Origin of the sequence: Prosthecobacter sp. (genome assembly GCF_044226605.1) — a bacterium.
Classification (GTDB): Bacteria; Verrucomicrobiota; Verrucomicrobiia; order Verrucomicrobiales; family Verrucomicrobiaceae; genus Prosthecobacter.
Genome location: NZ_JBGAGS010000011.1, coordinates 56641 through 287326 on the forward strand (window position 1 = coordinate 56641; position 230686 = coordinate 287326).

General features: G+C 61.0%; 178 protein-coding genes and 1 tRNA gene (2 of these 179 running past the window's edge). 104 read left to right on the forward strand and 75 right to left on the reverse strand.

Annotation, left to right across the window (positions count from 1 at the left end):
* The 7 genes from ACILSO_RS16515 to ACILSO_RS16545 form a co-directional block, all read right to left on the reverse strand.
* Positions 1 to 324 carry the 5' end (the start) of a hypothetical protein gene (locus ACILSO_RS16515; RefSeq protein ID WP_395738536.1) on the reverse strand. 1545 nt of this gene lie to the left of the window's left edge, so 324 of the gene's 1869 nt are visible here — the first part of the coding sequence; the start codon lies at positions 322 to 324; the stop codon falls past the left edge of the window.
* 136 nt (positions 325 to 460) lie between these two features.
* A complete protein-coding gene (gene ybeY, locus ACILSO_RS16520; protein ID WP_395738537.1) occupies positions 461 to 901 on the reverse strand; it encodes an rRNA maturation RNase YbeY in 441 nt (146 codons plus the stop codon).
* A gap of 4 nt (positions 902 to 905) precedes the next feature.
* Complete coding sequence (locus ACILSO_RS16525) at positions 906 to 2627, reverse strand: HD family phosphohydrolase (RefSeq protein WP_395738538.1); 1722 nt, start codon at positions 2625 to 2627, stop codon at positions 906 to 908.
* A 34-nt stretch (positions 2628 to 2661) separates the two neighbouring features.
* Entirely contained in the window at positions 2662 to 3687 is a 1026-nt protein-coding gene (locus tag ACILSO_RS16530) for a PhoH family protein (protein ID WP_395738539.1), read from the reverse strand.
* On the reverse strand, positions 3687 to 4148 hold the full coding sequence (locus ACILSO_RS16535; protein ID WP_395738540.1) for a hypothetical protein: 462 nt from the start codon (positions 4146 to 4148) through the stop codon (positions 3687 to 3689). Before ACILSO_RS16535 ends, ACILSO_RS16530 begins: the two co-directional genes overlap by 1 nt.
* A 30-nt stretch (positions 4149 to 4178) precedes the next feature.
* On the reverse strand, positions 4179 to 5006 hold the full coding sequence (locus ACILSO_RS16540; RefSeq protein ID WP_395738541.1) for a hypothetical protein: 828 nt from the start codon (positions 5004 to 5006) through the stop codon (positions 4179 to 4181).
* 169 nt (positions 5007 to 5175) lie between these two features.
* Positions 5176 to 6630 (reverse strand): trypsin-like peptidase domain-containing protein, encoded by a 1455-nt coding sequence (locus tag ACILSO_RS16545; protein ID WP_395738542.1) that lies wholly within the window; start codon positions 6628 to 6630, stop codon positions 5176 to 5178.
* Positions 6631 to 7001: 371 nt separating this feature from the next.
* Here ACILSO_RS16545 and ACILSO_RS16550 point away from each other — a divergent pair, with 371 nt between their 5' ends.
* The 4 genes from ACILSO_RS16550 to ACILSO_RS16565 are packed head-to-tail and all read left to right on the forward strand — an operon-like array spanning position 7002 to position 13415.
* Entirely contained in the window at positions 7002 to 10451 is a 3450-nt protein-coding gene (locus ACILSO_RS16550; RefSeq protein ID WP_395738543.1) for a response regulator, read from the forward strand.
* Positions 10448 to 11278 carry a CheR family methyltransferase gene (locus ACILSO_RS16555; protein ID WP_395738544.1) on the forward strand — a complete coding sequence of 277 codons (831 nt, stop codon included), beginning with the start codon at positions 10448 to 10450 and terminating at the stop codon, positions 11276 to 11278. Before ACILSO_RS16550 ends, ACILSO_RS16555 begins: the two co-directional genes overlap by 4 nt.
* On the forward strand, positions 11275 to 11892 hold the full coding sequence (locus tag ACILSO_RS16560; protein WP_395738545.1) for a chemotaxis protein CheB: 618 nt from the start codon (positions 11275 to 11277) through the stop codon (positions 11890 to 11892). The genes ACILSO_RS16555 and ACILSO_RS16560 overlap by 4 nt, the downstream gene beginning before the upstream one ends.
* On the forward strand, positions 11889 to 13415 hold the full coding sequence (locus tag ACILSO_RS16565) for a response regulator (RefSeq protein WP_395738546.1): 1527 nt from the start codon (positions 11889 to 11891) through the stop codon (positions 13413 to 13415). The genes ACILSO_RS16560 and ACILSO_RS16565 overlap by 4 nt, the downstream gene beginning before the upstream one ends.
* Before the next feature lie 763 nt (positions 13416 to 14178).
* Here the strand turns inward: ACILSO_RS16565 and ACILSO_RS16570 are convergent.
* Positions 14179 to 14784: a hypothetical protein gene (locus ACILSO_RS16570; RefSeq protein WP_395738547.1), complete on the reverse strand. Its 606-nt coding sequence runs from the start codon at positions 14782 to 14784 to the stop codon at positions 14179 to 14181.
* Positions 14768 to 16108 (reverse strand): coproporphyrinogen-III oxidase family protein, encoded by a 1341-nt coding sequence (locus ACILSO_RS16575; RefSeq protein WP_395738548.1) that lies wholly within the window; start codon positions 16106 to 16108, stop codon positions 14768 to 14770. The genes ACILSO_RS16570 and ACILSO_RS16575 overlap by 17 nt, the downstream gene beginning before the upstream one ends.
* 269 nt (positions 16109 to 16377) lie before the next feature.
* Here ACILSO_RS16575 and ACILSO_RS16580 point away from each other — a divergent pair, with 269 nt between their 5' ends.
* Entirely contained in the window at positions 16378 to 17187 is an 810-nt protein-coding gene (locus ACILSO_RS16580) for a hypothetical protein (RefSeq protein ID WP_395738549.1), read from the forward strand.
* A gap of 387 nt (positions 17188 to 17574) precedes the next feature.
* On the forward strand, positions 17575 to 22809 hold the full coding sequence (locus ACILSO_RS16585; protein WP_395738550.1) for a beta strand repeat-containing protein: 5235 nt from the start codon (positions 17575 to 17577) through the stop codon (positions 22807 to 22809).
* A 457-nt stretch (positions 22810 to 23266) separates the two neighbouring features.
* Here ACILSO_RS16585 and ACILSO_RS16590 read toward each other — a convergent pair whose 3' ends face one another.
* The 3 genes from ACILSO_RS16590 to ACILSO_RS16600 form a co-directional block, all read right to left on the reverse strand.
* Complete coding sequence (locus ACILSO_RS16590; protein WP_395738551.1) at positions 23267 to 25876, reverse strand: protein kinase domain-containing protein; 2610 nt, start codon at positions 25874 to 25876, stop codon at positions 23267 to 23269.
* Positions 25877 to 26027: 151 nt separating this feature from the next.
* Positions 26028 to 27698 carry an ArnT family glycosyltransferase gene (locus ACILSO_RS16595; protein ID WP_395738552.1) on the reverse strand — a complete coding sequence of 557 codons (1671 nt, stop codon included), beginning with the start codon at positions 27696 to 27698 and terminating at the stop codon, positions 26028 to 26030.
* Positions 27698 to 28381 (reverse strand): PIG-L deacetylase family protein, encoded by a 684-nt coding sequence (locus ACILSO_RS16600; RefSeq protein WP_395738553.1) that lies wholly within the window; start codon positions 28379 to 28381, stop codon positions 27698 to 27700. The genes ACILSO_RS16595 and ACILSO_RS16600 overlap by 1 nt, the downstream gene beginning before the upstream one ends.
* Before the next feature lie 167 nt (positions 28382 to 28548).
* On the opposite strand from ACILSO_RS16600, the gene ACILSO_RS16605 reads away from it, so the two are divergent.
* The 7 genes from ACILSO_RS16605 (at position 28549) to ACILSO_RS16635 (ending at position 35726) form a co-directional block, all read left to right on the forward strand.
* Positions 28549 to 29286 (forward strand): glycosyltransferase family 2 protein, encoded by a 738-nt coding sequence (locus ACILSO_RS16605; RefSeq protein WP_395738554.1) that lies wholly within the window; start codon positions 28549 to 28551, stop codon positions 29284 to 29286.
* Positions 29287 to 29318: 32 nt separating this feature from the next.
* Positions 29319 to 29843, forward strand: coding sequence for a hypothetical protein (locus ACILSO_RS16610; protein WP_395738555.1), 525 nt, complete (start codon positions 29319 to 29321; stop codon positions 29841 to 29843).
* Between the two features lie 36 nt (positions 29844 to 29879).
* The gene (locus ACILSO_RS16615; protein ID WP_395738556.1) at positions 29880 to 30452 is read left to right on the forward strand and encodes a DUF4303 domain-containing protein; all 573 of its coding nucleotides are present in this window, start codon (positions 29880 to 29882) and stop codon (positions 30450 to 30452) included.
* 15 nt (positions 30453 to 30467) lie between these two features.
* On the forward strand, positions 30468 to 30860 hold the full coding sequence (locus ACILSO_RS16620) for a hypothetical protein (protein ID WP_395738557.1): 393 nt from the start codon (positions 30468 to 30470) through the stop codon (positions 30858 to 30860).
* 15 nt (positions 30861 to 30875) lie between these two features.
* Positions 30876 to 31451 (forward strand): hypothetical protein, encoded by a 576-nt coding sequence (locus tag ACILSO_RS16625; protein ID WP_395738558.1) that lies wholly within the window; start codon positions 30876 to 30878, stop codon positions 31449 to 31451.
* A gap of 302 nt (positions 31452 to 31753) precedes the next feature.
* Positions 31754 to 34039 carry a PQQ-binding-like beta-propeller repeat protein gene (locus tag ACILSO_RS16630; RefSeq protein ID WP_395738559.1) on the forward strand — a complete coding sequence of 762 codons (2286 nt, stop codon included), beginning with the start codon at positions 31754 to 31756 and terminating at the stop codon, positions 34037 to 34039.
* A gap of 49 nt (positions 34040 to 34088) precedes the next feature.
* The gene (locus tag ACILSO_RS16635) at positions 34089 to 35726 is read left to right on the forward strand and encodes a PQQ-binding-like beta-propeller repeat protein (RefSeq protein WP_395738560.1); all 1638 of its coding nucleotides are present in this window, start codon (positions 34089 to 34091) and stop codon (positions 35724 to 35726) included.
* 132 nt (positions 35727 to 35858) lie between these two features.
* Here ACILSO_RS16635 and ACILSO_RS16640 read toward each other — a convergent pair whose 3' ends face one another.
* The 3 genes from ACILSO_RS16640 to ACILSO_RS16650 all read right to left on the reverse strand — a co-directional run bounded on the left by ACILSO_RS16640 (position 35859) and on the right by ACILSO_RS16650 (position 38774).
* A complete protein-coding gene (locus ACILSO_RS16640; protein WP_395738561.1) occupies positions 35859 to 36320 on the reverse strand; it encodes a CARDB domain-containing protein in 462 nt (153 codons plus the stop codon).
* A gap of 19 nt (positions 36321 to 36339) precedes the next feature.
* Complete coding sequence (glgA, locus tag ACILSO_RS16645) at positions 36340 to 37542, reverse strand: glycogen synthase (RefSeq protein ID WP_395738562.1); 1203 nt, start codon at positions 37540 to 37542, stop codon at positions 36340 to 36342.
* Between the two features lie 68 nt (positions 37543 to 37610).
* Positions 37611 to 38774 (reverse strand): hypothetical protein, encoded by a 1164-nt coding sequence (locus ACILSO_RS16650; RefSeq protein ID WP_395738563.1) that lies wholly within the window; start codon positions 38772 to 38774, stop codon positions 37611 to 37613.
* A gap of 80 nt (positions 38775 to 38854) precedes the next feature.
* On the opposite strand from ACILSO_RS16650, the gene ACILSO_RS16655 reads away from it, so the two are divergent.
* On the forward strand, positions 38855 to 40663 hold the full coding sequence (locus ACILSO_RS16655; RefSeq protein ID WP_395738564.1) for an exosortase/archaeosortase family protein: 1809 nt from the start codon (positions 38855 to 38857) through the stop codon (positions 40661 to 40663).
* On the opposite strand, the gene ACILSO_RS16660 is transcribed toward ACILSO_RS16655, so the two are convergent.
* The 7 genes from ACILSO_RS16660 to ACILSO_RS16690 all read right to left on the reverse strand — a co-directional run bounded on the left by ACILSO_RS16660 (position 40629) and on the right by ACILSO_RS16690 (position 50249).
* On the reverse strand, positions 40629 to 41108 hold the full coding sequence (locus ACILSO_RS16660; RefSeq protein ID WP_395738565.1) for a hypothetical protein: 480 nt from the start codon (positions 41106 to 41108) through the stop codon (positions 40629 to 40631). The genes ACILSO_RS16655 and ACILSO_RS16660 overlap by 35 nt on opposite strands.
* Before the next feature lie 39 nt (positions 41109 to 41147).
* On the reverse strand, positions 41148 to 41573 hold the full coding sequence (locus ACILSO_RS16665) for a DUF6941 family protein (RefSeq protein WP_395738566.1): 426 nt from the start codon (positions 41571 to 41573) through the stop codon (positions 41148 to 41150).
* 14 nt (positions 41574 to 41587) lie between these two features.
* Positions 41588 to 43678, reverse strand: coding sequence for a penicillin-binding transpeptidase domain-containing protein (locus ACILSO_RS16670; protein ID WP_395738567.1), 2091 nt, complete (start codon positions 43676 to 43678; stop codon positions 41588 to 41590).
* A gap of 123 nt (positions 43679 to 43801) precedes the next feature.
* Positions 43802 to 47296 (reverse strand): hypothetical protein, encoded by a 3495-nt coding sequence (locus ACILSO_RS16675; RefSeq protein ID WP_395738568.1) that lies wholly within the window; start codon positions 47294 to 47296, stop codon positions 43802 to 43804.
* A 131-nt stretch (positions 47297 to 47427) separates the two neighbouring features.
* A complete protein-coding gene (locus ACILSO_RS16680) occupies positions 47428 to 48390 on the reverse strand; it encodes a hypothetical protein (RefSeq protein WP_395738569.1) in 963 nt (320 codons plus the stop codon).
* Between the two features lie 163 nt (positions 48391 to 48553).
* Positions 48554 to 49285 (reverse strand): tRNA pseudouridine(55) synthase TruB, encoded by a 732-nt coding sequence (truB, locus tag ACILSO_RS16685; RefSeq protein ID WP_395738570.1) that lies wholly within the window; start codon positions 49283 to 49285, stop codon positions 48554 to 48556.
* Positions 49263 to 50249, reverse strand: a complete 987-nt coding sequence (locus ACILSO_RS16690) for a bifunctional oligoribonuclease/PAP phosphatase NrnA (RefSeq protein WP_395738571.1) — start codon at positions 50247 to 50249, stop codon at positions 49263 to 49265. The genes truB and ACILSO_RS16690 overlap by 23 nt, the downstream gene beginning before the upstream one ends.
* A gap of 222 nt (positions 50250 to 50471) precedes the next feature.
* On the opposite strand from ACILSO_RS16690, the gene ACILSO_RS16695 reads away from it, so the two are divergent.
* On the forward strand, positions 50472 to 52244 hold the full coding sequence (locus ACILSO_RS16695; RefSeq protein ID WP_395738572.1) for an ABC transporter ATP-binding protein/permease: 1773 nt from the start codon (positions 50472 to 50474) through the stop codon (positions 52242 to 52244).
* Between the two features lie 59 nt (positions 52245 to 52303).
* Here the strand turns inward: ACILSO_RS16695 and ACILSO_RS16700 are convergent, their stop codons facing one another.
* The 12 genes from ACILSO_RS16700 to ACILSO_RS16755 form a co-directional block, all read right to left on the reverse strand.
* The gene (locus tag ACILSO_RS16700) at positions 52304 to 54217 is read right to left on the reverse strand and encodes a hypothetical protein (RefSeq protein WP_395738573.1); all 1914 of its coding nucleotides are present in this window, start codon (positions 54215 to 54217) and stop codon (positions 52304 to 52306) included.
* Between the two features lie 134 nt (positions 54218 to 54351).
* Positions 54352 to 54735 (reverse strand): hypothetical protein, encoded by a 384-nt coding sequence (locus ACILSO_RS16705; protein ID WP_395738574.1) that lies wholly within the window; start codon positions 54733 to 54735, stop codon positions 54352 to 54354.
* 52 nt (positions 54736 to 54787) lie between these two features.
* Complete coding sequence (rbfA, locus tag ACILSO_RS16710; RefSeq protein ID WP_395738575.1) at positions 54788 to 55186, reverse strand: 30S ribosome-binding factor RbfA; 399 nt, start codon at positions 55184 to 55186, stop codon at positions 54788 to 54790.
* Positions 55187 to 55195: 9 nt separating this feature from the next.
* Positions 55196 to 57457 carry a translation initiation factor IF-2 gene (gene infB / locus ACILSO_RS16715; protein ID WP_395738576.1) on the reverse strand — a complete coding sequence of 754 codons (2262 nt, stop codon included), beginning with the start codon at positions 57455 to 57457 and terminating at the stop codon, positions 55196 to 55198.
* 107 nt (positions 57458 to 57564) lie between these two features.
* Positions 57565 to 58812, reverse strand: a complete 1248-nt coding sequence (gene nusA, locus ACILSO_RS16720; RefSeq protein WP_395738577.1) for a transcription termination factor NusA — start codon at positions 58810 to 58812, stop codon at positions 57565 to 57567.
* A 321-nt stretch (positions 58813 to 59133) separates the two neighbouring features.
* Positions 59134 to 60498 (reverse strand): Gfo/Idh/MocA family protein, encoded by a 1365-nt coding sequence (locus ACILSO_RS16725; RefSeq protein WP_395738578.1) that lies wholly within the window; start codon positions 60496 to 60498, stop codon positions 59134 to 59136.
* A gap of 37 nt (positions 60499 to 60535) precedes the next feature.
* The gene (locus ACILSO_RS16730) at positions 60536 to 61270 is read right to left on the reverse strand and encodes a sialate O-acetylesterase (protein WP_395738579.1); all 735 of its coding nucleotides are present in this window, start codon (positions 61268 to 61270) and stop codon (positions 60536 to 60538) included.
* Between the two features lie 39 nt (positions 61271 to 61309).
* On the reverse strand, positions 61310 to 61558 hold the full coding sequence (locus ACILSO_RS16735) for a hypothetical protein (protein WP_395738580.1): 249 nt from the start codon (positions 61556 to 61558) through the stop codon (positions 61310 to 61312).
* A 101-nt stretch (positions 61559 to 61659) separates the two neighbouring features.
* Entirely contained in the window at positions 61660 to 63996 is a 2337-nt protein-coding gene (locus ACILSO_RS16740; RefSeq protein ID WP_395738718.1) for a DUF1592 domain-containing protein, read from the reverse strand.
* Positions 63997 to 64039: 43 nt separating this feature from the next.
* A complete protein-coding gene (locus tag ACILSO_RS16745) occupies positions 64040 to 65323 on the reverse strand; it encodes a DUF1552 domain-containing protein (protein ID WP_395738581.1) in 1284 nt (427 codons plus the stop codon).
* An 8-nt stretch (positions 65324 to 65331) separates the two neighbouring features.
* Complete coding sequence (locus ACILSO_RS16750) at positions 65332 to 66297, reverse strand: hypothetical protein (RefSeq protein WP_395738582.1); 966 nt, start codon at positions 66295 to 66297, stop codon at positions 65332 to 65334.
* Entirely contained in the window at positions 66294 to 66818 is a 525-nt protein-coding gene (locus tag ACILSO_RS16755) for a sigma-70 family RNA polymerase sigma factor (protein ID WP_395738583.1), read from the reverse strand. The genes ACILSO_RS16750 and ACILSO_RS16755 overlap by 4 nt, the downstream gene beginning before the upstream one ends.
* Positions 66819 to 66973: 155 nt before the next feature.
* Between ACILSO_RS16755 and ACILSO_RS16760 the strand changes: the two genes are divergently transcribed.
* From ACILSO_RS16760 to ACILSO_RS16785, 6 genes are all read left to right on the forward strand, one after another.
* On the forward strand, positions 66974 to 68404 hold the full coding sequence (locus ACILSO_RS16760) for a sulfatase (protein WP_395738584.1): 1431 nt from the start codon (positions 66974 to 66976) through the stop codon (positions 68402 to 68404).
* Between the two features lie 105 nt (positions 68405 to 68509).
* Positions 68510 to 69745, forward strand: a complete 1236-nt coding sequence (locus ACILSO_RS16765; RefSeq protein WP_395738585.1) for a hypothetical protein — start codon at positions 68510 to 68512, stop codon at positions 69743 to 69745.
* A 362-nt stretch (positions 69746 to 70107) separates the two neighbouring features.
* Positions 70108 to 72279 (forward strand): TonB-dependent receptor plug domain-containing protein, encoded by a 2172-nt coding sequence (locus tag ACILSO_RS16770; protein WP_395738586.1) that lies wholly within the window; start codon positions 70108 to 70110, stop codon positions 72277 to 72279.
* Between the two features lie 28 nt (positions 72280 to 72307).
* On the forward strand, positions 72308 to 76258 hold the full coding sequence (locus ACILSO_RS16775; protein ID WP_395738587.1) for a cobaltochelatase subunit CobN: 3951 nt from the start codon (positions 72308 to 72310) through the stop codon (positions 76256 to 76258).
* Positions 76255 to 76872 carry a MotA/TolQ/ExbB proton channel family protein gene (locus tag ACILSO_RS16780; protein WP_395738588.1) on the forward strand — a complete coding sequence of 206 codons (618 nt, stop codon included), beginning with the start codon at positions 76255 to 76257 and terminating at the stop codon, positions 76870 to 76872. The genes ACILSO_RS16775 and ACILSO_RS16780 overlap by 4 nt, the downstream gene beginning before the upstream one ends.
* The gene (locus ACILSO_RS16785; RefSeq protein ID WP_395738589.1) at positions 76869 to 77195 is read left to right on the forward strand and encodes a DUF2149 domain-containing protein; all 327 of its coding nucleotides are present in this window, start codon (positions 76869 to 76871) and stop codon (positions 77193 to 77195) included. Before ACILSO_RS16780 ends, ACILSO_RS16785 begins: the two co-directional genes overlap by 4 nt.
* 46 nt (positions 77196 to 77241) lie before the next feature.
* Here the strand turns inward: ACILSO_RS16785 and ACILSO_RS16790 are convergent, their stop codons facing one another.
* Positions 77242 to 79275: a DUF4838 domain-containing protein gene (locus ACILSO_RS16790; RefSeq protein ID WP_395738590.1), complete on the reverse strand. Its 2034-nt coding sequence runs from the start codon at positions 79273 to 79275 to the stop codon at positions 77242 to 77244.
* Between the two features lie 240 nt (positions 79276 to 79515).
* On the opposite strand from ACILSO_RS16790, the gene ACILSO_RS16795 reads away from it, so the two are divergent.
* From ACILSO_RS16795 to ACILSO_RS16815, 5 genes are all read left to right on the forward strand, one after another.
* Complete coding sequence (locus tag ACILSO_RS16795; RefSeq protein ID WP_395738591.1) at positions 79516 to 80847, forward strand: ammonium transporter; 1332 nt, start codon at positions 79516 to 79518, stop codon at positions 80845 to 80847.
* Positions 80848 to 81002: 155 nt separating this feature from the next.
* Positions 81003 to 81968, forward strand: coding sequence for an ATP-binding cassette domain-containing protein (locus tag ACILSO_RS16800; protein ID WP_395738592.1), 966 nt, complete (start codon positions 81003 to 81005; stop codon positions 81966 to 81968).
* The gene (locus ACILSO_RS16805) at positions 81965 to 82723 is read left to right on the forward strand and encodes an ABC transporter permease (RefSeq protein ID WP_395738593.1); all 759 of its coding nucleotides are present in this window, start codon (positions 81965 to 81967) and stop codon (positions 82721 to 82723) included. The genes ACILSO_RS16800 and ACILSO_RS16805 overlap by 4 nt, the downstream gene beginning before the upstream one ends.
* A 20-nt stretch (positions 82724 to 82743) precedes the next feature.
* Positions 82744 to 84243 (forward strand): Gldg family protein, encoded by a 1500-nt coding sequence (locus ACILSO_RS16810; protein ID WP_395738594.1) that lies wholly within the window; start codon positions 82744 to 82746, stop codon positions 84241 to 84243.
* Between the two features lie 16 nt (positions 84244 to 84259).
* Complete coding sequence (locus tag ACILSO_RS16815; protein ID WP_395738595.1) at positions 84260 to 86095, forward strand: DUF4340 domain-containing protein; 1836 nt, start codon at positions 84260 to 84262, stop codon at positions 86093 to 86095.
* A 112-nt stretch (positions 86096 to 86207) separates the two neighbouring features.
* Here ACILSO_RS16815 and ACILSO_RS16820 read toward each other — a convergent pair whose 3' ends face one another.
* The 4 genes from ACILSO_RS16820 to trmD form a co-directional block, all read right to left on the reverse strand.
* Positions 86208 to 86330, reverse strand: coding sequence for a hypothetical protein (locus tag ACILSO_RS16820; RefSeq protein ID WP_395738596.1), 123 nt, complete (start codon positions 86328 to 86330; stop codon positions 86208 to 86210).
* A 68-nt stretch (positions 86331 to 86398) separates the two neighbouring features.
* Complete coding sequence (locus tag ACILSO_RS16825) at positions 86399 to 88153, reverse strand: DUF6600 domain-containing protein (protein WP_395738597.1); 1755 nt, start codon at positions 88151 to 88153, stop codon at positions 86399 to 86401.
* A 352-nt stretch (positions 88154 to 88505) separates the two neighbouring features.
* A tRNA-Ser gene (locus tag ACILSO_RS16830) sits at positions 88506 to 88596 on the reverse strand.
* 91 nt (positions 88597 to 88687) lie between these two features.
* Positions 88688 to 89359: a tRNA (guanosine(37)-N1)-methyltransferase TrmD gene (gene trmD / locus ACILSO_RS16835; protein WP_395738598.1), complete on the reverse strand. Its 672-nt coding sequence runs from the start codon at positions 89357 to 89359 to the stop codon at positions 88688 to 88690.
* 119 nt (positions 89360 to 89478) lie between these two features.
* Here trmD and sucC point away from each other — a divergent pair, with 119 nt between their 5' ends.
* From sucC to ACILSO_RS16865, 6 genes are all read left to right on the forward strand, one after another.
* The gene (gene sucC / locus ACILSO_RS16840; protein WP_395738599.1) at positions 89479 to 90663 is read left to right on the forward strand and encodes an ADP-forming succinate--CoA ligase subunit beta; all 1185 of its coding nucleotides are present in this window, start codon (positions 89479 to 89481) and stop codon (positions 90661 to 90663) included.
* 109 nt (positions 90664 to 90772) lie between these two features.
* Entirely contained in the window at positions 90773 to 91240 is a 468-nt protein-coding gene (locus tag ACILSO_RS16845) for a pentapeptide repeat-containing protein (RefSeq protein WP_395738600.1), read from the forward strand.
* A gap of 156 nt (positions 91241 to 91396) precedes the next feature.
* On the forward strand, positions 91397 to 92326 hold the full coding sequence (locus ACILSO_RS16850) for an amidohydrolase family protein (RefSeq protein ID WP_395738601.1): 930 nt from the start codon (positions 91397 to 91399) through the stop codon (positions 92324 to 92326).
* 123 nt (positions 92327 to 92449) lie between these two features.
* Positions 92450 to 92983 (forward strand): hypothetical protein, encoded by a 534-nt coding sequence (locus ACILSO_RS16855; protein WP_395738602.1) that lies wholly within the window; start codon positions 92450 to 92452, stop codon positions 92981 to 92983.
* Positions 92984 to 93090: 107 nt separating this feature from the next.
* Positions 93091 to 94044 carry a nitrilase-related carbon-nitrogen hydrolase gene (locus ACILSO_RS16860; RefSeq protein WP_395738603.1) on the forward strand — a complete coding sequence of 318 codons (954 nt, stop codon included), beginning with the start codon at positions 93091 to 93093 and terminating at the stop codon, positions 94042 to 94044.
* A gap of 32 nt (positions 94045 to 94076) precedes the next feature.
* On the forward strand, positions 94077 to 94403 hold the full coding sequence (locus ACILSO_RS16865; RefSeq protein WP_395738604.1) for a hypothetical protein: 327 nt from the start codon (positions 94077 to 94079) through the stop codon (positions 94401 to 94403).
* Between the two features lie 262 nt (positions 94404 to 94665).
* Here the strand turns inward: ACILSO_RS16865 and ACILSO_RS16870 are convergent, their stop codons facing one another.
* From ACILSO_RS16870 to ACILSO_RS16880, 3 genes are read right to left on the reverse strand one after another with little or no spacing between them, the layout of a single operon-like run.
* On the reverse strand, positions 94666 to 94941 hold the full coding sequence (locus ACILSO_RS16870) for a hypothetical protein (RefSeq protein ID WP_395738605.1): 276 nt from the start codon (positions 94939 to 94941) through the stop codon (positions 94666 to 94668).
* Positions 94942 to 94961: 20 nt separating this feature from the next.
* On the reverse strand, positions 94962 to 96140 hold the full coding sequence (locus tag ACILSO_RS16875) for a pyridoxal phosphate-dependent aminotransferase (RefSeq protein ID WP_395738606.1): 1179 nt from the start codon (positions 96138 to 96140) through the stop codon (positions 94962 to 94964).
* Positions 96141 to 96161: 21 nt separating this feature from the next.
* Positions 96162 to 96641: an Lrp/AsnC family transcriptional regulator gene (locus ACILSO_RS16880; RefSeq protein WP_395738607.1), complete on the reverse strand. Its 480-nt coding sequence runs from the start codon at positions 96639 to 96641 to the stop codon at positions 96162 to 96164.
* Between the two features lie 225 nt (positions 96642 to 96866).
* On the opposite strand from ACILSO_RS16880, the gene ACILSO_RS16885 reads away from it, so the two are divergent.
* Positions 96867 to 98204 carry a CCA tRNA nucleotidyltransferase gene (locus ACILSO_RS16885; protein WP_395738608.1) on the forward strand — a complete coding sequence of 446 codons (1338 nt, stop codon included), beginning with the start codon at positions 96867 to 96869 and terminating at the stop codon, positions 98202 to 98204.
* Between the two features lie 188 nt (positions 98205 to 98392).
* On the opposite strand, the gene ACILSO_RS16890 is transcribed toward ACILSO_RS16885, so the two are convergent.
* The 4 genes from ACILSO_RS16890 to ACILSO_RS16905 form a co-directional block, all read right to left on the reverse strand.
* Positions 98393 to 99673 carry a DUF1552 domain-containing protein gene (locus ACILSO_RS16890; RefSeq protein WP_395738609.1) on the reverse strand — a complete coding sequence of 427 codons (1281 nt, stop codon included), beginning with the start codon at positions 99671 to 99673 and terminating at the stop codon, positions 98393 to 98395.
* A 31-nt stretch (positions 99674 to 99704) separates the two neighbouring features.
* Entirely contained in the window at positions 99705 to 102155 is a 2451-nt protein-coding gene (locus tag ACILSO_RS16895) for a DUF1592 domain-containing protein (RefSeq protein ID WP_395738610.1), read from the reverse strand.
* A gap of 93 nt (positions 102156 to 102248) precedes the next feature.
* Positions 102249 to 103124 (reverse strand): subclass B3 metallo-beta-lactamase, encoded by an 876-nt coding sequence (gene bla, locus ACILSO_RS16900; RefSeq protein ID WP_395738611.1) that lies wholly within the window; start codon positions 103122 to 103124, stop codon positions 102249 to 102251.
* On the reverse strand, positions 103117 to 104187 hold the full coding sequence (locus tag ACILSO_RS16905; protein ID WP_395738612.1) for an aminopeptidase: 1071 nt from the start codon (positions 104185 to 104187) through the stop codon (positions 103117 to 103119). Before ACILSO_RS16905 ends, bla begins: the two co-directional genes overlap by 8 nt.
* Before the next feature lie 41 nt (positions 104188 to 104228).
* Here ACILSO_RS16905 and uxaC point away from each other — a divergent pair, with 41 nt between their 5' ends.
* Positions 104229 to 105635 carry a glucuronate isomerase gene (uxaC, locus tag ACILSO_RS16910; RefSeq protein WP_395738613.1) on the forward strand — a complete coding sequence of 469 codons (1407 nt, stop codon included), beginning with the start codon at positions 104229 to 104231 and terminating at the stop codon, positions 105633 to 105635.
* A gap of 208 nt (positions 105636 to 105843) precedes the next feature.
* Here the strand turns inward: uxaC and ACILSO_RS16915 are convergent, their stop codons facing one another.
* The gene (locus tag ACILSO_RS16915) at positions 105844 to 106491 is read right to left on the reverse strand and encodes a DUF1294 domain-containing protein (protein WP_395738614.1); all 648 of its coding nucleotides are present in this window, start codon (positions 106489 to 106491) and stop codon (positions 105844 to 105846) included.
* 56 nt (positions 106492 to 106547) lie between these two features.
* On the reverse strand, positions 106548 to 107486 hold the full coding sequence (locus ACILSO_RS16920; protein ID WP_395738615.1) for an alpha/beta hydrolase: 939 nt from the start codon (positions 107484 to 107486) through the stop codon (positions 106548 to 106550).
* Between the two features lie 182 nt (positions 107487 to 107668).
* On the opposite strand from ACILSO_RS16920, the gene ACILSO_RS16925 reads away from it, so the two are divergent.
* Positions 107669 to 110257 (forward strand): c-type cytochrome, encoded by a 2589-nt coding sequence (locus tag ACILSO_RS16925; protein WP_395738616.1) that lies wholly within the window; start codon positions 107669 to 107671, stop codon positions 110255 to 110257.
* Positions 110258 to 110321: 64 nt separating this feature from the next.
* On the opposite strand, the gene ACILSO_RS16930 is transcribed toward ACILSO_RS16925, so the two are convergent.
* From ACILSO_RS16930 to ACILSO_RS16940, 3 genes are read right to left on the reverse strand one after another with little or no spacing between them, the layout of a single operon-like run.
* Complete coding sequence (locus tag ACILSO_RS16930; protein WP_395738617.1) at positions 110322 to 112235, reverse strand: sulfatase-like hydrolase/transferase; 1914 nt, start codon at positions 112233 to 112235, stop codon at positions 110322 to 110324.
* A gap of 43 nt (positions 112236 to 112278) precedes the next feature.
* Complete coding sequence (locus ACILSO_RS16935; protein ID WP_395738618.1) at positions 112279 to 113214, reverse strand: anti-sigma factor family protein; 936 nt, start codon at positions 113212 to 113214, stop codon at positions 112279 to 112281.
* A 2-nt stretch (positions 113215 to 113216) separates the two neighbouring features.
* Positions 113217 to 113744 carry a sigma-70 family RNA polymerase sigma factor gene (locus tag ACILSO_RS16940; RefSeq protein WP_395738619.1) on the reverse strand — a complete coding sequence of 176 codons (528 nt, stop codon included), beginning with the start codon at positions 113742 to 113744 and terminating at the stop codon, positions 113217 to 113219.
* Between the two features lie 92 nt (positions 113745 to 113836).
* On the opposite strand from ACILSO_RS16940, the gene ACILSO_RS16945 reads away from it, so the two are divergent.
* On the forward strand, positions 113837 to 115330 hold the full coding sequence (locus ACILSO_RS16945; RefSeq protein WP_395738620.1) for a PKD domain-containing protein: 1494 nt from the start codon (positions 113837 to 113839) through the stop codon (positions 115328 to 115330).
* 201 nt (positions 115331 to 115531) lie between these two features.
* On the opposite strand, the gene ACILSO_RS16950 is transcribed toward ACILSO_RS16945, so the two are convergent.
* A complete protein-coding gene (locus ACILSO_RS16950; protein WP_395738621.1) occupies positions 115532 to 121360 on the reverse strand; it encodes a choice-of-anchor D domain-containing protein in 5829 nt (1942 codons plus the stop codon).
* 211 nt (positions 121361 to 121571) lie between these two features.
* Between ACILSO_RS16950 and ACILSO_RS16955 the strand changes: the two genes are divergently transcribed.
* Positions 121572 to 122390 carry a LuxR C-terminal-related transcriptional regulator gene (locus tag ACILSO_RS16955; protein ID WP_395738622.1) on the forward strand — a complete coding sequence of 273 codons (819 nt, stop codon included), beginning with the start codon at positions 121572 to 121574 and terminating at the stop codon, positions 122388 to 122390.
* Between the two features lie 91 nt (positions 122391 to 122481).
* On the opposite strand, the gene ACILSO_RS16960 is transcribed toward ACILSO_RS16955, so the two are convergent.
* Positions 122482 to 123888, reverse strand: coding sequence for an exopolysaccharide biosynthesis polyprenyl glycosylphosphotransferase (locus ACILSO_RS16960; protein WP_395738623.1), 1407 nt, complete (start codon positions 123886 to 123888; stop codon positions 122482 to 122484).
* A gap of 58 nt (positions 123889 to 123946) precedes the next feature.
* Positions 123947 to 125083, reverse strand: a complete 1137-nt coding sequence (locus ACILSO_RS16965; RefSeq protein WP_395738624.1) for an O-antigen ligase family protein — start codon at positions 125081 to 125083, stop codon at positions 123947 to 123949.
* A 682-nt stretch (positions 125084 to 125765) separates the two neighbouring features.
* Here ACILSO_RS16965 and ACILSO_RS16970 point away from each other — a divergent pair.
* The 28 genes from ACILSO_RS16970 (at position 125766) to ACILSO_RS17105 (ending at position 159483) form a co-directional block, all read left to right on the forward strand.
* Entirely contained in the window at positions 125766 to 126761 is a 996-nt protein-coding gene (locus tag ACILSO_RS16970; RefSeq protein ID WP_395738625.1) for a UDP-glucuronic acid decarboxylase family protein, read from the forward strand.
* A gap of 21 nt (positions 126762 to 126782) precedes the next feature.
* Positions 126783 to 128162, forward strand: coding sequence for a UDP-glucose 6-dehydrogenase (locus ACILSO_RS16975; RefSeq protein ID WP_395738626.1), 1380 nt, complete (start codon positions 126783 to 126785; stop codon positions 128160 to 128162).
* A gap of 107 nt (positions 128163 to 128269) precedes the next feature.
* A complete protein-coding gene (locus tag ACILSO_RS16980; RefSeq protein ID WP_395738627.1) occupies positions 128270 to 129118 on the forward strand; it encodes an ABC transporter permease in 849 nt (282 codons plus the stop codon).
* 33 nt (positions 129119 to 129151) lie between these two features.
* Positions 129152 to 130450 carry a polysaccharide ABC transporter ATP-binding protein gene (locus ACILSO_RS16985; protein WP_395738628.1) on the forward strand — a complete coding sequence of 433 codons (1299 nt, stop codon included), beginning with the start codon at positions 129152 to 129154 and terminating at the stop codon, positions 130448 to 130450.
* Positions 130451 to 130457: 7 nt separating this feature from the next.
* Positions 130458 to 131084, forward strand: coding sequence for a hypothetical protein (locus ACILSO_RS16990; protein ID WP_395738629.1), 627 nt, complete (start codon positions 130458 to 130460; stop codon positions 131082 to 131084).
* Entirely contained in the window at positions 131081 to 132355 is a 1275-nt protein-coding gene (locus tag ACILSO_RS16995; RefSeq protein WP_395738630.1) for a DCC1-like thiol-disulfide oxidoreductase family protein, read from the forward strand. The genes ACILSO_RS16990 and ACILSO_RS16995 overlap by 4 nt, the downstream gene beginning before the upstream one ends.
* A 15-nt stretch (positions 132356 to 132370) precedes the next feature.
* Complete coding sequence (locus tag ACILSO_RS17000) at positions 132371 to 133591, forward strand: acyltransferase family protein (RefSeq protein WP_395738631.1); 1221 nt, start codon at positions 132371 to 132373, stop codon at positions 133589 to 133591.
* Between the two features lie 26 nt (positions 133592 to 133617).
* The gene (locus ACILSO_RS17005; RefSeq protein ID WP_395738632.1) at positions 133618 to 134889 is read left to right on the forward strand and encodes a polysaccharide pyruvyl transferase family protein; all 1272 of its coding nucleotides are present in this window, start codon (positions 133618 to 133620) and stop codon (positions 134887 to 134889) included.
* Between the two features lie 25 nt (positions 134890 to 134914).
* A complete protein-coding gene (locus ACILSO_RS17010) occupies positions 134915 to 136096 on the forward strand; it encodes a glycosyltransferase (RefSeq protein ID WP_395738633.1) in 1182 nt (393 codons plus the stop codon).
* Positions 136093 to 137256 carry a glycosyltransferase family 4 protein gene (locus ACILSO_RS17015; RefSeq protein ID WP_395738634.1) on the forward strand — a complete coding sequence of 388 codons (1164 nt, stop codon included), beginning with the start codon at positions 136093 to 136095 and terminating at the stop codon, positions 137254 to 137256. Before ACILSO_RS17010 ends, ACILSO_RS17015 begins: the two co-directional genes overlap by 4 nt.
* Before the next feature lie 11 nt (positions 137257 to 137267).
* Positions 137268 to 138530, forward strand: a complete 1263-nt coding sequence (locus tag ACILSO_RS17020) for a glycosyltransferase family 4 protein (RefSeq protein ID WP_395738635.1) — start codon at positions 137268 to 137270, stop codon at positions 138528 to 138530.
* A gap of 22 nt (positions 138531 to 138552) precedes the next feature.
* A complete protein-coding gene (locus ACILSO_RS17025; RefSeq protein ID WP_395738636.1) occupies positions 138553 to 139455 on the forward strand; it encodes a hypothetical protein in 903 nt (300 codons plus the stop codon).
* Between the two features lie 10 nt (positions 139456 to 139465).
* The gene (locus tag ACILSO_RS17030; protein WP_395738637.1) at positions 139466 to 140611 is read left to right on the forward strand and encodes a glycosyltransferase family 4 protein; all 1146 of its coding nucleotides are present in this window, start codon (positions 139466 to 139468) and stop codon (positions 140609 to 140611) included.
* Between the two features lie 4 nt (positions 140612 to 140615).
* Positions 140616 to 141512, forward strand: coding sequence for a glycosyltransferase family 2 protein (locus ACILSO_RS17035; protein WP_395738638.1), 897 nt, complete (start codon positions 140616 to 140618; stop codon positions 141510 to 141512).
* 27 nt (positions 141513 to 141539) lie between these two features.
* Entirely contained in the window at positions 141540 to 143774 is a 2235-nt protein-coding gene (locus ACILSO_RS17040; protein ID WP_395738639.1) for a glycosyltransferase, read from the forward strand.
* 34 nt (positions 143775 to 143808) lie between these two features.
* Positions 143809 to 144483, forward strand: coding sequence for an acyltransferase (locus ACILSO_RS17045; protein WP_395738640.1), 675 nt, complete (start codon positions 143809 to 143811; stop codon positions 144481 to 144483).
* Between the two features lie 2 nt (positions 144484 to 144485).
* Positions 144486 to 145844, forward strand: coding sequence for an O-antigen ligase family protein (locus tag ACILSO_RS17050; protein WP_395738641.1), 1359 nt, complete (start codon positions 144486 to 144488; stop codon positions 145842 to 145844).
* A 29-nt stretch (positions 145845 to 145873) separates the two neighbouring features.
* Positions 145874 to 147022: a glycosyltransferase family 4 protein gene (locus ACILSO_RS17055; protein WP_395738642.1), complete on the forward strand. Its 1149-nt coding sequence runs from the start codon at positions 145874 to 145876 to the stop codon at positions 147020 to 147022.
* Positions 147023 to 147077: 55 nt separating this feature from the next.
* Positions 147078 to 148247 (forward strand): acyltransferase family protein, encoded by a 1170-nt coding sequence (locus ACILSO_RS17060; RefSeq protein ID WP_395738643.1) that lies wholly within the window; start codon positions 147078 to 147080, stop codon positions 148245 to 148247.
* A 6-nt stretch (positions 148248 to 148253) separates the two neighbouring features.
* Positions 148254 to 149453, forward strand: a complete 1200-nt coding sequence (locus ACILSO_RS17065) for a glycosyltransferase family 4 protein (protein WP_395738644.1) — start codon at positions 148254 to 148256, stop codon at positions 149451 to 149453.
* The gene (locus ACILSO_RS17070; RefSeq protein WP_395738645.1) at positions 149434 to 149892 is read left to right on the forward strand and encodes a DapH/DapD/GlmU-related protein; all 459 of its coding nucleotides are present in this window, start codon (positions 149434 to 149436) and stop codon (positions 149890 to 149892) included. The genes ACILSO_RS17065 and ACILSO_RS17070 overlap by 20 nt, the downstream gene beginning before the upstream one ends.
* A complete protein-coding gene (locus tag ACILSO_RS17075) occupies positions 149889 to 150995 on the forward strand; it encodes a glycosyltransferase family 4 protein (RefSeq protein WP_395738646.1) in 1107 nt (368 codons plus the stop codon). The genes ACILSO_RS17070 and ACILSO_RS17075 overlap by 4 nt, the downstream gene beginning before the upstream one ends.
* Positions 150996 to 150999: 4 nt before the next feature.
* Entirely contained in the window at positions 151000 to 152622 is a 1623-nt protein-coding gene (locus ACILSO_RS17080; protein ID WP_395738647.1) for a glycosyltransferase, read from the forward strand.
* Positions 152619 to 153863: a glycosyltransferase family 4 protein gene (locus tag ACILSO_RS17085; protein WP_395738648.1), complete on the forward strand. Its 1245-nt coding sequence runs from the start codon at positions 152619 to 152621 to the stop codon at positions 153861 to 153863. Before ACILSO_RS17080 ends, ACILSO_RS17085 begins: the two co-directional genes overlap by 4 nt.
* Positions 153864 to 154463: 600 nt before the next feature.
* Positions 154464 to 155279 (forward strand): hypothetical protein, encoded by an 816-nt coding sequence (locus ACILSO_RS17090; protein WP_395738649.1) that lies wholly within the window; start codon positions 154464 to 154466, stop codon positions 155277 to 155279.
* 8 nt (positions 155280 to 155287) lie between these two features.
* Positions 155288 to 156562, forward strand: a complete 1275-nt coding sequence (locus ACILSO_RS17095; protein WP_395738650.1) for a hypothetical protein — start codon at positions 155288 to 155290, stop codon at positions 156560 to 156562.
* A 171-nt stretch (positions 156563 to 156733) separates the two neighbouring features.
* Positions 156734 to 157243 carry a polysaccharide biosynthesis/export family protein gene (locus ACILSO_RS17100; RefSeq protein ID WP_395738651.1) on the forward strand — a complete coding sequence of 170 codons (510 nt, stop codon included), beginning with the start codon at positions 156734 to 156736 and terminating at the stop codon, positions 157241 to 157243.
* Between the two features lie 89 nt (positions 157244 to 157332).
* Positions 157333 to 159483, forward strand: coding sequence for a GumC family protein (locus ACILSO_RS17105; RefSeq protein ID WP_395738652.1), 2151 nt, complete (start codon positions 157333 to 157335; stop codon positions 159481 to 159483).
* A 390-nt stretch (positions 159484 to 159873) separates the two neighbouring features.
* Here ACILSO_RS17105 and ACILSO_RS17110 read toward each other — a convergent pair whose 3' ends face one another.
* Positions 159874 to 160551, reverse strand: coding sequence for a response regulator (locus ACILSO_RS17110; protein ID WP_395738653.1), 678 nt, complete (start codon positions 160549 to 160551; stop codon positions 159874 to 159876).
* A 594-nt stretch (positions 160552 to 161145) separates the two neighbouring features.
* Between ACILSO_RS17110 and ACILSO_RS17115 the strand changes: the two genes are divergently transcribed.
* The 5 genes from ACILSO_RS17115 (at position 161146) to ACILSO_RS17135 (ending at position 168950) form a co-directional block, all read left to right on the forward strand.
* Complete coding sequence (locus tag ACILSO_RS17115) at positions 161146 to 161784, forward strand: LuxR C-terminal-related transcriptional regulator (protein WP_395738654.1); 639 nt, start codon at positions 161146 to 161148, stop codon at positions 161782 to 161784.
* A 515-nt stretch (positions 161785 to 162299) separates the two neighbouring features.
* Positions 162300 to 163031, forward strand: coding sequence for a choice-of-anchor E domain-containing protein (locus ACILSO_RS17120; RefSeq protein ID WP_395738655.1), 732 nt, complete (start codon positions 162300 to 162302; stop codon positions 163029 to 163031).
* Positions 163032 to 163141: 110 nt separating this feature from the next.
* Positions 163142 to 164653, forward strand: a complete 1512-nt coding sequence (xrtU, locus tag ACILSO_RS17125; protein WP_395738719.1) for an exosortase U — start codon at positions 163142 to 163144, stop codon at positions 164651 to 164653.
* A complete protein-coding gene (locus ACILSO_RS17130; RefSeq protein WP_395738656.1) occupies positions 164650 to 166128 on the forward strand; it encodes a tetratricopeptide repeat protein in 1479 nt (492 codons plus the stop codon). Before xrtU ends, ACILSO_RS17130 begins: the two co-directional genes overlap by 4 nt.
* A 230-nt stretch (positions 166129 to 166358) precedes the next feature.
* Entirely contained in the window at positions 166359 to 168950 is a 2592-nt protein-coding gene (locus tag ACILSO_RS17135; RefSeq protein ID WP_395738657.1) for a DNA topoisomerase III, read from the forward strand.
* Positions 168951 to 168978: 28 nt separating this feature from the next.
* Here the strand turns inward: ACILSO_RS17135 and ACILSO_RS17140 are convergent, their stop codons facing one another.
* From ACILSO_RS17140 to ACILSO_RS17150, 3 genes are read right to left on the reverse strand one after another with little or no spacing between them, the layout of a single operon-like run.
* Entirely contained in the window at positions 168979 to 169404 is a 426-nt protein-coding gene (locus ACILSO_RS17140) for an acyl-CoA thioesterase (protein ID WP_395738658.1), read from the reverse strand.
* A 4-nt stretch (positions 169405 to 169408) separates the two neighbouring features.
* Positions 169409 to 170647, reverse strand: a complete 1239-nt coding sequence (locus ACILSO_RS17145; RefSeq protein ID WP_395738659.1) for a 4-hydroxy-3-methylbut-2-enyl diphosphate reductase — start codon at positions 170645 to 170647, stop codon at positions 169409 to 169411.
* Positions 170648 to 170672: 25 nt separating this feature from the next.
* Positions 170673 to 171299, reverse strand: coding sequence for a L,D-transpeptidase (locus ACILSO_RS17150; RefSeq protein WP_395738660.1), 627 nt, complete (start codon positions 171297 to 171299; stop codon positions 170673 to 170675).
* Between the two features lie 113 nt (positions 171300 to 171412).
* Here ACILSO_RS17150 and ACILSO_RS17155 point away from each other — a divergent pair, with 113 nt between their 5' ends.
* The 15 genes from ACILSO_RS17155 to ACILSO_RS17225 all read left to right on the forward strand — a co-directional run bounded on the left by ACILSO_RS17155 (position 171413) and on the right by ACILSO_RS17225 (position 186309).
* Positions 171413 to 173110: a GspE/PulE family protein gene (locus ACILSO_RS17155; protein WP_395738661.1), complete on the forward strand. Its 1698-nt coding sequence runs from the start codon at positions 171413 to 171415 to the stop codon at positions 173108 to 173110.
* Between the two features lie 37 nt (positions 173111 to 173147).
* The gene (locus ACILSO_RS17160) at positions 173148 to 173387 is read left to right on the forward strand and encodes an addiction module protein (protein ID WP_395738662.1); all 240 of its coding nucleotides are present in this window, start codon (positions 173148 to 173150) and stop codon (positions 173385 to 173387) included.
* Positions 173384 to 173680, forward strand: coding sequence for a type II toxin-antitoxin system RelE/ParE family toxin (locus tag ACILSO_RS17165; protein WP_395738663.1), 297 nt, complete (start codon positions 173384 to 173386; stop codon positions 173678 to 173680). The genes ACILSO_RS17160 and ACILSO_RS17165 overlap by 4 nt, the downstream gene beginning before the upstream one ends.
* Before the next feature lie 5 nt (positions 173681 to 173685).
* Positions 173686 to 174915: a type II secretion system F family protein gene (locus tag ACILSO_RS17170; protein ID WP_395738664.1), complete on the forward strand. Its 1230-nt coding sequence runs from the start codon at positions 173686 to 173688 to the stop codon at positions 174913 to 174915.
* Positions 174916 to 174979: 64 nt separating this feature from the next.
* Positions 174980 to 175432 carry a type II secretion system major pseudopilin GspG gene (gene gspG / locus ACILSO_RS17175; protein WP_395738665.1) on the forward strand — a complete coding sequence of 151 codons (453 nt, stop codon included), beginning with the start codon at positions 174980 to 174982 and terminating at the stop codon, positions 175430 to 175432.
* A 3-nt stretch (positions 175433 to 175435) separates the two neighbouring features.
* On the forward strand, positions 175436 to 176164 hold the full coding sequence (locus ACILSO_RS17180) for a Tfp pilus assembly protein FimT/FimU (protein ID WP_395738666.1): 729 nt from the start codon (positions 175436 to 175438) through the stop codon (positions 176162 to 176164).
* Positions 176161 to 176574 (forward strand): prepilin-type N-terminal cleavage/methylation domain-containing protein, encoded by a 414-nt coding sequence (locus ACILSO_RS17185; RefSeq protein ID WP_395738667.1) that lies wholly within the window; start codon positions 176161 to 176163, stop codon positions 176572 to 176574. Before ACILSO_RS17180 ends, ACILSO_RS17185 begins: the two co-directional genes overlap by 4 nt.
* Positions 176549 to 177562, forward strand: coding sequence for a type II secretion system protein J (locus tag ACILSO_RS17190; RefSeq protein ID WP_395738668.1), 1014 nt, complete (start codon positions 176549 to 176551; stop codon positions 177560 to 177562). The genes ACILSO_RS17185 and ACILSO_RS17190 overlap by 26 nt, the downstream gene beginning before the upstream one ends.
* 80 nt (positions 177563 to 177642) lie before the next feature.
* Positions 177643 to 178521, forward strand: coding sequence for a general secretion pathway protein GspK (locus ACILSO_RS17195; protein ID WP_395738669.1), 879 nt, complete (start codon positions 177643 to 177645; stop codon positions 178519 to 178521).
* A 98-nt stretch (positions 178522 to 178619) separates the two neighbouring features.
* On the forward strand, positions 178620 to 179837 hold the full coding sequence (locus ACILSO_RS17200; protein ID WP_395738670.1) for a hypothetical protein: 1218 nt from the start codon (positions 178620 to 178622) through the stop codon (positions 179835 to 179837).
* A gap of 21 nt (positions 179838 to 179858) precedes the next feature.
* A complete protein-coding gene (locus tag ACILSO_RS17205) occupies positions 179859 to 180428 on the forward strand; it encodes a GspMb/PilO family protein (protein ID WP_395738671.1) in 570 nt (189 codons plus the stop codon).
* Entirely contained in the window at positions 180425 to 181240 is an 816-nt protein-coding gene (locus ACILSO_RS17210) for a hypothetical protein (protein WP_395738672.1), read from the forward strand. Before ACILSO_RS17205 ends, ACILSO_RS17210 begins: the two co-directional genes overlap by 4 nt.
* Before the next feature lie 49 nt (positions 181241 to 181289).
* A complete protein-coding gene (locus ACILSO_RS17215) occupies positions 181290 to 184037 on the forward strand; it encodes a secretin N-terminal domain-containing protein (RefSeq protein ID WP_395738673.1) in 2748 nt (915 codons plus the stop codon).
* Between the two features lie 77 nt (positions 184038 to 184114).
* Complete coding sequence (locus tag ACILSO_RS17220; RefSeq protein WP_395738674.1) at positions 184115 to 185098, forward strand: enolase C-terminal domain-like protein; 984 nt, start codon at positions 184115 to 184117, stop codon at positions 185096 to 185098.
* A gap of 44 nt (positions 185099 to 185142) precedes the next feature.
* Positions 185143 to 186309 carry a M20/M25/M40 family metallo-hydrolase gene (locus tag ACILSO_RS17225; protein WP_395738675.1) on the forward strand — a complete coding sequence of 389 codons (1167 nt, stop codon included), beginning with the start codon at positions 185143 to 185145 and terminating at the stop codon, positions 186307 to 186309.
* Here ACILSO_RS17225 and ACILSO_RS17230 read toward each other — a convergent pair.
* Complete coding sequence (locus tag ACILSO_RS17230; RefSeq protein WP_395738676.1) at positions 186293 to 187270, reverse strand: SMP-30/gluconolactonase/LRE family protein; 978 nt, start codon at positions 187268 to 187270, stop codon at positions 186293 to 186295. The genes ACILSO_RS17225 and ACILSO_RS17230 overlap by 17 nt on opposite strands.
* A 95-nt stretch (positions 187271 to 187365) precedes the next feature.
* Between ACILSO_RS17230 and ACILSO_RS17235 the strand changes: the two genes are divergently transcribed.
* The gene (locus tag ACILSO_RS17235) at positions 187366 to 187806 is read left to right on the forward strand and encodes a hypothetical protein (protein ID WP_395738677.1); all 441 of its coding nucleotides are present in this window, start codon (positions 187366 to 187368) and stop codon (positions 187804 to 187806) included.
* A 7-nt stretch (positions 187807 to 187813) separates the two neighbouring features.
* Here the strand turns inward: ACILSO_RS17235 and ACILSO_RS17240 are convergent, their stop codons facing one another.
* The 6 genes from ACILSO_RS17240 to ACILSO_RS17265 form a co-directional block, all read right to left on the reverse strand.
* Positions 187814 to 188182 carry a hypothetical protein gene (locus tag ACILSO_RS17240; protein ID WP_395738678.1) on the reverse strand — a complete coding sequence of 123 codons (369 nt, stop codon included), beginning with the start codon at positions 188180 to 188182 and terminating at the stop codon, positions 187814 to 187816.
* Positions 188183 to 188278: 96 nt separating this feature from the next.
* Positions 188279 to 188647: a hypothetical protein gene (locus tag ACILSO_RS17245; protein ID WP_395738679.1), complete on the reverse strand. Its 369-nt coding sequence runs from the start codon at positions 188645 to 188647 to the stop codon at positions 188279 to 188281.
* A 38-nt stretch (positions 188648 to 188685) separates the two neighbouring features.
* The gene (locus tag ACILSO_RS17250; RefSeq protein ID WP_395738680.1) at positions 188686 to 189990 is read right to left on the reverse strand and encodes a PQQ-binding-like beta-propeller repeat protein; all 1305 of its coding nucleotides are present in this window, start codon (positions 189988 to 189990) and stop codon (positions 188686 to 188688) included.
* Between the two features lie 59 nt (positions 189991 to 190049).
* Positions 190050 to 190817, reverse strand: coding sequence for a hypothetical protein (locus ACILSO_RS17255; RefSeq protein WP_395738681.1), 768 nt, complete (start codon positions 190815 to 190817; stop codon positions 190050 to 190052).
* Between the two features lie 13 nt (positions 190818 to 190830).
* Positions 190831 to 192510, reverse strand: coding sequence for a ribulokinase (locus ACILSO_RS17260; RefSeq protein WP_395738682.1), 1680 nt, complete (start codon positions 192508 to 192510; stop codon positions 190831 to 190833).
* A 149-nt stretch (positions 192511 to 192659) separates the two neighbouring features.
* On the reverse strand, positions 192660 to 196946 hold the full coding sequence (locus ACILSO_RS17265; RefSeq protein ID WP_395738683.1) for a PAS domain S-box protein: 4287 nt from the start codon (positions 196944 to 196946) through the stop codon (positions 192660 to 192662).
* Positions 196947 to 197181: 235 nt separating this feature from the next.
* On the opposite strand from ACILSO_RS17265, the gene ACILSO_RS17270 reads away from it, so the two are divergent.
* The 3 genes from ACILSO_RS17270 (at position 197182) to ACILSO_RS17280 (ending at position 199590) form a co-directional block, all read left to right on the forward strand.
* Positions 197182 to 197859 (forward strand): DUF1080 domain-containing protein, encoded by a 678-nt coding sequence (locus ACILSO_RS17270; protein ID WP_395738684.1) that lies wholly within the window; start codon positions 197182 to 197184, stop codon positions 197857 to 197859.
* A gap of 72 nt (positions 197860 to 197931) precedes the next feature.
* Positions 197932 to 198723, forward strand: a complete 792-nt coding sequence (locus tag ACILSO_RS17275) for a dienelactone hydrolase family protein (RefSeq protein ID WP_395738685.1) — start codon at positions 197932 to 197934, stop codon at positions 198721 to 198723.
* A 12-nt stretch (positions 198724 to 198735) separates the two neighbouring features.
* Entirely contained in the window at positions 198736 to 199590 is an 855-nt protein-coding gene (locus tag ACILSO_RS17280) for a hypothetical protein (RefSeq protein WP_395738686.1), read from the forward strand.
* A 239-nt stretch (positions 199591 to 199829) separates the two neighbouring features.
* Here the strand turns inward: ACILSO_RS17280 and ACILSO_RS17285 are convergent, their stop codons facing one another.
* The 3 genes from ACILSO_RS17285 to ACILSO_RS17295 are packed head-to-tail and all read right to left on the reverse strand — an operon-like array spanning position 199830 to position 204923.
* Positions 199830 to 202277: a PPC domain-containing protein gene (locus ACILSO_RS17285; RefSeq protein WP_395738687.1), complete on the reverse strand. Its 2448-nt coding sequence runs from the start codon at positions 202275 to 202277 to the stop codon at positions 199830 to 199832.
* 47 nt (positions 202278 to 202324) lie between these two features.
* Complete coding sequence (locus tag ACILSO_RS17290; RefSeq protein ID WP_395738688.1) at positions 202325 to 202837, reverse strand: hypothetical protein; 513 nt, start codon at positions 202835 to 202837, stop codon at positions 202325 to 202327.
* A 4-nt stretch (positions 202838 to 202841) separates the two neighbouring features.
* Positions 202842 to 204923, reverse strand: a complete 2082-nt coding sequence (locus tag ACILSO_RS17295) for an FAD-dependent oxidoreductase (protein ID WP_395738689.1) — start codon at positions 204921 to 204923, stop codon at positions 202842 to 202844.
* 99 nt (positions 204924 to 205022) lie between these two features.
* On the opposite strand from ACILSO_RS17295, the gene ACILSO_RS17300 reads away from it, so the two are divergent.
* Both ACILSO_RS17300 and ACILSO_RS17305 read left to right on the forward strand, forming a co-directional pair.
* Positions 205023 to 205670: a hypothetical protein gene (locus tag ACILSO_RS17300; RefSeq protein WP_395738690.1), complete on the forward strand. Its 648-nt coding sequence runs from the start codon at positions 205023 to 205025 to the stop codon at positions 205668 to 205670.
* A gap of 47 nt (positions 205671 to 205717) precedes the next feature.
* The gene (locus ACILSO_RS17305) at positions 205718 to 208336 is read left to right on the forward strand and encodes a hypothetical protein (protein ID WP_395738691.1); all 2619 of its coding nucleotides are present in this window, start codon (positions 205718 to 205720) and stop codon (positions 208334 to 208336) included.
* A gap of 94 nt (positions 208337 to 208430) precedes the next feature.
* Here ACILSO_RS17305 and ACILSO_RS17310 read toward each other — a convergent pair whose 3' ends face one another.
* On the reverse strand, positions 208431 to 209834 hold the full coding sequence (locus ACILSO_RS17310; protein WP_395738692.1) for an efflux transporter outer membrane subunit: 1404 nt from the start codon (positions 209832 to 209834) through the stop codon (positions 208431 to 208433).
* Between the two features lie 62 nt (positions 209835 to 209896).
* A complete protein-coding gene (locus ACILSO_RS17315; RefSeq protein WP_395738693.1) occupies positions 209897 to 210202 on the reverse strand; it encodes a hypothetical protein in 306 nt (101 codons plus the stop codon).
* Positions 210203 to 210299: 97 nt separating this feature from the next.
* Between ACILSO_RS17315 and ACILSO_RS17320 the strand changes: the two genes are divergently transcribed.
* On the forward strand, positions 210300 to 211937 hold the full coding sequence (locus ACILSO_RS17320; protein WP_395738694.1) for a sulfatase: 1638 nt from the start codon (positions 210300 to 210302) through the stop codon (positions 211935 to 211937).
* A gap of 83 nt (positions 211938 to 212020) precedes the next feature.
* Here ACILSO_RS17320 and ACILSO_RS17325 read toward each other — a convergent pair whose 3' ends face one another.
* Both ACILSO_RS17325 and ACILSO_RS17330 read right to left on the reverse strand, forming a co-directional pair.
* Complete coding sequence (locus ACILSO_RS17325; RefSeq protein WP_395738695.1) at positions 212021 to 212419, reverse strand: RNA-binding S4 domain-containing protein; 399 nt, start codon at positions 212417 to 212419, stop codon at positions 212021 to 212023.
* Positions 212416 to 213114 carry a YggS family pyridoxal phosphate-dependent enzyme gene (locus ACILSO_RS17330; RefSeq protein WP_395738696.1) on the reverse strand — a complete coding sequence of 233 codons (699 nt, stop codon included), beginning with the start codon at positions 213112 to 213114 and terminating at the stop codon, positions 212416 to 212418. Before ACILSO_RS17330 ends, ACILSO_RS17325 begins: the two co-directional genes overlap by 4 nt.
* Positions 213115 to 213184: 70 nt before the next feature.
* On the opposite strand from ACILSO_RS17330, the gene ACILSO_RS17335 reads away from it, so the two are divergent.
* Positions 213185 to 214507 carry a Gfo/Idh/MocA family protein gene (locus ACILSO_RS17335; protein ID WP_395738697.1) on the forward strand — a complete coding sequence of 441 codons (1323 nt, stop codon included), beginning with the start codon at positions 213185 to 213187 and terminating at the stop codon, positions 214505 to 214507.
* 60 nt (positions 214508 to 214567) lie between these two features.
* Here ACILSO_RS17335 and ACILSO_RS17340 read toward each other — a convergent pair whose 3' ends face one another.
* The gene (locus ACILSO_RS17340; RefSeq protein ID WP_395738698.1) at positions 214568 to 215770 is read right to left on the reverse strand and encodes an FtsW/RodA/SpoVE family cell cycle protein; all 1203 of its coding nucleotides are present in this window, start codon (positions 215768 to 215770) and stop codon (positions 214568 to 214570) included.
* A gap of 41 nt (positions 215771 to 215811) precedes the next feature.
* The gene (locus tag ACILSO_RS17345; RefSeq protein WP_395738699.1) at positions 215812 to 216597 is read right to left on the reverse strand and encodes an ABC transporter ATP-binding protein; all 786 of its coding nucleotides are present in this window, start codon (positions 216595 to 216597) and stop codon (positions 215812 to 215814) included.
* Between the two features lie 87 nt (positions 216598 to 216684).
* On the opposite strand from ACILSO_RS17345, the gene ACILSO_RS17350 reads away from it, so the two are divergent.
* The 5 genes from ACILSO_RS17350 to ACILSO_RS17370 all read left to right on the forward strand — a co-directional run bounded on the left by ACILSO_RS17350 (position 216685) and on the right by ACILSO_RS17370 (position 219864).
* Positions 216685 to 217497 carry a serine/threonine-protein kinase gene (locus ACILSO_RS17350; protein ID WP_395738700.1) on the forward strand — a complete coding sequence of 271 codons (813 nt, stop codon included), beginning with the start codon at positions 216685 to 216687 and terminating at the stop codon, positions 217495 to 217497.
* Between the two features lie 66 nt (positions 217498 to 217563).
* Positions 217564 to 218289 carry a hypothetical protein gene (locus ACILSO_RS17355; protein ID WP_395738701.1) on the forward strand — a complete coding sequence of 242 codons (726 nt, stop codon included), beginning with the start codon at positions 217564 to 217566 and terminating at the stop codon, positions 218287 to 218289.
* Between the two features lie 12 nt (positions 218290 to 218301).
* Positions 218302 to 218778, forward strand: a complete 477-nt coding sequence (locus ACILSO_RS17360) for a hypothetical protein (RefSeq protein ID WP_395738702.1) — start codon at positions 218302 to 218304, stop codon at positions 218776 to 218778.
* Entirely contained in the window at positions 218778 to 219332 is a 555-nt protein-coding gene (gene ruvC, locus ACILSO_RS17365) for a crossover junction endodeoxyribonuclease RuvC (RefSeq protein ID WP_395738703.1), read from the forward strand. Before ACILSO_RS17360 ends, ruvC begins: the two co-directional genes overlap by 1 nt.
* 151 nt (positions 219333 to 219483) lie before the next feature.
* A complete protein-coding gene (locus ACILSO_RS17370) occupies positions 219484 to 219864 on the forward strand; it encodes a hypothetical protein (protein ID WP_395738704.1) in 381 nt (126 codons plus the stop codon).
* Positions 219865 to 219917: 53 nt separating this feature from the next.
* Here ACILSO_RS17370 and ACILSO_RS17375 read toward each other — a convergent pair whose 3' ends face one another.
* Complete coding sequence (locus ACILSO_RS17375) at positions 219918 to 220523, reverse strand: SET domain-containing protein (RefSeq protein WP_395738705.1); 606 nt, start codon at positions 220521 to 220523, stop codon at positions 219918 to 219920.
* Between the two features lie 175 nt (positions 220524 to 220698).
* On the opposite strand from ACILSO_RS17375, the gene ACILSO_RS17380 reads away from it, so the two are divergent.
* The 6 genes from ACILSO_RS17380 to ACILSO_RS17405 form a co-directional block, all read left to right on the forward strand.
* Positions 220699 to 222216, forward strand: a complete 1518-nt coding sequence (locus ACILSO_RS17380; protein ID WP_395738706.1) for a peptidyl-prolyl cis-trans isomerase — start codon at positions 220699 to 220701, stop codon at positions 222214 to 222216.
* Between the two features lie 150 nt (positions 222217 to 222366).
* Positions 222367 to 222714, forward strand: a complete 348-nt coding sequence (locus tag ACILSO_RS17385) for a tetratricopeptide repeat protein (protein ID WP_395738707.1) — start codon at positions 222367 to 222369, stop codon at positions 222712 to 222714.
* A gap of 274 nt (positions 222715 to 222988) precedes the next feature.
* On the forward strand, positions 222989 to 223759 hold the full coding sequence (locus tag ACILSO_RS17390; protein ID WP_395738708.1) for an SDR family NAD(P)-dependent oxidoreductase: 771 nt from the start codon (positions 222989 to 222991) through the stop codon (positions 223757 to 223759).
* A 380-nt stretch (positions 223760 to 224139) separates the two neighbouring features.
* Positions 224140 to 225603, forward strand: coding sequence for an NAD(P)H-dependent oxidoreductase (locus ACILSO_RS17395; RefSeq protein ID WP_395738709.1), 1464 nt, complete (start codon positions 224140 to 224142; stop codon positions 225601 to 225603).
* An 80-nt stretch (positions 225604 to 225683) separates the two neighbouring features.
* On the forward strand, positions 225684 to 226742 hold the full coding sequence (locus tag ACILSO_RS17400; protein ID WP_395738710.1) for a transposase: 1059 nt from the start codon (positions 225684 to 225686) through the stop codon (positions 226740 to 226742).
* 382 nt (positions 226743 to 227124) lie between these two features.
* Positions 227125 to 230686 carry the 5' end (the start) of a thioester reductase domain-containing protein gene (locus tag ACILSO_RS17405; RefSeq protein WP_395738711.1) on the forward strand. The gene runs 5258 nt beyond the window's last position, so the window shows 3562 of its 8820 coding nt (coding positions 1-3562); the start codon lies at positions 227125 to 227127; the stop codon falls past the right edge of the window.

A 230686-nucleotide genomic window follows, 5' to 3' on the forward strand; every position in this document is an offset into this window, starting at 1 on the left:
AAGAACCGAAAAAACGCAGGCGAGAATGGTCGCCAGGACGGCCCATGGCACCGGCGGAATGAAGAAGAAGGAGTGCGAACTGGTGATGACCACCGGGCGGTGCGTGGCGGGATCCAGAAAGGTGCGCTCCGTGGATTTGCCCATGGTTTTGGCATAGAGCCAGATGGCTCCCGCCGCGCCCCAAAACGGCGCACACATGGCCAGACGGCCGAGGAAAACCGACTGCGTCGCGGCAAACAGCATGCCAGTGAGAGCAGCGGTGGCGATGCCGCCGATGACACCAAACACCAAGATCAAAATTCCGTGGCCTTTCCAGATAAGCATGCGCGCGTGTTAGCATGCACCGGTAAATGAGGTAAAGACTTTTTTGCAGCGACCCCTATAAAATCTTTCACCTCCACAGCCTATGTCGTGAAGCTGGAAAGGAAATAAGGACGGGACAGACCGAATGAGGGGGCGCTCAGCTCTTCTCCAAGGCTTCCCGCAGCACCGCCTCCTGCCGCCGGGCCATCTCTCGCGCTTCCGCCTCCTCATGATCGTCCCACCCGCCGAGGTGCATGAGGCCGTGAACGAGATAGAGCGCGACTTCGTGGTCGAGGGACTGACCGTGCTCGCCGCCCTGACGCAGGGCGGTGTCGGCGCTGATGAGGATTTCGCCGTGGTGGAAGGTGATGACGTCGGTGGGAGTCGGGTCGTCGAGGAAATCCGCATGCACACGGGCGATGTCCGCATCATCCACAAGGGTGATCTCGATCTCTGGCAGCGAGGCCAGCGGTGCATCGGGAGATTTCATCGCCGCGAGGCAGCCCGGCAGCGCGGCTTTGCCGATGCGCCGCAGCCATGGAAGCGGGATGGCGTGCGCCTTCTGGCGGTTGTAAATGCGGAGCTTCGGCAGCGGCATCAGATCAGGCCGCGGAGGCGGGAGGCGATTTACGGCTGCGGGTCTTCTTGACGATCACCTCCGTGGCAGGGCTGGAAAAGGAAGCTTCCACGATCTTCGTCGAATCGACTTCCGTCAGCACTTCATCGCCCGCCAGCACCGGCCTGGAATCATCGCGCACGGGCGCCTGCTGCTGCACCGGCTTGGCCTCGATGGCCTTCTGGTACTTGATGCGGCCATGCATCATGCTCAGCAGCGTTTTGGCAAAGCTGCCCTTCACTTTCGCAAGCTCCGCGATGGTGAGATCACACTCATCCAGCTGGCCGTCCGCCATGCGGGTCTGCACGATGTCGTCGATCATCGTTTCAATGCGGGAGGCATTGGGTTTTTCCAGCGTGCGGGAGGCGCTCTCCACGGCGTCTGCCAGCGAGATGATGGCAGACTCCTTGAACTGCGGGCGCGGGCCGGGATAGCGGAAGGTTTCCTCGCTCACCTGCGGCACATCGTCCTCCTTGGCCTTGCCCAGCTTCACCAGGCGTTCCATCTCGGCTTTTTGATCCAGCGCCTGACGGTAGAAGAAGAAGGCCAGCGAGTTGCCGTGATGCTGCTCGATGACATCAATGATGCGCGAGTTGAGGTTGTGCTTGATGGCAAGGTCCACGCCGTCTTTGACATGCGCGATGATGACCAGCGCGCTCATGCGCGGGGTGAGGTCCTCGTGCGGATTGGCCGAGGGGTCCATGTTCTCGATGAAGTACTCCGGCTTGCTGAGCTTGCCGATGTCATGGAAGTAGGCGCACACACGGCACATGCTGGCGCTCGCGCCAATGGTCTCTGCGGCGGCCTCGGAGAGATTGGCCACCACCAGGCTGTGGTGGTAGGTGCCAGGAGCTTCAATGCTCAGGCGGCGCATGAGCGGGTGGTTCAGATCTCCCAGTTCCAGCCAGGACACATCCGTGGTCACACCGAAGACACTTTCCAGCACTGGCAGAAGGCCGCCCACGGCCATGCCCGTCACCACACCAAAGAGCAGCGGCAGCCCCATCATGCGGCTGAAAGTTTCCGCCATGATCACCCCGGCGGCCTCATGCAGCAGAAGCGAGTAGGCCATGGCCACCACTCCCACGTACAGGCCGGCCATGAAGAGGCGGTTCCGCCGGCGGACGTGCTTCGTCAGCAGCACGCCGGTGAATCCCAGCAGGGCCGAAGTGGCCATGTAGGTGGGCGCGGAGATGGAGATGCAGACGAGCACGCCGAAAAGCGTGGCATAGATGGCTCCAAACAAGCCGATGCGGCGCCCAAGGATCACAGACAGCACCACCGGGCCAAAGGAATGCGGCAGCACGATGGCCTTGAGCGTCTTGCCCCAGGTTTGTCCGATGGACAGGTCCAGCATGAGCACCACCAGCGCCAGGTGGGTGAGGATGGTGCCCAGCACCAGCAGCAGCACGCCATTGTCCCGGATCTCCTGCCGCAGCACCACGCGCTCATGCACCACCATGGCGAAGCCGATGGCGGCGGCATACAGCAGGTGCAGCCAGGTCACGGCAGGCAGGCCCGCCTCCACCTGGGTGCCGAGGCGCATCAGCAGTCCGACACCGATGAAGAAAAGCACATAAGCCCCGACGGTGCCCGCCGGGTGGGTGCGCATCTCGTCAAGAAAATCTCCCTCCTGGTGCTTCCGCCGGGTTTTACCGCAGGAAAGCCCTTCGCGTTGCAATCGGGCACGACGAATGGACTCGAACATGTGTTAAAAGGAGGAGGAGATGGCTAGCAACCTATCATACATCGGGATTCGGACAAGAATCTTTCCCCTCGTCTGCATCTTGTTTGTGCCGTTGTGGCTCATTCTTCCGACTGCGGCCTGACTGGTAGGCTTCAATGATACGCTGCACCACCGGCAGCCGAACAATGTCTTTTGGCGCAAAAGCCACAAACTTTACCCCTTCGACGTCCTGCAGGAGTTCGACAGCCTCCTTCAAACCTGACTTCACATGGCGGCGCAGGTCGATCTGGGAGGGATCTCCCGTGACCACACAGCGTGCGCCCTCTCCCAGACGGGTCAGAAACATGAGCATCTGCTCCGTGGTGGTGTTCTGCGCTTCGTCCAGGATGATGAAGGCATTTTTCAGCGTGCGGCCGCGCATGTAGGCCAGCGGGGCGATCTCGATGCTGCCGCGCTCGATGAGGCGCTCCGCCTCCTCCGGCTCCAGCATGTCATACAGGGCATCATACAGCGGGCGCAGGTAGGGGAAGATCTTCTCCTTCAGATCTCCCGGCAGGAAGCCGAGCGCCTCCCCTGCCTCCACGGCAGGACGGGTGAGCACGAGGCGCTGCACGAGTTTTTCTTTGAGGTAATGCAGGCCCTGGGCCATCGCGAGGTAGGTCTTGCCGGTGCCCGCAGGTCCCACGCCAAAGACGACTTCGCACTCACGCATGGCCTGCACGTAGGCGATCTGGCCGCGCGTCTTGGCCAGCACGGCGGGCCGCTTGCCGGAGCCGAGCAGCTTGAGCTGCATGATCGCATCCGCAGGGGCGTCGCCCACATCTCGCTGCACGCTCTCCACCACCAGGCGCACCATGCCGGAGGAGATGTCTCCGCCGTTGCGGCGCACCTTTTCCAGCTGGGTGAAAACTTCGCGCACCGAGGCGATCTTTTCCGAGTCGCCTTCCAGCCGCACCCAGCCCTCGCGGCTGGTCACGCCCACGGCAAAGGTCTCCCCCATCAGCCGCAGACTGCCCAGGTCATTGCCGATCAGTTTTTGCAGAAACTGCGGCGTCTCGTACGTGAGGGTTTCGACGGGCATCAGTGGTAACCATAGGCCAGCGCCCAGAGGACGCCCGGCGAAGACTTCGACTTCAATTCGAAGACAATCTTGTAAGTGCCGGTTTTCGGCGGGTTGACGCGCACGCTCATGAAGAACTTGTCCGTCTTGGTGTCGATCTGCACCGGCTGGTTCTTTTCATCATAGACCTTCATGTCCATGGTGATGCCCTCCTGGCTGGTGCCCAGCCAGAAGGCGTACTCGTTGCCCTTGAAAAGCTGGTGGGTGATCTGGAGCTTCTGCCCGCTCTTCACCTCGCCGTTCCAGTAGTCCTCACGCACGATGAAGCCCTTCTCCACAAAGGGAGTGGCAGCCTCCATGGCAAAGTCATGGGCCTCGTCCACGGTCGCATGCACACACGTGGCCCCGAGCACCAGAGCGCAGGCTGCGGCGAGAGCTTGAAAGCGGGACCAGGGGCGGATCATTGGGGAGGTTCTTTCCATGGGAGAGGTCATTCAGGTGAGAGGCACCAGTTACTTGCTTTTGGCCAGGATTTCCGTCAGCAGGCCATCGCAGATTTTGCCGATGTCGGTGACAGCGTCTTTCGAGAAACCGTCCACGGCTCCCTCCATCTGCTGCAGCACGGAAGTGAGGCCTTTTTGGGTGGAGCGCACCAGATCGTGCTCACGGGTGCTGGCGGGCATCTTGGCGATGGAGCCGAGGAAGTGCTCCACCAGCATGGGCTGGTTCAGCAGCTCGGCACGGTCGGCGGAAAAGCTCTTCTTCACCACGGAGGTCACGGAGGCGGTGCCACGCAGCCAGCCGCCAAGGCTCACGCATTGGGAGAGGTCCATGTCCTTCATGTTTTCCATCGTGTCCCGCACGGTCTTCTGCGTGAGGTCAAACTCCTTGCGGATGGCGCTCCAGTTGCCTTTGTCCGCCGCGTCCAGAATGGCCTGGGCGTGTGGCAGCACGGACTTGCTGAGACCGAGGCTCTTGGAAAGGGAGATCACATCATGGCCGATGTCCTTCACGGCTTCCTTGTCCTGCGCCTGCACGGCCACAAAACCTTCCGCCACGGTGTAGCCAAAGAGCAGCGAGAGCTTGGTGCGGTCGCTGGTGGTGGGCATGTCCTGCTTGCGCAGTTCCGCCTGCCAGTTGGGCTCGCCGAGCTTGTCCAGCACGGAGAAGACCTCGCTCGGCACCGGCACGATGACGTCGTCCACGACCTTGCCGGGGAAGGCCTGAGGATCAAACTCCTCCACGCCCTTCGTACCTTTGGGGGCAGCAGTGAGTGGCAGAGTGCCGACCAGCAGCAAAGCAGCCGTGAGGGTGGGGCGGATAAACAGGGAGCGTTTCATGAAAAAATAACCGGGGTGAGAGCAAAATCGATTGGCATCAATTCAACCTCATAACCCCTAAATCGCAACTGGTTTGACCATGGCGGTAACGAAGTGCAGGAAAAAAGCGCTTCGATGAACATGGCGCGACATCACGCTTCCCGGCGTGTGCGCTCTCACAAACAGCAGCTCAACGATCCGGCACCATCACAAAGACCGTCGCGGCGCGTACTTCAGACGCGAGCGCTTCCATCTCGGTGCTGGCCGGGGTTCTGGCCTGGACCACCGCGGAGTAGGAGGGAATGTTTTGCAGCAGGCTGGCCGCCACCCGGGCCTTGATGGCGTAGGTCACGTTTTCCCGCCCGCGCAGCACGGCGGAGACGATGCCCACGACGCCGCCAGTTTTGACGTCTACCAGCGGGCCGCCGGAGTTTCCGGGCTGCACCGGCACGGTGATTTGATAGTGGTCCCGGTCATCGCGCAGGCCGCTCAGGCTGCTGATGCGGCCGTCGGTGAACTTGGGCTCCACGCCCTGCACGTCGGCATCTGGAAAGCCGATGGTGAACACCGCAGCGCCCATGGTTCCCTCCTGCGACGCCAGAGAGAGCCACCTGGGTGCGGCCCCCTGAACTTTCAGCACGGCCACGTCTCCCTGCACATCCGTCTTCACCACCCGCGCGCGGCGGATGACGCCATCGGCCCCGCGGATGTCCACTTCGGGCAGATCTTTGACCACATGCTCATTGGTCAGCAGCCAGCCATCCGCGGAGATATAAAAGCCGGTGCCGGTGCTGGAGTAGTTGCCGGAGGCGAGGAAGTCCGCCACCCTGCCCTGCTGCTTCCTGCCGGGCTCTTCCTGGCCAAACATGAGAGCGCAGAACTTCTTGGGCGTGATCCTGCCTCCCAGCCAGTTGAAGATGACCGGATTGCCACGGATGCGCGGCTCCATGTGCTCGGCCAGAAACGCCCCCATGTCCTTGGGGTCGTTGTTCATGTCCGCATCGGCAAAGAGCTTGTCCGCCTGGCTGTGCACGGCCTCCACTTCATTGAGGATTTCTCCCGCGACCTTCTCATTTCCTTCACAAAGGCTCTCGCTCAGCAGTTTGCGCAGGCCGCTCATCAGCTCGGCCTTCCGCTCCTCTTCCTCCTTCTGCACCTTGGCCACGGCGGCGCGTTTGGCTTCGAGCACTTTCTTCACGTCGTCGCCCAGGCCTTTCTCGGCCATCTCGCGTTTTTTCAGCATGCCGTTCACAAAATAAAACCCGCCAAACAGAAGGCCCACGCCTACCACGACGAGCCCGATCATGAGCATGGCCGCCGAGCCACCGCCCTCCTCGGGTGCCTTTGCCGCCGGCTGGCCCGCCGGGCGGGAGCCGGGCATCTGGGGTCTTGCAGGCCCCTGCGGCCCCGGAGCGCGCTGCCCTGGCTGCGGGGCTGCAGGCCGCTGCACAGACTGGGGCGCTGGCGCGGGTGCTGGTGCCTGCGCAGGAGATGGAACCACACGTGCCTGCACCACCGGCACCACGGGCGGCGGCGCTACTGCAAACACCTGCGCACAAATCGGGCACTGCATCTGGCTTCCTGCAAAGCGCTGCTCGATCGACAGAAGGTTTTGGCAGAAAGGGCAGTTGATTTGCAGGTTCATGACTAACCACTGATCTAAGCAAATGGCGCATTTAGAAGCAAGGGTAATCGACAAACGCCTGCTTCGGCCCCCAAGACACCGCCCCACCATGTGCAGTTAAAAAAAGGTCTCGGCGTTCAGGCAGAGGGAGACTGCTGGGAGGAGAGGACGACCGCAGACCCTGCGGAAGGTTGAGGGACCAGGATGGTCCCACTCCAGTCGGAGCTGCGCCATGGCGGCCTCGCAAATTTGTCGGCGCGACGTGCCTGTAAAGTTCTCCAGCAATCCAAGCTCCCGCATCAGGCTTTCCCTGATTGTGGTAACAGGGCGTGGGTCAGGTTGCGGCGCTTTGGCTGCATCGCCTACTCTCTGACTTTTTTGGCCGCAAACCTATGATGACGCCCCATTTCGAAGCTCTGAAATCCAGCTCCCGCTCCCAAAGATCTGCGCGACTGCTTTCTGTTTCGGGGCTGCTGGCGGCCCTGGCGTTCTTCATCGGCAGCACGACCATCTCGTTTTTCAATATTCAGAGCCTGCGCGCCCTGACGGGAAAGGTCTCCCGCACGCATGAGGTCATCCTCGGCCTGGAGGACATCCTCTCCACCATCAAGGATGCGGAGACCGGCCAGCGCGGCTTTCTGCTGACGGGAGATGAGCGCTACCTCGCACCTTATGACGTTGCTCTGGCGCGGCTGGAGGAGCGCTACGCCAGCCTCAAGGGGATGAACCTGGAAAACCCGCTGCACCGGGAAATGCTTCCGCTGATCAAAAACCAGATGGACCTCAAGCTGCAGGAGCTGGCGGAGACCATTGCCGTGCGGAGAAAAAGCGGTCTTGAAGCCGCTCTGGCCATCGTCGTCACCGACCAGGGAAAGGCCACCATGGACGTGCTGCGGAAAAACATCACCGCCATGCAGCAGGAGGAGAAAAGCGTGCGCCGGCAGCTCTTTGCGGAAACGGACGAAGCGTTTCAGACAGCGGTGAAAAGCACCATCGCCGCCGGAGTGCTTGGCATGGTCATGGCCCTGGTGGTGGCCTCCCTGCTGCGGCGCAATGAGCATGTGCGGCAGCAGCAGCAGTGGCTCCAGAACGGCCAGGCGCAGCTCTCGCAGAAGCTCATCGACGAGCACAAGCTCGACCGCCTGGGAGACAATGCCCTGCGCTTCCTGTGCGAATACCTCGGCGCGCAGGTCGGCGCAATGTACCTTGAGGACTCCGGCAGCCTCAAGCGCTGCGCCACCTATGCCCTGCCCGCCGGAGCCCGCATACCTGAGATTCTGGCCAATGGCGAAGGACTGGTGGGCCAGGCCGTCAAGGACCGCCGCCCCATGCTCGTGCATGACGTGCCGGAGGATTATTTTTCGATCGGCTCTGCGCTCGGTTCGGCGCGGCCCAGGCACCTCATTGTGGTGCCTGCTTCCAATGAGACCACCATCACGGCAGCGCTGGAGCTCGGCTTCTTCCAGCCCGTGTCAGACGAGGCCATCGAGCTGCTGAGGCGTGTCTCCGGCTCCATCGGCACCGCCGTGCAGGCCGCGAAGTCCCGCGCCCTCATCGAGGAGCTGCTGGAGGAGACGCAGCGGCAGAGCGAGGAAATGCAGATGCAGACCGAGGAACTGCGCGTCTCCAATGAAGAACTGGAGGAGCAGAGCCGCGTGCTGAAGCTCACGCAGACGCAGCTGGAGCAGCAGCAGGCGGACCTGGAGCAGAACAACCTTCAGCTGGAGGCGCAAACCCGCCTGCTGGAAGTGCAGAAGGACAATCTCCTGCAGGCCAAGCTTGGGCTGGAGACGCAGGCCCGCATCGTGGAGCAGGCCAGCCACTACAAATCCGCCTTCCTGGCCAACATGTCCCACGAGTTGCGCACGCCGCTGAACTCCGTGCTCATCCTGGCGCAGCTGCTGGCGGAAAACCGCGGTGGAAACCTCAGCGAGGAGCAGATCAAATACGCGCGCACCATCCAGGGTTCCGGCAACGATCTGCTGGGATTGATCAACGATGTGCTGGATCTGGCGAAGATCGAGGCCGGGCGCATGGACATCAAGCCGCAGCAGGTCGTCATCCAGGGGCTGCTCGAAAGCCTGCGCAGCCAGTTTGAGCCGGTGGCGGACAAGCGCGCCCTGGCGCTCAAGCTCGTGGCGCTGCCCGGCGCACCGGCCAGCATCCAGACCGATCCGCAGCGGCTGGACCAGATCCTGCGCAATCTGATTTCCAATGCGCTGAAGTTCACGGAGCAGGGCTCGGTGACGGTGGAGGTGGCTGGCCTGGCGGAGGGCTTCATGTCCTTCAAAGTGCAGGACACGGGCATTGGCATCGCCCAGGAGCAGCAGGCCACCATCTTTGAACCCTTCTGCCAGGGAGATGACAGCACCAGCCGCAAGTATGGCGGCACGGGGCTGGGCCTTTCCATCTCGCGGGAGCTGGCGCGTCTGCTCGGCGGGAAGATCCAGCTCAGCAGCGAAGCGGGGCGTGGCAGCACCTTCACGCTGGTGCTCCCGGCCAGCATCACAGGAGCGGCGGCGCCTGCTCCTGTTTCCGCTCCGGCTTCCACTCCGGCTTCCGTTTCTCCGGCGCCCTCCCCTGCCCCATCCCTGCCGCAGAGGGCCAGGCCTGCCGCCCCGGTGGTGCCAGATGATCGCGATCAACTCACGCCGGAGAAAAAGGCGATCCTCGTGGCGGAGGACGACCCCACCTTTGCGCAGGTGCTGGCAGACAGCGCGCGGGAGCAGAATTTCCAGTGCCTCGTGGCCACCACCGCCCAGGCCGCGCTGGACCTGGCGCGGCAGCACCTGCCGGCGGCCGTGGTGCTGGACATCGGCCTTCCCGATGACTCCGGACTGCTGGTGCTGGAGCAGCTGAAGAACGACCCACGCACGCGCCACATCCCCGTGCATGTGGTTTCCGCCAGCGACTACTCGGAGAAGGCGCTCTCCATGGGAGCCGTGAGCTATCGTGTGAAGCCCATCTCGCGCGAGCAGCTTGTGGAGGCCTTCCAGGACGTGGAAAAACACCTCACGCACAGCCTGCGCCGCGTGCTGGTGGTGGAGGACGATGCCGTGCAGCTCAAGTCCTTGTGCGATCTGCTCTCCTCCCGCGAGGTGGAGGCCGTGGGCGCGGTGAATGCCACCGACTGCCTGGAGCAGCTAAAATCCACCACCTTTGACTGCATGGTGCTGGACCTCAGCCTGCCGGACACCAGCGGCTTTGCGCTGCTGCAGGAGCTCGGCGAGAATGAGTCCTACCCCTTCCCGCCGGTCATCATCTACACCGGCCGGGAACTCACGGCGGACGAGGAGCAGCAGCTGCGGCGCTATTCCAAGGCCATCATCGTCAAAGGCGTGAAATCTCCCGAGCGCCTGCTGGATGAGGTGGCGCTCTTCCTGCACCAGGTGGTGCGCGAGCTGCCCGCCGAACACCAGCGCATGATCGAAAAAGCCCGCAGCCGTGAAGCCGCGCTGGAAGGCAGGCGCGTGCTGATGGCGGAGGATGATGTGCGCAACATCTTTGCACTGACATCCATGTTGGAGCCTCTGGGCATCCAGGTGGTGGTGGCAAGAAACGGCCGCGAGGCCCTGACCGCGCTGGAGGAACGCCAGAAGTCGGACAAGCCCATCGACCTGGTGCTGATGGACGTGATGATGCCGGAGATGGACGGCCTGGAGGCCATGCGCGCCATCCGCAGGCGCCCCGAGTGGAAGAGGCTGCCCATCATCGCCCTCACCGCCAAGGCCATGCCCTCAGACCAGGAGCAATGCCTGGCCGCCGGGGCCAGCGACTACCTGGCCAAACCCCTGAACGTGGAAAAACTGCTTTCCCTCATTCGTGTGTGGATGCCCCGATGAAGAACCTCTCCACCGATACCGAAACCATCGAACTGGATCTGCTGGTCGAGGCCATCTACCGCAAGTACCACTATGATTTCCGCGACTACTCGGCCGCCTCCCTCAAGCGCCGGCTGATCCAGGCGCGCGAGCACTTCCACTGCCGCACCTTCTCCGCCCTGCAGGAGCGCGTGATGCATGACGCCGACATGCTGCCCCAGCTCGTGGGCTTTCTCACCATCCAGGTCAGCGAGATGTTCCGGGATCCCGCCTTTTTCCGCGCTATTCGTGAGGATGTGACGCCCCACCTGCGCACCTACCCTTCCCTCAAGGTCTGGGTGGCAGGCTGCAGCTCTGGCGAGGAGCTGTACTCCCTGGCCATCCTCTTTCGTGAGGAAGGACTGGAGGAGCGCACCATGTTTTACGCCACGGACATCAACACCGACGCCCTGCGCAAAGCGGAGGCCGGTGTGTATGATCTGGAGCGCATCTCCCTCTTCACCGCCAACCACCAGAAATCCGGCGGCAAGTCCTCCCTCTCCGACTACTACACCGCCGCCTATGGCGCCGCCGTCTTTGACAAGTCCCTGCGCAAGCGCACGGTCTTCTCCGACCACACGCTGGCCTCGGACGCCGTCTTTGCCGAAGTACACCTCGTGTGCTGCCGCAATGTGCTGATCTATTTCAACCGCGAGCTGCAGGACCGCGCGGTCGGCCTCTTCAAGGACTCCCTGGTGCGCCGCGGCTTCCTCGGGCTCGGGTCCAAGGAAAGCCTGCACTTCTCCGCGCACGCCGGTGACTTCACCGAATTCAGCCGCGAACAACGACTCTACCAAAAGCGCCAATGACCCCTCCCGAAACGAGCATGCAGACAGGCATCCAGGCCCTCGTGATCGGCGGCTCCGCGGGAGCCGTGAGCGCGCTGCTCAAGCTCCTCCCCGTACTTCCCGCCGAGTTCCCCCTGGCCGTCATGGTCGTCGTCCACCTGCCGCCGGATGACAACGGCGCGCTGGCCGGATTTTTAGCCAGCCAGTGCCAGATGAGCGTGAAAGAAGCGGAGGACAAGGAGCCCGCGACCCCCGGGATGATCCGCCTGGCCCCCGCAGGCTACCATTTGCTGGTAGAACCTGATTTCCAGCTCGCCCTCTCTCAGGACGATCCCGTCCTTTTCTCCCGCCCCTCCATCGACGTGCTCTTTGAGTCCGCGGCAGACGCCTACGGCAGCTCCCTCGCAGCGGTGGTGCTCACCGGCGCCAGCGCGGACGGCGCGCGGGGGCTGCAGGCCGTGCACCGTGCCGGAGGAAGGACCTTTGTGCAGGACCCCGCCACAGCCAGCGCCCCCATCATGCCGCAGGCGGCGCTGGACGCCTGCCCGGAGGCGCAGAGCCTGCCCCTCGGCCAGCTGGCCGCCGTGCTGTGGGCCCTGGCGCGCTCAAACCAACTTCCCGTCCTGATGTCATGACCGCTCCGACCATCAAATTCCTCCTCGTGGATGATCTGGACGCGAACCTCGACGCTCTGGAGGGACTGCTGCAACGCGAAGGGCTGGAACTGCTGAAGGCGCGCTCCGGCCATGAGGCGCTGGAGCTCCTGCTCGTGCACGATGTGGCGCTGGCGCTGCTGGACGTCAACATGGCGGGAATGGACGGCTTTGAGCTCGCCGAACTCATGCGCGGCACGGAGCGCACCCGCCGCGTGCCCATCATCTTTCTCACCGCGGGCGCCATCGACCAGCAGAGGCGCTTTCGCGGCTATGACGCCGGTGCGGTGGACTTCATCTTCAAGCCCATCGAATCCCACATCCTGCAGAGCAAGGCGGGCATCTTCTATGAACTGGCCATGCAGCGTGAAGTCCTGCGCCAGAGCGCCGAGGAGGCCCGCGCCGCCAGCCGTGCCAAGGACCACTTCATGGCCGCGCTCAGCCACGAGCTGCGCACCCCGCTGACCCCGGTGCTGATGGCCGTGGCCGCCCTGCGAAACGACAGCGGCCTCAATGCCGAGTCCCACGACCTGCTGGACATGATGCGCCGGAACATCGAGCTCGAGGCCCGCCTCATTGACGATCTGCTGGACGCCACCCGCATCCACAACGGCAAGCTCGCCATCAAACCCATGGACGTGGACGTGCACGAGCTGCTGCGCCATTGCCAGGGCACCATGGGCCTGCAGGCGCAGGACCAGCAGGTGCGCTTCATGACCGAGCTCCACGCGCCGCGCCACCACGTGCACGCCGACCCCGTGCGCCTGCAGCAGGTCTTCTGGAATCTGCTGACCAACGCCGTCAAATTCACCCCCGGTGCCGGCACCATCACCCTGCGCACCTTCAACCCGGACGAAACCCGCCTGGCCGTGCAGGTGGCGGACACTGGCGTCGGCATCAGCCCGCAGGCGCTGCCTCGCATTTTTGACGCCTTTGAGCAGGGAGACGCCAGCGGCCAGGTCCGCTTCGGCGGCCTCGGCCTCGGACTCTCCATCTCCAAAGCCATCGTGGAAGCACACGGCGGCACCATTGAAGCCGAGAGCCAGGGCCCCGACAGCGGCTCCACCTTCACCGTCACCTTCTCCCTCATCGAAAACCCGGCCCCCGCCGGCAGCGCCCCCTCCGCTGCGGAGCCGGAGAGCACCCAGCGCTCCCTGCGCCTCCTGGTGGTGGAAGACCACGCCCACACCCGCGAAATCCTCGGCCGCCTCCTCACCCGCGGCGGCCACCACGTCATCAGCGCCGGCACCGTTGCCGAAGCCCTCGACGCCTTCAGCACCCACACCTGCGACGCCGTCATCACTGACCTCGGCCTCCCCGACGGCAGCGGCCTTGACCTCATGCGGCAGCTTCGCCAACACTCCGCCGTCCCCGGCATCGCCCTCAGTGGCTACGGCATGGAAACCGACCTCAAGCAGACCAAGGAAGCCGGCTTCACCGCCCACCTCACCAAGCCCATCCAAATGGACGAGCTGCACCAGATCCTCGCCCAGGTGAAGAGGTAAGTACAGTCCCCACCTCCCCCGCCAGACAAGCCCAGCGCCTTCGCCTGCGGGAGCATTCGGTCTGGAGTGCGGTCGCGCAGATGCAAGGCGCAGCCATGCATCGCAGCTACCGCTTTCGCGGGCTGAAGAATGATCTCCGGACTCAGCTCCCCGTCCGCCATGCGCATGGGTGCTTTCGGAGGCGCATCAGTCCTCGCCCACCAGCATCCCTGCGAAAGCGGTAGCTGCGCTCGTTCCTCGCTCCGCGACCGCACTCCAAATCCTAAACGCCCAGCGCAGGTAGGGCGGCTTGTCCTCAAGCCGCCGCCGTTTGTAGCGCCGAGAGCCTCCCAGTAGGACACCCCGTCACCGCAAGCCGTCCCCCCAAGGCTCCGCTACCACGCCATACCATTCGCACCTTCGCCCCCCTCTCGCGGAGGGCTGGGGACAGCCCTCCCTACCTCATCGCGCTGAGCGCTCGCAGTCCCAGCGCAGGTAGGGCGGCTTGTCCTCAAGCCGCCGTGGTCTGCCACGTTGGAAACCTCCCGGTAGGACACCCCATCACCGCAAGCCGCCCCCCAAAATACTCCGCTACCACGCCATACCATTCGCTGCTTCCTGCCCCTCTCGCGGAGGGCTGAGGACAGCCCTCCCTACCTTTCGCGACGGGATTTCAGCACTCGCTCGGTGCTTCTCATCTTCCTCTTCCTCCTACTCCTCCTCTTACTCCCGGAAAAGGGAGGTGGAGTAAGAGCAGGAGGAAGAGAAAGAGCTCAATCCTTCCTCACACCACCCTCGGCAGCACTTCCACCACATCCGCCAGCACTCGTCCACTCCCATGGCGCAGCTCATTGCAGCGGCCAAACAGGATCTGCCCGCTCGTCGCGCCCAGCAGGTCTGCCAGACGCTGGTCCACGGAGATGCGGAAAAACCCGCGCGGGTGGCTGGAGTGCGGCACCGCGTAACGCTCCAGGATGGCACCGAAGGGCACGAGGCCCTCCAGCACGAGCTGCTGCGCTTCTTCGGGCAAAATATCGAGATGAATGCCGATGGCACCAAACTCCACGGGCATGCCGTCTTTGCGGCGATGCAGCACGGAGGCGCGCACGAGGTAGTTGCCGATGCGGGCGCGGGCGGCCACGTCGAGATCGATCTCGCTGCTGTGGTACTCGCGCAGGTGCGGCGTCATGTCCTTGTCATGCACCAGCAGGTAGCGCTCCTGCTCGGCCAGATCCTGCGGCTGCACAAAGGTTACGCGCGGGCGCACGCTGCCGATGCCGTAGAAGAAGATCAGCGGCGCGAGGATGTCCTCGTCCTGCCGGGGTGCCACGTTCGTCGCGGGCGCTGCGACTGCTGCTGTGTGCCGTTCCGGCTCAAGTGTAGCGGGCATATTGGCGATGCTGGGGAAGGAAGAACTCGTGCAGCAGGCGGTCCACCTGAAGGAGGCCGTCGCGGGAGAGGGTGATGCCCTTCTCATCCAGCGTGGCAAAGCCTTCCTTGGCCAAGTAGTCGAGCTGAGGCGCGAAGTGCTGGCGCGGATCTTCGCCGAATTTCTGAATGTAGTAGTCGAACTCACTGCGGCCCAGCTTGAGCTTGAGGATGAACTCGCGCACAAAGCGGTCTTCCGGCGTGGTCTGGTAGGCGCGGAAGATGGGCAGCTTGCCCGCATCGACCGCCTGCATGTAAGGGCCTACGTCGGCCTGATTCTGATAATGCACGCCGCCGAGATGGCCAAAGGAGGCCACGCCGCAGCTCAGCAGATCGGCCCCTTCCCACAGGGAGTCGCGATACACAAACTTGATGCGCTGCGGGTCCTTCACCACGGTGTAGGCGCTGGTCACGGTGTAGCCGTCCTTCTGGAATTCATCGAAGGCGTAGCTCACCCAGTCGCGCTTGGTCTGCCAGTCGGCCACGGGCGCGGTGACTTTGCCTTCCGCCTTCATCTGCTGGTACATGGTGGTGTTGTAGGGCACCTCCATCTGGTAGATCGTCACGGCATCCGGCTGCATGGCGATGGCCTTGGCCACGGTGACCTTCCAGTTTTCCCAGGTCTCATTCATCATCCCCGCGATGAGGTCGATATTGATATGCTCAAAGCCGAGCGTGCGAGCAAAGCGATACGCCTTTTCGATTTCGCCGCTGCGATGCGCACGACCGTTTGTCTCCAGGATGTGGTCGTCGAAATTCTCGACGCCGAGGCTCAGGCGCGTAACGCCGATCTCGCGGATGCCCGTGAGCTTCACCTCATTCAGCGTGCCGGGTTCCGCCTCAAAGGCCACCTCCGCCGCCTCGTCCCAGGGGATCATGGCCTTCATGCGGTTGGTCAGGTCCTTGAGCTGCGGCACAGAGAGGTAGCTGGGCGTGCCGCCGCCGAAGTACACGAAGTGCGCCTTCCGCCCCTTCAGGTAGGGCTGGCTGGTGAGGTGCTCCATCTCGCGCATGCCGGCATCGATGTAAGCCTTCACCTCCTGCGCGTTCTTGTCCGTGTAGACCTTGAAGTAGCAGAAGTGGCAGCGCTTGCGGCAGAAGGGGATGTGGAAATAGACGCCGAGCGGGATGCTGGCGGGAGCCGGCTGCTGCAGCACGGCCTCCACGGCGGGCACCTGGTCCGGTTTCCAGAAGGAAAACGGCGGGTAATTGGAGACAAAATAGTTCCCGGCCTCCGTCTGTTCGACTTTCTTTTCGTGGGCGGGAGATTCGAGCGCGGTTTGCATGAATGGGGTATTTAAATTACGGCTGCCGATGCTGGTTCTACGATCAAACTGAACCAGCAAAGCCGCAAATGGGAAATATTTGACCGATGGGGGCACACCTGAGTTTCAAATGGCGATCACGCCAGTACACGACAGAACAGCTGAGCCAAAACGAGTAAAGAATGAGCGAGTATTGCATGAATACTTGGCCTCCGATCGTGTAAAGGACCTCCGCCTCCCCCGTTTAAGCACACGCCACTCTCGTAGCGGACCGCCAAACACCACTCTATATGACCTACACAGGCTATGGTTTTTTGGGACTTCTCATTCCTCTGGGTGTGGGTTTGCTGGGGCTAGGTTTGTCGGTGCCTTTCCCTGCCCTCCTCACGCCTGAGAAAGCTGATATCTTTTTCGGCGGCGTCGCCGTCATCAGCGCCCTGCTGGTATGGGTGGTGGGCAGCCGGCTGAACAAGAATGCCGTGGGGATGTATGTCCACCCAACGACACGTCAGGTGATCCAGTATGATCTGGAGCATACCCTGATGTATATCCCACTTCAGTGGATTTCCGTGGCGATCCTGCTCGTCGCCGCCTGCCTGGTCTACCAGTCAAAGCACCAGCCTCCTGGCCGGTGGGTGTCCAAAAAAGAATACGAGAACATCATGCGTGACACGATGCGTGACTACAACGTGGTTCTTTCGCAGTACCGCGTCGGCATACGCGTGGCAAGCATGCCGCAGGAATGCGTGCGGGTGCTGCCGCGACTGCCTGAGGACGAGCAACCGGGCTGCCTGCTGGTGGCTATGACCACCAGCTATGAGATCGGAGCCCTGCGCGCGGCACAGATTCTGGCTAAAGAACTTCACGACATCACGAGAGAGAACCCCTTGCCCCTGCTGCCAGTGGCGGCCGCTGGAACCAAGGAGGAGCAGCGCCTGCAGCCTGTGCTTCAGATGTTGAGAGTAATGTCGATGTTTCCCACCAAGCCCGAAGATGAAGACAAACACCGGGCGGTGGAGGCATTGCTCGTGCGCTATGAAAAAGCCGCAGCAGCCGCTGAGTCAAAGGACGGCGTGAAACTGCCATCGTCCCCGGAATAGAGCACTCACTCTCGGGGCTCCCGGCAAAGCGCCGGCTGCGCCCCCGGATTCGTAGCCACAGGTCGTGACATAGTCCCAGCCTCTGCCCCTCCCCAGCCGGTTTCCCCCTGCTTGATCCGCCGCAGTCTTGACAGGCTGGCGGCTGCACCTCAAGTCGTCAGCACAGCATCCTGACTGGGTTATTTGCCTAGGCAATGCCAATCCAACTGCAACGCCACGGCCTCCCCGCCCTATTTCTTTACTGTCTGCTAAGGGACATGAACCCGTTGCAATAAGATATCAGACCCCACGTTGGCTAGCGTGGATGCAACCCCCGTCATTTTCCTTGAGTATTCCATCTTACAGGCAACCATCCCCCCCGGCTTTCAAACCTAAGTCCGCTCAACCATGAACGTCTTTCGTAGTCTTCTCTTCACACTGGCGGCTTTGGCGCTCGCCCTTTCTGCGCACGCCGCACCACTTTCCGGCACACGGACCATCGGGCCCACGGGTGATTATGCCTCCGTGACCGCCGCCATCGCGGATGTGCAGGCACAGACACTTGGAGGTGCGCTCGTGCTGGAGCTGCAGGCCGCGTACGTGAGCACCGTGGAGACCTACCCGCTCACCATCCCGGCGCTCAATGGTGCCAGCGCCACCAACACGCTCACGCTGCGCCCGCAGGCAGGTGCCACGGGCCTTTCCATCTCCAGCGCAAACACCACGGCGGCGACGGTGGATCTGAACGGCGCGCAGTTTGTCACCATCGACGGGCGGCCCGGCGGCACCGGAACGGCGAAGCAGCTCACGCTGGCCAATACCAGCACCTCCGGGGTGGCGCTGCGCTTCATCAATGAAGGCAGCAACAACACACTGCGCTATCTTACCATCCAGGGCGTGAACACCAGCGCCAGCAGCGGCACCGTCGTCTTCAGCACCACCACGGGCACGAACGGCAACGACAACAACACGCTGGACACCTGCGACATCCGCGATGGCGCCACCACGCCGACCAATGGCATCTGGGCCCTGGGCACCGGCACCACCACGGCCAGCAACAACAGCGGCAACGTCATCACCAACTGCAACATCTTCAACTTCTACCGCAGCACCGCGGTCATCACCAGTGGCCTGTCTCTCACCAGCGGCAACACGAACTGGACCATCTCCGGCAACAGCTTTTACCAGACCGTCAGCCGTGCGGGAGTGGCCACCACGGTGCGGGCCATCTACCTGAGCAATACTTCGACCAACAGCCACACCGTCAGCGGGAACTTCATCGGCGGCAGCGCGGCCAGCGCAGGCGGCACGGCCTGGACGAGCACCGGCACCACGGCGGCGTACAACTTTGTGGGCATCTGGCTGCGGGTGAGCAGCAGCCCTACCACCAGCGTGCAGGGCAACGTCATCAAAAACTTCTCCTGGTCCACCTCCAGCAATGACAACACGCAGCCGGGTCTGTGGTCCGGCATTTATGTGGAGACGGGCGCGGTGAACATCGGCACGGTCACAGGCAATACCATCGGCAGCGGCACCGGAACGGGCTCAGTCTCCGTTGTCACCTCGGGGGATGGCGGCATGACGTTCGGCATCTGCTCGGACTCCAGCACACCGGCGAACATCAGCAACAACACGATCGGCTCCATCACCGCAAGCGGCACGACCACGGGCATTGGTGCGTCGATCACAGGCATCCAGGTCACCAAGGCCACAAACACCATTTCCGGCAACCTCATCGGCAGCAACACCACCGCCAACAGCCTGAACGCCTCCACCAGCGTGTCCTCCGGCGGGGCGGCGCAGGTGGTGGCGGGCATTGAGTGCGCCAGCACCTCCGGCACCTGCACTGTCACGGGCAACACCGTGGCCAATCTCCTCAACAAAAGCACCCGGACGAGCTGCCTGATGCGCGGCATCGTCGCCACGTCTGGCGTCAACACCATCTCCGGCAACACCGTCCACGATCTGACAGCGCCCAGCATGAGCACGGGCGCTGCGGTGGTGGGCATCTCGCTGGCCTCGTCTTCCAGCGGGCAGACGGTTTCTCAAAACGTCGTGTACTCCCTGTACAACACCTCCAACGCAGCGATAACCCCCGCGCAAAACGTGGCCGTGGTGGTTGCCGGGATCTATTACAGCGGCGGCATCAGCGGCACCAACGTCATCGAGCGCAATTTTGTGCACAGCCTCTACCTCGACTCCCTCAACACCTCGGCGGAGCTCAACGGCATGCTCTTCGGCTCCGGCTGCACCTTCACCGCGCAGAACAACATGGTGCGCGTGGGCCTGGACGCCACCGGCACCAGCACCGCCACCGGCGCCACCGTCCGGGGCCTCAATGACAATGACAACGGCGCGAACTATCCGCGAAACTTCATCCACAACTCCGTCTACGTGGGCGGCACGGCCACTTCCGGCTCGGCCAAAACCTATGCCTACAGCAGCTCCAGCCAGAACAATTCCCGCGACATCCGCAACAACATCTTCGTCAATGCCCGCAGCAACAGCGGCGGCACCGGCAAACATTACGCAATGACGAACGGCAGCGTCAGCGCCCCGCCTCCAGGCCTCACCTCGGACTACAACATCCTCTACGCTTCCGGAAAAGGCGGCGTACTCGGCCTTTTCAATGGCCAGGACTGCGACACCCTCGCCGAATGGCAGGACGCCACCGGACAGGATGCCAGCAGCGCCGTGCAGGATCCGCGCTTCATCAATGCGACCGGCGCCGCAGCGGCGGTGGATCTGCACCTGCAGGCAGCCAATCCTGCCGAAGGCCAGGGCGTGCTCATCGCTTCCGTCACCACAGATTTCGACGGCCAGACGCGCAGCAGCCTGACTCCGGTGGACATTGGTGCGGACGCCGGCAGCTTCACCTACAATCCAGCCCCCGCCATCAGCTATCCGCAGCTCTCCAGCGGCACCATGAGCAACCGCGTTCTCACCGCCTGGGCCACCATCATCGACGACGGCGGCGCAGTCTCCAGCGGCGCCAATGCCCCGCGGCTCTACTACAAGAAGTCCACGGACTCCGATGCCTTCATTGGAAATACATCGGCCAGCAATGGCTGGAAATACGTCACCGGGACAGACGTCGGCGGCGGAAAATACAGCTTCACGATTGATTACTCCCTCATCATCGGCGGCGTGGTGACCCCGGGCCAGACCATCCAGTACTTCGTCGTCGCGCAGGACGCGTCAGACAATCTCAGCTCCTGGCCTGCGGCCGCCACCGCCTCGACCAGTCCGCCGGTGCAGCACATCAGCGCCAAGCCCGCCACCGGCGTGTACAGCTACAGCATTCTGGATGCGCTCGGCGGCACCGTCACCGTCGGTCCCGGCGGCACCTATCCCAGCCTGAGCGGCGCGGGCGGCCTCTTTGAGGCACTGAACTCCAGCTCCCTCACCGGCAACCTCGCCGTGAACATCACCGGAGACACCATGGAGGACGGCAGCGTGATGCTCAACGCTCCCAGTTCGAACGTCTATCCCAGTGCCTTCACCGTGACCATCCAGCCGGACAGCGCAAACATGCGCACCATCACCGGCACCGGCGCGAACGGGCTGCTCCGCTTCAATGGTGCGCAGCGCATCATTTTGGACGGCAGCTTCGGCGGCAGCGGGCGCTGGCTCACCTTCCGCAACACCAACACCGGCAGCCTGGCGTGCACCCTCATTTTCACCAACGACGCCAGCAACAACATCGTGCGCAACTGCGTGCTCGAAGGCTCCTCGACCCCCTATGGGGTGGTGACTTTCCGGGCGGGCGCAGTCACCGGCAACGACGGCAACACCATCACCGGAAACCAGATCCGTGACCGCAGCGACACCACCAGCGTGCCCGGATATCTGGTCAGTTCGCTCGGCACCTCGGACTGGGTGGCCAACAGCGACAACACCGTCTCCAACAATGACATGTTCAACTTCAGCGGCACAGGCATCGGCGTCTTTTCCGGCAACAGCTCATGGACCATCACGGGCAACACGGTTTACCAAACCGCCGCGCGCACGACCACCCTGAACGGCATCTATGTCAACAGCCTGGGGACGAATGCGGTGCTCAACAACGTCGTCCATGACCTCACTTCCAGCGGCGCCACCACCGGCATCTCTCTTGGCACGGAATCTGGCAGCACCCTGGTGTCAGGCAACCGACTTTGGAACATCGGCAACACCTCTGGCGGCACCAATCAGGCTTGTGGCATCCTCTGCCAGCATGTTTCAGGTCAGAGCGTCACCGTAGTGAACAACATGATCGCATTGAGTTCCTCCGGCACCACGGCGCAGAATCTGCGCGGCATTTATGACAGCGGCACCGCTGGCAGCACCACCCTCATCGCCTACAACAGCGTCCTTCTCACCGGCACCGGCGGCGCCTCTCGTGAAACCTGGGCCTTCAGCTATGCGGGCGACTCCACCGCGACGGTGAAAAACAACATCTTCCTGAACCTGCGCACCGGCGGCAGCAGCCACTATGCGGCGAACTTCTCCACGGCCAGCACCGGCACCCTGGTGATGGACTGCAATGTCTATTCCGGAACCGGCCTCACCACCGCTGCAAACTTCTTTGACGCAGGCGATGGCGGCACTTTCACTGACATCCCCATCAGCTTCGCCCAGTGGAAGGTGAACGTTCCTGGAGACACCCACTCCAGCGCCGGCAATCCCGGTGGCAGCTACAGCAGCTCCATCTTCACCGCAGCCGCCACCGGCGACCTGCACCTCACCGCCAGCGGCAGCGTTTTGGTGAATGGCATTGCGATTCCCGTCCCAGAAGTGACCACGGATTTCGACGGCAACGCCCGGAGCAGTTCATTCCCGGTGATCGGCGCCGATGAGATCCCGCTGCCAAACATCGCAGTGGCGCAGAGCGCCGCCCTGGCCGATGGCGGAGGCAGCGTGAATTTCGGTGGTTTGAAAGTGGGCAGCAGCAGCGCGGTCAAAACCTTCACCATCACCAATCCCGGCAGTGCCACGCTCAGCGGCCTTGTCCTTACGAAAGACGGCACCAACCCCGCCGACTTCACCGTCAGCTCTCTGAGCAGCACCAGCATCCCGGTCGGCTCCGGTACGGTCACCTTCACCGTCACCTTCACCCCTGGTGCCGTCGGTGCGCGCAGCGCCGCCCTCCACATCGCGAACAATTTGCTCGGGTCCAAGAATCCCTTCGATATCACCATCAGTGGCACGGGCCTGACGTCAGCCGACTCATGGCGGCAGGACAAGTTCAACACCACCAGCAACACCGGCAGTGCCGCCGATACTGCCGACCCAAACGGCAATGGCATTTGCAACCTTATGGAATACGCGCTGAATGGCGATCCAACGGGCAGCACCGCCACCACGAGCATCCTGCCCACAGCATCAGCAAACGGAACGAATCATCTGCAGCTGGCCTTCACACGCTATCTGGATCGCAACGACATCACGCTCACCGTTCAGGGATGCGACACGCTGGCGGGCACATGGGTCGATCTTGCCCAGAGCGTCAACGGTGCGGCCTTCACCGTGCTGGCCTCCGGTGCCAGTGTGAATGAAAGCGGTGCGGGCAACACCCGTGCCGTGACGGTGGGCGATCTTTATCTGATGACCGATCCCGCCCATCCGCAGCGCTACATGCGCCTGCGGGCGACGAGGCCGTGAGCCATGAGCCGCGTGTGAGACGCAGGCCGTCCGTAGGCCGGATGTGGCGACAGCCCGTCCGTCTGCGTGCGCGTTGCGCACGAAAGGCACGGGGCAAATTTGGAGTGCGGTCGCGCAGCGAGGAACGAGCGCAGCTACCGCTTTCCGCAGGCCTGCTGCCACCCGAAAACCACCACGCAGCCGAAAGCACCCACTCGCTCGGCGGCCAGGGTGGTGAGGCCGGAGATCCGCCTATACCCCTTCGAAAGCGGTAGCTACGATGCAAGTCTGCGCCTTGCATCTGCGCGACCGCACTCCAAAACGCTGTCGCGATCGCGTTTGCCGTCGGCTGATCAATTCGGCCCTCCACAGGGGGACTTCATGGCGTCTGGAAATCATGTTTCAGCTCTCGGTGGCGCATGATGGCGAATTGAACAAAGCGCCGCAACTTCTCAGGCAAACTTCCCGGATGCCCCACTCACTTCCCCCGCGCCAGCACCACGCGAAATCCAATCGTATTCCTTCGCGTCTCCGGCGGCACGGGCATTCTCGCTGAGGAGAGCAGTTCATCCTGGGAGGCGCTGCGCCAGTTGCCGCCGCGGGTGGTGCCGAGCACGGGCTTGGAGGCTTCGCCCGGTTTTGCGCCATCGTTTGGTTTTGCGCCATCGTTTGGTTTCGCCGGTTCGCTCGGCTTCGCTGGCGGGGCCGGGGAGAAATCCGTGTCGATCCACTCGGACACATTGCCTGCCAGCCCGGTCATGCCGCGATCATTCGTCGGCAGCGCCGTTACGGGAGCGAGAAACGGAAATTTGTCCTCGTAGCCGGGGATGGCGCTGTCCAGTCCGGCTTTGCGCGCACCGCTGATGTCCGCGAGATTGTCCACATCCGCCGGCGGCGGCCAGTCAAAGCCCCAGGGGTAGATGCCGCGGATGCGTCCGTTGCGCTCCTCCGGCGTGCTGCCGCGCTCCAGAGGCAGGCCCACGGCGCGGCTCCATTCCTCATCCGTGGGCAGGCGGTACACATCCTTGGAGCCGATGAGTCCGGCATTGCGCTCGCGCTCGGTCAGCCAGGCGCAGAAGGCACGCGCCTCGCTGCGCTCCACCCCCACCACCGGCACCGTGCCTCCACCGCCTTTGCTCGCGCCGCCGTCCAGCCGGGCAGGGCGGCGCGCCTGGGTGGCCTTGCAATATTCCAGGTAGTCGCGGTGGCGCGTCTCCCACGCAGAAAACATCACGTCTCCCAGCGGCAGCAGATTCATGCCAAGGCTGTTCGCCTTCCACTGGCGGCCAAACGTCACCGCCTTGCGCGTCTGCATGTCCGCAAACAGTTCCGCCTGCTCCCCTTCCCGCACCTCGCCCTCCAGCACCACATCGGCAAAGCCTTCCTCGCGCAGTTCAAACTCCACCGGCCCGGTGCGCACGCGCGGCAGCTCCAGCGGTGTCTCGCCCAGAAACTGATCGTGCTGAAACACGCGCACTTTCTCCGGCTGGCTGGTCACCACCACGCTGCCGTAGGTCTGGCGCTCCACCCGCAGGTGGAAGGCGCGCCAGTTCTTCTCCGCACCCGGGTCATCCTTGTCCGCGTCGCGGCCGTCCGGCATGTCATCGGGCGCAGGCTGCCCGCTTTCCACAAAGTAGAAGGGCTCCACTTCGTAATGGTGCTCCTGGCTCAGGTAGGCCTCGCTGCGGTCGCGGTCCGTCAGCCAGTAGCGGAAAGCCTCCGCATCGCCGTCCGGCACGACAACGAGATAAGTGCTGTCCTGGTCTTTGCCGCGCTGCAGGCGCACCACCTTGCCCTCAAAGGACCTGCCCGTGGCCTCCAGAAAGCGTTTGAAAAACTTCATCTCCACCGGCTCGGCGCTGATGTGCCCCCCTGGCCCCGGTTTGAACACCATGCCCAGGCTGTTGAGCCAGCGCTCCCCTTTCTGTGGCAGCCGGGACGGCTCCATCTTCAGCGTAAAGACCGCCGGCTTCTCATCCAGCGCGATGTGGTCGATCTCGATATGCTTGTAGCCCGGCAGCCGCAGCTGATAGATCACCGGCACCCCCTCGGCGGGGTTCAGCTCCAGCGGTGTGACGCCCAGCTTCTCCTCCCCGGCAAACACCACCGCGCCGGGCGGCGTCGTCACAATCTTGAGGCGCGGCTGGTGATTGTTCATCGCCATCAGCGTCTGCGCCCGGTGGCCGCGCGCCAGCCACATGCCAAAGCCCACTGCCATCAGCAGTGCCACGGAGCCCGCCGCGATCCACGTCCACATCAGCCGGCGTGAAGACGGCAGCGGCTCGCCGCGCAGCGCCAGCGCCATCTCCCGCGCATTCACAAAGCGCCCCTTGGCCTTCGGCGCGCAGGCGGTGCACACCACATCCTGCAGCCTGCGCCAGGACTCCAGTGGTGCGCCCGTTTCAGAGCACGATGGCAGATCCGGGAAATCCAGCCGGTCCTTCCCCGTGCTGGCTTCGTAGAGCACCATGCCCAAGGAAAAGATGTCTGATGCCGCCGTACCCGGCCCCTCCGGCGCCACAAAGCCCTCCGTGCCCACAAAGCTGCGCTGCCCTAGCAACGCCACCAGCCCGATGTCCGCCAGCCGGCAGATGCCATCGATGAAAATGAGATTCGACGGCTTCACGTCGCGATGAATGAGCTGATTCCGGTGCAGGTAGTCCAGCCCCTCCGCGATCGTGGCCCCCAGCTTGATGCACTGGTTTGCAGGCACGCGTTTGTCCCGCTTCATCTGCAGTCCCAGCGTGTGCGGCCGGTAGGTGTCCTCGCGGATGTCACGCCCCGTCTCCAGGTCATCCGCCAGCTCCATCACGTAATAATAGAAGCCCTCTTTGTCCGAGCGCCCCACCTGCAAAATCGGCACCAGCGCCTCATGCCGGCGCGAGATCGGCTCGAAGCGTTTGATCGCCTCAAACTCACGCTCAAACGAGTCCGGCTTGTCGTAGTCCTCCCGCCACACCACCTTCACCGCCCGCAACACACCCGTGACACTGCGCGCCAGCCACACCTCCCCAAACGCCCCGTGGCCGATGAGACGAAGCGTCTCGTGATCACGGATTTCAGGCGCTGTGCGTGACTTGATCTGCATGCGGGCGGGTTGGGACGGGAGATTACACCGCAAGCGGGCCTGCTTGTCGAGTTGTGAAGTGGGGAAATGCGAGCGCCTTGCTCCGCCACAGCCCGCCACGCCAACCTGCGCTCAGCTTAAAACTTTGAACTTTGAACTTTCAACTCCGTAATCACGGCTTCCCGCCCTTGATCCGCACCACCATGCGGCCTCCGAGGGTCTTGAGGATTTCCAGCTGCCCTTGCAGAGGCGAGCCGGGGGCTTCCAGGGTGTCCACATCCTGCTTCAGGAAGATGCAGAGGATGCTGGAGTAGTCTTTGGCAAACTCCTGCACGCCGACGCCATTGCGCAGCATGTGCAGCGGCGGGTGGGCGGTGAAGTAGGGGTGCAGCTTGTTGGGATCCACCGAAAAGTAGACCACGCCTGAAGGCATGCTGCCCGTGTAGTACGTCACCGCGCGGGCGATGAAGCTGGAACTGATGATCGGCTCCCCAGGTTTGCGCACCTTTTCCGCCTCGGCGGCGATGTCCCGCGTGGAGGTGTACATCGGGATCTTGTCGTTCACCCCGTATTGCATCAGGAGGACGAGCCCCGCCGTCACCATGACGGTGCTGCCCGCCCAGGCCGCGATGCGCTGCTTCAGCATGAGCACCATCGGGATGCTGATAATCCCCGCCAGAATGTAGATGACCGGCACCAGGTCCTTGATGAAAACATTGCTCTCCTTCGGCGGCAGAATCAGCGAGATGACGGGGCCCGCGCCGATCACCAATGCGGTCTGCAGCACCACCAGCGTGGCCACCAGGATGCGCTCCCCTTTGCTGCGGAAGCCCTGGCTGATCCACTGGTCCAGCGTGTGGCCCATGATGAGCGCCAGCGTCACGAAAAGGAAGAAGGTGTACGTCGGCAGCTTGCTGTTGCAGATGGTGAAGAAGATGATGTTCGGCACAAACCAGCAGGTCAGGTATAGCAGGCGTTTGTCGGTCTTCAGCCCCTTCACGGTGCGCACCACGGCGGCGATCAGCAGCGGGATCCAGGGCAGGTTTCCGCCCACGTGAATGGCCAGGTACCACCACCAGTGGTTGCTGTGCGGGTGCTCGGAGCCGGTCAGGCGCTCCCAGTTTTCATGCACAAAGAAGCGGTGCCAGTACTCCATGCCATACTTCTGAAACATCACGGCATACCACGGCACGGCGATGACCGCCCACACGACGAGGCCCAGCCACAGCCCCTTGCCCCGCCACGGCGAGCGCTTCTTGGTCAGCCACAGGTAGCAGATGGAGCCCAGCGTGGGCACCAGCAGCCCCACCGGCCCCTTGGTCAGAAACGCAAACGCGGAGGCCGCAAAGTGCAGGATCATCCACCGGTCCCGCTTTTCCTCCTCCTCGGTGGCCAGCCAGAAGAAGAACACGGAGGCGCTGATGCACAGCGCCAGGCAGATGTCCGTCAGCATCAGCCGGGACATGATGGCATACTCCACCCCGGAGGCCAGCACCACGGCGGCCCAGAAGCCCGCGCGCGGAGAGAACATGCGGCGGCCAAACCACCACGTCAGAAACACCAGCAGCGTGGCGGCCATGGCCGAGGGCGCACGGCAGGCAAAGGGATTGTCCCCAAAGAGCTTCATGGCGATCATCGACTGCCAGTAGAAAAAGATCGGCTTTTCAAACTGCCGCTCGCCAAAGATGATCGGCGTCAGCCATTCATTCTTCTGCACCATCTCCCGCGTCGTCTCCGCATAGAAGGGCTCATCGGGGTCGATCAGCGGCAGGTGGCCGAGACGCCACCAGAACATGACAGTGCAAATGGCAAGGAGGGCGAGGAATTGAGAGCGGATGGACATCAGTCAGGTTGGGAGGGAATGAAGATTTCCTGATCGCGTGCATACCCGCAAAACCGGGCGCTGCTAAGGAAAAGTTGAGTCTCGTGGCACTCGATGGCCGCCAGCTTGCGCGCCTTCTGCTGCAGCGTGAGCTGGAGCGTCAGCCCCGAGGCCTCCGGGCAGAACCAGCGGCGGTGGATGAGGTAGGCCCACTGCGCCAGGTCCATCCCGGCCCGTTTCATCGCTTCTTGGATGAGGCCGTAGGAGCCCTCATGGTCCGGGTGGTTGTCGTCCTGGGAGGGCACCACCAGCAACGTGGGGCGGAAGGTTTCCAGCTCGGCCACATGCAGGCCCAGCGCCTCTTCATCGTGCATCTGGTGCAGCGCCGTCAGCCCTTGGTCGGGCAGGCCAAAAAAGACCGCGTCCTCCGCCCGCAGGCCGAGGGTTTGCACCGAGCGCCCGGCCTCCAGCCGCCGCCGCGCGCCCCAGCGCCGCCGGCAGTCCATGTCGATGCTCCACCGCTGCTCCACGTAGCGCTGCGGCCAGGGGTTGTTGTCGCCGTCGGTTTGAAAGACCACCCGCACCGGCGCACCCAGGGCCACCGCATGCTGGATCAGCCCGCCGCAGCCCAGCGCCTCGTCATCCGGATGCGGGGCAAAAACCATCACGCGATCCTGGGGTGAGAGCGCGTGGGAAAAAGGCATTTTGGAGGGTGGTCGGGAAATCAACGGGAGGGAGAGGGGGCCGTTTCCATACCCCGCTTCCTGCCGCTTGCCAGATGAATTGTTGGCCATCAAAATTGCTGACAGCCCGAGATTCTGGTTGGACAGCACGCCTGAAACCGTGGACACTCGGCACCCTCTACCTTTTCATGCAGACCGCCCCCAGCTCGTGCAAAATTGCTGCCCTCATTCCCGCCTACCGGGAAGCCGCGGCGATTGCCGATGTGGTGAAACGCACGCTCCCTCATGTGGATCTCGCGCTGGTGGTGGATGACGGCTCGCCGGACAACACCGCCGCCCTCGCCCGCGAGGCCGGGGCCGAGGTCATTGTCCATACCGTGAATCAGGGCAAGGGTGCCGCCATGAAGACGGGCATGAAGACCCTCACCGAGCGCGGCTTTGACTACATTATGCTGCTGGACGGCGACGGCCAGCACGCGCCCGAGGAGATCGCCCGCTTTACCGCCCTGGCCCGCAATGGCAGCGCTTATGTGGTCGTGGGGAACCGCTTTGAAAACGTCAAGGGCATGCCCATCGTGCGCCGTTTTGTGAACAGCCTCATGTCCCGCATCATCAGCAATGCCTGCGGGGTGCGCATCCCGGACACCCAGTGCGGCTTCCGCCTCATCCGCTCCAGCCTCGTGACCTACATCATGGGCAGCAGCGACCACTTTGACTTTGAGACCGAGATGCTGCTGCTGGCCAGCCGCGCCGGCTTCACCATCCAAAGCGTCCCCGTCAGCACCATCTACGGCGCGGAAAAGACCAAGATCCGCCCGGTGCAGGACACCATCAAGTTCATCAAGCTCATGCTCCGCTGGCGCCGTCAGGCCGGCACCCCGCCTGCGGCAGCCCCGCTGAGTCCCTCCGAAGCCACCGAGCTCTGATCTGAAGCCCTTCCCTGCGGGTCTCTCCATTCATGATCCCGGGCATCGATTTCTCCAAGCTTCACGAGAGCGAACAGGTGGAGCTGCAACTCCCTCAACCCATGCCGGTGCGGCAAGCCGCGCGCACCCTGCGGGCCCTTGGCTTTAAACTTCGTGAAGATGTGTGCAGCCTCCCACGGCAGGATGCCCACCAGCGCCATGAGCAGGACTCGATCACCGACGTGAGCTTCATGTCCGCAGGCGTCGAGACCGCCACCTATCTGGAAGACGACGATGATGACGACGAAGACGAGCCAGAACCCGAATGCGATCTGCTTGTGTTCGACTACCTCTTCGCCTTTCTGCCCAAGACGCTCATCCCCGAATTCCTGTCGATGCTTCAGCGCGTGCAGCCAGCCTTCGGCGGCATTTTGACGCATCGCGGTGCGCCCGTGGAGATCGCAGAGCTTGAGACCTTGTTTGCCCGCTACGTCACCGAGATCTGGGAAGAACTCGCCGAAGAACCCGGCGGCGATCTGCTCCACCGCATCATTCATGAGTCTTACCCCCGTAGGTAGCGCTCCTTCCCTTCCATCTCCGCACCCAAGGCAGCCATGAATCGCATTTCACCAGATCAATTCGAAGAGCTGATTTATCAGAGCATCCGCAAGGCCTTCACCACCCTGCTCTCCGCCAGCCAGGGGCAGACATTGTATTCCTTCGCGCTGTTCACTGACGACAGCCTGCAATTTCTCTACCCTGTGGCCAATTCCGAGGAGGCGCTGACGGCGGCCGTGACCCGCTACCAGACCACGGTGGATCCGAAGTACGGCGGCACCACCACACGCTCCAGCCTCCGCTGGTCCTACGGCGACTGGGGCTTTTTCCCAACCGTGGACGAAGAGGCCTTCCGGGAAGCGAACGAACTCCTCAGCGAGAACTTCGACCAGATGCTGGAGGACGACAGCTTTGATGGCGATGTGGACCTGCTCTTTGCCGCGATGCTGAAAGGCTTTCAGCGTGCCGTAGCCGAAGGCGTTTTCAGCTCTTTCGTGCCCCGGGGCAGCCTCGTCCTGCTCCTCGTCGGAAACCTGGCTGCGGAGCTCACAGACCCTTGGGTCATGGCGTTGAATCCGCCAGAAACCGCCTCCATGTATATCAACTGGGATTCCACTCAGGACACCTGATCCAGCAGCAAGCCCATGAACCCGCAGGCCATCACGAAAGAGAATGCCAGCACGATCGGCTTTGTCGTCTCGTGCCTGTTTGCGCAGGCTGTCTCCACCGCGGAACTGCAAACCTGGGCGGGAAATGTGCTGCTGACCGTGGACCCCTGCCCTGCCTGCCTCGTGGAGCTGTGCACCTTCGAAGGACCGCTTCACAAGATCTTCGAGGTCATCGGCTTCGTCCCCGGCGGCGATCTCTCGGACGAGGAAAAAACCGCGCTGGTGGGGATCGCCCACGTCCGCGGCATAACACCCTATGAGCCGGAGCCAGATCGCGCGCATGCTCTCGCCGCACTTGCGGCGCACCCGCAAATCATGGCAGATTTTCGCGAAACTTTTCCCTTCATCGCATTTCCGCAGGACCGTTGATCACCCCGACCCCTCATGCCCACCAAGCCACCACCCGCACTCGAGGCCCATCCTGGCATCAATGCCAGCCACATCACGTGGTATGTCACTGACCGGCTCAAGGCAGGCACCATCAATCTCTACTCGGCCTATTTGCTCATGCACGAGGCCCTGCGCTTTGAGCGCCTGCTGTACCTCCAGTCCGGGTGGAAGCAGAAGCTCGAAATCAGCGGCCTGATGGACCTCTACTATGACCACATCACCGCAAAGGCGCTGGGATGCACGGTGGAGGCGGACGAGTCGGCGGCGTGGTTCCTCGCGGACATCCCGCTGCTGCAGGAGAAGCGGAAGCACTTTCTTGCCGACCGGCTGGCCGAAGGCAAAAGCCTGCTGGCAGACGCCGCCCTCCACCGCCTGCTGGCGGATCTGCGCCGGCGCTACGACTCCCTCCCAGATGCCCAGGGGCCCTACCCGCAGGGGTCCTTCCCTTTTCACCTGGCAGCGCCGGAACTCGAGCTGCTCCAGCCCGGCTCGCAGCCAGCCTTCGCCCCCGGGCAGGAACTGGACGCAGAGAGCGCGGATTTCTACGTGCAGCTGCAGCTTGCCCACTGACTGCCTTTTGGCGTGGCGTTTTCCCCTCCGAAATTGTCGCGGATTGCGGACATTTGGGTGACGTGAGCGCCCTACGTGGCGTGGCTTCCCCCGGAGTGACTCATGACACTTGCCCAGACTGGCAAATATCATTCTACACTCAGCCAGGCGTTTGCACTCGTAAGATTGCAAGATGCCTCCGGGCTGCCGCGTTCGCCTCATCCCCCCGAATTGCTGACTGCTCCGCCTCCCTTGCGAAAGGTTTGAAAATCGCATTGAAGCGCGGCGCATGCTCACGATGTTTCGTTCCCATCCTTCACTCCATGCACAACCGCCCCCGCACCTCCTACTGCTCTTTGCTGGCCGCTACTCTGGCTCTGACTGGAATCACTCAAGCGAATGACTGGACCAACTGGCGCGGCCCGCTCCAAAACGGCGTGAGCCTGGAGCACTACACCAAGGCCGGAAAACTCGCTGACAAGCCCGCCTGGAGCGCCCCCATCCGCAGCCGTGGCACGCCCGTGGTGGTCGATGGCAAGATCATCCTCTGGGGCTACAAAGGAGAGACCTCCGACCTCATCGAGCTGCTCACCTGCATGGACGCCAAGTCCGGCAAGATCCTCTGGCAGCACGAGATCCCCGACTACCTCAGCGACTCCATTTACAACCGCTACGCCATCGGTGCCCCCACCGTCGATCCGGAGACCAAGCGCATCTACCTCGTCAGCAATGCGGGCAACTTCCTCTGCTACGAACTGGACGGCACCAAGGTGTTTGAGATTCCGCTGATGGAAGACTTTGGCCGCATGACCTTCCCGAACTCCCGTGTGGGCAGCCCGGTGATCGAGGGCGAGTTCGTCATCATCCACTTCATCTTCTCCAACTGGGGCGCTGACGGCCCTGCCGCCGACCGCGTCTACGGCTTTGACAAAAAGACCGGCGAGCTGGCCTGGTGGACCCTCCCCGGCGTGAGCCCGCCCGTGGACAGCTCCTTCTCCACCCCCGTGCTGGAAACCCGCGACGGCAAGCGCGTGGCCTACTTCACCACCGGCTGCGGCCACATCGTCTGTGTGAACACGCACAACGGCAAGGCCTATTGGAAAATGCCCATCTGCAAAAACGGCGTGAACCCCTCCGTCGTCCTGCACAAGGGCAACCTCATCGCCATCCATGGAGATGAGAACGTGGACAACTCCGAGAAGGGCCGCATGGTCTGCATCAAGCTTCCCGAGAAGCTCACCGCCCCCGTGCCTCCGGCCACCGAGGCCACCACGCTGGAGCCCAGCGTCGAGGTCTGGCGCAACCCCATCGGTGCCACCAGCAGCTCCCCCGTCCTGGTGGGAGATGTGATCTACCAGCTTACCGACGGTGCCGAGCTCTACGCCATCGACGCCAACACCGGCGCTGACCTTTGGAAGCTCAAGCTCAGCAACGCCAACCTGCACTCCTCTCCCCTCTACGTGGACGGCCTGCTCTACTGCCCCATGCTTGACGGCAAGCTCGTGGTGGTGAAGCCCGGCAAGGAGTCCGGTGAAGTGGTGCAGGAGATCAAGCTGGAAGGCAACTGCCTCGGTGCCCCCACCGTGTGCGATGGCACCCTCTACGTGACGACCACCGAAGCCTTCCACGCCTTCCCGATCCCGAACAAGGGCATCAAGACAGACGCCGCCCCCAAAGTGGAAAAGCCCAAGGCTGGCAAGGCCGTGGCGCTGCAGATCATCCCTGCTGAAACCGTGGTCATGACCGGCCACAAGCAGTCCTTCCGCGTGCGCAGCGTGGACGCCAATGGCTTCCTGGTGAGTCCGGACGTCAAAGGCGTGAAGTGGGAAAGCTTCATCCCTCCGACCGCCAAGGTGAAAGCCACCATGGACGGCAAGTTCAACGACGCAGGCGAGCTCGTCGTGGCTCCTGACGCCAAGTCCAGCGCCGGTGCCTTCAAGGCCACCGCTCCAGACGGCACCTTCGGCACCATCCGCGGCCGCGCCCTGCGCAACCTGCCGCTGGTGGAAAACTTTGACGGCTACGAGCTTAAGGACGAACAGCCCACGGAGAAGATCATGTTCTCCTACCCGCCGCTCCCCTGGATCGGCGCGCGCTTCAAGTTCGACGTGCGTGAGATCGTCGGAGCTCCCGGCAACAAGGTCTTCGCGAAAACCTTCGACCGCCTCCTCTTCCAGCGCGCCACCGTCTTCGTGGCCCCGTCCAACCTCTCCAACTACACCGTGCAGGCGGACATCATGACCGACGGCAGCGCCCGTGCGAAGTCCGACATCGGCCTCATCAATCAGCGCTACCTCATCTGCCTGCGCGGCAATGCCGGCAAGCTCGAGGTCAGCTCCAACCCCGAGCGCCTCAAGCAGGAAGTGGTGTTCAAGCCCGTGGCCAACACCTGGTACACCCTGAAGACCAAGGTGGATGTGGCCAAGGACGGCAGCGGAGTGGTCATGGCCAAGATCTGGGACAAAGCCCAGCCTGAGCCCTCCGCCTGGACCATCGAGGTCAAGGTGCCCCGCGCGCACAAGAACGGCTCCCCCGGCATCTTTGGCTTCACCCCGCTGAACCAGAAGCGCGTCTATCTGGACAACCTCAGCGTCACCCCCAACAACTGATCTGCCGCGCCGGCTCCCCTTCCCCAACCCACCTGCTTTTCCGTTTTACATGAGAACGAAACTCACACCCCTCCTCGCTGCGGCTCTGGCTGCCACAGCAGCCCTGAACGCCGCCGACTACACCCAGTGGGGCGGCGGCAACACCCGCAACATGGTGTCTGACGAAAAAGGACTGCCCACCGACTTCAACCCCGGCAAGAAATACGGCCCCAAAGCCGCGCCGAAGACCGCCGGACGCCTCCGCCCCAACGCCCAGGACGCCAACAAGGCTCCCGGAGCCGAGGACATCGACATGAGCACCACCAAGAACTGCCTCTGGGTCGCCAAGCTCGGCTCCCAGACCTATGGCACGCCGATGATCGCCAACGGCCAGGTCTTTGTGGGCACCAACAACGAGTCCCCGCGTGATCCCAAGAGCGTGGGCGACCGCGGCATCATGATGGTGTTTGACGAGTACACCGGCCAGTTCAAATGGCAGCTCGTCTCCCCCAAGATGGGCAGCGGCAAGGTCAATGACTGGGAATACCTCGGCATCTGCGCCAGCCCCACCGTCGTCGGTGACAAGGCCTACGTGCCCAGCAACCGCTGCCAGATCGTCTGCCTGGACGTCAAAGGCATGTCCAATGGCAACCAGGGCATGCAGGACGAAGGCGCCTTCATGGCCCCGCTCGACAAAGACGGCAAGCCCACCGCCCCCCTCACCCCTGGCGACACCGATGCCGACATCCTCTGGGTGTATGACATGTACAAAGAACTCGGCGTCTTCCAGCACAACGCCACCGCCGGCTACCCGCTGGTGATCGACGGCAAGGTCTTCGTCCCCACCTGCAACGGCGTGGACTGGTCCCACACCAACATTCCCGCCCCGAACTCCCCCAGCTTCATCATGCTGGACGCTGAGAACGGCACCCTCCTCGGCGAAATGGATCACGTGGCCTCCGAGCGCGTGCTTCACTGCTCCTGGTCCTCCCCGAACTCCGTGGACGTGAACGGCAAGAAGCAGATCGTCTTCGCCGCCGGTGACGGCTGGGTGTACTCCATGGCCCCTGAAACCCACAAGGACGCTGAAGGCCTGGACATCCTGAACGAAAACTGGCGCTATGACGCCAACCCGCCCGAGTATCGCAAGAACTCCGCTGGCGAGCCCATCAAATACGTCGAATACGACGGCCCCAGCGAGATCATCGCCACCCCCACCATCGCTGATGGCCTGGTGTATGTGAACATCGGCCAGGACCCCGAGCACGGCGAAGGCGTCGGCTGCCTGAGCTGCATCGACCCCAAGGGCAAAGGCGATCTCTCCGGCAAGGCCCTCTGGACCTTCAAAGGCATCGAGCGTACCATCTCCACCCCTGCGGTGAAAGACGGCCTCGTCTATGCCGCTGACTACACCGGCCGCGTGTTCTGCCTCGACGCCAAGACTGGCAAGGAATACTGGAAGTTCGACACCAAAGGCCACATCTGGGCCAGCCCGCTGGTCGCTGATGGCAAGGTGTGGATCGGCAACGAAGAAGGCGAACTCTTCATCCTCGCCGAAGGCAAGGAGCTCAAGGAACTCGGCACCATCGAATTCCCCTCCCCTCTCCTCAGCTCCGTCGTGGCCGCCAACGGCGCCCTCTACGTGACCACCCACACGCACCTCTACTGCTTCAAGGAAGGCGCCAAGACGCCGGAGGCGAGCAAGTAAGCGAGCTTGAACAAAGATCATTGAATCCACGAAGCGGGTCCGAAAGGGCCCGCTTTTTTTTGTGGGCGGGACTGGGCTCCCGGAGGGAGCGCGGAATGAGCAGAAGTTTGGAATGGATGAGGCGAGGCACAGTCACGGCAGGACTTCGATATCTGCCTCCATCACGTTGTTTTTCTCATCGGTTTCAGGAAGGTTGTTCAACTCATCCACCACCAGACGATAGCGGTACTTTCCTGGCTTCGTCGGCTGCCAGTGAAAGTAGCCTGCCGCCATGCCATAGTCGTTCTTTTGGCCCGGCCCCAGATCAAATGTCCCATGGTCAAAGCTCACCCGCTTGCCATCGAGGTAGAGATCGACGTTGAATGTCTTTCCAGGCACCGTGTCGCGACCCAGATTCTTCACACCGTGGTCGAGCACGACCTTGTCACCGACGTGCACAACGGCGGGTCGAACCGTGACGAAAGCAGGCGCCAGGTCGTAGTTCCCCGGCGGAGCTTTGCGCTGGCATGCAGGCAGCCAGGGCAGAGTCAGCACGAGCAGCAGGCGGGCGAGCCAGCTGCTCTGGCCCATTCTCGCTGTGATCCTGTCTGCCATGGATGGAGGTGGCGTTGTCTCAAGTCGCCAGCGTCTTGTACAGCGCCAGCGTTTTGCGGGCGATGCTCTTCCAGCTGAAGTGATCTTCCGCGCGCTGACGTCCGGCCTGGGCCATGCGGTGGCGCAGAGTCGGGTCGGCCATGAGCTTGTTGATGCCTGCGGCAAGATCGCGCGCAAATTTCTCCGGATGCAGCGCCTCGAAGGGGCTCTCGGTCTGCTGCTCCAGCGGCACGAGGACGCCGGTTTCGCCATCAACGACGACTTCCTTGATGCCACCCACAGCGCTGGCCACCACGGCCGTCTCGCAGGCCATGGCTTCCAGATTGATGATGCCGAAAGGTTCGTAAATGGACGGGCAGCAAAAGACATCGGCATGCGAATACAGCGCGATCTTCTCCTGCAGCGGCACCATCGCCTGCACCCAGATGACTCCCGGTCGAACTTTGCTGGCTGCGGCGACGGCGGCCTCCATCTCCTCTTTGATTTCGACCGTGTCCGGAGCGCCTGCGCAAAGCACCACCTGGAAGCCGGGGTCCAGATGCTGGATGGCGCGCACCAGGTGCACGATGCCCTTCTGCCGGGCGATGCGGCCGACGAAGAGGACGTAAGGCTTGTCGGGATCGATGCCGTGCTTGCGAAGAACATCCGGGGCTTCGGTGCGGCGGTATTCGGCAAGGTCAATGCCGTTGTAAATCACGTGAATCTTGTGCGGATCGAGGTCGAAATGCTGCATCAGGTCGGCCTTCGTGCCTTCTGAGACAGCGATGATGGCGTCCGCCATTTTCAGCGCGGTGCTTTCCAGCCACACGGTGAAGTCGTAGCCATGGCCAAGCTGCTCGCGCTTCCACGGGCGCAGCGGCTCAAGGGAGTGCACGGTCAGCACCATGGGTACGCCGTAGTTCAGCTTGGCCAGGATGCCCCCGAAGTGAGCATACCACGTGTGCAGGTGGACCAGGCTTGCATCGATGCCGCTGGTGTTGAAGTCCAGGCAGCGTTGCAGTGCGCCAAAGACGGACTTCAGATTGAGCGGGCTGTCCCAGCCGGTGGTGTCGAGGCCGTAGCCCTGCACCTTGAGATTGCCCTCATGGCTTTGCTGGTCGCCAAAACAGCGCACATCCACCTCCATCAGCTTCGCAAGCTCGCGGGTAAGGTATTCGACGTGGACGCCGGCGCCGCCGTAGATGTGAGGAGGAAATTCGTTGGTAAGGAACAGTGCTTTCATGAGGGTGGGCGGATGGCGCGGCGGTGCGCGGAAATGAGAGATCGAACGGACCGGGTCAAATCGCGGAATTATTTTTCCCCGTCTTTGAACCACGCCTCGATCGCGGGAATGTCAAAAATGCGGAAGCGTTTTTTGATGCGCTGCTCCAGAGCAAGCTGGGCATGCTTGGCCACTTCGAGCGAGGGGTCTTCCTTGATGGATTTGATCAGCTGCGCGTTGGTTTCCGGCAGGGGGCTGCCCAGCAGCAGGAAGCAGACGCGCACGCGCACCTCCCAGGGCTGCTTGTAGTCCGCCAGCAGTTTCAGCAGCACCTCGGGCTTCACATCCGCCTCGTCGCTGATGCCGCTGTCCTTGAACATTTCCTTCACCGGCAGGCGATAGCCCGGGTCATCCCTCTGCAGAAGCTGGATGGCACGCAGGGCACGCATGAACTCCGCCTGCGCCGCGGCATGCAGATGCTCCTGCTGCGGATCACGCATGTACTCCACCAGCAGTTCCAGGGGCTTGCGCTCGCCAGTGGCGATGGCCTCGTCCGCATACTGCGTGAGGCGGTTGCGCTCCTTGAGCTGAATGAACTCCTGCTGAGTCGGAGAGACCTCCATTTTCATTTCGGCGATGCGGGAGGCACCCGCCTGCTCTGCCGAAACGGCCACTGGCGCGGGTGCGAGCTGGGGATTTTTCAGTGCCGTGGAGATTTTCTCCAGGGACTCGCGCGTGTTTTGCTGCGTGAGCAGCTGCTCCCTGCGCATGACGTCCACCTGCTTCTGCAGCGCGGTGATCTGCTCCGCCGATCTGGCAAGCTGCTCCCTGAGCGCTTCCTCCGTGGCACCGGCCGCCCCGGAAGCGGAAGCCGCGCCAGCACCACCGCCAGAGGCCAGCCTCGGTTCGATCTTGCTCACGTAAAAAGACCTTGCCGCAATGAAGAGCAGCAGGCCGATGGCGAGCGATGTACAGAGAGAGACGACCAGAGGCGATCGGGTCAGGTAGGCGGAAAGAGGATTTGGCTGGTTGGAGTCCATTTCCGAGGACGGTGGCTGGTCCTGGCCGGCCACCTTTGCGGTTATACCCTCCTTCGTGGATTGTTTCGACTTTTTCTTTCTGTCCCCCGTGTCTTTTTCCGTCGTCTCGCCAGAACTTTCGGCAGGTGCCTTGCAGCGTGCGAACAGCAGGCCCTCCTGATCTTCGTTTTCGTCGGTTGCGGGGGTGGTGTTTGGGGGAAGGGCTTTTGACATGAACAAGCGTCAGTGACGTTACGCGATGAGTGTTGCCAGAATCAACAAACAAGGCCAGCCTTTGTCAGTCAATCTCAGTCATGGCAACAGAATCCACCGATACCTCCCATTTGTCCACATCCGGGCCATCCCTGCTGCACTCGCTGCAGCAGCCGGGTACCCTGCGCCGGGTGGCTGTCTGGGGGCTGGCCGTGGCGCTGGTGCTCCTGTTTCTGCTCTGGCCGTACCAGCAGTGGGACTACGGCAAACGGGAGAGCATCCTCATCGGCTGGGCGCGCTGGGTTCTCCGGCACTCGGACTGGTGGTTTTGCTTTGTCGTCCCGCCGCTGGTGGGCTGGCTGGTCTGGCTGCGGGGTGAGGAACTGCGCAGTCTGCCTCTTAGAGGCACCTGGCGCGGCCTCATTCCCCTTGTTCTAGGCTTGTTCTGCTACTGGGTGGGATATAAGGCCTCCACGGGCTACCCGGGCTTTCTGGCGATCCAGGGCGTGGTGGCGGGCTTCATCCTGCTGGTGGGTGGCATGGCGTGGATGCGCGCCCTTTTCTTTGCCTGGCTTTTCATGCTCTTCAGCTGGCCCATGCAGCCGCTGGAAGATTCCGTGGCCTCCCCGCTGCGCCCGTACACGGCCTCGATGGCGGCCGCCGTCCTGAACACGCTGCGCGTCCCCACGGTGAGTGAAGGCTCCGCGCTGCAGTCTGCCCCGGATGCCGCCACCGGAAAGCAGATCGGCGATGCCTTCAGCCTCGATGTGGACGCCAAATGCAGCGGCATCAATTCCCTCTTCGCCCTCATGATGATCTCGGCGCTGCTTGGCTATCTGGCGCTCAAGCGGCCCCGCTCCCGGCTCATTCTCTTTGCCTGCTCGGTGCCGCTGGCTGTGGCGGGAAATGTGGTGCGCCTGCTGCTGCTGGTGGCAGGGACGCTGAAACTGGGAGCTGACGTGGCGGTGGGCAGGCACTTCGCTGACCACCAGGAAATGTCGATCTATCACACGATGGCAGGCTTTGCGGTCTTCGGCATCGCCCTGGCGGGCATGTTTGGCCTGTGCTGGCTGTTTGAAGGCCGTGAGATGAAGTCCAATCTGCAGCGCCTCGGCAAGTCCGCTTCCGCGGAGAATGCCTTTGCCATTCCGCAGCCACGCCGCATGCAGTCCCTGCTCCTGGCGGCCCTGCTGCTGCCCCTGGCCACTCTCGGCATCTGTTTGGGCACCGATATCGGCTTTCATGTGGCGGCTCCAGGCGTCAGGCTCAGCGAGGAAGCGCCGCGGCACCCGGTGCTGCCGCTCTCTGTCGGCGAATATCAGGGCCGTGAGCTTGAAATGACGCTCGATGAAAAACGCAAACTCGATGAAGGCGTGAAGCTGGCCCGCACAGGCTACGCCTCCGCCACGGGCAGGCAGGTTCTGGCCACGGTGATCATGAGCGGCTTTGAAAAGCGCAGCCTGCACCGCCCCGAAGTCTGTCTGCCCGCCCAGGGCTGGACTGTGAGCGACCGCATGCCGGTTTCCATCCAGCTCGGCGATGGCCGTGAAATCTCCGTGATGATGATGCGTGTCTTTCGTGATGTGGAACCCACACCGGGCGTGCGCATCCGCACACGGGCGATCAATTTTTACTGGTACATCGGCTCAGACGGCGTCAGCTGCGCGGACCACTACGAGCACATTTTCCTTTCCTACTACGATGCCGTTTTCCGCAACATACAGCACCGCTGGTCCATGGCCTCCATCTATGTGCCGCTGCCGGAGCAGCAGGTCGGCAGGGAGGATCCCCTGCTGGAACTTGGCGCCGTGGAGGACGGGCGCACTTTCATCTCCAAGCTGGCCCCCACCTTCATGCTCACCCGGGAGCAGTGGCTCAGCGGCTCAAGTCTTCCTGCGTCAGCACCTTGAAACCCGCGCTGGAAAGCACCTCCGCCCCCACCTCCGGGGAGTCCAGGTGCAGCGCAAACACCGGGTGCTGCCCCGGCCGGGCGAACAGCGCATAGGTAAAGTCGATGTTGATCTCCGCTGAGAGCAGGGCGGAAAGCGCATGCACCAGCGAGTGCTCCGTCTCACGCAGCTCCACCACCGTCACCGGAAAGACCACGTGCGGGATGCCTTTTTCAATGAAGAGCAGCTCCGTCGTTTCAGGATCGCTGGGAATCAGCCGCACCAGCGCCAGCTCCGTGGTGTCCTGCAACGACAGGCCCATCACCTCGATGCGGTGTTCCGTGAGCAGCTTGACCAGGGACATGAGCGCACCAACGCGGTTGTGCAGGAATACAGACAGCTGCTTCACCGGCGAGCCTGCTGGATTGCTGGTCGCAGATTGGGGCTGGGGCTTTGAGGTCGTCATGAATGGCTTGGGGGAGATCGGGGGGTGCTCACACCTGCCCTAGCCCGCAGGGCCGGTGGCAGAGCGGCGCTCGTCAAACAAGGTCACTCGCAGAGGGATGCTGGCCAGCGTATCGCTCTGGTGCTGCACCAGCCAGCGGTACATGCCCTGGCGCTCAAACTTCAGGCGCTGCAAAGTGTACACGATGTTGCGCGAGACGAAAGGAATGAACGATGACGGAAAGGTCACATCCAGCTGCGCGGGCATCGGCGGCAGGCATTCCTTGCCATCGGGATCCACGCAGCGGATCACGAACTCATGCTTGCCGGCGTCCTCCGCCTGAAAGATCGCCCTGACGGCGATGGAACACTGCGGATGCACCACGGGAAATGTCTGGGCGCACAGGGTGTCAAACGCACCCTGGATGCAGAGCTTCCCCTGGTAGTCGGCGGCAAAATCACAGACGATTGCGAGCTGAATGTTCATCGTACTCGTATCGGTTATTGACGTCCAAAGAGCCTGCTGAAAAAACCACCGATGCCTTTGCGCGGCGGAGGGGCGGTAGGTTGGGCGGGGCGCACCGTCTGGGGGCGGGAGGCTCTCTCGCCACCACCACCGCCGCCGCCTGAAGCCTCGTCCACCAGCGTGGCTTTCGGTACTTCCTTCATGGCCAGCAGCATGGGATCATCCGCAGGTGCTTTTTCAAAGATGTTGGTGAAGACCTCGTTCACGATCGGCGCTGCTTTTTTACCGCCGCTGATGTCCTCGCCGGGTTCGCCCTCATACACCACGGCAAAGGCAAACATGGGCTTGCCCGCAGGCAGGAAACCGGTGAACCAGGCGAGATTCTGATCTTTGCTGATGCGCCACTGCGCAGTACCCGTTTTACCCGCGATCTCGGCCTGCTTGATCGCCGCGGCATGCCCGGTGCCGCCGCCGCCATTGACCACCGCCACCATGCCGCTGATCACCGTCTGCCGCTGGTCGGGGTTGAGGTCGATGCGCCGGCGGTCCTTCGGCTCGTAAGCCATGACCACACGGTCCGCCATGTCCTGGATCTGCAGCACCAGACGTGGCTGCGGGATGCGTGTGCCGTCTCCCAGGCCTGCCATGCACTGGCACACCTGCAACGGCGTGGCCAGCACCATGCCCTGGCCGATGGCGATGTTTGCAAGGTCCCCTGGCAGCATTTTGTGACCCCGATGCTGGAGCAGGTAGCTGTTGGTCGGCACGAAGCCCTCCCCTTCCGCCTTGAGCGGAATGCCGGTGCGCTCGCCAAAGCCAAGGCGCAGGGCCATGTTGGTGATGTAGTCGGCGCCCGACTCCAGCGCGGCGCGGTAGAACCAAGTGTTGCAGGAGCGCTTGATGGCGCTGACCACGTTCATGGAGCCTTCGCCGTCCTTGTTCCAGTTCTTGAAAACGCGGTCGCCGATCTCCATCGCGTTCGGGCAGTCAAACTGGGTTTTAGCATCCACCTTGCCGCTGTCCAGCGCGCCAAGTGCGGTCACGATTTTGAAGGTGGAAGCCGGCGGATACTCACCGCGGAAAGAGCGCGGGTAGAGCGGCAGATGCGGGTCTTTCGTCAGTTCATCATAGCGCTTCTGGCGGATGCCTGGCACGAATTCATTCAGGTCAAAGCCGGGATTGGAGGCCATGGCCAGGATGTCGCCATTGGTCACGTCCATGATCACCATCGCGCCACCGGTGGTATGCCGCTTGAGTGCGTTCTCCGCGTACTTCTGGAAGTTGTAGTCGATCGAAAGCACCACATTGCGGCCGGGGCTTGGAGTGCGCCGCACGTCTTCGGAGAGGCGTTTGCCATCCGGGCTGAAGAGGACGTTCACAATGCCCGACTGGCCTTTGAGATCGCTGTCAAAAGCGGTCTCAATGCCTTCACGGCCTTCCATTTCCTCAAACACCGGGTCACCGTCAACAATCGGCCCGGTGGGCAGCGGGCGGGTCTTGCCCGTGTAGCCGATGATGTGGCAGGCCGTGGCTCCCTGCGGATAGTGGCGCAGGTAGGCAGCCTGCAGCACCAGACTGCTGCCCAGTAGCGGCTTCAGCTTTTCCTCCATGTCCGGAGTGATTTCCACATTCAGCCCCTCCTCCACGGAAAACACCAGCGGCAGCCAGCGGCGGTGCTTGTAGTGCATGATCACCTTGTCGTCTGAAAGGGACCACGTCTTGCCCAGCACTTTGTTCACCTTGTCGATGGTGCTGCGTGCAAAGGTCGTGACCTGAGAATCGCTGGCACCGTCCATGTACGGCATCACCAGCGCGAGGTAATTGGCCGCGCGGTTTTGCGCAAAGGGAATGCCGTGGCGGTCCACGATCTGCCCGCGAGGAGCCGGCACGCTCAAGGTCATGGCACGGGCTTCTTTCTGCGTGGCCCACGAGGCGTTGAGGTCCTGCTTTTCCGGCGCCGCCGGCTTCGGCTTCTTCACATTGCTGTCCTCCACCTCCACCACCGGCTGAGCTTTGAGCACCACCTGGGCCTGCAATGGCGGGCCGAGCACAGTCAGCAGCCCAAAACCCGCCGCCAGAAACCGGCTTGGCAGGGGCGACGAGGTCAGATCATACGAGAAGAGCATGGGAAGAATTGGGCTGCCGCCAGCCCCTGTTCACAAGAGAGTCCGGCAGGCCTCTGAACATGCGGCTACGCAGGCATGGCGTCAAGCCGGAGGTCAGGGCCTCAAAACGACAGAATCCGCCCCCTACTGGCTTACCTTCAAACGCATAAACCGCTGCGGATGCGCAGGATCAGTGGTCTGGTACAAATCCGAAACCGACACCGCACGCGGGCTTCCCATGGCATTTTCAATGATGCTGGTTCCTGACGTAATCACGCTGAAAGCACCGCCGCTGGCGCTCTGCGCAAGGTCCGTCCAGGGCCCCGCCAGACTGTCCGCCGCCTGCACAATCAGCGTGATGTCATTGCGGCTCGGGTACCGGTTGAAGCTGAGCTGCAGTCGGTTTCCCGTAGCATCCACCTTGGAGCCCGGCAGCACGCCACTGCCTGAGGAAACGCCCGCAGGATCACCACCCAGCGCATACTCCATGAGATTGGGAATGCCATTGTGGTTGGGGTCCGCCCCCGGCGCCGCATTGCCGCTTCCGGTGATGACACCAAAATACTGCTGCTGCCACCCCTGATTGGCCGTCACTCCCATCCCGCTGAGCGAGATGTCAAAAGGACTCTTGCTGCCCCCCACATTGCTGACGATGTGCAGCCCCGCGCTGCTCCCCGCCGTCAAAGCACCCGGCGCATAAGTGACATTGAAAGTCACACTCTCCCCCGGCACAAAATGCGATGCACTCAGCGGACTGGCCGCAAAGTCTGCATTGTTCACCCCATCAATGCTCACACTCAGCCCGCTGATCTCCGCATCCCCCGGATTGGTCAGCGTAAAAGTCAGCGCCCTATTGCCGCTCCCCGCCACCACCGGCCCAAAATCCACACCGCCAGTGCCATCGCTCAGCACGGTGGTTTGCGTCACCGCGATGTCCGGCGTCGGGGTGGGCAAATTGGCCTGAGTTACACAGGGCGAGATACTGTTGTTGCTGATCATCCTGAAATTTTCACCCCCAACAAAAAGGTGATTACTAGCATCGACAGCCATTGCGTTAAAATAAACTACCGGGCTGACCGATTCATGGGCGAAATTCATCCCTGAACCAAATCCCGACCACGAATTGCCATCCCATTTGGAAATGCAAGGAACATTCAATAGCAGGTAATAGTCACCGCAGGCATAGAGATTGGTACCATTAACCGCCAAAGCCGAGATGGAACCGGTCGGTACTGGGGGCAGATCAGACCAGGTACTGCCGTCCCATTTGCTGATGTACCCTCCAGCAGCGTACAGAATGGAACCGTTCACGGCCAAAGCGGCGACATAGTAGTTGAAGCCGCCCCCCAGCTTGCACCAAGCACTGCCATCCCATTTCGCGATGTTGTTGGCAGACACTTCACCTGCGGTGGAAAAAATGCCGCCAGCATAAAGATCCGTGCCGATCATTGCCAGCGAGTTCACCGAAGGATGCTCCCCCCCGCCTATGCCTGCGCCAAGGGCATTCCACGCACTGCCATCCCACTTCGCAATATAGCTGGCGGACACACCACCCGCAGTTGTGAACAATCCCCCTGCATAAAGATCCGTCCCGATCATCGCCAGCGACAGCACCGAGGGATAGTCCATCCCGCCCAAGCCTGCGCCTAGTGGCGACCATGCAATTCCATCCCATTTTGCGATGCAGTTGGCGGCCACTCCGTCAGCCGATGTAAAGTTCCCCGCGGCATACACATCACCACCATGTACCAGCAGCGCATTTACCACCCCGTTCAATTCTCCGCCAAGGGCAGTCCAAGCCTGACCATCCCACTTCGCGACGTGGTTGCCCAAATGGCCGCCTACTACGCCAAAAATTCCCGCGGCGTATAGGATGCTGCCACTGGCCGCCATAGTTTTGACAGTGCCATAAATACCTTTGAAGAGAGGGGACCAGGTGTTGCCGTCCCATTTCATCACGCCAATATGATAGGGTTGAACATTCGGCACATAGAAGTCACCTCCAATACAAAGATCCGTCCCGATAAGCGCGAAAGCGTATACCGGATCAGGAGAAAATGAGTCCGCCACCCCCGTGCCCAAGTCAGACCATGAACTGCCGTCCCATTTCGACAAGCCCGGGTACGAATCCCCTCCGACATACAAATCTCCACCACTCAGCACCATAGCTTTCACGGGATAGAAGGTCCCCCCTCCCACTGATGTCCATGAGGAACCGTTCCATTTGGCCACATTGCCAACGGTGCGCAATCCGGATCGGGAAAAATCCCCTGCTGCGTAAAGCGTTGTACCGCTGACCACCAATGCAGTCACCACGGCAGAATTTCCGGAAACAGGCGCATTGAGTCCGCTTCCAAGCGCAGACCAGGCATTGCCATTCCATTTTGCCACACTCATGGCGGATACCCCACCCGCCGTGATGAAGTCCCCTCCAACATACAATTCGCCGCCCATGACCGCCATTGCATATACTCCACCGAGTATTCCGCTGCCGAGCCCCGACCAAGTGCTACCATCCCATTGAGCGATGCCATTGGTAGAAATACCGCCCGCAGTGAAAAAGTCTCCCCCAGCGTAGAGAATACCGTCCTTCATGATCAATGCTCGAACTGTATAGTTCACTCCTGTGCCCAGTGCTGACCAAGTGCTGCCATTCCATTTTGCTATGTTGTTCACTGGCATACCGCCAGCCATGGAAAAAAGTCCTCCCGCATAAACGTCTGAACCGTTCACTGCCAATGCCTGAACCTTAAAATTTGTCCCAAGCCCCAGAGCACTCCACGTCGTGCCATCCCATTTGGCGATGCAACTCGCGGCAACAGTGCCCACCATGGAGAAGTAACCGCCCACATACAGATTACCATTGCCGTCCACAGCCATCGCGTAAACCGTGCCATTGGGTCCAACAATGCCAGGATTAATACCAACCCAGTCGGAATCGCTGAAGGTGGGATCAATCCGCACGGGATAGGAGGCGGCAGTGTCCTCAACCAGCACAGCGATGCGGTCCGAGGCTACCTTCGTCAATGTGGCCGCAAGCTTCTTCCCCGTCGCATCCGTCACACGCAAACGGCTGTAGCCAATCTCCCGCCCGCTGCCTGGCAGCGTGAGCTTGATTCCATAATCCGCCTGCTCAACCCGCGCCCCAGTCACACCAAGCGTGACGCGCAGTTCACCCGTCCCTTCCGGGCGCTGCAATACCACAAAGTCCTGGCGCACACCGTCCGCGCTCACCCGATATTCCTCCAGCAGGCCCGGGCGCGAAAAGGAGGCGGCCTCAGCCGTGGCCATCACAGTTCCGCAAACCGGCAGCGTTTGTGACCTCGCGCCTACTCTGCCGAATGCCGTCGCCAGCACACGAAATCTCACTGACCGGCCTGCTGCATTCGCAGTGGAGGAAAGCCATAGCCCATCCCCTGTGACCTCACCTTCCAGTTTTTGCAACGAAGAACACAGCCGTGCGCCCTCTGCAGTCGGCGTGATGGCGATGCCCTCACCTGGGCATTGTTTCTGCGCCTCCGCGCCAAGTTGATCCCATGGGATGGCTCTGGCTGACGCTCCCGTTGTTTCCACCGCTCGGAGTTCGAACGTAAAAACCAGCAGAACCCAGAGTTGAAAAGCAGCACAAAGAAATTTCATCAGGCAGAACGAATGACCTCAGCAAGTGACGTGAGAATATTTTTTACTCTTGGAAATCCGGCGTTTTTTGCAAGCCGGAAATTCTCGTCACTGATGCAGCCGCCCCGTCGCACCTTAGAAAAGCAGCGGCGCTACTTCTCCACCACCTGTGCACGCAGCGTGTTCACCGCGGAGGCCGCCGTCAGCCAGTCGGCGTAGCGGGAAAAGAGCAGCGTAAACTCACTCTGCAGAGCGTCGATGGAGTGCTTGATGATCTTGTCCAGAGCCTGCGCCTCCTGTCCGCTTATGGGGTGGCCCGGAGTACCGGGGCCGGCCAGGATGGCGTCGAGATCCTGCTTCAGCACACCGCGCAGTTCATCGTTTTTGCGCTGCTCATCGCCATAGACTTCACTCAGCTCAGGATTGGAGGCGCTGCCGGCCAGATCCGCCAGCGTGCGGTTTTCCTGCTCCAGGCGTTCGATGTTGGACTTCATGTCCTTGATCAGCTTGTTGCGCATCGTGTCGGTCTGGCTGGTGAGGCGCAGGTTCTCACGATAGTCCTCGCTGTCCACATAGCGAACACCGCCAAAGCGATAGTGGCCCGCGGCCTTGTAGCGTGCAAACTCCTCGTGCTTGGGGAAGGATTTGTAGAGCTCAACGATCTGCTTCACCCGCTTTTCGATGCGTTCCTCGAAATCATTGCTGATGCTCTGCTTCTGCGTCTGGGTGAGATTGAAGGTGGGGCGCACCATCTGCTCCTCCAGCCAGGCGCGCTTCTGCTGGTAGTAAGTGATGCTCTGCTGCAGGCTGGCGATGGTCTCCTCCTTCATCCGCGTCACTTTCGTGTGCGAGTCCTTGGAATCGGTGACAGTGCGCAGGGTCGTGAGCAGATCTTGAAACCGGCCCTCAATCCGCTGATCCGCATTGTGGATCTCGCTGCCCAGCAGGCTGGCTCGCTGCGCCTGCCCTGCGAGCCTGGCTTTGAGAATGCTTTGAGCAGGAGTGGTCGCAGCGGTTGCAGATACAGGCGCGGCAGGTGCCTGCGCGAAAATCATCTGACCGGCCTGCCCAGCCAGCAGAAACACCGCGAGACGGCGAAGGGAGCAAAGTTTCATGGGAGTGCAGCCGGGTTGCAGGCTGTGCAGGATAAAACAGTGACGCCCGCCCGAAGTTTCACCGTGACAAGAAAGCGACGGGAATGCGCAAGCCATGCGCCATGCATCAAACCGAGAACTCCGGACAACTTGAAACTTTAAACCTTGAACTTGAAACTGCGCATTATGCGCCGCGCAGCTTGCTCACATCATACAGCGTCAGCATGGAGGCCAGCACCTCATCCCTCTTCCCCTGCTTGAGCATGTCAAAAGTCACATGCTTGCCAGGAAGCAGCTTGAAGTGGCCTGAGCGCGTGCGACGCAGAGCGCTGAGGTGCGCTCCGCAGCCCAGTTTCTGGCCCACATCATGCGCATACGTGCGCACGTAGAAGCCCTTGCTGCAAACCACGCGGAAGTCCACATACGGCGGCTCAAAGCGCGTGATCTCGTAGTCATACACGCGCACAAAGCGCGGCTCGCGCTCCACCTCCTGGCCTTTGCGCGCCAGTTTGTAGAGTGGCACACCGTCGATCTTGATGGCGGAGACCATCGGCGGCATCTGGTAGAAATCTCCACGCATGGAATCAAAGGCGGCCTTCACCTGCTCCAGCGTGAGGTCGGCTGGCACAGGCTTTTCTTCGGTGACTTCGCCTTCGGCATCCTGCGAATTCGTCGTCTGGCCGAGCTTCAACGTGCCCACATATTCCTTGTCCTCAGACATGAGGAGGTCGGAAAGGCGCGTGCCGTTTCCGAGCACCAGGATGAGCATGCCGGTCGCCATGGGGTCCAGCGTACCGCAGTGGCCGATCTTCTTCATGTTCAGGCAGCGCCGTGCGACGGCCACCACATCATGCGAGGTCATGTCCTGGCCTTTGTCCACCAGGAGGACGCCGCTAATCAATTCTTCTGACTTCATGTTCGAGTACTTGCAAAAATTTCTCCGCTGCTTCGCCGATGGGGCCCTTCATACGTGCGCCTGAGGCCATGCGATGGCCGCCGCCGCCGAACTGCCCGCAGATGGCGGACACATCCAGCCGGCTGTCCTTGGACCGGGCGCTCACGCGCACCTTGCCACCGGCCACGTCTTCAAAGATGACGCAGCTTACCACGGAGTCGATCATGCGCAGGGTGTCGATGAGACCTTCGGTGTCGCCGGGTTCCATCGAGATGGAGTCCATGAGCTCCTGCTTGAGCTGCCAGCTCACGATGCGGCCCTCCGCGCGGAACTGCATGTGATTGAGCATGTCCCGCATGAGCTCCAGCCGCCGCATTGGGTAGGACTGGTAAACGAGCTGGGACAGCCGCGCCGTGTCCAGCCCGGCCTCCATCATCTCGGCAGCGATGCGGTGGGACCGCGCCGTGGTGCAGGAGAACTGGAAGGATCCCGTATCCGTGGAAATCGCGATGAAGAGATTCTGCAGCACAGCATCATCGATGGGCAGGCCGTGCTCGCTGAGCAGATTGTAAATGATCTGGCCGGTGGCTGGCTCGGTGGGCACGATGAGATTGAGCGTGCCGTAGCCAGGATTCGTGGGGTGGTGGTCGATGTTGACCAGCAGCGGCGCAGCATCGAGCAGAGCCTTGGTTTTCTCCCCCACCCGCTCATGGGTGGCGGTGTCCAGCGCGATGGCAAGGTCGATGCCCAGCGGCTGCGTGCCGGGCTGAATGACGGTGTCTGTACCGGGCAAAAAGGCCAGGTTTGAAGGCACGCCATCCTCCAGCATCGCGATAACCTCCTTGCCCAGGGCCCGCAGGCTGAGCGCGAGTCCCAGCACCGAGCCTACCGCATCCCCATCCGGCCGCACGTGGGCCACGATGGCAATACGTTGCGCGGAGCGCATGGCGGCGACGATTTCGGCGGTGGTGGAGTTGGTTGGCATCCGGGGGGCATTCACAAAGCACCACCACCGCAAAGCTGCAAGGCGAAGATGCAGGAGCGGAATGGAAGTTTGGCACAGGCAATCCCACCCGCCCCGACGGCGCACTCCCGAGGGCTTCCTTCAGGCAGGACTGGCCGTGCACCACTTCCACAAGGCCGCCGCGGGCTCTGGCTGCGAAAGTTTGGTGACTTCTTTTTGCAGCCGTCAGCCGGCTCCCCAACCATGAACGAACCCATCACGCCGGCCAGTCGGATCGCCTCGAAAGAAAAGTTTCGAAAGACCGTGAGGCAGTTTGTGTCCATCACACGGGCGTTTTTCAAGTCGGAGCGCCGTGTCAAGGCGCGCGGACTTCTCATCCTCCTCGTCGTCCTTTCGGTCGCCTACACAGGAATCATCGTCGTCATCAGCTACGCCGGTCGGGACCTCATGACCGCCATTGAGAGGAAAAACACTCACGGCTACTGGGAGGCCATCGGCCGCTACGCCATCACTTTTGTGGCCGCAGTCCTCATCAATGTGTACTACCGCTGGACGCAGGAGACACTGGCCCTCCTCTGGCGCGAGTGGCTCACGCAGCACCTCATCAAACGCTACTTCAACAACCGCGCCTACTACCGCCTGCGCGGCTCCGAGAGCATCGACAACCCGGACCAGCGCATCAGTGAAGACGTGCGAAACTTCACCGCGGACTCGCTGACGTATGCGCTCATGCTGGTGCAGTCCGTCATGACCCTCATCGGCTTCTTTGGCGTGCTGTGGGGCATCTCCGGCCTGCTGGTGGGCGTGGCTTTGATCTATGCCGCCTTCGGCACCTTCATGTGCATCGTCATTGGCCGCAGGCTCGTTTCCCTCCAGTACGACAAATATCAAAAGGAGGCCGACATGCGCTACGGCCTCGTACGCATTCGCGACAACGCGGAATCCATCGCTTTTTACCGCGGCGAAAAGCGCGAGCACCGCGACCTCATCCATCGCCTTTCCGCCATCGTGGGAAACATGCGCACCATCATCTTCTGGAACCGCAACCTGGGCTTCTTTCGCAACAGCTACAACTACCTCGCCCTCATCCTGCCCATCCTCATTGTGGCCCCGATGTTCATGAACGGCTCCAAGCCCTTCGGCGTGGTGACGCAGACCATCGAATCCTTCGCCCAGGTCCTTGGCGCCGTGTCTCTCGTGGCAAACAACTTCGAGGACCTCAGCACCTACCTCGCCGGCGTGCAGCGCCTCGGCATTCTTTGGGACGACCTCGATGAATTTGATGCGGAAGAAGAGCGCAGCGCCCGTGAAAGCCAGCAGCAGATCGAAGAAGTCGGAAACGCGGTGAGGCTGTGCAAGCTCACCGTTCTCACCCCGGACAAAGCCAAGGTGCTCGCCAAGGAGCTCACCTTTGAACTCAACCCCAATCAGAGCCTCATGATCATGGGCCCCAGCGGCAGCGGCAAAAGCTCCGTGCTGCGCACCATCGCCGGACTGTGGACCGGCGGCGTGGGTGCCTTGGAGCGCCCTGCCCTGCAGCATCTCATGTTCCTGCCCCAGCGTCCCTACATGATCCCCGGCAGCCTGCGCGACCAGCTCCGCTACCCGGACCACGACTGCAGTGCCGATGACGACACCATCCGCCGCGTCGTCGAACAAGTAAACCTCACCGACGTCCTCAACCGCGTGGAAGGAGATCTCGATCGCGTCATCGACTGGACCAACATCCTCTCCCTTGGCGAGCAGCAGCGCGTTTCCTTTGCCCGTCTCTTCCTGCGCCGCCCCAAGTTCGCCTTCCTCGACGAAGCCACCAGCGCCCTCGATGAAGACAATCAAAAACGCCTCTACCAGTTAGTGCGCGAATCTGGTATCGGCTTCATCAGCGTGGGTCACCGCGAGACGCTGGTCCAGTTCCACGAGCACATCCTCCGCCTGGAAAGCGTGGGCGGATGGGTGCTGCGCCGCCACGAGGAACTCCCAGTAGAGAGTGAAACCAGCCGGCAAACCGGAGTTTGAATTTGCAGGACGTTCGTCAAGCCGCGTTCCTTATTGCAACTGCTCGCGCTGAGTCACCCTCACGGCCTCGCTTCCTGTCTCAAGACGATCGGGACATAACCTGCCTCCAAACCCTGCGGAGGTTCCACCCGTAAAGCAGCGTCCAGAGTTGAGAGCGTTCCAGAGGTGGGGGCCGGCATGTAGTTGGCTGTCACCGCCCACTCTCCATGCAGCCTTTCCACCAGTGCCTGCAGTTGATTGCGTTTTTCCTCCGTCCACTTCTGCGCCACGATGGATGGCTGGTCGATGAAACGATACCACGCATAAGTAACCACCGAGCCATCTGTCAGCGTCACGGTGAAGGGGCCGGACTTTGCCCCGGGCTTTTTCCAGACTCCGGCCGCGTTCTCCGGAGAGATGTACGGTTCGCCTTTGCCCGCGGGCCGAAAGCTCTGCCCGAGCAGGTGGACTTCTTTCGGCACCTGCGCTTCGCCAATCACCATGCGTTTGTCTCCCTCCTGGCGGAAATACTCCGGCAGCCTGCCCCACCCTCGCTCATTTTTCCATTTGAGTCCAAAGGCCTTGCCTCCACCGGGGCGGTCAAAGATGGCGGTTTGCACACGCTTGCCAAATCCATCCAGCTCGATGTTCTCCTCTCCGTCCCCCTGATGAAATGAGATCGGCTCCGCCTTCAGTTCCGGACGAAACTCCGCCTTGGGGTTGAACTGCCAGGCAATCTTGCGCTTGTCCTGCCGCAGGTTCTTCACGCGGTTGAAGAGTCCCTTCTCGGAATACAGCACCACGTCCTGCATCAGCACCGTCTCTCCCTGCTCATTGACCGGAAACTGCAGCTTCGGCACCTTGCTGTACACCGTGCCCTTGGCATCCTTCGCTTCAAACATCGGCACCGTGTTCACCTCCATCGCTCCACCGCCCATCAATCCCGGCCGGGCGTCCAGCCCGCGAGCATCAATCAAATGATAGCTCTGCGAAAGCTGGCTCCAGATGTCAGGAATCCAGAAAGCCACCGGGCCTTTGAAATTGGCTGCGTTGAAAAACAGCGTCCAGCACTGTTCCCCCGTGGGAGTTCCTTCCCGATTGTGGGCGGACACCAGCGGCAGTGCCATCCATGCGTTGCCCAGAAGTTCACCAGCGCTGCCCTCTTTGAAGGTCAGTCCATCGGGCGGAACCAACAGGCGGTTGCTCAGTTGCGCAATGCCGAGCTGATTTGGTGCCAGCCACTTGGGTCCGCCAAATCCCCACCCCGGCGATGAGATTTCGTGGTTGTAACCGTTCGGCGTGCCATTGATCCGATACTTTGACGTGGCCGACGCAAACTGGGTGCTCACCCAGAATCCCAGCCCGCCTTCGATCGTCTGGAACACATCACGATAAAAAGGCCCGCGCTCCGGCCAGTTATCCCGCGCAAAGGTTCCCGGAGGACACAGTGGCTTCTCGAAATCGTTGTTGTCGGGAAGTATCCACGTCGAGGGCAGCCCCACTTGAAACCCGGCCAGCGGCTTCTCCAGCAGCGGCCATGTGGCCACGTAAAAACTCACGCCGTAACCGTAGCCCGCTGGCACGTCGCCGAGATCCATCGAGATATAGCCCTTCAGCCCGCCTGACTTCTGCGGCAGACGCACTCCTCCGCGTTTCCCTCCCAGCCGGAGATAAAGGTCGCCGCGAAACGTAAAGCCGGTCACTTTGCCATCCTCCATGTGCAGCACGCACTCATTGCCACCTTCGGCAAAGTAAGGATTCGTCGAGTCCGTCTTCAGCACCCCATGGGCTAGATCCGGCATCAAATTCCACTTACTCCCCGCCTTGTTCACCCATTCCAGCATCGCGCCATTGGATTCCGGCTTGTGGCGGATCTCACCCTCATGCCACGGGTTTTCCACAGGTTCACGGCGGTACTTGCCCACCAGAGCATTCAACGTCTGCCCGTGAGCGGCAAAGCCCCCCAGAAGCACTAGGCAAAGAACTGCACGCACCCCCCAATAATAAACAACTCTGCCCGCCCAAAAGTCTCGCGGAAAAGGCTGCGTCTTCATTAAATCTAGGCTGCCAACTTTTATTGCCTGGAGCAAGCCTGAAATGCCCCCCCTTGGATGAGGGCGCCATGCCATCACTCCAGGCTTACCTTGTGCACTTTTGAAACAACACCTTTCTCCAGATCAAACTCCCACTGCCAGCCGCCGTCGCCAAAATCAAAGCGGTAGATGATCACTTTGTCCGTGCCTGAGGAGGGCTGACCCAGACACTGGATCACCTGCTCTTTTGGCAGGCCAACGGGCGACCACAACCTCATGAGTTTGTGCATGTCCATTAGAGGCCTGATGACTTCGCCTCTGCCGCGACGATCCGCGATGTCCCTCGCCAGCTTTGCAGCATCCTCAGAAAGGCGGTTTGTTGCAGCGGGCGATTTGTCTTGCGCCAAGCCTGCCATCGTTTGAGCCATGAGGATGCTGGCAAACAGCAGCAGAAGACGAATCGAAGCCGATGATTTCATGGATGCCTAACGGCACCAGGTCGAACCTCCGTATGAAGATCCGTGGTCTCCCTTACTTCGCGCCCTTCCCCTTCTCCTCTTTTTTATCCCCCTCCTCCACCGGCAGATCGGCCATCGGCGGCGGGAGATTATCAATGATGTTCAGAAGCGGCACGCCGCGCTCCACAGACTTGTCCAGGCGGAAAAAGAGCTGCGGGCTGCTGCGCAGTTTGACACGTTTGTACAGATCACGCTGAATGAACCCGCGTGCCTTCGTGAGCTTCTCGATGGCAGCGTCCTGCTGGTGCGGCTTGCCGATCACCCCCACATACACAAAGCACTGCCTCATGTCCGGCGTGGGGCTCACATCGTGAATCGTCACCAGGCAGTCCTCAATCCGGAAATCCTTCTCCAGGATGGTGCTCAGCTCACGGCGAATCAGTTCGCGGACTTTATCAACTCGTAGGGACATGAAACTTCGTTAAAGCGTCTGGGCGATCTTCTCGAGTTCGTAGCACTCGATGACGTCGTTTTCCTCGTAGTCGCTGAAGCCGGAGAGCTTGATGCCGCACTCCAGGCCGTTGCGCACTTCGCTGACTTCGTCGTGGAAGCGACGCAGCGTTTCAAAGCCGCCGTCGTACACAGCCTGGCCGTCACGCAGCACGCGGGCGCGCTGCTTGCGGTGCATGATGCCATCGGTGACGACCGAGCCGCCGACGTAGCCCTTGTTGACCTTGAAGACCTGCTTCACTCGGGCATGGCCCAGCACCTTCTCGCGGGTGATCGGATCGAGCAGTCCGGCCATGGCTTCCTTCACCTGGTCGATGAGTTCGTAGATGATGGAGTACAGCTTGATCTGCACGGTTTCGCGCTTCGCCACAGTAAGGGCCTTGTTCTCCACCTTGACGTTGAAGCCGATGATGATGGCGTCCGAGGCGCTGGCCAGCAGCACGTCAGATTCATTGATGGCTCCGACTTCCTTGTGCAGGATGTCGAGGTTGCACTTGTCGCTCTGGATGTCCGTCAGGCACTTGGAGACGGCTTCCACGGAACCCTGCACGTCGCACTTGAGCACGATCTTGAGGGCCTTCTTGTTGCTGTCCTCAATGCTGGCAAACAGATGCTCGAGCGTGGAGCGGCGCGGCACATTGAGCTTCTTCTGGCGGATCTCTTCCAGACGCTCTTCGCTGAGCTTCTTGACGTCGCGCTCGCTCTTCATCACCACCACCTCGTCGCCCACATGCGGCATGTCGCTGAAGCCGATGACTTCGCAGGGCATGCCGGGAAGGACTTCTTTGATGGATTCGCCGCGGTCATTGATCAGCGCTTTCACCTTGCCCCAGAGCGGGCCGCAGATGAAGGGCTGGCCGACCGAGAGCGTACCCTGGCCGATGATGACGGTGGCCACAGGCCCTTTGCCCGCCACCATGGACGATTCGATGACCGTCGCGCGCGGCGAGGCCTTCGGATCAGCCTTGAGCTCAAGCACTTCGGCCTGGAGGCTCATGGTTTCCAGCAGGTTGTCCAGTCCCATGCCAGATCGGGCCGAGACTTCCATGACTTCGATCTCACCACCCCAGTCCACTGGTGCCAGACCGATGTCCTGAAGCTGGCTCTTCACACGCATGACGTTGGCGGTCGGGAGATCGCATTTGTTCAAAGCGACCATGAGCTGCACGCCTGCCGCTTTGGCATGGCTGAGCGCCTCTTTCGTCTGCGGCATGATGCCGTCGTCCGCCGCGATGACGAGCACCACGATGTCCGTCACATTCGCACCGCGGGCGCGCATGGCGGAGAAAGCCGCATGGCCGGGGGTGTCGATGAAAGTGATGGGCTTGCCATTGTGGAAAATACAGTAAGCACCAATGTGCTGCGTGATGCCACCCGCTTCTCCAGCGGTGACCTGCGTTTTGCGCAATGCGTCCAGCAGCGAGGTTTTGCCATGGTCCACGTGACCCATGAAGGTGATGATGGGAGCGCGCAGTTGCAGCTTTTCCTCCTCCACCTCCTCAACGACCTGGGCCACAGGCTCGACGATGACTTCCTCGACCTTGTGCACGCCGCCGCCTTTTTCGCGCTTGTCACGCTCCAGCTTGAAGCCGTGCTTCTCACAAATTTTCTCGGCGATCTCGATGTCGATGGCCTTGTCCGCGCTCGCAAACACCTTGAACGCGATCAGTTCGGAAATGATCTTGAAGGGCTTCAGGCCCATTTTGTCCGCCAGATCCTTCACCACGATTGGGGGCTTCAGGTGGATGATTTTTTCACCGCTTTCACCGATCTCAAATTCCGGTGCCGGCACTTCCACCGGCGGAGCATGCACGATCGGGACGATCGGCTTCGGCGGCGTGGGGTCATTCAGCAGGGAGATGGGCGGCAGGGCGCTCTGCACGGCGTTTTCGTCCACCGGGCGGCGGCGCACCTTCGGCTTCTCATCATCCTCAAAAAGATTCAGCGCGGCGGCTTTGCGCTCATCTAAAGTAGGCTTGGCAGGCGCGGGCGGAGCCTCTGGCTGCGGTGCTGGAGCGGCGGGCGCTTTGGCTCCCAAGGAAGCCCCCAGTGGCGGCAGCGATGTTGCCTCTTTGTTACCCGTTCTCGTTCTGGGCTTCTTTTCCTCAATCAACGACAGCACCTTTGCTTTCACCTCTTTTTTAGGCTTGGTGCTATCGACAGGCACTTCCTCCTCACCGACCTCGTCGGCAGGGGACTTGCTTTTTTTGGCAGATGAGGGCTTGCTGGGCATGAGAGAATGAGATCGGGCGAGCGGCGTGGGAAGCGGGCTTGTCGTAAGTTGAAAGTTGGTTTGAAATCGTTGTCATGGCGACACAGGGGCTGCTCCTTTGCAGGAGTTTAAGCGTGTGCCGCGGCTTTGTCGTAAATCTGCTGGGCCAGGGCGGTATCCCCGCCGAGCACCTCGGCGATGTCAGCGACATCGACCCCGGTGGCCAGCATCTTGAGATCGCCCATGCCTCCTTGCGTGAGCTGAAGGGCCACGCTCTCAGTGATGCCCAGGGCATCCACAAGGTGGTGGACGGCGCTGCCCATCTGGCCTTCGAAGACCTCGGCGGCATGTTCATCTTTCTCGATGATCAGGTCCATGCCTACAAGGCGGGAGGTCAGGCGTGCGTTCTGCCCGCGGCGGCCGATGGCCTTGGAAAGATCTTCATCCGTCACGGTGAGGCGGGCCTCCTTCTTGTCCGTGTTTACGGAGATGGAGATGACCTTGATCGGTTTCAGCGCTTCACGCACGAATTCGGCGGGGTCCGCCTTCCAGCGAATGATGTCCACCTTCTCGTTGTTCAGCTCGCGGACGATGTTCTTCACGCGTGCGCCGCGAAGGCCCACGCAGGCTCCCACGGGGTCCACCTTCTCGTCGGCGCTGTGCACGGCCACCTTGGTGCGGTAGCCGGCTTCACGGGCGATGCTGGCGATTTCCACGGTACGGTCACCGATTTCGCTGACTTCAAATTCAAACAGACGGCGCACAAAATTCGGATGCGCGCGGGAGAGGATGATCTCGGGGCCGCGGCCGCTGTCCTTTTCCACAGCCTTCACGTAGAAGCGCATGCGGTCACCCGGGGTGTAGTCCTCCGTGGACACACGCTCCTTGGACGTCATCACGCCTTCAAACTTGCCAAGGTCCACGATCACGTCAGACTTTTCAAATCGGCGCACCACGCCGCTTACGACGTCGCCAGTGCGGTCCTTGAACTCTTCGTAGAGGTTTTCCTTCTCCGCCATGCGCAGGCGCTGCAGCATCGTCTGCTTGGCCGTCTGCGCCGCGATGCGGCCCATGTTGTTGGGGGTGACTTCAACTTCGATCTCATCGCCGATCACCGCGTCTTTCTTGAAGCGCTTCGCCGTTGCCAGCGGAAGCTCCTCCCAGCGGTTGGTCACATTTTCCACCGCGATCAGTTTGGCAAAAGCCTTGATCGTTCCCTTGTCAGGATCAATGTCGATGCGAAGTTCGCGTGCTGGGCCGATGCTTTTCTTGGAGGCGGCGAGCAATGCCTGTGACAGGGCCTCGACCATCTTGAGACGGTCGATTCCTTTCTCTTTCTCGTAGTAGTCGAAGAGGGCTTTGAGTTCGCTGATCATATGAAAGTCGTGATTTCACCAGACAAAAAAGAGCGGGGATGGCCCCACTCTCGCCGTGAAAACGCTAATTCTGTCCGGGAAGGAACGACGATCATAAAGGAGGGCTAGGAATCAGCAACCGAAAATTTAGCTGGAATTCCGCAGTTTTCTCAGGCGTTTTCACGAGTCTGTTACCCCGTCTCCGGCCCGCATCCGCCGCCCGGGTTTGCGACGGTTTCCCTTCCTCCAACCAGCACCAGCAGAACGGCACCATTCACTAGACGATAATAAGCCAATTTCTTATACAACTCAAACAGATGGAGGAGACATACGCCAATTTTCTCAGAGGGTCTCACCGTATCGCCAGCCATCGCGCGCCGGTTCTTTGAGGAAAGCGTTGAGCTCCGGACGATTCGCGATCCGGGCCGCTTTGGCGTCCCACTCGATGCGTGTGTTGAACCGCTGGGCAAGCACACCCAGCAGGATGATTTCCGTCAATCGGGCCGAGTACGTGAAGTTAGAACCCGGCTCGCTCCCCTCCCCTTTGATCGCCCGCATCCACTCCCGAAATGGCCCGCCGGCCACACGCGGGATGGACTCCGGCGGCGGGCTGGCCTTCCAAGCTTCGCGCAATTCGGTGTCCAGGATGCTGGGCGCTCCTGCATGGGTGCCACAGCCCAGCATTCCTTTGCTCCCGACCATCCAGCAAGCCCGTCCGAGGTGCGCGGCATGGTCGGCGCCGAATTTTTCGATCCGTCCCACCTTGTTCCAATCCTGGGGACCGTCAAACCACTCCAGCGTAACCGGCCCACGTGCGCCTTTGGCTGGGAAGTGGTATTTGATGTGACTTCCGGCCGGGATCACCCCCTCCAGAGAATCCTTCCGTGCAAGACATTCCACCACCGTCGGCGGGTCGAGATCCAGCGCCCACACGGGGGTGTCCAGCGTGTGGCAGCCCCAGTCTCCCAGCATGCCTGAGCCGAAGTCATAAAACGTCCGCCACCGGTAGGGATGATAGTCGCCACAGTGGTCACGTTCAGCGGCAGGGCCCAGCCACAGGTCCCAGTCAAAGCCTGCGGGCACCGGAGACGACGGCGGTGGCATCACGGATGGATTGGCGAAATGCTGGCCTCCCATTTGCGGACCTCCGTTGTGGCAGTAGACCTGGGCCACATCGCCAATGACTCCCGCGCGAACGGCCTCCACGGACTGCCGGATGCCATCGCCCGCGTGGCCCTGATTTCCCATCTGGGTGACCACCCCGTAGCGCTCCCTGGCCTTCACCAAGGTGCGTGCCTGCCAGACGTTATGGGTGAGCGGCTTCTGCGTGTAAACGTGGATGCCGCGCTCCATGGCCGCGAGCGTGGCCGGGAAATGCGTGTGATCAGGAGTAGAAACCACCACGGCATCGATCTCCTTATGCATCTTGTCGAGCATCTCGCGGAAATCAGTGAAGAAGGGCTGGTTGGTGCGCCAGGCCTTCATGTTTTCCGCGCAATGGTTTTGATCCACGTCGCAAAAAGCCACCAGATTCTCCTCCGAGCATCCCTGATTGTACGGCTGCTGGGCGATCCACCCGCCCGATCCAATAAAAGCGATGTTCAGTTTTCCATTGGCTGATTTCCCAGGCTTGCCAATGGCAAATGAGGGAAGTGTGGAAGCAGCCGTGAGCGCGACCGAGTGGGAGAGAAAGGCTCTGCGATTCATGAGTTGGGACCTGAACGTTTCGTCGCTCAGTACGGGTTCATCTGGCCGATGATTGCTGCAAGAGTTTTAGCATTGACTCCCCCATGGCGGCGCCCATCTCGTAGTGCGTGTAGCCATTGTGGTTCCAGTGGAAGTCGAAGTTGGAAGGCGAAATGCTTTGGTCGCGCCACATCGGTCGCGTGTCCACCACGGCCACATTGCCCTTGAATTCAGGATGTCTCGTCGCATCGCCGATGTTGTCCTGAGCAAGCCGCACATCAGCCCTCGTTCCTTTTTGCTTGTCGCCAAAAAATCCGCTGTTGGCGATCACAAATGCCATGCGTGGGTTGAACTCCTTGCGCACATCCTGGATGAAGTCGGCCATGTTGGCCTCATACTCGGCGGTCATTTTGGCATCCCCGCCATCCTGCCAGCCCTGGTGCCAGCCAAACCCGACCGCTTCAGCTTTGCGTCCAGCAAATTCCGGAAATTCTGTTGCGAGACCGGCCAGCACTTCTTTGACCGTGGCCACCATGTGCGTGTAGCGCGCACCGACCTCGCCCCCACGCTTCGCCACAGCGCTGGGCGGACGCCAGTCCTTGGCCAGACTGGTTCCACCCGTGGACACCTTGATGATGAGAACCTCGTCCTCAATCCCGTTGCCAACGCCATGTCCAAATCCGAACTCCGGGCCGATCCATGTGGCGGCGCCCGGTGCGGCATAGCCGATGGTCAGATCTCCCTTCTTCGTCTTTCCGTCGCAGTAAGCGTAGATCTTGACGTCCTTGCGCACCCGCCACTTGCCCTGGTCATCAACGAGGGACGTGGTGCCCTACGGTCCAAATTTGGCCGGGTTTTCTTGGATCATGGCACGCATGCTTCCCAGTCCGCCGGGAATCTCCCGCACATTGTCTTTGCCCTGCGGACGTTTGGGATCAAATGCCGGATTGCCTCCTTCTTCAGCTTTGCCGTGGCCAACCATGTTCGACTGGCCGGCAAGAATGAAAACCTTCACCTTGGCAGCCTGCGCAGAGCAGCAGAGAGACACAAAAAAAACCAACACGGAGTAGATGAGCTTCATGGGAGCAGGCAGGAGTGGGTAGCTCTTTAAACGTGGAAGTAGTGGCCCAGCCTTTCGGATTCCACTCGTGGTGAAGACCATATAAAAAAAATCATTGGTGCTCACCGGTTCCGCATCAGTTCGCCGGTGCTGATCATGAGCAGCATCTCCTGGAGGCGGAAGTCATTGGCGGCGGCGCGGTCGAGGATGGCTTCGATGGCAGGGTAGTCAGCGGGGACGAGTTTGCGGCCTTTGGCGTATTCGGCCATTTGGATGACGAGATGCCGGGCAAAGGGGCGCAGATCACTGGCGAGGATTTTTTTGAGATCGGTGACGTTGGCAAAGTCCTTGCCCTTGAAGCTGCCATCGGTGCTGACGGCCTGCGTTTTGGAATAACGGGTGCGCAGTCCGCCGATGGGGTCAAAGCTCTCCAGCGCAAAGCCGAGCGGGTCCATCTGGCGGTGACAGGAAGCGCAGTTGGCGTCCGTGCGGTGCTTTTCGAGCTGCTGGCGGACAGTGAGCGCTCCATTGATGTCCGGTGCGATGGCGGGGACTTCTTTGGGCGGCGGTGGCGGCGGGGTGCCGAGCAGTTCCTTGAGAATCCAATGCCCGCGTATGATGGGCGAGGTCTCCACGCCGTTGGCGGTGAGCGTGAGGATGCTGCCTTGGCCGAGCAGCCCGCCGCGCATTGAACCGGGCGGGATGCTCACGCGGAACATCTCGGTCCTGGGGGTGTCGGTTTTGCCGAGCCGGACTTTAGTTCCCGGGAAGGGCATGTCGTAGTGGCTGGCCAGGGCTTCATTGACGAAGGTGTAGTCGGAATCAATGAAGTCGCGGATGCTGCGGTTCTCCTGCAGCACATAGCCGAAGAAGCGCCGCGTCTCCTCCAGCATGGCATGCTCCAGCTTCAGGTCGGTGTATTTGCGATACTCGCCGCGGAGGTCCGGCGGCATGGTGCCGAGCTTGCCGAGGGAGAGCCACTGGTCGGCAAAGCTGTCGGCGAAGGACTGGCTGCGCGGATCCTGCAACATGCGCCGGGCTTCGGCCAGGAGCACGGCGGGCTCCTTGAGTTTGCCGGAGTTCGCGAACGCAAAGAGTCCCGCGTCCGGCATGCTGCTCCAGAGGAGATAGGAGAGCCGGTGGGCGAGCGGGAAAGGAGGAAGCTCGCCCTGGCCTTCACGGCGGTAGAGAAAGTCCACCGAGGTCATCATGGCGGCAAAGGTCTTGATGAGGGACTCATGCCAGTCGTGGGTGGCCGCCTGCTGCTGGTCGAGATAGGCGAGATAAGACTGAATCTCCGCAGCCGCGACAGGCCGGCGAAACGCACGGGCGGCAAAGTATTGCACCAGGCGCTGGCGCATGACCGCGCTGCTGAGGTCAGGCATCTCCCTCACGCCGAGCGTGGTCTTGACGCTGGCTGGAGGCCATTCATCGAAGATGGGGCCTTCAATCTGATAGCGGCTGATGCGGATGCCGGGACCGACATACTGCTTCTTCTCTAACTCCTCTTCCTTGACCTGCCTCCTGCGGGCGGCCGCCCGTAGCTGGGTGATGGGCTTTTTGGACGCATTGACGACGGACCAGTAAGGAAAGTGATCTTTGTCGATCCATGTCTCGAATTCAAAGGTCTGGTCCTCGTCGTCCTTCAGATCGAAGGTGCGGAGTACTTTGCCGGCGCTGGACACGCTATCCACATCGTCCGGCTTAATGCCGAAGCCCATGATGACCGGCCCCTCGGCAGGTTGCAGACGCAGTCCATACGCATCGCGGTCCACGGCGCGGGCGGTGACGGTGATCTTGTAGAGCCCCGGTTCGCGCATCACGCGCGTGGATTCGCCGTCGTAGAGCTTGTATTTGCCACCACCCCGGCCAATCACGGCTTCGCTAGACTTATCCATGTAGCGACCCGCGGTGCCCTCCATCTTCGCCAGATTCACGTCGATCACCTGCGACTTGGGCTGCTGCTTGCTCTCGGTAAAGAGCGCGTGGCGCAGGCTCTTGTCTGCCGCGCCCAGATATTCCAGCAGCAGTTCGTTGGAGGTGACGAGTTTTTCGGCCTCGGTGTCAAAGCCGTCCGTCTCGTCCTTGTAGATGTATTCAGCGGGATCAAAGGTGCCGGCGCGCAGCCCGAGCAAGTCCTTCACTGTGTTGCCATACTCGCGCTTGTTCAGCCGGCGCATTCCGGTTGTGGCAATCGGCGCGCTCTGCCTCGCGACCACCAGCGCGTGCTGGATCAGGCCCTGACGCTCCGCCTCCGTGGGCTGCGGCTTGTCATCCGGCGGCATCTCCCGCTTGGCGAGCTGGTCGTAAATCTGGCCCCACAGCTCCGGGGTGAACGCATTCGCGTCATCCAGCCGCACGTCGCCCTTTTGCTTCTCCTTGCCGTGGCATTGAGTGCAGTTTTTTCCAGCAGGAGACGCAGGTTCTCGGGGATATCCGCCGCAGACACCGCAGCGCAGAGCTGGAGAACAGCCAGTGTTTGCATGAGCCGGGTCATGATGCTCAGGCCTGGAAGGCGGTGAAGGTTCCCGTGGCGCCGTTGAAGCGGTCAATCTCGACGCCGAAGTTTTGCAGCATGGTGGTGAAGAGATTGTTCAGCGGCGTCTGCGTGCCGGTCTTGCGCATCGCATCCACATGCACGCCGTGCTTGAAGCCACCGCCAGCGAGGATGATCGGCAGGTCGCGATTCGAGTGAACAGAGGCATCGCTCAGTCCGCTGCCGAAAAAGACCATCGTGTCGGAGAGCAGTGTGCCATGCTCCGTGCGCGCGCTTTTCAGTTTCTCCACGAAGCGCGCCATCTGGGCAACGTAGAAGGTCTCAATGATCCGCAACTGCCTGACCCTTTCCGGCAACTGCCCGTGATGGCTCAGCGTGTGGTAGCCGGTATCCACGCCGTCCAGTTCGATGACGCGATTGTGCGCGCCCCAGCCGGCGGTGAAGACGCGGCTGGTGTCCGTCTGAATGGCAAGGAAGAGCAGGTCAAACATCAGCGGCGAAAGCGTCGCATAGTCAAAGCCGCTGTGTGCATGCACGTCGTCGTCGAACTCGACCTTGGGCCTGGGCGCGTCCTCCCAGCGCTTGATGCCCTGGATGCGCTCCTCGGCCTCGCGGATGGCGGTGAGGTATTCCTCCAGTTTCTGCCGATCCGTCGCGTTGATGCTCTGCCCGAGACGCTTCGCCTGCTCGCGCACCAGATCAAGCACGCTGCGCTCCTGGTCGAGCTTTGCCTTGATGGCTTTCTTCTCCGCGGCGGAGCCATCCACAAAGAGCTTTTCAAACAGATCAAAAGGCGACGTTTCCTCGCGCACCTTGATGCCGGAAGGGGTCCACGAAGGACTCTCCGCGCTACCGAGAGAGATGTGAACGGAGGGGAACCGCGTCTGATAGCCAACGTGCCGCGCCGCGACCTGATCCACGGAGGTGTTTTGACCCGCTGCGGAATGAGTTGGATCGACGCCGCTGAGGATGGATTTGGTGCCGCCGTGCTTCGTGAAGATCCCGGGATGATCCATGTGCGAGATGACGGTGAAATCATCCCGCAGCGCCGCCAGCGGCTGGAGCACCGGCGAGAGCGTGCAACCAGCCCCGAAGTCCTTGGGGAAAAAGCTTTGCGGGTGCATGCCAAGCCCGGTGCAGATGGCCACCATGCGCTTTGGCGAAGCCGTGGCAGCCTTGGCACCGGCCAAAGATTCGAAAAATGGCAACGCGATGGAGACTCCCGCAGCGCGGAGGAAAGAGCGCCGCGACACACCACCGGTCATTGGAGAATAGGAGATTGGTTTCATGCGGTTGTTCATTCGGCTTTGGCCTTGTTGCGCCTGACTCTCGTCTTGGTCGCGGCGGGATGGGAGGTGATCGAGAGCGTGGCGTGCACGCCGTCAATGTAGTGGGCGGTCTTCTGGTCCGGGTTTTGAGAAAGACCGCCAGCGAGGGAGATCACCAGACTGCGCGCCTCACGCGGCACCTCCACGATCGCCGTGAGTGTCTGCCAGCCCTCCGCCTCCGGCGTCGTGCTGAGGCCGCGTTTCGAGGCCGCCAGTGCACCGTCCATTTCCCGCCATTCCCTCCCCACCCATTGGGTCCGCACAATGTCCGGAGCCTCCGCAAAAGCCGCCACCCGCAGCGTGTAGCGGTCCCGCAGGCCACGCTCCGCCGCATGAAACGAAGCCGTCACCATCACCTGCCGTACTTCGTTCCCCTGCGGAAGGGGCAGCGATCTCACATCCACAATCCGGTCCAGATAGCTCAGCGTCGTCGTAGGAGAAGAATCGAGCCGCAGCATGCGCTGCCCGTCCACAGGCTGGATCCCGCTGCTGGCAGACACCACCTCCGCCGCATCGCCGCCCCAAACCCCAGTCTGTTCAGGAAACCCCTGCGAGAACTGCTGCTCGCTGTCTTCAAAGTCATCGCCGAAAAGCGTGATCACCTTTTCCGATGATGGGACCATGTAAGCCATGACCACGGACGTGCAAAACATCCCCAAGACCAGGCCCGCCGCCAGGGGGCGCCATGACCATGCACGCGTGCGCCGCTCCCCAGCCCGTGCGAGGGCTCGCGCTGCAGGTGGTACTGGCAGGCTGAGCATAGCCTCGGCGGATTGCGCCGTCATCTCCAGCGCAGTGTCCAGGTTCAGAGCCTCCAGGTAGCTGTCTCTCAGCATGGGATCTGTCATCAGTTCCCGCTCCAGAGCCTGCGCATCCGCAGTGCTGATAGTTCCGGAAATGTATTCTTGAATGAGATCGTGCCAGCGTGAGTTCATGCCAGTTCCTCCTGTGCCAGGGTTTTGCGCACGCATTCCAGCAGCGCCTGCCGGATGCGGTGCAGTTTTTTGTAAAGCGCCATGGCCGTCTCGCCACGCTGCGCAGCCAGACACTCGATACGAGTGCCCTTGGTGTAGGCGCGCAGCACCATTTCGCGCTGCGGCTCCGCCAGCTTTTGCAGGCAGTGCTCCAGCGCCTCGCGCTGTGCAGCGTGGCCCTGCTCCAGCTCGGCCTGCCTTTCTGCCAGCTGATTAACCAGTTCCTCTCCAAACACATGCCGGTCACGCTGACGCCGCTGCAGATGCTGCAGCACCTTGAGCCGCGCCACGCCAAAGGCCCAGTTTTTAAAATCCTCGGCTCCGTCAAACTTCTGCCACAGCGTCACAATGACCTCCTGCATCACCTCAGATGCCTCATGTCTGTCCGGCAGCATCGCGCGCACATACCCGCGAAGCGCTTGCTCAGCCTCCGCATAGAGGCGGAGAAAAGTCTCATTTTGGAGGGGAGGTGTCTCTGACATGCTTCGTCGGTTTTCAGTAAAGTCCCAGCACACCGCCACTTTTGCCGCAAAAAATGATCCCGCTGGCCAATTCCCCACATCAAGACGGCTGCTTGCCTTATGCATTCGGCACAACCTTGCCTGAAAATTTCCGCCTCGTAACGCGTTCACCCCAGATGCGCCAGCCACTCGCCGCCCTGCTCTCTTCCCTTGCCCTCTCACTTTCCACCCTTGTCTCGGCCGCACCAGCCCAGCCAAACATCGTCGTCATCTTCATGGATGACATGGGCTACGCCGATGTGAGCTGCTTCGGTGCACAGGGCTACAAGACTCCAAACATCGACAGACTGGCCGCTCAGGGGCGCAAGTTCACCAATTTCCACGTCGCTCAGGCCGTGTGCAGCGCCTCGCGCACCGCCCTGCTCACCGGCTGCTACTCGAACCGCCTGGGCATCCACGGCGCCCTCGGGCCCACGGCCAAGCACGGCATCAACTCGAACGAAATGACCCTGGCCGAACTGGTGAAGCAAAAGGGCTACGCCACCGCCGCCTTGGGAAAATGGCACCTCGGTTCCCTGCCCCAGTTCCTCCCCACCAAGCATGGCTTTGACCAATACTACGGCCTCCCCTACTCGAACGACATGTGGCCCTACCACCCGCAGGCCAAGAAGGCTTTCCCCAACCTCCCCATGATCGAAAATGATCAGGTCGTGGATCCCGAAGTCACCCCCGAGGAGCAGACCCATCTCACCACCGACTACACCATCCGCGGCGTGCAGTTCATCGAGAAGAACAAAGACAAGCCCTTCTTCCTCTACCTGGCCCACAGCATGGTTCATGTGCCCCTCTTTGTGAGCGACAAGTTCAAAGGCAAGTCTGGCAAAGGCCTCTTCGCAGACGTCATGATGGAGGTGGACTGGTCCGTGGGTCAGATCATGGAGTCGCTGAAGGAAAACGGCCTGGAGGACAACACCTGGGTCATCTTCTCCTCAGACAACGGCCCCTGGCTCAGCTACGGCGAGCACGCCGGCAGCGCCGGTCCGCTGCGCGAGGGCAAAGGTACTTCCTGGGAAGGCGGCACGCGCGTCACCGGCATCATGAAATGGCCCGGCAAAATCCCCGCGGGCACCACCACGGACACCATGATGATGACCATCGACGTTCTGCCCACCATCGCCCACGTCATCGACGCCAAACTGCCCGAGCATAAAATCGACGGCCTCAACTGCTGGCCCATCGTTTCCGGCGTTCCCGACGCCAAAAACCCCCACGACTTCTACGCCTTCTACTACGAGCAAAACCAGCTCCAGGCCATCACCAGCGGAGACGGCCGCTGGAAGCTCCAGCTCCCGCATACCTACCGCAGTCTGCCGTCCGACTCCCCAAAAGCCAAAGATGGCATACCCGTAAACTACAAGCAGGTGAAGGTGGAACAGCCCGAACTCTACGACCTCTACACCGACATCAGCGAGTCCAAAAACCTCGCCGCCCAAAACCCCGATGAAGTCGCCCGCCTGCAAAAGCACGCTGAAACCATCCGCGCTGAGCTGGGAGACACTCTCATGAAGATGCCCAAAGGCAGCGGGACTCGGGAAGCAGGCAAGTAGCAGCCTGTGGAAAAAGCCTCCCAATAAGGGTGGCCTTCTTTCGTTTTTCCTGCACGAACTGCCGTGCAGATTGATTCCGATTCTGCACGGCCTCATCAATGAAATATGAAAGCAGCCTTCGCCGTGCTTAACCCAAATGCTTTGCCCCTCACTGTTTGTTTCATCTTTGCCGGTCTGTGGTCCGCCGCGGCCCAGCAGCCCCTGTTTCATTTGCAGCACGGAGGAAGTTTCTCCCCCTATCGACATTACGAGGTGGTGATCAACCCCTCCTGTGAAGCCACAGTGAGCATCTCAAAGTACAGAGATGAAAAGGGGCAAGCCCCGCTCACTTACGAGACCAAGCTCTCGGAATACGAGATGAGCGCGTTGCTAGAAACCATCGTGGCCACCGGATTGAGGGAGGCTCGCTTCTCCGAATCCAAGGCTGGAGTAGGAGACGGCGGTCTAACTTCCATCTCAGTTCATTGCGAGGACTGGTCGAACACGGTCTCCTTTACCAATGCCCCGGTCTTGGGTCCGCTCAGCTCATTTGCCCATCAACTTGTTTCCCAAGCCGAAATCGTGCGTGAGGTTGAATCTGGCGGCAACCCATACGACGCCATGACGGCAGTCAATCCTGAAGATTCTGGCGCCAAGGTGCTGCAACCCTATGTGCTGAAAAAGCCGCTCATCGCCTACGTCAAAACCAGCACGAACAGGCAGCGCCTTGGCTGGGCCTTTGCAGCACTGGCCCGGCTGACGACTCCCAACGAGTATTTCGGATTGGTAGCCGCCGAACGCAGAAGGCCCGAGAGGACTGAAATTTTGAGATATATCGGCGATGGCGGTGGAGCGATGTCCAGGGAACACTCTGCAGCGCTACGTCTGTTGGATATGAGCTTTATCCAGTCGAATTATCGAACCTACAAGACGCTCAGTTACGAAGACAAAAACAAGCTTGAAGTCTTACTTTCACGCCTTGCAAAGACAGGCAGCCGATACGCCATGGCATTGTTAACAGAAGTGTTTGCCAGCTGCCAGAAGGATGGACTGCCACCGCAGATGGTTCCCCTCCACGAGTTTAAACGTGATGGACTTGCAGTGCTTCATGGGTTTCTACAAAATGGCGATGCCTTCCTGCGGGAAGCCGCGATCAAGCAATGCACGGTGGCGGCTCATATTCATTCCAAAAGCGACACACCAAACACCGTCTCACCTTTTGATTTGGAGTCCATACGCGACCTGTACCAAAAACAGGTTCTCCCCGCCCTGATTAACATAAAGGCAAATGACCCAGCTTTAGAACTTCGTCACCGCACTGAAGCGGCGATAGCAGAGATTGAAACCGAGTTGAGAAAATGATCAACCTCGCAAGGTGCTGCCCCCGCTTTCGCGTCGTCAGAATCAAAGCCTGCACAGGAAGACCACGCGGCGATGCAATACTCCATCTTTCTCGGTGGCTTTGCAGTAGCGATGAGATGCGCCCGCACCGCGGCCCACGTTGAGATATCATGCGGATGCTTCGTCTCTGAACGCTCGGTATTTTAATGTCCGCTCTTAAAACCTCGATCTTAAATTGAGCAATCAGTTTCAAGCATGGGCAATTTTTGTCCATCGTGAGCCTCTTTCCCACGAAGGGTTTGCTTTGCGCTTCCATAATAGCCACAGACGGCGGCATGCCCCCCGCTTCGCCTAGTTTCCGTCTCTTGGGTTCCTCTTCATCGATGGCTCTTTTGTTCGCCGCTATTCTGGCATGCCATGCCTCAGGCGCTGAAAAACCAGCCAAAGTGGATGCTGAAAAAGCCGAGGAACTCCCCACGATGGTCATCACCGCCTCCCGCACGGCGCAGGAGCAGAAAAAAGTGCCTCAGTCCACGAATGTGGTGGAGCAGAAGCGCATCGAGCGTTTTCAGGCGTCCACCCCTTCGGAAATGCTGCAGGAGCAGCCAGGCGTGTGGGTCAACCAAGTAGCCGCGCAGGGCTCCCCGGTCATCCGCGGCCAGATGGGCAACAAGCTGGTCTATCTTTGGGATGGGATTCGCATCAACAACGGCGGCATTTTCTCGGGACCGAATCCGTTTTTCAATCAGTTCCCCATCGATGCCGTGGGCCGCATGGAGGTGGTGCGCGGCGCAGGCTCCGTGCAGTACGGCAGCGATGCCATCGGCGGTGTGATCAATGTGTTTTCGAAGCGTGGTGAGTTCTCCGAGAGCCTCAACGTGGGCGGAGACATCTATTCCCGCTACGGCAGCAACAACTCGGAGTTCACCAACGCGGCCAATATGCATGCGAGCAATTCGCAATGGGCCTTTGCCGCAGGCTGGTCTGCCCAGGACGCAGGAAACTACCACAGCTCCACCGGGCCGCTGCAGCCCACCAGTTTCAATACGAGCGGCGGCTACGCCAATCTGGCCTTCCAGCCCGCAAAGGGACATGTCTTCCGCCTTTCGTGGGTGGGCAATGAACGCACCGCCGTGTCCAGCTACGTGCAGTCCCAGCTCAATGCCAATGGCGTCCCACGCATCTACAGCCCGCTGGAGCGCCGTGGCATCGTGAAGATGGACTACACCGCGAGCGATCTCGGGCTGCTGAGCGATGAGCTCAAAGTATACGGCTACTACCAGTACTATGACCAGCTGCGCGAGCGCCGCGTGCAGACAGCCACGCTGTTTAACAACACCATCACCAATTCCGACCAGGACGTGTGGGGCGTCGGCATCCAGAACGCGGCCACCTTTGGCACCAAGAACACACGCCTGGTGTATGGCATGGACTACCGCCATGAGAACCTCTCCTCCTCGCAGCTGCTGAACTCCCGCGTGCTGGCCACCGGCGTCACGACCACCACGCAACCCGCGGGCATCACCCCGGACGGCACCTATTCGGTGTTTGACACCTTTGTGACGCTGGACTTCAAGCCCGCGGACAAGCTGCTCATGAACATGGGCGCGCGCTATGAGCGCACACACCTCCGCTCCAATCCGGAGCCGCTGGATGTGATCCCCGGCGCGGGCTACACGCTCAGCGATCTCATGGCCGACAAATATTGGAACGCCGTGACTTGGAACGTCGGCGCGGTGTATCAGGCCACAAACACGTTTGACCTGGTGGCAAACGTGGCCACAGGCTACCGCACGCCCACTTTCAGCGATTTGCTGAGCGCAGGCACGCCGGTGTTTTCCAGCCTCACGGCCTCGCTGCCAAGCACGAATATCAATCCGGAAAAGAGCATCACGTACGAACTGGCCGCACGCGTGCACACGGAGAAGTTCAAAGGCTCCATCACTGGTTACTTGACCAAGCTCTCCGACCTCATCACCTCCACCACGCAGGGCACCGTGGTCATCGGAGGCGTCACCTACAATGCCACGCGGAATGCCAACTCCGCCAAAGGCTACATCACCGGCGTGGAGCTGGCCTTGAGCTACGAGCTGGACCGCCACTTCACCCTGTTCAACAACACCACCTGGACCTATGGCCAGAACCAGTCTCAAAACGTCCCGCTGCGCTTCATTCCGCCGCTGTATGGCAACTTCGGCGTGCGCTTTGAGACGGATGAAAAGAAAGCCTGGGTGGAGCTCTCGGAACTGTGGGCCGGACCGCTGATTCGCCACAACACGAGCGACGAAATCGACGCCGGCTTCTCCATGGATCCAGCTTTTGGTTCGCCGAACACGACCAACAATCCAGCCATCAATCCGAACTTCCAGATCTCAGGATTCTTCATCACCAACATCCGCACCGGAGTGAAGGTGTGGGAGCGCGGGACCCAGTCCTTTTCGCTCACGCTGAACCTGAACAACCTCTTCGACACGAAATATCGCCAGGCCTACTCTCAGCAGCAGCGCCAGGCGGTGGGCTTCAATGTGGTGGTGGGTGGACGGTTGACGTTTTGAGAAGGCCCTGTGACGTTCTTCGCCCCGCATGTTCCGCCTCTCACACCTCATCGTCCTCGGCCTCCTCTTTCTTCTGGGGCAACTGCATGCGGCGGAGCCGCTGGACTGGGCCTTCATCGGACTCTGGGACCGCTCCATGCCGCAGGTGGAGGCGGCGTGCCGGGAGAACGGCATCAAGGCCTCCTTCTTCAGAGGGCAGAGCTTTAACGAAACGCAAAAGCGTGAGCAGGCCGCGACTCACCGGCTTATATTTGTGTTGAACCTTGAGGCGGACCAAGCCCCCGCGCTCACGCAGCGCCTCAAGGAAGCCCGCGTGCTGAACCCCGAGCAGCGCGTCATCCCGCTGGACACTCGCGGCAGCCAGATGGATCTGGACAAAGCCGGCCTTCTCTTGAAGGACGAGGCTGTGCCCGCCTACTGGCGTCCGAATGGCACTCTGAATGTGCGCCGCCTCATCCGCTACTGCATGGTCAAGCATTGCGGGGTGCAGGGCGAGATTGAGCCTCCCGTGCTCATCCCGGATTCCGGCTACTACGATCCCGCGCGTGAAGAGTCGTTTGCAGAGATCGGCGAATTCATCGCGTTCAAACGGGAGAAGAAGCGCTGGGTCGAAGGCGCCTCCGTGGCGGTGCTTCTGTTGCAGCAGTCGTTTTGGATCACGCATGACCTGAAGGTCATCGATGCGCAGATTGCCGCGCTGGAGAAAAACGGGCTCAATGTGGTGCCGGTGTTTGGAGATCGTGAGGAAAACGTGACGAAGCTCACGCGCGCCGCCGCCCCCACCATCCTCATCGAAGACCGCCATGGCGCCATGTGGCAGAGCACCGCGCTGCTCAAAGAGCTGAATGCACCCTACCTGCGCCCCATTTCCATGCTGGCCACCACGAATGAGGAGTGGCTGAAAGATCCGCGCGGCCTCTCCGCACGAGATGTGGGCATGTTCATGGCGCTGCAGGAATCTTGGGGCACGCTGGAACCCGTGGTCGTGGGCGGCTTGAAAGAAAATATCCAGGGCTTCCGCCTGCACGAGCCCATCCCGGATCGCATCGAGGCCTTCGCCGCGCGCGCCGCACGTTGGGCTTCGCTGAGGCGGAAGAGCAATGCTGAAAAAAAGATCGCGCTCATCTATTACAACAAAGGCCTGGGGCAGGACGACCTCATGCGCGGAAGTCCCACCGGCGGCTTTCTAGATGCACCGGAGAGCTTCATGCGCTTCCTGCCGCAGTTGGAAAAAGCCGGCTTCAGTGTGAAGGGCACCCCCAAGGACTCGGCAGCGCTCATCGCCGCGATGAAACGCGGTGGGCGAAACATTGGCCCTTGGACGCAGGGAGATCTGGAAAAGCTGGTGGATGAATCCCAGCCAGTGCTCGTGCCGCTGCAGCAGTATGAGCAGTGGTTCAACACGAAGCTCAGCGAAGCTGCGCGGAAGACCATGGTGGAAAAATTTGGCCCGCCGCCCGGGCGCATCATGGTGGTGCGGCGCAATGGCGAGCCGCACATCGTGCTGCCAAAAATCGAAATGGGAAACCTCGTGCTCATGCCGCAGCCGGAGCGTGGGGAAAAGCAGGACGAAAACCTGCTGCACAATCGCGATACACCGCCGCCACACAACTACCTGGCCTTCTACTGGTGGCTGGAGGAGCAGTACCATGCTGATGCCATCGTGCACTGGGGCACGCACGGCACGCTGGAGCTGATGCCCGGCAAGGAGGCCGGTCTTTCCAAAGACTGCTGGAGCGATGTGTGCGTGGGCCGCCTGCCCGTGGTGAACCTGTGGATCACCGACAATCTCGGAGAGGCCACGCTCTCCCGCCGGCGCTCCTACGCCGCACTGGTGGACCACATGCCGCCGCCCGCCATGGCCGCGGGGATTGACGGCGAATTCAAAAACCTGCACGAAGACATCCATAAATACCGCACGCTGGAAGACGGTCTGCTCAAAGAGGAGTACCGCAAGCGCATCACGCAGCAGGCTCGCGCCGCCAGCCTGCATGGCGCCGCCGGCGGTTCCGATGCCGCAATGGATGACGCCGCAGTAACAAAACTCGATGAGCACCTGCACAATCTCCTCGAATCACGCACGCCGCTGCGCCTGCATGTGCTGGGAGAGGGGCCGCATGAAGACGAGATGGTGCCCTACCTCGCGCAGATCCTCGGAGAGCCGCTGCTGGAGCACTTGTCTGCCGCTCGTGGTCTGCAGCGCGCTGCTTTGGAACACAAGACGCAGGACCGCGGCGCTGCGGCGGAGTTTCTCCGCGCCGCACTCGATGGCACACCGCCCGCGAATGTACGCATGACGCCTGAACTGGAAAAGGATGTGCAGTTTGCACGCGAAATGCGCGCACGCTTGCTGGATGCCGGGAAAGAACACGCGGGGCTCATCACCGCGCTGAGCGGCCACTACATCGAGCCAGGCCCCGGCCCAGATCCCATCCGCAATCCTGCCAGCGCGCCCGGCGGGCGGAATCTGTATTCGCTCAATCCCGAGGAGATCCCCACACGGCCCGCATGGGAAACCGCGCGCAAGCTGGTGGATGAACTGCTGCGCACGCGGAAACCGAAGAAGATCGCCATGGACCTCAACGGCATGGAAACCATGCGCGACTTCGGCGTCATGGAGGGACAGATCCTGGCGCTGCTGGGCGTGCGGCCCATCTGGAACCAGAACAACCTTGTCATCGATGTGGAGCTCATTCCCACAGAAGAACTGGGTCGCCCCCGCGTGGAAGTCTTCATCGCCATGGGCGGGCAGTACAAAGAAAACTTCCCCACGCGCGTGGCCCTGCTGGACAAGGCTGTGCGCATGGCTGCCGCTGCACCCGAGGCCGCCAATCCTGTGCGGGATGCCGTCGCCGCCACGCATGAGCGGCTTCTCAAGCGCGGCTACTCCGCCGCACGTGCGGACCAGTATGCCGCAGCACGCATCTTTGGCACCAAGCCTGGAAACATGAGCGGCACCAACATCCTCTACCTCATTCCGCGCTCCGGCGTGTGGGACAAGGACGAGGAAGTCACCAGCGTGTACACGGACAGCATGAGCTTTGTTTACACCCAGGACACGTGGGGAGAAAAGGTGGACGGACTCTACGAGGAGGCGCTGCAAGACACCGACACCGTGCTGCGCGTGTGGGCCTCCAACATGACCAGCCAGCTCTCCAATCACCACGCCTATGAATACCTCGGCGGGCTGAGCATGGCGGTGAAAAAAGTCACCGGCAAATCTCCCGCCGCCGTCATCTCCGACGTGCGCGATCCCTCCGGCGCGCGCGTGCGTGACTTTCAAGAAGTGCTGGCCGCGAACCTGAAGTCCGAGCTGCTGAACCGCCGCTGGCTGGAAGGCATGAAGTCCCACGACTACGCTGGAGCAGGTCACATCACCGAGTTGGTGAAGAACACCTTCGGCTGGTCCGTCACACGACGGGAGAGTATCACGCAGGAGACGTGGAATGAAGTCTATGACGTCATCGTCAAAGACAAGCACCAGCTGGGGCTGAAAGAATGGTTTGAGCGCGTCTCCCCTCACGCCATCCAGGAGATCAGCGCCACGCTGCTGGAGGCCGCGCGGAAGGAGCTCTGGCAGGCCACGCCAGAGCAGGTGCAGGCACTCTCCCAGATCTACGCGCAGTCCGTCAAAGCCCACGGCGACTCCGGCGGCCTCGTCAGCGGCGGAAACACCCGGCTGGCAGAATTTGTCACCGCCAAACTCAATGCCCCTGGCGACCAGGAAAACGCCGCACTGGCTCGCGAGATGCGCGCCAAGCTGCAGCAAAGCGCCGAGCCGCCCGCCTCCGCTGCGGAGAAAGTCAGCGGCCCGCAGATCGGTGAAGCCCGGGAAAAAACAGCGCAACCGCAACCTCCCCCACAGCCGGAAGGTCCCGTGCTGCAACCTGCGTGGAACTCATTCGCGTGGTTGATTGGCGGAGCGGCTGTGCTCTTGATCCTGGCCGGTTTCTTCAAACGATCCGGGTCCGCCTCATGAAGTTGCTCGAACAACTGCTATCCCTCATCTCCGAAGCCGTCCTGCTGCCCACGCTGGCGGCCATTGTCATCCTCGTTGCCTGGAGCGCCATGCTGCTTGGCGGACTCCTGCGCGAGTGGTTGGGGAGGCGCACCGTGCAGGCTACACTGACCGCTTTGCGCCGCGCCCATGTGGAAGGCGCGGACCCTGTGCGCATGCTGCACATCCTGGGCACCGCCACCACCGGCCTGCCCGCGCGAATGAATCAACTTCTCTCGCAGTGGGGCGGTGCTGCGGATCTACCGCACTGCCTCGTGGAACTGGAAATCGAGACCGCCACCACGCTCTCCCGCCTTACCTGGATGACGCGCATCGCGCCCATGCTCGGACTCATGGGCACGCTCATCCCGCTTGGCCCGGCGCTCACCGGTCTGGCCTCCGGAGATCTCGCCACGCTCTCCAGCAATCTCGTCGTGGCCTTCACGGCCACCGTGGTGGGAGTGCTGCTGGGCTGCACCTCCTACACCATGAATCTGGTGCGCAAGAACTGGTACCAGCGGGACCTCAGCACCCTGGAGCACCTGTTTGTCTCCGCACAATCGCCCGCAGTCATCCCTTCTGCCTCCGCCGCATGAAAAAGCGCCTCTGGGACGACTCCGAAGGCGATGATCCCGCCACCGGCCTCATCAATCTCTTTGATGTGTGGATCGCCTTTGCCGCCGCGCTGCTGCTCGCCGTGGTGAGCTACTTCAATCTCCCCAAGCCCGCGCCATCCGCCTCTACCGACTCCCCGGCAGACAAATCTCCCACCACCGAAACCATCGACGCCGCGCGAATGAAGATCGACCGCTTTCAGGAAAGCCAAGCCAGCAAAAGCGGCGAAGGCGAGCGCCTGGGCACCGCCTACCGCCTCAAATCCGGCGAGATCATCTACGTAAAGGACAAGCAGAAGAAGTAGCCATCACTCCCTCTGTTGCTCCTCTCGCCGGGGTTCAAAAGTGATCCTACTTCCGCGTCGCACTCTGGTCCCCGCTCAGCCAGTCGTCCTCGGGCTTCAGGAACAGCTTCCCGGTCTTCGCGCCTTCGGTTGGTCCCTTCCATGCAAGGGCACGGGTCCACGCACCATCCGCCGCAGCCACCACGCCCACATTCACCGCCAGTGGATGATTCAGCAACAGACCGCGCATCATCTGCCAGCGCCGGTCCATGACTTCGTTCACCACTTTGGGATCCGGCTTCACTCCCCCTTCTGCCGCAGCCGCGTCGGCGAGGCGATGCGCCTCCCGGCTCACCGCGGTGAATTCAAAGCCCGCACGCAGAAACGCCACACGTCGGTGCGCCGCCGCATCGCCCTCGGTGGCCTTCGCCGCTGCCACCAGATGCGCACGCAGCGCCGCCATCGTTTCATCCGAGATCTGCGGAAACACCCGCTTCCCCGGCGTAAGCACGATCCCCTTCTCCGCCAGCAAGAAATACTGCCGCACCTCCTCCGCTCCCGCGCCAAAGCCGGTTTTGCAAAAGTCATCCAGCAGCGCGTCATACTCCTGCGCCGGATTCCAGCTCAGCTTCGCCATCATGTAGTAGTGCAGTCCCTGCGTGGCCCAGTGATGGTACAGGCTGTCCATGTCCGTGGCCAGCATGCCGCTTGCCGCCAGATAGCGCAGCGTCTCCGAGTTTTCCCGTGCACGCGGACTCAGCGCGCCATCGTAGTGGCCGCTGTGCAGGTTGTTGGGCCGCCAGTACACACGTTTCGCACCGGCCGCCTGCCAGCCCTTCCAGCCATCCGCACTGTTGGGCACATAGCGCAGCACCAGGTTCGGGTGCAGCTTTTCGCGCATGGGCGGATCCGAGTAGTAGCTGTAAGCCTCAATGAGGAAAAGCTGGTCCGGCACCACCTTCGTCACACGCTCCACCACCGCATTCCAGTAATGCACAAAGCGGTCCGTCAATGCCGCATGCTCCACCTCGCTGCGCTCGGATTCACCCACCTTCTTGAAGATCAGCATCCGCACCTTCGGCGCGTTCGGTGCATCGAGCTTGTTGCAGTTCTCGCACAGGCAGAAGTTTGAATAGCCGCCGTCGTTCGGACAGAGCGAGATCGCCGCCTGCGCCTTCCCATTCAGTCGCGTGAGAACGTCGTTCGCCACATGCTCCACCAGTCCCGGATTCGAAATGCACAGCCGCCAGCGCCCCTTTGCATTGCTTTGATCACGCGTTCCATTCGGCTGCAGGGCAAACCACTCCGGATGCGCCGCACCGTGCTCATCCCATCCGCCTCGCAGCCCATACCCAGCCGCACCGCCCACCACACCGATGTTTCCGCCCAGCCCATGCCACTTCTCCCAGCTTCCATCCGACTTCGTCTCGGACGCGGCATCCTTGGCCTTCTTGTAATCGTCAAGCGTCAGCCCCAGCGCCGCCAGCCCCTCTGCCGCACCGCGCACATCCAGCCCCGCAAAGCGGATCTTCCGCTGCCCGATCGGCGGAGTAAACCGCACATCAAGACTCTCCACGCTGATCGTCGGCTTCTTCGGGATCACCTTGCCAGATTCCCCCGGCCAAAGAAACCGACAGCCCTGCGATTCAAGAAAGGTGAAAACCGCCGTCGTGTTCGGATCACGCGACTTCGCGGCGATGTCATCATTCATTCCCGCGATCACGATGAAATTCCCCCCGCTCTTCAGCATGATCCCGCCAAGGCCAAGCCCTTCGCCGGAGACGCCCAGCCGCTTGGTCAGTTCCCCTTCCCCGAGCACGATGAAATTCGCTGCCAGCTTGCCATCCGCAGCCGGAACAATTCTGCCATGGTCCACACTCGCACCGCTCAGTTCTTTCTCGTGAACCACCGCCAGCGTGGCTCCGGACATTTGTTTGATGTGCCCCACCAGTGCCTTGGTCGAAAGATCCCCCGCTGCGGCACTTCCCGTCAAAACGATCGTGGTCTTCGGCTGGCCGTCCTGAGTGATGACAACGTCCGCCAGCAGGCACTGGCAGAGGGAGAGAGACAGAAACCAGGCCAAATAAGTCCGTGCGCGCATGTCTCAAAATACGCCTGATTCGCGCCAGTATTGCGACGCCTCATTCCATGCTCTGAAAACGCAGGCACGACAAAATCCGCAGCTGCTAAAAACCGCTGCGAAACCCTTAAATGAAGCATTTTTCGTGCCTAGATTACAATAAAGGTTGTCACATTTCGAGAGCCTGAATAGCATCGCAGCGGCTCCAACCAAGCCACGGCCCCAACCAGGCCGTCATCCCAACCAGCCGCCCAACCAACCATGACCCATCCCCTGCTGAAAAGCACCGGGAGCGGGGCCGCACGGATTGTATCCGCGACGACCGCGCTCGTACTCGCCACCACCTCCGCCCATGCCGCGGACGGCACCACCACCATCAACAGCGGAGACACTGCCTGGCTCCTCATCTCCACGGCCTTGGTGCTCTTCATGATGATTCCCGGACTGGCCCTGTTCTACGCCGGCCTGGTCCGGTCCAAGAACATCCTCTCCATCCTCATGCAGTGCTTTGCACTCACCGCAGTGATGAGCCTCGTATGGCTCGCCTGCGGTTACTCGCTGAGCTTTGCGGACGGCGGCTCCTTCATCGGCAGCCTCGACAAAATGTTCCTCAAGGGCGTCACGGTGGATGCCACGCGCAGCGACTGCCCCACCATCCCGGAGCTTCTGCATTTCGCTTATCAGATGATGTTCTTCCTCATCACCCCCGGTCTCTTCATCGGCGCCTTTGCCGAGCGCATGAAGTTCAAGGCCACCCTCGTCTTCAGCATCATCTGGAGCCTGGTGGTCTATGTCCCCTGCTGCTACGGCGTGTGGCACAAGGCGGGCGCCTTCCTAGGCCTTACCGGTGTCATTGATCTCGCGGGCGGCATCGTCGTGCACATCACTGCAGGCGTGGCAGCCTTGGTCGCCTGCATTATGGTGGGACCTCGCAAAGAGTTCCCCAGCGCGCAGCTCATGCCGCACAATCTGCCCCTCACCATCGTCGGCGCAGGCATGCTGTGGGTCGGCTGGTTTGGCTTCAATGCCGGCAGCCAGCTCGCGGCCAATGGCGCTGCGGCCATGACGCTCATCGTCACCCACCTCTCCGCCTGCGCCGCCTCCGTGGTGTGGATGCTCATCGAATGGATCCGCAATGGCAAGCCCAGCGCACTCGGCATTGCCACCGGCTCCATCGCCGGACTCGCCGCCATCACCCCCGCATCTGGCAAAGTGGGTCCCATCGGAGCCATCTGCATCGGCGCCATCTCCGCCTGGGTCTGCTGGCTCGCCTGCTCCAAGCTGAAGCACAAATTCCGCTACGACGACTCCTTGGACGTCTTCGGCGTCCACGGCGTGGGCGGCTTCGTCGGCACCATGCTCGTCGCCGTGTTCGGCTCCAAGAGCTTCGCCGGTGGCCTGGGAGATTTCACCACTGGCAAACAAGTGGTCACTCAGGGGCTGGCGTCGCTGTACACCATTTTGCTTTCAGGTGTTGCGAGCTACGTCATTCTGAAGCTCATCGACCTCACCATCGGGCTGCGTGTCTCCCATGAGGAGGAAAACCAGGGGCTGGACCTCGCCGAGCATGGTGAGACGGCCTACAACGACTGAGGCCTTCAGCCTAACCTTTACGGGTGAAGCCACGGATGCCGTGGCTTCACCATCATTTTTGCGAATGCCTGATTGCGAATTGTCATTCAGGCGCGCATAGGCTTAAATTTATTCCTTTTACTCTCCCGCCACCCCCACTCTCCATCTCCCAAGTCATGATCGATGTTCAGGAACTCACCAAGCAGTATGCCGGACGCACTGCGGTGAACAACATCTCCTTCCAGGTGGAAGCGGGGGAGATCGTGGGCTTTCTGGGACCCAATGGTGCTGGCAAATCCACCACCATGCGCATTCTCAGCGGTTACATGCCCGCCACTTCAGGGCGGGTCACCGTGGCGGGGTTTGATGTTTTCCACCAGTCCATTCAGGTGCGGCAGTCCGTCGGCTACATGCCGGAAATGGCCCCGCTTTACACGGACATGCGGGTCAAAGAATACCTTCGTTTCCGGGCGGAGCTGAAAGGACTCTCCGGCATGGCCATGCGCCGCCGTATCGGCGAGGTGATGGAGCTCACCGGCGTCACAGACATGCGCAAGCGCCTCATCGGAAATCTCTCCAAGGGCTACCGCCAGCGTGTGGCCCTGGCAGACGCTCTCGTGCACAGGCCCAAGCTGCTCATCCTCGACGAGCCTACCAATGGCCTCGACCCCGTGCAGATCCGCCATGTGCGCGACCTCCTGCGCAGCTTAAAGTCAAAGCACACCGTCCTGCTCTCCACTCACATCCTGCATGAAGTCGAGCAGACCTGCGACCGTGTGGTCATGATCCATCAGGGCCGCATCCGCGCCAATGACACGCCTGCAAACCTGACGCGTCAGCTCCGCTCCACCACCCTGCTTCATTTGGAAATCGACGGCACCGGAGATCTGGCGGAAAAGCTTTCCACGATTCCTGCCGTCCGAAAAGCCACGGAAGAACCCCTGCTCGTCCATCCCTGGCGGCGTTTTACCCTGCGGGTCGAACCCGAGCATGACGCCCGTGATGAAGTGATGGAACTCGCCATGAAACAAAAATGGCGCATCCGCGAGATGCACCGCCAGCTCCCCACTTTGGAAGATGTCTTCGTCGAGCTCTCCATGAACGCCGGCACCCCCACCGACATTCCCACCCACGTCCTATGAGGATATTCTGGATCCTGCTCAAAAAAGAACTGCATTCCTTCTTTGTCTCCCCCGTGGCCTACGTGGTCCTGGCCCTCGTCATGATATTGAACGGCTTCGCTTTCCGTGCCGCCCTTTCCGTGCTGGAAAATGCGCCCAGCGAAGGCTCCATCGTCAGCTGGACCTTCCACGCCATGTGGTTCTGGCTCTCCTACTTCTTCATCTTCCCGCTGCTCACCATGCGCCTCTTTGCCGAGGAAAAAAAGATGGGCACGCTGGAGACTCTCTTCACCGCCCCGGTGCGTGCCTGGCAGGTGGTCGGCGCCAAATATCTGGCCTCCGTCATCGTTTACTGCGTTCTCTGGCTGCCCAGCCTGATCAATTTCAAATTCGCCCACTGGATCTCTGCGGGTCAGGTGGAGCTTCCTGGCGGCGCCATGCGCGGCGCCTACCTCATCCTCGTGGTCATGGGCATGTTCAATCTCGCCGTGGGCTGCTTCGCCTCTTCGCTTACGGCCAATCAAATCGTGGCCGCCATTATTTCCTTCACGCTCAGCCTGCTGCATTTCCTGCTGGGCATCTTCATCATGGTCGTCGGCCGCAAGATCTCGGACACCATCGTGGACATCGTCAACTACTTCGCCGCCACCGAGCACATCCGCATCTTCACCGCAGGTCTCATCGACAGCAGGCCCATCATTTACTACCTCAGCATGTCGCTGCTGTTCCTCTCCTTTACCCACCACGTCGTCGAGTTCCGCCGCTGGCGCCCGTGAGCGCCGCCTGACCCAACCCCATGTCAGATTCCGCCAAAAACACTCCGCCCGCGGGCGCTGAAGAAAAGCCAAGGCCCATGCCGAAGCGTGCCGGCATCGGCTTGAATGTCGCCATGCAGGTGCTTCTGGCCCTGGCTCTCTTCGCCGGCGTCAACCGCCTCAACTACTACCACTACTGGCGCTGGGATCTCAGCCCCAGCCAGGACTACACCCTCAGCCAGGCCACCCTGACCTACCTCGACAGCCTCTCGCGCGATGTGCAGATCTACATCGTCTTTGGCCGCGACTCGAAAGTCTATGGTGATGTCCAGTCTCTCCTGGATGAATACCACCTGCATGGCAGGCAGCGCATCAAGGTTCGCTCCATCGATCCCATTCGCGACATCGAACGCGCCGAGCAGCTAAAGGCGGACACCGGTCTTTCCCTGGCACAAAACGGCGTGCTGATCCGCTGCGGCGTCAACAAACGTTTCATCACCGAGGAAGAACTGGTCGTCCGAGAGTCCGGCACCAGCACCAACAAGCAGGTCATCGAGTTTCGTGGCGAAGATGCCATCACCTCTGCGCTCATGTCCGTCGTGGAAGGCCGCGTCCGCAAGTTCTACTACGTCGTGGGCAAAGGCAGCCGCTCAGACGAGGCTCAGAGCGACGCCTACAACGCCGCCATCGATCTCGGCAGGCAGCAGAATTTCGAAGTCATCCAGGTCAATCTCTCCGAGATCAGCCACGTTCCCACGGACGCCGACGGACTCCTCATTCTCGGCGCACGTTACGACCTCTCCGAGCGCGAGGTTTCCATGCTCAATGATTACTGGCAGAACAAGCGCGCGGGCATTTTTATCATGCTCGATCCCGGCGGTGAAACGACTCGCCTCAACGCCTTTCTCACCTCGATCGGCGTGCATCCCCGCGGTGACCGCGTTTTGATGGCGGAAAGCACCAGCACGGGTCCCAAAAAAGAATTCTCGGTGCTGGGTGAGTTCGCAAAGGATGTGCCCTTCACCCGCCATCTCGTCTCTTCCGCCATCACGCTGGCCGGACAGACAGAATCCCTGGAGATCGTTCAGGACAACCCAGCTCTCAAAGAGCAGGCCATCAGTGTTCAGCCCCTCATCATCGCCGCTCCGCGCTACTGGGGCGAACGCCAGTTTCTCGAAGAGCTTCCCATCGTCGACGAAGAGGACACTGTCCCGCCCATCTACGTCTCCGCCAGCATCGAACGCGGTGCCGTGCAGGATGAAAAACGCGCAGACAGTGCCCGCATGGTCGTGGTTTCCAACTCCACACTCCTCGACAAGCATACCATGCTCGCCGTGAGCCGCGACTTTGTGGCAGCCGGCCTGAACTGGCTCATGAACCGCGGAGACAACATCGGCATCCCTCCCAAGTCCAAGCACTCCTATCGTATTCAGCTCACCAGCAGGCAGCATGAGCTTATCTTCTGGATTACCTCCATCACTCTGCCGGGCATCGTGCTGGGCTTTGGCTTGATGGTCTGGGCCAGCCGCCGCGCCGCATGAAAACCGACTTTGACGCATGAGCGCACGCACCACACTCCTCCTGTTTCTGCTGGTCGCAGCCATGGGCGCGATCATCCTCGGCATCGAGCGTTATTTCCCGTCTGCCGTGGCCACCCGCGAACTCCGCCGTGGCCCCACCCGCTTCGAAAAAGAGAAAGTCACCCGCATTGAGGTGCTCAGTGCTGAAAACGTCCCGCTCACCCTCGTGCGCGATGGCAGCGCCTGGCGCATGGAGGCTCCTTTTGATGATCTGGCAGACCCTCAAAAAGTCGCCGCACTCATCCTCACACTTCACGGCGTTGACTGGGTCGCCCGCATCCATCAGGATGAGTTTGATGCGGCTGAATGGCAGAAGACCGGACTCGACAAACCGCGCTACAAAGTCCGCCTGCTCGCAGGAGATGCGCTGGCCTACGAATGCTGGTTCGGCCTGCCCGCAGCCGTGGAAAACGGCCTCTACATCGGCATTCCAGATCCCGGCAAAGGAGAGGTCGCCTACTATCTGGCCAAGAGTGGCGCGCCAGCCGTGCTGCAGATTCCAGCCTCTTCGTGGAGGGATCCTAAATTGCTGCGCCTGCCTGCCGAAGTCATCACCGGCATCACTCTGAACCAGGCCTCCGGGCAGATCGTCCTCTCCCGCGAAAATGAGCACGCTCCCTGGCAGCTCGACAAGCCTCTCAAAACCCGCGGCAGCAAGGAGCGCATCACCGAGTTGCTGTCCACTATTCTCAACATCGAAATCACCGAGGCCAAGGACACCACGGCTGCCACCAAGGAGGAGGCTCAGCCCCTGCGTGCCGATGAACTGAAAGTCACCATCGAGTCCAAGACACGCGGAAAATCCTATGAGCTGACCCTGAAGAAGCCTGCGGATGAAAAGCAGGCCACCACCACGGCCACCACATCATATCGCAAACCAGCCTTCACCGTCGTCGCCAAAAACCTCCTGTCACTCTGGGTCAGCCCGAATGCATTGCGCGACCACCTCCTCGCGCAGATTGATGGCGAGAAGATCGAGTTCATCACCATCACCAGCAAGGCGCATCCAGAGATCAACCTTCGCAACGAAGGCGGGTCCTGGTATCTTCAAAGGCATGGCAAATGGGACCCCGCGAATGGTGAACGCGTTTCCCGCTGCCTCAACGCACTGAACACCTTCGAGATCCTTCAGTTCGCGGCTGACTCCGCGGCCGATCTGGCGCCCTACGGGCTGGATGATCCCTTCCAGACCGTCACCTGGACCCCGATGCGGGAGAAGGCGGTGAAGCTCATGTTTGGCACCAATCCCGAAGGCACTCAGTTCTTTGCCAAGTATGAGAACGAGCCTTTTATCTATCGGATTGACGCCTCCCTGCTTCCATCCCTGGCCACGGAAGGCATCAAATGGAAAGGCCTTGGCGCCCTGCGCTTCACCACTTTCGCTCTGCGTCGCATCACCATGTCCACCGGGGCCAATGCCCCCATCGTTCTCGACTACAACCCCGTCACGGCAGAATGGAAGGCTACTCGGGGAGGGCGCGATGTCACTGCGGAGCTTGATCGGGTCAAAGCAGACCAGCTCGCGGGCAACCTTGCTCGCTTCACCGTGCAGGACTGGGCCGCCGACCGCAGCGATGCGCTCCAAGCACTGAAAACTCCTTTCCTTACCATTCAGATTGTCCTCGGCGAACCCGGCCGCCTGGACGGTCCCGTGCGTGAGATCGAGATTCTGTTTTCTCCCACGCAGCCCAATGCCTCGACTGCATTCTACTTTGGACAGATCAAGGACGACCCGGACATCTTTTACATTTCGAACAATGCCCTGCTGCAGATCGCGGGCATCAATGTCTTCAAGCCCAAGCCGGCGAAATGATCCTCTGGCTGCTGCGGCCGCTCGCAGCGTCTTCTCCTGCACGCAAAAAAATGCGCCGGACGGAATGTCCGGCGCACTTCGAATCAGATGCCTGCAGGCTTCTGGCAGCAGCTTAATGATTGCCGCCGCTCAGAAGGTAAAAGATCAGCAGAACAGGAAGCGGCACGCCCAGGAGCCAAAGTACTGCCCAGCCAATTTTACCTTCATTGTAATATTGTTTGAATTTCGTTTTCATAGGGGTTGTGGTTCAAGACTTATTCGCGTTTCACGCAGCGCGCGGATGGGTGCCAGATAGGAACGGTTTCAATGCTTCTTCCCCGGCCGACCCGGTGCCTGAGGAGCTGCCGCCGGAGGTGCGCTTTGCGGCGGGGCAACGGGAGTCATGGGCGGTGCCTGACCACCTTGCGGAGGCAGAGGACGAATGGGTGCGGGCTGCTGCGGCGGAGGCATTGGTGCGGGTTTGGCCTGGGGCGGGACGACTGGCGCAGGAGTGACGTGCGGCGGCTGCATCGGCACCGGTTTGCCGGGCGGCTTCTCGGGAGGCGATGGCGGTGCGCCGGGCGGATGTCCTGGCGGGTGCTCCATCTGGGAGCGGCCAGGTGTATGTCCGGGAGCGCCGGGAAAACCACGATGAGTTTCAGATCCTCCCGGAGTGTTCGGATTTCGATCCTTCACGGGTGGCGGAGGCGTCGTGTCCTGGCGCGGCTGAGGTGGGGCCGAAGGAGGCTGGTTGCCAGGATTCACCGGCGGAAAGCCAGGTCGGTTACGTGGCCCCGCGTCGGCCGGAGATCCATTTTTTTCACCAGGTCTCATGCCCGGCTGCGGGTTTCCGTCGCGATGTTCACGGTGCGGCAGTCCTGGCTGAGGGACAATTCCCCCGTTGCCGGGTTCATCCTTCTTCTTGCTGGGAATTCCAGGAGGACGATTGTCTGAAATGGGTTTCGCTGGCCGAATTTCTTCTGCTGGCTGATGAGGATCAGTGTTTGGCAGTGGAATCCCGCCTCCACGCCCGGCGCGCTCATGGGGTTCAAGGGTCCGGCCAAAAGCAGGCGGAGGCACGGCGCTCGTCGCGGGCTGCATGCTCTTGTCTGGCAGCATGGGGGGCTTCATCCGAGCCAGTTCATCACGCTGCTTCTGCCGCAGCTCCTCGGCGTTTTGCACGCCTTTGGCTCCGCGCCAGCCGCGGTCAATCTCAGGCTGCTGAAAAGCTTCGCGCACCTTCGATGGAAAAACCTGGGAAGCACCTCGGCGGATGGATGGCGCTGCAATGACCAGCTGATCCTGCTCCACTCGCGAAGGATTGCCCATTCCGCGATGCGGCGCACCACCATCACGGTGCTCCAGCCAGTCGCGGCGAAATCCCTCTTCATCACGCCGCAGGTTCAGGCGTCGCACCTGATTACCACCGAAGCCGTCAATGCGCTGAGGATCCGGCCCACCCACAAAGACATGGCTCATCGCATTCTGCTGAAAGCGAGTCTGGGTGATGTTCACCGACTGGTCATAGAAACTGAAATTCCGGCTGCGATCCATGATGAACGGCCGCAGCGATGAACGGCTCGCGAAGGCAGTGAACGGCACGAAGTTATAGTAGGAGGGGCCGACATCGTAATAGCTGTCCGTCCAGCCCCCGAAGCCGATGTTGGGGACCCAGGCAGCCTCAGGAGGCAGCGGTGCCCATCCAATCTGGCTCTGCGTCTGCCGCCAGGAGACCCACGCAGGCGCCCACTCATACCCCGGCACCCAGAACCAGTGGTGCTGCATGCGGATCCAGCGCCCGTAGTGATACGTCAGCCATCCGAAGTCCTCGTTGGACATCCAGGTCCAGCCCGCATCGGTGTAAACCCAGCTGCCGTCGGAATACGGGGCCCACCCCGGCTGCTGGGACGCGAGTGGCTGCCACACATAGCCATAGTTGGGAGTGTAAACCCAGTCGCCGTAGGGGCTGAGTGCATCATAAAAGAAATCGACGGGCACGGAATCGTCCGCACGCGCCGGAGTTAGCGGAGCAGCCACCGCTATCAGGGTGGCAAATAGAAGGAGAAAAGTTCGTTTCATGGTTGAGCAGAAGGTTTGGCACACTGGGGGTTGTGGCATTCTCCGCAGACTCTTCGTTCTCGAACAATCCAGGCTGAGATGCCGGTAGTTAGCACGCACCGTTACTCCCGAGGATCGACAGGCATCGGCTTCGCGGATGCCTGCTTTCAGGGCCGACCTCTTCTCCGACCGGCTGACGTCCGCCCTTCCCGTAAGGCAGCACCCCGCTCGCAGCATCAGGGGGGAGAAAAACCAACCCATCTCAGCGACTTGCACGAGAATGCGGACGCCTTCCGGGAGCACTCGACGCGACTTTCATCTGGAAACCTCCAGATCTGGAGGAAATGCCTCGCCTCTTTTGGTCGGAGGACAATGGCGGTGAGGGAGGGATTCGAACCCTCGGTAGCTGTTAAGGCTACGCATCTTTAGCAAAGATGTGCTTTCGACCACTCAGCCACCTCACCAATAGTTGTGTCGCGGCCGGACGGCCAGCGGGTCGCTATTTAGCGTGCTGCCTGCCGAATCGTCAAACGAAATGTCATTCCAGCACGAATCTCAGCCGATTAAATCCGGCCGGTTCGCACGTGTCCGCTCCAGCGCCTGCTGCGCCCGCCATGCCGCGATCTTCGCGTGGTTCCCGCTCAGCAGCATTTCCGGCACCTTCATGCCGCGATATTCCGCCGGCTTCGTATACTGCGGCGCCTCCAGCAGCCCGCTCTCCCCAAAGCTCTCCTCCACGGCGCTCATCTCGTCTCCCAGCACTCCGGGCAGCAGGCGCACGATCGCATCCATCACCACCACGGCGGCGATGGCTCCGTTCGTCAGCACATAATCTCCCAGGCTGATCTCCTCGTCCACCCAGTGCTCAATGATCCGGTGGTCAATGCCCTCGTAATGACCCGAAAGAAAAATCAGGTGCGGTTCCGCGGAAAGCCGCCGCGCGGTGGCCTGATCAAAGCGTTTTCCCGCAGGCGAGAGATAAATGATGCGTGCCTCAGGGCCGTCCAGGCGGTCCAGCGTTTCAAACACCGGCTCCGGGCGGATCACCATCCCCTGCCCGCCCCCGTAGGGAGTGTCGTCCACATGCCGGTGCTTCCCGAGGCCCTGCTCGCGCAGGTCATGCACCCTCAGGTCCAGAATTCCCTTTTCCTGCGCACGGCCCATCATGCTCAGGCCCATTGGCACCGAGACCAGTTCTGGGAACAGCGTCACCACATCGATTTGCATCTGTGCGCTATGCCGCAGCCTTTCCTGCACGGCAAGCCCGGCATTCTCACCTTCGCCGGGAATGCGCCTTGACGCTTCCGGCCACACTCCTACTATCGCGGCTCCCCCATTTTCTCTCCATGAACATCCACGAGTACCAAGCCAAGCAACTGTTCGAAAAATTCGGCGTCGCCAGTCCTAAAGGAATCGTCGCCAGCACGGCGGCAGAAGCAGGAGCCGCCGCACGCGAAATCGGTGGCACCGGACTCGTGGTAAAAGCCCAGGTTCATGCCGGTGGCCGCGGCAAGGGCACCTTCAAAAATGGTTTCAAAGGCGGCGTCCATGTCATCAACACCCCCGAGGAAGCCGAAGACATCGCGGGCAAGATGCTCGGCCAGACCCTCGTCACCCACCAGACCGGCCCGGAAGGCAAGCTGGTGAGCAAGGTCCTCATCGCCAAGGCTGTCAACATCACCAAGGAATACTACTTCGCCATCCTCTTTGACCGCGGCTCCAGCAGCCACGCCATCATTGCCTCCACCGAAGGCGGCATGAACATCGAGGAAGTCGCCGAGAAGACCCCGGAGAAGATCACCAAGGAGTTCATCCACCCCACCATCGGCCTCCAGGCCTACCAGTGCCGCAAAATCGCCGCCTCCCTCAACCTTCGTGGCGCGCTGATGAACCAGGCCGTGAAGCTCTTCACCGCCATGTGGAACCTCTACCTCAAGAGCGACTGCTCCCTGGTGGAAATCAACCCGCTCGCCATCACCGATGACAACCAGGTCGTGGCGCTGGATGCCAAGTTCAACTTCGACGACAACGCCCTCTACCGCCAGAAGGACGTCACCGCCATGCGCGACACCACGGAAGAAGATCCGCGCGAAGTGGCCGCCAGCGAATTCGGTCTGAACTACATCGGCCTCGATGGCAACATCGCCTGCCTTGTGAACGGTGCCGGCCTGGCCATGTCCACCATGGACATCATCAAGTTCCACGGCGGCGAGCCTGCCAACTTCCTCGACGTCGGCGGCGGCGCCACCAAGGAGCAGGTCACGGCGGCCTTCAAGATCATCCTTGGCGACCCGAATGTGAAGGGCATCCTTGTGAACATCTTTGGCGGCATCATGGACTGCAACATCATCGCCACCGGCATCATCGCCGCTGCGCAGGAAGTGTCCCTGAGCATCCCGCTCGTCGTCCGTCTCGAAGGCAACAACGTCGAAGCCGGCAAGGCCACTCTCGCCGCCAGCGGCCTCAAGGTCACCAGCGCCAGCGATCTGACCGACGCCGCGCAGAAGATCGTCGCCGCCGTCAACGGCTGACCGTAGTGCAACCGTCTCGGTTGCTCCGGCATTGAGGCAGTTCCTGATTCTCAAACAAGTTTGAAAACCCGATTTACGGCTCCGTAAATCGGGTTTTCATTTGGCCACCATGGCCAGCATCACCACCGAAGAACTCCTCGCTCACTCTCAATGGCTCGAAAGCGGAGGCAAAAGCGGCCGCAAGATCGACGAAACCGGCATGAACCTCGCGGGTGCCACCTTGAATGATATCAACCTGGCCAAGGCTCATTTCGTCGGCACCACCTTTTCCAAGGCCAATCTGGCAGGCAGCAATCTTTCCGGTGCCGACTTTAGCGGAGCCAATCTGGACAACGTCAATTTCACCGGCACCAACCTCAGTGGCGCAGACCTCGCCGGCGTCTCCCTCCGCCACGCGAACCTGAGCAATGCCAACGTCCGTGGTGCAGACCTTTCCGGAGCCAACCTCGAAGGGGCCAATCTCACCAACGCCGACTTCACCAATGCCGACCTGATCGCCGCAAACCTCAACGGCACCATCCAGATCGGCATGGTTTACACCGACGCGATCCTCGCAGACACGCAAGGATTGAAGTAACACGCGCGCACGTTCCGAGTTCGCCGCACTCCATCATCATCTAAAACTTCGCGCCTGTGGAGGAACCATCTCGCTCCGCCGAGATGAGTCCAGCGCCTGCGCACTCACTGGGTGCGTTCCTCCGCAACATCCCCTTCCGCCGGGCGTAATGTCTCCATGCCATCACGCCGCACCTTCCTGTCCACCGGACTCGCCGCCGTCGCCTCACGCGCTCTGGCCCAAACGCCCTCCCCCGCTGAGCCGGTCATCGACATCCATCAGCACATGAACTACCACAAGCGGGCGGATGAGCACCTTATCGCGCATCAGCAGATGATGGGAGTGACCACCACGATCATCCTGCCGGCAGGCACGTACCTGGACCGCCCATCCACGCACAATGGCAAGTCCAACGGCCTCGCCGCCCAATGCGCCACCACCGAGGCCGCATACAACTTCGCCAAGGCCCACTCCGGCGCCTACCTCTGGGCTGCCAACGAGGTCACCGACCTCGACTCCGCTCCCGCCGAGATCGAAAAATGGCTCAAGCAGGGCGCCTGCATGATCGGCGAGCAGAAGTTCATGGTGCAGTGCGACTCCCCCGAGAGCCAGAAACTCTACGCCCTCGCCGCCGCTTACAACGTCCCCATCCTCCTCCACTTCCAGCATCAAACCTACAATCTCGGCTACGACCGCTTTCACACCATGCTGGAGAAGTTTCCCAAGACGAATTTCATCGGCCATGCCCAGGCATTCTGGGGCAACATCGACAAAAACCATGATCAAAAGGTGAACTATCCCAAAGGCAAGGTCACGCCCGGCGGCATCACCGACCGCTACCTCGCCGACTACCCCAACATGTTTGCCGACATGTCCGCAGGCAGTGGCCTCCTCGCTCTCACCCGCGATGAAGAGCAAACCACCCCCTTCTTCGAGCGCCACCAGGACAAGATCCTCTACGGCAGCGACTGCGCCGACCACTTTGGCCGCGGTCCCGGCTGCCAGGGAGCCCAAACCCTTGCCGCCATCCGTAAACTCTCTCCCAACAAGACCGTGGAACGCAAGATTCTCTTCGAGAACTCCAAAAAACTGTTCCGCCTCGTGTAACCAGCACCCAGTTTTCTGTCTGTCTTAAGGTAAGGGTGATCGAGACGATTGATTTCATCTTGAGTGCCCTGGGTCATTCGTGATCCAGAGCCGGGCTCGGTCATCCGCCCAATCCTAAATCTTATGAACACGACACTCGAAACTCCCCAGGCCGGTTCCCCCAGTAAATCGTGGCTGCCAATGGCTCTAATCTACGGTCTCAACTTCGGACTGTTCCTTTCAGTGCTGACACGCAGCCTCGCAGTCGGCTTTTCAATCGGTCTGGCCGTTGGCTGCCTCTTTGCGGCTTTCATGTCGGAGTTCGTCCGCAGCCAGACCTGTAAATTCGCGGCTTCACAGCCCGACTTTGGTGCCGAAACCATTGTCCACACCGGCCCCGCCAATCACTTCAAACGCCTGGATAGCGTCGGCGGCCACCTCTGGCTTACCAGCGGTCAGCTGCGTTTCCGCTCGCATAAACTGAACCTGCAAAACCACGAGTGGACCGTCTCACTGGCAGACGTTGCATCGGCGCAGACCGCGAAAACCCTCGGCATCATCCCCAATGGCCTGCGCATCCGCCTCGCATCCGGCGAAGAGCATCGCTTTGTCGTCAACGATCCTGACCACTGGGTTCAGGCCATCACGCAGGCGAGGCAGGATCAAACTTCCGCATGACGGCAGCGCCACGCCTTTCAGTTTCGCCACTCGCAGTTTTTGCCCTCGGCCCCAGCTAATCGGCCTCTTGCATCTTCTACTCTGCTGCCCCCCATTAGGCACCAGCCATGCCAGATTCTGAATCCAGCAAAAACGCAGCCTCCCGCGCCAATGTCAAAGTCGAGGCTTGGACCTTCGATGTCGGCGATGCCGGAAAAACGATCGACAGCTTTGCCGAGCACGTCATCCATCAAGTCGAGACCTCCTGGGCCAGTGGCGTGGACATCGTCCTCCTTCCTGAGTTCCTCTGGGCCGCATTGGAGCCCCTGCTCCCCGACAAAGATTCAGACATGGACGACATCGCCAAGGTCGTCTGGGTGGACCTCATGCCCAAGCTCAAGCAGCGTCTCTCCCGCAAAGGCAAGCATGCCGTGCTCGGCACCGCCCCCTTTCTCGACACCTCCAACAGACACCTCTACAACCGCGCCATCATTTTCAGCGATGGCCGTCTCCTCCATCAGGACAAGCTCTTCCTCACCCCCTGGGAGCATGAATTCCACGCCGGAAGAGAACTCTACGTTTTTGAGATGTCCGGGCTGCGCGTGGCCATCGTCATCTGCCTCGACATCGAAGTCCCCGAACTCAGCGCCCGACTGCGTGGCCTGAATATCGACCTCCTCCTCGTCCCCAGCGCCACGGAAACCATCTACGGCAGCGAGCGCGTCACCCGCTGCGCCTCCGCCCGCGCCATCGAACTCGGCTGCGCCGTCGTCGTCTGCCCTCTCGTTGGCAAATGCGACTCTAGCATGGTCAATCTGAACCTCGGCAAGATCGCCATGTATCTGCCCGCCCTCAAAGCTTTCGATGCCTACGACCGCACCGAAGACACCCGCCTCGTCCATCAGGGCTGGCACGCCCTCCGCGTCGAAGTCCCCGAATCCGTCATTCATGAAGCCCACCGTCGGCGCAAAGAAACCAATCCCTCCCAGCTCAGCGTCAACATGACCCCCGACGAAGTCCAGATCGACGAAAGTGCCCGCGACGCCAAGCCCAAGAAAGTTGTCCGCCACGAGCGCATGTGAAAACAGACCGCGCCTGATCATCACCCATCTTCATGAAGCAAAAGCTCCTCGCCATAGGCAGCATCGTCTTTCCCCTGCTGTTTATGGCAGAAACGATTGCTCTGTGGCTCATGACTCAAAACATGGCGCCAGACGCGACCATCCCGCGCCACCTTCTGCCATGGGTCCTGCTGGGCATGGCCATGCTCCTTGTCACCATCATCGGGATCTGGTTTTACATCGTCTATTTCATGATCCACGCCATCCGCAATCAGGCGCTCTCAAACGGCATGAAAGCCGTCTGGGCCACGGCGTTGTGGTGCCTCAATGTCGCCGCCATCCCCGCCTACTGGTTCATCCACGTTCGCACCCGCAAGTGAAGCCCGCCCGCACACAGTTGCCCGGCGTGTCGGCCCCCGTCTTCAAACTCGCCTCAGCCCCAAAGGGGCTGCGTCATTCAGCCCAGGGTCAGCCGAGCCAAAGCGAGGCGACCCTGGGTTACGTCAAGCAGCTCGGAAAGCAAAGCCAGCGCTTCGCCGCATCTGCAGGCTTCCAGCAGCGTCTGTAAAAAGCTCCGTCGCACGCCTGCGCACAACGCCGCCGCCACAACACAAACCCCTCACAGCGCAGCCTCAACCTGATTTACCCAAGGCTGATCCAAAGCGTCGTCACAAACCATCCAGCGGCGAGTCCTCCAGTCAGCCAGCTGAACCTCTTACGCCGAAGATCTCGCACACCGATCGCGATGCAAACGCACCCCAGCAGCCCCAGCACCACCGCCGGGAGATAACGCTGTTTGACCACAAAGCACGCGACCAGCCAAATCGGCCCGCCAACAAACATCGCTGCCGCAAGACAGCCGTAGAAGACAAGCTCGATGGCATCCAATCCATCGAGCAGTCTCCACAGCCATTTCATCGCTTTGGGAAGTTAGGAATTCACTTCTTCCCGCGCACCTCGTTCACAAACTCCTCCATCAGATCCATCGCCTTCGCGATCAGATCCGGAGCAGTCGCATAGCAGCAGCGCACAAAGCCTTCACCCGCACTGCTGAAGGCGCTTCCCGGCACCACGGCCACGCTCTTCTTCTCCAGCAGCTGAATGGCAAACTCCTTGCTCGTCAGCCCCGTGCTGCGGATCTCAGGGAACACATAGAAAGCCCCGCCCGGATTGAAGCAATGCAGCCCCATTCCGTTCAGGCGGCTCACGATCAGATTGCGCCGCTGCTCGTAGCTTTGGCGCATGTCCTCATACGCAGACTCGCCCATCTTCAGCGCTTCAATGCCCGCCATCTGGCTCATGATCGGCGCGCACAGCATGCAGTACTGGTGGATCTTCATCATCGCCTCGCGCAGCGGTGCCGGAGCGCAAGCATAGCCCAGGCGCCAGCCGGTCATCGCAAACGCCTTGCTGAAACCATGCAGCAGCACCGTGCGCTCCCGCATTCCTGGAAACTCCACGATGCTCTTGTGCTGCCGCCCATCATACAGCAGCTCGCTGTAGATCTCGTCCGTAAACACAAACAGATCATGCTTCACCGCCAGCGCCGCGATCTTCGCCAGTTCCTCATGCGGCATGATGCCGCCCGTCGGATTCGTCGGGAAATTCAGCGCGATGACCTTCGTCTTCGGTGTGATCGCCTTCTCCACATCCTCCGCCATCAGCGCAAATTCATTCTCCTCACGCGTCTGCACCACCACCGGCACGCCGTAGGCCATCTTGATGCTCGGGCTGTAGGACACATAGCAAGGCTCATGATAAATGACCTCGTCTCCCGGATTCAGCACCGCACGAAACGCGATATCCAGTGCCTCCGAAACACCCACCGTCACCAGAATCTCCGTCTTCGGATCATACGTAGTGCGGAAATGCTTCGTCACATACTCGCTGATGCCAACGCGCAGCGACTCAAGCCCCAGGTTTGAAGTATAACTCGTCTGCCCCTTTTCCAACGAGCGGATCACCGCCTCGCGGATCGGCCACGGTGTCGGCTTGTCAGGCTCGCCGACACCGAGAGAAATGACATCGGTGCGGCCGATGACCAGTTCGAAGAAATCGCGGATGCCGGAGCGCGGCAGATCGCGAATGATGGTTGAAATTTTGTTGTCGTAATCCATGACCTCAGGTTCCTCTTCAAATCATGGACTCACCGGCAGGCGCTCTTCGTCGCCTCCGGAATTCGCGAGAAACCCGCCCTCTTTGTACGCCTTCAGCTGAAAGCGCGTCGCTGTGGAAAGCACACCACCCAGGGTGCTGAGCTTTTCAGCCACAAACGTCGCCACATCCAGCAAGTCCTTGCCCTCGACGATCACAGCCAGGTCATACCCGCCGCTCATGAGAAAACATTCACGCACCTGGTCAAACTTCGAAATACGCCGTGCCAGCCGGTCAAAGCCGCCGTCACGCTCGGGGGCGATCCGCACCTCGATCAATGCCGTCACCCCACGATGCCCCGCTTTCAGACGGTCAACCACAGCGCTGTAACCCAAAATCGTGCCATCGGCCTCGGCGGCGGCGATCCGTGAAGCGACTTCGGATTCCGTGAGGCCCAAGGCTGCGGCCATCTCATGATGGGAGCGATTGGAGTTATTGTGCAGTAGTTCGATAAGCGGGTCCATAATAGGGGTCGCGATTGTAACTCGCCTTGCCCGTTTGAACAGCGGAAACTGGATCACCTCAACTCGCGCCAGCGTCCCCGGACTGCGGCGCTTCACCGCCGCTCTCGCCACACCCACCGCAATCAAGTCCCCAAAGAATACTCTTCCCTCCCCCCCAACACGCAAACTCCCCAATCCCCCTGTTCAGGTTGACCCCTACCCTCCCCACGCTGAACGTCTCCTTCCATGCGCTCCTCTGCCATCAAAGTCATCCAAAAGCTCACCCACGCCGGACACACTGCCCTCCTCGCCGGCGGTTGCGTGCGCGACATGCTTCTCGGGCGCGAAGCCAAGGACTACGACGTCGCCACCAGCGCCACGCCCGAGCAAGTCGTCTCCCTCTTCCCGGGCGCGCAAACCGTGGGCGCTCACTTCGGCGTCGTCATCGTCCGCCTCGACCATCAGCACATCGAAGTCGCCACCTTCCGCAGCGATGGCAGCTACAGCGATGGCCGCCGCCCCGACAGCGTCACCTATTCCACGCCCGAGCTCGACGCCCAGCGCCGCGACTTCACCATCAACGGCCTCTTCTTCGATCCCCTCACCGACCAGGTCATCGACTACGTCGGCGGCCAGGCCGATCTCCGCATGGGCCTCCTCCGCGCCATCGGCGTCGCCAAAGACCGCTTTGAGGAAGACCACCTCCGCATGCTCCGCGCCGTCCGCTTCGCCACCGTCCTCGGCTTCGATATAGAGCACGCCACCTGGGAATCCATCTGCGGCCTCGCCCCCAAAATCAAAAGCGTCAGCATCGAGCGCATCCGCGAGGAGTTCGTCAAAATCATGCTCCACCCCAATCGCGTGCGCGGCTTCGACCTCCTTGTGAACAGCGGCCTCATGGAGCAGTTCCTGCCCGAAATACTCGCCCTCCAAGGCTGCGAGCAGCCCCCTCAATTCCACCCCGAAGGCGATGTCTTCATCCACACCCGCCTCATGCTCAGCCTGCTGCCCGCCGAGGTCTCCGTGCCCTTGGTCATGAGCGTCCTCCTCCACGACATCTGCAAACCGGCCACGCAAACCCGCGACGCCGACACCGGCCGCATCCGCTTCAACGGCCACGACAAACTCGGCGCTGAAAAGACCGGCGAAATCATGCGCCGCATGAAGTTCTCCAACGATATCATTGAGCCCACCGTCATCGCCGTCGAAAACCACATGGTCTTCAAGGACGTCAAAAAGATGCGCACCGCCAAGCTCCGTCGCTTCATGGCCCGCCCCTCATTCGATGACGAACTCGCCCTCCACCGTGTCGATTGCCTCGGCTCCAACGGCTGGCTCGACAACTACGAGTTCCTCCTCGCGAAGCGCAATGAACTCTCCAGCGAGCCCATGCTTCCCCCGCGCATCATCACCGGCGCCGACTTGATCGCCATCGGCTGGCACGCCGGCAAAGCCCTCGGCAAACTCCTCACCACCCTCCAAACCCTCCAGCTCGAAGGCACCCTCAAAACTAAAGAAGACGCCCTCGCCTGGGTGTCAGAACACGCCCCCGTTCCAGACGTCTTCGACGCCGTCGAAGAATAATTCTGAAGTACGATAGACACTCCTGTCTGTCGATCAGCGCGCCGCCAAAACCCACGACTCCCAAACACTCCCCTCAATACCGCCACAGCAACGGCATGGTCCTCCCGCTGCGCCCGTTGGTGGTGAATAGTGCACCAGCATGCTGGCGGTGCCGCTCATCGACGGACAAGAGTGTCCATCGTACTGCCCTACACCACCAGCCCCGGCAGACTCGTCCCCGAGCTAGATCCAAACGCATCCGCCTCGATCCCCATGCGCTGCATCATCTGCACAAACAGATTGCACATCGGCTGATTGTTCTTCGCATCAAACGCCAGGTGCTGTCCATGCTTGAAGCCACCACCGCCAAACACCAGTGGCAGGTTGTGCCAGTCATGGCTGTTCGCATTGCCAAGGTTGCTTCCAAACAGCACCATCGTGTTGTCCAGCAGTGAGCCATTGGCCTCCTTCTTCGCTTTCAGCGCCGTATACAAACCATTCAAAGCCTCAAACTCCGCCCGCTCAATCCGCTGAAGCTGCTCAATCTTGAGCGGGTCCTGCCCGTGATGCGAAAGATTGTGGTGCACCATCGTCACCCCGTTGATCAGCGGCACATCTCCACGCCCCTGCACCAAAACGGTAATCGCCCGCGTGCTGTCCGTCTGCAGCGCCAGCGGGATCAGATCAAATAGCAGCCTCATCCGCGCGATCAGATCCGCCTCATTGTCCACATCCGTCGGCTGCTTCGCATCCACCTTCGGCTTCGGCTTCTGCACCCACGCTTCGGACTTCAGCATCCGCTCCTCCATCTCACGCACGGAGGTGTAGTACTCATCCAGCTTTTCCTTGTCCGACGCACCCACACGTTTCTCAAACCGCTTCGCTTCGGCCTGCACGGTGTCCATGATGCTACGACCTTCCTTCAGCTTGCGCATCTGGTTGTGAATCTCTCCCGGCGTCCCATCCAGAAACAGCTTGGCAAACACCTGCGAAGGCTTCGACTGCGCCTGCACCATCACACCGCTGCGTGTGTAGCTCTGGCTGCCCTGCCCCGCCGTGCTCAGCGCCAGCGAAGGGTAGCGCGTCTCATGCCCGATCTTCTCCGCCACAAACTGGTCGATCGACACCGTGTTGCGAAATCCCCCCAGCCCCGGTCCGCGTGCGGAAGTCAGCCACGTCATCTCAGACGTATGCCCGTCCGCCCCCGCCTGATCCGGATGGCAAACCCCGGAGAGCACCGTGAAGTCCTCCCGATGATCCTTCAGCGCCTCAAGATACGGCGTCAGCGCATACCCACGCCCCGTCTCCTTCGGGAACAACGACGGCCCATAGATCCCCAGCGAGGCACAGGCAAACACCATCCTCTTCGGCGGAGTCGCAGCCGCCGCACTCGAAAGCCTCGGCATCATCGCCTCCAAAAACGGCAGAGCCAGCGAGACACCAGAGCCGTGCAAAAAGGAACGGCGGGAAAGAGCAGGACGTGTGATCATGAGATGAAATGAAGTCGGATCGAAAGGAGGATTACTTGCTCAAAAACAGCTGACTCTGCACCACCGCATGCACCAGCGAGCGCAGCCCGGCCCCTTCGGCTTTGGCCTGCTTTGCAATCGCCTCGATGGCATCGCGATCCGCAAACTGGATGCCCGCACCCGTGCCATAGGTCACCAGGTTGCCCGCCAACGCCCGCATCACCTGATCCTGCTGATCCAGCAGCAGTTTCTTAAATTCCGCGATGCCCTGAAACTTGCGTCCGTCCGCCAGCTCTCCACTCGCATCCACCGGCAGGCCTTCTTTGTACTGCCAGATGTTCTGCCCATGCAGCTTGCGCTTCGTGTTCGCCCCCTTCTCATTGGACCGATAGTTCTCACGGTAGCCGCCGATCACATCAAAGCACTCCAGCGCAAATCCAGGCGGGTCGATGCTCTTGTGGCATGAAGCGCAGCTCTCACTGTCGCGATGCTTCGCCAGTTGCTCACGGATCGTCGTCGTGCCCCGTGTGTCCGGCTCGATGGCCCCCACGCTCGCAGGAGGCGGTGGCGGCGGCTGCCCCAGCAGATGCTTCATCACCCACGCACCGCGGATCACCGGAGAGGTCACCGTCCCGTTCGCCGTCACCTTCAGCACGCTCGCCTGAGTCAGCACGCCACCGCGCGGACTGCCCGTCGGCAATGACACACGTCGAAACTCCTCCCCCGCGATGCCCTCCAGCTCATAGTGCTCGGCCATGCGGTTGTTCACCATCGCAAAGTCACTTTGGACGAGATTCGCCACCGGCAGATTCTGCTTCAGCAGCTCGCTAAAAAACGCCTCTGTCTCCGTCACCATGCCCAGCTTCAAAAGCATGTCATACTCAGGGTAGAGCTTCATGTCCGGCGCGGTCGCATCGATGTTGCGCAGCTCCAGCCACTGGCCCACAAAGTTCGTCACAAACGCTCCTGCCCTCGGTCCCTTCAGCAGTCGCTCCGTCTGCGCCTTCAGCACCTGAGGTTGGCTCAGTTTGCCCTCACCCGCCACCCTCATGAGCTCCTCATCCGGCATTGAGCTCGTGAGGAAATACGACAGCCTCGTTGCCAAAGCGAGATCACTCAACTTGCCCGGATGCTCCTCCAGCAGCAGAAACGCCGGCGAAGTCAGGATCGCCCTCAAGCCCACCCGCATTGCCTCTTCAAAATTCCGCCCCTCATCCACCGCGTGAGTCGCCAGCGCGATGTAAGGCGCCGCTTCATCCTGCTCCAGCGGCCTCCGGAACGCACGTGCCGCAAATCCCGTCAGCCCGCTCGCGATCGACTGCTTCACATCCGCCGGCGCGAGTTCATACCCCAGCGGCTTGCCATCACGAAACTTCTTCTGCTTCTCGTCCACATCCTTCAGCGGCACATCGCCAAGCGTTTTCTTCAAACTAGCTGGCGGCCATTCCGTCGAGAGCGGCCCCTCCACTTCGATCCACTGCATGGCAAGCCCCGTGCCTTTGAATTCACCCGCGCCCACATTGTAAATGTTTTGCCCCTTCTTGTCGCGGCCCACACCTTCGCAGTTGATCACGATGTGCTCGCTGCCATCCATGCGTGTCGTGAACTCATACTCGCGCGGCTTGTCCGCCGGCAGTTCGCAGTAGCTCAGCAGCCGCTTGTTCTTGTAGTTGTTGCTGTAAATCATCAGCGTCAGCGGCTGTCCCTCGCTTTGAAAGGCGTTGCCGGAAAGCTTGATGCGGTAGTTCCCAGGCCCAGGCAGTCGGCACTGCTTCAGCCCCACCAAGTAGTCACCCGTGGTGAACATGATCACCTCCTTGTCGTTCTCCAGAAACATCACCCGATGCCCGCTCTTCGGATTCGTCGGATCAGACAAAGTCCCCGCCGGCGTGTCGAGGTTCTTGCGAATCCCCTGCTCGTTCTTGTAGCTGTAGCGCTGATTGATCGCCACCGGCCGCTTGCTCAGCACGATCGCCGCATCCAGCGCCGCATCCGCCGCTTCCAGATACTTCTCGATCTGCAGTTGCGAAAAGCGCAGCCCCTCCGCCACCGTGTCAAAGCCATGAAGCGGCGTGTCTTCCGGCAGAATGTGTTTCAGCAGCAGGGACACCCCCAGCAGATCATGCACCGTGTTTTCATACTCCGTGCGGTTCAGCCGCCGCAGCACTGTGCGCCCATTGGTCTTTTGCTGCGCCACCTCATGGCCACGCAGTGGAGTTTTCAGCGCCGCCAGAAATCCCTTCATCGCACCGGCCTCCGGCTGCGTCTTTTTCGCCGGCGGCATCTCGCCCTTGCTCACCCGGTCATGAATCTTCACCCACAGGTCAAAATTCTTCCGCTCCTCTGGCTTGAACTCCAGCGCCGTCAGATCCAGCCCGCCCTTCTTCACATCGCCATCGTGGCACTCGGTGCAGTGCTGCTCCAAAAACGGCTTCACCGGCGGCAGCGGTGCGGCATTGAGCGTACAGGAAAGGAGGGTGCAGAAAGCAAAAAAACGTGTCATGGATGGGACGACAGAGGGCACAGAATAGTGCCTCCATACCCGCTCATACGCAAGCACTCCCCGCCACCTTGCCGCCCTCCCCGCGAAAGAGCGTCAGTTCGCCTTCTCCTTCTGCTTCTCCCACTCCTTCCGGAACGCCCCCTCCCGCTCCTCCACATACTTCAGATACCCCGCGGGATCCACGAACGGATTCCCCTCTTCCTTCCCCAGCCGCGCATACTTTGCCTCCATGTCGTAATAGACGCCATGCGCCCCCAGAAATAGATCCACCGGCAGCGCCTTCAGCGTTTCAAAAGTCTTCACATAATCCGTGGCGATCCCCGGGTAGTTCTTGTTCCCCACCAGCACATAGCCGGGGTTCACATTCGGGCTGCCGATGATCACCGCATTCAGCGCCCTGCCGTTGTCATCCACACGCATCGTCCACGTCGTGCAGCCCTGCGTATGCCCCGCCGTCAGCCGTGCCACCAGCACAGAGCCGCCCAGCTTTACTTCCTCGCCATCCTTCAGCCGCCGGTCCACCTTCGCAGGCGGAAACTGCCTGTAATCCCCCTTCCCCAGCCGCTGCTTTTCCGTGGTACCATTTTCCACCGAATCGGCATCCTGCTCAATCACCCAGTATTTCGCCCCCGTCTGCTTCACGATTTCCGCGCTGCCCGCACAATGATCCGAATGCGCATGGCTGATGAGCAGGATTTTGATGTCCGTAAACTTAAACCCCAGCTTCTCCACACTCGCACGGATCAGCGGCACCGACTCCTCCAGGCTGCTGTTGATCAGGATGTGCCCCTCCGGCGTCGCGATCAAATAGGACGCCAGATCAGCCGATCCCACATAGTACAAATTCCCCGCGATCTTGTGCGGCGGAAAGGCCTCCGTCCATTTCGCTGACGGCTGCGCCACTGCCACGCCACAGAGACTCAGCAGGAGAAGAAACATCAAAGAAGGGATCGCGCGATGGTCAGTCATGTCGGGAAGATGAAGAAGATGATGAAGTAGTGGAACGGGTGCCGAGGATTTTCATACGCTGCTCATTGTTCAGCTTTCGCATGTCGGCCACCTCGCGATGAAACGCCTCCAGGTCTCCGCCCTTTTCCTTCAGCAGCCGCTCAAATCCTGGCACCATCGTGTAATACGTCGCCACGGTGTTGATGCGGGCGTTGTTCCAGGTCTTTGGCAGGTAGTGGATGTGCGTCGGCTTGTGCGGGCTGATCACCAGCGCCTGCGCCAGCATGCCGTCAAACACCCGCTGCTTCGCCACACGCTTCGCCGACACATCGGTCGAAGCGTCCGCATACACCCCCTTCAGTTTCTCCCGCGTATTCAGCATCAGGTCGATCACCCGCATGTTTTTCTTCAGGTGATCCTCATACTCGCGCAGCCTCTTGAGGTCGCCCTTGGAGCGCAGCCAGCGCCGCACGCCGTCCTGCGCATTCGCCGTGGCAAAGGCCTCATTAAAATCCGTGTCACCCGGGATGAACACCTTCGCATGCGTCAGCTCGTGAAAAATCAGCTCCGCCAGCTCCGGCTCATCGCGATGCAGAAACGTGTTCAGCACCGGGTCCGCCAGATATCCCAGCGTCGAGTACGCCTCCACCCCGCCCACAAACACATCATACCCCTGCTTCTTCAGCCGGTCCGCCTCCACCTTCGCATCCTTCTCATTGAAAAAGCCGCGATACTTCAGCTTCCCTACCAGCGGATACCACCACGTCTTTCCTTCGCTGGAAAACTCCTCCGCCGCATACACCACCCACACCACATAGGGCCGCTTCAGGTCGCAATACTTGCCAAAACTCTTTGTCGGCAGGTGCAGGTCGCTCGCCGCAAACGCCCGCAGCTCTTCGATCAGCCGCAGCCGCTGCTTCACGTGCTCGCTCACGCTCGGGTCCGCCAGCGCCTTGTCATTCGGCCGCGACTTCCGCCAGATCTCCGTCTGCCCCCCGATCGCCTGCGTGTAAAAGTTCACCGTACTGCACGCGCACAGGGCCAGGAGGGGTAGCAGCGCGAACCAGTTGCGTGTTTTCATCATCCTGCCAGTGTAGGCACGTCACCACCAACCGACAAACAGCAATGTCTTTCATCAACGACGATTTTCTGCTCTCCTCCAAGGCCGCCAGCCGACTCTACCACACCTTTGCCAAGGACGAGCCGATCCTGGACTACCATAATCACCTCCCGCCCAAGGACATCGCGCAGAACCGCCAGTTCAAAAACATCTTCGAAGTCTGGCTTGAGGGCGACCACTACAAATGGCGCGCTATGCGCTGCAACGGCGTCCCCGAAGAGTTCATCACCGGCAAGGCCACCCCTCGCGACAAATTCCTCGCCTGGGCCAAGACCGTCCCCCACACCCTGCGCAATCCCCTCTATCACTGGACCCACCTCGAGCTGAAGCGCTACTTCGGCATCGACACCCTGCTCGATGAAAAGACAGCCCCCGCCATCTGGGAGCAGACTGAAGCCGCCCTCGCCAAGCCCGAGATGAGCGCCCGCGGCATCCTCCACACGCAAAAGGTGAAAGCCCTCTGCACCACCGACGATCCCATCGACGACCTCGCCCATCATCAAAAGTGCGCCGCAGACGGCTTCGACGTCGGCGTCTATCCCACCTTCCGTCCCGACAAAGCCCTCACCGTCCACCTTCCCGAGGCCTGGAATGCCTGGTGCGACAAGCTCAGCGCCGCCAGCGGCATCGAAGTCAAAAGCTACGCCTCCCTCCTCGATGCCCTCAAACAGCGCCACGACTTTTTCCACAGCGTCGGCGGACGCCTCAGCGACCACGGCCTGAACTACTGCCACGCCAATTTCGTCAGCGACTCCGAAGCCGAGCGCGTCTTCCAGAAAGCCCGCTCCGGCACCGCCGCCAGCGCCCAGGAGCAAGACCAGTTCGCCAGCAACATCATGCTCCACGTCGGCCGCCTCAATGCCGCCCGCGGCTGGACCATGCAGCTCCACCTCGGCCCTGTGCGCAACAACAACAGCCGCCTCGCCCGCGAGATCGGCGCAGACGTCGGCTGCGACAGCATCGGCGACTGGCCACAAGCCGAAACCCTCTCCCGTTTCCTCGATCGCCTCGACACCGAAAACGCTCTCCCCAAAACCGTCCTCTACAACGTCAACCCCAACGCCAACTACGTCTTCGGCACCATGGCCGGAAATTTTGCTGATGGCACCACCCCCGGCAAAGTCCAGTTCGGCTCCGGCTGGTGGTTCGTCGATCAAAAGGAAGGCATGGAGTGGCAGATCAATGCCCTCAGCAATCTCGGCCTCCTCAGCCGCTTCATCGGCATGCTCACAGACAGCCGCAGCTTCATGAGCTTCCCCCGCCACGAGTACTTCCGCCGCACCCTCTGCAACCTCCTCGGCACCGACATCGAAAACGGCCTCATCCCCAACGACGACGCCCTCGTCGGAAGCATGATCAAAAACATCTGCTACTCCAACGCGAAGGCCTACCTCGGATTGAAGGTGTCATAGCCTCGCACGCCAGCGCGTTTTAAATCATCACATCACCTTCTCATCCAGGGTGGCGAGAGTACATCTCCCTCTCCCCGCCCTTGGTGTGCAATGCAAGCATTTTTGCCCTTCGGGGAGAGGGCTGGGGTGAGGGGCCATCGGTGCTTCTTGCGCTGCCCGCCCCGGTTCCCTTCATTCTCCGGCGTCCTTTCTGTCTTTCACATCCACCTCACGCACTCTTTCGCGCCTGCGGTGTCCTATGATCCTCAAAAAGCTCCCGCTTCAACAACTGCGAATACTTCCAGTTTTGAAGCGAATCGAACGCCACAAACTGGTGGATGCAGATGATCAGCCAGAACTCAAATTGATAAAACCTGTTCGAGCACTTGTGCCTCAGCCGCCGTTGCGCCACCCACGCTCCCGGCCAGCCGCCCGCAAGCTCCAGCAGATGCAGACACCATTCCGGCGTGCGCCACGCCTCCCTTCGCGCCTTCCGCTTGTCGCTTCGATACGCCGCATAAGTCATCACTGACACCGCGCCCACGTAGGCCGCCAGCTTCCACATCTCCCAGCCCGTCTGCCGCCACGCATATACTGGCGCCACCAGCAGCGCTGCCAGCACCAGCAGCGCCCACACGCTCACCGCGGCCACTTCACGCACCTGCACCGCATTTTGGGCGCACTCACGCTGCTTGGTATCCAGCCCCCAGGTGAAGCGGATCTCCTCCCCCACCTTCGGCGCATGGTGCCACCTGGAGAAATCCCGTCGGTGCAGAAACAACCGCTTGTCCTCAAACTTCAGCCACCCATACCCCTTGTCCGCATGCCACTCCATCACTCGTCCGGTGTGTTCTTTCTTGCGTAATTTGGCGATCATCAATTTTCAGCACCCTTAGCAACGCCATCCGTTCTTTGCAATCCTACTGCATTCCGTTACTCCGGCTTTCCCTTTGAGATGATGCCCTGCTTTACAGACCACTGGAGAGCAGCGGCTTTCCACTGCTCCCAGAGCGGGCCTTTGCAGCCATTGAGCCCATGGCCACCGCTGGGGAGTTCGAGCAGCTCGACGGCACGCTGATGGGATTTCATGGCCTGCACGAACTGGCGGCTGTTTTCAATGGGCACCGGTTTGTCATCCACCGCATGGGCAAGAAAGACAGGCGGAGTGTCTGCGGACACGCGAAGCTCATTGGAGTAGAGGCTGATGAGCTCTGCGGGCGGATTTTCGCCCAGCAGCTCCTTGCGTGAACCCGTGTGGGTATGCGGGCCCATGGTGACGACGGGATAGACGAACCACGCGAAGCTGGGGCGGCAGCTCAGGCGCTCGATGGGGTCGGCGGCATCGGAACGGCCTGCGTCAAAGTGCGTGGTGGCCGTGGAGGCCACATGGCCGCCTGCGGAGAAGCCGAGGATGCCCGTGCGCTGTGGATCGATGCGCCAGCGGGAGGCATTGGCGCGTGCCAGCCGCAGGGCGCGCTGCGCATCCAGCAGCGGCACGGCGTGGCGCAGCTTCGGCAGGCGATACTCCAGGATGATGCATGCGATGCCGTTTTCATTGAGCCATTCGGCGATGGGGTAGCCCTCGCGCGAAGTGACATGCCTGATGTAGCCACCACCCGGGCAGAGCACGATGGCGGCACCGCTGCCTTTTCCAGCAGGCGGCAGAAAGACCTCCAGCTCCAGAGCGCAGTCCTCAAAGGTGCCATCGCCATTCTGAGCTTTGCCAGGCCAGAGAGCGATGCGCTCCGTGGGAGCGGGCCTGGGCGCGGCATCTGCGCCTGCTGCGGGTTTGGTGCCTTCTGCGGCCGAGATATCCCTGACGGCGCAGAATGAGATGAGTAGCAGAAGGGCGGAGAGTGCGCGAAAGATCATAAGGAAAGCATCCGTGGCTGCGAGGCCATCGATGTGGAGATGGGTACGCGAGAGGCCCGCAGGTTTGCGCAAGGTTCGCCCGCAAGGCGATGCATTGACGAGATGGAGTGACAAAAATACAGGTAGAAGGCACCCGGCGGGAAAAAGGCGGCGTTCCGGGGTGCGTTATTGAGTGCGCTGACATGGTCAAAAAACACGCTTCTTTCACAATGATACCCACCGGGAGTATCCGCAGGGTGCTGCGGGTCTCTTTACTCTTTGCCGCCAGCACACTGATGGCGGCGGAGTTTGGCGACAAGCGCGACAAGCCCGGTGAGGTGCAGGTGCTGCGTGTGGCGGAGGGCGAGATCCCGCCCTCCACACCGCGCACGGCGGAGGAGGAGCGGCAGTCATTTCAGCTCGCGCCGGGATTTAAGATCGAGCTGGTGGCGTGTGAGCCGCTGGTGGAGTCTCCGGTGGTCACGCAGATAGCGCCGGACGGCAGGCTGTGGGTGGTGGAGATGCGCGGCTTTATGGCGGCGATGGATGGTCAGGGCGAGGAGTTGCCGGTGGGCCGAGTGAGCGTGCTGGAGGACACTGACGGCGACGGGCGCATGGACAAGAGCACCGTCTTTCTCGATGGGCTGGTGCTGCCGCGCGCGCTGCTGCTGGTAGGAGATGGTGCCCTGATCGGCGCACCGCCGAAGCTGTGGTACTGCCGCGACACGGATGGCGATGGCCGTGCGGATGAGAAAACGGAAGTGGCCGGCGACTTCGGTACGGTGAACAATCCCATCAACCCGCTGCTGGGAAATCCCGAGCAGGCGGCGAACTCGCTGCTGTGGGGCTTAGACAACTGGATCCACTCGGCGCACCACTCGCGGAAGTTCCGCTTTGAAGGCGGCAAATTCACGGCTGCCCCATCTGCGTATCACGGGCAGTGGGGGCTGGCGCAGGATGACGACGGTCACCTGTTTTATAATTCGAATCAGGACCCACTGCGCGTGGACATCCTGCCCGCGCACTACTTGGCGCGAAACCCGGACTACGAGAGCGGCGGCGGGCTGAACATCCGCGTGTATGAGGACCAGCTCGTGTGGCCTGCGCGGGTAAATCCTGGTGTGAACCGTGGCTACCGAGACGGCATCCTGCGCGAGAACGGGCGGCTCAAAGAGTTCACTGCAGCCTGCGCACCGCACATCTATCGAGGCGGGGCTTTTGGTGCGGAGTTTGAGGGCAATGCCTTCATCTGCGAGCCTGCGGGAAACCTGATCAAGCGCGAGATCATGACCGCACAAAACGGCACGCTCTCCTGCAAAGAGGCGTATGCGCAGCGCGACTTCATCGCCTCCACAGACGAGCGCTTTCGCCCGGTGAATCTCACCAGCGGCCCGGATGGCGCGCTGTATGTGACCGACCTGTATCGCGGTGTGCTGCAGCATCGTGAATCCTTCACCACCTACCTGCGCGGCTACTCGGAAAAGCGCGGCCTGGACAAGCCTCTGAATCTCGGCCGCATCTGGCGCATCGCGCCGGAGGGCGTGAAGCCGTATGCGCGGGTGGATTTGAAAAAGGAAAGCTCCGCGCAGCTTGTCGCACATCTCACAAAAGCCAACAGCTGGTGGCGCGAAACGGCGCAGCGCCTGCTGGTGGAGCGTGGCGATGTGAGCTCGGTGCCTGCGCTGAAGAAGCTCGTTTTTGACCGATCCGGCGACATGGGAAAAGTGCATGCGCTGTGGGTGCTGGATGGCATGCAGCAACTCGATGAAGCCACCGTCAAGGCCGCGCTCTCAGCAACCGCTCCGCGCGTGCGCGCCACCGCCATCCGCCTTTGCGAGAGCGTCATCCGGCCCGGCAGCGCCGCTGGTGAAGAGACTCGAAATCGCATGCTGTTTTGGCTCACGATGCTGGCCCGCTTTAGCGACGCGGAAGCAGAGAGCGCCCCCTTCGTGCAGCAGCAGCTCGCGCTCACGCTGGGAGAGGCTGCGGACCACGAGGCAGACCGCGCGATGGCGGCGCTGGCACGCCGGGCTGTTAAGACTGAGTTTCTGGCAGATGCGATTGCCAGCGGCATGACGGACCGCGAGCTGCCGCTGCTGGAGGAGCTGGCCGCAGATGCTGAGAGCAGCGATGCCTTGGTGGCCGCGCTGGCACGCTGCATCATGGCCTCGCGCAAGGTGTCGGAGATTGAGCGACTCGTGGCACTGGCGGCGGCTTCCAAGAAAAGCGCCGCCGTGCTGGATGGCGTGCTCAGCGCCTCCTTGCGCAAGCCGGTGAAGCTCGCTGCCGAGCCTGCCGCGCTGAAGCAGATAACGGACAAGCGTGCCGGTAAATTCGCCGCACTGCTGGTTTGGCCTGGCAAGCCTGGGGTGAAGCCCGAGCCGCCGCTCACACCGCTTACCGCAGAGCAGCAGGCGCGCTATGAGATGGGCCGTGCGCTTTTCACCGGTGTGTGCGCCGCCTGCCATCAGCCGCATGGCAAGGGGCTCGATGGCGTGGCGCCGCCGCTGATGGATTCTGAGTGGGTGCTGGGCCCGGAGCAGCGCCTGGTGCGCATCGTTTTGCATGGGCTCACCGGACCGCTGTCGGTCAAAGGAAAGACGTATTACCTAGACATGCCCGCCTTTGGCTCGCTGCCGGACGAGCAGATCGCCGCCGTACTGACCTACCTGCGCCGCGAGTGGGAGCACACGGGTGCGCCCGTGGAACCCGCCACCGTGAAAGCCATCCGCGCCGCCACCGCCGACCGCCACGAGGCCTGGCTGCAGGACCTGCTGAGAGAGATTCGCTGATTCTTTGCGCGAGCCTCGCTCTGCCTGCAGCCGTGTTTTGCCAGTGCGCCGCGCGGCATCAGCATCACTTGGATGAGCCCGCCTCCGTGGCATTCACGGTGCGCACCTTCACCTCTTTATAGAGCTCGGTGTCGGAGCCTTTTTTATCCTTCGTGTCCTTGCTGCCGGACCAGATGTTTTCCGTGCTGCCATCGGCGTGGCGGAGGCGTAAGTTGTCGAGATGGACCTTGTAGCTGCCTGGTTTGGCCCCTTTGAAAACGATGGCTTGGCCTGGCATGATGCCAGGGCCGTAGCTCGCGAGGCCGATGACGCGATGCTCCCAAACGCCCGCACCGCCCTTCGGTTCCGGCCCGCTCGCCTGCTCACGTCCGAACTGATCCACGCCCTCGCCGCGTTTAAAAAAGGGCGAGATGTCCTTGCTGTCGTTTCCTTTGAAGGGCGAGTAAAAGAATCCTTTCGCCGGACTGCCAGGCGCGACTGCGATGTCAAACTCCACGGCGTCTGTGGCATATACATGCCCGCCATAGCGCGCGAAGGGAATGACCAGGCTGTCCTTGGGCTTGGTCCCTTTCTCCACGGTCACGGAGATCTCAAGCACCTCGCCCTCGGGTGCGGGTTTGGCGTCGAGCTTCATCGGCGCAGGTTGGTGGGTTAGCACCGCGCCCGTGCTGGCGGTCCAGGCGTCCATCTCCGTCTTGAGCGCCGCCACCACCTCGGGGTGGTCCTTGGCCACGTCGGTGCTTTCAGCGACATCTTTGTGCATATCATAAAGCTCCGCGTGGTCGGAGTAGCGGTGCATGCGCCAGTCGGCGGTGCGGATGGCGTCCTCATTGTGCCATGCCCAGTAGTAGCTGTTCACCGGGCTGGGCTCATTGCCGCGCAGTGCGGGCCAGATGTTTTTGCCATCCAGCGGGCGGGTCTCGGGCATCTTCAGGTCTGCCATGGCCATCAGCGTCGGAAACATGTCCAGCGCGCCGCAGAGCCCGTCCCAGGTCTTGCCACCGGAGAGTCCGCCCTTGGGCCATGAGATGGCCGTGGGCAGGTGCGTGCCGCCCTCGTAGACCGAGTGCTTGCCGCCGCGCAGGGGCAGGTTGCTGCCGTCGCGTGTGGCGCCGTTGTCGCTGGTGAAGACCACAATGGTGTTTTCCCGCAGGCCGAGTTTGTCCAGCTCCGCCAGGATGGCGGCCACGTTGCTGTCCATCGCATGCACCATGGCGCTGTACACACGCCGCGTCTCATCCGTCACCTTGGCGTCCACACCTGCCAGGTCAGAGTCTTTGGCCTGCAGCGGCGCATGCACGATGTGATACGGCACATAGCAGAAAAAGGGGCGGTCCTTGTTTTCGCGGATGAACTCCAGCACATGGTCATTGACGAGGTCGTCCGTGTAGCCTGCATCATTCCCGTGGTAGTCGCGATTGTGCCACCAGCTCACGGGGCCGCGTCCGCTGCTGGTGCGCCGCGTGAAGTAGTCCGCCCCGCCGCCATAGTACACCCACGCCTCGTCAAAGCCGTGCGCATTGGCGCCCAGGCCGCTGACGAAGTCCTTGTTCTTGCGGTCCTTCCAGTTTTCCGTGTAGGCCTTGCGATACTCCGGCGTGTCCGGGTCCTCGCCATTGTGCCATTTGCCAAACACACCGGTGTGGTAGCCGTTTGCCTTGAAGCCGTCCGCGATGGTCGTCTCCTCCACAGCCAGCTCGCCGCCAGTCTCCGGCCCGGTGCCGACGCGGAAGCAATGGCGCGCGGTGAGGAGCATCGCACGTGTGGGCGAGCATACGCACCAGCCCATGAAGTTTTTGAGCTCCACCCCCTGGGTAAAAAGCTTGTCGATGTGCGGCGTCTGGATCGTGCCGCCCGGATGAACGCTGAGATCGCTCCAGCCGAGATCATCGGCCATGATGTAAACGACATTAGGCGGCGCGGCATGCGCGCGCACGAGCAGCGTGCAGAATACGATAAACGTGAGCAGGGATTTCATGGTGCGGAGCTGTGGGGTTGGGACGTTGAATAAGAAATAGGTTTCAAGGTGTAGCCGCTGTGCTGATGAGCCTGACCTCCACGGCATCGAGGTAGTGATCCACCTTCGGAGCGGCAGCGTCCGTCAGAGCAGCGCCGAGCGAGATGACGAGACTGCGCGTGCCCGCAGGGATCTCCATCGTCGCCTTCACCAGATGCCAGCCGCGATCGCCCGGCTCGCTGACTTCATTGCGCCCCACATGCTGCAGCACGCGCTCAAATAAAGTGGCCTCGTCATTCCAGATGGGGCGAATGTCTTCCGGTGTCTCCGCAAACGCCGCCAGCCGGATCTGAAACCGGTCTGCCACCGCTGCGCCGCTGCCGTGAAAAGCCGCCGTCACCTCCACCTGACGCGTCGTCGAGGCAGATGCCGATGCCTCGCCCGCTGGCGTCTCCGCCATGTCCACGATTCGGTAGGCGTAGCTGTACTTTCGTTTCTCCGCCGGTGCCAGCCGCGCCATGCCCAGGCCATTCGCAGGCGATGCTCCATCCGTAGTGCTGTGCGTAGGCAAAAGATCGCCAAACCATTCATTGGCGCGGTTGGGAAAACCGTGCCTCGCCTCCATGTGCGCATCCTCAAAGCCCTCGCTGAAAAGCAGCTGGCTCCGCCGTGCCGCAGCCTGGCTCAGCGGCGCTGCATAGGCCCAGACGACGGATGCGCTGAAGCAGCCCAGCACCAGCCCCGCTGCCGCCGCCCACATCGGGCGCCATTGCCGCCAGCGTGTCGGCTTTGCGGGCCGCGCCTCATGTAGCAGCGTCTGCACCACCGGCTCTCCCGACTGTGCCTGCACCGCCGTGCGCACCTGCTGGTCAAACATCGCCGCAGCGGCAAATCGCCGCATGTTTTCCGGCGACTCCTTCAGCCATGCCTTGAGCTGCATGCCGCCGGCCTCGTCCAGCGTGCCGTCGAGATAGGCGGAGATGAGTTCGTCAGTGTTCATGGTCAGGATTCTTGTTCAAGTTTCAGGTGCAGCTCCACGCAGGCGCGCAGTTGCTCGCGCACGCGCTGCAGCGCCACGCGCACCGCCGTGGCCGCCATGCCCAGGCGTGCGGCCATCTCGCTGGCGTTCAGATCTTCAAAGTAGCGCATCTGCACCAGACGCCGCGCATGCGCAGCCAGCTTGCCGAGGCATTCGCGCACCAGCTCAGACTCATCCTGTGCGGCGGGTGCCAGAGACGCCCAGGTCTCCGTAAAGCCCGCGAGCACCTCGTCATCAAACACCACCGGGCAGCGCATCACGTCCCGCCTTTGTCCCAGCACCTGATACTTCGCAATTCCCAGCGCCCAGCCTGCAAACGGGCGCGACTCATCATACTCCGCAAACCGCCGGTAGATGACCAGCGCCGTCTCCTGCAGCACATCCTGCGCGGTGGCGTGGTCGCGGATCATCGCGTGCACATAGCCGGCCACCATCGGCTGGGCGATGATCCACAGCCGCATGAAGCGTTCCTGGTCGTTTTCACTGAGCATGGCTGGGCAGTATTTCCGCCAGACCTGCAAAGCGTAACAAAGTTTTTTCCATTTCAGCCAGTATTCTCACCGGCTTCTCCTTCCTTCCATTGATGAAAACACGCCTGCCCACCCTCGCCCTGCTCGCCGCCGCGCTCTTCCAGCCGCAGCTCATGCTCCCGCTGCACGCCGCACCACCCGAGCCCACGCTGGAGCCCACCCTGCGCGCCGTGGACCTCCACATCGGCGAATCCGCCGAGGTAAAATTCGCCGATGGCAGCACCGCAAAGGTGAAGCTGCTCGATCTCCAGGAAAAGACCGACTCCATGGCCCATGCCGTACGCGAGGCCCGCGTGAAGGTGGAGGTGAATGGCAAGGAGGCCTGGCTCACCAGCGCCACCTACCACCTGCCACAAACCGTCGGCGGCGTGCAGATCGACTGCCCCATCACCCGCGGCTACAATGCCAACAGTAGCGAAGACTCCTGGGGCCTGGTGGCCGACGCACGCCTGCGCCTCTGGCCCACTGGCGCGTCATGGATCGAGCCCGGCACCTTTGTCTATCCGCTCAAGCAGCGCTGGTTTGCCACCAGCACTCAATTCTCCAACGAACCCACCTACGTGGACGGCGGCGACAAACCCGACCGCAAAAAAATCTACTACCACAACGACCTCGACTTCGGCGGCTGCGAAGGCCTTGTGGAGGTCGTCGCCGCCACCGATGGCCTCGTTGTCAGCGCACGCGACAAGACACTCGACGGTTACTCCCTCACGCCCGTGCGTCCGCGCTATGACGTCGTCTATGTGCTCGACTCACGCGGCTGGTACTACCGCTACAGCCACTTCCACAGCATCGACGACGCCATCCAGCCCGGCACACGGGTGAAGATGGGCCAGCGCATGGGCCTGCTGGGCAAGGAAGGCGCCAGCGGCGGCTGGTCGCACCTGCACTTTGGCATCAAAAGCCGCCAGCCCTCCGGCAAGTGGGGCACGCAGGACGCTTACGCCTTCGCGTGGCAAAGCTATGTGCGTGAGCAAAAGCCCGCCGTCATCGCCGTCGCGCGCCCGCATCACCTCATCCGTGTGGGCGAGACCATCACGCTCGATGCCACCAAATCCTGGGCCGCCTCCGGCAAGATCGCCAGCTATGAGTGGACGCTCTCAGACGGCACCAAAAAGAACACGGCAACCTTTGAGCGCACCTACACCCAGCCCGGCAGCACCAGCGAGATCCTCAAAATCACCGACGACGCCGGCCACACCAGCTACGACTTCGCCATCGTCCAGGTCATCGGAGACGACCTCGCGAACATCCCTCCAGCCATCCACCCGAGCTTCTTCCCCACCATGAACCTCAAGCCCGGCCAGGAAATCACTTTCAAGGTCCGCACTTTCCGCGATGCCGGCGGCGAGACCTGGGATTTTGGCGACGACACCGCACCCGTGACCGTCAAGTCAGACGGCAACGCCAAAGCCCTCGCCAAAGACGGCTACGCCATCACCACCCACACCTTCGCCAAACCCGGCGACTACATCGTCACCGTCCAGCACACCAACGCCCGCGGAGAGAAAGCCCTGGGCCACCTCTGGGTGCGGATCGAAGAGTGAGGCCCATAGGTTCGCCTGAGCGGGATGCGAAAAGTTTGAACTGCAAAGCCAAACCCAAAAAAGCGCCTCATGCACCGCTCATTAGAATACCACAACATGCTACTTTAAAATACAACATCCATCTGATCCCACACCCTCCCCATCCGCATGGAAATCATGCGTTTTTACAGCCTCGTTTCTCCCCAGCCACACTCGCCACGCTCACGGCGTCGCGCTCACCTTCACGCGGAAGAAATGCCGCGTCTGCGCAGCAGGCATGGGCACGCTGACGACCTCATTCGTGCCGTCCTCGGCCAGCACGGTCGGGGTGGTGGTCGCGACGGTCCAGATGCTAAGATCAGGGCTGAACTCCACAGTGTAGGCGATGCCTGCTGCGACCCGGTCTTTGCGGCGCATGAAGACGGCACCGTTGCCCTCCATGTGCGGCAGGCCGGGCGTGATCACGCCGCCCTGGTGGCAGAGCGGCCCCGCGCAGGGCTGGGTGGGATTGGTGCCAAAAGCGAACTCCAGCAGGTTCTGAACCCCATCGCCGTCAAAGTCCTCGCCAGAGGCAGTGCGGGCGGCCGTGCTGCTGCCGAAATGCTGCTGCTGCCACGCTGGATACGGCGCAGGCGGCGGCTCCAAACCAGTGCCCGTGAGTGTCACCAGAAAATCCGTGCCATCATTGCTCGGGATGCGCAGCGTCGCCGTGCGCAGGCCTGCGGCTCCCGGCGTAAAGACGATGCTCGCCGTGCTGTTGCTGCCGGAGACCAGCGTGCTCAGGGCCGGCCCGCTCAGCGCGAACTCAGCAGCGTTCGGCCCCTCCACGGTGAGGGAGCCCAGCACCAAATCGCTGATGCCCGTGCTGCGTAAAACAAAGGTCTGCACCGGCCCGGCCGCACCCGCGGTCTGACTGCCAAAACTGACGGTCGGCACGGCGCGCACCAGCGCGATGCTGTGGTAGTCCCCCACGCCGATGGCGGTCACGTTTTTCAGACCCGCAGGCAGCGTGGTCTCACCATAGGCATTGTAGCCGCCCCAGGCCGCCACCGTGCCATCCCGGCGCAGAGCCAGATTGTGCTGATACCCCGCCGCCACCGCCACCACATCCGCCAGGCCCGCGGGCACCGCCGTCTGCCCGTCGCTGCCACGGCCCCACGCCGCCACCGTGCCGGTCACCTTCAGCGCCAGCGTGTGCGCGTCCCCTGCCGCGATCGCTTTCACCTGCCCCAGTCCCGCAGGCACGCTGGTGGCGCCATCGCCCGCATAGCCCCAGGCGATGGCAGTGCTATCCCCCTGAATCGCCACGCTGTGCGCTCCTCCCGCGGAGATCGCGAGCACATCGCTCAGTCCCGCCGGGATGCTGCACTGGCCGTAGCTGTTATCCCCCCAGGCGCGTACGCCTCCCGCACCATCCAGCGCCAGGGTGTGGGCGTATCCGCCGGAGAGCAGGTCTCCATCCGCCAGGCCTGCAGGTGTGCTGCTCTGGCCATAGGCATTCCATCCCCAGGAGCTGACGGTGGCATCGCTGCGCACCAGGGCGCTGTGCATGAAACCCGCTGCGATGCTGCGCACACCCGTGAGCCCGCGCGGCGCGGTGCTCTGCCCGTGGAAGTCACTGCCCCACCCCACCACCGTGCCATCGGTCTTGAGCGCGAGGTTGTGAAATCCCCCTGCGGAGATGCTCTTCACCCCCGTCAGGCCGCCCGGCACCGTGGTCTGCCCGTAGGCGTTCCAGCCCCAGGCTACCACGCTGGTGGCAGGTGTCAGAGCCGTGCCGCCCGGCGCCTCCACCGTGAGGCGAGCCCGGTAGGGCGGCGGCTGGCGGACGATCACCAGAGTGTAGGTCCGCGTGGCCGTGCCCAGAGAGGAGACAAGGGTGAAAGTATTTCTGCCAAGTGGGAGCGGCAGGGGGTTCAAGAGCCCCACCACAGCGCTCTGCCCGTTGATGGTGACGGTGGCGCCCGAATCCACCGGCCGCACGTAGATCTGCACCGTCGGCGTGAGGCGGGAGAGAGGGCTGGCCACCGTGTAGCTGAAAACATCCGGGCTGAAGGCCGGGCTTAGAGTCAGCCCGACTAACGTGCGCGCATCCTGCACAGAGAATTGCGTTAGGCGCACGTCCTTCCCCGTCGCACTGATGTTGATGAGCGCCGCAGGGGTGAAGGCATCATTGCTGGGAATGGTGATGCTGAGAATGTGATTCGCGGCGACAGTCGGAGAGTACGAGACAGTAAAACTAGTCGTCTCACCGGGAGCCAGCTGCGTGGCACCAGGCACGGACACCGCAAACTGCGTTGTATCTCCGCCCAGCGTCAGAGTGCCGAGCTGCAGCGGCAGGTCCCCTTGGTTGCGAATGGTGAGGGTCTTCACCGCGCTGGTGGAATTCAAGGCCTGATTCGAAAACACCACCACCGGCGAGCCATTCACGCCGATCGACGTAGCGTCCTGCTCCAGCCGGATGCTCGGTCCGTGGATGGTCACGCTCAGAGCCAGCGTGCCGGTGCACAGCCGAGAGTCCGTGGCCTTCACAGTGATTGGATAAATCCCTGCCGCGAGCGAAGAGCCGCTGATCACGCCTGCGCTGGAAAGCGCGATTCCCGGCGGCAGCGCACCTGCGGAGATGCTGTAGCTCATCGGTCCCACACCACCGCTTTGAGACAGCGTCACACTCACAGCCTCCCCCTGCTGGGCAAAAGGCGAGGCGCCGCTCAGGGTGATGGCTGGGCACGGCTGTGTGGTCAGTGTGTAGGACACGCTAAAGCCATCACGCGTGGAGGTGATCGTGTAGGAAGCCGCCACCGGCAGCGTGAGGCTGCCGCCCACCACTGGCGTGCCATTGATCGTGATCGCACCGCCGGAGACCACTGCGCTGGGAGTGAAGGTGAGACTCGTCACTCCCGTCGGGATCAGGGTGGAGTAGGCAAGAGTGTTGGAGGTAAAGGCCGGACTGAGCACCACACCACTCACGCCCAGGCTAGCCAGCCGCGTATCCACCGCCATGCCTGTGAAGCGCAGCAGAAAGGGCGCCGCATCCCGGTCATTGGTGGGGATGGAGAGGACCATCTCCCGCTGGCCCGCGCTTGCCACCTGCGGCGTGAAGGCCACGGTGAAGGTGGCGCTGCCACCCGGCGGGATGCTGCTGGCCCCCGGAGCAGACACGGTGAAGTCCCCGCCGCTCCCCGTCGAGGTCATCGCACCCAGCGTCAATGCCGCACTGCCGGTATTGCGCAGGGTGATGGTCTTGGTCTGGCCGCTGGTCAGCAGCGCCTGCGTGAATGAGGTCGTCACCAGACCGCTGAGATAGAGCCCATGCTCAAGGGTCAATGACACATCCCGCACGAAGCCAGGGTTCACCGGCAGCGTGTACGCCGGGTTGCTCGTGGATCCCCAGCGCACCAGAGTGCCGTCATTTTTGAGCACCACCGCCAGATCATACCCCACCGCCATGGCGCGCACATTGTCCAGTCCCGCAGGCATGGTCATGTAGTCACCGAACTGGGTGTGCAGACCGGCGATCGCCAGCGTCCCGTCAGCTTTGAGTACCATCATTTGGTAGTAGCTTGCGGAGATGGCACGTGCGTTCGTAATTCCACTAAATGGCGTGCCATTGAATGGAGGTCCGCCACGCACCACCACGCTGCCGTCACCTTTCAAATAGGCCACGTAGTTGTTGGTCGCCGACGCCGCCACCACTCCCGCGAGTCCGGCCGTCCCGGCCTGCCCAAAGTCGTTAGCACCCCACGCCACCACGGTGCCATCGGCTTTCACGGCCACGCTCACCCCGGTTCCGGCGGACACCGCCACCACGCCGCCCAGTCCGGCGGGCACATCGCACTGCCCGGAAGAATTGGCCCCCCAGGCAACCACGGTGCCGTCACTCTTCAGCACCAGGCTATGACCGTCCCCGGCAGAGATGGCGATGACTGCGGACAGCCCCGCCGGCACCGCAGCCAGGGACGGACTTCCCCATCCCACCACAGTGCCGTCCCGCAGGAGCGCAAGGGAGTGCGAAGCGCCCGCCGACACCGCCACCACGCCTGTCGTCAAGCCCGCTGGCACCGTGGTCTTGCCCTGAAAAGAGTCGCCCCAGGCACCCACAGCTTTGTCCACCGCCAGTTCCTGCCCGCTCTCCTCCACGCGCAGCTTCGGCGCGTTGACGGTGAGGGAGTAGGAGACCGCCGCGCTAGGGCAGCCATAGAGGTCCGCCGCTTTCACACTCACGGTGAAGGTCCCCCCGGCGAACGGCGTGCCAGAAAGCGTGCCATTGGCCGCCAGACTCAGACCGCCCGGCAGTTGCCCGCCCGTGATTGAAAACGTGGCCGGGCTCGCGCCGCCGGTCTGCGTAAAGCTCTGGCTGAAGGCCACTCCTGCATCAGCACTCGTCACCGTCGGGGGCACCGCGGTCACCACTGGGCACGGCAGCGTGCCGCGCAGCGAGACATCAAAAGGATTCGCCGCACCGGCTGCATTGCTGGCAATGTGCAGCCCCGCCTGGCTCAAAAACTCGCTTCCCGGAGCAAACGTCACCGTGAAGGTGGTGTTCTCCCCCGGCTGCAGCTCCGTGGCCCCCGGCGTGCCCGTGCTGAAGCTCGCCGCCTGCGCCCCGTCCAGCGTCAGCACCAGCCCCGTCAGCGGCGCATTGCCGGTGTTGCGCACGGTGAAAGTCTTCACCGCCGAGCCACCGCTGCTCACCGCGCCAAAGTCCACCACGCCCGCGCCATCGGCCAGCGGCGTGCCCACAGGCTGCTCCACCACGATCTGCGGCGTCGGCAGCACCACCGTCACGGTGAAGGTCTTGGTGGCCACATTCCCAGACGTATCGGTGGCCGTGACCGTCACCGTTGTGGTCCCCACCGGAAAGGCGCTGCCACTCACTGCGCTGTAGCCGATGACAGGCGCAGGGTCGGTATCGTCCACCGCTGTAGCCGCCGCGTAGGTGACCACGGCCGAGGTGGACGTTGGCAGCGGCGCATAAACACTCACATTGGCAGGCGGCGTGAGCGCCGGTGGGCGGCGCTCCTGGCTCGTCGCATCGTAGATTTCCAGCTCATCCACCGCCACCAGCGCGGGCGCATTCCGCACCCGCAGGCGGATGCCCGTCGCGCTCACCGCCGGGAAGGACCACAGATGTCTCTGCGGGGGCAGCGAAAATTTTCCCGTTTGCGGCAGCGTCGCATAGTCCAGCGTGCCGATCGTCGTCCAGCTCCCCTCCGGCGTGCTGGCAGAGGGGCTGGCTGCCGTGGTGTACTGCAGGTCAAACGTGGCCGTGAAGCGGTCGCCGAGCTGCGCGGTGTTGTCCCGCCCAAACGCGATCTTGTCCACCGTCACCGGCGTCGCTCCCAAACTGATGCCGATGGCAGCGTCTGCCGTGGCAGGCAGCCATGAGCTGGCATTGCCATAGACCCCGTCATTCACGTTGGGGATGGCATGCGGCGGGCTCAGAACCTCAGTGCCGAACGCCGTCTTCCCTGCGGCCAGATTGTTCGTCCGCGCCACGCCGCCCTCCTCCAGCAGCGTCAGCCCGGGCGCAGCATAGAGCTCGATTTCATCCACGCACACCCAGCTTCCCACGTCGCTGGCGGCCGCAATTTTCAGCCGCAGGCCCGTGGCCTGCACTGGAGTGAATGAGAACACATGCCGCGCAGCCATGCTGGAGAAATTCGCGCCCCCGCTGCTCTGGTAGTTCAGCGTGCCCAGCGTCGTCCAGCTCCCGTCCGGCGTGCTCGCATCGGGATTCGCCACCGTGGTGTACTGCAGCGTGTACACCGCCAGCGCCCGGTCCGTAAAATTGCCCGTGCCGTCCCGCCCAAACGCCACCCGTCCCACCGTCACCAGCTTCGTCCCAAACCCCACCCCCGCAAACGAAGACCCCGCCCCCGCGATCCACGAGTTACCATTGCCCTGCAGGCCGTCGTTCAAATTCTTGATCGCATGCGGCGCGCTGCCGATCTCATTCTGCGCAAAAGCCATTCCCCCTGGTGCCAGATTTCCCGCTGACACTGCTCCGCCCTCCGCCTCCAGCGCCAGGTTTTGAGCGCTTGTGATCACCACCCCTCCCCATGCCGGCAAAACCCCAAAGAAAAAGAGAAGCAGGAAGGCTTGCGTGCGCAAAATACTTGAATGGCTCATGGGGCTGCATCGTACCCTGACCGCTCCTCCCACGCCACGCTAGGCCGAGCCGCCGCGGCCATACTTTGGTATGGAGACAAAGCCAAAAAGCCTGTCCAATTCCGATCCAATCTGGCATCCTTCACCTTTCATGGTCACCGCCGCCGATCTCCAGACTCTCAATGAGGCCACCTTAGCACTCTACACTCCAGAGTTGCGCCTTGGTGGCTATCCTGAGGCCGCTTTCAAATTCCTCAGCACACTCATCGGCGTCGATCAGATCAACTACGCCAACCTCGACCTCCAGGCCGGCTCCATGGAAATGGTCACCAGTGCCCTCACCCCCGACTGGGCCGCGGGCGTCGAAGGCTTCGGCCGCTGCATGTGGAAGTATGACATGACCAATTTTGATCCCTCGGTGAACGAAGGGAAACCCTTCTTCAGCAGCGATTTCGTCAGCCAGCGCCAGTTCCACAATCTGGACATATACAGCGAATGCTTCCGCCTCCTCGGCATGGATCATCACGGAGCAGTTTATGTGAAGACAGATGAAACACACCGCCTGTGGTTCGGACTCGAACGCTCCGGTCCGCGCGAGTTCAGCGAGCGCGACCGCCTCATGCTCACGCTCGCGCAGCCGCACCTCGAAAACGCCCGCAGGCTCGCCCTGGCGCGTCAGAAAGTGCGCGATCAGCTCTGCATCACCCCTGAGACCTTCGCCACCGCCTATTCGCCACGCGAAGCCGAGATCGCCTGCTGGCTCACCGAGGGCAAGAGCAACATCGAGATCGGCCTGCTCATGAATCTGCACGTGCAGACCGTCAAAGGCCACGTCACCAGCCTTTTCAACAAAACCGGTTGCGGCAACCGACTCGCCCTCACGCTCCATCTCATAGAGCAAGCCCGCCTGCTTTCAGATATCCGGATGAAAGTCGTGGAGGCGCAGTACACACCACCGGCTCATGCTTGAAAAAACAAAACAGCCCAGCTGCGGGCAGCTGGACTGTTCTTGTTCACCGACTGACTGACTGACTCACTCAACCCAAAACACCATCAAATGCTCAGCAGGACTTCGCGTGGAAGGAAAACACATGCAGAAAGGTCCGCGCGATGATCTCCAGATCCAGGTAGAAGGACCAGTTCTGGCAGTACTCGATGTCCGAAGTCACGCGATGTTTGATCTCGCTTGAATTGTCCACCGGGCCGCGATGTCCGCGCACCTGGGCCAACCCGGTCACACCAGGCTTCACCGTGTGGCGCAGGGCATACTGGCTGCATTCCATGGCAAACAGCACGTCGTGCTCGGCCATATGCGGGCGTGGCCCCACCACCGACATGTCTCCAAACAGCACGTTCAGGAACTGCGGCATTTCATCGATGCTCAGCTTCCGCATCAGCCCGCCACCGGTGAAGATGCGCGAATCATTGGCACGTGCCTGCACGCTCTCGCGGCCATGGTTCACGGTCATCGTGCGGAATTTGTAAATCTTGAACATCTGGCCGTCTGCCCCGGAGCGCGACTGCTTGAAGAACAGCGGACCGGGCGAAAAGATGCGGTGCACCAGCCACACTCCGGCGCACAGGAAAGGCAGCACCAGAACCACCACCGGAAGGCTGATGCAGATGTCCAGCGTGCGCTTCAGGAAGCGATGCGCCGGGCTCACCAGCGGATGTTTGTGCAGGCTCACCAGCTTCATCTGCGAGTACTCGGTCAGCTGCACCGCGCCCATGTCTCCTACGATCGGCAGCAGGTCCACGGCCAGATGCGTGCCATGCGATTCCGCAATCTGCCGGATCCTCTCCGTGCGCGCTGCATTCGTGGGCAGGCGCCAGATCAGCAGATTCGGTCGGTCACGCTTCAGCGCCACCTCCAGTTGGTGCTCCAGAAACGCCTCCTGGCTCGCGTCCGTCTCAATGGCCAGCACGTCGCAGAGGTGAATGCCCAGCAGGGTCTTGTTGCTAAACCACTGCCTGGTTGCAGCCTCGCCGCCTTCATCACACACGGCCAAAATCCGCAGCCTTGGCTGAATTCTCGCCCCCAGGGCGCTCAGCATTTTCATGAACAGCACCTTTCCAACCAGCAGGCACGGGCCCAGCAGCGTCAGAAAGAGCAGCATCAGCTTGCGGGACATGTCATAGTTCCGCCAGATTCCCAGGTAAATGAACACCGTGAGCGTCACGAACAAAATCTGCGCCGCGCAAATTCTCAGCATCCTCCCGTTCAGCAGCTGAAACATGTAGTGTCCGTCACGGGACCAGATCAGCGTGTGCAGCAGCAGGCCGATGATGCCCAGCGCCAGCAGCACTCCCTCTTTCGAAGGCGGTGAAAGCACCAGGTTCAGCGTGTCAGGTGGCAGCAATTGGGACAGGACAAAGGCACCGAAATAAGCGCTGGCGGTCGAGATTACATCCACCAGGGTAAAAAACGGGGTCCATCCACTGACTCTTTGGTTAAGCGCGTCTTGCATGCAGAAACCTTCTCCCGCAGCAACTATAAATTCCAGAATACCTGGCCTTACATTTCAATCAGGAATCCTTTAGGCCACCCTCAGACAAGTGGAAGGGGACCGTGTCTCCTTCCAGCTCGCTCCTCCAGGTGTTTCTCCGTCCCGATGAACTGGTGCTCCTCAGTGAAGACATCGTCAGGGCCATCACCATGCCCACCATCACCGCAAAAAGATGGCGCGTCGCATCGATCTGCACTGGAAAATCCACCACCGCGTGCACCAGCATCGATACGACTGCCACGGAAAAACAAATCTGCCCGGCTTTGCGCTGAAACGACATGCCATCCCGCGGGTTTTTTGAAAACACCTGCCGCAGAGTTCCTATCCAGCGCCGCACCGGAAAGGCCAGCACGAGCATGAAAAAGACCACCCCCGGCCAGCCCCATTCAGCAAACAATTCGGTGTAGTCATTGTGCGCGTGCCGCCACCGCCCGGGCGCGAGGATCGGGTCCAGCGCAGAATAATGGACGGAAACCCACTCAAACGTGCCCGGGCCCGTCCCGGTCCAGCCATGGTCCCAGCCGATTTGCAGCGCCATCATCGCTGCATGCCGTCGGGCGGGATCGTCAAAATGTCGGTCCGCGAACACATTCCACCGGTCCAGTCCAGCACCGGCGCCACTCAGCCACGCCCCGGCTCCTAGCAGCCCAAGACCAATGAAGATCAGGAGAAGAGTTCGCCAGTTGCCAAAAGGCAGCGCCGCCAGATCCGGCTTCCACACCATCAGTCCCGCTCCCACCAGCAGCGCCACCTCCATTAAAAGCAGCACATGCCCCATCTTCGAGACATTCACAAACACAGCGATGATCTGAATCATCACCGCCACCACCAGAAACGACAGCATCATCTGCTGGCGGAAGTGTCGCAGCCCCCGCTGCAGCAGCAGCGTTCCCAGCCAGACACCCGCCGGCCACGTCAAATTGAGGAAAGCCGCCGTGTTTCCATGGTACCAAAACAGCCCGAACACCGAGTCCGGCACATGATTCACCTGCCAAAGCGCCGTCAACTCCGCCGAGGAGTGCAGGCAGAGTCCCGCAATTGCGGTGATGAACCCCGCCACCGTCACCGCCAGTGCCAGAACATACCTTCCGGTCCTTTCCGTCGCGAAATCCCTCACCACCACCATCAGCATTATTGCAACTGATATGGAAATCATGGCCTGAATGGAGGCTTCTTGGTCCATGGTCCCAAAGGCCAGCCAGGGGCTTTTATCCAGCTCAAAGATCGCCCCCGTGGCCCTCTCCACCATCGCCCTGGGAAAACAGGTCATCACCCACCCGTAGATCGCGATTCCCCCCGCAATTCCCCACACCGTCCTCTCCTGCGTATGCGGGGCTTTCCACTCCAGGCACCGCGCCACTGCCCAGCAGGCAAATCCTGTGCACGCCAGCCAGATAATCAGTGAATGCGTTGATCCTGGCAGCTTCACATTGGCCCCGGGTAGCACACAAATGCACAACGCTACAGAAGCGAGTGCGATACAGCGGAGGATGTAAATAAGGTTGGTGATACGCCAGTGTGCTCCCACCTCACCCCTACGGTCAACCTGACCGGCACTAAGACTACCCTTAGCGACATCTGAACCGTCAGTGAGTGGAGTTCTTCTAACGGTAACGGATGCTTATGGAAGTTCAAAAGCAAGCCGGGTGGAGCGCAGCCTCAACCAATGGCGGCAGCTTGATTGAATTCGCTCAGGTTCCGTTACAACAAGCCACCGCTGATTATGAAGTTGTGCTTTAACTCTAGCCTCTCAACGGGTAAATCACCCTCCTAAACCAGCACGACTCCTCCTCCAGCGCCCTCACTCCCCTAAATAACTAAATACTCGAACTAATCCCATGAAAAAGCGCATTCTCATCACTGGCGGAGCCGGTTTCCTCGGTTCCCATCTCTGCGAACGTCTGCTGGAGCAGGATCATGAAATCATCTGCGCCGACAATCTCTTCACCGGTCGCAAGCAGAACATCGCCCACCTCATGAACCACCCGAATTTCGAGTTCATGCGTCATGACATCACCCAGCCCATCAGCGTTGAGGTGGATCAGATCTACAATCTCGCCTGCCCCGCCTCCCCTCCCCACTATCAATACAACGCCATCAAGACCATCAAGACGTCAGTGATGGGCGCCATCAATGTCCTCGGCCTCGCTCGCCGCCTCCAGGCCCGCGTCTTCCAGGCCTCCACCTCCGAAATCTACGGCGATCCCGAAGTTCACCCCCAGCCCGAAAGCTACTGGGGTCACGTCAACACCATCGGACCACGCTCCTGCTACGACGAAGGCAAGCGCGTCGCCGAAACCCTCTTCTTCGACTACCACCGCCAAAACGGCGTGGACATCCGCGTCGTCCGCATTTTCAACACCTACGGCCCCCGCATGCTGCCAGACGACGGCCGCGTCGTCTCAAACTTCATCGTCCAGGCCCTTAAGGGCAACGACATCACCATCTACGGCGACGGCCAGCAGACCCGCAGCTTCTGCTACGTCGATGATCTCATCGCCGGCTTCATGAAGTTCATGGACACCGACGACTTCACCGGCCCGGTCAATATCGGCAACCCCGGCGAATTCACCATGCTCGAGCTCGCCGAGCTCGTCCTCGCCAAAGTAGGCGGCAAGTCCAAGATCGTCTTCCGCCCCCTCCCTGCAGACGATCCCAAGCAGCGCCAGCCCGACATCACGCTCGCCAAGACCCGCTTAGGCTGGGAGCCTAAAATCCCCTTGTCCGAAGGCCTCGACCGCACCATTGCTTACTTCGCCCAGCTGCTTTCCGGCCCCGCGGCCAAACAGCCCCGCCCGATGAAAGCACCGCTCAAAAAGCTGACCCTTAACTAATTTACCCGCTCTAAACCCCCTATGAGAATTTGCTGCATCGGTGCCGGCTATGTCGGCGGACCCACCATGGCGATGATCGCCGCCAAATGTCCCCACATTCGTGTCGATGTGGTGGACCTCAATGCCGCGCGCATTGCCGCGTGGAATTCCGACGAACTCCCCGTCTACGAACCCGGCCTCGATGACCTTGTGCGCTCCGCCCGTGGCCGCAATCTCTTCTTCTCCACCGAAGTCAAGGCGGGCATCCGCGACGCCGACATCATCTTCGTCAGCGTCAACACCCCCACCAAGACCTTCGGCGTCGGCGCTCACCGCGCTGCCGACCTTCGCTTCATCGAGTCCGTCGCCCGCACCATCGCGGAAGTCGCTGAAACTCCGAAGATCATCGTTGAAAAAAGCACCATCCCCGTCCGCACCGCCGAGGCCATCCAGACCATCCTCGCCTCCAGCGAGAAAGGCTTGAAGCATCAGGTGCTCTCCAATCCCGAGTTCCTCGCCGAAGGCACCGCCGTCGCAGACCTCACCATGCCGGACCGCATCCTCATCGGTGGCGAGCAGACCGAAGGTGGCCTTGCAGCCGTGGAGGCCCTCGTCAGCGTCTACGCCAACTGGGTTCCCCGCGAGCGCATCCTCACCACAAACCTCTGGTCCTCCGAGCTCTCCAAGCTCGTCGCCAATGCCTTCCTCGCCCAGCGCATCTCCTCCATCAACAGCATCTCCGCCCTCTGCGAAAAGACCGGCGCGGATGTCGATGAAGTCGCACGTGCCATCGGCACGGACTCCCGCATCGGCCCCAAATTCCTCAAGTCCTCCGTCGGCTTCGGCGGCTCCTGCTTCCAGAAAGACGTGCTCAATCTCGTCTACCTCTGCGGTCATTTCGGCCTCCCCGAAGTCGCCGCCTACTGGGACCAGGTAATCAAGATGAACGACTGGCAGAAGCACCGCTTCGCCGAGCGCGTCCTGCACACTCTTTTCAACACCGTCACCGGCAAGCGCATCGGCGTCCTCGGATTCGCCTTCAAAAAGGACACCAACGACACCCGCGAGTCCGCCGCCATCTTCGTCTGCCAGGATCTCCTCGAAGAGCGCGCCAATCTCTCCATCTACGATCCCAAGGTCGGCCCCGCTCAGATGTGCGCGGACCTCGGCATCGAAAGCAATCATCCCAATGTCGAATACGCCACCAGCGCCGCCCAGGCCGCCGCTGGCGCTCACGCCCTGCTCGTCCTCACGGAGTGGGATGAATTCCGTCAGCTCGACTTCGAAGCCATCTACCAGTCCATGGTCAAACCGGCCTGGATCTTTGACGGCCGCAGCCTGCTCGATCACGCGAAGCTCCGTCAGATCGGTTTCAAAGTGTACAGCATCGGCAAACCGCTGCCGAATGAACTGAAGGCCTAGCCCTTCGCTTCGAAAGCTTCGTCACAGCAAGATCTCCGCAAAACGGCAGATCGCCCTACCTCACGCTCACGCATTAAAAAATTATGGGACACCCATGCTCTATCACCATGCCCTTGGCCGAACGCACCTACTCCCCTGAGCCCCTGCTGGGCAATCCCCTCAGGCTCATCAAGGCGATGTTTGCAGATATCATGGCGGGCCGCGAGCTCGCCTGGCGTCTGTTCGTTCGCGATCTCAGCGCGCAGTATCGCCAGACCTACTTCGGTTATGTCTGGGCCTTCCTCCCGCCCCTCGTCGCCTCCCTGACTTTCATCTTCTTGAATTCTCAGGGCATTGTCGAGATCGACACCGGCACCGTCCCCTACCCCGCCTTTGCCATGATGGGCACCCTCCTCTGGCAGGGCTTTGTGGATGCCGTCACCGGTCCGGTGCAGAGCCTCAGCGCCGCCAAATCCATGCTCGCCAAGATCAATTTCCCCCGCGAGGCGATCTTGCTGGCCGGCTTCTACATGGTGCTCTTCAACTTCGCCGTTCGAATGGTTTTGCTCGTCGGTGTCATGATCTGGTGGAAAGTCCCAGTGAGTGGTGGTCTGGCCTTCTTCCCGGTCGCCCTCGGGGGCCTCCTTCTCTGCGGCAGCGCCATCGGCCTCGCCATGGCGCCCATCGGCACTCTGTATGGAGATGTTTCCAAAAGCATCCCCATCTTCGCCCAGTTCCTCATGCTGCTGACCCCCGTGGTATATCCTGCCAGGACCGAAGGCCTCGCCGGACTCCTCGCCACCTGGAATCCCATTTCTCCTCTCATGGTCACCGCTCGCCAGACGCTCTCGGGCCAGGATCTCACCCTCCTTGTTCCCTTCGCCATCATCACCTTCGTCTCCCTCATCGTGGCTTTCGCCGGACTCGTCGCCTTCCGCCTCGCCATGCCCCACCTCATCGCCCGCATGGGCGGCTAGTCCGTCCTTCACCTCTCCACCGCCATGCTCATCATGACCACTCCGATTGAAAAGCCCCTGGACGCGACCCGTTCCGCAGGAGCGGCCTCTCTTGCGCCCGCCCGCCCAGATGATGTGCTGGTCGATGTCCGGCATGTCTCCAAAAAATTCTGCCGCGATCTCAAGCGCTCCCTCTGGTACGGCATCAAGGACGTTTTCACGGAGATGAACCCATGGCAGAGATCCGCCTCTGCAAGCACTGCAAACGCGCTGCCAAATGAAAACGATCTCCGCGCCGGCGAGTTCTGGGCAGTCCATGACGTCTCCTTCCAGCTCCGCCGCGGCGAGTGCCTCGGCCTCATCGGCCACAATGGCGCTGGCAAGACCACGCTCCTAAAAATCCTCAATGGCCTCATCAAGCCCGACTCCGGCTCCATCACCATGCGGGGCCGCGTCGGCGCATTGATCGCCCTCGGTGCGGGCTTCAACCCCATCCTCACCGGCCGCGAAAACATCTACATCAATGCCGCCATCCTCGGTCTCAGCAAAAAGGAGATCGATGCCCAGCTCGACACCATCATCGACTTTGCCGAGATCCGCGAGTTCATCGACGCCCCCGTCCAGACCTACAGCTCCGGCATGCAGGTCCGCCTCGGCTTCGCTGTCGCCACCGCCATGAAGCCAGACGTCCTCATCCTCGATGAAGTCCTCGCCGTGGGAGACGCCGCCTTCCGTGCCAAATGCTTCAAGCGCATCGGCTCCATCGCCCGCGACTGCGCCATCATCTTCGTCTCACATGACCAGAGCCAGATGGCCCGCATCTGCACCGCCGCCATGCTCATGGCCTCCGGACGCAGCCTCTACTACGGCACCACCAACGAGGCCATTGATCGCTACAACTCCCTGCAGGCCGCCAAATCCAGCAACCAGTGCACGCTGCAGACGCACGACTCCATCCAGTCCGTCTCCTTCGGCGAAGACGCCGCGCAGATGATGGTGCAGGCCGGCTCCTCTCTCGTCATCAAACTTCACGTCAAATCAGAGCAGCGTCTCCCGGTTGGCATCGCCTTTGTCAATTTCATCGACCTCGCCGGCACCACCTCCGGGCAGGCAGACTTCTCCGCACACCTCGAAGAAATCCCCGAAGGCAGCTCCGAACTCGCCCTCACCATCGATCGCGTCGATCTCGCCCACGGCATCTATTCGCTGAACCTCGCCATCTTCGCCAGCAACAAGCAGGAAACCCTCGTCCACGCTGTCGGCTACGCCCAGGTCACCGTCGAAGGCGCACCCTACATGTGGTGTGCCTACAAGATGCCCGTCCGCGAGATCGAGACCAAAATCGCAGCCTGATCTTCTCATGAAAATGCTGATCTTCGAAAACGCCAAGCTCGTCGCGGAAGCCGTCGCCGTGTTCGGCATCCTCATCCTCTTCTGGCGTCATCCCGACATGCAGAAGGCTCGCGGTCAGCTTTCCCGTTTTCATCCTGTCATCATCGCAGTCGCCGCCCTCTTCGTGGTCGAGGCCACCGCGCAGATCACAACGCGCGATCAATACAAGTATCCTCAAAAGCACGAGCCCTTTCCCTTCACCCGCTGGGCCATGTTTGCCGGGTTTACCCATTCCTTGGATTCTGCAAGCCTCTATGACTGGCGCGGCATCACTGCTGCGGGACAGCCTGTCGAGATCAATCCCGCCCACTTGTTTCTCACCACAAACGCCGTGGTTCTGTTCTCCAAAACTCACGCACTCGGCGATCAGCTCCCCCTTGATAGTCAGCCGGCGGACCCTGCGGTCACCCGCGCTTTGGACGCTTTTGCTGAAGGAATTCTCGTGCGTCACAACCAGCTGCATCCTGAGCAGCAGGTGATCCGCATCGAGCTCTGGAAGCGCACACTCCCCCTTCAGCCGGGCGCCGTAGTTCCCGCCGCCTTTGCTGTGCCAGGCAGCAAATGGGTTTACACCTGTTCCCCAGACCAGCCATGATCTTTAAACAAGGTACGTCCGCCCACCTCGGTATCGCCAGGGTATTAGTTTATACCATTCTGCTGGCGGACCTCCTCCTCGACAATGTGCCGGCTCTTGCCGCCATGCCCGCGGCGGCCTTTCTCCCGCGTGGTGTCCTGGCCTGGCTGCCTGCTTCATGGCTTCACTCCATGCTTCAGGGCTCGTTCCTCCATGGTTTCTCCCTCGCCTATGGTGTCGTCCTGCTGCTCGGGCTCTTGGGTCTTGGCAGGGCCTGGCTGGTCACCGGCCTCGCCCTGCTTGGCACAACCTTTTTCCACGGCATCGCACGTGGCTTCGGCGGTCATGTCAATCATCAGGAGCTTCTGGGGCTTCATGTGCTCTTCTTCTTCCTCACCAGTCACTCCTTCGCCGCCTTTTCTTTGAATTCGCTGCTCTGGAAAAATACTCCTCAGGAGGATGCCGGCACCGTCAGCCGTGTCCTCCTGCGCAGTCTTTGCTTCATGATTCTGCTGACTTATTTCTTTATCGGCGTCGCTCGCCTGCAGACCTCAGACTGGCGCGTCTATGGCACTAATGCCATGACTTTCTACGCCCTTCAGCACAGCACGAAGTGGAACTACTGGGATTTCAGCCTCGCCCGCGGTCTTCTGCACCAGCCCCTCTTTGCCCTCTTCCTCAAGGTGGCCTTCCCCATGGCGACCATTCTTGAGCTTGCCGCCCCTCTCGCGGTCCTGGTGCGCCGCCTGGTCTGGCCCATCATCATTTCCCTCTTCCTCTTCCACGTTTCGATCCTTCTGACCATGAACATCTTTTTCTGGCAGAACATGGTTCTCCTGCTTCTTCCTGCCATGGGCTGGTATGTGGATCGCAATTGGCAGCCCGCCACGGATTCCGGCAAACCCTTGCTCGTCTTCTACGATGCCGCCTGCGGCCTCTGCGATGGTTTCATCCGCCACGTGGCCAAAGCTGACAAGGCCGGCCTCATCCGCTTCGCACCGCTCAATGGCATGACCGCCCGTGAGCACAATATCGTTTTGCCGGAGCAGCGCGCTGAGTGGACCATCATGGCCGTGGATGGCACCAAGGTCATGGACCGTTCGGACGCCGTCCTCCACATCCTCGCAAAAACTTCCCTCTGGGCTGACATCGCCGATCTCGCCACGGTCGTCCCCCGCTTCGTCCGCGACGCCATCTATCGCAAGGTCGCCCGCTGGCGCCATCTCATGCCGCTCAAGAGCGATGCCTGCGAACTCCCTTCGCTTGAGATGCGCCGCAAGCTCCTGCCTTAATCCCAAGTCACCGATATGTCGGCATCCTCATCGCGCGGTAAAATTCAAGCCCTGGAAGGTCTTCGTGGCTATCTGGCCATGTGGGTCGTTGTCACTCACTTGTTTCAGTTCAGCGGCCATCCCCTGTTGGGTCTTCCAGTCATCAGTCTGCTCACCAGCGGGCATCACGCGGTGCATTTGTTCATGCTCTTGAGCGGCTTTGTCATCGCGCTCCTCATCCACCAGCGCCCTGAATCCTATGGCACCTATGTGCGCCGCCGGTTCTTCCGCATCTACCCCGTGTTGTTCTTTGGCGTGCTGCTGGGCATCATTGTGCATCCCATGCGCGGTGAACTTCTCTCCACCTGGTGGCCTGCCTTCTTCGACCAGGATCTGCTCGCCTATTTCAACAAGTGCTGGCAGGCATTTGACTCTCACATCATCGCCTACGCCGCTTGCGATTTCACGATGACCAACGGGATCGTCCCCAACTCCGTCCTTCCCTACGTTTCCGTTGCGTTCAATGGAGTCGCCTGGAGCCTTTCCCTTGAGTTTCAGTTCTACCTCGTCGCTCCTCTGCTCTGCTCGCTTTTGCAGCCTCTTCGCAAGCATCTGGTCAAAGTCTGCCTCGGCGTCTTTGCGGTGATGCTGTTCAGAAGCTTTGTCTTCCCGCCATCCAATGGACTGCCCTGGAGCACCCATGGCGCCTTCCTTCCCTTCAACATTGAGTGGTTTCTTCTCGGCATCTTGTCTTTCCACCTGCGCAACTATTGCCTGTCAGTTCGAATCCAGGATTTCATCAAAATCCCCCTCCTGCCCGTCGCCCTTGTGCTGTCACTCCTGCTGGCCCGTGGTCATGCGGCAAAGCTCCTCGGCATAGGCTTTGAGGAGGTGATCGGAGATACGCTGCCGCTCATCGTCTGGACCTATGTCCTCTGCTACATGATCGATAGCGACGCAGGCAACACCGGCTTTTTGAACAGGCTGGCCTCACGCGCGCTGGAGTCCCGCCTCGCGCTCTTTGTGGGCAGCATCTCTTACAGCATCTACCTGCTGCACAATCCGCTGATCATTTTTGTGGAGTGGGCGGTGGTGCGGCATCTCGGCATTCACACCTGGCAGTCCTGCTTCCTCGTTACGGGTGCCATCAGCCTCCCGCTTATCCTGGGCCTGGCCACCCTCTCATACCGCTGCATCGAACTGCCTTTCATGCGTGCCTTCAAAAAGGCGCCCAGCCCTGCCCTCACCGCAGCTTAATCCCTTCAACCACCACTCTTATCCCTATGAACATTGTCATCACCGGTGTCACCGGCTTCCGCAACCGGGGCGTTGAAGCCCTCGTCCGTCCTACCATCCAGCAGCTTACCAAGCGTCACCCTCAGGCCAGGATCCAGGTCGTCACCTGGTCCCCAGGCTACGATTCATCCAGGCTTCCCGACTCCCGCGTCAGCTATTTGCAGGACTCTTATCTGCAAAACGGCTCCTGGCGCAAGCCGGCCGATTCCACCGGCCCTACGCTCATGCAGCTCGTCGCCAAGCGTGCCTCGCAGAAATTCCTCAAGCCCGCCGCACCTAAAAATGCAGAGCCCGGCAAGCCGGATCTAGACATGCCCTTCGACAAGGCCGACCTCGTCATCGTCAGCGGTGGCGATCTCTTCAGCTCGGACTACGGCACCGCGTCTCTGAATCACTTCTGCTCCCCTGTTCATTGGGCATTGCAAAACGATGTTCCCATCGCGCTTATCGGGCAGTCCGTCGGCCGTTTTAAATGTTCCGAAGACGAGGCCATCTGGAACGAGGCCGAGAAAAACGCCTCTCTCATCACCCTGCGCGAAGCCAGCTCCCGCAATTACCTCACTGAAAAGCTCGGTTCTCCCGCTGATCGCCTGCCCGTCACCGCGGACACCGCTTTCCTTCTCGATCCCGACACCACCATCGCTGACCAGCACATGCCCGTCAGCGAAGGTCCCTGGGTCGCCCTTTCCATCAGCGAATCCATCTGCGGCTGGACTGGCAACAACTACGAAGCCCATCGCGAGGCCTGGGTGCAGTTGATCAAGCTCATGCTCGACCGCTGGAATGTGCGCGTCGCCATCATCCCGCATGTGCAAGAACCCGGTGCCGATGACCGCGTCGTCTCTTCCTGGATCGCTCGTGAGCTGGGCTTCGACCGCCGCGTCCGCGTGTTTGCAGAAGACCTCAGCGCCGCCGAATTCAAAGGCCTCGTCACACACAGCGAGATGGTCGTCGCCGAGCGCATGCACGCTGCCATTGCCGGTCTCTCTACGGGTCGCTGCACCGTGCCTGTCGGCTACTCCATCAAGGCCGAGGGCATTACCGCCGCCGTCATGGAAGGCTCTTCCGTAAACTCGTCCGATCTGGTGATGCCCGTCTCTGATCTCTTCGATGTTTCCTCCGCCTTTGCCAAGCTAAACAACGCCTGGCAGAACCGCGCAGCATACGCCGCCGCTGCCGCAAGCGGTTCCGTCAAGCAGAAGGCCCTCGCCTTGAAGAACTTCGAAATGATCGACGCGCTGCTCGCCAGGGCCGCTTGATCATCTCACCCCGAACGCGCCCTCCATGAACCACCGCTCCAAGCTCCTGCTGATTTCGGAAGTCGGCTGCGGCCCGCCCTACCTGGGCAACCGTGCTCGCGTGAAGTCCTTGATTGCTGAGCTTAAATCCCTCGGTTTCGAGCTGCACTTCGCCGGGGTGAACATGACGCCCGAGGAAAAGGCAGGCACCCTCCCCTGCGTGGACCGCTGGGCCTGGGACTTTGCCTTTGCTGGAAAACACTCCATCGGCGAGCGCCTCCAGCGCCGTTGGAACAAACTCAACGGCAGCGACAAGAACCTCCGCCAGGGCACCGATGTCTCCGTGGATCGCTGGATGCAGCATCGCTGGATGGACGAAGCCAAAAAACTGCAGCGCCGTGAAAAGTACGATGTGGTTCTGGTCGAGTACGTCTTCCATTCCGCCTTCCTCGAGTGCTTCCCCGGCAGCCTCCGCATTCTGGACACGCACGATGTCTTTTCCAATCGAAACCAGCGTCTGGCAGAAGCTGGCATTGCAGACCAGTGGTTCTCCACCCATGAGGCGGACGAAGCCCACGCCCTGAAGCGCGCCGACCGCATCCTGGCCATCCAGAACAAGGAGGCGGGCTTCTTCCGATCCCTCGCCGGAGAGCAGGCAGCCGTCTTCACCGTCGGCCACATCAGCGAAACGCAGGCTCTGCAGCTTCCCACCGGCGGCCCTCCGCGCATCGGCTACCTGTCCTCGGACAATCCTCTCAACGTTAAATCGTTCACCTGGTTCCTGAACGAAGTCTGGCCTCAGGTTCACGCCCGCACCCCCGCCGCTGAGCTTCACGTCGCCGGTGGCATCTGCCGCGCTCTCTCCCCTTTTGCAGGCGGAAGATTGATCGGCCCCGTGTCCTCCACCCGAAGCTTCTACGACAGCGTGGACTTCACCATCAATCCCATGCAGGCAGGCACCGGCCTCAAGATTAAAACCATCGAGTCCATGGCCTTCGGTCGCGCCACCATCGGCACCTCCGTGGCCTGTGAGGGCATCGAGGACTATGTCGGCAGAGGCCTGGAAATGACCGACTCCAGCGCGGACTTCACCGCCGCCTGCCACAAATACATCGACGATCGCGCCGCTGTTCAGGAAGGCGCGCGTCAGGCTCTCGCCGCCGTCGAGGACATGAACACCTGCTGGCGCAGCGACCTTCGCTCTGCCTTCACCCGCTCATCCAAATGAATTCATTCATCTCCCATCTTGGTTATGTTCGTGAGACCTGGGGCCACATGTCCGCCGTCAGCGGCTTTGATGCCCTCTTCACCTCCTTGAAGGCCCAGCACCCCGCGGAGGTGATTGATCTCCCTCTGTCACCAGAGCCGCCGCCTCCCGGCACCCTCACTCGCCTGGCCGCAAAGGTTCGCCGCATCGCCGGTCTGGAGCGCTCATCATCTCCCGCCCCCAGTCCCTTCGTCGGTGTCCGTCATGAAAGGGCCGCAGTAAAGGTCCTGCGCTTTTTGCGCGATCATCCCGAATCTCTCGCCCTCCTCTCCGCCGGAGAGAATCAGCTCGGCGCCACTTTCTGCAGCGCACCCAAAGAATTGCAGCAGCGCCTCGTCGTCTGCTTTCATCAGCCCCCGTCCTGGCACCGCCTCCACTGGCAGCAGCCCGAGGTTTATGCCCGTCTCGGCGGCATCGTCACCCTCTGCGAAGAGCAGAGCGACTTTTTCGAATCTCTCACCGACAGGCCCGTTCTTAAAATCCATCACGGCGTGGATCTCGGCTTCTTCACTCCCGGCTCCGCCACTCCCACCGTTTCCCCCCGTCTTCTTTTCGTCGGCCAATGGCTTCGCGACTTCGAAACCCTCGCCGCCAGCATGGAGCTCATCTGGCAGTGGCGTCCCGATGTCACTCTCGACTGCGTCGTCCCTCGCGGTGCGCGCAACAGCGACTCCCTCATGCGCCTCGCGCGCGATCAGCGCGTGCGCTGGCACGCTGGCATCAGCCCGGAAACCCTTCGCGGCCTCTATCAAAGCGCGACCCTCCTCTTCCTCCCCGTCGTTGACGCCACCGCAAACAACGCTGTCATTGAAGCGCTTTCCTCAGGCCTGCCCGTCGTTTCCTCCAATGCAGGCGGCCTGCAGGATTACCTTCCTGCGGAGTGCGGCCTGCTCGCCCGCCCGCACTGCGCCCGATCCCACGCCGACGCCGTGCGCAAGCTCATCGACACTCCCGCCGCGCTCGTAGCCGCACGTCTCAACTGCCGCGAGCACGCCACCACACATCTCGACTGGCAGCAGATCGCCAAAGACCTCTGGCGCAATCTTCGCCACGTCGCGCAGTCCTCGGACCAGTCTCCCGCTTCTTCCGTCGTCACCGCCGTTCAGACCGCCTGCGCCTGAATCCATCTCTCATGAAGATTGTCATCTGCCATAACGATTCGCCCAAGGATGTCGGTGGCGTCTCCACCTGGGTGCAGCGCATCGCTCCCCTTTGGCAGGCTGCGGGCTTTGAAGTCATCGTCCACCTCCTTCGTCATGGCAGCGAGACAGGTGCCAATGAAAAAGCTCTGCGCGCACACGGCATCGCCTGCCGCTCCGCAGAATGGCCCGTCTCCACAGACACCGCTGCTCAGCTCCTCTGGAAATGGGCGCAGTTGGATCAGCCTGCCATCTACATCCCGAACGCCATCGTTCCGGCCTACTACACCGCCGCTCATGTCAAAGCCTGCGGCGGCGTCACTCTCGGCGTCCTGCATTCCGATGACAGCATGTATCACGGCATCCTCGGTCAGTTCGTCAATGGCCCCGAGGAATGGCGCTTGTCCGGAGTCGTCTCCGTCTCAAAATTTCTCGACTCCCTCGTCGTCTCCAGCCCTCTGCGCATGACGATCCCCTGCGGCGTCCCCCTTCCCTCACGCACCGCCTCCCGGCCCGCCGATGTCTTCCGCATCGTCTATCTCGGCCGCCTCGTGAATGAACAAAAACAAATCTGCTCCGTTGCCGACTCTCTCTGCCGCGTCGCTTCTCTCAATCCCCAGGTGCAGGCATGGATCATCGGCGATGGCGCCGAGCGCGAACAGGTCGCCGAGATTCTCCACGCCAGATCTCCCGAGGGCCGCGTCAAGCTCCTCGCCCCCATCTCCAGCAACGAAGTCTTCGATGTCCTCGCCCAATGCCATGCTCTGGTATTGCTCTCCGACTACGAAGGCCTCCCCGTCTGCGTCATGGAGGCCATGGCCGCGGGCGTCGTCCCCGTCTGTTTGAAAATGCAAAGCGGCATCGGCGAACTCGTCAAAGACCACCAGACCGGCCTCATCGTCAGCGACAGAGCCGCAGGCTTCGATCACGCCATCGCCACCCTGAGCACCGACGCCGCTCTGTGGGAAAAGCTCTCCGTCGCCGCCCGCGCCCGCATCGCGGCGGACTTCTCCGTCACGCACACCACCTCCCTTTGGATCGATCTCCTGAAGAAAGTCGCGCAGCACGCCCGTTTCGACGCCTTCACAGCGGCCCGGCGCAAGTGCACCCTGCCTCCCTGCCCTTCTTCCCTGCGTCAGTATGACGTCCGCCACGGCCCCATCGCCCGCCTGCGTCACTCCCAGCATCGCGTCCGCCTCGGTGCCTTCAAGCAGCGCGTGATCTCCCAGCTTCGCGGCCTCCTTGCAGGCGCCTGAGACATTCAAACCTGACACTCCCATGATCCTCGAACGCATCATCACCCTCGCCAGCAGCAAGGTCCGTCTCGACTTCCTCGCCATGGAGCGCTCCCTCCGCGCCACTGGCTGCGATCTACCTCTCGAAGTCATCCCCTACAATGACGACCGCTTCGAGCTGCCAAAGAACAGCACCTGGCTCGAAAACCCCGAGTTCTACTCCTGGATCTCCCGCCGCTGCGCTCATCCCATGATGCGCAAGTATCTGCCGCTGACGATGTCGAACTACCAATATTGCGACAGCGATCTCGTGTTCCTCAGCGATCCCACCAAAGTCCTCGCGGATCACTCCGGCTTCGTTGTCGCCTGCACCGAATGGAACAAGCCCCAGTGGACCGTCTGCGAAGAATCCAAGGCCTTCCTCGCCGGAAAATACTCCACCTGGCAGAAGAACGTCTTCTGCGCCGGACAATACGCCTGCGACCGCGCCCTCTACACTCAGGCCGGCCTCATCGAGTTCGCCGAGCGTCCCGCCAACCGCGCCGCCTGCCTCGACTTCTCCCTGCACGATCAACCCGGCACCAATCTCTTCGTCCTGAGCACCGATGTGCCCATGACCAACCTCACCCTCCCTCCTCATCAGATGGAGTCCACCTGGGCCGGTGATTATCCCGGCAGCTACGAGCACCTCTGGAAAGCTCCCGGCACCAAGCCCTACCTCATGCACTACGCCGGTGGACTGCTCGATGAGCCCAAGCCCATCAACGATCTCTTCTTCCAGTTCCTCACCCGCGCCGAGCGCCAGGAGTGGGACCAGCAGCTCGCCACCCGCCGTGCCGCCGCCGCCAAGCGCGGCCACTGGCCCCTTGGCGTCCGCCTCCTCAATCAGGCCCTCCGCTTCATCGACAAACGCTTCTGGGTCCAATGGCGCCCCGTCACCGCATAACACCACGCTCATGACCGGCATCCTCTCCATCAACGATCCTAGCCAGACCGGCGGCCTCGCCAGCTATCAGCGCCAGCTCGCCGATGCCCTCTCTCAGCTCGGACTCCCCGGCTGGTTCGGCTTCGTGCAGACAAACAGCTGCGGTCCCACTCACGACGTCTCCTGGAAAAAAACCAAGCTCTCCTCCAAACTCCCCTGGCACATCCTGCGCCGCATCTTTTACAAGCTCGCACCACGCCCAGCCTTACACGGCGCGCTTGAACGTCTCGCTGGCAATGCCTGGTCCGAGTCCTCTTTCCAAGGCGCCATCTCCGGCACCGGCCAGCTTCACTTCGTCGGCACCGGCTGGGATTTCATGGGCCTCGCCGCCGCTCGCCTCGCCAGGAAAAAAGGCATGCGCTTCACCATCTGGCCCGCCGTCCATCCCGGCGACTGGGGCGATGACCGCATCGATGTCCGTTTCTATCGCCAGGCAGACGCCGTCTTTTGCCAGAGCGACTACGAGCGCAATCATCTCGCCAAACTCGGTGTCCCCGAGTCCAAGCTGATCCGCTGCGGCCTCCCTCCCATGTGCCACACCGATGGCGATGGCGCACGCCTTCGCCCCAAGCTCAACCTCGCCGACCGCCCCTGCGTCCTCTTCCTCGGTCGCCGCGATGTCGGCAAAGGCTACCCCGCTCTCCTCGAAGCCTGGCCCCTCGTTCTAAAACAATGCCCCGAGGCCGTCCTCCTCCTCGCCGGCCCCGGCGACTCCGATCAGGCCCGCCTCGCTCAGATCCCTTCCAAAAACATCCGCGATCTCGGCTGCCCATCCGAGCAGGAAAAAGCAGACGCCTACGCCGCCTGCGACATCTTCGCTCTCCCCTCCGCTCACGAATCCTTCGGCATCGTGTACGTCGAGGCCTGGTCCTACGGCAAACCAGTCATCTGCGGCACCGCTCCCGCCAGCCGCGAACTCGTGGAAAACGGCGTCACAGGTCTGTGGGCAGATCAGCAGCCGCAGCAGTTGGCAGCAAGCCTCCTGCGCCTGTTGCTGCATCCCGCCGATCGCCTCGCCATGGGCCAGGCCGGCCTCGCTCATCAGCAGCGCCACTACACCACCGCGAACACCGTCGCCTGCCACCTCAAGGCCTGGAACATCGCCTCCCGAATCTGATCCCATGCTTCTCGCCACCATCATCATCCCCACCTGCAATCGCCCCGCCGATCTCGAGCGCTGCCTCCGCGCCTTGCAGCCTCAGTTGGCTCAGCATCCCTGCGAAGTGATCGTGTCCGATGACAGCCGTGATGATCGCACGCAAAAGCTCCTCGCCGCAGAATTCCCCTCCGTAAAAATCGCCTTCGGTCCCCGCTGTGGCCCCGGCGCCAATCGCAATGCCGGCGCACGTCTCGCCTCCGCCGAATGGCTCATCTTCATCGATGACGACGTCATACCAGCTTCTGGTTTCCTCGCCGCTTACCTCTCCGCCTTCGAATCCGCTCACGACAAATCCTTTTTCCACGGCCTCACCGTCGCCACACCTGAGCAGACCACCATCCTCCTCGAAGCCCCCGAAGTCCTCGGCCCTCTTCAAATCTTCCCTTCATGCAATTTCGCCATCCGTCGCGCGCTGTATGAAAAGTCCGAAGGCTTCGATGGCCGCTACTTCCCCTCTTTCGAAGACATGGAGTACTGCTCCCGCCTTCAGGCCCAGGGCGAGCAATGCGGCTTCGTCGAAGGCGCTCTCGTGCATCATCCCAGAAGGCCGCTGCCCAAGGCCCTCGCCCTCGCACGCCGCTGGGAGCCGCGCGTCATCTCCAGCCTCGATCTCGGCGCCGATCCCCTCCCGCTCTCCTTCCTCCTCACCAAGCACGTCGCCCTCGTCATCCTCTCTCGCTTTCGCGGTCAGCGTCCTTCGCTCGATACCCTCCGCGCCGCTCTCCTCTTCGCGCACGAGTTCACCTGGTACCTCTGGCTCCTGCCCTCATGGCTCTGGAAGCACTCACGCTCCTCGCGCAGCCCCTTCTGGGAGCTGCAGCAGACCCTCGGCAATGTCCCCCGCCGCTACGGCCTTTGATCCCTCAATCCTCCTCTCGCTGCACCCATGAAAATCGCCGCAACAGGATACGTCTCCGAACAGGCCGGCAGTGTCGCCTCCGCCAATGCGCTGCTCCTTCGCTCATTGCTCGATGCCGGCCATGAAGTGGACTTCTTCTCAAAGCCCTCCTTCGTCGATCCCCGCCCCTGCGTCGGCGAGCACGCATCTTTCCGCTTCATCGCGACCGACAACATCCGCCCCGATCGCTTCCGCGCAAAGGTGCAGCACATCCCTCTGCTCGGTTTCCTCGCCTGCCGCTTCGACTGCGCCACCTACACCAGCCTCCTCCTCAAAAAAATCCGTCAGCAGCACGAGACTCGCCGCTACGACATCTGCCTCTGGCTCGGCGACTACGTCCCCGGCCGTGTCAAAAATCTGCCGATGATCAGCTTCGCACAAGGTCCACCCGGCACCGACGCACGCTCCATCATCTCGCGCTTCAGCGAAGTCCGCAAACTCGCCGGCCTCCGCAAAGCCCTGCAGTGGTTCTTCCTCGCAAAGCTCCGCCTCTCCTCCCTCGGACTTCCTCCCCTTCGCCACTCAGACCACATCATCGTCGGCAGCACTCAGTCACAAAAAACGCTGCACGAACTCTACGGCGTCAAGCCCTCGCAAACCTCCGCGCTGCCCTATCCCATCGATCTCACTCTCTTCCAGCCCTCCGTTGAAAACGTTGCCCCGCATGACGATCTCCGCGTCGTCTGGCTCGGCCGCATCATCCCGCGCAAGCGCCTCGATCTCTTCCTCCGCGGCCTCGAGCTCGCCATCCGTCAGGGCCTTCGCATCCGCGCCACCATCGTCGGCGGCACCGGCTTCGTGCCGGGTTACGAGCGCCTCATCGAATCCTTCCCCTTCCCCGATCGCCTTCGCTGGATCAAATCTCTCCCGCGCACCGAAGTCCCCGCGCTGCTCCATCAGCACGATGTCCTCGTGCAGCCCAGCGACGAAGAAAACTTCGGCTCCTCCGTCTCCGAAGCTCAGGCCTGCGGCCTCCCCGTCATCGTCGGCCACACCAATGGCAACGCCGACTATCTCTGCGAGCACGATATCCATCTCGCGGACGACCGCCCGCAGACGCTCGCTCAGGCATTCACCCGCATGGCACATTCTGGTATCACAGATCCCCGGGCCTCCCGCGCGCTCGCTCAGTCCTGCTTCGATCTCAAGGAACTGACCGCAGACCTCATCGATATCCTGCAGTCCACCGCCCGCGCCCTGCCTCACGCCAGACATTCCCACATCAAGATGAAGGCCCCCACCATCGACGTCATCATTCCGACCCTCAAGCGCCCGGACGATCTGCGCAAATGCCTCCTCGCACTCAGCAAACAGGAAACTCCCGCCACCCAGATCTACGTCGGCATCCGCGCCGATGACGAACTCAGCCGCACTCTCCTCCGCGAATTCGAAAACACCCTCCCCGTCCATGCCGTCGAGGCTCGCGGCGTCGGCGTCGTCGGCTCCATGAATTCCTGCCTCGCCCAGTGCCGCTCCGAATGGATCGCCCTGCTCGATGACGATGTCGAAATCCCACCGCACTGGCTCGGCACCATGCTCGGCCATCTTCAGTCTCGCTCAGACATCATCGCTGCCGGTGGCAAAGACCTGCTCATGGACTATCCCGAAATGCGCCGCAGCGAGCCTCTCATTCAGGATGTGGGCCAGATCCACTGGTTCGGCCGCATCACCGGCGGTCATCACCGCGCAGGCGGCACCACTCGTCCCGTGCAGATCCTTCGCGGCTCAAACTGCCTCTACAATGCCGACTTCCTCCACGCCTGCGGCTTCGAGCGCGGCCTGCGTGGCAAAGGCGCGCAGGTAAACTGGGAGCTTGCTCTCGGTCTCCAGGCCCGCGCAAAAAATCTGCGCCTCATGTTCGATCCCACCGTCGGCGTCATTCACAATGTCGCCCCCCGTCACGATGGCGATACCGTCCACCGCGGCATCTTCAATTTCGAAGGCACCAGCGACATCGCTTACAACGAAACCTTCGTCATCCTCAAGCACGGTCGCGGTCTCACCCGCATCACCATGTTCCTCTGGCAGGCCTGCATCGGCAGTCACGTCTGCCCCGGCCTCCTTCGCGCTTCGGATATCATCCTGCGCCCGCGCTCACAGCCCATGCAGCGCCTCGCCGCCACATTCTCAGGTCGCCTAGCCGCCATCCGCCACTGCTTCGGCGGCCATCCCAAGACCATCCTCGCAGAGCCTGCCGGTCACGTCAGCGAAGTGAAATGCTGATCTCCTCAGGCCAAAGCTGTAACCGAAAAATTCGATGATCACCTTCCTCTATCGTCATCGCTTAAAGCCCCGGCTCTTCAGCCCCGCTTGGGTCAAGACCTGGCTCAAGCGCATCTGGACCCTCCCCGGCCTGCTCGGCTACTGCCTGCAAACCATGCGCCTCCGCCTTCGTGGCGCGCACATCCCCGCCTCCACCGTCCTCGCCAAACTCACCGTCCATGGCGAGGCGGCCAATCTCTCAGTCGGCGAATGCTGCTGCATCGGCATCGCCACCATGCAGGCCCACGCTCGCATTCAGATCGGCGACTACGTCGTTATCAATGACGGCGTCCGCATCATCACCGGTTCTCACGATATCCACTCGCCCACCTACGATCACATCTTCACGCCCATCACCATCGAGGATCACGCTTGGATCGCCACCGACGCCATGATCTTGAAAGGCGTCACGATCGGTCGCGGCGCAGTCGTCGCCGCCGGAGCCGTCGTCGTCAAAGACGTCCGCCCCTTCGCAGTCGTCGGTGGCAATCCCGCCAAGGAAATCGGCACCCGCAATATCCCGCGCTTCGACTATGTCCCATCCTCATGGTTCGCCCCTGTGATGGCATGGGTCGGTCGCAATCCCGCCCTCGGCAGCCTCACACCCGCCGCTGAGTCTGCCGCCGGCATCCCCGCCTCTCTGCCTTCCCCGGAACTCGCCTCCCGCTGAGCATGGAATACATCATCGCCATCTTGATCGTGCTGCCCGCGTTCTTCCTCGCGGCATCGCGTTCGAGTTATCTGCTCGATTATGTCTTCTTCGTCGTCGCGCTGAATCGCGGCATCCGCCGTCTGGTGGACTACTACTTCAATGGCGCGTTCAATCCCCTCTCCATGATCAGCCTCACGCCGCTGGTCGTCAGTGCCCTGCTTCTCTTCCCCGCTTTTTCAAACTTTCATCTCCTCACTCCCCGCAGCCGCAAGATCGCCAATCTCATCATGGTCGCGCTCGCCCACGGCATGGTCATCGGCATCATGAATTCAGGCGTCGGCGCGGTGTATTCGCTTGGCGAGTGGATGGCCGGCTTCGGAGCCTTCCTTTTTGCCGCCACCGCCCCCGTTTCTCCCCGCACCGCTGACCGCTGGCTGAAATCATCCGGCTATGCCGCCTTGATCGTGGCAGTTTATGGTTGGTACCAGTATCTCACCATACCTCCATGGGATGCCTTTTGGGTCACCGCGGTGAATTTCGTCGGCTACCTCGGCCAGCTTCGCCCCACCGAGATGTCCGTGTTCTCCACCATGCACGAGCGCGGTCCCTGCGCGGGCTTCCTCGCCTGGGCCGCCATCCCCATGATCCTTCACCCTCGGTGGCGCATCGTCGGCGGCATGTTCACCGTCGCTCTTCTTTTCTCCGTCGTGCTCCTCACCATGAGCCGCAGCATGTTCATCATCGTGGGCTTGGTGGTCATCCTTCAGCCCGCTTTGTCAAAGGGCCGCGGCATGGGCCGCGTGCTCTTCTTTGCCGCACTCATGGCCATCGGTGGCAGCTACGGCCTCGAGCAGATGCCCGGCGCGGAGCGCATCCAGAAGCGTCTCGAAACCGTCGCCGATATTCAAAACGACGGCTCCTTCCAGGGCCGCCTCGAAATCTTCACCCATGGCATTCCCTGGATCCTCTCGCATCCTCTCGGCCTCGGTCTCGGCAGCTCCGGCATCGGCGCAGGCCGCATCAGCGGTGCTGCCAAGGAAGGCTGGTGCGACAGCGGTTACATCGAGGTCTTCAGCCAGTTCGGCTGGATCGGTGGCATCGCCTTCTTCTCAGCCATGGCTCAGATCTGGAGCGAGCTCACCCGCCGCATCAAGCTCGGCGGCAAGGATCCCTTCCTCTTCACCGCCCGCGCCGTTCTGCTCGGCTGTCTCGTCTTCCTGTATGTCGGCAACGTCTTTGGCGGCTTCTCCCTCTTCTGGGTCTTCCTCGGCATCTCCCTCAATCGTCTCACCATGCCCGCCCCAAGGCCCAGGTACGAAGCGCCCCCGGCGCAGCCTGTCATGCCCTGGGATGTCCCGCCCACATCCGCCTTTGGTTGAACCCCTTGAAACCCACACCGCGCCCCTAAATGAAAATCGCCTACGCCATGATCAACTGTAATCGCCGGGACGGCAGCGCCCGTGCAGTCAATGAAGTCGCCGAACGCCTCGCCAAAAAGCACGAGGTTCACCTCTACGCTCGCAAAGCCGAGGATCTCGATCTCTCCCAAATCGCCTGGCATCGCGTCCCCGGCGTGAACTGGGCCGAGGTCATCGACTTCGGCAGCTACTACCTCGAAGTAAATCGCCGCGTGCGCCCCGGCCAGTTTGATGTCGTTCACAGCATCGGTTGCAATACCCAGCGCGGCAATGTCATCACCATTCAAAACATTCAGCCCGCCAAAAAGATCATCCTCGATCGCCTTGGCCGCTCGGAGAAAGTCTCCCCTGCCCGCCGCCTCACTCGCTGGATGTATCTGAACGCCACCTGTGCCGCCGAGAAGCGCCTCTATCAGCATCGCCCCGGGCAGAAGGCCCCCATGTTCCTCCCAGTCTCACGCGGCGTCGCTGCCGAATTGCAGAAGCACTACAACATCGGCCCCGCCAAGGTCCGCATCATCCCCAATGCCGCCGACACCGTCCGCTTCAAGCCCCTCGGCGCCGAAGCACGCAGCGCATGGCGCGCCAAAAACAACGTCCCACAGGATCGCATCGTCGCCATCTTCGCCGGCGGTGAGTGGGCACGCAAAGGCCTCGACTTCGCCATCCAGGCCATGGGCCATTTGAAGGATGTCCCCCTCACCCTCTTCGTCGCTGGCGATGACCCCGATCGTTCCCGCTTCACTCAGATGGCTCGCGATACCGGCAATGCCGACAGCATCATCTTCGGCGGTTTCCGCAAAGACATCCCCGAGGCCCTCGGTGCGTCCGACTTCTTCCTCTTCCCCAGCTGGTATGAGGCCTTCAGCCTCGCCACCATCGAGGCCGCCGCCTGCGCTCTTCCCGTCGTCGCCTCTCGCATCAATGGCACCGAAGACTTCATCACCCCCGGTGAAAATGGCGACTTCATCGAGCACGATGCCGTCCAGGTCGCCTCCGTGCTCCGCCGCCTCTGCGCCGATCCTCAGCACCTCAAAACCATGGGCGCCAATGCCCGCAAAAACGTCGAGCTGAACTACACCTGGGACCGCATCGCCCAGATGACCGAGGACGCCTACCGCGAGTCCATGCTCAGCTAGCCAAGTAGCCCAGTTGCGCCGCAACTGGGCCCTCCTCTTTCAAACAAGGTCCTCCATGCCCGCTCCATCCACCATCGCCAAGCCGCTGCAGCTCTCCCTCCTGGACGCCTGCCGCGGCGGCGCTGCCCTCTGGGTCGTCATGGCCCATGCCTGCCTCGCCTACATCGCCACCGGTCACGAGGAGATGCTGTCCAATCCCCTCTACGCCTTCAGCGTCCGCGGTCAGATCGGCGTCGGCTTCTTCTTCGCCATCTCCGGCTACTGCATCCTCGCCACCATCTTCAATGGCATGCGTCGCTGCAGCACTCTGCGCGAGTACCTGGTTGCCCGCTGCCGCCGCATTTACCCGCCCTATCTCGTCGCCCTCGGCTGCGTGGTCCTCACCCATCTTGCCATCCTGTTCATGATGTCAAAAGGCATCATGGCAGGCGCCCGCCCGCCCGAGTCTCCTCTTGATCACGGCATCAGCTACTGGTTCGCCAATCTCACTCTCGTCCAGCTCCCAGCCGGCTATTCCTGCTTCCTTTTCGTCTCTTGGAGCCTCTGCTATGAAATAGCATTTTATGCCGTAGCAGGCATCCTCTGGGCCCTGTCCTCTCTCGGTGGCAGGGACGGTCCTCGCCCGGCTCTGCTCGTCTCCTTGCTCAATCTGTGCAGCCTCGTCTCCGTTGCATGGGTGGCCGTTTCCAAAGGCACCTGCCCCTTCCCTTTGAATCTCTGGTATCAGTTCGGCCTTGGCATCGCGTTGTTTGTTCTCGTAAACCGAAAGGAGATGCATCTGGCCCGCTTTTTGCAGGCACAGGCCGTCGTGGTCATCCTCGCAGTCTTTGTGCATGCCTTGAATCTGTCGCCCGAACCTGCGGCCAACCTCTACCACTCGGACCGCACCCAGGTCTTCTGCGTCATCGGCTTCGTCATGCTCCTCACCGCCTTGGCCCGCTTTGACCGCGCCCTCTCCGGCGGCTGGCTCATGCTTCGCCTCCGCTGGCTCGGCACCATCTCCTACAGCCTCTATCTCATTCACATGCTGCCCATGCCGGTTGTCGATGCCCTCCTGCGTCGCGCCGGCCTTCAGGGCTCGCTCTACCTCATCACCTACGCCGCGCAGATCATCGTCGCTGTCATCGCCGGATCCCTCTTCCACCACCTCGTCGAAAAGCGCTTTTTCGAAACAAAAAAACACGCCGTCTCTGCCGCCCCCATGCAGTGCCAGCCCTCCGCTTAATTCATCATGCACATCCTCATCGTCAGCCACTCCTGCGCCACCGCCATCAATCAGGAAATCTATGCCCGCGTTCAGCGCGAGACGGGCTGGAAGATCACTCTCGTGGTTCCGGACCAGTGGCACGACGAGTTTGGCAATGCCCTCCGCCAGGAGCCTTGCAAAGGCATGGAGGACTCCGTCATCCGCTGCGCCGTGTGGAAAAACGGCAGCATCATCTTCCACGTCTATCGCATGCGCTGGCAGAAGTTCCTCCGCGAGCTCAGGCCCGACGTCATCTACATGAATCACGAGCCGTATGCGCTCGCCACCGCGCAGGTTTGCCATGCCAACAACAGCTCCATCCGCGTGCCCTTCGGCTTCTACTCCTGCCAGAACATCAACAAAAAATACCCCGTCCCCTTCTCCTGGCTGGAGTCCATGGTCTATCGCTCCTCCACTTTTGCCCTCCCCATCACCGATCGCGTCGCAGATGTCCTCCGTGCCAAAGGCTTCCGTGGCCGGCAGACTATCTGCGCGCTGCCTCTCGATCCCGAGCGCTACCATCCGCGCCTGAGATCCCAGCCGCCCGAATCCTTCCCTAAAACCGATCTCCCCGTCATTGGCTACGTCGGCCGCTTGGTCGAGCCCAAAGGCCTCCGCACCCTCGCCACTGCTCTCGGGCAGGTGCGCGATCTCGACTGGCGCATGGTCCTGGTCGGCACCGGAGAGTTTCAGCCTGAGTTTGAAAAGCTCCTCGCCGCACAGGGCGTTCGCGATCGCATCTTCTTCGCTGGTTATGTACCGCATCACGAGACGCCGCGCTGGCTCGCCTCCATGGACATGCTCGTGCTCCCTTCCGAAACCCAGCCAAACTGGGAGGAGCAGTTCGGCCGCGTCATCCCCGAAGCCATGGCCTGTGGCGCCGCCGTCATCGGCTCAGACTCCGGCGAAATCCCCTACCTCATTCGTCAGAGCGAAGGCGGCCTCGTCTTCACCCAGCGCCAGCCGGATGAACTTGCCGTCGCACTCCGCCAGCTCATCAGCGGCCCCAGGCTTCGCCGCCAGCTCGCGGAAAACGGCCGCCACTGGGTCGAGCGCGACATCTCCATCCCCGCCGTCGCTCAGAAAATGATCGACACCTTCTCCGCCGCAGCTTCTACCCACAATCACAGCCGCGCCGGGAAAACTTCATCGCTCGCTTCCACCCATGCGTTTGCACAGCCCTGAGCTTCTTTGGAAGTGGAGCCGCGATCTCCTCCAGCGCGGTTGGAAGCTTCCCGCACGCATCGTGAAGACCCTGAACTTCGCGCTGCACAAATGCCTCCTCCCCGCCGAGGCGCAGGTGGGAGATGACCTCATCCTTGAGCACTACGCTCTCGGCATCGTCATGCACCCCCAGGTGCGCATCGGCAGCCGCTGCCGCATTTATCATCACGTCACCCTCGCTGCCGAGACATGGATCGGCTCCCCGCACTTCATCACGCTTGAAGATGATGTGACCATCGGCGCGCACAGCATCGTCGTTGCCCGCCCAAACACGCCCCTCACCATCGGCCAAAAATCCACCCTCGGCGCCGGATCGGTGCTGACGAAGAGCATCCCTCCCTTTGAAATCTGGGCCGGCAATCCGGCACGCAAAATCGGCGACGTTTCTCAACCATCATGATTGCACAACTCGGCATGAATTTGAAAGCCTCCGCAGGCGGCGTGGACCGCTACTTCAGCGGCTTGAACACCACGCTCAAGCGCCAGGGCGTCCGCGTCACCACCTACGGCTTTGGCGACTCTGAGAAGGTCACCTGCCTCGGCCCGGCCACCAAGCCTCTCATGCAGCGCTGGAAGGCCGTGCGCGAGGCCGTGGTGCCAAAGCGTGGCCGCCTGCTCGCCTCCCATTTCGCCCTCTACGCCCTGCCCGCGCTTTTCGGTCGCCGTTGGGACAGCCACGTCGTCCACTTCCACGGCCCCTGGGCCAGCGAATCGCAGCGCGAAGGTGGCAAAGGTTACGCCGTCATGTGCAAGCGCATGGTGGAGCGCGCCGTCTACCATCGCGCCGATCGCTTCATCGTTCTCTCCAAGGCCTTTCGCGATCAGCTCTGCCAGGGCTACGGCGTCCCCACCGATCGCGTGCACATCATCCCCGGCGGCGTTGAAGTCGATCACTTCAAACCCATGGATGTCGTCGAGGCCCGCCAGCGCCTCACCTGGCCGCAGAAGCAGAAGATCGTCGTCTGCGTTCGCAGGCTCGCCCGCCGCATGGGCCTTGAAAATCTCATCGAAGCCTTCGGTCAGGTCACCGCTCAGCATCCGGACGCCAAACTCATGATCGGTGGTCAGGGTCCTCTGCGTGAAGAACTCGAGCAGCAGGTCCAGCGCTCAGGCCTGTCCAAAAACGTCGAATTCCTCGGCTTCATTCCAGACAACACCCTCCCCGCCGTCTATGCCGCCGCGGATCTCTCCATCGTGCCCAGCTCCGCCCTCGAAGGCTTCGGTTTGATCTCCCTCGAATCCCTCGCCTGCGGCACCCCCGTCCTCGTCACGCCCGTCGGCGGCCTGCCAGACACCGTCAGTGGCCTCGGTGAAAACCTCGTTCTCAAAGGCACCACCACTGCCGACATCGCCGCCGGCCTGAATGGCTGGCTGAATGGCACACTGCCTCTCCCTTCACGAGAGGCCTGCCGCGAGCACGTCATGCGCACCTTCACCTGGGACAACATTGCCACCCAGGTATGTGAAGTATACCGCGAGGCCGGATGGCGCCCTCAGCCATAATTCCATGATGAAACGAATCGCGCGCATCTCCCTGCTGCTCCTCCTCGTCGCCGGGCTCTGGCTCGCCCTGAAGCCCACCTTGGGAAACCGTCGTCTCACCTTCCTGCCTCAGCACTGGTCCGAATACCTCGACTACATGGACTTCTGGCTCAATCTCTTCGCCTTCGCCATCCTCGGCCTCACCGTATGGTTCGCTCTGGGTTCGCTCCAGAAGGTGCTCCAGCGCCTCTTCTTGATGATTGCTTCCATCACCCTGCTGAACCTCCTGCTTGAAGGCCTGCAGTCCTCCATCCCTGGCCGTGCGATGGATCAGGCCGACGTCTGGGCTGGCCTGCTCGGTTGTGTACTCGGCATTTGCAGCGGCCTCGCCATGCAGCTCTTCACCGTGCGCAAAAAGGTCGGCGCATCGCCTCAGGTTCTCTTCCTCGATCAAACCGGACGTCTCGGCGGTGCCGAACTCATGCTGCTGGACATCGCCGCCGCGCGCGCTGCGGATAGCGAAGTCGCTTTGTTTCAGGACGGCGAATTCCGCACCGCACTGGAGAAGGCCCAGGTCAAAACGCACGTCTTCAAACTCGCCGAAGAAGCCTCCTCCGTGGACAAGCAGGCCGGGCTGCGATGCGTGCTGCGCACCGTCCCCGCCATCGTTGATCTCACCTTGCAGATCGCCCGCGCGGCCCGTGCGTTCGACGTCGTTTATGCCAACACCGCCAAATCCCTCATCATCGGCGGCCCTGCGGCACGCCTCGCAGGTCGCCCCTTGATCTTCCATCTGCACGATATCATTGCCGATGGCCACTTCAGTTCTCTCAATCAGAAAGCCCTGATTTTTTGCGCCAATTACTGCGCTCGCAAGGTCATCGCCAATTCCGAAGCCACCAAGGACGCATTCATCGCCTGCGGTGGCCGCGCCGAACTCTGTGTCGTCGTTCCTAATGGCTTTCACATCCCCGAAGAACGCACACCTTCCCCAAAGACCGCCGCCCTGCGCGCCAGCCTCGGCATCCCGTCCGCTGCTTGGACCATCCTCATGGCCGGCAGGCTTTCCCACTGGAAAGGCCAGCACGTCCTGCTTGAAGCGCTCAAAACTGTCCCCAATGCGCACGCCGTGCTCCTTGGAGACGCTCTCTTCACCGAAGAGGACCGCATCTACGCTCAGCGCCTGCATTCACAGGCAGACGAGCCCGGGCTCGCAGGCCGCATCCACTTCGCCGGCTTTCAGTCCGATACCATGCCTTATTTTGATATGGCAGACGTGGTCGTCCACGCTTCGGTCTTTCCCGAGCCCTTTGGCCGCGTCATCGTGGAAGGCATGCTCGCAGGCAAGCCCGTCATCGCATCCCGCGCCGGCGGCGCCGCAGAGATCATCCAGCACGAACACACCGGCCTCCTTGTCGATCCCGGCAGCGCAGCGGATCTCGCCTCCGCTCTTCTTCGTCTGCAACGAGATTCCGGCTTTGCCTCCACCATTGCCCTTCAGGCGCAGCACACCGCGCAGGACACCTACGCAATCAGCGCCGTTCAGGAAAAAATTGAATCCGCCATCCGCCAGACCGCGGGGTCCAAAAAATCTCAGCTTCTCTCACCTGCAATCCCCCTCCCCAAACCACCTCCATGTGCCGCATGAAATCGAATCGTCGTATCGCTATTGTCCATGACTGGCTTCCTGTTTACGGAGGAGCTGAACGCGTCCTTGAGCAGATGCTCCAGGTTTATCCTGACGCTGATGTCTTCAGTCTCATCGACGCGCTTGACGAGGAGAACCGCAAGTTCCTCAAAGGCAAGCCCGTCAAAACCTCCTTCGTGCAGAAGCTTCCTGGCGGCAAAAAATACTACCGCCACTGCTTCCCGCTCATGCCTCTGGCCATCGAGCAGTTTGACTTCAGCGGCTATGACCTCGTCATCACCAGCAGCTACGCCTTTGCCAAAGGCATCATCACCGGCCCTCGTCAGCTCCATCTCTGCTACTGCCACTCGCCCATCCGCTACGCCTGGGATCTCCAAACGCAGTATTTGAAGGAGTCCAAAATGGACAGCGGCCTCAAGGGCTGGTTCGTTCGCAGCATGCTCCACTTCATCCGCATGTGGGACAGCCGCACCGCCGCCGGCGTGGACGCCTTCATGGCCAACTCCCGCTTCATCGCGCGCCGCATCGAAAAAGTCTACCGCCGCGATGCCGCTGTCGTCTATCCCCCGGTCAACATCGACCGCTTCGAAACCTGCACCGAAAAGGAAAACTTCTACGTCACCGCCTCCCGCCTGGTCCCGTACAAGCGCATGGACCTCATCATCGAAGCCTTCAATGGCATGCCAGACCGTCAGCTCGTCGTCATTGGAGACGGCCCCGAACTTCCCAAGCTCCGCCGCCTCGCCGGACCCAATGTCAAAGTCCTCGGCTGGCAGCCCCAGGAAGTACTGAAAAGCCATCTCATGCGCGCCAGGGCATTTGTCTTCGGCGGCGAGGAAGACTTCGGCATCATCCTTCTCGAAGCCCAGGCCTGCGGCACTCCCGTCATCGCCTATGGCCGCGGCGGCGCGCTTGAGACCGTTGTCGAAAACAAAACCGGCCTCTTTTTTGGCGAGCAAAATGTGGCCTCTTTGCAGGCCGCCATTGCGGAATCCGACACACAAGTCTGGGATCCGCACGCCTGCCGGCGCAATGCCGAGCGCTTCAGCGCCAGACATTTTCGCGAACGTTTCCACCACTTTGTGGAAAGCGAATGGGAGCGTTTCAACGCAACCTCCACCACGTCAGAACCTGACGTGGAAATAGAGCGCAACTGGCGGCAAAACATGCCGCAGGAAGCCGAAATGATCGGCGCCGAGACAGCCCTCGCAAACAGAATGCAGCAACTGCTGCCACTCTGAAGCAATTGCCGCTCAACTGCCTCACGGTTGGCAGCTTTGAAAAACACTGTGACTGATGGCGGAGCCATGCCTCGATGAGGCCTCCGCCTGAAGTAGCCGCAAGAGCATTTTGCGGCATAACAGGCATCTTGAACGCAACGGGTTGCAAACCCGCGCACAGCGCAGGTGCCTGCCCCTAGGGATTACCGCCACCGATGGCGGAGCTATGCCCACACAGGACGCCATGCTTCCGCACTCAAGGCACCCGAAAACGCCCTCCTAATCCGAGGGAAATGAGCGCATTACCGCCCTCCACTCACCATCGGTAAAATCCGGATTTTCCACGCCTTTCAGATCTCCTACAGGGAGCTGTCAATAAGCATACCCTTAACCGGATTTAAGCCACGCAAACATCTCTATGGATATTCCCGTGATTTATAGTTCATGATGATTTTAAACATTCGGGTTTTCATAGCTAGTGCGCCTGCCCCTGCCAGTTCCAGTTTTCGGTGGATCCGCCATGCCCTTCTTTGCCTCCTGTTTCCACTGCTTGCCACGGCAACCGTTCACGCACAGCAGGGCACCGCAGTCTCGGCCAGGTTCGCCGCCATTAAAGGCGTTGTGCTCATCTCCACTCCCGGTGGTGAATCCAAGCAAGTCCACAAAGGAGACAGCATTCGCTCCGGTACCGTCATCGAATGCGGTGCTGACGCAGGCGCTTCCTTGAAGCCTCTCCCCACCCTCCACATCATTGTCTATCCCGACACCAAAGTTCGGTTCGACGGTTCCGACGTCAATGGCGATGGCGGCGGCAGCGTGATGTTCACCATCATTGCCGGCAAGGCCCTGTTTCACATTGACCAGCCTCCTCCTGCCAATGGCGATTCCAAACCCGCTGTTCCAGTCATCAAAGTCACCGTCGTCACGGACGAAGGCATCATCGTTAACAACGTCGGTGGAAAACAAGAGCAAGGAGACGCAGGCAAGCCCGATGACAAAACCAGCCCCCGCCAGATCGTGGCCGCCACCTGGACCGTGCAGCATGACGAAGGCAGAACCATCGTGGCTGTAAGTGAAGGCTTGAGCAATGTCAGCATCGGCAAAGGAGCCGCCGCAGGCAGTGGCGAAGTTGGCGGCCAGGTGAAAGTGCCGCAGGGTTCGGTGATCTGGCTGTTCAATCGCGATGGCAAGATCGCCGCCGAACTCGTGGATACGAACACCGGCAAGGTCACCAACCTCACAGGCGGCCCTTCCAGTGGCAACAGCCTCGTGGAGCAGTCCAAAAATCAGCTCGTGAACCCCTCCTCCGGCGGTTCGACCTCGACGCCGGGCTCGACTCCCAACTCTCCCGGCACTCTGCCAAACAACCCCTCTTCCAATCCCGACCTTTCAACCCCGCAGAAGCCACTCCCGGTCGTTTCAGCTGACACCCCATAAATCTGACGATGACTTCCAAAAGCCTCCCCACTTTTCGTCTGTCTGCAGCACTGCTGGTGTGCTGCGCGTTTTTGCGTGCCGTTTCCGCAGAAGGCCAGGATACGCTACGCGATGCAGCCGCTGGCACCAAAGCATCTCTGGCAACGCCTGCCGATGAGACCGCCTATGATCAGAAAGACTCCGAGGAGCTCTTTCTGGACGAGTACATGAAGTACCAGATGAATCTCCTGAAAAACTGGAAGCTGCGTGTCTTCACCTCCGGCACCTGGCGCTATGACTCCAATGTGTTTCTCAGAAACACCAATGTGCAGAGCGACCAGATGTGGAGCGTGCGCCCCGGGTTCCAATATTCCTACGGAGACGAAAAGGCCAGAATGCAGCTGCTCGCTGACTACAACGCCCAGTTCAACTTCTATGACAAATTCGACAAGCAGAACTCCCTCAACCAATACCTGAGCCTGACGCTGAATTATCGCCTGCAAAAGACCTCCTTTAAGCTGACCGGTCTGTTCAATCAGGTCACCGGCGGCGACCTTGATGTGGGCGGCCAGGCGCAGAGGATTCAGTTTTCTCCGCAGCTGCAGGTTATGTATGAGGTTTCCGAAAAAGTGCGTGTCGGTCTTTCCGGCCAGCTTCAGCACACTCATTACGGCGCCCTGATTTCCTCCACCACCTGGAGGTTCGGCATGTTTGCGGACTATGCGTTCTCCCCAAGATTCCGCCTGGGCCTGCAGTTCAATGAAATGGTGCAGGAAGTTCAGCAAAGCGGCACCCAGACTGGTCAGGATTACCTTGTGCGCCTGGAGTACGAAGCATCCAAGAAGCTTTCGGTCATTGGTTCCGGCGGTGTCCATGTTCTTCACACTCTTTCCGCGGGAGACGCCACGCTTCCGGTCGGCATGGTGGGGGTCAAATATGCCGTCGGCCCCAAGACCTCTCTCTATGCGAATGTGTATGCACGCGCACAGAACTCTCCATCTCTTTCCGGGCAGTATTTCCAGTCCGAAGGAGTCATGCTCGGCATCCAGCAGCAACTCGGCACCAAGCTGAGCGTCGGAGCGGACTTTGGTTATGACTTCTCACAATACCACACCTACCTCTCCGGGGTGGCCAGCTCACGTCAGGACCACGTCCGGTTCGTGCGCCCGTGGATGAAGTACACGCTGCACCGTCATCTCTCGCTGGAGCTGTTCTATCAGCATACCACCAACGACTCTTCCGGCCGCGGGGCTCAGCCGTTCGTGCGTGACCTGGTCGGAGCCGGCCTCACCAGCTCCTGGTAAAGCCCCCCACCCATTTTAAAACCTCAATTTATGAACTCATCCAAGCAACTCACTTTCATGGCCGCCATCTGCCTGAAACTATGCTGCCTTTGCCATAGTTCAGCGCTCCTTGCTCAGGAGGCGACCGCCCTTCCCTCCGGTGCCCCGGCTGCCGATGCTTTTCAAAAGAGCATGGTTCCTTCCGACTATCAGATCCGCACCGGGGACATGATCCAGGTTTCTGTGTTCAATGAACCAGAACTTGCCGCAGGCGGCCGCGTGCGCAAGGACGGCACCATTCAATGCCCTCTGATCGGTTCCATCAAAATCCAGGGACTGAGCCAGATTGCCGCTGCGCGGGTGATCGCAGACGCCTATCGAAAAGATTACCTGGTGCATCCTGAGGTGAACCTTTTCGTCTCCCAGTTTTCCGTGCAGCGCATCACCATTCTCGGCCAGGTGCAGCGGCCGGGCTCGCATGATCTCCCCTCCGAGAAAGATCTCACCATTTTGCAGGTGCTTGGCCTCGCAGGAGGGCCCACACGCATCGCCAATCTCAAGCGGGTGCTCGTCAAGCGCATCGTGGATGGCACGGAGAAGATCTTCAAGGTGGATGTCAACAGCATGGCATCCGGCAGCCAGACCATGATGTTTTATGTCCGCGAGGACGACGTCATCACCGTTCCCGAAAGCTTCTTTTAAAAAACATGCAAACCGCCTCCCTATCCCTGCATCAGCCACCCCTTGGGATGCCGCACCGTATGGAAGCAGATCCTGAGTCTGCTCCATCCATGCTCAATCCTGCCCAGCTGGTGGACGGCATGCGCCGCCACAGCTGGATCCCCATCACGCTGTCCCTTTTTGGGCTTGTTTTGGGCTACGCGTACTTCAAACGCCAGAAGCCGGTCTATGAGGCCGTCAGCGTTGCGCAGTTTGGTTCGGAGCAGCATTCTCTGCTTGGGCTCAATGGCGTGGGCACTCCTTCACTCGGCGACGAGAAGGCCGTCAACACCCTCATCCAGGCTGCCAAAAGCCGTGAAGTTGTGGGCCGTGTGGTTACAGAAATGAACCTGACCCAGCTGCCCGCCTTTGCCGGCGGACATCCCGCCACCTCAAAAGAAGCACGCGAGCATGCGATCTCCACCGTGAGCTCCATGATTCGCATTTCTCTGCGCAAAGACACGCGTCTGATCGATTTCAATGTGACCGGCGCGGACCCCGAGCAGGTGGCCTCCCTTTCCAATCAGGCTGTGCTCAGCCTGGTGGCGGAGCTGGAAAGCCAGAAAAGCAAAACCATGCAGGGCGCCATTCAGTCCTTGGTGTCCGAGGGGCAGCGTCTACAGGAAAAGCTCAAAAAATCGGAGATCGCCATGCATGACTACAAGCGCTCCAACCAGGCCATCTCGCTGGACGAGCGCAAGGACCTCGTGCTCTCCAAGCTGAAGGAGCTTGGATCTGAATTGAACCAGCAGTCCAAAGAGCGCCTGACACTGGAAACTCAGCTGCAGGCCTGCAAGGAGGAGAAACTTCCGCGCGATGAACTCCTCAGCCTGCCTACCATCGCCAGCCACCCCAAGGTCTCGGGCATTCTCACCCAGATCAGCAATCAAAAATCCGCGCTGGCGCTGCTGGCAGAACGCTACAAGCCCAAGCACCCCAAATACGAGGCGGTTCAGGCGGTCATCGTCAATCAGGAGCAGCAGCTGACCACCATTCTGGCGGATGCGGTGCACATGCTGGAATCAAGCTGTGAGCACGCCCGCGAACTGGAACGCCGTCTGCAGGAGCAGCTCAAGAAACAGGAGTCTGAAGCGCTCGACCTCGAACAGCTCGCGGTGCAGTACAACGTGCTCAAGCGTGAAATGGAGTCCGATCAGGCCGTTTACGAGTCTGTCCTGACCCGGATCAAGCAGGTGGATGTTTCGAAGGGCATGGAAGCACCGCCCATCTGGGTGCACCAGCTGGCCATGGTGCCGGGAGAGCCCGTTTCGCCCAATGCCAAAAAAGTGGTCGGCAGCTCCACGGCCGGCGGCTTCATGCTTGGACTTGCCATCATCGGTCTCATCGTCATTCAGGATCGTTCCATCCGTTCTGTGGATGACGCCCGTCAGAAGCTGCGCGTGCCCGTTCTCGGCATGATCGCCAATCTGCGCCAGCCTCCCGAATCCATGGAGGCGCAGGCCAAAGGCCATGAAACGCAGGGACTGACGCCGGCGCTGATAGCCCATAAGGCTGTGGCCGAAAGCTTCCGCGAGTTCCGCGCCATCATCGCACGCATGGCCAGAAGCCAGCACACCTGTCACATGGTGGTCAGCGCTGTTCCAGATGAAGGGAAGACGTTTGTGTCCACCCATCTCGCAGTCAGCCTGGCCAGCCAGGGCTTCCGCACGCTGCTCATCGACATGGATCTTCGCCGCTCGCAGCTGGCTCAGGTTTTTGGCATTCCCAGCAGCCGAAAGGGCGTCATCGATCTGCTGCTTGAAGAGGCTTCGTTTGCCGAAGTCTGCCTGAGCGGTGGCATCGCACATCTGGCCATCATGCCGGCAGGCAAACGCGTGGCCAATCCTGCGGAACTCCTCTCCACCTGTGGGGTCGAACGACTCAAGGAGATGGCTTTCTCAGCGGGCTTTGACCGCATCGTCATCGACACCGCTCCTTTGATCCCGGTGAATGACACCCTTGAGCTTGGCTCCCTGGCGGACAGCACCTTCCTGGTGGTCCGCTGCAACCGCACTCCAGCCGACATCATTCAGGAGGCAATCCGCAAACTTCATCAGACAGGCATTCCTCTGACAGGCCTCGTCCTGAACCGTCTGGCTGCGCGCACCCGCAGTCACGACTACTACTACCACCGGTCTTACTACAAAGGAAACGACGCGGAGGAAACCGCTCCGCTCCGCCCCGCCTCACGGGCCCTGCATACTCCCAACCATCTGGGCTAAGCCTCCTCTCTGCTCTTTGATCAACGCCGCAATTCCGGCGTAGAAGCGGGTCAGACTTTTAAACCGTGTGCACATCTTCGCATGTGCACACGGTTTTTTGCGGGTGCTGAAGAAAGAGGGGGGCACGAGCAGAACTCCATGCGTGCAGCCCGTCTCTCATCAGTCCACGTTTTTAGAGTTGTGTGGCCGCCGCTGAAATGTCCGCAGGTTTGAAGGTTTAAAGCGCTGAGCTTCCACGCATTCTGCTATCCGTTGGCTTCTTGTTCCAAGACAAGGCTGCAGATGCAAAAAAAGGCCCGGACGAACGCTCTTGGCTAATCAGCCATGAATCAGCGAATCGTCCGGGCGCGCCGGGGTCCCGTCAAAAGGGACTCTGAGATGATAAACTTGTCAGGCAGCCTGGAAAGCCGGGCTACCACCTGCCAGCAGACCATGCTCCACGCAGTAGCGGGCGATCTTTGCCCCAGAGTCGATGCCGGTCTTTTTCCAGATGTTGTGCTTGTGAACGGAGACTGTCTTGGCGGACAGGCTCAAGTCCAGCGAGATGGCTTTCAAGCTCTTGCCATGTGCGAGTTGCAGGAAGATTTCAAACTCGCGGCTGCTCAGCACTTTGTGCAGTTCCTTCCCGCCTGCCGGCAGTCTCACCGCATTTTCAGCAAAGGACTGGGCAACACTGCGCGAAAGGTATTTTTTGCCACGAAGGGCATAATTGATGGCCGTGACAATTTCTCCGGGGGGCGAATCCTTGGCAACATAGCCGCAGGCACCTGCTTTCAAAGCACGCTCGATCCACAGGGCCTGAATGTGCATGCTGACAACGATGCAAGCAGGCGATGGCATGGCAGAGGCAAAGTCTGCCAGAAGTGTCAGCCCCGAGCAGTCAGCCATTTCCAAGTCAATGAGAACCACGTCAATGCTCTGGCGGGAGGAGAGTTCGCGTGCCTTCTCAGCACTTGTAACTACCAGAATTTCATAGTCTTTGAACATCAGGCGCAGGTATTGCCCCAAGGTCTCAGCGAACATCGCATGATCATCGACGAGCATGATTTTTTTAGTTGCGGGAGTCATTGTATTTGAGGGTGTTAGGGCCAAAGGCGCTTTTTGTATGTGGAGAAAAAACAGCCGGTCTGGCTGCTATGACAATATACAGGTATATGGAAAATCTTATAAAGCCGCTAAATTTAGTTTTATTTATTTAGTCCTGTCCGCCTTTTTAGATAAGCGTAACTTTAAGCGGTCATCTTCAGCGACTTAGGGAATGTCTTACAGGCTTCGGAAAGCGTTATTCTTCCATTTCAGAGCGACTCTGTTTTCCCTAATTTCAGTGACATTCAAAAACTCCCGGAACGCAATAATTATAAGCGCCTGCTTAGCCTATTTCAAGATTGGGCTTTAATGACCTGTGACGGACTCGTCACATATTATGAAGCCACGTTACTCTCTAATTATCAAACCCGTCGAATAGATCCTGCCCTCAGTGGAGTGATGCGAAACGAGTTTTAAAACATCGCCCACCCCTTCGAGCTAGTTCCACGCGACTTCGATCCAACCACAGCTGAATCCCAACCAACCAATTCACTGATTATGATAATCACCAATAATATTATCAACCTCAGCTCTGCGAGGCAGCAATTATAAATCGCAGCGAACAGTCCTACGACCATGAACATGCCCAACTGCCTGCTGTTTCATCCGAGCGAATTTACACGTTCGAGCTGGAAACTACTGCTGAAGAAAATTCTGCCGGGGTGCAAAATCAACGAAGCTTCCAACCTGGAAGAAGTGCGGACCGCCGTTCAATCGAGCTTGGTGGACGTTCTGATGATGGAATTTCACCCGCGCGACATGGACCACGGGATCGACTCCCTGAAGGCTGTGATCACGCTGACGGGCGGAAAACACATCATGCTGATCTGCGGCCCCCCGGCCCCGGTGACGACCCGTACTGCGATGCAGGCCGGTGCCAGTGTCTTCCTTGGCTGCAATGAGTCCGTTGAAGAATTGAAGCGTGCACTGCATGCCGCCTGGGAAGGTGTGCCCTACATGTCCAGCGAACTCGCCTCCGTCCTGGCACGGTCTGTGGCTCCTTCCGGGGGCACGCCCGATGAAGAGGATGGTTCGCAGTATGCCCTCTCAATGAGGGAGGAAGAGGTGCTGGAACTGCTGGTGTCCGGCTTGCGGCCCAGCCAGGTGGCAAGCCGCCTGGGACTTAGCATGAAAACAATCTCAAGCCACAAGCGCAACGCGCTGGGCAAGCTGGGTGTGTCCAGCATTCTGGAAGCTGTCCGGATTTGGATCTAAAAGTCCCCAGGAACTCGCTGCGAGCGGTTGCTCTGCCGCAGCGAGCGCTCAGAAGAGTAGCAAAGGCGGATCTTCCCCGCCCTGCCAAGCCTTCCTCTTCCACCCCCAAGGTTTCCATTCTCACCTTGGCCAGGTTTACTCGCGGCTTGAGTTCCGCTCGGTGAAGTGACTTTTTCAGTGGCGAACCGACATGCCCATACGAGACGCAGGTTTTCTGGAATAGAAAAGATTTCCTGCATCATATCGCTCCATTCTTTACTCCCTGGTGAAGACCGGTTCTGAATTTTCAGCCATTTCTTGTTACGACATCCCGGTGTTAATCACCTGGATATTCGTTTGAAAACAACGCTTTCCAAGAAGCCGATTTCACTAGGTAAATCGGCAGTTTCGAAGCGGTTTTCGAAAGCGGGTTTCGTGAGACCATCCCACCTCGATCTAAAACTCTTTACCCCATAAGGCATCACTTACCATTCGGGATTTGTGTCTTTTTCCTTTGTGTCGATTGTATGATTGTTATGAAAATAATCATTACACTAGCTACATTCCTCTTCGCAACAGCTCTCACGACCCGCGCTGATGTGATCACTCAGACGGTTGATTTTGGCACCATCTCCAGTGGCAGCCAGTTCTACTTCAACCAGTTCAACACCGCTCTAGGCACGCTGACTGGCGTCACGCTTGACTGGACGGTCAACTCCAGCATCGCCTCCTCGTCGGTGACCAACATGAACTCCGGCACGGTTACGGTGAACAAGATCGTTTTCACCAATACGGTGGACGGCTATCTGCCATCCGTTGGTGACAGCGGCACTCTGGCTGAGGAAGACACCAAAACCAAAACGGTGAACCTTACCGGTTCCACCCCGAGCAGAACCTTGACCAATGGGCAGTCATACAGCCTCAGCAACATCGCTCTCGGTACACTGACGGCTTCCAGCAGCTACCTTCCCGGAGACACGGACTTCGATTCGTTCAAAGGCACCGGCTCGGTGCCCTTGTATGTGACGAACACCTTCGGCGCCACCGTCACGGCCTCCGGATCTGGCGTGACCACATCCTGGCTCACCAGCATCACCGGCACCAGCACCGGCAATCTGCATGTGACCTACACCTACACCGCCGCTCCGGCCCCCATCGCACCTGTGCCTGAACCTCCTGCCATGATCCTTGGCTTCGGTGGTCTGCTGGGCCTGTCCTGCGTGGCCTTCAAGCGCCGGAAGAAAAGCGCCACGGCTGAAATCGTCTGATTTTGGTCTGAACCGCAGCATTCACCTCTCACCCACTCGCGCCATTGAACACCCGAACTTCATCAAAAAACATCTCCCTGTGGTTGCTGCCCGCGACTGCGTTAGTCTGCTTGTTTTTTGCCCTGCAAGAAATCTGGGTGCGTCACCCAGCCTGCCAATTTTTCCCGCTTCCGCTGGTAACTTGGATTTGGCTGGCGGCGCGGGATGGCATGTCCCGGGCAGTATTATTTCCGGAGAATCCATCCGCCTTTAAGTGGCTGGTAACCGGTCACCTGCTGGTGGCGCTGGTTTCGTTCGTTCTTATTTCACCCTTCCTGGCCGGGCTGGCCTTCGTGCTGGCCTCCGCGGCGCTGGCCGTGGCAAAGGGCACGCCAGGAAGGAACGAAGCGCCGGCTTGGTCGCTTCCCGTGCTTTCCCTGTTTTTCATTCCTCCGCCGCTGATGATGGACCAGCAGCTGCACCAGATGCTGGCCGGACTGGCCGCGCGCCTCAGCCAGGGGTGGCTGGACGCCATGCATGTGCTGCATGTGGTTCAAGGCACCATCGTGGCCACGCCGGCGAAGCGTTTCTTTGTGGATGACGCCTGCAGCGGCACCAATTCCCTGCTCGCGGCGGTCTGCGTGGCGCTGATCATCAGCTGCCTCAACAAACGTTCATGGATCCACGCCCTGGCCCTGCTTGCGACTGCGGGCCTGATCTCTGTGGCGTCCAACGTCCTGCGGATCTGCCTGGTGATCGGCAGCTCCCATTTCTGGGGATGGGAACTTGACCGCGGCCTGGTGCATGAGGCAGTCGGCTTCGTTTTCTTCATGCTGGACCTGCTGCTGGTATACAGCGCAGACTGCGGCTGGCACTTCTTTTTCAACAGCAACTCTGACCAGACGGCACCTGCCATGCGGACTCAAGCCGACCTGCCCGTGGCAGCCCCCCGCTTGCTTGGCAGTCTGAGCCTTTGCGTGGCAATCATCGGCACAACGCTGCTCGTGGGCCCTGAAGTTCTGGCACTCCTCCGCCCAGCCCCGGCGGCGCTGGCCAGCTCGAAGCACGCGACACCGGGAGAATTCCAAATGCCGGGAGAATTGTCCGGCTGGGTGCGCGACGGCGACAAACCCGTCGAGAACTCCATGATCGGCAATCTGGGTGTGCGAAACCAAGTATGGCGCTACCGCAAAGGCGGCTTGGAAGCCTATGTGGCCGTCAATTTTCCCTTCCTCGGATTTCACGACACACGCCTCTGCTACACCGGCCAGGGCTGGCAGTTTCAAAAGCAGGTGGACGCCTCACTGCCAGGCGAAGGCGAAAACACGGTGCGCTTTCTGGAAATGACGCAGCCAACGGAGATGGCCCGTGCGCACCTCTGGCTGAGCGTGCTGGACGAGCATGGCGCTGCACAGCCTTTCAAATCCGAAAAGCCCGTGGACCATCTGACCGGCCGCCTGCTGTCTCGCTGGACCAGCCCGGAGCCGGTCTCCACCTCCTACGTGCTCCAGATCATGAGCGTGGAGCCGGAAAACGACCCCTCTTCCAAGGACGCCCTGACCGCACTGCTTGCAGGCGCCCGCAGCCGTCTTGCCGAAGCCATCACTAACCACAGCCCACAAACAGGAAAGGAAAGCGAATGATCACCGATTTTATTGATCACCTACGTCACCGGATGAGCTACATGCTGGACCGGCGCAAACCTTTGCACGGCATGCTGGGAATCCCTGCATTCTTCGCCCTCTTTCTGCTGGCCTTCATGGCCGTCAATTCCCGCCAGGATGGCAGCAGCGACCATGTGAACAAGCTGGAGCGTGAAGCTCAGAGCGAGCTCGACAAAGGACATTTCGTAGAGGCCCGCATCGCGGCCATGCGCATGATGCAGGAGGGCGTGCAAAACTCAAAGGCCGTCCTGCTGGAAGCCAAGGCGCTCCGCGGCATGGGACGCGAGAACGACGCCCTGCGGCTGCTCTCCCGCATCGCCCCGGTCGACCGGCCGGGCTATGCGCCGGCCCACGTCATTCAGGCGGCGATTTTGCTGGCACAGAAGGACTGCGATATGAATGCGGTGCAGAAGCACATCAGCAATGCCCTGCACAGCGATCCCTCCGATGTAAACGCGCTGGAGCTTGCCGCACGCTTTTCAGCCGGGCGGCGCGACTGGAACATGGCGCTGAAATACTTGCGCAAACTGGACACGGACAAGCGTGCGGACCTCATGCTGATGAAGGCCACCGCCCTGCAGTTCACCGGCCAGGAGGACGAGGCGATCAAGTTTGCCGGCAAAGCTGAAAGCGCCCTGCGCGCCATGAAGAAAACCGCCACCGAAAACGGCAGCGAAGTGCGTTTCTCCATCGCAGTCAGCCTCAGCCTGCAGCGCAAGTTTGACGAGGCCGTCCAGTGGATGCTGGGAAGCATGCAAGGCACGCCCACGCCCGCCGAGCGCCAGCTTATCGGAGGCATCTATCTCTCCTGGAGCCGCTTTCTTAAATCACAGCCAACCGCCGACCGTATGAAAGTGCTGCAGCTGCTGGAGCAGGGCATCCAGGTGAGTCCGGAAAGCCAGGATCTCATCATGGCGTTTCTTGGCGATTGTGAAGAGCTCACCAGCACTCCCACAGACCGCCAGCGCTACGTGGAGCGCATCCTCGGAAACGGCGGCACCGCGACTTCCTTCCTCCATTACTACATGGGCGTGCAGGATTGGAAACAGGGCAACCGGGAGGCCGCGAGGTCCCATTTCGAACTCGCCAGCTCGCTCAATCCTGGATTCAAGGTGATCGGCAACAATCTGGCCATGGCCATCGCTTCGGTGTCCACGGACCATGGCGAGCTGGAGAAGGCGCTGGCCCTGATCAATGAGTTGATCGAGCAGGAGCCGGAAAACCCGTTCTTCCTGGACACCCGCGGCCACGTACATGCGAAGATGGGCGAATTTAAGGAAGCAGTGCGTGACTTTGAGCGCTCCCTGCCCAATGCCCGTGACAAAAACTCCTCCCACACCAAACTGGCGGACTTGTATGATCGGCTGGGAATGGCAGACCTCGCCTCTGAGCATCGCACTGCGGCCCTCGCCCACATGTCCCCAGGAGGAAATGCCACACAGGTGGTTCGTTAAAAAAAGGTTCTCTTATGAACGCGCGAAGCGTGGCGACACGCTTTGCGCGTTTAGCATTTAGAGCCCTGGCCTTCGCCAAATCCTGAGATTATTTTGACCCGGCGTGGCAGTCTGAGCAGGGCTGAACGGCGTAAGCCATTTGGGGTCTAAAAGTGCCCGAACCTTGACAGCCGGGGTGAAAGCATGCCCTAAGTAGGCCCTTTTTCCCGTCATTACCTGTTCATAAGCACATGTCCAAAGCCCTGATCATTGCCGAAAAGCCCAGCGTAGCCGCCGATCTTGCCCGCGCGCTTGCCAAAGCACCCGGCATGAAGCCCTTCGCCAAAGAAAAGGACTGGTACGAAAACGACACGCATGTGATCTCCTCCGCCGTGGGCCACCTGCTCGAGCTGGGAATGCCCATGGTGGACGGCAAAAAGATCGGCTGGGGCTTCACCAGCCTGCCGATCATGCCGGAGCAGTTTGAACTGAATCCCATCGAAAGCAGCGCGGACCGGTACAAGCTGCTGACCAAGCTGCTCAAGCGCAAAGACATCGACGAAGTCATCAATGCCTGCGACGCCGGGCGTGAGGGGGAGCTGATTTTCCGCTACATCATGGACGCCAGCGGCTGCAAAAAGCCGGTGCAGCGCCTGTGGATGCAGTCCATGACGCAGGGAGCCATTCTGGACGCCTACAAGCATCTGCGCACCAATGAGCAGATGCTGCCGCTGGCAGACGCCGCGAAGTGCCGCAGCGAAAGCGACTGGCTCGTGGGCATCAACGGCACGCGTGCGCTCACGGCGCTGAATTCCCGCCATGGCGGCTTCCGCCTGACTCCTGTGGGACGCGTGCAAACGCCAACGCTGTCCGTCCTGGCCCAGCGTGAGCGTGACATCGCGGCGTTTGTGCCACGCACCTATTTTGAAGCGATCGCGCTGTTTGAAGTGTCCGCCGGGCAGTATGCGGGGCGCTGGATTGATGAGAGCTTCAGGAAGGACGAAAACGACGAGCACAAAAAGGCCGAGCGCATCTGGGAGCAAGGCACCGCGCAGGCCATTGCAGACCGCTGCAAAGGCAAGCCAGGCGTCATTGAGCAGACGACCAAGCCGACACGGCAGGCCCCGCCCCTGCTCTATGATCTGACCAGCCTGCAGCGGGAGGCGAGCAACCGCTTTGGCTTTTCCGCGCGGCGCACCCTGCAGATCGCGCAGGCGCTGTATGAAAAGTTCAAGGTGCTGACCTATCCTCGTACGGATTCCCGCCACCTGCCGGAAGATTATCTTGGCACAGTGACGGACACGCTCAAAACCTTTGCCAGTCATGACAGCCGCAAGCAGGACGCGCTGCCACATGAGCTGGGCACGCACGCAGCCACCGCGCTGGACAACAGATGGGTGCGGCCGAACAAGCGCATTTTTGACAGCAGCAAAGTCAGCGACCACTTTGCCATCATCCCCACCGGCCAGATTCCACCGAAGGAACTGCCGGAAGCGGAGCAGAAGCTCTTCGACATGGTGGCACGCCGTTTCGTGGCGGTGTTCTTCCCCGCGGCTGAATTTGAAGTGACGACGCGCATCACGCGTGTGGGCAAGGATGCCTTCCAAAGCAACGGCAAGGTGCTCAAGGAGCCCGGCTGGCTGGCTGTGTATGGCAAGAAGGCGGCGGAGGAAGCTGCTGAAGGTGGCGAAGACGCGGCCAAGCTGCTGGTGGCTGCAAATACCGGCGACAAGGCGGAAACGCTGGACGTCGAGGTGAACGAACACCAGACCAAGCCGCCGCCCCGCTACACGGAAGCGACCATTCTTTCCATGATGGAAGGCGCTGGCAAACTGGTGGAGGACGAAGAACTCGCCGAAGCCATGAGCGAGCGGGGTCTCGGCACGCCCGCGACACGCGCCGCCATCATCGAAGGTCTGATCATGGACCGCTATATTGAGCGCGTGCAGCGTGACTTCCACGTCACGGCCAAAGGCCTCGCCCTGATCGACCAGATAAGCGCCATCGGCATTGATGCGCTGAGTTCTCCGGAAATGACCGGCCAGTGGGAGTACAAGCTGCGCCAGATGGAGCACCGTGAGCTCGACCGGGCCAGCTTCATGCGGGACATCCGCCACCTGACCAAGCAGGTCGTGGAAAAGACCAAGGCGTACTCCAAGGCGGCCAAGGAAAAAGTGTTTCCCGAATTCAAGGCCATCTGCGGCACCTGTGGCAGCACGGAGGGCTACAAGCAGACCGAGGAATTCTACGGCTGCAAAAATCCGAAGTGCAAGGTGCGCGTCTTCAAGACCGTGGCCAGCCGCACGCTGACCGAAGAAGAGATCCGCACCCTGATTGAAAAACGCTTCGTCGGTCCGCTGGACGGCTTCCGCAGCAAGAAGGGCAAGGAATTCAGCGCCGCACTGCAGATCAAAGACGACATGAAGGTCGCCTTTGTCTTTGGCGATGGCAGCGACCCCGACAGCGTCAACTGGGACGAGTGCCCGGTGATCGCCGACTGCCCGGTGTGCGCCAAGAAGGGCCGCAAGGGCGAGAAGATCTACGAAACGGCGGATGCGTACCAATGCAAGATCAACGCCACGGAGACCTCCAAGTGCAACGCGCGCCTGCCGAAAAAGCTGTGCCAGAAGGACATCACGCCGGAAAACGCGCGCGAGTTCTTTGAGAACGGCAAGACCTCGCTCATCACGGGCATGATCTCCAAGCGTGGCCGGCCCTTCAGCACCTTCCTCGTTTGCACGCCAGGAGAGAAGCGCATCATGAGCTGGGAGTTTCCACCGCGCGAAGCGAAGCCGAAGGCCGAGAAGAAGGCGAAGAAGCCTGCGGGTGTGAGCGGGCGCTGATGAGTTGTCCAGTTGCGCCGCAACTGGACTACTTTTCCTTCGCCAGATGGGCGTACTTTGTCTTCCAGTCCTCGGGAAGACGCGCCGGCCGGCCCTCGGGCATCTGCACCAGGGCCAGGGACTGACGGCAGGTGATGAGCAGTGCGTTGTCTTCGGCACGGCGCATTTCAAACGAGCACCAGAAGCGCACGCGCTCCACGGTTTCGAGCTTGCCGTGGATGATCAGTTCGTCTCCCAGCCGTGCCGGTTTTTTGTAGTCGATCTCGGTGCGGACCACGACGGGGAACAGGTGGGTCTGCGACATCTCGCGCAGCTTCATTCCCATGAGAGCGGCCAGGCGGGTGCGCGCGGTTTCGATCATGCGCAGGTAGGCGATATTGTGCACGACGCCGCCGCAGTCGGTGTCGAAGAACATGACTTCTTCGCGAGTTTCGATGGTCGGGGTGTGGTGCATGTCGTCAGTTCAAAGCGGCGCGCACAGCATCGGCATCCACGCCACGCAGACCGAAAACACGCAGCACGGTGTCCTCGATGAGATTGTTTGGGCAGGATGCACCTGCAGTGATGCCCACCGTCACCGGGCCGTCGCCAGCTAGTTTGGTGGAGTAGCTTTCTTTTTCTGCTTTGAGGTGAAGATCAAAATGCACGATCTGCTCCAAGGATTTCAGGCAGTCTGCCGTGCGAATGAAAAAGGTCGGGAGCTGCTGCTCGCCGATTTCCACGAGATGCGTGGTGTTGGAGCTGTTGTAGCCGCCGACGACAAGAAGCACATCCAGCGGCTGCTGCAGCAGGCCAAAGAGCGAGTCCTGACGCTCCTGCGTGGCGCCACAGATGGTGTCAAAGACCTGGAAATTGGTGACGCCCGCCTCTGGGCCATGGCGGTCCAGCACGGCCTGGCGCAGGCGGCGCTGCACTTCCTCAGTCTCCGATTTGAGCATGGTGGTCTGATTGGCCACGCCGATGCGTGTGAGATGCTGGTCGGGATCAAAGCCGTCGGAATGAGATCCTGCCGGGAAACGTTTCAAAAACGCCTCTTTGTCCCCGCCGTTGCGGATGTAGTCGCAGACGTAATCGACATCCGCCAGGGTCAGAACGACGAGGTAGTTGCCCATGCCATCATCCCCCATGGCGCGGGAGGAGGTGGCGCGGGTTTCTTCATGGCTGGCCTTGCCGTGAATGATGGAGGTGTAGCCGGTCTTGGCATACTGACGGACGCGCTTCCATACGCTCATCACGTCGCCACAGGTGGTGTCCACCACCATGCAGCCGCGGGCGGCGATCAATTTCATGAGCCGGGTTTCTGCACCGAACGCCGGCACGATCACCACGTCTTCGGGTGTCATCGTGGCGACCATCGTCTCATGCTCGGCATTGGGAATGCTCACCACTCCCATCTCAGTGAGCTGGCGGTTCACCTCCTGATTGTGGATGATTTCACCCAGCAGAAAAACGCGGCGGTCGGCGAAGACTTTGCGAGCCGCATAAGCGAGGTCGATGGCGCGTTCCACGCCGTAGCAGAAGCCAAAATCGCGCGCCAGACGCACCGTGGTGTTACCGATCTGGATCACACTGCCCTTGGCACGAAGTTGCTCGACGATCAGGCTGCGGTAGTGGGTTTCCACCTCGGCCTGCACACGCTCCATCACCTCCGGGGTGCGAACATTCACACGGCGGGCGGCTGGAGCGGGGGCAGACATAAGAGGAGGATCAATACAAGACGAATCAGTAGTACATTTTGCCTTTGGCAGCGTCTTCAAAGACCTTGCTGCTCATCATATACGAATCTGGGGGGTCGGCGAGGCTGCTGTCATTCAGCACAGGGAGGGTCTTGCCGATGGTGGCGTCCTCAGGCTGGGAGGAGGCAATGTTGAGCGGGGTGCCGGTGCGGACCATGCTGAAGATCTTCTGCGCGGACTTGATTGGCAGACGCACGCAGCCGTGGGTGCAGGGGACGGGCTTCACCCAGCCCCAGTGCATGCCGTAGGCGGACTTGAACTCCATCCAGTAGGTCATGGGGTAGCCGGCGCCCGGAGAGCTGGCGCGGCGGCGGTGGGCGTCCTTGTGGTAAATGGTGAAGTTGCCGTGAGGAGTCGGGGTGCTGGCGGTGCCGACGGAGCATGGGGTGGCGAGCAGCACTTCGTTGCCTTCCATCACGTAAACGCGCTGCGCGCCGGTGCTCATTTTCACCCGCACATTGGCAGGGTTTTTCACCGCCTTGGCAGGGGGATCAAAGTTGAGGGAATAATTTCCGGTTTTTTTCGCGGCGGCGCAGTTGCTGAGAGCAAGGGCAAGTCCGGCAAAGGCCAGGGCCTTCAAGGAACCGCGGAGGATGGAGGAATGCGAATTCATAGAGGCTGGGCATGTAGCACACGTTTCCACCCGCTCCACCGTTTTTCTTCACGGATGATGTGCTTGCAGACAGTGCGAAACTTTGTCCTCGTTAAGGCGTTCTACTGCCTCACATGCCTGCCCCTTCCCTGATTGATGTTCTCGTCCGCACCGCTGCCAGCGCAGGATGCGAGGAACCTACCCGCCTGCGCCACGCCCTCGAAATCGCCGCCGACAACCGGCAGCCCCTTCTCGACGCCGTGGTGGACAGCACCATGGTCGATGAAGACCGCTTCTTTTCCCAGCTGGCCACCGGCCTGGGCATGCCCTATGCCGAGGAAGGACTCGGCGAAGGAGCCGAGGGTCTGCGCACCAATTTCCCGGCCAAACTCGCGCTGCGCCACCGCATCTGCCCCGTCCATGTGACCGGCAGCGAGGCGACCATCCTCACCTACAATCCCTTTGATCTCAGCGCCCGCCAAGCCGTGGGCCAGGAGCTGCGCAAACGGGTCCAGTGGCAGATCGCCCCCCGTCACCGCATCCTGGAGGCCCTGCATCAGGGTTATGGCGTGGGCGCGGAGAATTTCGAAGAGCTCCTCGAAGGCCGCGAGGGCGGAGACGATCACGATGACCTCAAGCAGGAGACCACCGTGCTGGACGAGGCCGACGAAGAAGCGACGGTGCTGAACTTCGTGAACCAAATCTTCCGCGAAGCCCTCAAAGAACGCGCCACGGACATTCACGTGGAGCCGCTGGAGCGCGACCTGCGCATCCGCTACCGCGTGGACGGCAAGCTGCTCGAAGTCCCTGTGCCGCCCAACATGCGCCTGCTCCAGGCCTCGCTCATTTCCCGCCTCAAGATCATGGCGCATCTGGATATCGCCGAGCGGCGGCTGCCGCAGGACGGCCGCATCAACCTCGAACTGGATGGCGAACCCATCGACGTCCGCGTGGCCACCATCCCGAGTGTGAATGGAGAATCCGTGGCGCTGCGATTGCTGACCCGCAAAAAATTCGACCTCCAGGCCATCGGGCTGGATCCGGCCACCGAGGCGACCATCCGCAAGCTGCTCGCGGCGCCAAACGGCATCATCCTCGTGACGGGTCCCACAGGCTCCGGCAAATCCTCCACGCTGTACACCTTCCTCAAGGAGCTGAACACCAAGGAGCGCCGCATCGTCACCATCGAAGACCCTGTGGAAAACAAGCTGGACGGCATCATCCAGATCGCGGTGAAACCAGAAATCGACCTCACCTTCGCCGCCGGGCTGCGCAGCATTCTCCGTGGCGACCCCAACGTCATCATGGTGGGGGAAATGCGCGACCAGGAGACGGTGGAGATCGCCATCCGCGGTGCTCTTACAGGCCACCTGGTCTTCTCCACGCTGCATACAAATGACGCCGTCAGCGGCATTTCCCGTCTCATCGACATGGGCATCGAGCCGTTCATGATTTCCTCCTCCGTGCGCGCCTTCCAGGCTCAGCGGCTTGTCCGCACCCTCTGCGGCTTGTGCAAGCAGCCGGCGCATCATGAGGACAGCCACCTGCGGGCCATCGGCTTCCCGCTGGAGTGGAAGAACAAGCTCTTCAAGCCCGCCGGCTGCCGCGCCTGCCGCAACACCGGCTTCACCGGTCGTCTCGCCATCATGGAAATCTGCCTCATGACCGAGGCTCTTCAGGAGAAGGTCAACGTCCGCGCCAACACCATTGAACTCAAGGCCCAGGCCATCAAGGACGGCATGGTGCCCATGCGCCAGTATGGTTTCCGCAAGGCTTCCGAGGGAGTGACGACCATCGAGGAAGTGATGACCGTGACGGCGGCGACGGAGTAGTGTTGCAAATCGACTCCTGGCTCAGTATTTTCCCCCTATGATTCTTGAAGACCATCCGTCTGTCGCTTTGATGCTCGATCAGCTTACGTCTGATCAGAAATGGCAGGCCTTCCAGCTTCTCTGGAAGGACGTGGTCGAAGATCATCAGGAAGACATTGAACCTCCGGCCTGGCACGAAGAAATTCTGCGGGATCGTTTGGAAAAAATCAGGAGCGGCAAAGCTGTCTGGCATGATCTGGACCAGGCTTTCGACGACTTGCGGAAAGAGCTGGCATGAATGTGATCCTCGAAGATGATGCCAAACAAGACCCGCGGGACAGCTTTCACTTTTACGAACAGGACGAGCCTGGAGCAGGCTGGTATTTCCTCGATAAAATGCAGGCGGAGCTTCAGGCCCTCGGCGGATTTGGAGGAGTTCATCGCCTCCGCTTCGGCTTTCACTTTTACGCGTCCAAGCGCTTTCCGCACGGTGTCTATTACCGTGTCGAGGGACACACCGTCCAAATAGCCGCCATTATTGACAGCCGCCGCAATCCCAAATTGATCCGGAAAACTCTTCGCAAGCGCTGATCCCAATGCCCGCCTTCAACTACACCGCCCTCACCGCCACCGGCCAGACCGTTACGGGGTCCCTTACGGTCGGCTCCCGTGCCGAGGCATTTCGCAAGATCGAGTCCCAGTCTCTGACACCCGTCAAGGTCACCCAGGACGAGAAGGCAGCTGCGGCCAAAGCCAAGGCTGCGGTGGATGAAGGGCCGGTGAAGCTCAAGCGCGCCCAGCTTGTTTTGTTCACGGAAGAGCTCGCCGACCTCCTCGATGGCGGCCTGCAGATTGACCAGGCTTTCCGCGTCATGCAGGAGCGCCAGGAGTCGGGCTCCCTGCGCCAGATTGCTGCAACCATGCGCAATGAACTGCGGGAGGGCTCCTCGGTGGCGAAGGCGCTGAGGAAAGCCTCCCCCAGCTTTGACGACCTGTACTGCAATCTCGCCGCTGCTGGCGAGGTCAGCGGCTCCCTTCCCAGCATCCTGCGTCGTCTGGCCAACAACCTTGCCGTCATGGCAGATCTTCAAGCCAAGGTGACGCAGGCCATGATCTACCCCGCCTTCCTCATCGGCGCGTGTATCGTCCTCATGGTGGTGTTTATGACCTTCATGGTGCCGCAGATCATGGACCTCATGGGCAAAAACGGCCAGAAGCTCCCTGCCGCTACGCAGCTGCTCATCAGTTTCAATCATTTCATGGGCCAGTGGTGGTGGGCCATCGGCATCGTCCTCACCGCCGCCGTTTTAACCTTCCGCGGTTACATTTCCAGCCCTGCCGGCCGCATGTGGTGGGACGGGACCAAGCTCACTCTTCCTCTTTTTGGACCCATCATGAGCATGCGGTTCTACGCCCAGTTTGCGCATTCTCTGGGCAGCCTCATCACCAACGGCGTCCCCCTGCTCAACAGCATCCGCCTCGTGTCCAAGATTTCCGCCAATGTGTTCATCCAGGACCTGCTGGGCAAAGTCACCACGCTGGTCTCCGAAGGCTCGCCTCTTTCCAATGCGCTGCGCAAAGTTGGCAACTTCCCCCTCCTCCTGGCGGACATGATCGCCGTAGGCGAGCAGACCGGCCAGCTCGGCAAATCCATGGAAAAATGCGCCATGCGCTACGACAAGGAGCTCGACAAGCGTATCAAACGCATGACATCGATGATCACCCCGATCATCCTCATCGTCATGGCAGTGATGGTGGGCACCGTGGCCTACTCCATCGTCGCCGCCATCGCCCAGAGCGTGACGGGCATCCGCGGCAGTTCCTAGCACGGCGCAACCAACCGCATTTCTTCCTGTTCAAACCCTCATAAATCTTGTTCAATTCCCCGTCATGAAGATCCCAACAACGCACCCTCGCACCCGCAACGCCGCCGCCTTCACGCTCATCGAAATCGTGATCACGCTGACCATCATCGCCATTCTGGCGGGTGGATCGATGATGATGTACTCCAGTTTGATCGACACTGCCAAGGACTCCCGCGTGAGCTCAGACATGGACAAAATCTCCCTTGCGCTGCAGTCCTACGAAGGCCGCGCCCTCCGAGTGCCGACCACCGAACAGGGCCTGCAGGCGCTGGTGGACAAGCCCACCATCGAACCGGTCCCGGACAACTATCGCCCGTTTATGGAAGAGCTGCCCAAAGACCCCTGGGGCCAGCCCTACAAGTATCGCACCCCTCCGCAAAAGTCCAAAAAGGGCTACGATCTCTGGAGCGTCGGACCCGATGGTGCTGACGGCACCGATGACGACATCGGCAACTGGAAGAAGCCTGCGGCCAAATAATTCATGAACTTCACATGCCGGATCTCGAAGACGTGCCATGACGAAAGCGTTCCTTACGCCTCTCGTCGTGCAGGCTTCGTCCGGCTTGTGCCGGCCCGGCTCACCCGCGCGTTTACGCTGGTCGAAATCGTCATTTCTTTGACCATCGTTGCGGTGCTCGCCGCAGCCACGGTGCCGATGCTGACCGGTTACAAGGAGGAAAGCCTGGCCCGCGAACCGGTGACAGAACTCCTGGCTTTGGCGCGCGAGGTCCGCATGCGCGCCATGCGGGAGAAGCGCCCCTATCAGGTCGCGTTTCATGCCACAGGCTTCACCGCCTCCCGTTATTTCAATCCCTACCTCCAGCTTTCTGAGCTGAATGAATTTCTCCTGGCCGGGGAGGAGGAGCCCGCCGTGGTCAGCTCCGTGGAGCAGGGAGACAAATCCGACCTCGACAGCGGTTCCGGACTCACCAAAACCTCCGATCTTCCCCTGGCGCCGCCGCCCCCGAAGTTTGACGAAAACTGGTCCCAAAAGTACGAACTGCCGAAGGAGGTGAAGTATGCCATCCAGCACTGGTACGACGCCGAACCCACCGTCATCGAAGGCGAGGTCGTCAAGCTGTGGGTCTTTCAGCCCAGCGGGGTCTGCCAGCCTTTGAAGATCCATGTCGAGGGCCCCTCCTCCACCTTTGATGTGGAGTTTGCCGCGCTCACGGCGGACATCGTGAAGGAAAGCATCGAGCTGAAATGAAGCCTTCCCTCCATTTCCCCCGCCCTCGACGCTCGGCTGGCTACATCCTGCTCGAGCTTGTGCTCGCCCTCACCATTTTTTCCATTGCCGTGCTTGGCCTGGCCAAGTGTCTGAATCAGGCGCTGGAAACCGCCAATCTTCTGCGGCGGGACCAGATCATCCGCATCGGCATGCGCAATTTCTTTGAGGAGCTGCGCAACAAGCCCCTCGCCAAGATGTCCACCACTTTCACGGACACCACCTATGGCATCACCTACACCAGCACCACCGAGGCGCTTTCCCTGAAGACCACCAGCGGCGGGGTGTTGAGCGACATGTACAAGCTTTCCATCCACGCCACCTCGTCTTTCGATGGCGTGGAGCAGGAGGACAAACTCGACGTCTATGTTTACAAACCCGCGCAGCAATAGACGGCGCTCCGCCTTTACCCTGATCGAGGTGGTGATCGGCATCACCATCCTCTCCATGATCACGGCCACGCTCTTCGGCATCATCCGCGGTTCCGTCCGCGGTGCCTCGGAGATCGAGCACACCCAGCGCGAGAGCGACTCGATGAACCGTTTCATTGAGCTTTGCCGCCGCACCTTTGCCACCCTGCCCAGCACTGCCACCCTTTCTCTGAAGCTTGTCCAAGGGACCGAACCCGTCATCCAGGAGCTCACCATTTCGGGCTCTCCCGACTGCTTTCCTTTTGGCAGCAATCCCATCACCCTCAAGGAAACCATCCTCAGCCTGCGCCCCTATCCTGAAGTGGTGGTGGATGACAATCAAAAGCCACTGAACTACATCAGCCTCTCTCGCGAAGATCTCATTCCCAAGACCGGCGACATGAAATCGGGCATTCAGCAGACGACCACCGGCATCTACGCGCCGGACTCCGAAGGCCGATATTGGATGCCGCTGCTGCCGGACGTTGTCTCCTTCAAATGGCGCTTCTACGTCGAGAAGGAAGAGACTTGGTACGAAGAGTGGAGCAAGTCGAAATGGCCGGACTTGATCGAAGCCCAGCTGATCATGAAAAATCGCAAGCTTCCCATTCGCATGGTTTTCAGCGTTCCAGTTCTGACCATCGTGGCCGGCAGGGCTCCAGCCAACACCGGAGGCAGCAACAACAACAACAACGGAAACAACAATCAGAACGCCGGCGGGAATAACAACAATAACAACGGCCCGGGCGGGCGCGGCGGTCAAGGCGGTCAAGGCGGTCCCGGTGGACCCGGCGGTCCAGGTGGTGGACGCGGCGGTCCCGGGGGCCCCGGTGGTCCTGGCGGTGGCCCAGGAGGATTCGGAGGCCGTGGCGGTCCTGGGGGTCCTGGAGGCTTTCCTCCAGGCGGTCCGCCCGGCGGCGGTGGACCTGGTGGCGGCGGTCCGGGTGGGGGGGCACCTCCAGGCCCATGAAAACATCCCAGTCGTTCGTATTGGGCGCAGCACACCCGTGCCGTGCTCTCCGGCGCAGGCGCGCGTCAGCCCTCATGCTCATGATCTGGGCCATCATGCTCATGTCCATCACAGTCATGGGAGTGGTGCAGTACATCAGATTCAGCGCAGACGAGTCAAACCAGGCTGCCTACGACTTCCGGGCCCTTCATCTGGCGGAGAGCGGCCTTGCCGTGGGACTTCATCCTAACACCCGTCGGGGAGACATCGTCATGAAGCAGAAGGTGGGGCCGGACAGCGGCTTCGACGTGGTCATCAACTACGAAGGCGCCCGCATTCCGATCAACTACATCACCGACGAACGCCTGCGCGAGGCCGTGTACAAACTTTTCATTTACTGGCAGCTCAACGCCGAAGATGCCGGGATTGCCGCCGATTCCCTGGCAGACTGGGTGGACAATGACAGCACTCAGCGCGCCAACGGCGCCGAGTCCGAGTACTACAAAAGCCTGGGTATTTATGACGCGCCCCGCAATCAAGGCTTCATCCGGGTGGAGGAAATGCTCCTCGTGCGCGGCATGGATGCCGTGGACCGTAAAAAGCCGGACTGGCGCAACTACTTCAGCATCTACGGGGAGGGCCAGATCGACCTCCGCACGGTGTTCAAGGATGTGCTTCTCGCCGTCACCGGAGCCTCTGAAAACGACGTGCAGCGTTTCATCAGCGAGCGCGATGGCGGAGATGGCATCCCTGGCACCGAGGACGACCGCCGCATCCGCGCGAATGAGGCCTACCAGATCCTCGGCCTGGAAGGAGACCGGCTCAACGCCGTCAGCGGCATCGTCAATGACAGCGACACCTCCCTCCGCCGCATCACCAGCATCGGCTGGGTGGGCGAGAAACGCGCCAAAATCATTCTCGTCACCCGGCGCGATCAGACAACCGGAGCAGTGACCTATCTCGGGCGGATCGAGGAGTAAAAACGACTCGACAACCCCTTTGGCAGCCGTCATTCCAGATTAGTCATACACCGCCGCAACTTCCCACCCTCGCGCACGTTCTACAAGGCCCATCACACATGTCACTCGCCGCCACCACCCTGCTTCTTCCCGCCCCTGATGCCTCCTGGCGCGTGTGGAAACCCCGGGCGACCTCCAGTGCAGAAACCGTCGACAGCCCGGCAGAAGCCAGACATGTGAGCAAGCCCCTGCTCATTGGCCTCCCTGCATCCGCATGCCGCACCATTGGCCTCATCCTGCCGCAGACGGACAGCGAACTGCTGGAGCAGATCATTGTTACTCAACTGGAGCGCCGTGGCTTCAAGCTCGAGCAGGACGCCGTGGGCAGAAACTACCGATGGCATTTGCTGGGCCAGAGCGGCGCCGTCGTCATCGTCAGCGTGGACATTCTCGCAGAGCCGTTCCCGGAGGCGCTCGCGGCCTCGCATGCCAGCGACTACACGGCCGCCCTCAGGCTCGCGCAGCTTCCGGCCGGTCATCTCGTCATTGCCGAAGAGCAGGGAGACCTCGTTCTGGCCGCAAGCCACCAGGGCAAGCTCTACCACAGCCACATCTTTGCCAAAGCTCCCGTGTCCGAGGAAGCACTGACCTTGGAGATCACCCTCTCGCGGCTCACGCTTGAAGCTGAACTCGGCCCCGGATCCATCGACGGAGTGGCTCTCGTCGGCGCAAACTTTGACCGTGGCCTCACCACGCGCCTTGGTTCCATTCTGGACCTCCCCGTCCGCGTCCTTGCCGAACTCCCTCCCAATGGCGCTCTGGACACCCGCACCTGGACCAAGCTTCTCCCCGAAGGCGTCCGCACGGCCATCAGCGATCTCAACCGGCGCTCCAAGCTCATCCGCGCGCTCACGCTTGGCGGGATGCTTTATGCCTCCCTGGCCTTCCTGGCGTTTGCCTACCTTCATCTTCAGGAAAAGCGTGCGACAGAACTCGCCGCCGAGGTGGAGCTTACAAGCGAGCCCGCCGCGGCCGTGCGCAAGGCCAACGAACGCTGGAAAGTTCTCGCACCTGCCATCGAGCCGCAGCGTTACCCGCTCTTCCTGCTGGGGGAGATCAACCGCATCATGCCTGCCAGCGGCATCGTCCTCCGCAAATTTGAGGTGAAGGGCAAGGAGATCGAAATCCGTGGTGAAGCGCGGGATGCGCAGCTTGCCTTCCAGTTCATCGAAGATTTCAAAAAGAACCGCATCCTCAGCCGCTACGAATGGACCAATCCGCGGCCCGAAGTCAAAGGCACCACCGCCAGCTTCCGCGCCCAGGGCAAGCTGCCTTGAAGCACCTCCTATTCCCCCGCCATGGCACTCGCCCTCACCCAACGTGAAAAGAAACTGCTCGGAGCCTGCCTGGGCTCGCTTCTGCTGATGGCATCGTTCATCGGCCTCAAGCAGTTTCTTGACCGCCGCACTGCGGTGCTCTCGCGCATCAGCACTCTCCAGGCTGAAAAGGAAGAGAACAGCCAGTGGATGGCTGACCGCGATTTCTGGGACAAGCGCTCCGCATGGATGATGCAGAACATGCCCACGACAGAGAGCCTCGGCACGGCCCAGGCCAAGCTGCTTGAAGAAATTCAAAACGTCGCGCTCGACTACCAGCTGCAGGTGCAAAAACAGCAGCTTCTGCCGGACTCCGCGGACAGCAAGGCCAATGCCGCCGTCTACCGGGAAGTCGCCGTGGAAGTGCGTTTGCGCGGAGATCAGACCACGCTGCTCGGCTGGCTGGCCACGCTGCAGTCACCGGAAAAATTTCAGGCCATCAAACAGCTTGAACTCGAGATCGACTCCAAGGCCAAGGAAAAGACCCCGCAGGCTTTGTGCAACCTCGTACTGGCGCGCTGGTTCAAACCCGAAACTGGATTCCAACCATGAAGACCTTTCTCACCGCCATTTTCGTTTTGAGCGCGGCTTCTGTCCTGCGCTCCCAGACCTTGGTCCCCCCGGCCCCCGCCACGCCTGCTGCGCCAGCGGCACCCGCAGCTGCCACGACTCCGATGGAGGCTCCACTGACGACGGCCGATCTGCTGCCGCTCCCAGGAGATGAATTTGACCCCACGCTGACACCACCACCGGCTGCCGCCATCCCGGCGCCGACTGGACCGGTGGATCCCGACCTGCCTCAACCTTTCGATGCGAATTCTCTGAGTGCCGTCATTCAAAACTCCCCCTTCACTCGAATTGTCAGCATCTCGGACTCCCTCGTGCTCACCGGGATGGCCTACGTCAATGGCAAGCCCGTCGTGACCATCTTCGACAAAAACGAAAAGCAGTCCCTCGTCGTTTCGGAAGAACCCAATCTCAAAGGGTGGAAGCTTATGGAGGCGCAGCCGACCACCAACATCGAGCGTGCCCAGGCCAAGATCGCCATCGGTGGTGAGACTTTCAGCATCCGCCACAGCGCACTCGACAAAAACGACCTGACCAAGGGCAAAAGTGACAAGGGAGACAGAGGCTCTCGTGACTCCCAAGGCGGCGACCGCTTCAACCGCAGCAGCCGCGGCCCCAGCGAGGAAGACCGCAAGAAATACGAAAGCCTCTCCGACAAGGCCAAAGACAAATTCCGTGAAGCCATGAGCGAAAAATTCAGGGACGAAAAATTCCGCGCCGCCCCGGAAGAAGAGCGGCGCAACGCCATCCGCACCATCTTTGAGAAAATCCAAAAAGAAGACGGTGGGGGCAAATAACCGGCCCCTCTTCCTCTTTGTAACGCCAATCACGCTTATTTCATTTTTCATGCATCGTCGTCTTCCTGCTCTCACCGCGTTCCTGTTTGCCACCACCGCCACCCTCCGCGGCCAAAGCATTGTTCCACCTGCACCGCCCCCCGCCCCTGCGGCGCCAGCTGCCACGACGACAACCACAGTCACAACAACGACCGCTCCAGCTGCGGCTGATGCAAACGCTGCCGCCCCGGCAGCTCCCGCGGCAGCAGCGCCCCCAGCCACTCCTAACCTGCCCCCAGCCACCGCACCTGCAGTCCCAGCCCCTGGCGCGGCTCCGGCGGAAGGAGCACGCCCTCCGGGCAGCGGATTTGGCGGCGGCGGCTTCCCGAGCGGTGGCCGCGGTGGATTTGGCCGGCGCGGCCCCGGAGGCTTCGGTGGTGGCTTCGGCGGTGGCATGGGCGCCGACGGTGCCGGAGCTGGCGGAGAGGCGGAGGCTTTCCAGATCACGGGAGACAATGTGATGATGCAGTTTGCCAACAATCCGGTGGCGGACCTGCTGGCCATTTATGAAAAGCTTACCGGCTACACCTTGATCAAGGACAGCAACATCTTTGAAGGTGCCACCATCAGCCTGGTCACTCCCAAGCAGGTGCCCAAGGCCGAGGCCATCAAGCTCATCGAAGCCTCGCTGCTCACCAATGGCTACGCCATCGTCACCGAGCCTGGCGGCACCAGCGCCAAGATTTTGCCGGCTCGCAATCAGAGCGCCAATGCCGTGCAGTTCTCCCACGGCGTGCAGTTTTACACCAGCGCCAAGGACATTCCGCCGAATGAGAGCATCGTTTCCTACTTCATGAAGCTGGACTTCCTCGATCCCGAGGACGCCGCCACCATGCTCTCTGGTCACGTGGGACTCGGTGCTTACGGCCGCATCACACCCGTCACCTCTCCGCCGGGCCTGCTCATCACAGAGAGCGCCACGGTCGTCAAACAACTCATCGGCATTCGTGAAGCCATTGACCTGGGAGACACCGGCTCCTCTCTGGTCACGAAATTTATCCCCATCAAATTCGCCGACGCCGCGGTCATCGCGCAGATCATTCAGGCAACCCTGAACGCACAGGCCCAGGAGAAGGAAAGCAAGGGAGTCAAAACCATTCGCGGCACTGCTGCCAGCGATGGCCGTGACAAGGGCGGTGACAGCAAGGAGCCTCCAAGACCTTCGGTCCAGGTTAACACTCAAGTCTCTTCCCAGAATCAGCAGGCGCCCCAGCCCAGCACCCAGGTGGTGGCGGACACGCGCTTGAACCAGATTCTCGTTGTCGCCTCTCCGCTCGACTACGCGTACGTTGCCAGCCTTATCTCTGAATTTGACAAGCCCCTGGAAAACACCGCTCCGTATGAACGCAAGCTTCGTTACGCCGCCGCCCTGGATGTCTTGAGCTCGCTGGTGGACCGCTTGCAGGAAGTGAACGCAGGCACCACTCAGCTCCCCGGGGGCGGCAGCATCCAGCAGCAGCGCCAGCAGGTGCTCGCCACCAACAGCACCCAGCTCCTCGGGGGCAGAACCACCCAGGGAACCCGTGGCGGTGTGGTCGGCAATACTGCAGCCGGTGCCGCAGGCTCAGACACAGCCAGCGCGGCTGGCGGTACCACCGGCACCACCGGGGCAGCAGCCGGCGGCACCACGGGCTCACGTGCAGACGTCGTCTCCGGCCCCACGGAAAACAACGCGCCCGTGTCCGTTCTCGTCGGCAAGTCCCGCATTGTAGCGGATCCCATGTCCAACACCATCATTGTCATGGGGCGTCAGGAGGAGATCTCCAAAGTGGACGCACTTCTCGACAAGCTCGATCGCAAGCCCTCCCAGGTCTATCTCGCCACCGTCATCGGCGAGCTTACCCTCACTGATACAATGCTCACGGGTGTGGATTACATCTCGTCTCTGACCAATAAGAACTTCACCGCCAGCAGCATCACCAACCGTACCGACTTCCTCGGTGGCACGGGCGGCGTTGGTCGCGCCATCAATGACCTGCGCAACAACAACGTCACCACCCCCTTTGGCCCCACCACCGGCCTGAATCTTTACGGTGCTGCTGGCAGCGGCCTCGGTGTGTACCTCAATGCCCTGCAGACCAACAGCAACTTCAAGGTGCTCTCCCGCCCCTCGATCTTCGCACTGAACAACAAGAAGGCGGTCATCTCCTCCGGCCGCAAAGTGCCCTACCCTGCCAGCACCGTCACCAACGCCGCCAACCTCAACGGCACCGTCACCTCCACCACCAGCTATCTCGATGTGGTGCTGAAGCTTGAAGTCGTACCGTTGATCAATGTCGAAGGCGAGGTCACCCTCACCATCTCCCAGATCAATGACACACTGATCGGCACCCAGCTCATTCAGCCCAACCTGGTGCCCATCATCGGCACCGAGCAGCTCGTCACTTCCGTCACCATCCCAGACCGCAACACCATCGTGCTCGGCGGCCTCATCTCCGAAGAAAAAAATCTCAACAAGTCCGGCATCCCCTTGCTCGGGCAGATCCCGGGCCTCGGGAAACTCTTCCGCACGGACAACAACAGCGTCACACGCAAGGAGCTCATCGTTTTCATCCAGCCGCAGGTGGTCAATGACAATGACGACGTCCGCGGCACCTCGCTCAGCGAAGACATTCGCACCAGCTCGGGTGCTGAGGCCGCCCAGCGCTTCCCCCAGGTCCCGCCACCACCGCAGGCCGTTCCTGCCGTCGTGCCACCCAAGAAGAAAAACTTCTTCCAGCGTATCTTCAGCCGCGATCCCAAGCCGGCGGCACAATGATTTAGCGGCGCTCAATCTGGCGACTCTAAAGACAGCAGGTCTTGACCTGCGGGGTTCTTGAACGTTCACTGTCCTCGTTGCACTTCGAGATCAAAACCCTTCATCTGGTCGAGCCTTTTCGCATCGCCCACGGCACCTCCGCCACGCGTCAGGTGCTCCGCGCCGCGAATGGAGACCGAGTCACCGAAGCCCCTTTCGTCCCCTACTACGGCGAGGATCCGGCCCAGACGCTGGAGCTGCTGAATCAGCCCGTGCTGCCATCACAGCTCCCGCGCACCGCCAGCCTCGCGCTCAATCTGCTGCGTCAGGACATCGTCGGCCATCAGACCGGCCAGCCGCTGTCCGCCTATGCGCAGTCAAAGCTCGGCGCCCCCCCGCACCCCGCACCACCCGGTTGCCGCTCCTTCAGCATTCCCACGGACCTGGATGCCTTCGCTGAAAAAGTCAGCACCATTTCCAGTCAGTTTCCCGTCCTCAAACTCAAGCTCGGCTCTGGCGATCTCGGTCTCGACATCGCCACCGTCTCCGTGGCACGCATGGCGGCACCGGATGCGAACCTGCTGCTGGATGTGAACGGCGGCTGGGACTTGTCCGAAGCCCCGCTCATGATTGAAAAGGTCGCGGAATACAGTCCCACGCTGATCGAGCAGCCCATTCATCATCGCTTCGGCGTCGAAGCGTGGGAGGAACTCCGCTCGCAGCTCCCCGGCAACTCCCCGCCCATCTTTGCCGATGAGAGCGTGCAAACCGCGGAGGACATCGTGGCGCTCGCCGACGTCGTGGATGGCGTGAACATCAAGCTCCTCAAATGCGGCAGCTTCGATGCCGCCGTGGCCATGATGGCCGCGGCCAAAACACACACGCTGCAAATCCTCCTCGGCTGCATGATCGAAACCAGCCTCGGCACCACCGCCGCCGCCCACCTCGCCCCCTGGGCAGACTGGATCGATCTCGACGGCCATTTCTACGTCGCCAACGATGATTACATTGGCATCGACTACGATGGCGACGGCCAGCTCATCATGCCTGCCCGCCCCGGCATTGGTGCCGTCCTACGATGAACCTCGATCTCCTCCAATCCTCCGCAGCAAAGCATCTTCCAGCCATGTTGGATTTTTTGCGCAGCCTTGTCGGCGTGAACAGCTTCACGGCCAATCCTGCCGGTGTTGATGAAGTGGCACGCCTCACGGTGGCTGCCTTTGCGCCTCTGGCTTTTGAAGCCTCCCGCGTGCCATGCATTACTCCAGGCACCGGACATCATCTTTTCCTTACGCATCGCGGTCAGGGCGGAGATCCGATCGTCCTCGTCACGCATTCAGACACCGTATTTCCTCCCGAGGAAGAGCAGCAGAATGATTTCAAATGGGATGAACGCCCCGCTGAAGGCCGCATCTACGGCCCCGGCACCGTGGACAACAAAGGTGGCACCGCGCTGATCTGGCTCATCCTGCAAATCTTGCGCGAGACCGCACCCGAGATTTTCGAGCGCACCCACTGGGTGGTTGCCGCCAATGCCGCGGAAGAAATCGTCGGGGCTGATTTTGGCGAAGCCACCGCCTCACTCTGCGGCGGCAAAGCTCGCGCCGTGCTGGTATTTGAAGGCGGCCCCGTGGATGCACAAGGCTGGCACATTGTCACCTCGCGCAAAGGCCGCAGCACCTGGAAACTCAGCGCTGAAGGCAAGGCCGCCCACGCCGGCAGCAAGCACCACGAAGGCATCAATGCCATCGATGCCCTCGCCCGCGTGCTGCCAGACATCGCTGCGCTGACCAACGCCGCTGAAGAACGCACCGTGAACATCGGCATGATTCACGGCGGCACCGTCGTCAATCGCGTCCCTCACGAAGCCGTCGCAGAATGGGAATGCCGTGCCACCGCACCCGCCGCCCTCCAGCAGGCAGATGTCTTCTTCGCTTCGCTCACCGGCACCGCTCCCAATGGCGCCAAGCTCACCGCGGAATGCACCGGCCACACCGATGCCTGGCCCGGTGGCGGCGGATCGGAAACACTCTTCCGCCTCTGGCATGAAGCCGCAGCTCAGATGAACCTCACCGCCGTCTCCGTGCCACGCGGCGGCCTGAGCGATGCCAATCATCTCTGGCACCTCGCTCCCACGCTCGACGGCCTCGGCCCCTACGGCAACAACGCCCACTGCTCCGAACGCAGCGCCGATGGCAGCAAACTCCCCGAATACGTCGAACCCGCCTCCTTCGTCCCGAAGGCGGTGATGAACGCGCTCGCGCTGCTCAAGCTGGTTACAGCCCCTTCGTGAGCGTCTTCACGCGCAGCAGAAACATGTCCGCCGTGATGTAAAGCGTGCCGCGGTCTTCGCCGCCAAATGCGCAGTTTGCCGTCGCCTGCCCTGTGAGAATGCTGCCGAGGTGCTTGCCCTCTTTGCTGATCACCAGCACGCCGCCAGGCCCCGTGGTCCACACATTGCCGCTCGCATCCACCTTCATCCCATCGCAGCCGCCCTTGCGCTCCGCGCTTTTGAGTGGCTGTGCGTTGAAGAAAACCCGGCCGTTCTTGGCGCTGCCATCCTCCTGCAGATCATATGCCATCACCCGCGTATTCTGCGGATCTGACACGGCCACATACAGCGTCTTCTGGTCGGGACTCAGGCCGATGCCATTGGGGAAACGGATGTCCGCGATCACCAGCGACACCTTGCCCTCAGGCGTCACCGCATACACGCCATGCTGCGACAGCTCTGGCGCCTCACCTTTCTTCAGCCCATATGGCGGATCCGTGAAAAAGATCGTCCCGCTTTTCGCGATCACCAGATCGTTCGGACTGTTGAAGCGCTTGCCCTCATACTTGTCCGCCAGCGAGGTAAAGCTCCCGTCTTTCTCCAACCGCGCGATGCGTCGCTCACCATGCTGGCAAAGGATCAGATTCCCCTTCGCATCCACCTGCAGGCCGTTGGATCCCTGACCATCGCCCTTCAGGCTGCCGCTGGGTTTCAGCACCACCTTCGCCGCCGTGTCGCCCTCCTTCCAGCCAAACACCGTGTTCTCCGGCACATCCGAGAACACAAGGCCGCCATCCCGCCACACCGGCCCTTCGGACCAGTTGAAACCCGACGCCAGCTTTTCGATCTTCGCATCCGGTGCGATCAGCGCATCCAGCGCTGGATCCAGCCGCTCAATGCTGCCGTGAAATTCCGGGACAGGCTCGGCAGCAAAAGCGGCAAACGACGTGGCAAGTAGGAGGGAGAGAGTACGATGAAGCATGGCTGGGTTGGGATGGAGACTTGATCTAAACGGGATTGGACGGCGAAAACATTGCGGACTTTCATACGTTAGCCATCGTCACTTCCTCCGTTGCCATGAAAACGCTGCTCGCCTCCCTCGCCATCCTGTTTGCCACCGCCGCACTTGCCGGCGGCCCACCCAAAGTGACCGATTTGAAGTCCGCTTTGGAGACCGCCCAAGGCCAGGATAAAATGCTGTTTGTGCAATACGGCCGCGAAGCCTGCTCCAACTGCCAGGCACTCAAAGGCATGATCTCCAAAGGCGATGTGCGCCTCTCCCCCAGCAAGTTCGTCTATGCCGATGTGAACTGCGATGATCCCAAGACCAGCGCCCTCTTCAGCAAACAGTTCAAAGTGAAAGGCACCACTCTCCCCTTCGTCGTCGTCACGGCCCCCGATGGCACCCAGCTCGCCGCACGCACCGGCTACGGCAGCGCCGATGAATACGCCGCCCTTCTGCGCGACGCCCAGAAAGCATCCAAAAAACTGACCGACAGCAAGGCCGGCAAGAAATAAGCCCCCTTCACCTCGCAGAGACCGGAGCAAACTTCTTGGAGCCAGAGTCTTTCCACCACTTTTCCCAAACCTCTCGCTTGGGAGGCGGGCACTCGGTCTGCAAACCAATCAAAATCCACCATGCTTTGTTTTTGATTCCCTCACTGTCGTCGATCTCCGCGACCAGCACAGGAATCAGCTTTCTGAGCACCTTATTGCGGTCGGGCAGCGGTGTCATCGTCCTCGTGCCATCAGCATTCGGGGTGACGTTGTAACCGAAATCCAAAACAGCATCGCCACCTCCCGGCTCCTTTGTTTCAAGATCATAAAGATCAGAGACAGCCTCTTTCCTTTCCTCGCCGGTCAGCGTCTGCAGAGATCGTAGCAGAAGGTCCACTCTCCCGCTCACCAGCTTTCCTGGCAGAGGAACAGCCGACGGCTCGGCACCCAGGGTTCCGACCGCCAGCAGGAACGATCAACCACGTTCTCATGCTCATCCCTCAGGGATCCACCAAAGAAAAATCAGCTTTCCGTCCTTGGCATCAAGCACGGCATTAAACACGCTGTAAACATTCTCTGAATGGCTGATCACCCAGACCTTTCGGTCTGGCAGCAGGTTCTCCATCCTCCCCACCTGGATCGCGTTTGCATACTGCGAAGGCAGCAAAGTATCCTTTACCCGCCGATACACCTCCAGAGACGTGGAAGAACTCGCACCAGTCCGTTCGTCGAGCTTCATCTCAGCAGGAGGTTTTTTTCCCGTGCGCTGCTCAATGGACTTCCGCATGATCGCCGTAAACGCCTTCAGCGCCTCCTCGGAAGAGTTGATGGCATCAGCAGCCCAGGCGCAGTGCGCCAGCAAGGTGAAAAGAAGGAAAATGCAAAATCTCATAGCACAAATCACCGCGCCGCCGTCTTCGCGCTGCGCTTGCCCAGGCAGATCAGGTTCTTGTCACTGCGGATGAAGATCTGCCCCTCGCTCATCGCGGGAGTGGCAAAGATTTTCTCCTTCAGCTCACTCTCCGCCAGCAGCTTGTAACTCTTGTCCGGCTGAACCACGCGCATCACGCCAAAGTCATTGATGAAATAAACATGTCCCTCCGCGCTGCTCAGGGAGGCATGATGCTCGCGCATGCGCTCCTCCCATTCGATTTCGCCGGACTTCGCATCAAAGCAGTGCGCCACGCCCGAGTCCGACACATTCAGCAGATGGCTGCCCTCGATGATCGGAGACGGCACATAAGACACGCCCTTGTTCGTGCGCCACACGATGTGCGTGTTGGTCACATTGCCGCTGCCGTCCGGCTTGATGGCCAGCAGGTGGTGCTCGGGAAACCCACCCGTCATGTACAGCAGCCCGCTCTGCTCGCTGTACACTATCGACGCCACAAACTGCTCCGTCGGCCCGTCCATGATCCAGAGCTGCTTGCCCGTGCGCGGGTCATAGCTGGCCACGCACATCGTGCCGGAGAGCACCATCTGCATGCGCCCGCCGATCTCACGAATCAGCGGCACGCAGTAGCTGCGCGTCTTGTTGGGCCGCTCGATGCGCCACAGCTCTTTGCCATCGGTCCGCGCCAGCGCCACAATGTAGCCGTCTCCATCATGGTCGCAGTTCACGATCACCTTGTCTTCAAACAGGATCGGGCTGGAGCAGAAGCCATGCTTGCTGGAGAAAAGCCCTGGCCGCACCTGCCACACCTGCTTGCCACTGAAATCATGCGCCGATATCACCACAGTCCCCTTCGGCACCTCACCCTTGGGGATCTCCCTTCCTGCATTCGCCGCGCGCGTGGCCTCAGTCTCCGTGTTGTCCAAAAACGCCGTAAACACGCGCTCCCCATCCGTCGCCGGTGTGCTGGAGGCCAGCGAGTTCAGTTTGTGCGTCCCCTCCGGCGGCGCCTTCAGCACCGTGGACTGCCACAGCTGCTTCCCGGTCATGCGGTCCAGGCAGATCAAAGCGCGCTCCTCATTTTCCGGCAGCGCTGCTACGATAAACACTCGATCCTGCCACACAATCGGGGACGCATGCCCGCTGCCCGGCAGTTCCGCCTTCCACGTCACATTTCCCTCCACCGAAATCGGAAACCCAGTGTCCTTCGACGTCCCATCCAGCCTCGGTCCGCGCCACTGCGGCCAGTCCTCGGCATGCAGGAAAGCTGGAGTGAGGGCAAGAAGCAGGGAAAGCGAACGAAAGGAGATCATGCAGTGAAGCCAAACGGCGACAACAGGGCAAAGCTTGCGCTCGCAGGTCGCAGAATTCATCATGCCCATGCGAGAGGAGAAGCGTCGATAGCACCCGTCATCACTGCCTCCACCAGAACAATTGCTCCCGTCTTGATCCGGTCTGTTTCGGGATTGATTTCAGTGATCAGGTCAATCGTCCCGCCATAGGTTTCTATCACAGCCGAAATGAACTCAATGTTGGTTACAGGATTGGTTCTGGTATAGGCCTCAAGCACCCTGCCGCTGAATATCGCCTCGCTCCTTGGGCTTTTTCCTTCCTCCACATGAAACAACCCCGCAGGAATCAGCGCTTGAGACGCCAGCTTTGTCTCGCGTTCGCGCTGTGACTCTTCATACACCGCTTCATTCTCAAAAACATCCAGCGAGACAGGGAAAGCGGCCAGTTGCACCCTGCATTCGATAGGCAGTCCGGCCAGATCGTGGCGGTAAAAATCCGGAGCATCAAACACGATCGGAAAATCCCCTGGTGAGTCGCCGTCATCTGACGGATTTACCCACGCATGAAACGCTCCTGTCATGCTTCCAAGCTCAGGTCGTTGAAAGGCAGAAACAATCCGGATGGCCATGCTCGATTTCCCCGCAAAATGAGTCTGAAAGTCAATGAATCTCAGGGAATCAGACTCAAGCTGAGTCCACCATTCAATGCCTGTGCCCGACTTCCAAACAGCATAGTCTCCCGCAGCAGTCGCATGGCGTTCGGTCAGATGCCTGTAGGCATGATCTATCCACTCGAAGAGTTGAGCAGTCTCTCCTTTGAAACCGATGCTGCTAAGCCGTGTGTTCATTTCGTTTCGTCTTTCAACTCTGCCTCGCCCGGATATCCAGCAGCTCCTTCATCACATGGTTGATCTTCCCGCTCCACTCCGCCGTGCCAAAGGCGTCATGCAGCGTGCGGTACAGGGCATACAGCTCGGCATACACCGCCTGATTTTCCGGAATGGGATAATACACCTTTTCACGCGTGGCCGTCACCTTCGCCTGCAAGGCCCCCACTTCATCCACTCCGGCGGCGGCGGCGCCAAAGATCGCGGCACCGAGGGCGCAGGTCTGCTCGCTCTGGCTCACCTTCATCGGCTTGCCGATGATGTCCGCGTAGCACTGCATCAGCGTCGCGTTCTTGATGGAAAGGCCGCCGGTGTTGATGACCTCTTCCACCTTTACGCCATATTCCTCCACGCGCTTGATGATCGTCAGCGCACCAAAGGCCGTCGCCTCAATGTAAGCGCGATAGATCTCGTGTGCCTCCGTGTGCAGCGTCTGGCCCAGCAGCAGGCCGGTGAGGCGCACGTCCACCAGGATCGTGCGGTTGCCATTGTTCCAGTCCAGCGCCAGCAGGCCGGTGGCTCCGGGCTTCTTGCCCGCCATGGCCTTCTCCATGTTCACAAACTTCTCGCCCACACTCGCGCCATAGCTGTCCGGAACGAGGTGATTCACAAACCATAGAAAAATATCTCCCACAGCGCTCTGCCCTGCCTCGATGCCATAGTATCCTGGCAGCACCGATCCGTTCACAATGCCGCACACGCCAGGCACATCCGCCAGTGGCTTGCTCGTCGGCGCAATCATGAGATCGCAGGTGCTCGTGCCGAGAATCTTCACCAGCGTTCCCTCCTTGATCCCAGCGCCCACCGCGCCCATATGCGCATCGAAGGCTCCCACGCTCACAGCGATTCCTTCCTTCAGCCCCAGCCGCTTCGCCCATTCGGCGCACAACCCGCCGGCTTTCGTGTCGGCAGTATGCGCCACCGAATAGAGCCGGTCCCGCAGGTCCGCGAGCGCAGGGTCCAGCTTGGCCAGAAACTCCTTGTCCGGCAGTCCGCCCCATTCGCTGCTGTACATCGCCTTGTGCCCGGCGCTGCACACCCCGCGCTTCAGCGTCAGCGGATCGGTGTTTCCTGTGAGCACCGCCGGAATCCAGTCGCAGTGCTCCACGAAGCTGAACGCCGCTGCAAAGACCTCCGCATCCACACGGCGGAGGCGCAGGATCTTGCTCCACCACCACTCGCTGGAATAAATGCCGCCGCATTTGGCGATGATGTTCGGCCGCATCTCATGCGCCAGCTTGGTGATTTCCGTAGCCTCCGCATAGCCCGTGTGGTCTTTCCACAGCCACACCATGGCATTGAGGTTGTTCTTAAACTCCGGCAGCAGCCCCAGCGGCGTGCCTTCTTTATTCACCGGGATGGGCGTGCTGCCCGTGGTGTCGATGCCAATGCCCACCACCTGCGCAACATCAAACCCTGGCACCTTTTCCGCCGCCTGGGCCAGCGCCCCGCGCGTCACAGCCTCAAGCCCGTCGAGATAATCCTGCGGATTCTGCCGCGCCACGTGCGGGTCTTTGGGGTCCAGCAGAATGCCCATTTCCCCGCTCGGGTAGTTGAACACCGTCGAGCCCACCTCCGCGCCGTTGTCGAGGTCGATAAGAAGAGAGCGGCACGAGTTCGTGCCGTAGTCGATGCCGAGAGAGTAGCGCTTCATGGGTTGGATTTAAGCAGTGTGCCGATCTTGTAGCGGATTCATCTCCCAGTGCCAGCCAAAACCGGACAAGCTTTGTGACCTCGGCGTGCCTTTTCTTGATGCCGCCATTGCAGTCTCTTCCGGCAAGGGCCGCACCTTCCCCTCCAATGCTACGCGTCCTGGTGCAGCACCCCATGAATCGTACGCAGGAGCGTGGCGGCATTGTAAGGCTTAAACAGCACATGCTCCACATGCAAAGCATTCAGCTGGCCCAAATGCCCTTTCTCCGCCACCCCGGTCGACCCGATCACCCGCACTTTCGAGCACAGTTTTCTCAGCGTTCTCACGAAGAGCACACCGTCCATCACGGGCATCATTACATCCGTGAGCACAAGGGCGATTTCACCCATGTTTTTGGAAAAGATCTCGATCGCCTCGATCCCATCGCTCGCCAGCAGCACGCGGTAGCCGTTTGCTTCCAGCACAGAGCGTGCCGCGCTTGTTATTGCAGGCTCATCATCCACCACCAGCACCAGCTCCCCATGGCCGGCCGGCGGCTCCGCGGCATCGCCGCCTTCCACCGCACCATCCTGTTTCGCCGCAGCCGGCAGATAGACATTGAAGATCGTTCCCACCCCGGGCTCGCTTTCCACCTTGAGTATGCCCCCGTGGCTTTTGACGATGCCATGCACTGTGGAGAGGCCGAGCCCCGTCCCCTTGCCCACCCCTTTGGTGGTGAAAAATGGGTCAAAGATGCGTTCCAGTATTTCCGCTGGTATGCCGCTGCCAGTGTCGGTCACCTTCAGCAGCACATAGGCCCCCGGCGTGACCTCCGGCACCATGCTGGCGTAGCTGAGGTCGATGTCCAGATTGGCCGCGCTCAAAATCAGCTTACCGCCGTTTGGCATGGCATCGCGTGCATTCACGCAGAGGTTCAGCAGCACCTGGTGCATCTGGGTGGCATCTCCCAGCACGAGCCGCAGGCTGGGTTCTATCTCTGTTTCCATGCTGATGTTTTTGGGAAAGGTGCTGCGGATCATCTGCTCGATCTCGTGGATCAGACTGCCCACTCTCAGCGGCTGCTTTTCCCCTTCGTATCCCCTGCCGAAGGTGAGCACCTGCTTGATGATCTGCGCGCCGCGCTGCGCGCTCATCTCAATGGTGTCGCAAAGGCTCTTGCGCTTGTCTTCGGAGGTGCCCATGCGCAGCACCGCCACGGACATCATGATGGGAGTGAGGATGTTGTTCAGGTCATGCGCCACGCCGCTGGCCAGCGTGCCGATGCTTTCCATCCGCTGTGCCCGGAGAAACTGTTTCTCCAGTTTCTTGCGCCCGGTGATGTCATGAAAGGTCCACACTCGTCCGTAGTAGGTTCCGTCCCGCCCCCGCACGGGCGCGGAGTACCGCTCAAGGATGGTGCCGTCCACCAGCTCGATCACATCGCTGCTGGACTCGTCCGGGTGCGCGTTCAGGTGCGTCGTCTTCTGCACAAAGTACTCCGGCTCTTTCACCCGCCCCAGCACAAACTGGAACTGCGGGGCATCGTCCGGATCATCGGCGATGTGAGGCGGTATCTTCCACAGCTCGTTCATGCGCCGGTTTTGCAGCAGCTTTCTCCCGGTGCTGTCCAGCACCAGAATGCCATCAATGGCGGAGTGCACCTGCGCCTCAAAGAAGGCTGTACGCCAGCGCAGTTCCTGCTCCGCCTGCCGGCGCCGCGCCTCGCTCTCCCCCACCTCCAGGGCAAAGCTGATGTCCATGGCCAGTTCGTCCAGCAGCAGCATTTCTTCCTCGTTGAAGAAAGCGCTCTCCTCTGAATAAAGGGTGAAAACTCCGCGGACTTTGCCTCCGGTCTTCAGCGGAAAGCTGGCGGACGAGTGGTATCCGCGCCCGAGCATCTCCTCACGCCACGGCGCCATGCGCACGTCATGTTCGATGTCATTGCAGATGGAATGCTCCCCGGATTGAAAACATCTCCCCGTAGGCCCGCTGCTGCGCTCCTTGTCGTTTAAGTCGATGTTCACCTGCTCCAGATAACCGTCCACCATTCCGGCAGAAGCCACCGGCAGCACTTTGTGGGCCGTGGCGTCGTGCATGCCCACCCAGGCCATGCGGAAGCCGCCCGTCTCCACCGCTATCTGGCATGCCTTGGTCAGCATTGCCTTCGGTTCTTTTTCGTGCACGATGGTCTTGTTGATGGCGCTGAGCACTGAATGAATGCGGTTTAGCTGCCGGATCCGCAGCTCCACCTGCTTCTGCTCGGTGATGTCCTGGTTTGTGCCGAGGATCTTGCCGGTGCGTCCGCCCTCGCCCATGACGATCCGGCAGCGCACCAGCATCACACGCTCCATGCCGTCCCTGCGGATGACGCGGTGCTCAAACTGCCGTGAAAAACTCGGGTCAGTTGCCGCCACCCCGAGCGCCACCTCTCTGGTGATGATCCAGGCATCCTCAGGATGAACGAATTTTCGGATATATTCCTCCGGAGACATCGAAAGCCCGCCTTCGCTTTGCGAGGCGGTGCCGAGCATTTGAAAAATGTATTCATCCGCAGTGACGATGTTTTTCGCCACGTCGAACTCCCAGTGGGCGAGCTTCGCCACCTCCATGGCCTGAATCAACTGGGCCTGTTTTTGGCGCAGGAACTCCTCCGCCTGCTTTTGCGCGGTAATGTCCAGCTCAATTCCGTCCCACAGCACATGTCCGTTGGCGGCCCGGCGTGGTGCTGAAGTAAAGAGGCTCCAGCGCACCGCGCCGGAGGGCATTCGCATGCGCAGTTCTGCCATAAACGGCTGCATGCGGGCCAGGGCGTCGGCCTCACGTGCGACGACGAGCGGCCGGTCTGCCTCGGCCACCTGCCCATAAATAAACTGTGCATCCTGCAGCACCTCCCAGGCCGTGACTTCGTGCAGCTTTTCCACCCCCGCGCTGACATAGGTAAAGCGCCGCTCCAGCCCGTCAGCGCCCATGTCCAGCTGGTACATCATGCCGCTGGGCAGATTGTCCCCCAGGCTGCGGATGCGCGCCTCGCCTTCCCTGACAGCCTCATCAGCCTTTTTCTGCGCGGTGATGTCTCTCGCGATTTTGGAAGCCCCGGTCACTTTTCCTTCTTCATCCCTCAGCGGAGAGATCGTCGCCGAGATGGAGATCCGACGTCCGTCTTTGCGGACGCGCACGGTCTCGAAATGGTGAACAGTTTCTCCCTGCGATATCCTCTCGAGAATGACCTTCTCCTCCTGGATCCTGTCCGGCGGAAACAGTATCAGCAATGTCTGGCCGATGGCCTCCTGCGCTGTGTAGCCAAAGATTCTCTCCGCTCCGCGGTTCCAGCTCGAGATGATGCCCTCCAGCGTCTTGCCAATGATCGCGTCATCAGAGAATTCCACGATCGCCGCCAGCTGCTCCTGCTTGCGCTGCAGTTCCTGGCGTTCGGTGATGTCCGCCACGGATGAAATCACACACGCCTTCCCTCCCAGCTCGATGGGGTCCGCGTTGACGTTCACCAATCTGCGACCGCCACCCCGCATGATCGCGGTCATCTCAATGTCGCGCAGGGAGCCGCCGCTGTAGAGAGGCTCAAAGATGCGGCTCCGCGCGGCGGAACTCTCCCATATTCCAAGCTCCAGCGATGTATGCCCGATCACCTCCTCCGGAGAAAAGCCGATGATCCGGCAGTAGCTGTCATTGACCTCAATGAACTTTCCTGTCCCGAGTTCGGTGATGGCGATGCCGCTGGGATTGGACTTGAAGGCCTTGGAAAACTTCTCCGCATTCTCCTGCAGTTCGCCGAGTTCCCTGCAGCGGATCGTCATGTTGAAAACCAGCACCACGGTGCATGCGAGGGCCAGGCCCATCACCACCGCAACCGCCCAGTAAAGATCGCTGACGCTCCGCTGGATCGAAGTTGAAAACCGGATGCTGTTGGCGTGATTGTATGTGATGAGATCTTCCGCCGCCTTGATCGCAGGCTGGAAAGCTGGGATGAGTTCCCGTTCCAGAAAAGCCGCGCTCGCGCTCCTGTCTCCGCTTAAAATCAGGGCTTCGAAAGCCCGGCGCTTCTCGAAAAACACCTCGGACTTTTCTTTCACCTGAGCAAGGAGCGCGCCGTCCGCTTCCGGGTTCAATTTGATGGTCGCCTGATATTGCCTGAGTTCATCAACAAACGTCTTTTCGGCTTCGTGCACGGTTTTCAAGCCCGCATCCCGCGACTCCCTCGTCTGCGCTGAGGCAGCCACCAGCACCCAACCGACATTCCGTGAGATCGCCATCCTCATGTAGTGCGCATGGATGGTGCCGGGCACCGCATCCTGGGCGATCAGGCTGCTGTCCCGCTCCACCCTCCTCCCACTGTAATAAGCCACTGCGGACAGAGCCATCAAAAGTCCCAAAATCGCAATGCTCGCCAGCCGTATCTGCAGTGACGTGTTGAGCGGGCGTTTTGGAGGCGTTTGTTTCATCTAAAGCTGAGGTTCACCAAGAAAGAACACGGGACGGCCTCTCGAAGCGGCAGGTGGGTGGCTGGGAGGTCCGGACCGCGTTCTCTAAATATCTGACTTATCTGACCCTACCGACAAATAAATGCTAGCTTAAATTGTTCGCTGCTAATCCTCGAACCCTCTCAATGGCAGTGCGGTAGCAGCCGTTTTACATGCACGGAAAGACGCCGCTTTCCCACCCGTTTACCACCGCCCTATGACCAACCGCCTCCTTTCCTTTGCTGCCCTTCTTTCCTTTGCAACCGCCCTTCATGCCGAGGATGCCTTTGTTCCGCTCTTTGACGGCAAGACTCTTGCCGGATGGGAGCAGCACAGCGGCAAGGCCGAGTATCGCGTGGAAAACGGCGCCATCGTGGGCAAGACCGTCCTCGATACGGGAAACTCCTTCCTCTGCACTGCCAAAAAATACGCCAATTTCATCCTCGAGCTCGAGTTCAAAGTGGATCCCTCCATGAATTCCGGAATCCAGTTCCGCAGCAATTACTACACCCAGGAGACCGAAGTCGAAATCGCCGGAAAAAAGAGAAAGTTCCCTGCCGACCGTGTCCACGGCTACCAGTTCGAGATCGACCCCAGCGCCCGTGCCTTCACCGGCGGCGTCTATGATGAAGGCCGCCGCGGCTGGCTCTTTGATCTCAAGAACAATGAAGCCGCCCGTAAAGCCTTCAAACAGGGAGAGTGGAACACGGCCCGCATCGAATGCCGCGGCAGCAGCATCAAGACATTCATCAATGGCGTCCCGGCAGCAGACTTCACGGATGACATGACCGCCGAAGGCGTCATCGCCCTCCAGGTGCACGGCATCGGCAAAAAGACCGAAGCCGCAGGCAAGGAGGTCATGTGGAAAAACATCCGCATTCAGGAACTCAAGTAGAATCATCTTTCGAGTTCTCACGGGAAACGAGTTGGAAAACCCGCCTCCCTCCGCCTACTATGCCCTACAACCATGAAAATTACCTCAACCCTGCTTTTCATTTCCTCTTTGTTCCTTTCCGCCAGTCTTTTGCATGCCGAGATCAAGGAAACCGTCGTCGAATACAAATCCGGAGACGTCCTCTGTGAAGGCCTGCACGTTGTTGACACGGCGAAGACTGGCAAACTGCCCTCCATCCTCATCATCCATCAGTGGACGGGCTTGAGCGACAACGAGAAGATGCGCGCCCACATGCTCGCCGAACTCGGCTATAACGTCTTCGCTGCGGACATCTACGGCAAAGGCATCCGCCCCCAGCCACCTGCGGCTGGCAAGGAAGCCGGAAAGTACAAAAGCGACCGCAAGCTCTATCGTGAGCGCATGCTTTCCGCCCTGGAAGTTCTCAACAAAGACCCGCATACCGATGTCTCCAAGGTCGCCGCCATCGGCTACTGCTTCGGCGGCACCGGCGTCATCGAGCTCGCTCGCAGCGGAGCCTTGATCAAGGGGGTCGTCAGCTTCCATGGCGGGCTCGATTCCCCAACGCCTGCCGACGGCAAAAACATCAAGGGCAAGGTGCTCGCCCTGCATGGCGCGGATGATCCCTTCGTGCCTGCCAAGGACATCGCCGCCTTCGAGCAGGAAATGAAAGACGCCAAAGTGGACTACAAGCTCGTCAGCTACCCCGGTGCGGTGCACTCCTTCACCCAGAAGGCCGCTGGAAACGACAACAGCAAGGGCGCTGCCTACAACGAGGCCGCAGACAAGGCCTCCTGGGAGGAAATGAAGGCGTTCTTTGCGCGCATCTTCAAAACCGAAGGCTGATCCCCCACTCCCATGAAACGTCTCCTTCTGCTGCAAGTCACACTGGCCTTTGCCGTGCTGTCGGCAGCAGAGGAGCCCACAAACTTCATCCGTTTTGTGGAGGAAGAGAAGAGCGACAGTCTGCAGACCGCCGTCGTGAGCTATGAGTCACCACAGAAGGTCAAAGTGGATCTCGTCGGCGCCATCCACATCGCGGACAAGGCCTATTTCGATGCCTTGAACCTGCGCTTCAAAAGTTACGACGCCGTGCTTTATGAACTCGTCGGCCCTTCATTCGAAGATCGTGGCAAACCCGAGGTCAAAAAGGAGGCGGAAAAGCTGGCGTGGGTAGGCCAGCTGCAAACCATGATGCGGGACACCCTCAAGCTCCACGGCCAGCTTGAAGGCATCGACTACAAGGCCAAAAACTTCGTGCACGCGGACATGGACATGTCCCAGTTCACGCAGACACAGACCCAGAAGCAGGAAAACTTCCTCACCCTCTACCTCAAAGCCGCGCAGGCCCAGAAGGAGGTCAATGAGAAGCGGGGCGTCAATTCAGATGCCGCAGGCATGGTCATGCTGCTCAAGATCCTCACCATGAAAGACAGCAGTACCGAGCTCAAGCGCATGATCGCCCAGGAGTTCGACAGCGTGGAAGAAATCATGGCCGGCATTGAAACGGGTGACGGCACCGTCCTCGTCGGCGAGCGCAACAAAGTCGCCCTCCAGGTGCTCGACAAAGAAATTGCCGCCGGCAAAAAGCGCCTCGCTATCTTCTACGGTGCGGCCCATCTCGGCGACATGGAGGAGCGCCTCCTCAAGAAGGGATTCAAGCGCACCAAGGTCGAGTGGCTGAAGGCATGGGATCTTCCCCACGCCAAGTAGTGCTCCATACGCACTGACGCTTGATCATAAACGCACCAACGTTCCCGGAACCGGAGCGCAGAAGGTAGACGGTCGCAGGCTGCCCAAAGAGTCAGCGGCGCGAGTCAGTGTGTCGATTCAGCGCCGCGTTCGCAGGGTCTCGAACGGCCTCGCATCACGTTCCTGTGGCATCCCCAAAAACGAAACGAGGAAGGCCTCAAAGCCTTCCTCATCTCAAATTCAAAACCGCAACCAAACGGTTACTTCTTCGCCCCAGCCGCCTCCATGCGCAGCTGCTCCAGGCGTGAGAGAACCTTCGGTGCAGCCGGAGCCGCAGGCTTGGGTTCTTCTTTCGGCTTGTTGGCAGCCACCACCGGTGCGGCGGGCGGTGCCACCACTTTGCGTGGAGCGTCGATGCGCAGGATGGAGCCCAAAGCAATGCGGTGAATGGTTGTCGTATTCGTGCCCTTCACAGGGATGTCCACCCGCACAAACAGATTGGCCTGCTTGCCAATGGGTGATTTGTCATCGGTCTTCACCTTGAAGGACACTTCCTTGGTGTCCTTGGTGATTTTGGCCGGCTCGATCGGGATGGTGTCCGGCACGCCAAGCACCTGGGCAGTCGCCTCGCCTTCAAATGGCAGAAGCTGCTCCAGCTTGGCAACCATGATGCCCTCATTCCCCTGCTCCACCGCCACCAGCGGAATCGCAGGAGCGTTGAGGTAGGCAGGCGCGGTGACTACTGCGGTGAAAGGTGAGGCATTGTAAATACGACCACCGCCGGCATCGGCCTCGCCCATCACCGTGAAGTTCCATGTTCCCGCCGGCGTCCCGGCATTCGCATCAAGCTGGAAGACGCACTCGTTCTGGCCTTCGGGGATGGTCTGCTCTCCCAGCGAGCTGACACCGCTCGGCTTCCAGATCATGAACACGCGGATCGGCGCCTTGAATCCTTCCTTGCGCTTGGACACCACCTTGAGCTCCAAAATGCCGTTGTTCACCAGCGGCACTGCAGGCTTCACGATTTCAAGGGAATAGGGTGCTTCTTCCACCACAGCCACAGGCAGGCGGTCTTCGATCTGCGTGTAATAGACCACGTTGCCGTTGCGCACGATGTCAAACTCCTGCCGCAGCTTGCCCTTCGTCTTCGTGTTCGGATCCACTGCATTCAGAGTGATCGGCACCACCTGATGTCCCAGCGGAGCATCCGGGGCGGCTTCAAAAAGCAGCGGCACATTGCCCAGATCTTTCGGAGCCAGTTCGGTGAGGAGCTTCACGCCCTGCGGCATGTTCTGCACGGCGAACTTGAAGTCGCCCGATACATTGTTGCGGCTGATGTTCACCAGCGTCGCATAGCGGCCGCCTTTCGGCACCGGAATGAACTGGCGGTAGTTGTTGTCGTTCACCGTGTACTGCGGGGAGGCAAAGAAGACCTCGGGCTCGGCCGCGACGAGTTCCAGACGATAGACGTAATTCGCGCCTCCACGCTCCAGGTGGTCCGTCACACGCACGAAATAGTCACCATCAGCGGGGATCGCCACTTTGAACTTGCTGTCCAGACGGCGGCGGCCGCCACCGTCATCATTGCCGCTGAGGGAGCCGCCCTTCGCGTTGTAAACGTTTACCACGCTGTCCAGTGGGGAGCCGATGCTCTGCGCAAAAGCCTGCACCTCCAGCGTCATGCCCTTTTTCAGCGGCACCTTGAAATAATCAATGTCACCCGGCTTTTCGATGATGCCGTTCAGGGCGATCGGCTCACCAGCGGCGGCGGAAGTGGCGTTCGCCTGCTCGTCATTGGGCTCCGCTTCCAGCACATTGTCATAGTTCACCAGGCGGAATGGATTGCCGGAAGGTGCGGGTTCCTGCGTCTTGGAGAAGAGCATGAAGTCGGGATCGATTTCCGCCGGCACCTGTACTTCTTCCTCAAAGGCGCTGTCACGCTCGATGAAGCGCACCTTGGTCTTGGAGCCGATCTTGCCACCAGCAGGGTACACCACATCCGGACGCCGGTAGCTGCCGACGTGCAGGCGGTAGTAGGAATTGCCACCACCACGATAGGACGACTCGCGGATCATCACCGTGTAGTCCCCGTCTTCCTCGGCCACGTAGGAGCAGTAGCCGTCCTGACGGTGCAGGATGGTGTCGTCCGAGATCACCTTTTCAAACCGGTCCTTGTCGATGATGGCCAGGAACGGGTCAAACACCGTGTAACCCAAGCGCAGACCGTCCACTTCCACGGACAGGCGCTGGCCCTTTTTCAGGCTCACGCGGTAGTAGTCCACGTCCTCATTTTGGACGACGCCTTCGATCGTTTGGTTCAGCTGAATGACCTGCGGAGTTTCAAAATCACTGTTCGGCTCCTTCTCCTCCACATTGGGGAAGATGCCCACAAAGAACTGACGCGCATGCGAGATGCCCGTCCGCGTGCGAATGCGCATCAGGTGATTTCCCGGCGGCACATCTGGGGCGATGCCAATCGTCAGCTGAACCTTGTTGGCCTCCACCTTGTCCACGCTCTTCTGGGTGAAGCCGGGCGAGAAGAAAATCAGGCTCTCAAAGTCCGCCAGTTGGGTTCCCGTGACGGTAAGCTTCACCTCGGTGCCACGCTGGCCGCCGTTTGGCACCGTTGTGGTAAAGGTGGGGTACGCGGCAAAAGCACTGGTGGCACAGGCTGCGGTGATGAGGAACAAATGACGGATGTAGGACATGACAGGGTTGAGGGGTCGGTAGGCATACGCCCCAAAAAAGCAGAAAATTACGAACTCTGTGAAGTTCCTGGGTTCATCTGACGCGTCAGGCGCAGGCAATACAGCAGCGGCAGCGCCCCAAACAGCCCAAACGAGCAGTCGATCAGCCGCCATGTCAGCGGGATGCCACGTATTTCTCCGCAGATCAGCGCCAGGGGAAAGATCGCCGCGCAGGCCAGCAGCCCCACCTTCAGCACCCACGCATTCGCCACCGGCTCCCGCCACGGCCCCGCCATGAAAAACACCGCGATGGTCAGGTGCCCAAACGCAAGCCAGTCCGTGCCATAAGCCACAAAAGGAAACTGCTCCTGCGTTACCTCCAACCCATGCCAGACATACGCGATCCAAAGTTTCAGCCCATCATGCTTCACATAGGCCGCATGATCCTCGATCCCAAGCCATGAAGCCATCAGCCGCAGCTCATGCAGCAGCGGAAAGGCCGTCAAACCGCTCAGGATGAGACAGATGATGAACAGGCCAAGGACAAGGCGGTAACGCTGCCGGAGTTTCTCCTGATTCATACAGTCACTCCGTCGGCACCCACCTCACTCCATCCACCACCACATACCCGTCCGTGCCGCTGTTGGAAATGGTGATCGCAGTGTCATTACCGCACTCATATTCACCCAGATCGATCCAGAACAGCCCTTCTCCTTCCTTTGGTGCTTTGAGGTTGACCGTCAGCTTCTTCACGCCGCCCGCATGCTGCACCTCCACCGGCGCATTGCTGGCACGGTTGTTGTTTGGAGGAGAGGCCAGCATGAGACGATACTTGCCGGGCTTCGTCAGTTTGGGCTCAAAACGCAGGCTGCATTTTCCGTCCTTGGCATTGCCGTCGTGGCTGTAACCGTCTCCGAGAAAGGATTTGGCGGCTCCGCTTTCATGCCAGTTTCCAGTGACCTTGGCTTCGGTGTCGTCCATCACGATGCCCTTGAGGGTTTTCGGATCGACGCCCTTCATCGTTTTGGGGCCGTCGTAGTGCAGGATCTGGCCGTCTTTGGAAATCTGCGCCTTCAGCTCTTCATACGGCACGCTCTGGACAGGGATCCCCGCATCAATCGCCATCGCCGCAGCGGTCGCCGCGCTCTGCCCCAGGATCATGAAGACAGGCTCCATGCGGATGCTGCCATAGGCGATGTGGCTGGCGGACATGGCCACCGGCACGAGCAGATTGCTCCCCTGCCCTTTTTTCGGAACGAGCGAGCCATACGCGATCTCATACGGTCCCTTCGTGCTCACGCCGATGTCCCCTTCATTCTGCACATAGCCCTCGGGGGTGATGTAACGCTGGATGTTGTGGGAATCGATGCCGTAGCTGCCCATGCCCACGCTGTCCGGCGTCGGACGCTTCTTCAGCAGTTCGTTCTCCGTCATCACATAGCTGCCGATCATGCGCCGCGCCTCGCGGATGTAGAGCTGGTGGCTCCAGTTGCCGTTGTCCGTGAACTCATCCTTCGGCAGGCCCCAGGTCTGCAGTTCCTCCTGCACCTTCTTCGGCACGCGCGGATCATTCGCCACGAACCACATCAGCCCCTGCTGATACTGCCGGTGCTCGGCGATGATCTCACGACGCCGCTCATAGCTGGCCTCCGGGTAATCATGATTATAGCCGATGTTGTCAAAGCTGAACGGACCATGATTGTTCGTGTCCGTCTTGTGGTTCGGGATCGGGTCAAACTTCTCAAAGAACTCGCCCCAGCCCGTGTTCAGCACACGCAGCAGGATTTCATACTGGTTCGCATCATAGCCATCCGGCTTGGGAAACGGCACGCGGTTGCTCGGATCATTTGTGTAGCAAGAGCGGAAGCAGTAGGCCTGCACCCCCTTGTCGCCAGCGCCATATTCACCCGGTGGCTTCGTGCTCACTCGTGGCAGCACGCCACTCTTGGGGTCTCCCGGCACTTTGTAAGGGCTGATCGGCTCCTTCACCGCGCCAAAGTGGTGACGATGGTGCAGCACGCCCACCTGGATGCCGTTCCACTTCTCATCATACACGCTCTGCGCCTCGCGTCCCACATGGTAGTCCACGCCCGCCGCCGCCATCAGATCGCCCTCATAAGTCGCATCGATGAACATCTTCCCCGCATAAGTCTTCCCGCTCAGCGTGGTGATGGAGGTGATCTTGTCTCCCGCCTTTTTCACACCCTTGGCGCGGTCCAGCCACTCGTCGCGCACCACTTCCAGGCCAAACTCCTTCACGTAATCTTCAAAGATCTGCTCCGCCACATGCGGCTCAAAGATCCACATCGTGCGGTTCTCGCCATCCACCGCTGGGGTGCCCTGGCCTTTGCCGCCGTATTCGGATTTCTTCTGCTGCACCCATGCCGAGTCCTTGTCGTAATGCAGCCACACACGGTGGTAAAAGTCGCGTGAGAGTCCGCCGATCACCGCCTTGTTGCCCGTGTCGGTAAATCCCAGCCCGCCCGCGCTCAGGCCGCCCAGATGCTTGTCCGGAGAGACGACGATCACGCTCTTGCCCATCTTCTTCGCCTGCACCGCAGCGATCACGGCGGAACAGGTGCCGCCATAGATGACGATGTCGTGATCGGCGGCCCGGAGGGACGACAGGGAAATGAAAACGGCTGCGAGGGAATGAAAGACACGCATAGGAATGGTTGAAGAAGGAGAGGTCACCGGTTGTTCCGCCACCTGAGCTGAAAACGGGCCTTGCTGCAATGACAACTCCCTTCAAAATCGCCGCCATCCATGTTCTACGAGATTCTGACCAAGTGGGGAGGCTCGGCCGCGTTGGCCGGAATCGTCCTGGCCTTCATCGCCACGCTCGGCATTGGAGTTTATCAGCCGAAGAACACCTTCAAATGGTTCCTAGCGGCCTTCTCATTGTTCCCGTTCTGCATTGGCATTCTGTGTCTGCTGGGGGGCTGGCAGCACTTGCACAAAGGCGATGCTTCATCCGCACGCACGACGTTCGTCATCGCAGGAGTGACCCTCTGCCTCTTTGCAGCCATGCTGCGTTTCTCGCTTTCCATCGCGCGCAAGGAAGCCCCAAAAGAAGAAACACCCGGGCATGATGCCTGTACCCGGCATGCACGCTGGATTTCCATCAGCGGTTTCGCTGGCTTCATCGTCGCCGCCACTGGCGCTTTCGGCCTGTTGAATCTGGCCCCGCCTCCCCCGTGGAATGCTTGGAGCCAGCCCCTTGCCTTTGTGCTGTGCTGTCTTGGGCCGGCGGCGCTTCTGATTTTTGTCTTCCCTCCCCGTTGCCCCGCCTGCAAGACCGGCCGCATGAGGTTCAAGGGCAGCCGGCCCGTATCGTACCGCTGCCAAAGCTGCGGCCACACCGTGCAAACGCACATCCAGCTCGGAAGCAGGAGGGGCTATAAGGGCGAGTAGCCTGCACGCTGCATGAAAGGATTCGGCAAACGGAATGTTTACACGTCATGTTCCGACCCGCCTGCCTCGCTCTCCTTTTTGCCGGCTCCGCCCTGGCGCAAAATCTCCTCCCCAAGGTCAATGCACTGCGCCTCGAAGGCCACCAGAGCGACTATCCTTCCGTCTGCGTCGATGGCGATGGCAGGCCCTGGGTGGCCTTCATCCAGTGGGATGGCAAGGAAGACACGCTGCATGTGGCGAAACAAACCGACGGCCCTCTCAGCGATGTCATCACCGTGGGCCAGCCCGGCATCATTCATCAGCCCTCCATCGTCCGAGACGGCAGCGGCTCGCTCCACGTGTTCTGGTCCCAGGTGAATGAAAACGACATCATGGAGCTCAAGTGCGCCCAGATCCCCTACGAACGCACGCCGGCGAAAATGCAGGCCACCATGTCACTCGCAAGCTCTCCAAAGGGCGGCAGCGCATTCGCCAAGGCCGCCGTCGATCCCGCCGGCAATGTCTGGGTCGTCTGGCAGGGAATGTATGGCACGCTGGGAGATGTCTTCTGCCGCATCTTCGACTCCAAGAAGAACAGCTGGACCAATGACATCAAAGTCACCACCGATCCCGCCGGAGACTGGGAGCCATGTGTCGCCTTCGATGGCAAAGGCGGCGCCTGGATCTGCTACGACGCCTCCCGCGGCAACGAGTTCAACATCTATGCCACCCACGTCAATGCCGACACGACCGTGGGAGATACCAAGCAGCTCATCGCCACCAGCCGCTACGAAGGCCGCGTGAACGCCGTCACCGCTCAGGACGGCAAGGGCATCTGGCTCGCCTGCGAGCGCGGGAATGAGCAGTGGGGCCTCGACATGCGCGCCCACGGCGGCCAGGTCGGACTCAATGGCCGACGCGATCTCGTCATCGCCTACTGGGATCTTGCCAGTGGCAAAGTCGAAGAGCTTCCCGGCCCTGACGCTCTCCTCAAAGGACTGCCCGCACCCAAAGCCGCCGCCGCAGCAGCCACACCACCGCGTGGCAATAATGCCAAGGCCAAAGCCAAGGCGGAAGAACGTGCCAAAGCCCAGGCCGCTCAGGCGAAGGCCAAGGGCAAGCCCGCTCCCAACGAGATCGGCGCTGTGAACCTCCCCCACCTCATGCTCGATGCCGCGGGCCGCCCCTGGCTTACCGTTCGTTATTTCAAAAACTTCTGCTGGCAGATCGCCCTCACACGCTACGAGCCCGCCACCAAGCAGTGGACCCAGCCCTTCCTCGTCCCCGACAGCGTGTACACCCAGGACCGCCAGACTTCCCATGTGCTCGGCAAAGACGGCAGCCTCTGGATGGCTTGGTCCAGCGACCTCCGTACCTCCAAGCTCCAGCTCACCACCGGCATCCAACTCGCCAAGATTGCCACAGAAACTGAACTTCCCCTCGTCACCCCGCCAGCCGTCGCTCCGCGCGAACCCTTCGCCGCTTACATCAATCCCACCACGCCTGAGCGCGATCGCAGCGAGCGCCACACGTGGACCCACGACGGCGTCACCTACAAGCTCTACTGGGGTGATTACCACCGCCACACCGACATCTCAAACTGCGTCACCGCCAACGACGGCTGCGTGCTCGAGCAGTACCGCTATGCCTGGGACATGGGCAAGCTCGACACCCTCGGGACCAGCGACCACACGGACATCGCCAAGATCTACCACCCCTACGAGTGGTGGCTGAACCAGAAGATGACCGAGATCTTCTACTCTCCCGGCTTCTTCATGAGCATGTACGCCTACGAGCGCGAGCAGAAGTGGCCCCTCGGCCATCGCAATGTCATTTTCGCCCAGCGCGGCGGCCCCATCGTGTACATTCAGCGCAAAAACTACCTCGACTCCCCCTGGCAGAAGCTCTACCCCGTTAAAACCGAAGGCACGCCCGAGCTGCACCCCACAGAGCTTTGGGACGTCCTCGTCCGGTATGGCAAACCCGTCACCGCCATCAGCCACACCGGCGCCACTAGCATGGGCACCGACTGGGATCAGATCCCGCCGATCGACCACCGCATTGAAAACGTGCTCGAAATTTATCAAGGTGCACGCGTCAGCTATGAAGGCCAGAACGTCCCCCAGCCCACCGTCGGCATGCGCGTCGGGCAGGACTACAACCACGCCTCCACCGTCGTCGGCAAACCCGTCGTCGGCCAGCCCATCCGCAGCTTCACCGAGAAGAATAACGGCGTCTATCAGCACGCACTTGAGTTAGGCCACAAGCTCGGCGTCTGGGCAGACAGCGACCACATCTCCACCCACACCAGCTACGGCGGCGTCTATGTGAAGGATTTCACCCGTGAGGGCATCATCGAAGGCATCCAGGCCCGCCGCACCATCGCCGCCACGGACAAAATCTTCGTCGAGTTCTCCTGCAACAATCACCTCCTCGGCACCGAGATCGCCATCACCGGCAAGCCCGTCCTCAAATTCAGCGTGGACGGCACTGCCGAGATCAGCCGCGTCACCCTCGTGCGCAATGAGCAGAACTACCAGCAGTGGGAAGTGGAAGGAAAAACCTTCGCTCAGACCTACACAGACGAGTCTCCCATCCCCGGCGAAAACCGCTATTATCTTCGCGTCGAACAAGCCGACGGCAACATGGCCTGGTCTTCCCCCGTGTGGGTGCAAGCAAAACCTTGAGGCCATGCCCCTCGTGGCAGCACCCAAGAAACGACTCTTAAAAAACAAAGCCAGCCGGTCTCCGAGACCGGCCACTTCATCCTTCATCCTTTCCTCACCACCCTCCACCCAGCGCCTTTAGCATCGCCACATTGGCAATCAGACGCTGCCCCTCCACCTGCGCCGCGAGCAGCTTGGCATTCAGCACTGTGCGGTTGGCGTCCACCACTTCAAAGTAGCTCGCCAGCCCTTTCTGATAGCGCAGTTCCGCCAGCCGCTGCGTCTCCTGCGCGGCGGCGATCGCCTGGTCCAGTGCCTTCGCCTGCTTGGCGTAGGCGCTTGCGTCCAGCATGCTGTCCTCCACTTCCTGCAGAGCCACGAGAATCGACTGCTTGTAATTGCTCAGCGTCTCATCGTAGCTGGCCTTGGCCGACCTCAGATTCGCCCGCAGCTTTCCACCCTGAAAAATCGGCAGCGTCATGCTCGGCCCGATCGTCATGATGCGGCTGCGTTGATCAAAAAAGCCAAAGGTGCCAATGCTCTCCAGACCGCCGGTGCCGTTCACGCTGAAGGCGGGATAAAACGACGCCGCTGCCACACCGATCTTCGCGTTGGCCTCACGCATTTTCTGCTCCGCGGCCCGAATGTCCGGCCGGCGCTGCAGCAGGGTGGAGGGCAGTCCGCCGGGCACACGCGGGAGCCGCGTCGTGCCGGAATTTTTGGCCACCTTGAAATTGGAGGGGATTTCGCCGCAGATCACCGCCAGAGCGTTCTCCGCATTGCCACGCTGGCGTTCCAGAGCCGCGAGGTCGTTGCGTGCCAGCTCCAGCTCCGTGCGGGCGCGGGCCACGTCCATCTCGTTCGCCAGACCGCCTTTGAAGCGGCTCTCCTGCAGCTTCAGCGCCTCTTCGCGCCAGCTCTGCGTGCTGATCACCACATCGATCTGCCGGTCCAGCGAATGTGTCAGAAAGTACAAGCGCGCCACTTCGGCGGCGATGGTCAGCCGCTGCGCGGAAAGGGTTTCCATCGCACCCAGTTGCGCGGCCTTGGATCCCTCCACTGCCCGGCGCACACGGCCCCAGACGTCGATTTCCCAGCCCTCTTCCAGGAGGTTCTGGTAGCGGCGGCGCTGCGTCCTTGGCAGCGACACGCCTGGCGGCAGGTTGGCGCCGAAGGAGCTCTGGGACAGACGCTCATACTGCATCGCATCCCGCATGTTCAGGTAGGGAAACCAGCTCGCCTGCTGCACCCCCACCAGCGCGCGTGCCGTCTCCACTCGCGCCAGAGCACCGCGCATCTGCTGATTGTTCGCCATCGCCCGCTCCTCCAGCCGGTTCAGTTCCGAGGAGCCAAACAGCTTCCACCATTCTCCCGGCACCGGAATGTCCGCCGTGCTCACCGCACCTCCGTTTTTCCACTTCGAAGGCATCAGCACCTCCGGCATTTTGAAATTCGGTCCGACACTGCAGGAGGTGCACGTCAATGCAGTCGTGAGGCAGAGGATGCTAAAATTGTTCATGTGCGATCATTCATTGGGGTGATTCCATCTCAGTGCAACCCTCAAAGACGAAGGTTTGTCCGTCACAGTTTTGGCAGGCAGTTTTCCACCTTGTGCCTCCAGCTGCTCAGCACATCGTTCGCCATTGCATGCGCTTCCTCGGCGCCCACATGCTCCGTAACCGTCTGCGGTTCTGGCAGCCACCCAGGTTTGGAGACTTCTCCTATGTGGTCGTGGTTTTCTGCACGCAGAAAGGCTCGCAATTCCACCGTGAGCAGGTTTTTGCCACGGTCGTGCCTGGCCAGCGCCTCAGCGCAGACTTCAAACGGAGTTCCATCCAGCTGGACAAGGCTGATGACCTGCGTGGAATCGAGCAATGCGTGAATCATGGGCATAAATCTCAAAAGCAAGGCTGGGGTGTCGCTGCGTTGTTTGCGCTCATTTTTGGCGAAGGTTTACGTCTGTGCTCCCCGTTATGACGCAACCATGCGCACTCTCCTGCTCTGCTGCCTTGCCCTGACCTCACTAGCCTCCGCTGCGGACAAACCGCTCAACATCGTTTTCATGTTTGCCGACGACTGGGGCCGCTACGCCAGCATCTATGCGGAGCACGAAAAATTCCCCTCGCCCAATCAGGTCGTCAAAACCCCCAACATCGACCGCATCGCTCGGGAAGGAGCTTTGTTCCAGCGCGCCTACGTCAATGCCCCCTCCTGCACCCCCTGCCGCAGTGCGCTTCTCTCAGGCCGTTACTTCTTCAACTGCGGCCGCGCCGCCATCCTCAATGGCGCCGTCTGGGATCCTGCCATTCCCAGCTACCCACTGCTCCTGAAAGACAAAGGCTACCACCTCGGCAAATCCTTCAAAGTCTGGGGACCCGGCGAGCCCGCGGATGCCCCCTACGGTGGCCAGGCCCATGCCTTCCAAAAATCCGGTTCACGCTGCAATCAGTTCTCCGAAGCAGTCACCTCCATGGTCGCCGCCGGCACGCCTCTCGAAGCCGCCAAGCAGCAAATCTACGACGAAGTCCGTGGCAACTTCGACAGCTTCCTCGCCGCCCGACCCAAAGGCGCTCCCTTCGTCTTCTGGCACGGCCCCACCAATGTGCACCGCAAATGGGTGAAAGGCAGCGGCCAGGCCCTCTGGGGCATCAACCCAGACGACCTTAAAGGCAAGCTCCCCAAGCATCTCCCCGACGTCGCCGAATTCCGCGAAGACTTCGGCAGCTACCTCGGCGAGATCCAGGCCTTCGATGCGCAGGTCGGTGTCATCATCAAGCGACTCGAAGCAGCCGGTGAATACGACAACACCGTCATCGTCATCAGCGGCGATCACGGCGCGCCCGGGTTCCCCGGCGGCAAGTGCAATCTCTACGACTTTGGCGTCAATGTCACCCTCGCCATCCGCTGGCCCGGGCAGCCCGGCGGCCGTTTTATTGAAGACTTCGTCAATCTCATGGATCTCGCCCCCACCTTCATGGAAATCGGCGGCGCCACCATCCCTCCCGGCGTGAACGGCAAAAGCCTCGTCAGCCTCATGCAGTCCGGCAAATCAGGCCGTATCGAAAAAGACCGCGACTACGTCATCACCGGCCGCGAGCGCCACGTCTCCATCGCCCGCGAAGGCAATCTCCCCTACCCCCAGCGCGCCCTCCGCAAGGACGGCTTCCTGTACATCCACAACTTCAAGCCCGACCGCATGCCCATGGGCGACTACAAAACCCTCACCGACACCTTCACCCCAACGCTGGAAGACATGGAAAACGAGACCTACGTCGCCTTCCCGGACATGGACGCCTCCCCCTCCAAAGCCTGGCTCATCCAGCACCGCAATGACTCCCAGTATAAATGGTTCTTCGAGTACGCCTTCGCCAAGCGCCCCGAAGAGGAACTCTACGACATCACCAAGGACCCCAACTCCACCATCAACGTCGCCAACGAACCCGCCTACGCCGAAATCAAAAACAAGATGGCTGCCGAGCTCACCGAAAAACTCAAAGCCGTAGGCGACCCCCGCGTCACCGCCGCCCCCGTCCCCTTCGAAAACCCACCCTTCACCCAGGACACCAAAACCGGCCAGCAAGGCAAAGGCAAGAAAGGCAAAGCCAAAGCAAAAGCCGAATAAGTGATGCGGGCACTCCTGCCCGCACCCTCCGGAGCCCATCACTCCCATTTCATCCTCTCAAATCATAAATCAAAAATCGTAAATCATAAATTTTCTGTCCCCTGCTCCTCCCAAAACTTCCTCAGCTCCCTCAACTGCTTCTTGTCCGGCTTCGCCACCACCTCATGCGCCCTTGGCTGGATCAGCTCACGTTCCCGCCGCAGCTCGCTCGCCTTCTGAATCCACTCCAGCGGCGTCAGGTTTTCACAAAACTCAGCCACCTTGGGCGGCCCCACTCGCTGGGCTGAAAAGCCAATCACCTTTACGCGCAGCCGCAGATCTCCGCGCACCACTTCCAGCGTGTCTCCCGGCTTCAGATCCCGCGAAGCCTTCACCGGCTGCCCATCGATCGTTACGTTCCCCCGTGTGCACGCCTGCGTCGCCAGAGAGCGCGTCTTAAACACCCGCACATGGTGCAGCCACTTGTCCGCACGCTGGCTCATGCGGCAGGCTTGTAAGTCCTCTCGCCAAAGATCGCACTGCCCACGCGCACCATTGTCGCGCCTTCCTCGATGGCGATCTCAAAATCATGGCTCATGCCCATGCTCAGCAGCGGCAGGGGCGCACCGCCGCGCTTTTCCAGTTCATCCCGCAGCTCACGCAGTTGTGCAAAATAAGGGCGGCTCTTCTCCGCATCGTCATCAAACGGCGGGATGCACATCAGGCCCTGAATCTCCAGCTGCTTCAGCGCACGCAGCGCCTCCAGGCTCGCCCGCACATCCTCAGTCCCGAAACCATGCTTGCTGCTCTCATCTCCAAGATTTACCTCTAGATAAACCTTCGCCACCAGCCCCAGCTCCCCGGCAATGCGGTCCACATCCCGCGCCAGATCAAGCGAGCCCACACTGTGGATCGCCTTCACATGCGGCAGCACCTTGCGCACTTTGTTTGACTGCAGATGCCCGATCAGGTGCCACTGCACCTCCGCCGGCAGTTGCGGCGCCTTCGCCAGAATCTCCTGAACCTTGTTCTCTCCAAACATAAGCTGCCCCGCCGCCATCGCTTCTCGGATCGCCTCCACCGGAAACGTCTTGGACACCGCCAGCAGTTCCACCGAACCGGGATCACGTCCGCATCTTTGGGCAGCATGGGTCATGCGGTCACGGATGGCTTGCAGTCGCTCAGAGAGGTTGTTCATGTCGTATACAAGAGAAACGGAAGATGCGCCCGCCGCGCAACGTATTTTCGCGCTCCACCATCCATTCCACATGCAATCCCGCCGCCACTTCATCCGCCAGTCCGCCGCCACGCTGTTCGCCGCCCCATGGGTCACCACCGGTATGCGAGCCGCGTCTCCTAATGGCAAGCTGCGCCACGCCGCCTTCGGAGCCTCCGGCATGAGCATGGCAGACATGACCTCCATGTCCAACCACCCCATGTGGGAACTCGTGGCCGTGTGCGATGTGGACACCCGCAACTTCAAAAAAGCCCAGGAGAAATGGCCCAACATCAAGGTCTATCAGGACTGGCGCGAACTCCTCGCAAAAGAGGCCGATAACATCGACAGCGTCAACGTCTCCACGCCAGACCACATGCACGGCAGCATCGGCCTCGCCGCCATCGCCAAAGGCAAGCACATCTACGGCCAGAAGCCCCTCGCCCACAATCTCTGGGAGTGCCGCCAGATGGTCGAGCGCGCCCGTGCCAAAGGCGTCAAATCTCAGATGGGAATCCAGATTTCCTCCGCATTTACCGAGCGCCACGCCGTTGCCCTCATTCAGATGGGCGCGATTGGCAAGGTGAAGGAAGCCTACACCTTCTCCCACAAAAAGTGGGGCGACCTGGAACCCCGTCCCGCCAAGAGCGATCCCATTCCCGCCGGCTTTGACTGGGACAAATGGCTCGGCGTCGCCTCCGAGCGCAGCTACATCCAGGGCTACGATCATCCCGGCAACTGGCGCAAGCGCCGTGACTTCGGCACTGGCACCCTCGGAGACATGGGCTGCCACATGTTCAGCGGCTGGTTCCGCTCCCTTGATCTCGCCGCCCCCATCTCCGTGAAGTCCAGCGGCCCCGTTCCCAACAAGGACAACTGGGCCACCGATGCGGTCGTCGAATACACCTTCAAAGGCACCCAGTACACAGCTGGCGACACCATCAAGGTCACGTGGACCGACGGCGCAGCCCGCCCTCCGGCAGAAGTCATGGCCCTCATCGGCCCCGGCGCCAAATTCCCCGACCAAGGCACCATCTACCTCGGCACCGAAGGCGTCCTCCTGTCCCCTCACGGTTCCACGCCGCTCATGTATCCCCGCGAAAAATACGCCAGCTTCGGTGCCTATCCCAAACTCGAACCCCGCGACCACTGGGCCGACTTCATCGACTGCTGCCTTGCGGGTGGCGACAAAAAACCTTCCGCCAACTTCGACTACGCCGGCCCTCTCACTGAAGCCGTGCTCCTCGGTTGCCTCGCGAGCGCCTTCCCCAATGAGAACCTCACCTGGGACGCCCCCGGCCTGAAGATCCCCAATAACGCCGCCGCCGACAAAATGGTCCGCCGCGACTACCGCAAAGGCTGGGAAATCGTGTGACGCAACACTGGCGGGGCGCTTGGTTCTCCAAGCGCCTCGGCCGGGCGTCCCCGCTCTTCTTCACTCATCATCCTCTTCATCACGTGGCCCGTTCACGGACCGCTTCTTCTTCACCGCGGAAATGTTCCGGTGCACCCACACGCTCTGCACCATTCCCATCAGGAACAGGCAGACGATCACAAATGTTCCCCCGTGGCTGACGAAAGGCATCGGCAGGCCAATGACCGGCAGCATCACCAGGTTCATCCCGGCATTCTGAAACGTGTGCACAAAGAACATGGCCACCACGCCCACGACAATGAGGCGCCCTAGCTGATCTCGCGCGAAAAACGCCACAAACACCGACTGCAGCAGCAGCAGCGCCATGCCTGAAAGCAGCAGCACCGCTCCGCGAAATCCAAACTCCTCGGCCACCACGCAAAAGATGAAGTCACTGATCGTTTCGTGAGGCAGAAAGGTGCGGTGAATGGACGCCTGGTCTTCCACCTTCTTCGATTCCGGCCCTTTCCCCTCCAGCCCCGCCGTGGACACCCCGATCAAAAGATACTTGGCCACCCACGCCTCGTTTTGCAGGTCCACCTTGTCCATCTGGTTTGTCATCATGTACCACGTCGAGCTGATGCGCGCCTGCTGGTACGGCTTCAGCGCAAAGACATACACCAGCGGCACGATGCTGATGACGCCCAGCAGCAGGGTGATCATGTAGCGGAACGGAATGCTGCCCACCAGCATCATCGAAAGAAACACCGGCCCCCATACCAGGCCGGAGCCAAGGTCTTCCTTGATCACCATCACCGCCGGCACCCCGGCCACCATCCCGGCTATCAAGATACGCAGCCACGGACGGCGAAACACCGGCAGCAGCCTCGGCAGTTCTCCAAACACCACGCCCAGCACCAGGATGCCGGACATGATGGCGAACTGCGACGGCTGCACCGACTGCCCGCCAATGATCAGCCACGCCTTGTTGCCCCCACGCTCCACCCCAAACAGCAGAACGGCTATCAGTCCGCCGATACCTGCAAGGTAAAGCGGCCAGCATGCCCAGCGCACCCATTTGTAGTCAATCAACGAGGCGCCAAAAAACACCGGCAGCCCGATCAAAATGGCGCGCATCTGGTCCTTCCATTTAAAGGCAAATTCGGCCGACTCCTTGTACGCCGAGGCGTTGAAGATGGCATACACGCCAAAGACACACAGCGCGGTGACATTCAGCACCAGCAGCCAGTTCATCCCGAGAAACTTTTTAAAGAGCGGCGTCATTGATTGGGAAAAGTGTCAGTCATCAAAAGTTCATTCGTCATTCACATCACCGGCACCGCATCCAGCAGCTTCTGCGTGTAGTCGTGCCGCGGACTTTCGCAGACTTGTTCGGCGTCCCCCTGCTCCACGATCTTGCCGTGGTGCATCACCACAATGCGGTCGCTCATATGCCGAACCACCGCAAGGTCATGGGCGATGAAAAGCAGCGTCAGGTCAAACTCCGCCTGGATGTCCTTCAGCAGGTTCAAAATCTGCGCCTGCACGCTCACATCCAGCGCGCTCACCGGCTCGTCGCAGATGAGAAACCGCGGCTTCACCGCCAGCGCCCGCGCGATGCCGATGCGCTGCCGCTGCCCGCCGCTGAATTCGTGCGGATACCGCTGCAGCGCATCTTCCGGCAGCCCCACCTTGCTCAGCAGTTCCGCGGAAACCGCGCGCCGTTCCTCACGCATTTTTTCTTTGAAGTGAATCTGCATCGGCTCCCCCAGGATGGACTCCACCGTCATGCGTGGGTTCAGCGAGCCGATCGGATCTTGAAAAACCATCTGCATGTCCCGGCGCAGCGGGCGAAATTCCTCCTCCGGCATGTTCATCAGCTCCTGCCCGCGATAAATCACGCTCCCGCCAGTCACAGGGATCAGCTTCAGCAGCGCACGCGCCACCGTGGATTTGCCGCTGCCGCTTTCTCCCACCAGCCCCACCGTGCTGCCCTCCTCCACTTCAAAGCTCACATCGTCCACCGCCTTGATCACATCCTTGGCATGGCCCAGCCAGCCTCCCCGCACGGGGAAGTGGATTTTCAGATCTTTCACACTGAGCATCGTCATGGTTGAAGCGCCGATTTTAGCACAGCTGCGGATTCACGCGAAAGTTTCATTGCGGGAAACCTCGAAAGTGTCAGCATCCTTTATCAGATGAACGATCGCTACGAATTGCTCGCCCCCATCGCCGAGGGCGGCCTGGGCACTGTGTTCAGAGCACTCGACCGGCAGACGGGCCGTGAAGTGGCCATCAAACGCATCCGCCACACCTCATCTGAAAACTCCGCCTCCGCCCTTGCATCCCTCCTTCACGAGGCCAGGCGCCAGTCCGTCCTTCACCATCCTCATGTCGTCGCCATCATCGAGGCCGGCACAGACAGCCACGGCGCCTTCATCGCCATGGAGCTCATCCACGGCGAGACACTCGAAGCCCGCCTCACCCGCAGCGCCTTGTCCCTCGCTGAATTCGACGCCCTCGTGCTTCAGACGCTCGCCGCCATCCAGGCCGCGCACTCCGCCGGCATCATCCATCTCGATCTCAAGCCGGAAAACCTCATGCTCGCGGACCATCCCGACGGCGGCATCCACGTGAAAATTCTCGACTTCGGCCTGGCCCGCGATCTTGAACCCACCGCCCCGCTTCCCGCCGCCTCCCCCGCGCAGGGCTCCATCTTCTTCATGGCCCCGGAGCAGTTCCAGCGCGCCGCGGTCGATGTCCGGACAGACCTCTACTCCCTCGGCTGCCTGTTCTACTACGCATGGTCTCACCAGCACCCGTTCGAAGGAGAAACCAAGCCGCAGGTCATGGTGGCTCATTTGTACCATCGCACCACTCCCCTTGCCCAGCTCCGGCCCGGCCTTCCGGACCCTACCGTTCGCTGGATCGAATGGCTCACCAGCCGCAGCCCCTCAGACCGCCCCGCAACCGTCGCCGAGGCCTTGCAGGCTTATGCGGCCGGCGGCTAGTCCCGGGCGCAAGAGACTTCTCTGCCATGGCGAAAGCTCCTTGCCATCCCACCACGTGCCGCCATCATGCGCCAACCAGCTTCCCGCCTTCTCATGACGCGTGCCTTTTCCGCTCTTTTGTCTGCCGCCATCTGCCTCATCGTCTGTTCCTGCAGCATGATCAAAAGCATCATCCCTGATTCGATGCCCAAGCTGCCCAAAATCCCCCTGCCCAGCCTCCCCAGCAGGAACACCGTGGCCAAGCTCGTCCCCGGCATGTCTGAAAAAGACAAGGTGAACGCCGAAGACCCGGACATCCCATTCAACTCCCGCGGCACTGTCGGCTACGGCCACACCATCCGCCTCGAAGTTTACGAAGGCACCCGCAGCCCCGACCGCATTTTCCGTGGCATTGAGATGATCAATACCGAGGGCAATCTCACCCTCGGAAAGGTCGGCACCGCCCACATCGGCGGCTTGCGCCTGCCCCAGGCTGCCGAGGCCATCGCCACCGTCTTCCGCCTTGCCGGTCGCAATACCCGCGAGATCACCGTCCAGATCATCTCCGTTGAAAACGTCCCGGTCGTTTTCCTCAATGGAGACGTCCAGGAGCCCGAATTCATCCCCGTCTTCAAAAACATGTCCGTGAAGCAGGCCGTCACCGTCACCGGCGGCCGCAAGGCGGGCTCCACCTCCCGCGGCGTTTACATCTCACGCCAGGGACAGCGCCACTTCTTTACCTCGCTCGAAGCGGCAAATTCCAAATGGGATCCGCAGGCCGGCGACATCATCACTCTTTCCCCCGATATCTGATTTTTTCTCATCATGCTCGAATACACTGGCGGCGGCCCCGCCGCGGCACAAGCCCCCCTCAGCTCGCTCTTTCAAACCGCAGCCATCCTCCGCATCGGCACCGGTCTCCTCCTCATGACTCGCTACGGCATCGATGCCGTGCAAAACGCCTACCACTTCTTCTTCCAGGAAAAACCCTGGGCCTGGGTTCCCGCCTTTCATGAGGCTGGCATGCCCTACGCCCACCTCCTTGCTCCCGTCGTCGCCATTCTCATCGTCGTCGTCGCCCTGAGCTGGATCATCGGCTTCCTCACCCGGCTCTTCGCCCTGGCCTTTCTTCCCGTCGTCATCACCACCCTCGTCGTCCTCCACAATTCGGGCTCCCCTCGCGTCGAGGCCGCCTGGCTCTACCTCATCATCACCGTGACCCTCCTGCTCTTCGGCTCTGGCACCGTTTCGGTGGATCAACTCTTCCGCCTCGGTCAGGGCGGCCCCAAAAAACGCCGCTGATGGCCCGCATCGTCCGCAGTTCTGTCGAGACTTCGGCCCCTGCCACCGCCGAACGCGTCCTCGCCATCGACCCCGCGTTGCGCAAAACCGGCTGGGCCATCGTCGAATGCTCCGCCGGTGTTCTGCGCGCCGTCGAATGGGGGGTCATTCACAACAAGCCCGCTCTTCTCCCCTCCGGCTGCCTTGTCTCCATCCGCACCGGCCTGAGCGACGTCATCGCCCGCCACTCGCCCACGGTCTGCGCCATCGAGTCCACGATCTTCGTCCAGAGCTACAAGACCGCCATCGTCCTCGGCACCGCCCGCGGCGCCTGCCTCATCGCCGCCGCGGAGCACGGTCTGCCCATCTACGAATACGCCCCGCGTGAGATCAAGCAGGCCGCCGTAGGCCGCGGTGCCGCTCAGAAAGATCAGGTCGCATTCATGATCCGCGCCCAGCTTCGCCTCCGCGAAACTCCCGAATCCGATGCCGCGGACGCCCTCGCCACAGCCATCACTCATTTCCAAAACTCCGCCGCCGCCCGCGCGACGGAACGCGAAACGAGGCGGGTGTGATATTCCACTTTCGCGACTCTGCTCCACCATTCAAAAACCGGGACACGCCGGCAAGCCGCATGCCGGGTAATGGCATGCGTACGAGGCAAGCCGGAAAAGCTCGACATTGCTCCTCCGTGCTTATCTTGGTGTTCGTCTTCCACTCCTGCCTATGAAAGATGAAGAGCCGCCCCGGATTGAACTGTTTGCGCAGATGCGCGCGCGTTACGTCCAGTGTTGCAGATTCATTTATCAGGGCTTGCTCTCCGTGCTGGTGATCCTGGCACTGATCCGCCTGGCTGCGGATGTCAGCGTGGATGCCTTGATCAAGGCCGGTTTCCTGCTCAGTTTTTTGGTGGTCTTTTTCAACCTCATCGGCATGGCGTCCAAAAAGATCCGGCTGGAGTGCCCCCTCTGCCAACGCACGGCCACCTTCAAACCGCGGCCCGGCTGGCGCGTGCTGCGGCTCCAATGCACTCAATGCTCCACGGAGTACACCTCCGACTGCTTCATTCCCTTCGGCGGAGCCCGGCCTGAAAAGGGGTCAGGGTGAGCTCAGGCACCGGGCAAGTCCAGCAGGACGTGATGCCAAGCCCTCCCCGCTCCTCACGCACTTTTCTTTTTCTTCACCACCTTTTTGGCAGCCTTCTTGCCGTCGGCCTTCTTCGCCACCACAGCGCCCTTGCCGTTCAGCTCCAGCTTCCCTTTCTTGCTCTCTTTCTCCAGCTTCTCCAGCTTGCGCAGCAGCTTCGGCCACTGCTTCTCTTCCACGATGTACCCCACGCAGCGCTCCGTCCCGCAGCGGCACGGGTGGTCATCCCACGTGTCCACATCAAATCCGTAGTTGTAGGTCAGCTCCTCCCCCTCCTTGATCTCTCGCAGCGAGTAAATCCAGATCCGTCCGCGAATGATGTACGCCTCGCAGTTCGGGTCGCAGGAGTGGTTGATGTACCGCGCAGGGTTCTTCCCCTTCGCCCCGTCAATGTCGTACTTCTGGTTCAGGGTAAAAACATACACCGCCGCCCCGCCGGTCTTCTTCGAGCTGTTCATCAGCGCGTCCCCGCGCCGTGTGGACTCCGCCTTGGTGATTTTTTCACCCACGTATTCGATGATCGGCACATCGTTGGGAATGTCACACCGGGCAAAAATACCGCGGTTGTGGATGGAGGAGGAGCGGACGGTCCAGTAGCGTTTCGTAGGGGCTTGAGGCATGAGGGCAGACGATCAACAGAGAAAAGGGAGCGCATGAAGTGTGCCGGGTCCCTCCATTGTCAAGGAATGAGGTCGAATGTTTCCCCTCCGCTCCATCAGGCACAGCCCCCACTTTCCGGTTGCCCCCGGGGTGCCGTGCGCCTTATTGCGCGCCCTTCAACCGCCCCGACTTCCCATGCTCGAATTCTTCCGCCGCCACCGCGGTGCCTTTCTCATCACCCTGACCGCCGCCATCATCATCTCGATGTTCTACTATGGCGTTTCCCAGACCACCAGAACCTACGAAAAGAAGGCCAGGGTCACCGACACCGCCGCCACCGTCTTCGGCAAGGAATACTCCATCGGCGATCTCCAGCGTGTCGAGCGCTCCCTCCAGCTTTCCGCGTACGTCATGCAGTCCTTTGAGCTCCCGCAGATGCTCAGAGAGCTCGCGCCCAATGGCGGCCCCGACATCCTCACCAATCTCTTCGTCGCACGCCACCTCATGGAGCAGTACGGCATCCGCACCAGCGACGCGGAAGCCCGCGCCGCCCTCGAAAAGCTTCCCGGCCTGCAGAACAACGGCAAGTTTGACGTCGCACGTGCCCAGATGCTCGAAGAGCGTGCCTCCTCCATGGGCTTCGAATCCGAAGACCTCCTCAACATCATGAAGGACACCATTGGCCTCCAGAAGCTGCGGGACGTCATCACCAAGAGCTACACCGCCTCCCCCCTGTCCGCTGAAAAGCAGTACGCCAGCAGCTACCAGACCTTCAAAGGCTCCAAGATCACCTTCCTCACAGAGACCTTCAAAAAAGCCGCCACCGTCTCCGACGACGAGATCAAAAAGTACTACGAAGAGAACAAGGACCGCTACAAAACCGCCGAGAAGCGCGCCGTCAGCTACATCTTCTTCGAAAATCCCAAGGACCTCGACAAGAAGCCCCTCGAAGAGCGTACCAAGGCCCAGAACGCCGTCGTCGAGCGCGTCAATGCCTTCAATGCCCTCACCAAAGCTCAGGACAAGCCCAAGACCTTTGCAGAAGCGGCTGCGATCACCAAAGAAAAAGTCGAGACCACCCCTCTCTTCGCTCAAGACTCACCGCCCGAAGCGCTCAAGTCTGAAAACAGCGTCGTCGACCTCATCTTTTCCCGCTCCAAGGACGCCAACACCGTGGGCGAGGCCATCGAAGGCGCCAGCGGCTACTATGTTTTCGAAGTTACCAAGATCGAAGAACCCAAGCAGCAGACCCAGGCCGAAGTCGCCGACAAGATCAAGGAAGTCCTCCTCGATCAGAAGGCCGCAGAAGCCCGCACCAAGGCCGTCAATGACGCCCGCACCGCCCTCAGCGAAGGTTTGAAAGCTGGCAAAAAAATCGATGACCTCGCCAAGGAAAAGAAGCTCGCCATCGAGGTCCTCCCGGACATCGACACTGCAAATCCTTCACAAGAGCTTCCCAATGCTTTCGACATCGCCCAGGAAGGCGCAAAAACCGCCGTCGGCGAAATCTCCCACGCTCTGGATGTCGAAAAAGGCAAGGCCACCCTTCTCATCTACGTCAGCGCCAAGGAACTCCGCAAACGCCCTGACTCCGTCGAAGTTCGCAAGAACCAGGTGGACTTCCTCTCGCGCCAGGAGCGCGACACCCTCTTCCACGCCTGGTTCAAAAAGCAGCAGGAATCCGCACGCGTCGTCATGGCCAAGTTCAGCTGAGGCTGACCTCCGGCCAGGAAAGCGGCGGAAAAAATCAGACTCCGCACAGAACAGGAACCGCAAAACTTTGACTCTCGGGGCAGGCTTTGCGGTTTCTTCATTTTCTGGCCTCATGCATCTCAGAGTCCTTCCATCCATCCACCGACGCACATGAGCGAAACCCCTCCGCCAAACAACGTCGAAGACCTCTACGATGAAGCCAGCGGCCATGTCGCCCTCGGCGAATTGTCCGAGGCCATCGCCCTCTACCGCCGCTGCGTCGCCCTCCAGCCCGACCACTTCGACAGCTGGCACGCCCTCGGCATGGCCCTCCTGCGCAATGGAGAAGTCAAAGAAGCCATCGGAGCCGGCCTCATGGCCACCACCCTCCAGCCCAACGACCTCCTCGCCTGGACCGCACTGTCCCAGATGTACGTCACCAACAAGCAGATCGCCGAAGCCGAAGACGCCAAAGGCAAAGCCCGCATCCTTTCCCTCGGCGGCAAAGTGGTGAAGTAACTCTCCGTTACCTCAGCAATCAACATCGATTGCTCGTCAATCACGCCCGCCCAGCCCCCCGTCCCCGGCAAAAAGATTGACGATTACCGCCCCATCGATTTTTGATGGCCTAAGTGGAAACCCCGCCTTTTCCCACCGTTCTGGAAGTCCGATGGTCACTCCTGCCCGTCGCCCAGCGCCCTCACCTCCCCTAACTCCCTCCCACCCATCCCCTCCGGCAACCACTGCAAACAATCGCCAACCACCGCAAACAACCGCCAACTTCCCCTCCCCCATGTCCTCCCCCCTCTTCACCCTCACCGGTAAATCAGCACTCGTCACCGGCGGCAGCAAAGGCCTCGGCAAGGCCATGGCACGCGGCTTCGCCGAAGCCGGAGCAGACGTTTTTATCTCCTCCCGCAGCGCCGAAGAACTCGCAGTCGCCGCTGCTGAGATCGGCGCAGGCCTTGACGTCAAAGTCGAATGGATGGTCGCTGACATGGCCGATCGCGCCGCCGTCAAAGCGCTCGCCGTGGAAGCCGAAAAACGCCTCGGCAAGATCGACATCCTCGTCAACAACGCCGGCATCAACAATCCCCAGGCCATCGACGAAATCACCGATGAAGTCTGGGATCGCAATGTCGAAGTGGACCTCACCGCCGTCATGTCCCTCACCCGCGCCGTCGTTCCCGGCATGAAGTCCCGCAACTGGGGCCGCATCATCCACATCTCCAGCGTGCTCGGCGTCGGCGGCCGCTTGAAGCGCAACGTTTACTGCGCCTGCAAAGCCGCCCTCATTGGCCTGGCCCGTGCCAGTGCTCTCGACCTCGGCCCCTACGGCATCACCGTCAACTGCCTCTGCCCCGGCCCCTTCCTTACCGACATGCCCGGCAAGCTCCTCAACGACGAAGAAAAGAAATACTTCGCCGATCGCACCGCCCTCAAGCGCTGGGCAGCCCCCCGCGAACTCGCCGGCCCCGCCCTTCTCCTCGCCAGCGAAGCCGGCGCCTACATCACCGGCCAGGGCATTGTGGTGGACGGTGGCGCTGCCATCAACATCCTCTAACCCATCCTTCTCCTCCTCTTCCTCCTCCCTTCGTTCAGCCCTCGCTCCACTCACTCGTCCTCGATCACGGAGCATCATTCCAAGTTTCGAAGTCCAACCTTCCCACTCGCATAGCCCCTGCGTCAGCCTCCTCGGACGTAGTTAAGCCTTCAACCTGTCCGGCCCCGCTCCTTCATCCCACGCAAATCTAAGCCGGGCCACACGGAAACCAACGGCCTCGCCAGCCACTCCACATCATCTCTCTGGCCAACTGCCAGACACGCACCCGGCCCGCAACACACGATTATCAGGCATTCCCTGCACCAAGCCTCGCACGGAATCCTGCATCGATGAAAGCGGCACAGACCCCAGCACCCAAGGCACGCCGGTATCACGTTCTCGTGATCGACGCTCACCCACGCGCAGACAGCTTTTGCGGCGGCATCGTCGCAGCCGTGGCCAATGGCGCCTCCTCCGCATCGCATGAGGTGCGCTGGCTCGCGCTGCGTGAGCTGAGCTTTGACCTCAGCCACAAAGGCCAGCCCCTGGAACCCGGCCTTGTACATGCCCGGCAGGAACTCCTATGGGCGCAGCACATCATCATCGTCTATCCCGTCTGGTGGGGCACCATGCCCGCACTACTCAAAGGATGGCTCGATCGTGTGCTGCTCCCAGGATTCGCGTTTGAAGAGCGTGAGGATGGCGGCTGGGAGGGGCTTCTCGCCGGGCGTTCCGCCACCCTCATCGCCACCATGGACACACCTCGCTGGATCTTCGCCCTCATCCTCCACTCATGCAGCGTCCGCGCGCTGCGGGATGCCACACTCCGCTTCTGCGGCATCAGAACGGTCCGCACCCTGCTCTTCTCCCCCGTTCGCACCTCCACCCCCGCTCAGCGGCAGCTTTGGCTCGGGCAGGCCGCCCAGGCGGGCTCGCAGCTCGACGTTCTTTTGCGCACAGGCTGGAGACCACGCCTTCGCGCATGGCTGCAGGCCCTGCGTCCTCAGTTCTACTTTTTTCCCTGGCTTGCCCTCACCGCCGGCGCCGTCAGCGCGGCCGCTGAAAAAGGCACCCCGTTGCACTGGGCCCCCTACCTGCTCTGCTGGGCCGCAGCATGGCTCATGGAAGCCATCGCCGTGCTGACAAACGAGATCCACGACCTGCCAACAGACAAGCTCAATCGCAACAGCGGACCCTTCACAGGCGGCTCGCGCGTCCTCGTGCAAAACATCCTCACCACTCAGCAGCTTCGATCCGCCAGAACAGTGTCCGTTGTCGGCATCACGTGCATCCTGCTCTTGCTGCCCTCCCTTTTCCCGGAGGTTCATTCGTTCGATGGCATCACCCTCCTGCTCGTGGGACTGCTGCTCGGAATCGGCTACACCGCTCCACCGCTGAAACTCGCCTACCGCACCCTGGGAGAACTCGATGTCGCATTGACCCACAGCGCGATGGTCATCCTTCTCGGGCACATCTCGCAAGGCGGCCACCTCCTTGATCTGCAGCCCTGGGTGCTCGCTGCGCCCGCTTTCTTTGCCATCTTGCCCGCCATCATTCTTGCCGGATTTCCAGACCTCGAGGCCGATGTCGCTGTCGGCAAAAAAACGCTCGCTGCCCGTTTTGGGAGACATGCCGCCTCCATCACCGCCATCGCCTCCACACTGCTGGCCCTCGGCCTGCACGCAGCCCTCTTTGTCAGTCCCTGGTGGTTCCACCTCCCCCTCCTGGTTCACGCCGGCGCATTGATCCTCACCCTGGCCGCCTACCTTCGCCACCCCCATCCAGGCCGCATCAATGGCCTCCTCGCGCTCGCCCTCTCCTACATGCTCTGGTTCGTCGGGTCCCCCTGGTTCCACCACCCCTGACCGCGCCACCGCTCATCACGCCAAACGGGGTCAGGGTGCAAATTCTTGACACCATTTCTCTTCACGGTCAAAATGCGGCCATGGCACGCAGCATCCGCATCCAGTCCGCCGGCGCCTGCTATCACATCATGGCCCGCGGCAACCGCCGGGAGGCCATTTTCCATGATGACGATGACCGGCGCTTTTTCCTGCACACCCTCTCCCAGGCCTGCGAGATGACCGGCTGGCGCGTGCATGCCTGGGTGCTCATGGACAATCACTATCACCTCTTCATCCAGACGCCGGAGCCCAATCTGGTCGCAGGCATGTCCTGGCTGCAAAACACCCTCACCCGCCGCTACAACGTGCGGCATCGCCAGTGGGGGCGCTTGTTTGGCGACCGCTACAAGTCGGTCGTGGTGGAGGGAGACGACTCCTACCATTACCAGACGCTGCTTGACTACATCCATCTCAATCCCGTGCGCGCCCGCATCATCCGGCCTGCGGCAAGGCAAAGCGTGTTGGACTACCCGTGGAGCAGCCTTGCCGGCGGCTACGCCCTGCCTCCCACCAAACGCGCCAAATGGCTGGCTGCCGAGAGCGGATTCAAATCCTTCGATCTGGCCGACTCCACCACCGGCCGGCGCAAAATGGTCGAGCGTCTCGACCGGCGGGCTGCAAGTGAAGAGATGAAAAACTGCGGCGTGCCTCCGCTGCCAGCGGAGGTGGATGCCCGGACCAGCCACCTCCGTCGCGGCTGGTACTGGGGCACGCAGGCTTTTGGCGAGAAAATGCGCAAGCTGGCCGGAGCCCTGCTCAAAAAAGGCGCGCCCAAAGCTCGCAATCTCCGGGGCAATCCCCATTTGAAAGCGCACGGGCAGCAGCAGGCGGAGGCCTGGCTGAAGCAGGGACTCAAGGCCGCGGAAATACGAGCCCCCGAACTCGCACGACTCAAAGGGTCGGATCCCCGCAAGCTCCTGCTGGCAGAGCTCCTGTGGCGACGTACCACCGTGTCCCAGGAATGGCTGTCCCAGCACCTGGCCATGAAATCAGCCGCCAACGTAAGCCAGCAACTCCGCCGCCTGGCCCCGGAAAAGCTCCTGGCCAAAATGCCCAAAGCCTTCAAAAACTTCCTCACCCACGCTCAATCCCAGGCGTAAAAGCGCCCGCAAGTTCGTGATCTATTTGGCAACGCCCGGAGGGTATGGACCGGGATCAAGCGCAGCCGATGAACCGGAAGCAGGGGCATGCTCGTGCCCGAGCGCCACTTCACCTGCCGTCCTTCGCATAACCGCGTTGTACAGGCACGGCTCCCACGGTTGCCTGCCATTTGAAGCCCCCTCCCTCCGCCCTCCGGCTCTGCATCCGTCCCCAAGTCCAGTTCCAGGCAAACAAAGATCCAACGTCGTTAAATAAATAGAGGTCTCATCACCTCCTCGGCAGCCCACATTCGTACAGTGTCATTGCCACGAAACATGCTCTTTCCCAGCCGCTTTCTTGACAACCCTCTCCTCGTACTGAAAGCAAGACCGATTTAAATTCATGCCAGACCCCATTGCCCTCGACCCCATTGCCATTGTTGGCATCGGATGCCGCCTTCCAGGAGGAGCCAATAACCCTGAGTCCTTCTGGAACATGCTGCTCAATGGCGTGGATGCCATACGCGAAGTGCCTGGGGACCGTTGGGATCACCGTTTCTATTACGACCCCGAACCCGGCAAGCCCGGAAAAACCTATTCCAAGTGGGCCGGCCTGATCGAAGACATCGCCACCTTTGACCCTGCCTTCTTCGGCATCACTCAGCGCGAGGCCGCCTTTGTCGATCCCCAGCAGCGCCTCTTGTTGGAAGCCACCTGGGAGGCCCTCGTGGACGCCGGCCAGCAGGTTGACATCGTGAAAGGTCAGGATACCGGCGTGTTTGTGGGCATTTCGACCCACGATTACAGTGACATCCAGCAAATCGATATCGGCCGCGGGCAGGCCTATCCCTACTCTGCCACCGGTGTCGCCGCCAGCATTGCTGCCAACCGTATTTCCTACGCGTTGAACTTCCAGGGACCCAGTGTCGCCGTGGACACCGCCTGCTCCTCTTCACTGGTGGCCGTCCACATGGCCTGCCAGGCCCTGTGGAACAAAGAATGCCACACCGCCATCGCCGCCGGGGTGAACTGCATCATCTCCGCCTATCCCTTCCTCGCATTCTCCAGCATGAGCATGCTCTCCCCGGATGGCCGCTGCAAAGCCTTTGACGCCAGCGCCAACGGCTTCGTCCGGGGCGAAGGCGTCGGTGCCGTCTGCCTCAAGCCCCTCTCCGCTGCGCTGGCGGACGGAGACTCCGTCTATGCCGTTATCCGCAGCACGGCCGTGAATCAGGATGGCCGCACCTCCGGCATGACGGTGCCCAGCCGCGGCTCCCAGCAGGAAATCATTGCCACAGCCTGCCGCCTGGCAGGAGTGTCTCCGCATGAGATCCAGTATGCCGAAGCCCACGGCACCGGCACCACAATCGGCGATCTCATCGAAGGCAGCGCCCTCGGCACCGTCCTCGGCGTCGGCCGCCAGCCCGGCGATGACTGCCTCGTCGGTTCCATCAAAACCAACATCGGCCACTTGGAGGCCGGATCCGGCATCGCAGGCCTCATCAAGGTAGCCCTCTGCCTCAAGCACGGGATCATCCCGCCCAATCTCCATTTCAAAAACCCAAATCCTTCGCTCAATTTCGAGCGCCTGCGCCTCAAGGTCCCGGTCGTCGCCACTCCCTTGAAAAAGGACGCGGATCACCGCCTCCTGGCATGCATCAACTCCTTCGGCTTCGGCGGCACCAATGCCCATGCCGTTCTCGAAGCCGCCCCGGAGCTTCCGTCCCCCATCGATGAGACGCGCACTCCCCCCATTTCATCCGGTGAAGAGCACCTCCTGACCATCTCCGCTCGCGGCACGGACGCCGCCCTTCAAGCCGTCGTACGCTCGTTCTATTCCTACCTGGAAACAGCGGACGAATCGATCTCCCTGAGCGCCATCTGCGCCGCCGCCAGCCGCCGCCGCACCCATCACGAATTCCGCCTCGCCGCCGTGGGTCGTACCCGCGACGAAATGCTCTCCTCCCTGACCGCCTTCTTGAGCAACGAGTCAGCCCCCGGCCTTAATGTCGGGCAGCCGCTCAAAAACGCCCGCCTCGTTTTCGTCTTCAGCGGTCAGGGCCCCCAGTGGTGGGCCATGGGCCGCGAGCTCCTCGATCAGGAGCCCGTTTTCCGCCAGACCATTCAGACTTGCCACGATGAGCTGCTCAAACTCGGCGGCATCTCCCTCCTCGATGAACTGAAGCGCGACGAAAGCGAAACCCGTCTCGACGAAACCCACATCGCCCAGACAGCCCTCTTCGCCTTGCAAGTCGCCCTCGCCGCACTGTGGCAGTCCTGGGGCGTCCGCCCCTTTGCCGTGGTCGGTCACAGCATGGGCGAAGTCGCCGCCGCCCATGTCAGCGGTGCCCTCACTCTCCAGGAAGCCGTTCGCGTCATCCACCACCGCGGGCGCTGCATGGAGCAGACCCCTCTTCGTGGCAAGATGATCGCCGCCGCTCTGACTCAGGCTGAGGCGGAGGAGACCATTGCGAAATATGGTACACAAGTCTCCCTCGCCGCTGTCAATGGCCCCCGCATGGTCTCCATCTCCGGCGATGCCGCTGCCGTGGATGAAATTTTCCACTCCCTGCAGCAGCGTGCGCTTTTCGTGCGCTACGTTCCCGTAAAATACGCCTTCCATAGCGCCCACATGGACCCCGTGCGCGATGAACTCGCCACATCCCTCGACGGCCTCTCTCCGCAGCCCTCCACCGTTAAAATCTATTCCACCGTCACCGGCAAAATGGCCGATGGCACCGACTATCATGCGGAGTATTGGTGGCGCAACGTGAGGCAAAGCGTGTTGTTTGCTCCCGCCATTGATGCCCTGATCGCCGCAGGCCTCACGCAGTTTTTGGAGATCAGCCCCCATCCCGTGCTTTCCACCTCCATGATGGAAAGCCTGGCACAGGCAGAGGCGGTTGGCATGGTCCTGCCTTCCCTGCGTCGTCAGAAGCCGGAACGCGCAACGCTGCTCGGGACGCTGGGTGCACTCCACGTCAACGGCCACGAAGTGGACTGGTCCGCGCTCTATCCGCAGGGCGGCCACGTCGTGCGTCTGCCGGAGTATCCCTGGCAGAAGGATCGCTTCTGGCATGAGCCCGCTCACTCCGCACGACTTCGGAAACATCCGCAGCTCAATCCTCTTGTCAGACTTGCGCTGCAAAGCGTCCACCCCACTTGGGAGACCGCGCTGAACAAAAGCGTCTTGACCTGGCTGAAAGATCATCGGGTGGGCCAGCACGTCATCTTCCCTGGCGCAGGTTATGTGGAAATGGCACTGGCTGCCGGGCGTGAACTGCATCCGGACAAGCCTTTCGTCATCGAGGAGCTTGAGATCCTCCGTGGCTGCATTCTTCCGGCGGGAGATGACGTCATCTCCGTTCAAATCGCGTGCACCCCGGAAGAAAACACCTTTGTTATCCAGAGCACGCCTGTTCCAGACCCGCCCACCTGGACTCAGCACGTCACCGGCCGCATGCGTGCGGAGCCGGAGCGCAGGCAGCCACCTGCCTTTGATCTTTCAGCGATCAAACTGCGCTGCTTGTCGGAGCTGGATGGCCCGGCGTTCTATCAAGCAGCAGCAACCGCGGAACTTCACTACGGCCCACAGTTCCAAGGCCTGACCCATGTCTGGGCCGGGCATGATGAGGCATTGGGACGCATCGAGCTTCCTCCTGCCGTCGCAACGGATCTGTGTCGCTATGAGGTTCACCCCGCGCTGCTGGATGCCTGCATTCATCCCACCATTGCCATCCCGGCAGACGGCTTGTACCTGCCTGCACGCATGGAGCGCGTTCGCTGCTACTCCAAGCCCGGAGACAAAGTGTGGGCCTACGTTCGCAGAACGCAGACAATCGCGAAAAAGATCATCGTCATCGATCTCTTCATCCTGGATGACGCAGGAAACGTGCTTCTAGAGATCACCGATTTCCTCTGCAAACACACCTCCATGAGCAGCGCCCCCGGCTCGGGTGCGCAGG

Excerpts from the sequence above, each read along its gene's own strand:
- ACILSO_RS17070 (WP_395738645.1), top strand. The coding sequence starts at position 149,434 with ATGCGTTTGCACAGCCCTGAGCTTCTTTGGAAGTGGAGCCGCGATCTC.
- ACILSO_RS16670 (WP_395738567.1), bottom strand. The coding sequence starts at position 43,678 with ATGCTCTTCTCGTATGATCTGACCTCGTCGCCCCTGCCAAGCCGGTTT.
- ACILSO_RS16765 (WP_395738585.1), top strand. The coding sequence starts at position 68,510 with ATGAAAGCAGCCTTCGCCGTGCTTAACCCAAATGCTTTGCCCCTCACT.
- ACILSO_RS16845 (WP_395738600.1), top strand. The coding sequence starts at position 90,773 with ATGGCCAGCATCACCACCGAAGAACTCCTCGCTCACTCTCAATGGCTC.
- trmD (WP_395738598.1), bottom strand. The coding sequence starts at position 89,359 with ATGCAAATCGATGTGGTGACGCTGTTCCCAGAACTGGTCTCGGTGCCA.
- ACILSO_RS17330 (WP_395738696.1), bottom strand. The coding sequence starts at position 213,114 with ATGAACAACCTCTCTGAGCGACTGCAAGCCATCCGTGACCGCATGACC.
- ACILSO_RS16890 (WP_395738609.1), bottom strand. The coding sequence starts at position 99,673 with ATGATCACACGTCCTGCTCTTTCCCGCCGTTCCTTTTTGCACGGCTCT.
- ACILSO_RS17325 (WP_395738695.1), bottom strand. The coding sequence starts at position 212,419 with ATGAGCCAGCGTGCGGACAAGTGGCTGCACCATGTGCGGGTGTTTAAG.
- bla (WP_395738611.1), bottom strand. The coding sequence starts at position 103,124 with ATGACTGACCATCGCGCGATCCCTTCTTTGATGTTTCTTCTCCTGCTG.
- ACILSO_RS16525 (WP_395738538.1), bottom strand. The coding sequence starts at position 2,627 with ATGTTCGAGTCCATTCGTCGTGCCCGATTGCAACGCGAAGGGCTTTCC.
- ACILSO_RS16690 (WP_395738571.1), bottom strand. The coding sequence starts at position 50,249 with ATGCCAACCAACTCCACCACCGCCGAAATCGTCGCCGCCATGCGCTCC.
- ACILSO_RS17380 (WP_395738706.1), top strand. The coding sequence starts at position 220,699 with ATGCTCGAATTCTTCCGCCGCCACCGCGGTGCCTTTCTCATCACCCTG.
- ACILSO_RS16630 (WP_395738559.1), top strand. The coding sequence starts at position 31,754 with ATGCACAACCGCCCCCGCACCTCCTACTGCTCTTTGCTGGCCGCTACT.
- ACILSO_RS16565 (WP_395738546.1), top strand. The coding sequence starts at position 11,889 with ATGACCGCTCCGACCATCAAATTCCTCCTCGTGGATGATCTGGACGCG.
- ACILSO_RS16970 (WP_395738625.1), top strand. The coding sequence starts at position 125,766 with ATGAAAAAGCGCATTCTCATCACTGGCGGAGCCGGTTTCCTCGGTTCC.
- ACILSO_RS17180 (WP_395738666.1), top strand. The coding sequence starts at position 175,436 with ATGAACTTCACATGCCGGATCTCGAAGACGTGCCATGACGAAAGCGTT.
- ACILSO_RS16995 (WP_395738630.1), top strand. The coding sequence starts at position 131,081 with ATGATCTTTAAACAAGGTACGTCCGCCCACCTCGGTATCGCCAGGGTA.
- ACILSO_RS17305 (WP_395738691.1), top strand. The coding sequence starts at position 205,718 with ATGTTCCGACCCGCCTGCCTCGCTCTCCTTTTTGCCGGCTCCGCCCTG.
- ACILSO_RS16570 (WP_395738547.1), bottom strand. The coding sequence starts at position 14,784 with ATGCCCGCTACACTTGAGCCGGAACGGCACACAGCAGCAGTCGCAGCG.
- ACILSO_RS16860 (WP_395738603.1), top strand. The coding sequence starts at position 93,091 with ATGCCAGATTCTGAATCCAGCAAAAACGCAGCCTCCCGCGCCAATGTC.
- ACILSO_RS17235 (WP_395738677.1), top strand. The coding sequence starts at position 187,366 with ATGAAAACGCTGCTCGCCTCCCTCGCCATCCTGTTTGCCACCGCCGCA.
- ACILSO_RS16870 (WP_395738605.1), bottom strand. The coding sequence starts at position 94,941 with ATGAAATGGCTGTGGAGACTGCTCGATGGATTGGATGCCATCGAGCTT.
- ACILSO_RS17390 (WP_395738708.1), top strand. The coding sequence starts at position 222,989 with ATGTCCTCCCCCCTCTTCACCCTCACCGGTAAATCAGCACTCGTCACC.
- ACILSO_RS17135 (WP_395738657.1), top strand. The coding sequence starts at position 166,359 with ATGTCCAAAGCCCTGATCATTGCCGAAAAGCCCAGCGTAGCCGCCGAT.
- ACILSO_RS17115 (WP_395738654.1), top strand. The coding sequence starts at position 161,146 with ATGAACATGCCCAACTGCCTGCTGTTTCATCCGAGCGAATTTACACGT.
- ACILSO_RS17250 (WP_395738680.1), bottom strand. The coding sequence starts at position 189,990 with ATGATCTCCTTTCGTTCGCTTTCCCTGCTTCTTGCCCTCACTCCAGCT.
- ACILSO_RS16605 (WP_395738554.1), top strand. The coding sequence starts at position 28,549 with ATGCAGACCGCCCCCAGCTCGTGCAAAATTGCTGCCCTCATTCCCGCC.
- ACILSO_RS16790 (WP_395738590.1), bottom strand. The coding sequence starts at position 79,275 with ATGCGCGCACGGACTTATTTGGCCTGGTTTCTGTCTCTCTCCCTCTGC.
- ACILSO_RS17285 (WP_395738687.1), bottom strand. The coding sequence starts at position 202,277 with ATGTCCTACATCCGTCATTTGTTCCTCATCACCGCAGCCTGTGCCACC.
- ACILSO_RS16780 (WP_395738588.1), top strand. The coding sequence starts at position 76,255 with ATGAAGTTGCTCGAACAACTGCTATCCCTCATCTCCGAAGCCGTCCTG.
- ACILSO_RS17200 (WP_395738670.1), top strand. The coding sequence starts at position 178,620 with ATGTCACTCGCCGCCACCACCCTGCTTCTTCCCGCCCCTGATGCCTCC.
- ACILSO_RS16825 (WP_395738597.1), bottom strand. The coding sequence starts at position 88,153 with ATGAAACGAACTTTTCTCCTTCTATTTGCCACCCTGATAGCGGTGGCT.
- ACILSO_RS16960 (WP_395738623.1), bottom strand. The coding sequence starts at position 123,888 with ATGCAAGACGCGCTTAACCAAAGAGTCAGTGGATGGACCCCGTTTTTT.
- ACILSO_RS16785 (WP_395738589.1), top strand. The coding sequence starts at position 76,869 with ATGAAAAAGCGCCTCTGGGACGACTCCGAAGGCGATGATCCCGCCACC.
- ACILSO_RS16745 (WP_395738581.1), bottom strand. The coding sequence starts at position 65,323 with ATGAAACCAATCTCCTATTCTCCAATGACCGGTGGTGTGTCGCGGCGC.
- ACILSO_RS16800 (WP_395738592.1), top strand. The coding sequence starts at position 81,003 with ATGATCGATGTTCAGGAACTCACCAAGCAGTATGCCGGACGCACTGCG.
- ACILSO_RS16660 (WP_395738565.1), bottom strand. The coding sequence starts at position 41,108 with ATGACGACCTCAAAGCCCCAGCCCCAATCTGCGACCAGCAATCCAGCA.
- ACILSO_RS16545 (WP_395738542.1), bottom strand. The coding sequence starts at position 6,630 with ATGAACCTGCAAATCAACTGCCCTTTCTGCCAAAACCTTCTGTCGATC.
- ACILSO_RS17005 (WP_395738632.1), top strand. The coding sequence starts at position 133,618 with ATGAACATTGTCATCACCGGTGTCACCGGCTTCCGCAACCGGGGCGTT.
- ACILSO_RS16560 (WP_395738545.1), top strand. The coding sequence starts at position 11,275 with ATGACCCCTCCCGAAACGAGCATGCAGACAGGCATCCAGGCCCTCGTG.
- ACILSO_RS17155 (WP_395738661.1), top strand. The coding sequence starts at position 171,413 with ATGCCTGCCCCTTCCCTGATTGATGTTCTCGTCCGCACCGCTGCCAGC.
- truB (WP_395738570.1), bottom strand. The coding sequence starts at position 49,285 with ATGAAGTCAGAAGAATTGATTAGCGGCGTCCTCCTGGTGGACAAAGGC.
- ACILSO_RS17000 (WP_395738631.1), top strand. The coding sequence starts at position 132,371 with ATGTCGGCATCCTCATCGCGCGGTAAAATTCAAGCCCTGGAAGGTCTT.
- gspG (WP_395738665.1), top strand. The coding sequence starts at position 174,980 with ATGAAGATCCCAACAACGCACCCTCGCACCCGCAACGCCGCCGCCTTC.
- ACILSO_RS16620 (WP_395738557.1), top strand. The coding sequence starts at position 30,468 with ATGAACCCGCAGGCCATCACGAAAGAGAATGCCAGCACGATCGGCTTT.
- ACILSO_RS17300 (WP_395738690.1), top strand. The coding sequence starts at position 205,023 with ATGTTCTACGAGATTCTGACCAAGTGGGGAGGCTCGGCCGCGTTGGCC.
- ACILSO_RS16795 (WP_395738591.1), top strand. The coding sequence starts at position 79,516 with ATGACCCATCCCCTGCTGAAAAGCACCGGGAGCGGGGCCGCACGGATT.
- ACILSO_RS17270 (WP_395738684.1), top strand. The coding sequence starts at position 197,182 with ATGACCAACCGCCTCCTTTCCTTTGCTGCCCTTCTTTCCTTTGCAACC.
- ACILSO_RS17370 (WP_395738704.1), top strand. The coding sequence starts at position 219,484 with ATGAAAGATGAAGAGCCGCCCCGGATTGAACTGTTTGCGCAGATGCGC.
- ACILSO_RS17275 (WP_395738685.1), top strand. The coding sequence starts at position 197,932 with ATGAAAATTACCTCAACCCTGCTTTTCATTTCCTCTTTGTTCCTTTCC.
- ACILSO_RS16590 (WP_395738551.1), bottom strand. The coding sequence starts at position 25,876 with ATGCAGATCAAGTCACGCACAGCGCCTGAAATCCGTGATCACGAGACG.
- ACILSO_RS17340 (WP_395738698.1), bottom strand. The coding sequence starts at position 215,770 with ATGACGCCGCTCTTTAAAAAGTTTCTCGGGATGAACTGGCTGCTGGTG.
- ACILSO_RS17185 (WP_395738667.1), top strand. The coding sequence starts at position 176,161 with ATGAAGCCTTCCCTCCATTTCCCCCGCCCTCGACGCTCGGCTGGCTAC.
- ACILSO_RS16815 (WP_395738595.1), top strand. The coding sequence starts at position 84,260 with ATGAGCGCACGCACCACACTCCTCCTGTTTCTGCTGGTCGCAGCCATG.
- ACILSO_RS16990 (WP_395738629.1), top strand. The coding sequence starts at position 130,458 with ATGAAAATGCTGATCTTCGAAAACGCCAAGCTCGTCGCGGAAGCCGTC.
- ACILSO_RS16915 (WP_395738614.1), bottom strand. The coding sequence starts at position 106,491 with ATGATCGCCAAATTACGCAAGAAAGAACACACCGGACGAGTGATGGAG.
- ACILSO_RS17150 (WP_395738660.1), bottom strand. The coding sequence starts at position 171,299 with ATGAATTCGCATTCCTCCATCCTCCGCGGTTCCTTGAAGGCCCTGGCC.
- ACILSO_RS17010 (WP_395738633.1), top strand. The coding sequence starts at position 134,915 with ATGAACCACCGCTCCAAGCTCCTGCTGATTTCGGAAGTCGGCTGCGGC.
- ACILSO_RS17100 (WP_395738651.1), top strand. The coding sequence starts at position 156,734 with ATGGTTCCTTCCGACTATCAGATCCGCACCGGGGACATGATCCAGGTT.
- ACILSO_RS16530 (WP_395738539.1), bottom strand. The coding sequence starts at position 3,687 with ATGCCCGTCGAAACCCTCACGTACGAGACGCCGCAGTTTCTGCAAAAA.
- ACILSO_RS16735 (WP_395738580.1), bottom strand. The coding sequence starts at position 61,558 with ATGAAGCTCATCTACTCCGTGTTGGTTTTTTTTGTGTCTCTCTGCTGC.
- ACILSO_RS16930 (WP_395738617.1), bottom strand. The coding sequence starts at position 112,235 with ATGAAATCCCTGCTCACGTTTATCGTATTCTGCACGCTGCTCGTGCGC.
- ACILSO_RS16610 (WP_395738555.1), top strand. The coding sequence starts at position 29,319 with ATGATCCCGGGCATCGATTTCTCCAAGCTTCACGAGAGCGAACAGGTG.
- ACILSO_RS17360 (WP_395738702.1), top strand. The coding sequence starts at position 218,302 with ATGCTCGAATACACTGGCGGCGGCCCCGCCGCGGCACAAGCCCCCCTC.
- ACILSO_RS16695 (WP_395738572.1), top strand. The coding sequence starts at position 50,472 with ATGAACGAACCCATCACGCCGGCCAGTCGGATCGCCTCGAAAGAAAAG.
- ACILSO_RS16965 (WP_395738624.1), bottom strand. The coding sequence starts at position 125,083 with ATGATTTCCATATCAGTTGCAATAATGCTGATGGTGGTGGTGAGGGAT.
- ACILSO_RS17160 (WP_395738662.1), top strand. The coding sequence starts at position 173,148 with ATGATTCTTGAAGACCATCCGTCTGTCGCTTTGATGCTCGATCAGCTT.
- ACILSO_RS16655 (WP_395738564.1), top strand. The coding sequence starts at position 38,855 with ATGGCAACAGAATCCACCGATACCTCCCATTTGTCCACATCCGGGCCA.
- ACILSO_RS17040 (WP_395738639.1), top strand. The coding sequence starts at position 141,540 with ATGAAAATCGCCGCAACAGGATACGTCTCCGAACAGGCCGGCAGTGTC.
- ACILSO_RS17020 (WP_395738635.1), top strand. The coding sequence starts at position 137,268 with ATGAAGATTGTCATCTGCCATAACGATTCGCCCAAGGATGTCGGTGGC.
- ACILSO_RS16595 (WP_395738552.1), bottom strand. The coding sequence starts at position 27,698 with ATGTCCATCCGCTCTCAATTCCTCGCCCTCCTTGCCATTTGCACTGTC.
- ACILSO_RS16665 (WP_395738566.1), bottom strand. The coding sequence starts at position 41,573 with ATGAACATTCAGCTCGCAATCGTCTGTGATTTTGCCGCCGACTACCAG.
- ACILSO_RS17080 (WP_395738647.1), top strand. The coding sequence starts at position 151,000 with ATGATGAAACGAATCGCGCGCATCTCCCTGCTGCTCCTCCTCGTCGCC.
- ACILSO_RS17035 (WP_395738638.1), top strand. The coding sequence starts at position 140,616 with ATGCTTCTCGCCACCATCATCATCCCCACCTGCAATCGCCCCGCCGAT.
- ACILSO_RS16855 (WP_395738602.1), top strand. The coding sequence starts at position 92,450 with ATGAACACGACACTCGAAACTCCCCAGGCCGGTTCCCCCAGTAAATCG.
- ACILSO_RS16935 (WP_395738618.1), bottom strand. The coding sequence starts at position 113,214 with ATGAACACTGACGAACTCATCTCCGCCTATCTCGACGGCACGCTGGAC.
- infB (WP_395738576.1), bottom strand. The coding sequence starts at position 57,457 with ATGCCCAGCAAGCCCTCATCTGCCAAAAAAAGCAAGTCCCCTGCCGAC.
- ACILSO_RS17165 (WP_395738663.1), top strand. The coding sequence starts at position 173,384 with ATGAATGTGATCCTCGAAGATGATGCCAAACAAGACCCGCGGGACAGC.
- ACILSO_RS17315 (WP_395738693.1), bottom strand. The coding sequence starts at position 210,202 with ATGATTCACGCATTGCTCGATTCCACGCAGGTCATCAGCCTTGTCCAG.
- ACILSO_RS16585 (WP_395738550.1), top strand. The coding sequence starts at position 17,575 with ATGAACGTCTTTCGTAGTCTTCTCTTCACACTGGCGGCTTTGGCGCTC.
- ACILSO_RS16810 (WP_395738594.1), top strand. The coding sequence starts at position 82,744 with ATGTCAGATTCCGCCAAAAACACTCCGCCCGCGGGCGCTGAAGAAAAG.
- ACILSO_RS16850 (WP_395738601.1), top strand. The coding sequence starts at position 91,397 with ATGCCATCACGCCGCACCTTCCTGTCCACCGGACTCGCCGCCGTCGCC.
- uxaC (WP_395738613.1), top strand. The coding sequence starts at position 104,229 with ATGTCTTTCATCAACGACGATTTTCTGCTCTCCTCCAAGGCCGCCAGC.
- ybeY (WP_395738537.1), bottom strand. The coding sequence starts at position 901 with ATGCCGCTGCCGAAGCTCCGCATTTACAACCGCCAGAAGGCGCACGCC.
- ACILSO_RS17055 (WP_395738642.1), top strand. The coding sequence starts at position 145,874 with ATGAAAATCGCCTACGCCATGATCAACTGTAATCGCCGGGACGGCAGC.
- rbfA (WP_395738575.1), bottom strand. The coding sequence starts at position 55,186 with ATGTCCCTACGAGTTGATAAAGTCCGCGAACTGATTCGCCGTGAGCTG.
- ACILSO_RS17320 (WP_395738694.1), top strand. The coding sequence starts at position 210,300 with ATGCGCACTCTCCTGCTCTGCTGCCTTGCCCTGACCTCACTAGCCTCC.
- ACILSO_RS16635 (WP_395738560.1), top strand. The coding sequence starts at position 34,089 with ATGAGAACGAAACTCACACCCCTCCTCGCTGCGGCTCTGGCTGCCACA.
- ACILSO_RS16705 (WP_395738574.1), bottom strand. The coding sequence starts at position 54,735 with ATGAAATCATCGGCTTCGATTCGTCTTCTGCTGCTGTTTGCCAGCATC.
- ACILSO_RS17105 (WP_395738652.1), top strand. The coding sequence starts at position 157,333 with ATGCTCAATCCTGCCCAGCTGGTGGACGGCATGCGCCGCCACAGCTGG.
- ACILSO_RS17045 (WP_395738640.1), top strand. The coding sequence starts at position 143,809 with ATGATCACCTTCCTCTATCGTCATCGCTTAAAGCCCCGGCTCTTCAGC.
- ACILSO_RS16580 (WP_395738549.1), top strand. The coding sequence starts at position 16,378 with ATGACCTACACAGGCTATGGTTTTTTGGGACTTCTCATTCCTCTGGGT.
- ACILSO_RS16955 (WP_395738622.1), top strand. The coding sequence starts at position 121,572 with ATGGTCACCGCCGCCGATCTCCAGACTCTCAATGAGGCCACCTTAGCA.
- ACILSO_RS16650 (WP_395738563.1), bottom strand. The coding sequence starts at position 38,774 with ATGTCAAAAGCCCTTCCCCCAAACACCACCCCCGCAACCGACGAAAAC.
- ACILSO_RS16925 (WP_395738616.1), top strand. The coding sequence starts at position 107,669 with ATGGTCAAAAAACACGCTTCTTTCACAATGATACCCACCGGGAGTATC.
- ACILSO_RS16755 (WP_395738583.1), bottom strand. The coding sequence starts at position 66,818 with ATGTCAGAGACACCTCCCCTCCAAAATGAGACTTTTCTCCGCCTCTAT.
- ACILSO_RS17280 (WP_395738686.1), top strand. The coding sequence starts at position 198,736 with ATGAAACGTCTCCTTCTGCTGCAAGTCACACTGGCCTTTGCCGTGCTG.
- ACILSO_RS16575 (WP_395738548.1), bottom strand. The coding sequence starts at position 16,108 with ATGCAAACCGCGCTCGAATCTCCCGCCCACGAAAAGAAAGTCGAACAG.
- ACILSO_RS17050 (WP_395738641.1), top strand. The coding sequence starts at position 144,486 with ATGGAATACATCATCGCCATCTTGATCGTGCTGCCCGCGTTCTTCCTC.
- ACILSO_RS17110 (WP_395738653.1), bottom strand. The coding sequence starts at position 160,551 with ATGACTCCCGCAACTAAAAAAATCATGCTCGTCGATGATCATGCGATG.
- ACILSO_RS16770 (WP_395738586.1), top strand. The coding sequence starts at position 70,108 with ATGGCTCTTTTGTTCGCCGCTATTCTGGCATGCCATGCCTCAGGCGCT.
- ACILSO_RS16640 (WP_395738561.1), bottom strand. The coding sequence starts at position 36,320 with ATGGCAGACAGGATCACAGCGAGAATGGGCCAGAGCAGCTGGCTCGCC.
- ACILSO_RS16760 (WP_395738584.1), top strand. The coding sequence starts at position 66,974 with ATGCGCCAGCCACTCGCCGCCCTGCTCTCTTCCCTTGCCCTCTCACTT.
- ACILSO_RS17030 (WP_395738637.1), top strand. The coding sequence starts at position 139,466 with ATGACCGGCATCCTCTCCATCAACGATCCTAGCCAGACCGGCGGCCTC.
- ACILSO_RS17015 (WP_395738634.1), top strand. The coding sequence starts at position 136,093 with ATGAATTCATTCATCTCCCATCTTGGTTATGTTCGTGAGACCTGGGGC.
- ACILSO_RS17215 (WP_395738673.1), top strand. The coding sequence starts at position 181,290 with ATGCATCGTCGTCTTCCTGCTCTCACCGCGTTCCTGTTTGCCACCACC.
- ACILSO_RS16920 (WP_395738615.1), bottom strand. The coding sequence starts at position 107,486 with ATGATCTTTCGCGCACTCTCCGCCCTTCTGCTACTCATCTCATTCTGC.
- ruvC (WP_395738703.1), top strand. The coding sequence starts at position 218,778 with ATGGCCCGCATCGTCCGCAGTTCTGTCGAGACTTCGGCCCCTGCCACC.
- ACILSO_RS16865 (WP_395738604.1), top strand. The coding sequence starts at position 94,077 with ATGAAGCAAAAGCTCCTCGCCATAGGCAGCATCGTCTTTCCCCTGCTG.
- ACILSO_RS16945 (WP_395738620.1), top strand. The coding sequence starts at position 113,837 with ATGAAAACACGCCTGCCCACCCTCGCCCTGCTCGCCGCCGCGCTCTTC.
- ACILSO_RS16615 (WP_395738556.1), top strand. The coding sequence starts at position 29,880 with ATGAATCGCATTTCACCAGATCAATTCGAAGAGCTGATTTATCAGAGC.
- ACILSO_RS16550 (WP_395738543.1), top strand. The coding sequence starts at position 7,002 with ATGATGACGCCCCATTTCGAAGCTCTGAAATCCAGCTCCCGCTCCCAA.
- ACILSO_RS16535 (WP_395738540.1), bottom strand. The coding sequence starts at position 4,148 with ATGGAAAGAACCTCCCCAATGATCCGCCCCTGGTCCCGCTTTCAAGCT.
- ACILSO_RS17190 (WP_395738668.1), top strand. The coding sequence starts at position 176,549 with ATGTTTACAAACCCGCGCAGCAATAGACGGCGCTCCGCCTTTACCCTG.
- ACILSO_RS17310 (WP_395738692.1), bottom strand. The coding sequence starts at position 209,834 with ATGAACAATTTTAGCATCCTCTGCCTCACGACTGCATTGACGTGCACC.
- ACILSO_RS17225 (WP_395738675.1), top strand. The coding sequence starts at position 185,143 with ATGTTGGATTTTTTGCGCAGCCTTGTCGGCGTGAACAGCTTCACGGCC.
- ACILSO_RS16895 (WP_395738610.1), bottom strand. The coding sequence starts at position 102,155 with ATGACACGTTTTTTTGCTTTCTGCACCCTCCTTTCCTGTACGCTCAAT.
- ACILSO_RS17400 (WP_395738710.1), top strand. The coding sequence starts at position 225,684 with ATGGCACGCAGCATCCGCATCCAGTCCGCCGGCGCCTGCTATCACATC.
- ACILSO_RS17195 (WP_395738669.1), top strand. The coding sequence starts at position 177,643 with ATGATCTGGGCCATCATGCTCATGTCCATCACAGTCATGGGAGTGGTG.
- ACILSO_RS17260 (WP_395738682.1), bottom strand. The coding sequence starts at position 192,510 with ATGAAGCGCTACTCTCTCGGCATCGACTACGGCACGAACTCGTGCCGC.
- ACILSO_RS16880 (WP_395738607.1), bottom strand. The coding sequence starts at position 96,641 with ATGGACCCGCTTATCGAACTACTGCACAATAACTCCAATCGCTCCCAT.
- ACILSO_RS17335 (WP_395738697.1), top strand. The coding sequence starts at position 213,185 with ATGCAATCCCGCCGCCACTTCATCCGCCAGTCCGCCGCCACGCTGTTC.
- ACILSO_RS17120 (WP_395738655.1), top strand. The coding sequence starts at position 162,300 with ATGAAAATAATCATTACACTAGCTACATTCCTCTTCGCAACAGCTCTC.
- ACILSO_RS16725 (WP_395738578.1), bottom strand. The coding sequence starts at position 60,498 with ATGAATCGCAGAGCCTTTCTCTCCCACTCGGTCGCGCTCACGGCTGCT.
- ACILSO_RS16820 (WP_395738596.1), bottom strand. The coding sequence starts at position 86,330 with ATGAAAACGAAATTCAAACAATATTACAATGAAGGTAAAATTGGCTGG.
- ACILSO_RS16980 (WP_395738627.1), top strand. The coding sequence starts at position 128,270 with ATGCCCTTGGCCGAACGCACCTACTCCCCTGAGCCCCTGCTGGGCAAT.
- nusA (WP_395738577.1), bottom strand. The coding sequence starts at position 58,812 with ATGATCAGCGAACTCAAAGCCCTCTTCGACTACTACGAGAAAGAGAAA.
- sucC (WP_395738599.1), top strand. The coding sequence starts at position 89,479 with ATGAACATCCACGAGTACCAAGCCAAGCAACTGTTCGAAAAATTCGGC.
- ACILSO_RS16555 (WP_395738544.1), top strand. The coding sequence starts at position 10,448 with ATGAAGAACCTCTCCACCGATACCGAAACCATCGAACTGGATCTGCTG.
- ACILSO_RS16540 (WP_395738541.1), bottom strand. The coding sequence starts at position 5,006 with ATGAAACGCTCCCTGTTTATCCGCCCCACCCTCACGGCTGCTTTGCTG.
- ACILSO_RS16940 (WP_395738619.1), bottom strand. The coding sequence starts at position 113,744 with ATGCTCAGTGAAAACGACCAGGAACGCTTCATGCGGCTGTGGATCATC.
- ACILSO_RS16625 (WP_395738558.1), top strand. The coding sequence starts at position 30,876 with ATGCCCACCAAGCCACCACCCGCACTCGAGGCCCATCCTGGCATCAAT.
- ACILSO_RS17095 (WP_395738650.1), top strand. The coding sequence starts at position 155,288 with ATGACTTCCAAAAGCCTCCCCACTTTTCGTCTGTCTGCAGCACTGCTG.
- ACILSO_RS17130 (WP_395738656.1), top strand. The coding sequence starts at position 164,650 with ATGATCACCGATTTTATTGATCACCTACGTCACCGGATGAGCTACATG.
- ACILSO_RS16680 (WP_395738569.1), bottom strand. The coding sequence starts at position 48,390 with ATGAAACTTTGCTCCCTTCGCCGTCTCGCGGTGTTTCTGCTGGCTGGG.
- ACILSO_RS17170 (WP_395738664.1), top strand. The coding sequence starts at position 173,686 with ATGCCCGCCTTCAACTACACCGCCCTCACCGCCACCGGCCAGACCGTT.
- ACILSO_RS17140 (WP_395738658.1), bottom strand. The coding sequence starts at position 169,404 with ATGCACCACACCCCGACCATCGAAACTCGCGAAGAAGTCATGTTCTTC.
- ACILSO_RS16805 (WP_395738593.1), top strand. The coding sequence starts at position 81,965 with ATGAGGATATTCTGGATCCTGCTCAAAAAAGAACTGCATTCCTTCTTT.
- ACILSO_RS17385 (WP_395738707.1), top strand. The coding sequence starts at position 222,367 with ATGAGCGAAACCCCTCCGCCAAACAACGTCGAAGACCTCTACGATGAA.
- ACILSO_RS16775 (WP_395738587.1), top strand. The coding sequence starts at position 72,308 with ATGTTCCGCCTCTCACACCTCATCGTCCTCGGCCTCCTCTTTCTTCTG.
- ACILSO_RS17255 (WP_395738681.1), bottom strand. The coding sequence starts at position 190,817 with ATGAACACACGGCTTAGCAGCATCGGTTTCAAAGGAGAGACTGCTCAA.
- ACILSO_RS17060 (WP_395738643.1), top strand. The coding sequence starts at position 147,078 with ATGCCCGCTCCATCCACCATCGCCAAGCCGCTGCAGCTCTCCCTCCTG.
- ACILSO_RS17355 (WP_395738701.1), top strand. The coding sequence starts at position 217,564 with ATGCGCCAACCAGCTTCCCGCCTTCTCATGACGCGTGCCTTTTCCGCT.
- glgA (WP_395738562.1), bottom strand. The coding sequence starts at position 37,542 with ATGAAAGCACTGTTCCTTACCAACGAATTTCCTCCTCACATCTACGGC.
- ACILSO_RS17145 (WP_395738659.1), bottom strand. The coding sequence starts at position 170,647 with ATGTCTGCCCCCGCTCCAGCCGCCCGCCGTGTGAATGTTCGCACCCCG.
- ACILSO_RS16985 (WP_395738628.1), top strand. The coding sequence starts at position 129,152 with ATGACCACTCCGATTGAAAAGCCCCTGGACGCGACCCGTTCCGCAGGA.
- ACILSO_RS17025 (WP_395738636.1), top strand. The coding sequence starts at position 138,553 with ATGATCCTCGAACGCATCATCACCCTCGCCAGCAGCAAGGTCCGTCTC.
- ACILSO_RS16600 (WP_395738553.1), bottom strand. The coding sequence starts at position 28,381 with ATGCCTTTTTCCCACGCGCTCTCACCCCAGGATCGCGTGATGGTTTTT.
- ACILSO_RS17085 (WP_395738648.1), top strand. The coding sequence starts at position 152,619 with ATGAAATCGAATCGTCGTATCGCTATTGTCCATGACTGGCTTCCTGTT.
- ACILSO_RS16875 (WP_395738606.1), bottom strand. The coding sequence starts at position 96,140 with ATGGATTACGACAACAAAATTTCAACCATCATTCGCGATCTGCCGCGC.
- ACILSO_RS17290 (WP_395738688.1), bottom strand. The coding sequence starts at position 202,837 with ATGAATCAGGAGAAACTCCGGCAGCGTTACCGCCTTGTCCTTGGCCTG.
- ACILSO_RS17075 (WP_395738646.1), top strand. The coding sequence starts at position 149,889 with ATGATTGCACAACTCGGCATGAATTTGAAAGCCTCCGCAGGCGGCGTG.
- ACILSO_RS17210 (WP_395738672.1), top strand. The coding sequence starts at position 180,425 with ATGAAGACCTTTCTCACCGCCATTTTCGTTTTGAGCGCGGCTTCTGTC.
- ACILSO_RS17350 (WP_395738700.1), top strand. The coding sequence starts at position 216,685 with ATGAACGATCGCTACGAATTGCTCGCCCCCATCGCCGAGGGCGGCCTG.
- ACILSO_RS17230 (WP_395738676.1), bottom strand. The coding sequence starts at position 187,270 with ATGCTTCATCGTACTCTCTCCCTCCTACTTGCCACGTCGTTTGCCGCT.
- ACILSO_RS17375 (WP_395738705.1), bottom strand. The coding sequence starts at position 220,523 with ATGCCTCAAGCCCCTACGAAACGCTACTGGACCGTCCGCTCCTCCTCC.
- ACILSO_RS17065 (WP_395738644.1), top strand. The coding sequence starts at position 148,254 with ATGCACATCCTCATCGTCAGCCACTCCTGCGCCACCGCCATCAATCAG.
- ACILSO_RS16975 (WP_395738626.1), top strand. The coding sequence starts at position 126,783 with ATGAGAATTTGCTGCATCGGTGCCGGCTATGTCGGCGGACCCACCATG.
- ACILSO_RS16750 (WP_395738582.1), bottom strand. The coding sequence starts at position 66,297 with ATGAACTCACGCTGGCACGATCTCATTCAAGAATACATTTCCGGAACT.
- ACILSO_RS17205 (WP_395738671.1), top strand. The coding sequence starts at position 179,859 with ATGGCACTCGCCCTCACCCAACGTGAAAAGAAACTGCTCGGAGCCTGC.
- ACILSO_RS16885 (WP_395738608.1), top strand. The coding sequence starts at position 96,867 with ATGCGCTCCTCTGCCATCAAAGTCATCCAAAAGCTCACCCACGCCGGA.
- ACILSO_RS16675 (WP_395738568.1), bottom strand. The coding sequence starts at position 47,296 with ATGAAATTTCTTTGTGCTGCTTTTCAACTCTGGGTTCTGCTGGTTTTT.
- ACILSO_RS17345 (WP_395738699.1), bottom strand. The coding sequence starts at position 216,597 with ATGACGATGCTCAGTGTGAAAGATCTGAAAATCCACTTCCCCGTGCGG.
- ACILSO_RS16905 (WP_395738612.1), bottom strand. The coding sequence starts at position 104,187 with ATGATGAAAACACGCAACTGGTTCGCGCTGCTACCCCTCCTGGCCCTG.
- ACILSO_RS17265 (WP_395738683.1), bottom strand. The coding sequence starts at position 196,946 with ATGAAACAAACGCCTCCAAAACGCCCGCTCAACACGTCACTGCAGATA.
- ACILSO_RS17295 (WP_395738689.1), bottom strand. The coding sequence starts at position 204,923 with ATGCGTGTCTTTCATTCCCTCGCAGCCGTTTTCATTTCCCTGTCGTCC.